Origin of the sequence: Allobosea sp. BH3, from assembly GCF_025499465.1 — a bacterium.
Taxonomy (GTDB): Bacteria; Pseudomonadota; Alphaproteobacteria; order Rhizobiales; family Beijerinckiaceae; genus Allobosea.
In genome coordinates, this window is sequence record NZ_JAIMCA010000006.1 from 284368 (window position 1) to 508659 (window position 224292).

Annotated in this window: 210 protein-coding genes, 3 tRNA genes, 3 pseudogenes and 1 riboswitch (2 of these 217 cut by a window edge); of the genes and pseudogenes, 92 read left to right on the forward strand and 124 right to left on the reverse strand. The window is 67.1% G+C overall.

Features of this window, described 5'->3' with window-relative positions:
* The 13 genes from BoBH3_RS21005 to BoBH3_RS21065 all read right to left on the reverse strand — a co-directional run.
* On the reverse strand, positions 1-256 hold the start of the coding sequence (locus tag BoBH3_RS21005) for a xanthine dehydrogenase family protein molybdopterin-binding subunit (RefSeq protein ID WP_262332810.1). 1481 nt of this gene lie to the left of the window's left edge; only the first 256 of its 1737 coding nucleotides appear in the window; the start codon lies at positions 254-256; the stop codon falls past the left edge of the window.
* A gap of 17 nt (positions 257-273) precedes the next feature.
* Entirely contained in the window at positions 274-759 is a 486-nt protein-coding gene (locus BoBH3_RS21010) for a (2Fe-2S)-binding protein (protein ID WP_262332811.1), read from the reverse strand.
* Between the two features lie 11 nt (positions 760-770).
* The gene (locus BoBH3_RS21015; RefSeq protein ID WP_262332812.1) at positions 771-1604 is read right to left on the reverse strand and encodes an FAD binding domain-containing protein; all 834 of its coding nucleotides are present in this window, start codon (positions 1602-1604) and stop codon (positions 771-773) included.
* A gap of 1 nt (position 1605) precedes the next feature.
* Positions 1606-2058, reverse strand: a complete 453-nt coding sequence (locus tag BoBH3_RS21020) for an SRPBCC family protein (protein ID WP_262332813.1) — start codon at positions 2056-2058, stop codon at positions 1606-1608.
* Positions 2059-2060: 2 nt separating this feature from the next.
* Complete coding sequence (locus BoBH3_RS21025) at positions 2061-2498, reverse strand: SRPBCC family protein (RefSeq protein WP_262332814.1); 438 nt, start codon at positions 2496-2498, stop codon at positions 2061-2063.
* A gap of 10 nt (positions 2499-2508) precedes the next feature.
* Positions 2509-5409 carry a flotillin family protein gene (locus tag BoBH3_RS21030; protein ID WP_262332815.1) on the reverse strand — a complete coding sequence of 967 codons (2901 nt, stop codon included), beginning with the start codon at positions 5407-5409 and terminating at the stop codon, positions 2509-2511.
* 28 nt (positions 5410-5437) lie between these two features.
* The gene (locus BoBH3_RS21035) at positions 5438-6313 is read right to left on the reverse strand and encodes a phosphoenolpyruvate hydrolase family protein (RefSeq protein WP_262332816.1); all 876 of its coding nucleotides are present in this window, start codon (positions 6311-6313) and stop codon (positions 5438-5440) included.
* Positions 6310-8559 (reverse strand): ABC transporter permease, encoded by a 2250-nt coding sequence (locus BoBH3_RS21040; protein ID WP_262332817.1) that lies wholly within the window; start codon positions 8557-8559, stop codon positions 6310-6312. The genes BoBH3_RS21035 and BoBH3_RS21040 overlap by 4 nt, the downstream gene beginning before the upstream one ends.
* Entirely contained in the window at positions 8552-9340 is a 789-nt protein-coding gene (locus tag BoBH3_RS21045) for an ABC transporter ATP-binding protein (RefSeq protein ID WP_262332818.1), read from the reverse strand. The genes BoBH3_RS21040 and BoBH3_RS21045 overlap by 8 nt, the downstream gene beginning before the upstream one ends.
* Complete coding sequence (locus tag BoBH3_RS21050) at positions 9337-10425, reverse strand: branched-chain amino acid ABC transporter permease (RefSeq protein WP_262332819.1); 1089 nt, start codon at positions 10423-10425, stop codon at positions 9337-9339. The genes BoBH3_RS21045 and BoBH3_RS21050 overlap by 4 nt, the downstream gene beginning before the upstream one ends.
* 1 nt (position 10426) lies before the next feature.
* Entirely contained in the window at positions 10427-11440 is a 1014-nt protein-coding gene (locus BoBH3_RS21055) for a branched-chain amino acid ABC transporter permease (protein ID WP_262332820.1), read from the reverse strand.
* Complete coding sequence (locus BoBH3_RS21060; protein WP_262332821.1) at positions 11433-12317, reverse strand: helix-turn-helix transcriptional regulator; 885 nt, start codon at positions 12315-12317, stop codon at positions 11433-11435. The genes BoBH3_RS21055 and BoBH3_RS21060 overlap by 8 nt, the downstream gene beginning before the upstream one ends.
* Before the next feature lie 186 nt (positions 12318-12503).
* The gene (locus tag BoBH3_RS21065; RefSeq protein ID WP_410050632.1) at positions 12504-13754 is read right to left on the reverse strand and encodes an ABC transporter substrate-binding protein; all 1251 of its coding nucleotides are present in this window, start codon (positions 13752-13754) and stop codon (positions 12504-12506) included.
* Between the two features lie 600 nt (positions 13755-14354).
* On the opposite strand from BoBH3_RS21065, the gene BoBH3_RS21070 reads away from it, so the two are divergent.
* The 12 genes from BoBH3_RS21070 (at position 14355) to BoBH3_RS21125 (ending at position 25633) form a co-directional block, all read left to right on the forward strand.
* Positions 14355-15530, forward strand: coding sequence for an ABC transporter substrate-binding protein (locus tag BoBH3_RS21070; RefSeq protein WP_262332822.1), 1176 nt, complete (start codon positions 14355-14357; stop codon positions 15528-15530).
* A gap of 150 nt (positions 15531-15680) precedes the next feature.
* Positions 15681-17504 (forward strand): ABC transporter permease, encoded by a 1824-nt coding sequence (locus BoBH3_RS21075; protein ID WP_262332823.1) that lies wholly within the window; start codon positions 15681-15683, stop codon positions 17502-17504.
* A gap of 10 nt (positions 17505-17514) precedes the next feature.
* Entirely contained in the window at positions 17515-18414 is a 900-nt protein-coding gene (locus BoBH3_RS21080; protein WP_262332824.1) for an ABC transporter ATP-binding protein, read from the forward strand.
* 11 nt (positions 18415-18425) lie between these two features.
* Positions 18426-19166, forward strand: coding sequence for an ABC transporter ATP-binding protein (locus BoBH3_RS21085; RefSeq protein ID WP_262332825.1), 741 nt, complete (start codon positions 18426-18428; stop codon positions 19164-19166).
* A complete protein-coding gene (locus BoBH3_RS21090; RefSeq protein ID WP_262332826.1) occupies positions 19163-19888 on the forward strand; it encodes a VOC family protein in 726 nt (241 codons plus the stop codon). Before BoBH3_RS21085 ends, BoBH3_RS21090 begins: the two co-directional genes overlap by 4 nt.
* Positions 19885-20934 carry a putative FMN-dependent luciferase-like monooxygenase gene (locus BoBH3_RS21095; protein WP_262332827.1) on the forward strand — a complete coding sequence of 350 codons (1050 nt, stop codon included), beginning with the start codon at positions 19885-19887 and terminating at the stop codon, positions 20932-20934. Before BoBH3_RS21090 ends, BoBH3_RS21095 begins: the two co-directional genes overlap by 4 nt.
* A 10-nt stretch (positions 20935-20944) precedes the next feature.
* Positions 20945-21541 (forward strand): CMD domain protein, encoded by a 597-nt coding sequence (locus tag BoBH3_RS21100; protein ID WP_262332828.1) that lies wholly within the window; start codon positions 20945-20947, stop codon positions 21539-21541.
* Positions 21542-21561: 20 nt separating this feature from the next.
* Entirely contained in the window at positions 21562-22161 is a 600-nt protein-coding gene (locus tag BoBH3_RS21105) for an alkylhydroperoxidase domain protein (RefSeq protein WP_262332829.1), read from the forward strand.
* Positions 22162-22317: 156 nt separating this feature from the next.
* Positions 22318-24096 (forward strand): ABC transporter ATP-binding protein/permease, encoded by a 1779-nt coding sequence (locus BoBH3_RS21110; RefSeq protein ID WP_262332830.1) that lies wholly within the window; start codon positions 22318-22320, stop codon positions 24094-24096.
* A gap of 216 nt (positions 24097-24312) precedes the next feature.
* Positions 24313-24645: a hypothetical protein gene (locus tag BoBH3_RS21115; protein WP_262332831.1), complete on the forward strand. Its 333-nt coding sequence runs from the start codon at positions 24313-24315 to the stop codon at positions 24643-24645.
* A gap of 191 nt (positions 24646-24836) precedes the next feature.
* Positions 24837-24912: transfer RNA gene (locus BoBH3_RS21120), tRNA-Phe, on the forward strand.
* Positions 24913-25375: 463 nt separating this feature from the next.
* Positions 25376-25633 (forward strand): hypothetical protein, encoded by a 258-nt coding sequence (locus BoBH3_RS21125; protein ID WP_262332832.1) that lies wholly within the window; start codon positions 25376-25378, stop codon positions 25631-25633.
* Positions 25634-25780: 147 nt separating this feature from the next.
* Here BoBH3_RS21125 and BoBH3_RS21130 read toward each other — a convergent pair whose 3' ends face one another.
* On the reverse strand, positions 25781-26761 hold the full coding sequence (locus BoBH3_RS21130; protein WP_262332833.1) for a MurR/RpiR family transcriptional regulator: 981 nt from the start codon (positions 26759-26761) through the stop codon (positions 25781-25783).
* Here BoBH3_RS21130 and BoBH3_RS21135 point away from each other — a divergent pair.
* The 6 genes from BoBH3_RS21135 (at position 26754) to BoBH3_RS21160 (ending at position 33250) form a co-directional block, all read left to right on the forward strand.
* Positions 26754-28364, forward strand: coding sequence for an ABC transporter substrate-binding protein (locus tag BoBH3_RS21135; protein WP_262332834.1), 1611 nt, complete (start codon positions 26754-26756; stop codon positions 28362-28364). The genes BoBH3_RS21130 and BoBH3_RS21135 overlap by 8 nt on opposite strands.
* Positions 28365-28526: 162 nt before the next feature.
* Positions 28527-29504 (forward strand): ABC transporter permease, encoded by a 978-nt coding sequence (locus BoBH3_RS21140; protein WP_262332835.1) that lies wholly within the window; start codon positions 28527-28529, stop codon positions 29502-29504.
* Positions 29501-30388, forward strand: coding sequence for an ABC transporter permease (locus BoBH3_RS21145; RefSeq protein ID WP_262332836.1), 888 nt, complete (start codon positions 29501-29503; stop codon positions 30386-30388). Before BoBH3_RS21140 ends, BoBH3_RS21145 begins: the two co-directional genes overlap by 4 nt.
* Positions 30385-31371, forward strand: a complete 987-nt coding sequence (locus tag BoBH3_RS21150) for an ABC transporter ATP-binding protein (protein ID WP_262332837.1) — start codon at positions 30385-30387, stop codon at positions 31369-31371. The genes BoBH3_RS21145 and BoBH3_RS21150 overlap by 4 nt, the downstream gene beginning before the upstream one ends.
* Positions 31368-32375, forward strand: a complete 1008-nt coding sequence (locus BoBH3_RS21155; RefSeq protein WP_262332838.1) for an ABC transporter ATP-binding protein — start codon at positions 31368-31370, stop codon at positions 32373-32375. The genes BoBH3_RS21150 and BoBH3_RS21155 overlap by 4 nt, the downstream gene beginning before the upstream one ends.
* On the forward strand, positions 32372-33250 hold the full coding sequence (locus BoBH3_RS21160) for an alpha/beta hydrolase (protein ID WP_262332839.1): 879 nt from the start codon (positions 32372-32374) through the stop codon (positions 33248-33250). The genes BoBH3_RS21155 and BoBH3_RS21160 overlap by 4 nt, the downstream gene beginning before the upstream one ends.
* A 48-nt stretch (positions 33251-33298) precedes the next feature.
* Here BoBH3_RS21160 and BoBH3_RS21165 read toward each other — a convergent pair whose 3' ends face one another.
* Complete coding sequence (locus BoBH3_RS21165) at positions 33299-34186, reverse strand: LysR substrate-binding domain-containing protein (protein ID WP_262332840.1); 888 nt, start codon at positions 34184-34186, stop codon at positions 33299-33301.
* A gap of 180 nt (positions 34187-34366) precedes the next feature.
* Here BoBH3_RS21165 and BoBH3_RS21170 point away from each other — a divergent pair, with 180 nt between their 5' ends.
* The 6 genes from BoBH3_RS21170 to BoBH3_RS21195 all read left to right on the forward strand — a co-directional run bounded on the left by BoBH3_RS21170 (position 34367) and on the right by BoBH3_RS21195 (position 40010).
* Entirely contained in the window at positions 34367-35116 is a 750-nt protein-coding gene (locus tag BoBH3_RS21170) for an SDR family NAD(P)-dependent oxidoreductase (RefSeq protein WP_262332841.1), read from the forward strand.
* A gap of 49 nt (positions 35117-35165) precedes the next feature.
* The gene (locus BoBH3_RS21175) at positions 35166-36014 is read left to right on the forward strand and encodes a transketolase (protein ID WP_262332842.1); all 849 of its coding nucleotides are present in this window, start codon (positions 35166-35168) and stop codon (positions 36012-36014) included.
* On the forward strand, positions 36011-37039 hold the full coding sequence (locus tag BoBH3_RS21180) for a transketolase family protein (RefSeq protein ID WP_262332843.1): 1029 nt from the start codon (positions 36011-36013) through the stop codon (positions 37037-37039). Before BoBH3_RS21175 ends, BoBH3_RS21180 begins: the two co-directional genes overlap by 4 nt.
* A gap of 139 nt (positions 37040-37178) precedes the next feature.
* Entirely contained in the window at positions 37179-38192 is a 1014-nt protein-coding gene (locus tag BoBH3_RS21185) for a TRAP transporter substrate-binding protein (RefSeq protein WP_262332844.1), read from the forward strand.
* Position 38193: 1 nt separating this feature from the next.
* The gene (locus tag BoBH3_RS21190) at positions 38194-38754 is read left to right on the forward strand and encodes a TRAP transporter small permease (protein ID WP_262332845.1); all 561 of its coding nucleotides are present in this window, start codon (positions 38194-38196) and stop codon (positions 38752-38754) included.
* The gene (locus BoBH3_RS21195; RefSeq protein ID WP_262332846.1) at positions 38751-40010 is read left to right on the forward strand and encodes a TRAP transporter large permease; all 1260 of its coding nucleotides are present in this window, start codon (positions 38751-38753) and stop codon (positions 40008-40010) included. The genes BoBH3_RS21190 and BoBH3_RS21195 overlap by 4 nt, the downstream gene beginning before the upstream one ends.
* A gap of 113 nt (positions 40011-40123) precedes the next feature.
* Here BoBH3_RS21195 and tkt read toward each other — a convergent pair whose 3' ends face one another.
* Complete coding sequence (gene tkt, locus BoBH3_RS21200) at positions 40124-42118, reverse strand: transketolase (protein ID WP_262333068.1); 1995 nt, start codon at positions 42116-42118, stop codon at positions 40124-40126.
* Between the two features lie 160 nt (positions 42119-42278).
* Between tkt and BoBH3_RS21205 the strand changes: the two genes are divergently transcribed.
* Positions 42279-42641, forward strand: a complete 363-nt coding sequence (locus tag BoBH3_RS21205) for a hypothetical protein (protein ID WP_262332847.1) — start codon at positions 42279-42281, stop codon at positions 42639-42641.
* A 79-nt stretch (positions 42642-42720) separates the two neighbouring features.
* On the opposite strand, the gene yacG is transcribed toward BoBH3_RS21205, so the two are convergent.
* Entirely contained in the window at positions 42721-42924 is a 204-nt protein-coding gene (gene yacG, locus BoBH3_RS21210; RefSeq protein ID WP_262332848.1) for a DNA gyrase inhibitor YacG, read from the reverse strand.
* Between the two features lie 77 nt (positions 42925-43001).
* Complete coding sequence (locus tag BoBH3_RS21215) at positions 43002-43610, reverse strand: Maf-like protein (protein WP_262332849.1); 609 nt, start codon at positions 43608-43610, stop codon at positions 43002-43004.
* Positions 43611-43996: 386 nt separating this feature from the next.
* Here BoBH3_RS21215 and BoBH3_RS21220 point away from each other — a divergent pair, with 386 nt between their 5' ends.
* Positions 43997-44299 carry a hypothetical protein gene (locus BoBH3_RS21220; RefSeq protein WP_262332850.1) on the forward strand — a complete coding sequence of 101 codons (303 nt, stop codon included), beginning with the start codon at positions 43997-43999 and terminating at the stop codon, positions 44297-44299.
* 12 nt (positions 44300-44311) lie between these two features.
* On the opposite strand, the gene BoBH3_RS21225 is transcribed toward BoBH3_RS21220, so the two are convergent.
* The 4 genes and pseudogenes from BoBH3_RS21225 to BoBH3_RS21240 form a co-directional block, all read right to left on the reverse strand.
* Positions 44312-45154 carry a CDP-alcohol phosphatidyltransferase family protein gene (locus tag BoBH3_RS21225; RefSeq protein WP_262332851.1) on the reverse strand — a complete coding sequence of 281 codons (843 nt, stop codon included), beginning with the start codon at positions 45152-45154 and terminating at the stop codon, positions 44312-44314.
* Positions 45155-45386: 232 nt separating this feature from the next.
* A pseudogene (locus BoBH3_RS21230) lies at positions 45387-46091 on the reverse strand (phosphatidylserine decarboxylase); the annotation flags it as partial.
* Between the two features lie 228 nt (positions 46092-46319).
* Positions 46320-46811 (reverse strand): hypothetical protein, encoded by a 492-nt coding sequence (locus BoBH3_RS21235; RefSeq protein ID WP_262332852.1) that lies wholly within the window; start codon positions 46809-46811, stop codon positions 46320-46322.
* 215 nt (positions 46812-47026) lie between these two features.
* Complete coding sequence (locus BoBH3_RS21240; protein ID WP_262332853.1) at positions 47027-48940, reverse strand: ABCB family ABC transporter ATP-binding protein/permease; 1914 nt, start codon at positions 48938-48940, stop codon at positions 47027-47029.
* A gap of 194 nt (positions 48941-49134) precedes the next feature.
* Between BoBH3_RS21240 and BoBH3_RS21245 the strand changes: the two genes are divergently transcribed.
* Positions 49135-49479, forward strand: a complete 345-nt coding sequence (locus BoBH3_RS21245; RefSeq protein ID WP_262332854.1) for a hypothetical protein — start codon at positions 49135-49137, stop codon at positions 49477-49479.
* A 131-nt stretch (positions 49480-49610) separates the two neighbouring features.
* Here BoBH3_RS21245 and cimA read toward each other — a convergent pair whose 3' ends face one another.
* Entirely contained in the window at positions 49611-51209 is a 1599-nt protein-coding gene (gene cimA, locus BoBH3_RS21250) for a citramalate synthase (RefSeq protein WP_262332855.1), read from the reverse strand.
* A 103-nt stretch (positions 51210-51312) separates the two neighbouring features.
* Entirely contained in the window at positions 51313-52773 is a 1461-nt protein-coding gene (gene cysS, locus BoBH3_RS21255; protein ID WP_262332856.1) for a cysteine--tRNA ligase, read from the reverse strand.
* A gap of 325 nt (positions 52774-53098) precedes the next feature.
* Here cysS and BoBH3_RS21260 point away from each other — a divergent pair, with 325 nt between their 5' ends.
* Complete coding sequence (locus BoBH3_RS21260) at positions 53099-53422, forward strand: hypothetical protein (RefSeq protein WP_262332857.1); 324 nt, start codon at positions 53099-53101, stop codon at positions 53420-53422.
* A 12-nt stretch (positions 53423-53434) separates the two neighbouring features.
* Here BoBH3_RS21260 and BoBH3_RS21265 read toward each other — a convergent pair whose 3' ends face one another.
* The 4 genes from BoBH3_RS21265 to BoBH3_RS21280 all read right to left on the reverse strand — a co-directional run bounded on the left by BoBH3_RS21265 (position 53435) and on the right by BoBH3_RS21280 (position 56179).
* Positions 53435-53950, reverse strand: coding sequence for a CreA family protein (locus BoBH3_RS21265; protein ID WP_262332858.1), 516 nt, complete (start codon positions 53948-53950; stop codon positions 53435-53437).
* 47 nt (positions 53951-53997) lie between these two features.
* On the reverse strand, positions 53998-54531 hold the full coding sequence (locus BoBH3_RS21270) for a hypothetical protein (RefSeq protein ID WP_262332859.1): 534 nt from the start codon (positions 54529-54531) through the stop codon (positions 53998-54000).
* An 81-nt stretch (positions 54532-54612) separates the two neighbouring features.
* A complete protein-coding gene (locus BoBH3_RS21275; protein ID WP_262332860.1) occupies positions 54613-55176 on the reverse strand; it encodes a DinB family protein in 564 nt (187 codons plus the stop codon).
* On the reverse strand, positions 55169-56179 hold the full coding sequence (locus BoBH3_RS21280) for a fumarylacetoacetate hydrolase family protein (RefSeq protein ID WP_262332861.1): 1011 nt from the start codon (positions 56177-56179) through the stop codon (positions 55169-55171). The genes BoBH3_RS21275 and BoBH3_RS21280 overlap by 8 nt, the downstream gene beginning before the upstream one ends.
* A gap of 61 nt (positions 56180-56240) precedes the next feature.
* On the opposite strand from BoBH3_RS21280, the gene BoBH3_RS21285 reads away from it, so the two are divergent.
* Together BoBH3_RS21285 and BoBH3_RS21290 are read left to right on the forward strand one after the other, a co-directional pair.
* Positions 56241-57326 (forward strand): TRAP transporter substrate-binding protein, encoded by a 1086-nt coding sequence (locus BoBH3_RS21285; protein ID WP_262332862.1) that lies wholly within the window; start codon positions 56241-56243, stop codon positions 57324-57326.
* A gap of 144 nt (positions 57327-57470) precedes the next feature.
* On the forward strand, positions 57471-57968 hold the full coding sequence (locus BoBH3_RS21290; protein WP_262332863.1) for a MarR family winged helix-turn-helix transcriptional regulator: 498 nt from the start codon (positions 57471-57473) through the stop codon (positions 57966-57968).
* A gap of 134 nt (positions 57969-58102) precedes the next feature.
* Here the strand turns inward: BoBH3_RS21290 and BoBH3_RS21295 are convergent, their stop codons facing one another.
* Positions 58103-59053: a phosphoribosylaminoimidazolesuccinocarboxamide synthase gene (locus BoBH3_RS21295; RefSeq protein WP_262332864.1), complete on the reverse strand. Its 951-nt coding sequence runs from the start codon at positions 59051-59053 to the stop codon at positions 58103-58105.
* A gap of 291 nt (positions 59054-59344) precedes the next feature.
* On the opposite strand from BoBH3_RS21295, the gene BoBH3_RS21300 reads away from it, so the two are divergent.
* Positions 59345-60535, forward strand: a complete 1191-nt coding sequence (locus tag BoBH3_RS21300; protein ID WP_262332865.1) for a DUF2865 domain-containing protein — start codon at positions 59345-59347, stop codon at positions 60533-60535.
* A 194-nt stretch (positions 60536-60729) separates the two neighbouring features.
* Entirely contained in the window at positions 60730-62067 is a 1338-nt protein-coding gene (locus BoBH3_RS21305) for an MFS transporter (RefSeq protein WP_262332866.1), read from the forward strand.
* A 117-nt stretch (positions 62068-62184) separates the two neighbouring features.
* Here BoBH3_RS21305 and gltX read toward each other — a convergent pair whose 3' ends face one another.
* Positions 62185-63537, reverse strand: coding sequence for a glutamate--tRNA ligase (gltX, locus tag BoBH3_RS21310; RefSeq protein ID WP_262332867.1), 1353 nt, complete (start codon positions 63535-63537; stop codon positions 62185-62187).
* Between the two features lie 152 nt (positions 63538-63689).
* On the opposite strand from gltX, the gene BoBH3_RS21315 reads away from it, so the two are divergent.
* Positions 63690-64478 carry an outer membrane protein gene (locus BoBH3_RS21315; protein WP_262332868.1) on the forward strand — a complete coding sequence of 263 codons (789 nt, stop codon included), beginning with the start codon at positions 63690-63692 and terminating at the stop codon, positions 64476-64478.
* A 75-nt stretch (positions 64479-64553) separates the two neighbouring features.
* Here BoBH3_RS21315 and BoBH3_RS21320 read toward each other — a convergent pair whose 3' ends face one another.
* Complete coding sequence (locus BoBH3_RS21320; protein WP_262332869.1) at positions 64554-65939, reverse strand: class II 3-deoxy-7-phosphoheptulonate synthase; 1386 nt, start codon at positions 65937-65939, stop codon at positions 64554-64556.
* A gap of 250 nt (positions 65940-66189) precedes the next feature.
* On the opposite strand from BoBH3_RS21320, the gene BoBH3_RS21325 reads away from it, so the two are divergent.
* A complete protein-coding gene (locus BoBH3_RS21325; protein ID WP_262332870.1) occupies positions 66190-66579 on the forward strand; it encodes a RidA family protein in 390 nt (129 codons plus the stop codon).
* A gap of 11 nt (positions 66580-66590) precedes the next feature.
* Here BoBH3_RS21325 and gor read toward each other — a convergent pair whose 3' ends face one another.
* Both gor and BoBH3_RS21335 read right to left on the reverse strand, forming a co-directional pair.
* On the reverse strand, positions 66591-67961 hold the full coding sequence (gene gor, locus BoBH3_RS21330; protein WP_262332871.1) for a glutathione-disulfide reductase: 1371 nt from the start codon (positions 67959-67961) through the stop codon (positions 66591-66593).
* Between the two features lie 9 nt (positions 67962-67970).
* Positions 67971-69230: an O-antigen ligase family protein gene (locus BoBH3_RS21335; RefSeq protein WP_262332872.1), complete on the reverse strand. Its 1260-nt coding sequence runs from the start codon at positions 69228-69230 to the stop codon at positions 67971-67973.
* Between the two features lie 236 nt (positions 69231-69466).
* On the opposite strand from BoBH3_RS21335, the gene BoBH3_RS21340 reads away from it, so the two are divergent.
* From BoBH3_RS21340 to BoBH3_RS21350, 3 genes are all read left to right on the forward strand, one after another.
* The gene (locus BoBH3_RS21340) at positions 69467-70432 is read left to right on the forward strand and encodes a Bug family tripartite tricarboxylate transporter substrate binding protein (RefSeq protein ID WP_262332873.1); all 966 of its coding nucleotides are present in this window, start codon (positions 69467-69469) and stop codon (positions 70430-70432) included.
* 78 nt (positions 70433-70510) lie between these two features.
* Positions 70511-70990 carry a tripartite tricarboxylate transporter TctB family protein gene (locus BoBH3_RS21345; protein WP_262332874.1) on the forward strand — a complete coding sequence of 160 codons (480 nt, stop codon included), beginning with the start codon at positions 70511-70513 and terminating at the stop codon, positions 70988-70990.
* A 16-nt stretch (positions 70991-71006) separates the two neighbouring features.
* Positions 71007-72506, forward strand: a complete 1500-nt coding sequence (locus tag BoBH3_RS21350; protein ID WP_262332875.1) for a tripartite tricarboxylate transporter permease — start codon at positions 71007-71009, stop codon at positions 72504-72506.
* Between the two features lie 96 nt (positions 72507-72602).
* Here BoBH3_RS21350 and BoBH3_RS21355 read toward each other — a convergent pair whose 3' ends face one another.
* A complete protein-coding gene (locus BoBH3_RS21355; RefSeq protein ID WP_262332876.1) occupies positions 72603-73637 on the reverse strand; it encodes an SDR family oxidoreductase in 1035 nt (344 codons plus the stop codon).
* A gap of 171 nt (positions 73638-73808) precedes the next feature.
* Here BoBH3_RS21355 and BoBH3_RS21360 point away from each other — a divergent pair, with 171 nt between their 5' ends.
* A complete protein-coding gene (locus BoBH3_RS21360) occupies positions 73809-75236 on the forward strand; it encodes an APC family permease (protein WP_262332877.1) in 1428 nt (475 codons plus the stop codon).
* A gap of 150 nt (positions 75237-75386) precedes the next feature.
* On the opposite strand, the gene BoBH3_RS21365 is transcribed toward BoBH3_RS21360, so the two are convergent.
* The 3 genes from BoBH3_RS21365 to BoBH3_RS21375 form a co-directional block, all read right to left on the reverse strand.
* On the reverse strand, positions 75387-75887 hold the full coding sequence (locus BoBH3_RS21365; protein ID WP_262332878.1) for a DUF2059 domain-containing protein: 501 nt from the start codon (positions 75885-75887) through the stop codon (positions 75387-75389).
* Positions 75888-75999: 112 nt separating this feature from the next.
* A complete protein-coding gene (rpiA, locus tag BoBH3_RS21370; RefSeq protein WP_262333069.1) occupies positions 76000-76701 on the reverse strand; it encodes a ribose-5-phosphate isomerase RpiA in 702 nt (233 codons plus the stop codon).
* A gap of 108 nt (positions 76702-76809) precedes the next feature.
* Entirely contained in the window at positions 76810-77193 is a 384-nt protein-coding gene (locus tag BoBH3_RS21375; protein WP_262332879.1) for a hypothetical protein, read from the reverse strand.
* A 141-nt stretch (positions 77194-77334) separates the two neighbouring features.
* Between BoBH3_RS21375 and BoBH3_RS21380 the strand changes: the two genes are divergently transcribed.
* Together BoBH3_RS21380 and BoBH3_RS21385 are read left to right on the forward strand one after the other, a co-directional pair.
* Positions 77335-78027: an HAD family hydrolase gene (locus tag BoBH3_RS21380; RefSeq protein ID WP_262332880.1), complete on the forward strand. Its 693-nt coding sequence runs from the start codon at positions 77335-77337 to the stop codon at positions 78025-78027.
* Positions 78028-78055: 28 nt separating this feature from the next.
* Positions 78056-78130, forward strand: a tRNA-Val gene (locus BoBH3_RS21385).
* A 175-nt stretch (positions 78131-78305) separates the two neighbouring features.
* Here the strand turns inward: BoBH3_RS21385 and BoBH3_RS21390 are convergent.
* From BoBH3_RS21390 to BoBH3_RS21415, 6 genes are all read right to left on the reverse strand, one after another.
* On the reverse strand, positions 78306-79364 hold the full coding sequence (locus BoBH3_RS21390; protein WP_262332881.1) for a DUF2218 domain-containing protein: 1059 nt from the start codon (positions 79362-79364) through the stop codon (positions 78306-78308).
* Positions 79361-80203 carry an ABC transporter ATP-binding protein gene (locus BoBH3_RS21395; protein WP_262332882.1) on the reverse strand — a complete coding sequence of 281 codons (843 nt, stop codon included), beginning with the start codon at positions 80201-80203 and terminating at the stop codon, positions 79361-79363. Before BoBH3_RS21395 ends, BoBH3_RS21390 begins: the two co-directional genes overlap by 4 nt.
* Entirely contained in the window at positions 80200-81219 is a 1020-nt protein-coding gene (locus tag BoBH3_RS21400) for a FecCD family ABC transporter permease (RefSeq protein ID WP_262332883.1), read from the reverse strand. The genes BoBH3_RS21395 and BoBH3_RS21400 overlap by 4 nt, the downstream gene beginning before the upstream one ends.
* A 17-nt stretch (positions 81220-81236) precedes the next feature.
* Positions 81237-82280, reverse strand: coding sequence for a FecCD family ABC transporter permease (locus tag BoBH3_RS21405; protein WP_262332884.1), 1044 nt, complete (start codon positions 82278-82280; stop codon positions 81237-81239).
* Positions 82277-83245 carry an iron-siderophore ABC transporter substrate-binding protein gene (locus BoBH3_RS21410; RefSeq protein ID WP_410050637.1) on the reverse strand — a complete coding sequence of 323 codons (969 nt, stop codon included), beginning with the start codon at positions 83243-83245 and terminating at the stop codon, positions 82277-82279. The genes BoBH3_RS21405 and BoBH3_RS21410 overlap by 4 nt, the downstream gene beginning before the upstream one ends.
* 202 nt (positions 83246-83447) lie before the next feature.
* Positions 83448-85592 carry a TonB-dependent receptor gene (locus BoBH3_RS21415; protein WP_262332886.1) on the reverse strand — a complete coding sequence of 715 codons (2145 nt, stop codon included), beginning with the start codon at positions 85590-85592 and terminating at the stop codon, positions 83448-83450.
* A 478-nt stretch (positions 85593-86070) separates the two neighbouring features.
* Between BoBH3_RS21415 and BoBH3_RS21420 the strand changes: the two genes are divergently transcribed.
* On the forward strand, positions 86071-86796 hold the full coding sequence (locus BoBH3_RS21420) for an invasion associated locus B family protein (RefSeq protein WP_262332887.1): 726 nt from the start codon (positions 86071-86073) through the stop codon (positions 86794-86796).
* A gap of 57 nt (positions 86797-86853) precedes the next feature.
* Here the strand turns inward: BoBH3_RS21420 and BoBH3_RS21425 are convergent, their stop codons facing one another.
* The 6 genes from BoBH3_RS21425 to BoBH3_RS21450 all read right to left on the reverse strand — a co-directional run bounded on the left by BoBH3_RS21425 (position 86854) and on the right by BoBH3_RS21450 (position 93965).
* Positions 86854-87597: an ABC transporter ATP-binding protein gene (locus tag BoBH3_RS21425; protein WP_262332888.1), complete on the reverse strand. Its 744-nt coding sequence runs from the start codon at positions 87595-87597 to the stop codon at positions 86854-86856.
* Positions 87594-88577 carry a FecCD family ABC transporter permease gene (locus BoBH3_RS21430; RefSeq protein ID WP_262332889.1) on the reverse strand — a complete coding sequence of 328 codons (984 nt, stop codon included), beginning with the start codon at positions 88575-88577 and terminating at the stop codon, positions 87594-87596. Before BoBH3_RS21430 ends, BoBH3_RS21425 begins: the two co-directional genes overlap by 4 nt.
* The gene (locus BoBH3_RS21435; RefSeq protein WP_262332890.1) at positions 88574-89449 is read right to left on the reverse strand and encodes an ABC transporter substrate-binding protein; all 876 of its coding nucleotides are present in this window, start codon (positions 89447-89449) and stop codon (positions 88574-88576) included. Before BoBH3_RS21435 ends, BoBH3_RS21430 begins: the two co-directional genes overlap by 4 nt.
* On the reverse strand, positions 89450-91621 hold the full coding sequence (locus BoBH3_RS21440) for a TonB-dependent receptor (RefSeq protein ID WP_262332891.1): 2172 nt from the start codon (positions 91619-91621) through the stop codon (positions 89450-89452). It lies immediately after the preceding gene.
* The gene (locus BoBH3_RS21445) at positions 91618-92376 is read right to left on the reverse strand and encodes a hypothetical protein (RefSeq protein ID WP_262332892.1); all 759 of its coding nucleotides are present in this window, start codon (positions 92374-92376) and stop codon (positions 91618-91620) included. Before BoBH3_RS21445 ends, BoBH3_RS21440 begins: the two co-directional genes overlap by 4 nt.
* Positions 92377-92610: 234 nt before the next feature.
* Positions 92611-92817: riboswitch (cobalamin riboswitch) on the reverse strand.
* Positions 92818-92906: 89 nt separating this feature from the next.
* Positions 92907-93965 (reverse strand): hypothetical protein, encoded by a 1059-nt coding sequence (locus BoBH3_RS21450; protein WP_262332893.1) that lies wholly within the window; start codon positions 93963-93965, stop codon positions 92907-92909.
* 221 nt (positions 93966-94186) lie between these two features.
* On the opposite strand from BoBH3_RS21450, the gene BoBH3_RS21455 reads away from it, so the two are divergent.
* The 3 genes from BoBH3_RS21455 to nhaA all read left to right on the forward strand — a co-directional run bounded on the left by BoBH3_RS21455 (position 94187) and on the right by nhaA (position 97366).
* Positions 94187-95116, forward strand: a complete 930-nt coding sequence (locus BoBH3_RS21455) for a lytic transglycosylase domain-containing protein (protein ID WP_262332894.1) — start codon at positions 94187-94189, stop codon at positions 95114-95116.
* A gap of 179 nt (positions 95117-95295) precedes the next feature.
* Entirely contained in the window at positions 95296-95874 is a 579-nt protein-coding gene (locus BoBH3_RS21460; RefSeq protein WP_262332895.1) for a L,D-transpeptidase, read from the forward strand.
* 307 nt (positions 95875-96181) lie between these two features.
* Positions 96182-97366 (forward strand): Na+/H+ antiporter NhaA, encoded by a 1185-nt coding sequence (gene nhaA, locus BoBH3_RS21465; protein ID WP_262332896.1) that lies wholly within the window; start codon positions 96182-96184, stop codon positions 97364-97366.
* A gap of 25 nt (positions 97367-97391) precedes the next feature.
* On the opposite strand, the gene BoBH3_RS21470 is transcribed toward nhaA, so the two are convergent.
* A complete protein-coding gene (locus tag BoBH3_RS21470; protein ID WP_410050633.1) occupies positions 97392-97751 on the reverse strand; it encodes a gamma-butyrobetaine hydroxylase family protein in 360 nt (119 codons plus the stop codon).
* A 156-nt stretch (positions 97752-97907) separates the two neighbouring features.
* Between BoBH3_RS21470 and moaA the strand changes: the two genes are divergently transcribed.
* From moaA to BoBH3_RS21505, 7 genes are all read left to right on the forward strand, one after another.
* Positions 97908-98921, forward strand: a complete 1014-nt coding sequence (gene moaA, locus BoBH3_RS21475) for a GTP 3',8-cyclase MoaA (RefSeq protein ID WP_262333071.1) — start codon at positions 97908-97910, stop codon at positions 98919-98921.
* Between the two features lie 239 nt (positions 98922-99160).
* Entirely contained in the window at positions 99161-99745 is a 585-nt protein-coding gene (locus BoBH3_RS21480; RefSeq protein ID WP_262332897.1) for a hypothetical protein, read from the forward strand.
* A gap of 5 nt (positions 99746-99750) precedes the next feature.
* Entirely contained in the window at positions 99751-101220 is a 1470-nt protein-coding gene (locus BoBH3_RS21485; protein ID WP_262332898.1) for a hypothetical protein, read from the forward strand.
* A 9-nt stretch (positions 101221-101229) separates the two neighbouring features.
* Complete coding sequence (locus BoBH3_RS21490) at positions 101230-101994, forward strand: hypothetical protein (protein WP_262332899.1); 765 nt, start codon at positions 101230-101232, stop codon at positions 101992-101994.
* A gap of 115 nt (positions 101995-102109) precedes the next feature.
* Positions 102110-103249, forward strand: a complete 1140-nt coding sequence (gene solA, locus BoBH3_RS21495; RefSeq protein ID WP_262332900.1) for an N-methyl-L-tryptophan oxidase — start codon at positions 102110-102112, stop codon at positions 103247-103249.
* Positions 103250-103270: 21 nt separating this feature from the next.
* Positions 103271-104173, forward strand: a complete 903-nt coding sequence (locus tag BoBH3_RS21500; protein ID WP_262332901.1) for a DMT family transporter — start codon at positions 103271-103273, stop codon at positions 104171-104173.
* A complete protein-coding gene (locus BoBH3_RS21505; protein WP_262332902.1) occupies positions 104170-105360 on the forward strand; it encodes a multidrug effflux MFS transporter in 1191 nt (396 codons plus the stop codon). Before BoBH3_RS21500 ends, BoBH3_RS21505 begins: the two co-directional genes overlap by 4 nt.
* A gap of 68 nt (positions 105361-105428) precedes the next feature.
* Here BoBH3_RS21505 and BoBH3_RS21510 read toward each other — a convergent pair whose 3' ends face one another.
* A complete protein-coding gene (locus tag BoBH3_RS21510; RefSeq protein WP_262332903.1) occupies positions 105429-106295 on the reverse strand; it encodes an NAD(P)-dependent oxidoreductase in 867 nt (288 codons plus the stop codon).
* A 133-nt stretch (positions 106296-106428) separates the two neighbouring features.
* Here BoBH3_RS21510 and map point away from each other — a divergent pair, with 133 nt between their 5' ends.
* The gene (gene map / locus BoBH3_RS21515) at positions 106429-107181 is read left to right on the forward strand and encodes a type I methionyl aminopeptidase (RefSeq protein ID WP_262332904.1); all 753 of its coding nucleotides are present in this window, start codon (positions 106429-106431) and stop codon (positions 107179-107181) included.
* Positions 107182-107188: 7 nt separating this feature from the next.
* On the opposite strand, the gene BoBH3_RS21520 is transcribed toward map, so the two are convergent.
* The 4 genes from BoBH3_RS21520 to BoBH3_RS21535 form a co-directional block, all read right to left on the reverse strand.
* Positions 107189-107905: an ABC transporter permease gene (locus BoBH3_RS21520; RefSeq protein ID WP_262332905.1), complete on the reverse strand. Its 717-nt coding sequence runs from the start codon at positions 107903-107905 to the stop codon at positions 107189-107191.
* Complete coding sequence (locus tag BoBH3_RS21525; protein ID WP_262332906.1) at positions 107902-108612, reverse strand: ABC transporter permease; 711 nt, start codon at positions 108610-108612, stop codon at positions 107902-107904. The genes BoBH3_RS21520 and BoBH3_RS21525 overlap by 4 nt, the downstream gene beginning before the upstream one ends.
* A 65-nt stretch (positions 108613-108677) precedes the next feature.
* Positions 108678-109451 carry a transporter substrate-binding domain-containing protein gene (locus BoBH3_RS21530; RefSeq protein ID WP_262332907.1) on the reverse strand — a complete coding sequence of 258 codons (774 nt, stop codon included), beginning with the start codon at positions 109449-109451 and terminating at the stop codon, positions 108678-108680.
* Positions 109452-109647: 196 nt separating this feature from the next.
* The gene (locus BoBH3_RS21535) at positions 109648-110850 is read right to left on the reverse strand and encodes an MFS transporter (protein WP_262332908.1); all 1203 of its coding nucleotides are present in this window, start codon (positions 110848-110850) and stop codon (positions 109648-109650) included.
* Positions 110851-111035: 185 nt separating this feature from the next.
* Here BoBH3_RS21535 and BoBH3_RS21540 point away from each other — a divergent pair, with 185 nt between their 5' ends.
* Positions 111036-111704, forward strand: coding sequence for a spermidine synthase (locus tag BoBH3_RS21540; protein WP_262332909.1), 669 nt, complete (start codon positions 111036-111038; stop codon positions 111702-111704).
* Positions 111705-111801: 97 nt separating this feature from the next.
* Here the strand turns inward: BoBH3_RS21540 and BoBH3_RS21545 are convergent, their stop codons facing one another.
* Both BoBH3_RS21545 and speB read right to left on the reverse strand, forming a co-directional pair.
* On the reverse strand, positions 111802-112473 hold the full coding sequence (locus BoBH3_RS21545; RefSeq protein WP_262332910.1) for a hypothetical protein: 672 nt from the start codon (positions 112471-112473) through the stop codon (positions 111802-111804).
* 98 nt (positions 112474-112571) lie between these two features.
* Complete coding sequence (speB, locus tag BoBH3_RS21550) at positions 112572-113624, reverse strand: agmatinase (protein ID WP_262332911.1); 1053 nt, start codon at positions 113622-113624, stop codon at positions 112572-112574.
* Between the two features lie 285 nt (positions 113625-113909).
* On the opposite strand from speB, the gene BoBH3_RS21555 reads away from it, so the two are divergent.
* The 3 genes from BoBH3_RS21555 (at position 113910) to BoBH3_RS21565 (ending at position 116891) form a co-directional block, all read left to right on the forward strand.
* Positions 113910-114995 (forward strand): TRAP transporter substrate-binding protein, encoded by a 1086-nt coding sequence (locus BoBH3_RS21555; RefSeq protein WP_262332912.1) that lies wholly within the window; start codon positions 113910-113912, stop codon positions 114993-114995.
* A gap of 258 nt (positions 114996-115253) precedes the next feature.
* Complete coding sequence (locus BoBH3_RS21560) at positions 115254-116348, forward strand: TRAP transporter substrate-binding protein (protein ID WP_262332913.1); 1095 nt, start codon at positions 115254-115256, stop codon at positions 116346-116348.
* Between the two features lie 159 nt (positions 116349-116507).
* A complete protein-coding gene (locus BoBH3_RS21565) occupies positions 116508-116891 on the forward strand; it encodes a porin (RefSeq protein WP_262332914.1) in 384 nt (127 codons plus the stop codon).
* A gap of 2 nt (positions 116892-116893) precedes the next feature.
* On the opposite strand, the gene BoBH3_RS21570 is transcribed toward BoBH3_RS21565, so the two are convergent.
* From BoBH3_RS21570 to BoBH3_RS21585, 4 genes are all read right to left on the reverse strand, one after another.
* Complete coding sequence (locus BoBH3_RS21570; RefSeq protein ID WP_262332915.1) at positions 116894-117520, reverse strand: uracil-DNA glycosylase family protein; 627 nt, start codon at positions 117518-117520, stop codon at positions 116894-116896.
* Between the two features lie 19 nt (positions 117521-117539).
* Positions 117540-118001 carry a hypothetical protein gene (locus tag BoBH3_RS21575; RefSeq protein ID WP_262332916.1) on the reverse strand — a complete coding sequence of 154 codons (462 nt, stop codon included), beginning with the start codon at positions 117999-118001 and terminating at the stop codon, positions 117540-117542.
* The gene (locus BoBH3_RS21580) at positions 118001-118612 is read right to left on the reverse strand and encodes a glutathione S-transferase family protein (RefSeq protein WP_262332917.1); all 612 of its coding nucleotides are present in this window, start codon (positions 118610-118612) and stop codon (positions 118001-118003) included. The genes BoBH3_RS21575 and BoBH3_RS21580 overlap by 1 nt, the downstream gene beginning before the upstream one ends.
* Positions 118613-118725: 113 nt before the next feature.
* On the reverse strand, positions 118726-119277 hold the full coding sequence (locus tag BoBH3_RS21585; RefSeq protein WP_262332918.1) for a thermonuclease family protein: 552 nt from the start codon (positions 119275-119277) through the stop codon (positions 118726-118728).
* Positions 119278-119369: 92 nt separating this feature from the next.
* On the opposite strand from BoBH3_RS21585, the gene BoBH3_RS21590 reads away from it, so the two are divergent.
* Both BoBH3_RS21590 and BoBH3_RS21595 read left to right on the forward strand, forming a co-directional pair.
* The gene (locus BoBH3_RS21590; protein WP_262332919.1) at positions 119370-120887 is read left to right on the forward strand and encodes a sensor histidine kinase; all 1518 of its coding nucleotides are present in this window, start codon (positions 119370-119372) and stop codon (positions 120885-120887) included.
* 100 nt (positions 120888-120987) lie between these two features.
* Positions 120988-122109: a D-alanine--D-alanine ligase family protein gene (locus BoBH3_RS21595; protein ID WP_262332920.1), complete on the forward strand. Its 1122-nt coding sequence runs from the start codon at positions 120988-120990 to the stop codon at positions 122107-122109.
* 156 nt (positions 122110-122265) lie between these two features.
* On the opposite strand, the gene cobT is transcribed toward BoBH3_RS21595, so the two are convergent.
* Positions 122266-123285, reverse strand: a complete 1020-nt coding sequence (cobT, locus tag BoBH3_RS21600; protein WP_262332921.1) for a nicotinate-nucleotide--dimethylbenzimidazole phosphoribosyltransferase — start codon at positions 123283-123285, stop codon at positions 122266-122268.
* Between the two features lie 91 nt (positions 123286-123376).
* Here cobT and BoBH3_RS21605 point away from each other — a divergent pair, with 91 nt between their 5' ends.
* The gene (locus BoBH3_RS21605) at positions 123377-124231 is read left to right on the forward strand and encodes an adenosylcobinamide-GDP ribazoletransferase (RefSeq protein ID WP_262332922.1); all 855 of its coding nucleotides are present in this window, start codon (positions 123377-123379) and stop codon (positions 124229-124231) included.
* Positions 124228-124455 carry a DUF1289 domain-containing protein gene (locus BoBH3_RS21610; RefSeq protein ID WP_262332923.1) on the forward strand — a complete coding sequence of 76 codons (228 nt, stop codon included), beginning with the start codon at positions 124228-124230 and terminating at the stop codon, positions 124453-124455. Before BoBH3_RS21605 ends, BoBH3_RS21610 begins: the two co-directional genes overlap by 4 nt.
* On the opposite strand, the gene BoBH3_RS21615 is transcribed toward BoBH3_RS21610, so the two are convergent.
* Both BoBH3_RS21615 and BoBH3_RS21620 read right to left on the reverse strand, forming a co-directional pair.
* A complete protein-coding gene (locus tag BoBH3_RS21615) occupies positions 124404-124883 on the reverse strand; it encodes a GNAT family N-acetyltransferase (protein WP_262332924.1) in 480 nt (159 codons plus the stop codon). The genes BoBH3_RS21610 and BoBH3_RS21615 overlap by 52 nt on opposite strands.
* 19 nt (positions 124884-124902) lie before the next feature.
* On the reverse strand, positions 124903-125736 hold the full coding sequence (locus tag BoBH3_RS21620; RefSeq protein WP_262332925.1) for a sulfite exporter TauE/SafE family protein: 834 nt from the start codon (positions 125734-125736) through the stop codon (positions 124903-124905).
* Between the two features lie 274 nt (positions 125737-126010).
* On the opposite strand from BoBH3_RS21620, the gene BoBH3_RS21625 reads away from it, so the two are divergent.
* Complete coding sequence (locus tag BoBH3_RS21625) at positions 126011-127255, forward strand: SMP-30/gluconolactonase/LRE family protein (protein ID WP_262332926.1); 1245 nt, start codon at positions 126011-126013, stop codon at positions 127253-127255.
* 112 nt (positions 127256-127367) lie between these two features.
* Here the strand turns inward: BoBH3_RS21625 and BoBH3_RS21630 are convergent, their stop codons facing one another.
* The 4 genes from BoBH3_RS21630 to BoBH3_RS21645 all read right to left on the reverse strand — a co-directional run bounded on the left by BoBH3_RS21630 (position 127368) and on the right by BoBH3_RS21645 (position 129783).
* Positions 127368-128078 carry a DUF1428 domain-containing protein gene (locus BoBH3_RS21630; protein ID WP_262332927.1) on the reverse strand — a complete coding sequence of 237 codons (711 nt, stop codon included), beginning with the start codon at positions 128076-128078 and terminating at the stop codon, positions 127368-127370.
* Between the two features lie 101 nt (positions 128079-128179).
* Complete coding sequence (locus tag BoBH3_RS21635; RefSeq protein ID WP_262332928.1) at positions 128180-128926, reverse strand: DUF899 domain-containing protein; 747 nt, start codon at positions 128924-128926, stop codon at positions 128180-128182.
* Between the two features lie 69 nt (positions 128927-128995).
* A complete protein-coding gene (locus BoBH3_RS21640) occupies positions 128996-129439 on the reverse strand; it encodes an SRPBCC family protein (protein WP_262332929.1) in 444 nt (147 codons plus the stop codon).
* Positions 129439-129783: an ArsR/SmtB family transcription factor gene (locus BoBH3_RS21645; RefSeq protein WP_262332930.1), complete on the reverse strand. Its 345-nt coding sequence runs from the start codon at positions 129781-129783 to the stop codon at positions 129439-129441. Before BoBH3_RS21645 ends, BoBH3_RS21640 begins: the two co-directional genes overlap by 1 nt.
* A gap of 155 nt (positions 129784-129938) precedes the next feature.
* Between BoBH3_RS21645 and BoBH3_RS21650 the strand changes: the two genes are divergently transcribed.
* On the forward strand, positions 129939-130418 hold the full coding sequence (locus tag BoBH3_RS21650) for a VOC family protein (protein ID WP_262332931.1): 480 nt from the start codon (positions 129939-129941) through the stop codon (positions 130416-130418).
* 54 nt (positions 130419-130472) lie between these two features.
* Here BoBH3_RS21650 and BoBH3_RS21655 read toward each other — a convergent pair whose 3' ends face one another.
* From BoBH3_RS21655 to dusA, 3 genes are all read right to left on the reverse strand, one after another.
* The gene (locus BoBH3_RS21655) at positions 130473-131354 is read right to left on the reverse strand and encodes a PhzF family phenazine biosynthesis protein (RefSeq protein ID WP_262332932.1); all 882 of its coding nucleotides are present in this window, start codon (positions 131352-131354) and stop codon (positions 130473-130475) included.
* A 186-nt stretch (positions 131355-131540) separates the two neighbouring features.
* Positions 131541-131834: a GYD domain-containing protein gene (locus tag BoBH3_RS21660; protein ID WP_262332933.1), complete on the reverse strand. Its 294-nt coding sequence runs from the start codon at positions 131832-131834 to the stop codon at positions 131541-131543.
* Between the two features lie 168 nt (positions 131835-132002).
* Positions 132003-132992: a tRNA dihydrouridine(20/20a) synthase DusA gene (gene dusA, locus BoBH3_RS21665; RefSeq protein WP_262333072.1), complete on the reverse strand. Its 990-nt coding sequence runs from the start codon at positions 132990-132992 to the stop codon at positions 132003-132005.
* A gap of 438 nt (positions 132993-133430) precedes the next feature.
* Here dusA and mddA point away from each other — a divergent pair, with 438 nt between their 5' ends.
* The 4 genes from mddA (at position 133431) to BoBH3_RS21685 (ending at position 141862) form a co-directional block, all read left to right on the forward strand.
* Positions 133431-134216: a methanethiol S-methyltransferase gene (gene mddA / locus BoBH3_RS21670; RefSeq protein WP_262332934.1), complete on the forward strand. Its 786-nt coding sequence runs from the start codon at positions 133431-133433 to the stop codon at positions 134214-134216.
* Positions 134213-135445 carry an MFS transporter gene (locus BoBH3_RS21675; RefSeq protein ID WP_262332935.1) on the forward strand — a complete coding sequence of 411 codons (1233 nt, stop codon included), beginning with the start codon at positions 134213-134215 and terminating at the stop codon, positions 135443-135445. The genes mddA and BoBH3_RS21675 overlap by 4 nt, the downstream gene beginning before the upstream one ends.
* Complete coding sequence (locus tag BoBH3_RS21680; RefSeq protein ID WP_262332936.1) at positions 135442-137562, forward strand: adenylate/guanylate cyclase domain-containing protein; 2121 nt, start codon at positions 135442-135444, stop codon at positions 137560-137562. Before BoBH3_RS21675 ends, BoBH3_RS21680 begins: the two co-directional genes overlap by 4 nt.
* Positions 137563-137635: 73 nt before the next feature.
* Complete coding sequence (locus BoBH3_RS21685; protein WP_262332937.1) at positions 137636-141862, forward strand: cytochrome P450; 4227 nt, start codon at positions 137636-137638, stop codon at positions 141860-141862.
* Here the strand turns inward: BoBH3_RS21685 and BoBH3_RS21690 are convergent.
* Complete coding sequence (locus BoBH3_RS21690) at positions 141859-142881, reverse strand: sensor histidine kinase (protein ID WP_262332938.1); 1023 nt, start codon at positions 142879-142881, stop codon at positions 141859-141861. The two genes, BoBH3_RS21685 and BoBH3_RS21690, sit on opposite strands and share 4 nt — an antisense overlap.
* A gap of 348 nt (positions 142882-143229) precedes the next feature.
* Between BoBH3_RS21690 and fdnG the strand changes: the two genes are divergently transcribed.
* From fdnG to BoBH3_RS21740, 10 genes and pseudogenes are all read left to right on the forward strand, one after another.
* A complete protein-coding gene (gene fdnG / locus BoBH3_RS21695) occupies positions 143230-146313 on the forward strand; it encodes a formate dehydrogenase-N subunit alpha (RefSeq protein ID WP_262332939.1) in 3084 nt (1027 codons plus the stop codon).
* 10 nt (positions 146314-146323) lie between these two features.
* A complete protein-coding gene (gene fdxH, locus BoBH3_RS21700; protein WP_262332940.1) occupies positions 146324-147241 on the forward strand; it encodes a formate dehydrogenase subunit beta in 918 nt (305 codons plus the stop codon).
* A complete protein-coding gene (locus BoBH3_RS21705) occupies positions 147225-147923 on the forward strand; it encodes a formate dehydrogenase subunit gamma (protein WP_262332941.1) in 699 nt (232 codons plus the stop codon). Before fdxH ends, BoBH3_RS21705 begins: the two co-directional genes overlap by 17 nt.
* A gap of 68 nt (positions 147924-147991) precedes the next feature.
* Positions 147992-148912, forward strand: coding sequence for a formate dehydrogenase accessory protein FdhE (gene fdhE, locus BoBH3_RS21710; RefSeq protein WP_262332942.1), 921 nt, complete (start codon positions 147992-147994; stop codon positions 148910-148912).
* Positions 148913-148949: 37 nt separating this feature from the next.
* Positions 148950-150356, forward strand: a complete 1407-nt coding sequence (gene selA, locus BoBH3_RS21715; RefSeq protein ID WP_262332943.1) for an L-seryl-tRNA(Sec) selenium transferase — start codon at positions 148950-148952, stop codon at positions 150354-150356.
* Positions 150343-151077, forward strand: coding sequence for a tetratricopeptide repeat protein (locus tag BoBH3_RS21720; protein ID WP_262332944.1), 735 nt, complete (start codon positions 150343-150345; stop codon positions 151075-151077). Before selA ends, BoBH3_RS21720 begins: the two co-directional genes overlap by 14 nt.
* Positions 151074-152888: pseudogene (gene selB, locus BoBH3_RS21725) on the forward strand (selenocysteine-specific translation elongation factor); the annotation flags it as partial. The gene BoBH3_RS21720 and the pseudogene selB, both read left to right, overlap by 4 nt.
* Positions 152889-152996: 108 nt before the next feature.
* A tRNA-Sec gene (locus BoBH3_RS21730) sits at positions 152997-153092 on the forward strand.
* Positions 153093-153112: 20 nt separating this feature from the next.
* Positions 153113-153580: a hypothetical protein gene (locus BoBH3_RS21735; protein ID WP_262332945.1), complete on the forward strand. Its 468-nt coding sequence runs from the start codon at positions 153113-153115 to the stop codon at positions 153578-153580.
* A complete protein-coding gene (locus tag BoBH3_RS21740) occupies positions 153567-153944 on the forward strand; it encodes a hypothetical protein (RefSeq protein WP_262332946.1) in 378 nt (125 codons plus the stop codon). Before BoBH3_RS21735 ends, BoBH3_RS21740 begins: the two co-directional genes overlap by 14 nt.
* A 15-nt stretch (positions 153945-153959) precedes the next feature.
* Here BoBH3_RS21740 and selD read toward each other — a convergent pair whose 3' ends face one another.
* The 4 genes from selD to BoBH3_RS21760 form a co-directional block, all read right to left on the reverse strand.
* The gene (gene selD / locus BoBH3_RS21745) at positions 153960-155036 is read right to left on the reverse strand and encodes a selenide, water dikinase SelD (protein ID WP_262332947.1); all 1077 of its coding nucleotides are present in this window, start codon (positions 155034-155036) and stop codon (positions 153960-153962) included.
* Positions 155037-155077: 41 nt separating this feature from the next.
* Positions 155078-156175, reverse strand: coding sequence for a transglutaminase-like domain-containing protein (locus BoBH3_RS21750; protein WP_262332948.1), 1098 nt, complete (start codon positions 156173-156175; stop codon positions 155078-155080).
* On the reverse strand, positions 156172-156648 hold the full coding sequence (locus tag BoBH3_RS21755; protein WP_262332949.1) for a TlpA family protein disulfide reductase: 477 nt from the start codon (positions 156646-156648) through the stop codon (positions 156172-156174). Before BoBH3_RS21755 ends, BoBH3_RS21750 begins: the two co-directional genes overlap by 4 nt.
* Before the next feature lie 247 nt (positions 156649-156895).
* Entirely contained in the window at positions 156896-157795 is a 900-nt protein-coding gene (locus tag BoBH3_RS21760; RefSeq protein ID WP_262332950.1) for a LysR family transcriptional regulator, read from the reverse strand.
* 114 nt (positions 157796-157909) lie between these two features.
* Between BoBH3_RS21760 and BoBH3_RS21765 the strand changes: the two genes are divergently transcribed.
* On the forward strand, positions 157910-158752 hold the full coding sequence (locus tag BoBH3_RS21765; RefSeq protein WP_262332951.1) for an oxidoreductase: 843 nt from the start codon (positions 157910-157912) through the stop codon (positions 158750-158752).
* A 69-nt stretch (positions 158753-158821) separates the two neighbouring features.
* Positions 158822-159235 (forward strand): hypothetical protein, encoded by a 414-nt coding sequence (locus tag BoBH3_RS21770; protein ID WP_262332952.1) that lies wholly within the window; start codon positions 158822-158824, stop codon positions 159233-159235.
* A gap of 90 nt (positions 159236-159325) precedes the next feature.
* Here BoBH3_RS21770 and BoBH3_RS21775 read toward each other — a convergent pair whose 3' ends face one another.
* The 4 genes from BoBH3_RS21775 to BoBH3_RS21790 all read right to left on the reverse strand — a co-directional run bounded on the left by BoBH3_RS21775 (position 159326) and on the right by BoBH3_RS21790 (position 163402).
* Positions 159326-160156: an ABC transporter permease gene (locus BoBH3_RS21775; RefSeq protein WP_262332953.1), complete on the reverse strand. Its 831-nt coding sequence runs from the start codon at positions 160154-160156 to the stop codon at positions 159326-159328.
* Positions 160157-160160: 4 nt separating this feature from the next.
* Positions 160161-161054, reverse strand: coding sequence for an ABC transporter permease (locus BoBH3_RS21780; RefSeq protein WP_262332954.1), 894 nt, complete (start codon positions 161052-161054; stop codon positions 160161-160163).
* Positions 161051-162118 carry an ABC transporter ATP-binding protein gene (locus tag BoBH3_RS21785; RefSeq protein ID WP_262333073.1) on the reverse strand — a complete coding sequence of 356 codons (1068 nt, stop codon included), beginning with the start codon at positions 162116-162118 and terminating at the stop codon, positions 161051-161053. The genes BoBH3_RS21780 and BoBH3_RS21785 overlap by 4 nt, the downstream gene beginning before the upstream one ends.
* A 93-nt stretch (positions 162119-162211) precedes the next feature.
* Entirely contained in the window at positions 162212-163402 is a 1191-nt protein-coding gene (locus BoBH3_RS21790; protein ID WP_262332955.1) for an extracellular solute-binding protein, read from the reverse strand.
* A gap of 151 nt (positions 163403-163553) precedes the next feature.
* Between BoBH3_RS21790 and BoBH3_RS21795 the strand changes: the two genes are divergently transcribed.
* The gene (locus BoBH3_RS21795) at positions 163554-164249 is read left to right on the forward strand and encodes a GntR family transcriptional regulator (RefSeq protein WP_262332956.1); all 696 of its coding nucleotides are present in this window, start codon (positions 163554-163556) and stop codon (positions 164247-164249) included.
* 46 nt (positions 164250-164295) lie between these two features.
* Positions 164296-165495 (forward strand): mannonate dehydratase, encoded by a 1200-nt coding sequence (uxuA, locus tag BoBH3_RS21800; RefSeq protein ID WP_262332957.1) that lies wholly within the window; start codon positions 164296-164298, stop codon positions 165493-165495.
* Between the two features lie 120 nt (positions 165496-165615).
* Here the strand turns inward: uxuA and BoBH3_RS21805 are convergent, their stop codons facing one another.
* From BoBH3_RS21805 to BoBH3_RS21830, 6 genes are all read right to left on the reverse strand, one after another.
* The gene (locus BoBH3_RS21805) at positions 165616-166350 is read right to left on the reverse strand and encodes an urease accessory protein UreE (protein WP_316045123.1); all 735 of its coding nucleotides are present in this window, start codon (positions 166348-166350) and stop codon (positions 165616-165618) included.
* A 102-nt stretch (positions 166351-166452) separates the two neighbouring features.
* Positions 166453-167490, reverse strand: coding sequence for an ABC transporter substrate-binding protein (locus BoBH3_RS21810; RefSeq protein WP_262332959.1), 1038 nt, complete (start codon positions 167488-167490; stop codon positions 166453-166455).
* Positions 167491-167561: 71 nt separating this feature from the next.
* A complete protein-coding gene (locus tag BoBH3_RS21815; protein ID WP_262332960.1) occupies positions 167562-168443 on the reverse strand; it encodes a DUF1003 domain-containing protein in 882 nt (293 codons plus the stop codon).
* A gap of 163 nt (positions 168444-168606) precedes the next feature.
* Positions 168607-168915 (reverse strand): hypothetical protein, encoded by a 309-nt coding sequence (locus BoBH3_RS21820; RefSeq protein ID WP_262332961.1) that lies wholly within the window; start codon positions 168913-168915, stop codon positions 168607-168609.
* Between the two features lie 88 nt (positions 168916-169003).
* Positions 169004-169912 carry a PfkB family carbohydrate kinase gene (locus BoBH3_RS21825; RefSeq protein ID WP_262332962.1) on the reverse strand — a complete coding sequence of 303 codons (909 nt, stop codon included), beginning with the start codon at positions 169910-169912 and terminating at the stop codon, positions 169004-169006.
* Positions 169909-170358 (reverse strand): VOC family protein, encoded by a 450-nt coding sequence (locus tag BoBH3_RS21830; RefSeq protein ID WP_262332963.1) that lies wholly within the window; start codon positions 170356-170358, stop codon positions 169909-169911. The genes BoBH3_RS21825 and BoBH3_RS21830 overlap by 4 nt, the downstream gene beginning before the upstream one ends.
* 89 nt (positions 170359-170447) lie before the next feature.
* Here BoBH3_RS21830 and BoBH3_RS21835 point away from each other — a divergent pair, with 89 nt between their 5' ends.
* From BoBH3_RS21835 to BoBH3_RS21845, 3 genes are all read left to right on the forward strand, one after another.
* Positions 170448-171893: a cation diffusion facilitator family transporter gene (locus BoBH3_RS21835; protein ID WP_262332964.1), complete on the forward strand. Its 1446-nt coding sequence runs from the start codon at positions 170448-170450 to the stop codon at positions 171891-171893.
* Between the two features lie 183 nt (positions 171894-172076).
* Positions 172077-174722: an aminopeptidase N gene (gene pepN, locus BoBH3_RS21840; protein WP_262332965.1), complete on the forward strand. Its 2646-nt coding sequence runs from the start codon at positions 172077-172079 to the stop codon at positions 174720-174722.
* A gap of 396 nt (positions 174723-175118) precedes the next feature.
* Positions 175119-177338, forward strand: coding sequence for a PAS domain-containing sensor histidine kinase (locus tag BoBH3_RS21845; RefSeq protein ID WP_262332966.1), 2220 nt, complete (start codon positions 175119-175121; stop codon positions 177336-177338).
* Positions 177339-177455: 117 nt separating this feature from the next.
* On the opposite strand, the gene BoBH3_RS21850 is transcribed toward BoBH3_RS21845, so the two are convergent.
* From BoBH3_RS21850 to BoBH3_RS21955, 22 genes and pseudogenes are all read right to left on the reverse strand, one after another.
* Positions 177456-180413 (reverse strand): bifunctional [glutamine synthetase] adenylyltransferase/[glutamine synthetase]-adenylyl-L-tyrosine phosphorylase, encoded by a 2958-nt coding sequence (locus BoBH3_RS21850; RefSeq protein ID WP_262332967.1) that lies wholly within the window; start codon positions 180411-180413, stop codon positions 177456-177458.
* Positions 180414-180428: 15 nt separating this feature from the next.
* Positions 180429-181922 carry a sensor histidine kinase gene (locus BoBH3_RS21855; RefSeq protein ID WP_262332968.1) on the reverse strand — a complete coding sequence of 498 codons (1494 nt, stop codon included), beginning with the start codon at positions 181920-181922 and terminating at the stop codon, positions 180429-180431.
* Positions 181909-182592 (reverse strand): response regulator transcription factor, encoded by a 684-nt coding sequence (locus tag BoBH3_RS21860; protein WP_262332969.1) that lies wholly within the window; start codon positions 182590-182592, stop codon positions 181909-181911. Before BoBH3_RS21860 ends, BoBH3_RS21855 begins: the two co-directional genes overlap by 14 nt.
* A 134-nt stretch (positions 182593-182726) precedes the next feature.
* Positions 182727-183902 (reverse strand): annotated as a pseudogene (locus BoBH3_RS21865) (Do family serine endopeptidase); the annotation flags it as partial.
* Between the two features lie 125 nt (positions 183903-184027).
* Positions 184028-184498 (reverse strand): cytochrome c-type biogenesis protein, encoded by a 471-nt coding sequence (locus tag BoBH3_RS21870; protein WP_262332970.1) that lies wholly within the window; start codon positions 184496-184498, stop codon positions 184028-184030.
* 5 nt (positions 184499-184503) lie between these two features.
* Positions 184504-186483: a heme lyase CcmF/NrfE family subunit gene (locus BoBH3_RS21875; RefSeq protein ID WP_262332971.1), complete on the reverse strand. Its 1980-nt coding sequence runs from the start codon at positions 186481-186483 to the stop codon at positions 184504-184506.
* A gap of 7 nt (positions 186484-186490) precedes the next feature.
* Complete coding sequence (ccmE, locus tag BoBH3_RS21880; RefSeq protein WP_262333074.1) at positions 186491-186955, reverse strand: cytochrome c maturation protein CcmE; 465 nt, start codon at positions 186953-186955, stop codon at positions 186491-186493.
* Positions 186956-187011: 56 nt separating this feature from the next.
* Positions 187012-188112, reverse strand: a complete 1101-nt coding sequence (gene ccmI, locus BoBH3_RS21885) for a c-type cytochrome biogenesis protein CcmI (protein ID WP_262332972.1) — start codon at positions 188110-188112, stop codon at positions 187012-187014.
* 88 nt (positions 188113-188200) lie between these two features.
* Entirely contained in the window at positions 188201-189574 is a 1374-nt protein-coding gene (locus BoBH3_RS21890) for a sensor histidine kinase (RefSeq protein ID WP_262332973.1), read from the reverse strand.
* Positions 189575-189583: 9 nt separating this feature from the next.
* Positions 189584-190252 carry a response regulator transcription factor gene (locus tag BoBH3_RS21895; RefSeq protein ID WP_262332974.1) on the reverse strand — a complete coding sequence of 223 codons (669 nt, stop codon included), beginning with the start codon at positions 190250-190252 and terminating at the stop codon, positions 189584-189586.
* 104 nt (positions 190253-190356) lie between these two features.
* The gene (locus BoBH3_RS21900; protein WP_262332975.1) at positions 190357-190665 is read right to left on the reverse strand and encodes a PepSY domain-containing protein; all 309 of its coding nucleotides are present in this window, start codon (positions 190663-190665) and stop codon (positions 190357-190359) included.
* A 77-nt stretch (positions 190666-190742) separates the two neighbouring features.
* On the reverse strand, positions 190743-194660 hold the full coding sequence (locus tag BoBH3_RS21905; protein ID WP_262332976.1) for a baseplate multidomain protein megatron: 3918 nt from the start codon (positions 194658-194660) through the stop codon (positions 190743-190745).
* Positions 194660-195091 carry a C40 family peptidase gene (locus BoBH3_RS21910; protein ID WP_262332977.1) on the reverse strand — a complete coding sequence of 144 codons (432 nt, stop codon included), beginning with the start codon at positions 195089-195091 and terminating at the stop codon, positions 194660-194662. Before BoBH3_RS21910 ends, BoBH3_RS21905 begins: the two co-directional genes overlap by 1 nt.
* The gene (locus BoBH3_RS21915; protein ID WP_262332978.1) at positions 195088-195969 is read right to left on the reverse strand and encodes a DUF2163 domain-containing protein; all 882 of its coding nucleotides are present in this window, start codon (positions 195967-195969) and stop codon (positions 195088-195090) included. Before BoBH3_RS21915 ends, BoBH3_RS21910 begins: the two co-directional genes overlap by 4 nt.
* Before the next feature lie 8 nt (positions 195970-195977).
* Positions 195978-196616, reverse strand: a complete 639-nt coding sequence (locus BoBH3_RS21920) for a DUF2460 domain-containing protein (RefSeq protein WP_262332979.1) — start codon at positions 196614-196616, stop codon at positions 195978-195980.
* Between the two features lie 13 nt (positions 196617-196629).
* Positions 196630-197229, reverse strand: a complete 600-nt coding sequence (locus BoBH3_RS21925) for a phage tail tape measure protein (protein ID WP_262332980.1) — start codon at positions 197227-197229, stop codon at positions 196630-196632.
* A gap of 35 nt (positions 197230-197264) precedes the next feature.
* Complete coding sequence (locus BoBH3_RS21930) at positions 197265-197462, reverse strand: rcc01693 family protein (RefSeq protein ID WP_262333075.1); 198 nt, start codon at positions 197460-197462, stop codon at positions 197265-197267.
* Positions 197459-197803 (reverse strand): gene transfer agent family protein, encoded by a 345-nt coding sequence (locus tag BoBH3_RS21935; RefSeq protein ID WP_262332981.1) that lies wholly within the window; start codon positions 197801-197803, stop codon positions 197459-197461. Before BoBH3_RS21935 ends, BoBH3_RS21930 begins: the two co-directional genes overlap by 4 nt.
* An 11-nt stretch (positions 197804-197814) precedes the next feature.
* On the reverse strand, positions 197815-198222 hold the full coding sequence (locus BoBH3_RS21940) for a phage major tail protein, TP901-1 family (protein ID WP_262332982.1): 408 nt from the start codon (positions 198220-198222) through the stop codon (positions 197815-197817).
* A gap of 20 nt (positions 198223-198242) precedes the next feature.
* Positions 198243-198653, reverse strand: a complete 411-nt coding sequence (locus BoBH3_RS21945) for a DUF3168 domain-containing protein (RefSeq protein ID WP_262332983.1) — start codon at positions 198651-198653, stop codon at positions 198243-198245.
* On the reverse strand, positions 198650-198988 hold the full coding sequence (locus BoBH3_RS21950) for a phage head closure protein (protein WP_262332984.1): 339 nt from the start codon (positions 198986-198988) through the stop codon (positions 198650-198652). Before BoBH3_RS21950 ends, BoBH3_RS21945 begins: the two co-directional genes overlap by 4 nt.
* Positions 198989-198991: 3 nt before the next feature.
* The gene (locus BoBH3_RS21955) at positions 198992-199561 is read right to left on the reverse strand and encodes a head-tail connector protein (RefSeq protein ID WP_262332985.1); all 570 of its coding nucleotides are present in this window, start codon (positions 199559-199561) and stop codon (positions 198992-198994) included.
* A 79-nt stretch (positions 199562-199640) separates the two neighbouring features.
* On the opposite strand from BoBH3_RS21955, the gene BoBH3_RS21960 reads away from it, so the two are divergent.
* Together BoBH3_RS21960 and BoBH3_RS21965 are read left to right on the forward strand one after the other, a co-directional pair.
* The gene (locus BoBH3_RS21960; protein WP_262332986.1) at positions 199641-200408 is read left to right on the forward strand and encodes a S1 family peptidase; all 768 of its coding nucleotides are present in this window, start codon (positions 199641-199643) and stop codon (positions 200406-200408) included.
* Positions 200409-200481: 73 nt separating this feature from the next.
* Positions 200482-201327: a S1 family peptidase gene (locus BoBH3_RS21965; RefSeq protein ID WP_262332987.1), complete on the forward strand. Its 846-nt coding sequence runs from the start codon at positions 200482-200484 to the stop codon at positions 201325-201327.
* 123 nt (positions 201328-201450) lie between these two features.
* On the opposite strand, the gene BoBH3_RS21970 is transcribed toward BoBH3_RS21965, so the two are convergent.
* The 9 genes from BoBH3_RS21970 to BoBH3_RS22010 all read right to left on the reverse strand — a co-directional run bounded on the left by BoBH3_RS21970 (position 201451) and on the right by BoBH3_RS22010 (position 208664).
* Positions 201451-202698, reverse strand: a complete 1248-nt coding sequence (locus tag BoBH3_RS21970) for a phage major capsid protein (RefSeq protein ID WP_262332988.1) — start codon at positions 202696-202698, stop codon at positions 201451-201453.
* Between the two features lie 21 nt (positions 202699-202719).
* The gene (locus BoBH3_RS21975) at positions 202720-203229 is read right to left on the reverse strand and encodes an HK97 family phage prohead protease (RefSeq protein WP_262332989.1); all 510 of its coding nucleotides are present in this window, start codon (positions 203227-203229) and stop codon (positions 202720-202722) included.
* Positions 203226-203414 carry a hypothetical protein gene (locus BoBH3_RS21980; protein ID WP_262332990.1) on the reverse strand — a complete coding sequence of 63 codons (189 nt, stop codon included), beginning with the start codon at positions 203412-203414 and terminating at the stop codon, positions 203226-203228. The genes BoBH3_RS21975 and BoBH3_RS21980 overlap by 4 nt, the downstream gene beginning before the upstream one ends.
* On the reverse strand, positions 203411-203608 hold the full coding sequence (locus tag BoBH3_RS21985) for a hypothetical protein (RefSeq protein WP_262332991.1): 198 nt from the start codon (positions 203606-203608) through the stop codon (positions 203411-203413). Before BoBH3_RS21985 ends, BoBH3_RS21980 begins: the two co-directional genes overlap by 4 nt.
* The gene (locus BoBH3_RS21990) at positions 203605-204786 is read right to left on the reverse strand and encodes a phage portal protein (protein WP_262332992.1); all 1182 of its coding nucleotides are present in this window, start codon (positions 204784-204786) and stop codon (positions 203605-203607) included. The genes BoBH3_RS21985 and BoBH3_RS21990 overlap by 4 nt, the downstream gene beginning before the upstream one ends.
* Positions 204787-204914: 128 nt before the next feature.
* Entirely contained in the window at positions 204915-206261 is a 1347-nt protein-coding gene (locus BoBH3_RS21995; RefSeq protein ID WP_262332993.1) for a DNA-packaging protein, read from the reverse strand.
* Entirely contained in the window at positions 206158-206544 is a 387-nt protein-coding gene (locus BoBH3_RS22000) for a hypothetical protein (RefSeq protein ID WP_262332994.1), read from the reverse strand. Before BoBH3_RS22000 ends, BoBH3_RS21995 begins: the two co-directional genes overlap by 104 nt.
* Positions 206545-206703: 159 nt before the next feature.
* Complete coding sequence (locus BoBH3_RS22005) at positions 206704-207285, reverse strand: LOG family protein (RefSeq protein ID WP_262332995.1); 582 nt, start codon at positions 207283-207285, stop codon at positions 206704-206706.
* Positions 207282-208664: a M20/M25/M40 family metallo-hydrolase gene (locus tag BoBH3_RS22010; RefSeq protein ID WP_262332996.1), complete on the reverse strand. Its 1383-nt coding sequence runs from the start codon at positions 208662-208664 to the stop codon at positions 207282-207284. Before BoBH3_RS22010 ends, BoBH3_RS22005 begins: the two co-directional genes overlap by 4 nt.
* Positions 208665-208976: 312 nt before the next feature.
* Between BoBH3_RS22010 and BoBH3_RS22015 the strand changes: the two genes are divergently transcribed.
* Complete coding sequence (locus BoBH3_RS22015) at positions 208977-210320, forward strand: Nramp family divalent metal transporter (protein ID WP_262332997.1); 1344 nt, start codon at positions 208977-208979, stop codon at positions 210318-210320.
* 219 nt (positions 210321-210539) lie between these two features.
* Here the strand turns inward: BoBH3_RS22015 and BoBH3_RS22020 are convergent, their stop codons facing one another.
* Positions 210540-212072, reverse strand: a complete 1533-nt coding sequence (locus BoBH3_RS22020; protein ID WP_262332998.1) for a helicase HerA-like domain-containing protein — start codon at positions 212070-212072, stop codon at positions 210540-210542.
* Between the two features lie 155 nt (positions 212073-212227).
* On the opposite strand from BoBH3_RS22020, the gene BoBH3_RS22025 reads away from it, so the two are divergent.
* From BoBH3_RS22025 to scpA, 5 genes are all read left to right on the forward strand, one after another.
* A complete protein-coding gene (locus tag BoBH3_RS22025) occupies positions 212228-212614 on the forward strand; it encodes a DUF2267 domain-containing protein (RefSeq protein WP_262332999.1) in 387 nt (128 codons plus the stop codon).
* 207 nt (positions 212615-212821) lie between these two features.
* A complete protein-coding gene (locus BoBH3_RS22030) occupies positions 212822-214699 on the forward strand; it encodes a methylmalonyl-CoA mutase subunit beta (RefSeq protein WP_262333000.1) in 1878 nt (625 codons plus the stop codon).
* A 14-nt stretch (positions 214700-214713) separates the two neighbouring features.
* Positions 214714-215523, forward strand: a complete 810-nt coding sequence (thiD, locus tag BoBH3_RS22035) for a bifunctional hydroxymethylpyrimidine kinase/phosphomethylpyrimidine kinase (RefSeq protein ID WP_262333001.1) — start codon at positions 214714-214716, stop codon at positions 215521-215523.
* A gap of 5 nt (positions 215524-215528) precedes the next feature.
* Positions 215529-215972 carry a hypothetical protein gene (locus BoBH3_RS22040; protein ID WP_262333002.1) on the forward strand — a complete coding sequence of 148 codons (444 nt, stop codon included), beginning with the start codon at positions 215529-215531 and terminating at the stop codon, positions 215970-215972.
* The gene (scpA, locus tag BoBH3_RS22045) at positions 215969-218131 is read left to right on the forward strand and encodes a methylmalonyl-CoA mutase (protein ID WP_262333003.1); all 2163 of its coding nucleotides are present in this window, start codon (positions 215969-215971) and stop codon (positions 218129-218131) included. Before BoBH3_RS22040 ends, scpA begins: the two co-directional genes overlap by 4 nt.
* A gap of 66 nt (positions 218132-218197) precedes the next feature.
* Here the strand turns inward: scpA and BoBH3_RS22050 are convergent, their stop codons facing one another.
* The 5 genes from BoBH3_RS22050 to BoBH3_RS22070 all read right to left on the reverse strand — a co-directional run bounded on the left by BoBH3_RS22050 (position 218198) and on the right by BoBH3_RS22070 (position 222548).
* Positions 218198-218467: a hypothetical protein gene (locus tag BoBH3_RS22050; RefSeq protein ID WP_262333004.1), complete on the reverse strand. Its 270-nt coding sequence runs from the start codon at positions 218465-218467 to the stop codon at positions 218198-218200.
* Positions 218468-218552: 85 nt separating this feature from the next.
* Positions 218553-219341: an ABC transporter permease gene (locus BoBH3_RS22055; protein WP_262333005.1), complete on the reverse strand. Its 789-nt coding sequence runs from the start codon at positions 219339-219341 to the stop codon at positions 218553-218555.
* Positions 219338-220240, reverse strand: coding sequence for an ABC transporter permease (locus BoBH3_RS22060; protein ID WP_262333006.1), 903 nt, complete (start codon positions 220238-220240; stop codon positions 219338-219340). The genes BoBH3_RS22055 and BoBH3_RS22060 overlap by 4 nt, the downstream gene beginning before the upstream one ends.
* A complete protein-coding gene (locus BoBH3_RS22065; RefSeq protein ID WP_262333007.1) occupies positions 220237-221391 on the reverse strand; it encodes an ABC transporter ATP-binding protein in 1155 nt (384 codons plus the stop codon). The genes BoBH3_RS22060 and BoBH3_RS22065 overlap by 4 nt, the downstream gene beginning before the upstream one ends.
* A gap of 44 nt (positions 221392-221435) precedes the next feature.
* Positions 221436-222548, reverse strand: a complete 1113-nt coding sequence (locus BoBH3_RS22070; RefSeq protein WP_316045124.1) for a polyamine ABC transporter substrate-binding protein — start codon at positions 222546-222548, stop codon at positions 221436-221438.
* A gap of 202 nt (positions 222549-222750) precedes the next feature.
* Here BoBH3_RS22070 and BoBH3_RS22075 point away from each other — a divergent pair, with 202 nt between their 5' ends.
* A complete protein-coding gene (locus tag BoBH3_RS22075; RefSeq protein WP_262333008.1) occupies positions 222751-223488 on the forward strand; it encodes a DUF3750 domain-containing protein in 738 nt (245 codons plus the stop codon).
* Between the two features lie 10 nt (positions 223489-223498).
* On the opposite strand, the gene BoBH3_RS22080 is transcribed toward BoBH3_RS22075, so the two are convergent.
* On the reverse strand, positions 223499-224292 hold the 3' portion of the coding sequence (locus BoBH3_RS22080; protein WP_262333009.1) for a cystathionine gamma-synthase family protein. 490 nt of this gene lie beyond the right edge of the window; only the last 794 of its 1284 coding nucleotides appear in the window; its start codon lies off the right edge, out of view — the gene reads right to left on this strand; the stop codon is at positions 223499-223501.

The following is a 224292-nucleotide window of genomic DNA, read 5'->3' on the forward strand; positions in this document are numbered from 1 at the left end:
CATCGGCGCCGCGCAGCACGCGCTTCACCCCCGGCGCGCGCTCGGCGGCGGAGACGTCGATCGAGCGGATGCGGGCATGATGATGCGGGCTACGCACCAACTTGAGGTGCAGCAGCCCGTCGAAGGCGTGATCGTCGAAGAAGCGGGTGCGCGCCGTGACATGGCCCGGCATGTCCTGGCGCTGAACGCCCTTGCCGACGACGTTGAGGTTGTCGTCGCGCTCGTCGGCGAAGATCTCCTTGCGCATCTCAAGCATGGCAGCCTCCTCCGAGCTCAGGCGCGCCGCATGCCGGCACCGCCGGCTGCAGCTGCGAGGATCGCGGCGATGATCGGCTCGTAGCCGGTGCAGCGGCAGATATTGCCGCTGATCGCCTCGACGACCTCGTCGCGGGTTGGATTGGGATTCTTCGTCAGCAAGGCGCGGGCGGCGGTCAGCATACCCGGCGTGCAGAAGCCGCACTGCGCCGCGAAATTGTCCATGAAGGCCTGCTGCAGCGGGTGCAGGTTCGGCCCGTCGGCCATGCCTGAGGCCGTCTCGATCTGCTTGCCCTCGCAGGAGATCGCGAGCGTCAGGCAGGAGAGCTGCGGCTCGCTATCCACCAGCACCGTGCAGACGCCGCAGGTGCCCTGCCCGCAGCCATATTTGGGCCCGAAGTCGCCGAGGCCGCGGCGCAGCAGGTCTAGCAAGTTGCCCGCCGGATCGACGAAACCGGCGCGCTCGCTGCCGTTGAGGCGGAACTGGACGGGGAGCTTGGCCATGATCCCTCTCCTCAGCGCGGTTCGCCGGCGAGCAGCCGGCCGAGATGGACGGGCAGGATTTCGCGCCGATACCAGTCGCTGGCGATGGCGTCCGTCGCGGGCCGGGTGCCTTCCAGCGCAGCCTGCTTCGCCGCCTGGATCGCGGCCTGGTCGAGCGGCTTGCCGTCGAGCACGCGCTCGACGCCGCGGGCCCGCATCGGGACAGGTGCCATCGCGCCATAGGCGACGCGGGGCTGCACCAGCCGCCCGCCCGAAGCCGGAAGATGCGCAGCGATGGAGAGCACCGAGATGCCCTTTGGCTTCACGCGGCTGATCTTGCGGAAGAGGAAGTCGGAGGGGTTCTGCGGCCGTGTGAACTGCACGGCCGTGACCAGCCCCTGCGCCTGCCCCGCCCCGCCCCGCTCGCGCCCGGCTAGGAAATCCTCCAGCGGCACGGCCCGGCCGGAGCCGTAGCCCGCCTGCACCACGACCTCTGCGCCGAGCGCCAGCAACGCCACGGTGAAATCGCCATAGGGCGTCTCGGCGAAGAGATTGCCGCCGATCGTTGCCATGGTCCGGATCGCAGGCCCGCCGATGGCGCGCGCCGCAGCATGCAGATAGGCGAGGTCTCGGTTGGCGAGCACGGCCGCCATTGTCACGCCGGCGCCAATCTCGACACGCGCGCCACCGGCATTGACCTGCCGGAAGGCCGGATCGGTGACGCGCAGCAGCGTGCCCTCGGTCAACCTGCCCTCGTTGACATCCCGCATCACCAACGTGCCGCCGGCGATGAGCAGGGCCTGCCGGTCTCCGGAGAGGATGCCGGCGGCTTCGGACAGGGTGGCGCAGCTTCTCACATCGAGCATGTCAAACGCCCTCCCCCGCCATTTCCGGCAGGCGGCGCACTGCCTCGATGCCGTTGGTGTAGACCTCGTCGCCGACCAGCCGGGCGAGTTCCGCCTCGCGCCCCGGCGGCGTGGTGAAGCGGCTCTCCCAGTGCCAGAAGCTGCGGTTGCCATCGGTCACAGGCAGCAGCCGGACATGCGCCACGTAGTTGAAGAGCGGGATCGGCGTGTCGAGCAGGCAGTAGCTGAAGGTCATCTCGAGATCGGAGAGTGTGAGAAGCTGCTCCCGCAGCTCGCTGCCGTCGCGGAGCTGGAAGCGGCGCACGCAACCGACGCGGTCAGAAGGGTTGGCGCGCTCGATCTCGCTGCGGGCGACGATCGGGTGCCAGCGGTCATGGCCGTTGAAGTCACGCAGGATCGACCAGAGCCGGTCGACCGGCGCATCGATGATGGTGCTGCGGACGACATGGGGCATCGCTATCCCCCGAAAGCGCGCTTGAGGGCGTCGAAGCCACCCTGGAAGACATTGGTCCCGATGCCGGCGACCAGTTCGGCCTCCTGCTCGGGGGCGCAGTCGAAATCGGCCGACCACTCGATGAAGGTGCGTTCCTGGTCGGTGATCGGCGTCAGCCTCAGCGTCGCGACGTAGTTCGTCAGCGGCATCGGCGAGTCGAGGATCGCATAGGTGCAGAACATGTCGTAGTCCGACAGGCCGAGAAGCTGCTCGCGCAGCCGGTCGCCGCTGCGCAGCGAGAAGGCGCGGATGCAGCCGACCTTGTCGGCCGGGTCGCCGTTCTCGATGCGGCTCTCGGCGATGCGGGGGTGCCAGTTCGGCAGCCCGTTGAAATCGCGCACGCGGGCCCACACCTTGGCGGCGGGGGCTCCGATGACGCTGGAAACATAGACGCGGGCCATCTCTCTCCCCTCAAGCCTTCTCGGCCGGGCCGGACCCGCCACTCGAGCCCTCGCCACCGCTGCTGCCACCGCCCTTCGACTTGGCGGGCTGCGGCTGCGCCTCCTTGGCGACGCGCTGCATGTCGGAGGCCTCGCGCATCAGCCCACCCATCTTGGCGAGGTTACCGCCCTCGATGCCGATCTCCTTCAGCACCTGGTCGATCATCGGTGCCTGGACGCGGTAGCGCAGCGCAGATTCGATGACCTCGTCAGTGGGTGAGCGCGCCGCTCCGCCCGCCCCGCCTGCGCCTGAGCCCCCCGCCAGCCCGTCGACATGGAGGATGCGGATGCCCTCGATCTTCTCCATGGGCTTGACGCTCTCGCGCACGATGCCCTCGATCTTGTCGAGCAGGCGGCGGCGGAAGAGCCCGTAGCGAGCGCCGTCGCTGAGTACGTTCTCGGCCTCGTAGAGCAGCTTCTGAGCCTCGGCCTCTACAGTCCGGCGGACCTTGTCGGCCTCCGCCGCGATGCGGGATTCCTCGGCTGCCTTTTCTGCGAGCAGCACCTCGACGGTCTTTCGACGCTCGGCATTGGCGCTCTCGCGCACGGTCTTGACCCTCTCCTCGGCTTCGACCGCCTTCACGCGGGCAGCCTCGGCGTTGGCCTGCGCGGCGGATTCCTCCAGCGACTTGGCGTAAAGCGCGATCGCCTTGTCCATGGCGGCGGACTCGACCTCGCGTTCGCGCTCGATCTCCAGCTTGCGCAGCTCACGCTGGCGACCGACGCGCGCCTCGTCGAGCCCGCGATCGGAGGAGATGCGCGCCCGCTCGACCTCCTCGTGGGAGGCGATCTCGGCCTCCTGCAGGGATTGGGTGCGGGCGATCTCCAACTGCTCCAGCGCACGGCGGCGCTCGATGCGGGCCGCCTCCAGCGCCTGCTCGCGGGCAATGTCGACGGTCTCGACGAGCTGGCGCGCCGTAATCTCGGCCTGCCGCAGCGAACGGTCAGCGTCGGCGCGCTCGACCTTCTTGGCGGCGACCTCGATGGCGCGCTCCTCCTCCGCGACCTCGATCGCCTTCTTCTGGGCAATCTGGAGCATCTCACGGATCTTGCTCGCGTCGATCTTCTCCTGGTCGAGACCGAGTTCTGTCTCGATGCGCTGGCGCTCGACGGTGTCGCGGCGCCTGAGCTCAGCCGCATCGAGATCGGCATTGCGCTTGATCTCCAGCTCGCGGGTGGAGAGTTCGGCGGCGATGCGCTCGGCTGCAACCGCCTTCTCCTGCGCGATGCGGGCGGCCTCCACCGCCTCACGCGCGGAAATCTCGGCGGTGTCGATCGCCTTCGTCCGGGCGATCTCGAGATTACGGACTTCCTCGTCGCGGCGGATGCGCTCGCTGGAGATCGTCTTCTCCTGGCGGATGCGCGTCTTGTCGACGCTTTCGCGGGCGGAAATTTCGGCGGCCTCGACCGCTTCTGTGCGCTCGATTTCGCGCAGGCTCTTGCGCTGCTCCAGACCGATCCGCTCGGCGGTGATGACGTCCTCCTGCGCGATGCGGGCTTTCTCCACCGTTTCGCGTGCAGCGATCTCGGCCTCGTCGAGCGCCTGGTTGCGGGCGATCTGCAGGGCGCGCACGCGCTCCTCCTGGCCGATCCGCGCCGTCTCGACAGCCTCGCGGGCCGCGATGTCCTCCTGCTCCAGCGTGCGGGTGCGCTCGATCTCTCGATTGCGCACCTCCTGCTCGCGGGCGATGCGCTCGGCATTGACCGCGGCTTCCTGCAGGATGCGGGCCTTCTCGGTGGTTTCGCGCGCGGCAATCTCGGCGGCCTCGATCACCTGGGCGCGCTCGATTTCCTTCTGCCGGATCGCACGCTCGGAGGCGATGCGGGCGGCGTTGATCCCCTGCTCATTGGCGATGCGGGCCTTCTCGACCTGCTCGCGGGCGACGATCTCGGCCTCCTCGACGGCGCGCGTGCGGTCGATCTCCTGCTGGCGGATGTCCTTCTCCGAGGCGATGCGCGCCTCGCTGATCGCCCGCTCATTGGCGATGCGGGACTTCTCGATCTCCTCGCGCGAGGTGATCTGCGCCTGCTCGGCCTCGGTGTCACGCACGGCGCGCTCGCGGGCGACCTCGGCGCGCTGCACCGCGCGCTTGATCTCGATCTCGCGCTGCTGCTCCAGCCGCGCCGCTTCGCTCTCGCGCTCGATGTCGAGCGCCTGGCGCTCGGCCTCGAGGTTGCGGGTCCGGATACGGATCATCGAGTCCTGCTCGATGTCGTTGCGCAGCTTCCGCTTGTCCTCGATCTCCTCGATGATCCGCGTCAGACCTTCGGCGTCGAAGCGGTTGGACGGGTTGAAGAACTGCAGGTCGGTCTGGTCGAGGTCGGTCAGCGCGACCGATTCCAGCACGAGGCCGTTCTGGTCGAGCGCCTCGGCGGCGGCGTCCTTGACGCGCTGGACGTAAGAGCCGCGCTGCTCGTGCATCTCCTCCATCGTCATCTCGGAGGCCACTGTGCGCAGCGCCGAGATGAACTTGCCGGAGAGCAGCGCATTGAGCTGGTCGGGCTGAAGCGTGCGCCGGCCGAGGGTGGCGGCGGCGATGGAGACCGCTTCTCGCTCCGGCCTGACCCGGACATAAAACTCGGCATCGATGTCGACCCGCATGCGGTCGCGGGTGATGAGCGCGTCGTTGCTGGCGCGCGTCACCGCGAGCTGCAGCACGTTCATATTGACCGGCGTGACGTCGTGGATGATCGGCAGGACGAAGGCGCCGCCGTTGATGACCACCTTTTCGCCGAAGAGGCCGGTGCGGACGAAGGAGACCTCCTTCGAGGAGCGGCGATAAAGCCAGTTCACCAGATAGACGACGATGGCGATGACGATCACCGCCACGATCAGCCAGAGGATGAGCGATCCGATCAGCTGTCCCGTCATGTCCTCATCCTCCCGCCCCGAGCCCGGATCACTTCGTTTTGCCGACCTTGCGCGCCGGCTTTGTCGTCTGCGGCGTGGCGCCGATCGTCTTGAAGGCGCGCGTCTGGTCGCGGATCGCGACCTCGACCGGCAGGCGCTCCATCGAGGAGGCGCCGTAGAAGCCGTGGCAGTGCCTGGTGTTCTTCATGATGAAGTCGGCATCGGCCGGCTCGGCCACCGGCCCGCCATGGACCAGGATGATCGCGTCCTTCTTCACCTTGAGCGCCGCGGCGGCCCAGGCATCGACCAGCGCCGGGCAGTCTGCGAGCTTCAGCGCCGTCTCGGCGCCGATGCTCCCGCCCGTCGTCAGGCCGAGATGACAGACGATGATGTCGGCGCCGGCCGCGGCCATGGCGCGGGCGTCGTCCTCGCAGAAGACGTAAGGCGTCGTCAGCAGGCCCCTGGCGTTGGCGAGAGCGACCATCTCGACCTCGAGGCCGTATCCCATGCCGGTCTCTTCGAGATTCTTGCGGAAGACGCCGTCGATCAGCCCGACCGTCGGGAAATTCTGGATGCCGGCGAAGCCGACGCGCTGCACCTCGTCGAGGAAGACATCCATGCGGCGGAACGGATCGGTGCCGCAGACGCCCGCGATCACCGGAGTCTGCTTCACCACCGGCAGCACCTCGGCGGCCATCTCCATGACGATGGCGTTGGCGTCACCATAGGGCATCAGCCCGGAGAGAGAGCCACGCCCGGCCATGCGATAGCGGCCGGAATTGTAGATGACGATGAGGTCGATGCCGCCGGCCTCCTCGCATTTGGCCGAAAGCCCGGTGCCCGCGCCGCCGCCGATGATCGGCTCGCCTTTCGCGATCATCGCCCGGAAGCGCTTGAGCAGGGTCTTCTTGTCGAAAGCGGTCATCCCCGTCCTACCCCCGCCCGCTCGCGTCGGCGCCCGGCATGCAGCGCGCGGAAATGCTGCACGAGGGCGGCGGCAAAGGCCGGGTCATTGATGTGGAGCGGCATGCGGATGAGCTGCCGGTTGGTGGTGGTGCGGACGGTCTGTTCCAGTGCCAGGAAGAGCGCCGAGTCCGCAGCGGGATCGTGAAAGGGCTGGCCGGCGGCATCCAGAGCCGAGACGCCGAGCTCGGGGATGAGGAAGCGCACCGGCCCCTCCATCTCGTTCAGCCGCTCGCCGATCCAACGACCCATGCGGGCGTTCTCTTCCGGTGTCGTCCGCATCAGCGTGATCTGCGGGTTGTGCGGATAAGTTTTCCTGCCGCGATAGCGCTCCGGCATTGTCTCGGGCGCGGCGAAGTTCACCATGTCGAGCGCACCGACCGAGCCGACATAGGGGATGCGCGTGCGGATGATGGCGCCGAAGCGATCCTCGGTCGCGGGCAGGATGCCGCCCATCATCATGTCGCAGATCTCGGTGGTCGAGACGTCGATGACGGCGCCGACCAGCCCGGAATCGACGAGCTTTTCCATGGAGCGCCCGCCCGTGCCGGTGGCGTGGAAGACGAGCGGCTCCCACTCGGCCTCGACCAGCTTCGCGACCTGCTGCACGCATGGGGTGGTGACGCCGAACATGGTCAGGCCCACCAGCGGCTTCTCGGCCTGCTCCCGGCGGCGCGGGGTTTCGCGCCGGAGGTCGGCGAGGCGGGCCTTCGCCATCGCGGCCATGGCGCGCGCGCCATTGCCGAGCACCAGGCGCGAGACCTGGTTGATGCCCTGCACGTCGGTGACGGCGTTGAGCATCGCGATGTCGGCGGCGCCGACATAGGCGCGGACATCGCCCGAGGCCATGGTCGAGATCATCAGCTTGGGCAGGCCCACCAGCAGTTCCTGCATCGCCGGCGTCACCATCGCCGTCGCGCCCGAGCCGCCGGCCGAAATCACGCCGAGCACGCCCTGCTGGCGCGGCAGCCAAGCCTTGAACGCCTCCGTCATCGCCGCCACCGCCGTGCCGCGGTCGCCCGAGGAGATGCCGGCCGAGCCGCGGGGATGGGCGAGCGCGATCTCCTGCGGCGTCACGTCCCCGCCGGCGCTGCGGCCCGAGGTCGATATGTCAACCAGTCGCGTGCGCAGCCCCTCGGCGCGGATCAGGTCGCGGATGAAGCGCAGTTCCTCGCCCTTGGTGTCGAGCGTGCCGGCAACCACGACATAGGGCTCAGCCCCGGTGGTGGCGGCGAGCGGCCGGACATCGCCGACCGGACGGCCGTCCAGCGTCGCCAGCGTCGGGCGCGAGATGGTGCGGGCCTGCGCTTCGATACGGGCCGCCGGCACGGGCTGCGACCAGCGCGTCGGGATGGTGGGATTCGAGAGGTAGACGCGCATCGGCCCGGCCGCCTGCTGCGGAGCCGCCGTGGCTGATACGCCTGCGGGCGCGCCGCCGGCACCCGCAGCGTCGGTTTCGTCATGGCCGTGGCGGCCGACGCCGAGCAGGCGCTGCTGCAGGTCGCGATCCCCAGCCAGAGTGGCCGAGGCGATGACGCGGTTGATCCGGCCGTTGACCATGATGGCGACGGGGTCGGACATCTGGGTCGCGACGCCGATGTTCTGCTCGATGACGAGGATCGCGACATCGCCCTGCTCGGCGAGGCGCACCAACATTTCCTCGACATGGGCGACGATGACGGGGGCGAGCCCCTCGGTCGGTTCGTCCATGATGAGCAGGCGCGGATTGAGCAGCAGCGCGCGGCTGATCGCCAGCATCTGCTGCTCGCCGCCGGACAATTGCGCGCCGCCGTTGTTGCGCCGCTCGGCAAGACGCGGGAAGACCTCGTAGATGCGCTCGGGCGTCCAGGCACCGCGCTTGCCGCGCTGCATCAGCCGCAGATGCTCGTCGACGGTCAGCGAGCGCCAGAGCCTGCGGCCCTGCGGCACATAGCCGACGCCGAGGCGGGCAATCTCGGCGGGCGCGCGGCCGGCGATCTCCTCGCCGAACAGACGGATCGAGCCCGCGGCGATCGGCACGAGCCCCATGACCGCCTTGCACATGGTGGTCTTGCCCATGCCGTTGCGACCAACGACGGAGAGCACCCCACCCTGGAGCGTGAGATCGACGCCCTGCAGGGCGTGGGAACGGCCGTAGAAGACGTTGAGGCCCGCGATGTGCAGAGCTGGAATTCCAGCTGCAGGAGGGGCCATGAAGCGCTCAGCCATGGGCGCCTCCGAGGTAAAGCTCCTGCACCTCGGGATCGGACTCGATCTCGGCGGGCGGCCCTTCCTTGAAGATGCGGCCGTTGTGCATCATCGTGACGCTTTCGACCACGCGCAGCGCCACATCCATGTCGTGCTCGATGATGATGTAGCCGATATGGGCCGGCAGCGAGGTCAGGATGTGGACGAGGTCGCGCCGCTCGGTCGGCGAGAGGCCCGCCGCCGGCTCGTCGAAGAGGATGAAGCGCGGCGCGCCGGAAAGCGCGAGCGCGATCTCCAATTGGCGTTGCTGGCCATAGGCGAGCTCGCCGACCAGCCGGTCCTTCACCGGGGTCAGATGCACGGCCTCGACGAGGTTCTGCGCGGCTTGCACGAGCGTGTCGTCGCGGCGCGGGCGGCGCAGCGAGAAGCGGTTTCGCGAGACGCCCCGGCAGGCGAGGTAAACGTTGTCGATGACCGAGAGGCCGGCGAAGAGGGAGGAGATCTGGTAGGTGCGGCGCAGGCCGCGGCGGATGCGCTCCTGCGGCGGAAAGGCGGTGACGTCCTCGCCAAAGAAGCGGATCACCCCCGAGCTCGGCGCGAAATCGCCGGTGATGCAGTTGAACAGCGTGGTCTTGCCGGCGCCGTTCGAGCCGAGCACGGCGCGCCGCTCGCCCGGCCGCACCGAGACGGTGACGTCCGACAGAGCGGCCAGCGCTCCGAACAGCCGCGAGACGCCGCGCAGCTCGAGTGCATTTGCGGAGCCCGCCGCGGCGAGCCCATCGCGGGTCGGCAGCGCACTCATGGCCCGCCTCCACCGATGCGCATCTGCGCCGCCTTCGCCTCCCGGCTGCGCCGATGGCGCTCGCGCAGCCGCTGCCAGATTCCGACGAGTCCGTCAGGCGAGAACAGCACGATGGCGAGGAAGCCCGCTCCGACCACCAGCTGGTAGCGCTTGCCGTCGAGGCCAGCAGCGGTCAGCAGATCGAGCGAGAAGGTCCGCAGGATCACATAGACCAGAGCGCCGACGAAGGGGCCGATCGGCCGGCTCAAGCCCCCGACCACGGCGATGATGAGAATGTCGACCACCGGGCCGATGCCAGCCGTGCCGGGCGAGACCTGCCGCTGATACCAGACCAGCAGGACGCCGGCGAAGGCAGCGATGACCGAGGCAAAGGCATAGGCCGCGATGCGATGCGCCACGACGTCGAAGCCGAGCGCCGCCATGCGGCGCGGATTGTCGCGCGTGCCCTGGAGCGCCAGGCCAAAAGGCGCACGCGCGCAATAGATCACCGCCCAGTAGGCCAGCGCCGCGCAGGCCAGCACCAGATAATAGAAGGGTATGTTCTCGCCCCACGCGACTCCGAGGAAAACTGGCGGAATGACGCCGTTGAAGCCGCTGAACCCGTTGAAGATCGTGTAGTTCTGCAGGCAGAGGTAGTAGAAGGCCGAGGCGATCGCGAGCGTGATCATGATGGTGTAGATGCCCTCGGTGCGGACCGAGAGCGCCCCGCTCAGCGTGCCGAAGATCGTCGCGAGAAACACGGCCACCGGAACGGCCATCCACCATGGCCATTTCAGGCTGATCTGGGTGATGGCGCTGTCGCCGAGGATCGCGACGAGATAGGCCGCGAAGGCCGCGACCGTCATCTGCACCAGGCTGACGATGCCGCCATATCCGCCCAGGAACATCAGGCTGAGCGCGACCATCCCGAGGATCATCGCGTAGGCGACGATCTGTACGAGCCAGAAGGGGCTGGCGATGGCCGGCATCGCCAGGAGCAGCACGACAACGACCCAGAAGCCCGTGCCCTGCCTCGCCAGCAGTTCACCGAGGCCCTCTCGTGGGCGGGGGGCGTAGGTCGCGGGGCGTGGATCGGCGATCGCCATCTCAGCGCCTCACGGCCGCCAGGCCCTGCGGCCTGACCGCGAGCACCGCGACCATGATGATGAAGGTCAGCATCACGGCGTAGGTCGGCATGTAGACGGAGCCGAACTGCTCGGCGAGGCCGACGATCAGGGCCCCCATCGCCGCGCCGGGGATCGAGCCCATGCCGCCGACGATGACGACGACGAGCGAGGAGAGCAGGATCTTGGTGTCCTCGCCCGGCTGCAGCGACTGGAAGGTGCCGCCGACGACGCCGGCGAGCCCGGCGAGCCCTGCCCCGAAGGCGAAGACCATGACGAAGACGAGCTGCACCCGCACGCCCGTCGCCGAGAGCATGTCGCGGTCGTCGACGCCGGCGCGCACCAGCATGCCGACGCGCGTGCGGTTCAGCGCGAGCCACATGGCGATGCCGAGGATGATCGCGCCGACCAAAATGGCGATCCGCACCAGCGGATAGGTCATCATGATGGCATCGCCGTTGCTGCGCAGCCCGACGACGAAGGGCAGTTGCACGGGCCCCGAGAGCCAATCCGGCGTCGTGACCTGGAAGGTGTCGCCGCCATAGCCCCAGAGCAGCAGATCGGCGGCGATGATGGAGACGCCGATCGTGACCAGCGTCTGGCGGAGATCCTGCCCCTCCATCCAGCGGAAGAGCAGGACCTGCATCAGGACGCCCGCCAGCGCGACGATGATGAAGGCACCGATCAGCGCGAGCAGCCAGGAGCCGGTCAGGCTGCCGATGCTGTAGCCGACATAGCCGCCGAACAGATAGAGCGAGCCATGCGCGAGGTTGACGTTGCGCATCAGGCCGAAGATCAGCGTGAAGCCGCTGGCGACGAGGAAGTAGAGCGCCCCCAGCGTGATGCCGTTGAAAAGCGCGCTGAGGAACACGCGCTTGCGGCCGAGCATCGCCTCCATGCCCGGACTCCAGACGGTGAAGACAAGGAGCAGGAAGAAGCCGAGCGCGATCAGGATGATGAGCGACCAGACCGGGCGGCGGGCGATGAAATCAGACATGGGCAGCTTCCCGCGGACCCTGCCCGATCACGCCCCTCGCCGCCGCGCCGGAATCGACCAGGCGCAACGCGCGACGATAATCGCTCGGCGCCATGCCCATATGGGCGGTGAAGAAGCGGGTGAAGACGCTCTGGCAGGAGAAGCCGAGCCCGTCGCTGATCGAGGTGACCGGATCGCGCGACATCACGATGCGGTCGAGCGCCGCGTCGAGCCGGACGGTGTTGGAGAAGACCGTCGGAGTGACGCCGATCTGCTCTTTGAAGAGCTTGAAGAAATGGGCGCGCGAGAGGCCGGCCTCGCGGGCGACGCTCGCGAGCACGCCTTCATGCGATGGGTGCTCCTCAAGCAGTCGGCAGGCGCGCCGCACGCGCCGGTCGATGGCGTCCTCCTCCGCGAGATGGATCAGCGAGGAGGCGAGATCGCAGCCGATCGGCTCGCTGGAGGCCTGGGCCAGCGCCATCAGCACGGCGGAGAGGTTCAGCTCGCGGCGGGAACAGAGCAACATCTCGACGGCCTTGTCGCGCCAGGCGGCCAGCTCGCGGGTGACGACCAGTTCCGAGGACGGGAAAACGAGCCCGCCCGCGGGCGTCGTCGTCTGCGCCGCCAGCCAATCCGGCTTGAGGTAGACGACCAGGAACAGCCCGAATGAACCGTTGCGCTCGGGCTGGAAGTTGTGCGGTTCCCACGGATTGATCGCGACGCCCATGAAAGGATCGACACGGATCGACTGTCCGTTGACATCGACGCGCCCCATCCCGCCTTCCAGATAGAAGATCAGGTGCGCTTCCCGATGGGCATGCAGCACCAGCGGGCGATCGAGATCGTAGATCGATACCCGGCCGAAGGGACCGTGGCAGACCGCGACTGCGCGACTCATGGCTCCTCGCGTAGCAGTGCCCGGACGGCGAATGGCTGCCTCATCAGGTAGCCTCGCCCGATGCCTCCCGCGGGCGCGGGCGACGTCATCGATCCGGGACGGGACGGCGGTCGGAACGGGGGCGCCTATCGCAGGCGGCGCCCCCTCCGGAAATCGAGCGCTTGCTCAGCGCTTCATCGCTTCGCCTTACGGCTTGCAGTCAGGGTTCGTCCGCGAGGGCAGCCCCACGGCCTTGAACGCCTCCGCGGACAGGCCGAGCGTCTGCGGAACGTCGGGCACCGTCTTGACGAACTTGTTGGTCAGCTCGCCGTTCGGCAGTTCGGTGACCTCGGTGATGAAGGTCGTGGCGATGGCGTGCCGGTTGTCGTCGAGCTTGATCCTGCCGTTCGGAGCATCGAGCTCGGTCTTCGCGAGCTCGGCCCGGAGCTTGGCGCCACCGTCCGATATATCGCCGCCGATCTTGTCCATGGCCTTCGCCACCGCGTTGAACGCATTGTAGTAGTTCGCGGCGAAGAGCGAGGGGCTGGCGAAGCGCTTGTCGGCCGGGAAGGCATCCTGGTAGGCCTTCACGAAGGCCACCCATTTCGGATCGTCCCAGGCATCGGCGACACCGCTGGACGAGGGCGTGCCGACGAGCAGGCGCTTGGCCGCTCCCTTCGAGGAGAGCACGGTCTGGTCGACCATGATCGAGCCGCCGACGAACTTCGCCTTGCCGCCGGTCTGGCTGTACTGGTTCAGGAAGTTGACCGCATCGCCGCCGCCGAGGCCGAGGAAGACGGCATCGACATCGTCAGGGATATTGGCGATGACCGAGCCGAAATCCTTGGTGCCGAGCGGCACCCACTGGCGCTGCGCGATCTGTCCGCCCGCCTTGCAATAGCCCAGCGCGAAGCCGAAGACCTGCGTATAGGGGAACGAATAGTCCTCCGCGATCACCGCGAGCTTCTTGTAGCCCTTGTCCTTGAGGACATATTCGCCGAGGCCGGCCATCCACTGCGCGCCGTCGCTATTGAAGCGGAAGAAGTTCGGCGACGGATTGATGAAGGTTGTCTCGAGCGCGCCAGAGGAGCCGTTGACCATGACGAGGTTCGGCACCGTCTTGCTGTAATCACGCATCGCGATGCCTTCGGACCCCGACAGCGGCCCAATGACGATCTGGACCTTGTCCTGCTCGACGAGCTTGCGCGCCGCACGCAACGCCGAATCCGGGCTGGCGTCAGTCGCGGCGATGATGAACTCGATGTCCTTGCCGGCAATCTTGTTGTTGGCCTGCTTGGCCGCAAGCTGCAGGCCGCGGACGCCGTCCTCGCCGCCCGAAGTCAGCGCGCCCGAGAGCGTCGCCATCACACCGATCTTGAGTTTCTCCTGCGCCTGAACGGCGCTGGATGCTGCCAATAAACCGCAGGCCGCCACGGCGGCCATAAGCGCCTTGCGCATCGTCTCTTCCCTCCCTGCGTGTCCGGACGTGCCGAAGGGTTGAACGGCGACGCCGGTGGCGGTTTTTGTCCCGCTCTAAGGGACACGCTACCACAGGGCGTCGGACTGCCAAGGTCGGCGACATTGCCGAGGGTCTGCTTTTTCAAGCGATTGGTGCCGTTCACGCAGGATTCCGCTGCCGGAACCACCTCTGGAGCCCACGATTCCGCCAGCCGCACGGGATGAAGTCAGCCTGCGCGGAGCAGACAGCGCATCAGACGAAGGTTCTACGACCTATCCGCTCTGAAACCGGCCCGCTGCACGGCTCGAGATTCTGTTCTTTTTATAGAACTTTTTGGCACCCTGCTCGCGAGAACAACTTGCTATGAGATGCCCCTTATCCGCCTCTCAGCAGCACAATACTCTCGCACGAATACCGCATCAAACTCTCCCAGGAAAAAATCTCTCTCAGCAGGTCGTTCGGAAAAGCGTTTATTCCTTTCTTGTCGTTCTTTTGAAAGAACGTTTCATTGACGCGAGCGTGGTCAGGGGCACACTCTTTGCATCGTTCCGGAGGCACCGCCGAGAGGCGGCCCCGGAGGCCATTGCGGAGCAGTATCCATGATCACCCGTCGCACACTCTTGCAGTCCGGCACCGCGGCGCTCGCGCTGGCCTCGGCCGGCAGTGCCCTTGTTCAGGCCGGCGGCGCCCTGGCCCAGGAAGCCACGGGCGAGCCGATCTTCCTCGGCGTCAGCGGCCCGCTGACCGGCCCCAACGCCCAGTACGGCGCGCAGTGGAAGCAGGGTTTTGACCTCGCGCTCGACCAGATCAACAGCTCCGGCGGCATCAAGGGCCGGCCGCTGCGCTACATCTTCGAAGACACGCAGAGCGACCCGAAGCAGACGGTCGCGGTCGCGCAGAAATTCGTCGCCGACAAGCGCATCGTCGCCGAGCTCGGGGACTTCTCCAGCCCCGCCTCGATGGCCGCTTCGCCGATCTACCAGCGCGCCGGCCTGCTCCAGTTCGGACTGACCAACTCCCATCCGGACTTCACCAAGACGGGCGACTTCATCTGGAGCAATTCGGTCAGCCAGGCCGATGAGCAGCCGCTCAACGCCGCCTACGCCGTCAAGCGCATCGGCTTCAAGCGCATCGCCGTGCTGCACCTCAACACGGACTGGGGCCGGACCAGCAAGGACCATTTCGTCGCTGCCGCCAAGGCTCTGGGCGCAGAGATCGTGGCCACGGAAGGCTATCTTCCGGAGGAGAAGGATTTCCGCTCGACGCTGGTGCGCGTCCGCGATGCCAATCCCGACGGGCTCTTCCTCGTCTCCTACTACGCGGATGCAGCGCTGATCGCGCGGCAGACGCGCCAGACCGGCCTCACGGTGCCGATCGCGGCCACGAGCTCGATCTATTCGCCGAAGCTCATCGAGCTCGGCGGAGACGCGGCCGAAGGGATTTTCACCGCCTCGCGCTTCTTCCCCGAGGATCCGCGGCCGGAAGTCCAGAACTTCGTGACCTCCTTCAAGGCGAAGTACGGCAAGGAACCCGACGCGTTCAATTCCTATGCCTACGACACCGTGATCCTGTTCGGGCAGGTTCTGCGCGAAGCGCCGAACTACGAGCGCAAGACGATCCGCGACACGCTCGCCAGCATCAAGGACGTGCCGAGCGTCATCTACGGCAAGGCGTCCTTCGACACGCAGACGCGGCGCGTCTTGGGCGCGCGCAACGCCGAGCTCATCGTCAAGGGCGGCCGCTTCCAGCTCTGGGACGGCAAGGCGATCAACTGAGCGCCTGAAATCCTCCCGGCGAGCCGCAAGCCCGCCGGGACAACCGCCTTTCACGGGAACGCGGGTCATCCCGGACAAGTGGCCTCGGCCGCGTCGATCCGGGATGACGGCGCATTTTTTGCTCCGACGATCTGAAGAACCGACGCGCTCATGACTTCCTGGTTCGACCACACCATCAACGGCCTGATCATAGGCAATATCTACGCCTTGCTGGCCGTCGGCCTCGCGCTGATCTTCGGCGTCAGTCGCCTGATCAACTTCGCGCATGGCTCGGTCTATGTGGTCGGCGCCTATGTCGGCTGGGTCGCGGTCTCCGTGCTGGAGACCCCATTCCCCGTCACGCTCCTGATCGTCGTGGCCTTCACCGGATTGCTCGGCATCGTCATCGAGCGCTTCGGCATCCGCCCGCTCGCCGATGCTCCCCGCATCGCGCCGCTGCTCGCCACGATCGGCCTGAGCTTCGTACTCGACCAGACGGTGCAGATCCTGTTCAGCCCCGATCCTCGCGCGGTGCCGATGCAGGTGCCCAACTGGCGCATCAATATCGGCGGCGGCTCCATCGGGGTGCTCGACCTGCTGATCGGCGGCATCGGCATCACGGCCGCAACCGCACTGTTCGCCTTCCTCAAGCTGACGAAATGGGGCTGGGCGGTGCGTGCCACGGCGCTCGACCGCGACGCGGCCCGCGCCATGGGCGTCGATGTCGACCAGGTCAACCGCATCGTCTTCGCCATCGCCTCGGCACTGGGCGGCGTCGGCGGCGTCCTCGTCGGCATGTACTACAACGTCATCACGCCGACGATGGGCTTCGAAGCCACCCTGAAAGGCATCGTCTCGGAGGTCGTCGGCGGCGTCGGCAATGTGCCGGGCGCCATCGTCGGCTCGCTGCTGCTCGGCCTCGTCGAAAGCTACGGCGTCGCGCTGCTGGGCACGAGCTATCGCAACCTCTTCGCCTTCGTCCTGCTGATCGCGATCCTCGTGCTGCGGCCGAACGGCCTCTTCGCCAGCCGCCGGCAGCTGCCGCCGGAGCCGATGACCGGTACCTTCGTGGCGCCGAGCAAGCCGGTGAACCTGCCCGTGCCGCTGGTCGCGGCAGCGGCTGCAGTCGCCATCGCCCTGCCCTTGCTCATCGACAGCGGCTACCTGATCCAGACACTGACCAATGCCTGGCTCTACGCCCTGCTGGGCCTCAGCCTGACGCTCGTCGCCGGCACCAGCGGGCAGGTGTCGCTGGGCCATGCGGCGCTGCTCGCCATCGGCGGCTATACCTCGGCGCTGCTCGCCTCCAATCTCGGCTGGCCGGTGTGGCTGACGCTGCTGATCGGCGGCTTCGCGGCGGCGGGCATCGGCACGCTGCTGGTTTCGCCAGCCTTTCGGCTGCGCGGCCACTATGTCTCGATCGCCACGCTCGGCATTGGCGAGATCGTGGCGCTGGTCATCCTGAACTGGGAAAGCGTGACGCGCGGCCCCATCGGCGTCGCCGGCATCCCGCCGCTCTCGCTGTTTGGCTACGACCTCTACGACACCAATGCGATCTACTGGTTCGCCTTCGCGCTGATGGCGCTGCTGGCGCTGCTGCAACTCAGGCTACTCAGCTCCCATCTCGGCCGCACGCTGCGCGCCGTGCGTGACGACGACATCGCGGCGCGCTCCTTCGGCATCGGCCTCAACCGCTACAAGGGGCTGGCCTTCGCCTTCGGCGGCTTCTTCGCCGGGATCAGCGGGGCCTTCACCGCGCATATGTATTCCTTCATCAACCACGAGACCTTCAACACGCAGATCTCGGTGCTGGCGCTGACCATCGCCATCCTCGGCGGCATGGGCAATGTCGGGGGCGCGATCCTCGGTGCCGTGGCGCTGATCGGCCTCCCGGAGATCTTCCGCGTCGCGGCCGAGTACCGCATCCTGCTCTACGGCATCGCGCTTCTGCTGCTCGTCCGCTTCCGGCCGCAGGGCCTGCTCGGAACCGTCTGAGGAGGCACCTATGAACGCTCTCGTCCCCAACCCGGCCCTCGACGCTCCCCACCCGCTGCTCGAAGCGCGCGGCCTGGTGCGTCGCTTCGGCGGCCTCACAGCCGTCGGCGGCATCGACCTCTCCATCTCCGAGGGCGAGTTGCTCAGCGTCATCGGCCCCAACGGCGCCGGCAAGACGACCGCCTTCAACCTGATCAGCGGTCTCGACCGCCCCGATGAAGGCTCGATCCGCTTCAACGGCATCGACATCACCGGCAAGCCGCCGGAGGCCGTGCATGCCGCCGGCCTGTCCCGGACCTTCCAGCATGGCCGCGTCTTCGCCAATCTCAGCGTCGCGGACAATGTGCTGGTCGGCGCGCATCGCAGGCTCAGGGCCGTACGCCCCCCCTGGCCCGTCATAGGCCCGCTGGCGGAGCTGGCGCTGGCGCTGATCCGCCCGCCTTCGGTCAAGGCCGAGGAGGCGGCGCTGCGCGAGGAGGTCCGCGAGATCCTGTCGATCTTCGGCGAGCGCCTGCTGCCGCGCATCGACCAGCCGGCCTACAGCCTCTCCTATGCCAACCGTCGGCGCGTCGAGATCGCCCGCGCTCTGGCCTCGCGGCCGAAGCTCCTGCTGCTCGACGAGCCGACCGCCGGCATGAACCAGACCGAGACGGCCGAGATGCTCGAAATCATCGCGGACCTGAAGGCCCGCGGCCAGACGATCCTGCTGATCGAGCACAAGCTCGACATGGTGATGCGCCTGTCCGACCGCGTGATCGTGCTCGACGACGGCAAGAAGATCGCCGAAGGCGCGCCGCTGGCCGTGCGCAACGACCCGGCCGTGATCGAGGCCTATCTCGGCCATGGCGGCGTCGGCGCCGCCGCCGCGGCTGGTCCAGCCTCCGGCGATTCCGTCCGCCTCCTGGCCTGAAGCGCGAAGCGATGACAGACAAGACAGAGAACCCGATCCTCGAGCTCGAGGCGATCGATACCTTCTACGGCCCGGTGCAGGCCCATTTCGGGCTCTCGCTGCATGTCGGCAAAGGCGAGATCGTCTGCCTGCTCGGCGGCAATGCCAGCGGCAAGTCGACGACGATGAAGGTGATCCTCGGACTGGTGAAGCCCGCCGCCGGCGATGTCCGCATCGACGGCATCTCGACGCTGAAGCTCAAGACCCCGGAGATCGTGCGGCTCGGCGTCGGCACGGTGCCGGAGGCGCGCCGGCTCTTCGGCGCGATGAGCGTGCGCGAGAACCTGCTGATGGGCGCCTTCACCCGCAACGACAAGGACGGGATCGCCGCCGATCTCGAACGCGTCCTGACGCTCTTCCCGCGCGTGGGGCAGCGGCTCGGCCAACAGGCCGGCACGCTCTCGGGCGGCGAGCAGCAGATGGTGGCGATGGCGCGCGCCCTGATGGGCCGCCCGCGCATCGTCATCATGGACGAGCCGACCATGGGGCTGTCCCCGCTCTGGGTCGACCGCGTCCTCGAACTCATCCGCGACATCAACGGCCAGGGTGTCGCGGTCTTCATGGTTGAGCAGAATGCGAGCCTGGCGCTGCAGATCGCCCATAGGGGCTATGTGCTGCAGACCGGACGCATCGCTCTCGAAGGCAAGGCCGCCGATCTCCTGGTCGATACGAGGATCAGGGATGCTTATCTCGGCGGCGCGGAGGCAGCATGACCCAGCAGAAGCTACGTATCGACCACGCCGTCATCGTCACGGACGATCTCGACCGCACCATCGCCGAATGGCGCGCACGCGGCTTCACCGTCGAGCCCGGCGGCACCCATCCGCGCGGCAGCATCAACGCGCTCATCCTGTTCGTGGACGGGGCCTATATCGAGATCATCGCCTTTCCCGTGCCCCAGCCGGATTTCTTCTGGTGGCGGGTGCTGCAGAGCGACGGGCCAGGCCCGATCGACCTCGCGCTTTTGCCGGAGGACCTCGACAAGGTGCTGGTGCAGGCCAATGCGGCCGGGCTCGGCTACGAGCCGCCGCAGAATGGCGGCCGCAAGCGCCCCGACGGCGAGACGCTGATCTGGCGCACCGCCCGACCGGAACAGACAGACCTGCCCTTCTTCTGCTTCGACGAGACGAAGCGGGAGCTGCGCGTGCCGCGTGCGCCGCGCCACCCCAACGGCGCGACCGGCTTCTCCGGCATCAGCATCGCGGTCGACGACCTGGCGGCTTCCACGAAGCGCTGGGAAGCCCTGACCGGAAGCAAGGCGAGCGGGATCGGCACGTTGCCGGGGCTCGATGCCGTCGCGAGCCATCTCGATATTGGCCCGACGCGGCTGACCCTGCTGACGCCCGAACAGCCCGGCGTCGGAGCGGTTGCCGAGCGCCTGAAGCGCCGCGGCCAGGGGCTGTTCGGCCTGTCCTTCGCCGGAGTGACGCCATGACCGAAAAACGCCTCGGCTTCTTCACCCGCCTCCTCGACGACGCGTCGGCGGCCGACCGCTACCGCTTCGCCGCCGAGCAGATCGTCCATGCCGAACGGCACGGCTTCGACAGCGCCTGGATCGCCCAGCACCATTTCCACCGCGACGAGGGTGGCCTGCCCTCGCCCCTGCCCTTCCTGGCGTATGTGGCGGCGCGCACCAGCCGGATCCGGCTCGGCACCGGCATCATCATTCTGCCGATGGAGGACCCGGTGCGGGCCGCCGAGGACACCGTCGTCGTCGACCTGCTCTCGGGCGGGCGGCTGGAAGTCGGGCTCGGCACCGGCGCTACGCCCGAATCCTTCCTCGCCTTCGGTATCGAGAAGGAGCAGCGCACAGAGGTTTTCGCGCAGAAGCTCGCCAAGCTGCACGAGGCCTGGAGCGGCGCCGCGCTCGGCCATGACGAGAACCGGCTCTATCCGGAGGCCGGCACGCTGCCCAAGCGCACCTGGCACGCAACCTTTTCCGCAGCCGGCGCCGAACGCATCGGCAAGGCCGGCGCCGGGCTGATGCTCTCGCGGACCCAGCCGCGCAGCGCGGAAGCCCCGCAGGCGACGCTGAACGAGATCCAGCATCCCATCGTCGATGCCTATCTCGCCAACCTGCCAAAGGGCGTCGAGCCGCGCATCATGGCGTCGCGCTCGCTGTTCGTTGCCGATAGCCGCGAGGAGGCGCTGCGCTACGCCGAGACCGGCCTCAACCGCGTGCTCGAACGCTTCATCGCCAGCGGTCACCGGATCAGCGACCGCAGCCTCTCCGGCCTGATCCGCACGCTCGACACCCATGTCGGCGCGCCTGACGACGTGATCACGTCGCTGGCCGCCGACACCGTGATCCCGCGCGCCACCGACGTGGTCTTCCAGGTTCATTCGGTCGACCCGCCGCACCCACAGATCCTTCGCTCGATCGAGCTCACGGCCGAGAAGGTCGCGCCCGCGCTCGGCTGGAAGAGCGCCCCGCCTGCCGAACAGCATGCCCGGTCCCGGCCGGCCGCCGTCAACGCATGAGGCCCATCCCATGACCGTTCAAGACACCGATATCCTCGACCGGCTCTCCGGCATCGCCTCAGGCTCCGCACTCGATGCGCTGCGGCGCGAGCGCCCGCAGACGCGCGACAATGTTCAGGCTAGCTACGAGGCCCTGTTCACCGCCGCGGACGAAACCGGCATTTCGCAAAGCGAACGGCTGGTCGTGGCGAGCTTCGTCGGGCTCCTGCATGGCGGCGGGCCGGCGGCGGCGCACTACCTCGGCCTGCTCGAAGCGCAGCCGAACGGCGTCGCGCTCGCCGCTCTCGTGCGCGGCCTGGCCGAGCGCGCCACGACAAGCGGTCCTTATGGCGCCTACCCGGCCGGGCCGCTGTCGAGCGAAGACGTTGACGGCCTGACCTTCAAGCTCGAGGCTGACCGGCGCGCCGCGCTGGGTGAGCGCCTTGCCGTTGCACTGGAGCATGTTCACCAGCTCGTCTTCCATCCGCGCGACGCCAAGGCGTCCGACTTCGCGCCGCTCAAAAACGCCGGCTGGAGCACGCCTGCGATCGTGACGCTCTCTCAGATCGTCGCCTATCTCTCCTTCCAGATCCGCGCCGCGCATGGCCTGCGCGTGCTCGGCGCCTGAGCCATTCCAGGAGCAGCCCGATGAGCAACACCACGCTCGACCGCCCGGCGAAGGCCGCGCCGAACGTCTTCACCCAGGCCGAACTCGGCTGGAACGCCTGGCTCGACCCCGTGCCCGAGGGCGCCCTGACCGAGCGCCAGAAGCAGGGCCTCGTCGACATCGCGCGGGCAAAGAGCCCCTATTTCCGGCTGCTGGCGCATGACCCGGACATCCTCCGCACGCGGACACTTGCCGACAAGGACATCTTCTACAACACGAAGGCCGGGTTGCCGCGCGCGGAGCGGGAGCTGGCCGCCGCCGCGACATCGCGCAGCAATGGCTGCATCTACTGCGCCTCGGTCCATGCCCGCTTCGCCACCACTTTCTCGAAGCGGCGCGAGGACGTGCAGCGCCTGCTTGACGAGGGCGTCGGCGCCGACATCGACCCGCTCTGGAACGCGATCATCGAGGCCTCCGTCGCGCTGACCGCGACGCCGATCGCCTTCGGACCGGAGCATGTCCGCAAGCTGCGCGATCTCGGCCTCGACGACCTCGCGATCTCGGACCTGATCCACTCCGCTTCGTTCTTCAACTGGGCGAACAGGCTGATGCTCTCGCTCGGCGAGCCGGAGATCGGCTGACACTTTTCGAATGGCCGCGCGTCACGGAACCGCGGAGGCCGGTGCCACGTTCTGACGAGGAGACATCGCGCCCCGTCGGACATGAATCAGCCAGACCAAAAAAGTGCGGGGAGAAACGTCACAGGCGAGGCCCCGCCTCCGCCCAAACGCTCGCGCATGCGACAGTTCTTCCGCGTCGCCCTCCGCTACTGGCAGGGGGAGACCCGCTGGCGCGCCTGGGGCCTGACCGCAGCCGTCCTGCTTTTCGTCGCTGCCCAGACCGCGAGCGCAGTCGGCATCAACCGCTGGAACCGGGTGTTCTTCGATGCGCTCGAGAAGCGCGACGCCAGCGCCGTGTGGGCCGCTGCCAGCTGGCTGCCATTGCTGCTGGCCGCAGCGGCGCTCTCCATGTCCGCCCTCGTCATCAGCCGCATGCTGCTGCAGGTCCGCTGGCGCGAGAACCTGACCCGGCGCCTCGCTGGCTGGTGGATCGCCGATCAGCGCTATTACCGGCTGGGGTTCCTGACCAAGGAGCTGACCGCGCCGGAATATCGTATCGCGGAGGATGTGCGCCTGGCGATCGAGCCGCTGGTCGAGATGGCGATCGGCCTGATCACCGCCTTCGTTACGGCGGCGACCTTCGCAGCGATCCTCTGGCAGGTCGCCGGCTCCGCCGAGGTCACGCTCGGGGCGTCCACCATCGTCATCCCGAGCTACATGGCGCTGGCCGCGATCCTCTACGCCGCCATTGCCTCATTAGCCGCTTATGTCGCAGGGCGCCCGCTGGTCGCCAGGGTCGCCAAGAAGAACGAGACGGAAGCCCATTTCCGCGCCGAGATGACACGGCTGCGCGAGAATGCGGAAAGCGTCGCGCTGATCCGCGGCGATGCCGACGAGCGCCATACGGCAGCCGAGCATTATGGGCGGGTGGTCGCGGCCTGGCTGAACATCATCCGGCAGCAAGGCGTCATAGCGCTCGTCCTCAACACCAACAGCGCCCTCTTTCCGATCGTGCCGCTGCTGCTGATCGCGCCGAAATTCCTCGCCGGAGCCGTGACATTGGGCGCGGTGGTGCAGGTCGTCGCGGCCTTCAGCGCCGTCCAGGCGGCGCTGATCTGGTTCGTCGACAATGTGGTGCGGCTGGCCGAGTGGTTCGCCTCCGTCACCCGCGTCGACGAGCTGATGGAAGAGCTCGAAGCGCTCGATATCGGCACGATCATGGAGGGCGACACGCAGATCGAGCTGGGCGAGAGCGAGGATGGCGCGATCCATATCGAGAACCTGTCGCTGGCCCATAGTAACGGCCGCGTCGTCGTCGCCGACGCCACGGTCGCGATCCCCCAGGGCGCCAAGATACTCGTCGCCGGCGAAAGCGGCTCGGGCAAGAGCACGCTGATCCGCGCGCTCGCGGGGCTCTGGCCCTGGGGCTCGGGGCGCATCCTGCTGCCGCGCGGCCAGTCGGTCGCCTTCGTGCCGCAGAAACCCTATCTGCCGCGCGGGACGCTGCATGCGATCCTGCTCTACCCGGATTCCGGCCGTCAGACCGCGGAGACGACCATCACCGAGGCTCTGCAGCGCTGCGGCCTCGGCTATCTCGAACGGCGCCTCGACGAGGAGGAGGACTGGGACAAGATCCTGTCCGGCGGCGAGCGCCAGCGCGTCGCCTTCGCCAGGCTGCTGATCCAGAAGCCCGACATTGTCATCATGGACGAGGCGACCTCGGCTCTCGATGAAGGCAGCCAGGAATCGCTGCTCAGCCTCTTCGAGGACGAGCTCGCCGACGCCACCCTGATCAGCGTCGGCCACCGGCCGGGGCTGGAGGATTATCACGACCAGAAAATCACGCTCGAACGCCGCCCGGCCGGGGCGCAGATGACCTCGCGCCGGATCGGGAAATCGCTCTGGCGGCTGCTGCGGGGCCGCAAGGCCGCCAACCAGGACGAGGCGCCGTCCTAGGTCATCATTCTGGACCTCTCTCGGAAAACGCGTCCGCGGGAGAAGCCGCCCAAGCCGGTTCTCGCGTTGGCGGCCGCAGAGCCAAAGGCCGCCCAACCTCGCTGAACCGCGGACGTAAAGAACCGGTAACCAATCGTGAGGCTTCACGCTGCTCCACTTCCGCTTCGATGTTATTTTTGGCATTCCGACAATGTGCGTCTCCTTGGTGGAGGGACCATGCCTGAGATCATGAAGGACCGGCTGGCCGACGACATCGAGACCCTCCGCGCCGACGTGCTCAAGGCCGGCGTGCTCAACGCCAAGGCGTTGCAGGAGAGCGCGGAACTCCATGTCGCGCGGCTCCACGACACCGCCGAGGCCACCCCTGCCCTGCAGGACGCCTCATTCCAGGTGGTGACCAGCGTGATCGCCTTCGCGCGCCTGCTCTACGGCCAGGCAGCGATCGCCGAATCGGAGCGGGCGCGGCGCGAGGCACTTGCCGCGATCGATCGTCTCGCAGCCGTTCTCGGCCATGCGAGCTGCGACACGCGGAGCGCGCTGACGGCCTGAACGCGCGCCGCGTCTGAGCGGGCGCCCAACACGATATCGAGCCTGTCCGGAACGGCTTTCCGCACATCGGGCAGGTATCGGGAGCGGTTGTGCGCCCGGATGCAGAAAGCCGGCTGAAGTGACTGGACAGGCCAGACGGCAGCCTCTATATCGCCCCCACCAACACGGGCGGCGCCACGCGCCCCCGCGGCGCCCAGGTAGCTCAGTTGGTAGAGCATGCGACTGAAAATCGCAGTGTCGGCGGTTCGACTCCGTCCCTGGGCACCATTCTCCCGTCAAGCGGTTGAAAAACTAAAGAAATCGCCAAGTTCGCAACTTGAACGCGCCCGAATGAAGCGGGTGGCGGCTTCAGATGCTCGCGTCAGTGGCGCAACCGTTCACACTGACAGGCGTCCGTTTGTTCCGGAAGGCGGTCCCGGAGGAGCTTCAGGCCGCTGGGAGCCGGCGTGAATATCCCGCCGGCTCCGCATAATAAGCACTAGGGAGGCCCGGACGCTTCACGCGAATGTCGCGGGCTAGATCGCAACGTGAGGTCGCCAGGGCGTCGTCACGACTGCATTTCCAACAGTAGCAGCGCGTCGTCGCGCGACCGCCAGGAAGGGCTTAGCGGCAGCCGGCAATTTGGCGCACCTCGCTCGACGCCGGATCATTCTTCCGGATCACGCGTTCAACGACGCGGCGCTCGCTCGCCGCGTCAGTCTAACTGCAAGAGAATACCGCCGAAATTGCCATGACCATTCCTATGCCAACTCTCGACTTTCGCTTTCCGGGTGTTCTGAATTCAAAGGAGATGCTTGTTGCAGAAGCGATCCACGCCCGCGCCTGGCAAACCATAAGCGACGATCTGCGTATCTCCGGAGCTCCTCCCGAAGAAGCCAAGGCACGGCTCGGGCGCATCGTTACGCAGCTCGTCGGACATGGACCCAAAGCCGCGGACGATCTCGCTGCCGCGGCTGTCTGCGCCTTCAAGCAAGGAGCCCTCGCATAGCGAAGGCGCGTTTCCGCTTCCTTGCGTTGTCTGAATGCCTGCTTCGGGCGGCTCTTGGCCCATTTTGTTGCGGATCATGGTCGAGCCGGCCTCTCGCGCCAACCGGATAGCTGTGACCGTCTCGTGAGGGAGTCGCCGCCCGGCGGCTCAATGCTGGAACGTCCAAAGCAGGCTCTGGCTCAGCTTCTTGAGGGCATCGACGGCTTCGGGTCGCTCGCGCGCAACGGCTGTGATCAGCGCGTCGGCGAGCGCGAAGATCGCCGTGGGCGAGTTCGGCAGCAGCGGGTTGCGTGCCGGTCCGAACAGCGCGAGATCGCTGATGGGTGCGAGCGGGGATGTCGGGCCGTCCGTCAATGCGACGAGGGTCGCGCCCTTGGCACGACTGTGAGCCGCCAATTCCACGGTTGCACGCGAATAGCGCGGCACCGAGATTGCGATCGCGACATCGCCGGCGCCTGCCGCGTTGAGATGCCGAAAGGCCCGCTCAGGTCCGCCGCGCGCCGTGGCGAAGACCACCTCCGCCTCACAGTACAGAGCGAGTCCATCCTCGAGCATGCTGGCAACATGGTGGCTGGCGCCAGACGCGATGATGAAGATCCGCCGCGCCGCGAGCACGGCAGCGACGATGCGCGTCACCGTGTTTTCGTCCAGGCCGGATATGGCGTCTTCCAGATTCGTGCGCTGCGTCTTCATCGCGGCGAGAAACGTTCCGTAGGCGGATTGCGTCGAGGCCAGCGCCTCGGCGAATTCGTCAACGGGCTGCATCGCCAGGCGCAGCGCGGCTGACAGCGCGCCGCGGAACTCGGCATAGGACGCATAGCCCAACGCCCGGACGAAGCGCGTCACCGTGGCGTTGGAGGCGCCGCTGCGTTCCGCCAGCACTTCGATCGAGGCCGTCGCGCTTTCGAGCGGGCTGCCCATGACATGAGCGGCAATGCGGCGGTGGCCGTTGCTGAGAGTCGGGTAGATCCGGGCGATCCGGTTCGCCAGATCCGTGGTCGGCTTCAGGGCGTGAACCATCGCCGGGCCCTCGATTGACGAACGAAAATTTTCATGATGGATAAGGGATGAAAATAAACCTGTCAAAAATGCCGCCGCAGCGCGGGAATGGGGAATCGTGATGCGCACATCTCTTTCGGCCGCCCTGCTCGCGAGCGTCTGCCTCGTCTCGCTTCCCGCGAGCGCCCAATCGCTGCGCATCGCGCTCGGCTCGGAACCGACAGCGGTCGATCCCCACTACCATGACCTCACGCCCAACAATGCGCTCGCACAGCACATTTTCGACGGGCTCACCCGGCAGGACGAGCAGCAGAAGGTCCTCCCCGCTCTTGCGACCTCCTGGGAGAACGACGGCAAGAACAAGTGGACCTTCAAGCTCCGCGACGGCGTCACCTTCTCGAACGGCAAGCCGTTCACCGCCGACGACGTGATCTTCACCTTCTGCCGCACGCTGAAGAACGAGACCAAGATCACCGGCTCGTTCGCCGACGTCACCGGCAACTTCGCCTCGGTCACGGCGCCGGATGCCCGCACAATCGTCATCGAAACGAAGAACCCCGAGCCGCTGCTGCCGAACCTGGTCGGCACCGTCGCCATCATCAGCTCATCGCTCGCCAAGTTCGACAAGCTCTCCTTCGACGTCGCGAACAATTGCGGCGTCACCGGTGAGTGGCCGGCGCTGACCGCGTTCAATGACGGCAGCGCCGCGATCGGCACCGGCCCCTACAAGCTCAAGAGCTATGTCCGCGGCTCGGCGATCGAGCTCGAGCGCAACGACAGCCACTGGGGCGGCAAGGAGCCCTGGGCGAGCGTCCGCTTCGTGCCTGTGACCAATGCCGGCCCGCGGCTGGCCGGCCTGCTCGCGGGCGACTACGACATGATCGAGAACCCCGCCGCACGCGACCTTGGCCGCATCAGCAACGACAAGCGCTTCGCCACGGTGATCACGCCCTCGACGCGCGTCATCTACTTCCAGCTCGACGTCGCGCGCGAGCCGAGCCCCTTCGTCAAGGCCGAGGGCGACAAGAACCCGCTCAAGGACGTGCGCGTGCGCCGCGCCATGTCGATGGCCATCGACCGCGACGCCATCGTCAAGCGCCTGATGGACGGCGCTGCCCAGCCGGCCTACCAGTTCCTGCCGACGGGCATGTTCGGCACGCTGCCGAATCCGCCGGTGATCAAATACGACCCCGCTGGCGCCAAGAAGCTGCTCGCCGAGGCCGGCTACCCCAACGGCTTCCAGGTCACGCTGTCCTCCACCAATGACCGCTACATCAATGACGGCCAGATCACCCAGGCCGTCGCGCAGTACCTGACGCAGGTCGGCATCAAGACCGATGTCGATGCCATGACCCGCGCCATCTACTTCCCGCGCCGGGCCAAGAAGGAATTCTCGGTCGCTCTCGGCGGCTGGGGCTCCGCCACCGGCGAGGCGGCCTCCTTCCTGCGCCAGTGGCCCGCCACCCCCGACGACGCCAAGACCATCGGCGGCTCCAACTATGGCGGCTGGCAGGATGCCGAGTTCGACAAGCTGATCCGCGAGGCGATCCAGACGCTCGACGACAGCAAGCGCGCGGAGCTGCTGCAGAAGGCCGGCGCGCGTGCGCTGGAAGGCGCGGCGTTCATCCCGCTGCACTTCGAGAGCACGATCTGGGCGTCCAAGGCCGACCTCAAGGTCACCGGCCGCGCCGACCAGTTCACGCTGGCAATGTCGGTCAAGCCGGCGAAGTGATCGCGCCGACGCGCTGCCTCAGGCGTCGTGGTCGGGCTTGTCCCGACCATCCACGTCTTCGTCGACTCGGCGCGGTGTTGAAGACGTGGGTGCTCGCCACAGGGGCGAGCATGACGGCGGGACTTCCACCGCCTTTCCGAAGCAAAACAACGTAATCCTTCCATGACCACTTTCGTCCTGCAACGGCTGATCCAGAGCGCTTTCGTGCTGCTCGCGGTTTCGGTCGTGGTGTTCTTCGCCGTCTATGGCATCGGCGACCCGATCGAGCTGCTCGTGCCGCCGCAGGTGAGCGATGCCGAGCGGCAGGCGCTGATCCGCAGGCTCGGGCTCGATCTGCCGGTCTGGCAGCAATACCTGACCTTCATGGGCAATGCGCTGAAGGGCGATCTCGGCCGCTCCTTCGTCCATGGCGTGCCGGCGATCGAGCTGATCCTCGCGCGCCTGCCGGCGACCTTCGAGCTCGTGCTGCTGGCGATGGGGCTCGCCATCGTGGTGGGCGTGCCGCTCGGCCTCTATGCCGGGCTCGAGCCGGACAGCCGCCCCTCGCGCCTGATCATGGCCGGCACCGTGCTTGGCTTTTCGCTGCCGAATTTCTGGAAGGGCATGATGCTGATCCTGCTCTTCTCGGTCGTGCTCGGCCTGCTGCCGACTGCCGGCCGCGGTGAGACGGTCACGATCCTCGGTATCCAGACCAGCCTGTTCACGGCGAACGGGCTGAAGCACCTGATCCTGCCGGCGCTCAACCTCTCGATCCCCAACATGGCGCTGCTGACGCGGCTCGTCGCCGCCGGAACCAGCGAAGCGATGAGCCAGGACTATGTGAAATACGCGCGCGCCAAGGGCGTGCGCCCGCGCCGCATCGTCGGCCGCCACGTCCTGCGCAACATCCTGATCCCGGTCGTCACGGTCGTCGGCATCGAGTTCGGCAGCCTCGTCGCCTTCTCGACCATCACCGAGACCGTCTTCGCCTGGCCCGGCATGGGCAAGCTGCTGATCGATTCGATCTACCAGCTCGACCGGCCCGTGGTGGTCGCCTACGTGATGCTGGCGACGCTGCTCTTCGTCTCGGTCAACTTCCTGGTGGACGTGCTCTACGCCGCGCTCGACCCGCGTGTGAAACTCGCCGGAGAACGGGCATGAGCATCGCGCCCGAGGCCATGACCCCGCTGCGAGCGCGCGTGCTGCACCGCATCCGCTCGCGGCCGACCGTACGCGGGGCGGCGATCCTGCTCGGCATCCTCGTCGCGCTGGCGGTGCTCGCCCCCGTGATCGCCCCGCAGAACCCGCACGACCTCGCCTCGCTCAGCGTCATGGACAACCGCCTCGCTCCCGGTGCGCAGGGTATGAGCGGCACGACCTATTGGCTCGGCACCGATGCGCAGGGCCGCGACATGCTCTCGGCCATCTTCTACGGGCTGCGCACCAGCCTGATGGTGGGCCTCTCGGCAACGCTCGGAGCGCTGCTCGTCGGTGTCGCGGCAGGTCTCGTGGCGGCTCAGTTCGGCGGCGTGGTCGACACGGTGATCATGCGCTTCGTCGACTTCATGCTCGGCTTCCCGTCGATCCTGGTCGCGCTCGTGCTGCTGGCCTCGATCGGCCGCGGCGTCGACAAGGTCATCATCGCCATCGTGCTGGTGCAATGGGCACAGTACGCGCGCCTGATGCGGGCTTCCGCGCTGGTCGAGCGGCGCAAGGAGTACATCGAGGCAGCCGTGAACTTCGGCCTGCCGACCCTCTACATCATGCGCGCGCATCTCCTGCCGAACGCCATCGGCTCGGTGCTCGTCGTCGCCTCGATCAGCATTGCCGGCGCGATCACGCTGGAGGCGACGCTGTCCTTTCTCGGCGTCGGTGTCCCCGTGACACAGCCTTCCCTCGGCCTGCTGATCGCCAACGGCTTCGAGTTCCTGCTCTCGGGCGAATACTGGATCGCTGTCTTCCCCGGCATTGCGCTGGTGCTGCTGATCATGTCGCTCAATCTGGTCGGGGACAGGCTGCGCCGCAGCCTGAACGTCCGCTCATGACCGTTGAACCGCTGCTCTCCGTGCGCGGCCTGCGCACGGTCTTCCACGCGCTCGACGGCGCCTGGGCAGCCGTCGACGGCGTCGACCTGACCATTTCACGCGGCGAGGTGCTCGGGCTGGTCGGCGAATCCGGTTCCGGCAAATCCGTTACCGGCTTCTCGCTGGTTCAGTTGATCGATGCGCCCGGCGAGATCATCGCCGGTCAGGTCGAGTTCAAGGGCGAGGATCTGCGCGCGGCCTCACCAGAGCGCCTGCGGGCGCTGCGCGGTGACCGGATCGCGATGATCTTCCAGGACCCGCTGATGACGCTGAACCCGGTGCTCAGCATCGGCGAGCAGATGGCGGAAGCCGTGCTGGAACACCGCTCCATGCCCCGCCGCGAGGCTCTTCAGCTCGCCGCTGCGGCGCTGTCGCGCGTCGGCATCTCCTCGCCCGAGGCCCGACTCAAGCAGTATCCACACGAGTTCTCGGGCGGCATGCGCCAGCGCGTCGCGATCGCCATCGCGCTGCTCAACGAGCCCGACCTGATCATTGCCGACGAGCCGACGACCGCGCTCGACGTCACCATCCAGAGCCAGATCCTCTACGAGGTACAGAAGCTCGCACGCGAGACGGGCACGGCGGTGATCTGGATCACGCACGACCTGGCCGTCGTGGCCGAACTCGCCGATCGGATCGCCGTCATGTATGCCGGCCGCATCGTCGAGACCGGCCCGGTCGACGTTGTGCTCGATGCGCCGCGCCACCCCTATACCGAAGGGCTGCTCGGCTCCTCGGCCGCCCTGGTCGAGCCGGGCGGGCGCCTCCACCAGATCGACGGCATGGCGCCGCGCATCGACTCGCGCCCCAGCGGCTGTCCGTTCCGTCCGCGTTGCGGCAATGCCATCGAGCTCTGCGCCGAGATCGATCCGGCGCCGTCCGTCGACGGCGAGCGCCAGTTCCGCTGCCACAACCCCGTACCGCCCGCGGAGGCCCGTCCATGACCGCCCCGCTCTTCGAATTGCGCGGCGTGCGGAAGCATTTCCGGGGCAAGGCCAACATCGCGCAACGCTTGCTCGCTGCGATCGGCCAGGGCGAGCCGCCGCGCACGCTGAAAGCCGTCGATGGCGTCGATCTCGCCGTCATGAAGGGCGAGGTGCTCGGCCTCGTCGGCGAGTCGGGCTGCGGCAAGTCCACGCTGGCGCGTATCGCAACCGGCATCCTGCCGCCAAGCGAGGGCGAGGCGATCTATGCCGGGCGCTCGGTCTCGAGCCTGAAGGGGCGGGAAAAGCTCGATTTCCTGCTGAAGGTCCAGATGATCTTCCAGGACCCGCACGCCTCGCTCAACCCGCGCATGAAGGTCTCCCGCATCGTCGGCGAGGCGCTGGCGGTCCATGGGCTCGTGCCCAAGGGCGAACTCGATGCGTCCGTCGATCGTGCGTTGAGCGAGGTCGGGCTCGATCTCGCCTATCGCGACCGCTATCCGCATCAATTCTCCGGAGGGCAGCGCCAGCGCATCGGCATCGCGCGCGCCCTCGCGGTCAATCCGGACTTCCTCGTCTGCGACGAACCGGTCTCGGCCCTCGACGTCTCGATCCAGGCGCAGGTCATCAACCTGTTCATGGACATCCGCGAGCGCCGCGGGCTGACCTATCTCTTCGTCAGCCATGATCTCGGGCTGGTGCGCCACATCAGCGACCGTGTCGCGATCATGTACCTCGGCCGGATCGTGGAGATCGGCCCGGCGCAGGCGGTGTTCGCCGAGCCCGCGCACCCCTATAGCGCCGCCCTGATCAAGGCGATCCCTTCGGCCAAGGCCCGCAAGCGCGCTTTCGAGCCGGTCACCGGCGAGATGCCGTCGCCGCTCGCGCCGCCGCCCGGCTGCCCGTTCCATCCGCGCTGCCCGCAAGCCATGCCTGTCTGCCGCGAGGTCCGGCCCGTCCTTGCCGAGATCGCGCCCGGCCGCAGCGCCGCCTGCCACCTGCATACGTCTCCGGAGTTCGCATGATCACCAAAAGCCTCGACCTGCCGCGCGGCCGCGGCGTCGTGCCGTTCATTGACGTGGCCCAGCCCGACCGGCCCCTCGATATCAATTTCTATCGGCCCGAGCGCCACGGGCCGGAGGATGAGATCGTCGTCGTGCAGCACGGCATGATGCGCAACGGCGACGACTATCGCGACTTCTGGATCGATGCCGCCGAGAAGCACAACCTGCTGATCCTTGCGCCGACCTTCGGCAACGACGACTACCCCGGCGCGGAGTCCTACAACAACGGGCTGGTGCTCTCGGCGGAAGGCGCGGTCCTGGCGCGCGAAAGCTGGATCTACGGCGTCCCCGCCCGCGTGCTCGAAGCGCTGCGCACTGCCGGTGTAACCCGCCGGAAGACGGTCAAACTCTTCGGCCATTCGGCCGGCGGCCAGTTCGCCCACCGCATGCTGGCCACGCAGGACCACGCGCCGTTCGAGGTTTCGATGTGCGGCAACCCCGGCTGGTACACGCTGCCGACGCTGGACCGGGCATTCCCCGAGGGCGTCGGCGGGCTCGGCCTTGCTGAAGCCGATCTCGTGCGCTGGCTGGCCTATCCGATGACACTGCTCGCCGGCGACCGCGACATCGCGACGGACGATCCCAACCTGCCCGCCAATCCCGAGGCGCTGGCGCAGGGCCCCCATCGCTTCGCCCGCTCGCAGTTCATGCTGGACTTTGCGCAAAGCGAGGCCGCGAAGCTCGGCGTGCCGTGCAACTGGACGCGCATCGTGGTGCCCGGCATCGGGCATGACGGCGCCGCCATGTCGCGCGCGGCCGCCGCACTCTGGTTCGAGGGGCAACTGCCCGCGCCTGGCATTCTCGAAACCGCCGGAAGCAGCGCGCCTAACTGGTAATCCTCGGCGTCCATGCCCGCCCTGGGCGCCAGTTTGAGCCGAAATTGCTCAGAATTTCGGTGAAGGCAGGCTGAGTTCTGTCGTCAGCCATCTGGCGAACGTCTTCACCGAACGGCGGGCCTTCGCGATACGTGGGAACACGAGGTAGTGCCCGACATAGGTGACGTCATGCGCTCTGCCGGCGAGCGGCGCGACCAGGCGGCCATCGGCAATCTCACGCTCGGCGAGCCTGGTGGATTCCAGAGCGACTCCCAGCCCGTCGACAGCCGCGGCGATCGCCATGAAGGAGCGGTCGAAGCGTGAGCCCCGAGGGGCAGCCGGCGCGATGTCGTTGGCCTGGAACCAGCTGTTCCAGCGCACGCGCTTGTTATCGCTGTCGATGAGCTCGGCGCTCAGGAGATCTTTCGCGGAGCCGATGCGGGCGGCGAGGTCCGGCGCGCAGAGCGGCGTCACGGTCTCCTCCCCGAGGGGAATGACGATCAGCCCCTCCTGCCGTGGCGGCCCGTAGCAGATGTCGGCGTCGAACTCATCGTGCTCGAAGCGCGGATAGTCGACACCGGCGGACAGCCTCACCGCAAGGCCGGGCTGCTCGGACAGGAGGCCGCGCAGGCGCGGCAGCAGCCATTGCGCCGCCATCGATGGCGCACAATGAAGTCGCAGCAGATTGCCCGAGCGCGCGCCGACAGTTTCGATGCCCTGCCGCATTTCGTCGAAACCCGCCGCCACGTGGCGCATCAGCATCTCGCCCGCAGCGTTGAGATGGACCGAGCGGCCTTCACGATCGAAGAGCGCAGAACCCATCAGGGTTTCGAGCTTGCGAATGGAATGGCTGATTGCGCTCGACGAGATGCCGATCTCTTCGCCGGCGGCGCGGAAGGAGCCCGCCCGGGCTGCCGCTTCAAAGGCCTGGAGCGCAGAAAGAGGCAACCGTCTCATGAGGCATTCCTGCATTTGAGCCGCGGCTCGGCATGCCGAAGGACGCGCGGCTTGCCGAAGACGCGGCTACGAACCCATCGGTGAATAGGATTCATCCAATAGCGCATTCTTTGCGTTTTCATCACGCCAAAAGGCGAGTCAGTCTCAGGAAAGAAAAAGACTGACACGCCGAGGGATGGAATGTTGCTTCAGAACAGGACCGCCGCCATTTCCGGCGCGGCCAGCGCTCGCGGTATCGGCCTCGCCACCGCCAGGCTCTTTGCGGATCACGGCGCGCGCATCGCGATCCTCGACATCGACGAGGCCGCCGCGAGGGCCGCGGCCGCCGCGCTCGGCCCCCAGCATCTCGGCGTGGCATGCGACGTGGCGGACAAGGCCTCCTGCCAGGCGGCCGCGGATCAGGTGATCGCAAGCTTCGGCCATCTCGATATCCTGATCAACAACGCCGGCGTCACCCAGCCCGTGAAGACGCTGGAGATCGACGAGGCGAGCTGGGATCGCATCCAGGACATCAACTGCAAGGGCGTGCTGTTCCTCAGCCAGGTCTTCATCCCGCATATGCAGGCCCGCAAACGCGGCTCCATCGCCTGCATGTCCTCCGTCTCTGCGCAGCGTGGCGGCGGCATCTTCGGGGGCCCGCACTATTCCTCCGCCAAGGCTGGCGTTCTCGGCCTCGCCAAGGCCATGGCGCGGGAGTTCGGCCCCGACGGGATCCGCGTTAACTGCGTGACGCCCGGCCTGATCCAGACCGACATCACCGGCGGGAAGCTGACCGACGAGATGCGCCGGGACATCATCAAGGGCATTCCGCTGAACCGGCTCGGAGAGGCCAGCGACGTGGCGGGCATCTACCTGTTCCTCGCCTCCGATCTCTCGGCCTACGTCACGGGAGCGGTCATCGACGTCAATGGCGGCATGCTGATCCACTGAGCCCCTGCCCGCCTCCGCCAAGATCTGATCGTCAGAAGGCACAGTGCGTATGAGCAGCGTTTCAATCGGCCACAATGTCTCGCTCGAGCGCCGCGCCTGGAATATTCGCCGGCATGCGGTGCTCATGGGCGAGGTCCAGGGCCAGGGCTATATCGCCCAGGCCCTCGATATCGCGGACGTGCTGGCGACAGCCTATTTCCATGCGATGCGCTACAGGCCGGACGACCCCGAATGGGAGGGCCGCGACCGCTTCCTCCTGTCGAACGGCCACTACGCGATCGCCCTCTACGCGGCCTTGATCGAGGCCGGCATCGTCCCGGATGAAGAGCTGGAGAGCTATGGGTCGGACGAGAGCCGGCTGCCGATGTCCGGCATGGCGAGCTACACGCCAGGGATGGAGATGTCAGGCGGCTCGCTCGGGCTCGGCCTGTCGATCGCCGTCGGCCGATGCCTCGGCCTGAAGCGGAAGGGTTCCGACAGCCGCGTCTACACGCTGTTTTCGGATGGCGAGCTCGACGAGGGCTCAGTCTGGGAGGCGATCATGTCCGCCGCTCACCACAAGCTCGACAACCTCATCGCCATCGTCGACGTCAACAAACAGCAGGCCGACGGCCCATCGACCAGCGTGATGGCTTTCGAGCCGCTCATCGACAAGCTCGAGGCCTTCGGTTGGTTCGTGCAGCGCGTCGATGGCAACGACCTCGGCAAGGTGCAAGCCGCCTTCGATGCGGCCAAGGCTCAATATGGCCGGGGCAAGCCCAGCATGATCATCGCCGACACGCTGATGGGCAAGGGCGTGCCATTCCTCGAAGCGCGCGAGAAGAACCATTTCATCCGCGTCGAAGCCCATGAGTGGCAGCTCGCGCTGGCCGCGCTCGATGAAGGCAGGCCGTCATGAAGCCCGCAGCCGCCAACACCGCTTCGAGCAAGCTCGGCGCCGGCAAGCCACGGCTCACCACCTCGGCGATGATCGCATCCATCGCGAGCGAAGGGCAGCGGACGAAACCCGCGCCCTTCGGCCATGCGCTGGTGGAAATGGCTAAGGAAGACAGTTCGATCCTCGGCATGACCGCCGATCTCGGCAAGTACACGGACCTCCACATCTTCGGGCAGGCCTTTCCCGATCGCTACTACCAGATGGGGATGGCGGAGCAGCTGCTGTTCGGAGCGGCCTCGGGGCTGGCCGCGGAAGGCTTTACGCCCTTCGCGACCACCTATGCGGTGTTCGCCTCGCGCCGCGCCTACGACTTCATCCACCAGACGATCGCGGAGGAAGACCGCAATGTGAAGATCGTCTGCGCGCTGCCGGGGCTCACCTCCGGATATGGCCCTTCGCATCAGGCGACCGAGGATCTGGCGCTGTTCCGAGCCATGCCGAACATGGTCGTGATCGACCCCTGCGACGCGCTTGAAATCGAGCAGGCTGTGCCGGCGATCGCGCGCCACAAGGGACCGGTCTACATGCGGCTGCTTCGCGGCCAGGTTCCGCTCGTTCTCGACGAGTACGGCTACAGCTTCGAACTCGGCAAGGCGAAGATGCTGCGGGAGGGCTACGAGGTCCTCTTCATCTCCTCAGGCATCATGACGATGCGCGCGCTCGAAGCGGCGAAGGCGCTGGAAAAGGATCGCATCGACGCCGCCGTGCTGCATGTCCCGACGATCAAGCCGCTCGACACGGCGGCGATCCTCGAGGCCTGCGGCCGGCCCGGCCGCCTCGTCGTGGTGGCGGAGAACCACACCGTCAATGGCGGGCTCGGAGAAGCCGTCGCCGGGCTCCTGATGCGCCAGGGCGTGCATCCGGCGTTCCGCATGATCGGCCTGCCCGACGAATTCCTCGCGGCCGGGGCGCTGCCGACACTCCACGACCGCTACGGGATTTCGACGGGAGCAATCTGCAACCGGGTCAAGGGGTGGCTGGGCTAGCGGACAGGCTGAAAGCACCTGCAGAGGCGCGCGCAAATTGCACCTGCGGGCCGCAGCGCAGGGGTGCAGGCGCAAGCCGGGAATGGACGACCACAATCAGCAAAAGCCGCTCAAGCGGCGCGACATGGGAGGAACGAAGATGAAGGCCAATCTGCTGACCGGAAAACTCAATCGCCGCAGCCTGCTCGTCGCGGGGCTCGCGATGCCCGCCGTGCTCGCTCTGCCGCGAGGCGCCCAGGCGCAGGTCACGATGACGCTCGGCCACAACGCGGCGGCCGGGAACCCGCGCTGGATCGCGGCCGACAAGTTCGGCGAACTGATCAAGGAGCGCACCAATGGCCGCCTGGCCGTGCGCGTCGCCGGCGCCGAACAGCTCGGCAACGAACAGTCTCTCCTGACGAGCCTGCGCACCGGCGCAGTCGACATGACTGTCAACAGCCAGGGCTCGACTTCGGCACTGCTGCCGGAACTCGCGGCGCTTGGCCTGCCTTTCCTGTTCGCGACCTCAGCCGCCGCGTTCAAGGTTCTAGAGGGGCCGATCGGCACAGAACTCGACCAGCGCTTTGCCAAGATCGGCATGGTGCCGCTCGGCTGGTGGGACAACGGCATCCGCCACATCACCAACAGCAAGCGCCCGATCGTGAAGCCCGCCGACCTCAAGGGCCTCAAGATCCGGACCCCGCCCGACCCGATGACAATCGACATCTTCCAGGCGCTCGGCGCCGGCACGGAACAGATTTCGTTCGGCGAGCTTTATGTCGCGCTCCAGCAGGGCGTCGTCGACGGGCAAGAGAACCCGCTCGTCAACATCGCCTCCTCCAAGCTGTTCGAGGTGAACCGCTTCATCTCGCTCTCGGCCCATAAATGGGAGTGCTCGCCCTTCCTGATGTCACAGATTACCTGGGCGCGCCTTTCGCCGGCCGATCGCGAGATCATCAAGGCGACCGCCAAGGATGCGGGCGAGCTGCAGCGCAAGCTCTTCCTCGACGCGGAGACCAAGTTCGCCAACGAGTTCAAGGCGAACGCGAAGCTGCAGGTGAACGAGGCCGATCAGGCCGCATTCCGTGAGGCCTCGGCCAAGGTCTACGATACCTGGAAGGCGAAGCCCTTCGGCGACTTCGTCGATCGCCTCGCCAAAGCGGCGCAGGCCTGACGTGACGGCCCAGCGGCACGAAGCGGGATGGCGCGCAAGCGCCGTCGCCGCGGCGAACGGCATCGATCGCGCCGTCGCTCGGCTCTGCGAGACGATCGTCATCGCGGTCGGCGCGGCCTTGCTTGCCATGCTCGCCGCCAATGTCGGCGCCCGCTATGTGCTTGCCTCCGGCGGCTTTCGCTTCGCCCAGGAGGTGCCGGAGCGGCTCTTCCCGGTCTTCATCATGGCGGGCGTCGTGCTCGGCGTGCAGAAGGGCGGGCATATGGCCGTCGAGACGATCCTGCTGATGCTCGGCCGCGAGGGCGCCCGGACCATGCTGCTGGCGGGGCATGCCATCGTGATCGGCAGCTATTTGCTGCTCGGCCGGGACATTCTGCTGCTCGCGGACATGCTCTGGGTCGATCGCTCCCCGGTCATGGGGATCCCTGCCAGCTATGGCTACTACACGCTGGCCATCGGGCTTGGGCTCGTGATCGTCGTCACGGCGACGCAGGCGGCGCGGGTCGCCGCCATGGGTCCCGAAGCGATGCCGACACCGGGACCGGAGGAGTTGGTCTCGTGAGCCTCACCCTGATCCTGTCCTTCACATTCCTGATGCTGCTGGCGATCCCGGTCGGCCATGCCCTCATCGTCGCGGCCGGCGCGGCGCTGCTGGTGCAGGGCCAGATTCCGCTGACCATCATCGCGCAGCAGATGTACCAGCAGACCCAGTCCTTCCCGATGCTGGCACTGCCGTTCTTCATGCTGGCGGGTTCGCTCATGCTCGGCGGAAAGCTCGGCGGCGATCTCCTCGCCTTCGCGTCCAAGGCGATGCAGCGCTGGCGCGGCGGCCCGCTGTCGACGACAGTCGTCGCATCGGTGGTATTCGGCGGCGTCTCGGGCAGCGCCGTCGCCAATGCGAGCGCGCTCGGCTCCGTCTTGATCCCCTGGCAGAAGCGGCAGGGCTATCCCGCCCCGCTCTGTGCCGCGAACAATGCGACTTCGGCGATCATCGATATCCTTATCCCACCCTCGATTCCGCTGATCCTCTACTCGCTGGTCAGCAACGTCTCGATCGCCGATCTCTTCGTCGCCGGAATCCTGCCGGGCCTGCTGATGGCCGGCGGCTTCATCGTGTTGTGCAGCTGGATCGCCCGCCGGCGCGGCTATGTTTCGCCCGAACAGCCCGTCTCGAAGGCGGAGCTCGCCCGGTTGGCCTGGCGCAGCATGCCCGCCCTGCTCATGCCGGTGTTCATCCTGCTGGGCCTGCGCTTCGGAATCGCCACGCCGACCGAGATCGCCGTGCTCGCCGTGCTCTACGCGATGGTGCTCAGCGTCGTGCTCTATAGCGACATGAGCTGGTCGCGATTCCGCATCAGCATGGTCGAAGCGGGGGTGGCGACCGGCGTGGTCATGCTGGTCATCATGGGCTCGGCCATCGTCGGCTGGGTCCTGACCTTCGACCAGGTGCCGCAGCGCTTCGCCGAATGGACCTCGGCGACGATCTCCAATCCCTATCTGATCATCCTGGCGATGAACGTCCTGCTGCTGCTCGTCGGCATGCCGATCGACCTGCCGCCAGCCATCCTGCTGCTCGGCCCGATCTTCGTGCCGCTCGCCGCCTCGATCGGATTGGACCCGGTGCAGCTCGGCATCATCATGGTGCTGAACCTCGGCATCGGTTTGTATACGCCGCCGATCGGCACCACCCTGTTCATCTCCGCCTCGATCGCCCGAACATCGCTCGGCGATACGACACGAGAGCTCTGGCCGTTCTTCGGTGTGGCGATGCTTGTGCTGTTGCTGGTGAGCTACGTGCCGGCGCTCACGCTCTACTGAAGAGTCATTGCAAAGGGGCGCAGCCGACGAGGCAATCCAGGAGAGCGTAGAGTTCCGCGCCCCCTGGATTGCCTCGCTCCGCTGGCAATGACGTCAGGTTCTCCCGGGCGGCCTCAAAGCCGCGAACGCGCCTGTGCCGCCACCGCATCCGCCGTGATCCCGAAATGCCTGTAGAGTTCCTCGGCCGGGCCGGAGGCGCCGAAGCCGGTCATGCCGACGAAGCCGCCATCCTCGCCGATCCAGCGTTCCCAGCCGAATTTCACGGCCGCCTCGACGGCCACGCGCACGCAGCCTTCCCCAAGCACCTGCTTCCGATAGGCGCTGTCCTGTGCCTCGAACAGGCTCCAGCTCGGCATCGAGACGACCGTCGTGGGAATTCCCTCGCCCTGCAGGATGTCGCGAGCCGAAAGGGCGATCTGCACCTCCGAGCCGGTCGACAGCAAGGTGACGCGCCGTGCGCCGCCATCCGCCTCGGCCAGGACATAGGCTCCGCGCGCCGAACGGTTCACGCTGCCGGCGTCGCGCCGCAGTTGCGGCAAGCTCTGGCGGGCGAAGATCAGCGAGGTCGGACCCGTATCGCGCTCCAGCGCGATCTCCCAGGCCTCGGCCGCCTCCACCGCGTCGCAGGGACGCAGGACCAGCATGTTCGGCATGGCCCGGAGTGAAGCGATGATCTCGACTGGCTGATGCGTCGGCCCGTTCTTGCCGATGCCGATCGAGTCATGGCTGAAGACGAAGATCGAAGGCAGCCCCATCAAGGCCGCCATGCGCATCGCCGGCCGCTCATAGTCCGAGAAGGGCAGATATGTGACGGCGAGCGGGATAACCCCGCCATGTGCAGCCACGCCGTTGGCGAGCGCCCCCATCGCATGTTCGCGCACGCCGCAATGCAGGTAACGGCCAGCCCGATGATCGGCATCGAACGCGGTGAGCTGGCGTTTGTGGTTGGTCGGCGCTTCCAGATCGGCACAGGCGGTCACGATCTCGGGAAGGATATCGTAGAGCGCTGCTGCGATCTCCCCGGAGGACGCGATGGAGAATGCCGGGTGCCCCTCGCCGGCCGCGCGTTGCTTGAAGCTATGAATGGCTTCGCGCCAGCCGGGTTTGAGAGTTCGCGAATGGACCCGTTCGAATTCCTCGCGCACGGCATCGGCGGCGCCGGCCAGACCTGTTGCCCAGGCGGCGCGCGCCTCGGCTCCGCGAGCGGCGGTTCCGCGCCAGGCCCTCGCGATGTCGGAGGGCACCTCGAAGCTGCCGCTCGCCCAGCCGTAACGCTCAGCCATCTCCGCGCGATCCTGCGGGAAGAGCTTGCCGGAATGCCCGCCGCGCTGCCCCTCGAGGCGAGGAAGGCCCCGGGCAATCGTGGTCCGACAGGCGATGAGCGAGGGGCGCGGATCCAGCCGCACGGCGGACATCGCCGCATCGATCGCGGCAATGTCGTGTCCATCGATCTCCTGGACATGCCAATGGGCGACACGAAAGCGCTCGGCCACGTCCTCGGAAATCGAGAGCTTCGTGGCGCCGTCATCCGTGATGGCGTTGTCGTCCCAGAGGAAGGTGAGCTTGCCCAGCCGCAAGTGCCCGGCAAGCTGGATCACCTCCTGACCGACGCCCTCCTGAAGACAGCCATCGCCCACGAACGCCCAGGTCCTGTGATCGACGAGGGCGTCGCCGAACCGCGCATTCAGCGAGGCCTCCGCAATGGCCATGCCGAGCGCGTTCGCGATTCCCTGGCCCAGCGGACCTGTCGTGGTTTCTATGCCCGCCGCCGGATCCCGCTCGGGATGGCCCGCGCAAGGTGAGCCCAATTCACGGAATCTCCTCAACGCCTCGATCGAGATGTCGTGGTAGCCGGTCAGATGCAGCAGCGCGTAGAGCAGCATCGAGCCATGGCCATTGGAGAGCACGACACGATCCCGATCAGGCCAGGTCGGCGCCGCGGGATCGAACGTCAGATGGCGCGCATAGAGCGTCGTGGCGATCTCGGCCATGCCAAGCGGGACACCCTGGTGCCCTTCGCCGGCAGCGAGGATAGCGTCCACCGACAAGAACCGGATCGCATGCGCCATCTCAGCCAGACCGGCAGATCGCCGGCCCGAGCGCGCCATATCCGAAAACCCGTTCAAATCGGCCTCCCGCAACCCTGCCTAGGGATGCGGATAGTGGCGAGAATTCTTCAGCGCCTTAAGCGCAAATATCAGAGCAAACCATGATTCAAATTCACTGATCGCGATGCCCGCAACCGAAACGAGGCTTCCGTCGATAGGCATGAGCTCCGTGCAGATCGCACGCTGCAAGGAGTGTTTTTCGATTGCGCGCGCCCGCACCATCCTGCTCCCGCGGCCAAAACGCCGCATTGCGACGATTTGCACTCGCCTTCACGGCTTTGCCGTCCGAGAATGCTTTCGCCGAAGCTGGATGGAGGATGAGATGGCCGGCCACGCTACGCTGCAGGATCTCGACGACCGGATCGCCATTGCCCGTGCCAATATCTCCGAACTGATGGAACGGGCGACCGCCACCTCCGGCTCCGGCGCCGAGGAAGCGATCGCCAACCGGCTGAGCGAGCAGCAGGATGTTCTGAACGCCCTGCTGAAGCAGCGCGAGGACCTGGAGAAGGGCGCGTCCTGAAGCCCAGCCGCGGCCGGCGCCCTCCACGACAGCATGCGATGCGGATTCCGCGGGTGCGCCCCGATCGCTAGGGCTCAGGTCACTCGTCGCGCTCGCGCGGCTGCGGGGCTTCCTCGGCCTCTTCGACCGGTTCGCCAGGGATCACATAACCGCCCTTGAGCCAGCGGCCGAGATCGATGTCAGCGCAGCGCGGCGAGCAGAACGGCTTGTAGCGCGCCACGGCCGGCTTGCCGCAGATCGAACAGGGCCGCGCGGCCGGGGCCGCCTTGTCGGTATCGGTCATCTTCGCGATGCCCTCGCTTCACAGTTGAAGAGCGGATTCGTCGTCCGCCGGTTCATCGCATCGTCTTGCGGCGAGTCTCAGGCCGCGTTCATCCAGCCGAAGCGGATAGGGAAGCCTTCGCCGCCGAGCAGATTGACCGTCTCATAGAGCGGCAGGCCGACCACGCCGGTATAGGAGCCGACGAGCTTGACGACGAAGGAGCCGGCGATGCCCTGGATGGCGTAGCCGCCCGCCTTGCCGCGCCATTCGCCCGAAGCGAGATAGGCCTCGATGTCTTCGGTCGAAAGCCGCTTGAAGCGCAACCGAGTCTCGACGATGCGATCCCGAACCGCGCCGGAGGGCGTCACCACCGCGACGCCCGTATAGACACGATGCGCGCGGCCCGAGAGCAGGCGCAGGCAGGCGGCCGCCTCGTCGACGATCTCGGCCTTCGGCAGGACGCGCCGGCCCACCGCCACGACCGTGTCGGCCGCGACGATATAGCAGCCTTCAAGATCGGTGCGGGGCTTGGCGCCCTCACGGGCGGCCTCCGCCTTCTCGCGAGCGAGGCGCCGGGCGAGATCGCGCGGGCGCTCGCCCTTGCGGGGCGTCTCGTCGAGATCGGCCGGCAACAGCGCGTCCGGCTTCAACCCGGCCTGCTCCAGAAGAGCGAGCCGCCGCGGCGAGGCCGAGGCCAACACCAGCATGGGGCGCCAACCGGGGTGTTTCGGAGATGAAAAAAGGCTCAAGAGGCTGCCCGACGCTGATCCGGCGCCGGACAATCGGCGCGCGATCAGCCTTTAATGCATTTCTGCCGCTCGATAAATCGGCAAACGCCGCCGTGGTCAACGGGGCGCGGGAGAGTTCCCGTCCCGGGCTGCGCCCTGCGCCCGGTGCATAAAAGAAGCGCAGGAGACTGGTATACTACGCATTGCCAAGCTGGGTCGGGGGGAGCACAGTTCAGACTCTTTTGGCTCCCCGCCAATGCTGATCGACTATTCTGGAGTTTCCCATGGCGCGTCCGCGCAGATCGAAGCGCTCCGCCGTGGCGACTGGAGCTGATGCGCAGGATTTGGCGGCACGCGTGTTTTCCATGCATGCCGAGGCTAGCCTGACCATCGCGATGCGGATGCCGATCCTGCTCAAGGGCGCGCTCGGGGACAGCCACGGCCAGCGCGAGGCCGCCAAGGCCGTGATCGAGAAGGTTTCCGCCGTCGTGGAGAGCAGCTTCGCAGCGAGCCAGGCGGCGACCGCCTTCTGGTGGGAGCTTGCGCTCAACCCGCCCGGACAGTTCGACATGGCGGCGGCGGTCGTGCGCGTCGCCGACAGCACGCTCGAGCCCTTCGCCAAGCGCACCCGCGCCAATGCGGCGCGGCTCGGCGGATATCGGCGCTAGCTCCAGATCCAATCAGGCCGGATTTTCAGGCGCCCCACCCTCTACCGAAAGCGGCAGGGGCGCAGCGTATTCGCGTTCCAGCTTGCGATAGCGGGCCACGCTCACCGGGATCAGCGCCAGATAGGCGACGACCACGAAGGTCAGCACCTCGAAGGGATAGGCGAAGAGCAGCCCGGCCACGATCACCACGGCCACGAAGATCGGCAGCACCTTGTCGCGCGGGACGCGGGTGCCGAGCGTCTTGCCGGCGTAGCAGGGGATGCGCGAGATCGTCAGGAACGCGATGAACAGGATATAGACGCCGGCGAAAGGCGCCCCGTATTCCTGCACCGGCACGCCGATCATCTGCAGATAGACCGGAAGCATGGCGGTGATGGCGCCCGCCGGTGCCGGCATGCCGACGAAGAAATTCTTCTGCCAGTCGGGCCGGTCGGGATCGTCGATCATGACGTTGAAGCGCGCGAGCCTCAACGCCATGGCGCAGGCCAGCGTCAGCACGATGATCCAGCCGAACGATTTCAGGTCGTGCAGGACGAATATCCACAGCACATAGCCGGTGGCGACGCCGAAATTGACAAAGTCGGAGAGCGAATCGAGCTCCGCGCCGAAGCGCGAGGTGCCCTTGAGCATCCGCGCGAGGCGCCCGTCGACGCCGTCGAGCCCGGCCGCGATCAGGATGCAGATCGTCGCCGTCTCGAGCTTGCCCTCGACGATGAGCCGCATCGCCGTCAGGCCCAGGCAGAGCGCCAGCAGCGTGACGACGTTCGGCGCCAGCAGGCGAAACGGGATCGCCTTGAAGCGGGCACGCCTCGATTCGACGCGCTCGGGCTCGAAGGGGGGAAACAGGTCACTCATGGCAGTCGGAATACGCGGTTTCGGGGGCGCAGGCTAGGCTTAGGCGCGTGTCATCCCGCACGGGCTGCGGCGCGAAGTGCCGCTGCGCAGATGCGGGATCGTCATCAGGACAGGACGTTTTTCCGGCTGCGTTCAGTGCAGGCGACCGCTTCGGCACGCGGTCCCGTGTCTGCGCAGCGGCACTTCGCGCCGCAGCGCGCACGGGATGACCCTGCCCTCAAAACACCGCCGCTCAGATGTCGCGGAAGCTGCGCTTGATCAGTTCGTTGCCGGTCATGTCGGCCAGCACCGTCTCGCCGGCGATCGCCGTCTGGCCCTCGCCGACCAGCGGCACGACATGGGCCGGCAGGTAGACGTCGACGCGCGAGCCGAAGCGGATCAAGCCAAAGCGCTCGCCGGTGGCCAGAACGTCGCCCTCCTTGACGAAGGGCACGATGCGCCGCGCGATGAGGCCTGCGATCTGCACCACGCCGACGATGCCGGAGGCAGTCTCGATCGCAAGTGCGTTGCGCTCGTTGTCGTCGCTCGCCTTATCGAGCTCGGCATTGAGGAAGAGGCCCGGCGTATAGGCGATCTTGGCGATGCGGCCCGGCACGGGCGCACGGTTCACATGGCAATCGAAGACGTTCATGAAGATCGAGACGCGCGTCATCGGCTCGGCCGGCAGCTCGAGCTCCGGCGGCGGCAGGGCCGAAGCGATCTGGCTGATGCGGCCGTCGGCGGGCGAGATCACCAGCCCTTCCCGCTGCGGCGTGACGCGGACGGGATCGCGGAAGAAGTAGCAGATCCAGATCGTGATGATCGCGCCGATCCAGCCGAAGGGCGACCAGAGATTGGCGAGGATGATTGTCGCCACCAACCCGATGGCGATGAAGACATATCCCTCCTTGTGGATGGGAACGATCACCTTGCGGACGGAATCGACGAGCGACATGAGGCGGTTTCCGTTGGGCTCCCGGCGCCATGGGCGCCGATAAAAAGGGTGTCGCGGGCCCCCAGCGGCCGCGAGCGTCGCGCTGATTTAAGGGGTTCTGCCCTTCAGGGAAAGCCCACAAGCTGCGACATGGCCGCCGATGCACCGCTCAAACGCTCTGCCGCGCGCGCTGCCAAGCCGGCGACCGAGCACGACAGGACCGGTTCGAGCGCGCTGCGATGCAGACTGGTCTTAAGGCGTCAGGCGCGGCATCTGGACGAAGCGCACCGCCGCCTTCCAGGTCACGAAGCCGAAGACGAACAGCACGAAGGTCTCGGCAATGGCGAAGGGTGGCTCGGATTGCGTCGGCGCCAGGGCGCGCAGCGCCGGGACCTTGCCGAACAGCTGCGCGACCAGCACGAACATCAGCAGGTAGAACGACAACACTGCGGTGATCGCGTAAGTGCGGCGCCAACCGCCCTCCAGCCTGCGCCCGTACAGAGCATAGGCCGCGATCGCGACAAGCACGATGTGGATCGCTCCGATGATGTGCGACGGCAGGATTCCGTTGAAGGGAAAGCCGAAGCCGGTCGCGCTCGTCGCGAAGGATGTGGAGAGGAAGATACCGGTCCAACTCGGCCGCGTATGCCCATGCAGCAAGCCCGCAGTGACCGGAAATCCGGCCAGGATGGCGATCAGGCTCAGCCATGTGTGGAAACCCACGAACGTCGTCGGATCGAACATGGCAGCCTTATCCCCCGATAGCTTAACCCAGCGGCAGGAGCATGCAGGAACCGCGCCGAAGTTGCGAGCAGTTTTAAACTGGATGAAGACAAGGCGCGGCGGCTCTTCCGTCATGGTCGGGCTTGTCCCGACCATCCACGTCTTCTTCGTAACGCACCGTGTTCAAGACGCGGATGCTCCCCGCAGGGGCGAGCATGACCTGCGCGCCCTGCGCCCTACGACGTCAAATTCACCCTGACGCTCTCGCCCTCGGCCGCGGTGGCGCGCTGAAGGGTGGCCTTGGCCTCGTCGACCTCGCGCTGGCGGTTCCACATCGCGGCATAGACGCCGTCCGCGGCAAGCAGGTCGAGATGGTGGCCGCGCTCGACGATCACGCCCTTGTCGAGCACGATGATCTCGTCGGCATTGACCACCGTGGAGAGCCGGTGTGCGATGACCAGCGTGGTGCGGCCCTCGCTCACCCGGTCGAGCGCGTCCTGGATTTCCTTCTCGGTGAAGGAATCGAGCGCCGAGGTCGCCTCGTCGAGGACGAGGATGGGCGGACCCTTGAGGATGGTGCGCGCAATCGCGACGCGCTGCTTCTCGCCCCCCGAGAGCTTCAGGCCGCGCTCGCCGACGGAGGTGGCATAGCCCTCCGGCAGGGAGCGTATGAAGCGGTCGATCTGGGCGAGGCGCGCAGCCTCCGCGACCTCTTCGGTCGTGGCATCGGGGCGGCCATAGAGGATGTTGTACTCGATGGTGTCGTTGAACAGCACCGTATCCTGCGGGACCATGCCGATGGCGGCGCGCAAGCTGACCTGCTGGATGTCGGCGATGGGCTGGCCGTCGACCAGGATGCGCCCAGCCTGGGGTTCGTAGAAGCGGAAAAGCAGCCGCGAGATCGTCGATTTGCCGGCGCCCGAAGGCCCCACGATTGCGACAGTCCTGCCCGGCAGCACCTTGAAGGAGACGCCGCGAAGGATCGGCCGCTCCGGCACATAGGCGAAATGAACGTCGTCGAAGACGACCTCGCCGGCAGCGACGTCGAGCGGCAGGGCGCCGGGCTTGTCCTGGATCTCCGGATCGCGGCCGATCAGCGAGAACATCTGGGCGATGTCCAGCGTCGCCTGCTTGATCTCGCTATAGACGGTGCCCATGAAGTTCAGCGGGATGTAAAGCTGGATCAGCATTGAGTTGATCAGGATGAGGTCGCCGACCGTGTTGGTCCCGGCCTGGAAGCCGCGCACCGCCATCACCATCGAAAGCGTCAGGCCCGCCGCGAAGATCGCGGCCTGGCCGAAGTTCAGCCAGGCGAGCGAGGTGTAGGACTTGACCGAGTTGCGCTCGTAGAGCGCCATGGCCTGGTCGTAACGCGCCGTCTCGCGCGCCTCGGCCCCGAAGTACTTCACCGTCTCGTAGTTGAGCAGGGAGTCGATCGCCTTGGAGTTGGCGTCGGTATCGGACTCGTTCATCGCCGAACGGATGGCGATGCGCCACTCCGTCGCCTTGATGGTGTAGGTCATGTAGGCCGTGACCATCACCACCAGCACGACGACATAGCGCCAATCGAACAGCCAGAGCAGCACGGCGATAATGAGCGCGACCTCGATGATGACGGGCACGAGCTGGTTGAGGCCGAGGCGGACCATCTCCTCGATGCCGTTGCGGCCGCGCTCCAGCACGCGGGTCAGCCCCCCGGTCTTGCGCTCCAGATGGAAGCGCAGCGAGAGGTGGTGCAGGTGGCCGAAGGTCTGCAGCGCGAGCGTCCGGACCGCATGCATGAAGACCGGCGCGAAGATGGCATCGCGCATCTGCACGAATGCGGCCGAGCCGACGCGGGCGAGGCCGTACAGCACTGTCAGTGCGAGCGGGGCACCCAGCAGCCATGGCAGCCAGTCGGCCGGGCTGGAGGTGGTGCGGGCGAGCGCGTCGGTGACCCATTTGAAGGTGAACGGCACGCCCATCAGCATCAGCCGGCCCGCCACCATCAGGGCGAAGGCGGCGATGACGCGCCGGCGCAGATCGGCCCGCTCCGAAGGCCAGAGATAGGGCCAGAGCGCCTGGAAAGTGGCGAAAAAGCCGGAACCCGGCTGGATGATGGCGGAGCGGGCGAAACCCGGCGCCGGAAGCGGCGCTGACGGCGCAGGCATTTTCAAACGATTCCAGTTGGAACGCCCATATAGGCGCAATCGCGCGCCATTGCATGCGAGGAATCCGGCGCCGCCCTCTTCCTGCCATCGCCCTGCCCCGCCATTGGCCGGAAAGCTGCCTTGCTCTGGTCGAAAGCCGGGTATCTCATCCCATCCAGAGCGCAGGACGCTCAGGAACGGGGACAGAAACAACCATGAGAGATCAGCACCTTATCGCGACGGGGCTCGCTGCGGCCGCCTCGCTCATGCTCGCCGTCATCCCTGCCGCCGCGCAGGGGGCCAAGCCTCACTCGCAGATTACCATCACCAACCAGCGCGCCGCGCCGCTCAACAGCCTGGAGATCGCGACCGCAGGCGAGCAATCCCGGCTCGTCGCCAAGCTCGCCAAGCCGCTCGCCCCCGGCAAAAGCGTCGCGCTCAAGCTCAACAAGCCGCAAGGCTGCAGCTATTTCGTGCTGGCCAAGTTCGCCGACGAGGCCGAGAGCGATTCCGACGCCATGGATCTGTGCAAGGACAGGGTGATCCGGCTGACGGAGTGAGGGCGGGCCAAGACATCGCCACAGTGCGTCAGTCTCGGGCTTGACCCGAGAATCTCCAGACGAAAGGGCGCTGGAGCCTCATTCTGCCTGAGATGCCCGGGTCAAGCCCGGGCATGACGGCGGAAGGGTTTTCACGCCGTGGCGCCAGCCTTCACCAGCTTGTAGGTGATCGAGTCGACCAGCGCCTGGAAGGAGGCGTCGATGATGTTGGCGCTGACGCCCACCGTGGTCCAGCGCTCGCCCGTTTCGTCGCCGGACTCGATCAGCACGCGCGTCACCGCATCGGTTCCGCCCTGGAAGACGCGGACCTTGTAGTCGACCAGCTTGAGGCCACCAATCAACGACTGGTAGCGGCCGAGATCCTTGCGCAGCGCTAGATCGAGCGCATTGACCGGCCCAAGCACGCTTTCGGCGACCGAGATCAGCAGGTCGTCACCGACCTTCACCTTAACGATCGCTTCGGAGAAGGTGACGAGTTCGCCGAGCGCGTTGTAGCGACGCTCGACATTGGCGGTGAAACGTTCGATCTCGAAATAAGCCGGTAGTTCTCCCATAATGCGCTTGGCGAGCAGGAAGAAAGAGGCATCGGCGCCCTCGAAGGCATAGCCCTGCGCTTCCTTCTCCTTGACCTCTTGCAGCACGCGGTTGAGCCGCGGATCGTCGCGGCCGAGCGTGACGCCGATGCGTTCCAGCTCGGCGACGAGGTTCGACTTGCCGCCCTGGTCCGAAATCAGCACCTTGCGGGTGTTGCCCGTCGCCTCGGGCGGGACATGCTCGTAGGTGCGCGGGTCCTTCAGCACGGCAGAGGCATGGATGCCGGCCTTGGTGGCGAAGGCGGAGGCGCCGACGAAGGGCGCGTGCCGGTTCGGCGCGCGGTTCAGCATCTCGTCGAGCGCGCGCGAGACATGCGCAAGCTCCGAAAGCTGCCTCTCGTCGATGCCGAGCGCGAAGCGGTCGCGATAGCGCTCCTTGAGCTTCAGCGCGCCGATCAACGTCACCAAGTTGGCATTACCGCAGCGCTCGCCGAGGCCGTTCAGCGTGCCCTGGATCTGGCGCGCGCCGGCCTCGACCGCCGCCAGCGAATTGGCGACGGCGCAGCCGCAATCGTCATGGGCATGGATGCCGAGACGGTCGCCCGGCACCACCTTGGTGACTTCATGCACGATTGCGCCGATCTCGTCCGGCAGCGTGCCGCCATTGGTGTCGCAGAGCACGACCCAGCGGGCGCCGGCCTCATAGGCCGCCCGCGCGCAGGAAAGCGCATAGTCGGGATTGGCCTTGTAACCGTCGAAGAAGTGCTCGCAATCGAGCATCACCTCGCGGCCGGCCGCCTTCGCGGCCTCGACGCTTTCGCGAATGCCGGCGAGGTTCTCCTCCAGCGAGATCTCGAGCGCGACATGGACATGGTAGTCCCAGCTCTTGGCGACGAACACGATGGCATCGGCCTTCGCCTCGAGCAGCGCGGCGATGCCGGGGTCGTTGGCGGCCGAGCGCCCGGCCCTCTTCGTCATGCCGAAGGCGGCGAACTTGGCCTGCTTCGTCGGCTTCTGCTCAAAGAAGGCGGTGTCCAGCGGGTTCGCACCGGGATAGCCGCCCTCGACATAATCGACGCCGAGCCTGTCGAGCAGCGCCGCGACGGCGCGCTTGTCGTCGAGCGAGAAATCGACGCCGGTGGTCTGGGCGCCGTCGCGCAGCGTGGTGTCGAAGAGGTGGATGCGGGCGGCGCTCATTGTCTCCGCCTCAGGCGAAAGCGGACGACGCGCGGCATGACCATCGCGAACATGACAAGCTTGATGGCGAAGGAGAGCGAGCCGGCGGGGCGAATCTTGTTGTTCATCGTTTCACTTCCCACGTCGTCGTCGGCTCGCCCGTCGTCGGGTCCTTGCCGTCCTTCAGTGTGATGCCCATCGCGGCGAGTTCGTCGCGGATGCGGTCGGACTCGGCGAAATTCTTGGCGCGGCGCGCTTCGAGGCGGGCGGCGATCAGGTCTTCGACCTCTGGCGCAACGGCTGTCGGCGCAGCAACCTCGGGAAGGCCGATGCCGATGAGGTCGAGCCCTGCGCGAAGGGCTGCGCCGTCGCCAGCCTTGCGAAGGGCGTGCAGTTCGGCGAGCACGCGAGCCGTGTTGAGGTCGTCGGCCAACGCCTCGAGCAGTTCGCCCGACGGCCTGGATGCCTGAACTCCCTCTGCAGCCTCGGCCCAATCCTGCAGCGTCTTCTCCGCCTCTTCCAACGCCTTCACCGTCCAGTCGATCGGCTGCCGGTAATGCGTCTTCAGCATCGCCAGGCGCAGCACCTCGCCCGGCCATTTGCGGCCGCCAAAGGTCTCCGTCGCGAGCAACTCGTTGATCGTGACGAAGTTGCCCAGCGACTTCGACATCTTCTCGCCTTCGACCTGCAGGAAGCCGTTGTGCATCCAGATGTTGGCCATGCGCGGTGCCCCCTCCCCGCCGCCGAAGGCGCAGCAGGACTGGGCGATCTCGTTCTCGTGGTGCGGGAAGACGAGGTCGATGCCACCGCCATGGATGTCGAAGAGGTTCTTGTCCGGGTCGTCGCAGGAAAGCCCGCCGCCGAAAGGCGTCAGCAGCTTCGCCATCGACATGGCCGAGCATTCGATGTGCCAGCCGGGGCGGCCGGGCGTGGCGATGCCCGCCGGGGACGGCCAGCCGGGATCGATGCCCTCGCGGCTCGGCTTCCAGAGCACGAAATCCATCGAATCGCGCTTATACGGCGCAACGTCCACGCGTGCGCCGGCCAGCATCTCGTCGAGCGAGCGGCGGGCGAGCGTGCCGTATTGCGGCGCGTTCTTCAGATGCGCGACGGCCGGGACATGGAACAGCACATGCTCTTCGGCGACATAGGCGACGCCGCGGGCGATCAGCCGCTCGACGATCGCCTTCATCTCCTCGATATGCTCGGTCGCGCGCGGCTCGGCGGTCGGGCGCAGGCAGCCCAGCGCGTCGACATCGGCATGGAACTGCGCCGTCGTCGCCTCGGTGACCTTCGCGATGGCTTCGTTCAGCGGCAGGCCCGGAAAGTCCCGCGCCGCACGGGCGTTGATCTTGTCGTCGACGTCGGTGAGGTTACGGGCATAGGTGACGTGGTCAGCCCCGTAGACGTGCTGCAGCAGTCGGAACAGCACGTCGAAGACGATGACCGGCCGGGCATTGCCGATATGGGCATAGTCGTAGACCGTCGGCCCGCAGACATACATCCGCACGTTCAGCGGATCGATCGGCGCGAAGTCCTGCTTCGTCCGCGTCAGCGTGTTGTAGAGCCTCAGGGTGGGCGGCATCGGGCGAAATCCTGGAAACGGACGAAATGAAACAAGGCTAACCACCGGGCCGCTGGCCGGGGCGCTTTTGTCTGTTCGTTTTCAGGACGAGGACGTGAGCAGCCGGCCAGCAAAAGCTAGCGGCAAATAATGCAGATCCGGTTGATGGTCGCGGCTCGCGTCATGACCGAGATTGATGGCCTATCCACAGGCCCGGCGTCAAGAGGCAGCCTCGTTTGCTGCGCCGCAACATTTCCGCCGCAATTCACTCAAATTTAACCGACCCGAAACAAGCTTGCGACTCACGGGTTATTCGCCCGCCCTCGCCATCAGGAACATTCAGAACATGCGCCGCGCCGTGGCCTTCGTCGGACTGCTCGGCATCGTAGCCGCCGGCGTCTCGCTCTCGATCATGCCGACCACACGCTCTGCCGCCAGCGAGCAGCGCACCTTCCTGATCCCGGCCAGCGACGGCTACGGCGTAGCCGACTGCATCTCCTCGAAGGCGGAATGCGGCACGATCGTCGCCAATGCCTGGTGCGAGGCGCAGGGCTTCGGCAAGGCCGTGGCCTTCGGCGTCGCGGCGAACGAGGACTTCACGGGTTCGGTGGCGAAGCGCGTGTCGACCGAGAGCGCCCCGCAGCCGCTGAGCATTACCTGCGGCGAATAAGCCGGCCTCGGATCACCTGATCCATTCGGCGCATTTCGGCGTCTCGCCCGTCGCCCCCCAGGGCATGATCGGGACCGTAGATGTCGAGTTCTGCGGCGACCCGTCGATCAGCTTGTCGGTATAGACCAGATAGACCAGCACGTTGCGCTTGGCGTCGCAGCCGCGCACGATCTGCATCTTCTTCCAGATGAGCGAGCGGCGCTCGCGGAAGACGACATCGCCCTGCTCCGCCTTCTCCTTGAACTTGATCGGGCCGACCTGCCGGCAGGCGAGCGAAACCTCGGAGACCTCCTCAGCCACTCCGAACATGCCGGAAACGCCGCCCTTCTCAGGGACAGTGTAATGGCAGGCGACTCCCTCGACGATCGGATCGTCGACGCCGTAGACGGCGAGCTTGTCATTGGGCGTCAGCATCTTCCAGACGGTCGACTTGCGGAAGATCAGATCCTCCTGCGCCAACGCCGGCAGCGCTGACGCGAAAGACAGCGCTGCAGCGACAAGGGCGGAAGCGGCAAAGGGCAGACGCATGACGATCTCCGTGGCGGAATGGCCCGCCGGATATGGTTGCGCCCAGCTCAGACTGCCAGAGGCTTGAAGACCAGATAGGCGGCGGCGAGCGCGCCGACGATGCCGAGAATGAAGAGCACGAGCTTGAGTCGCGTCACGACGCTCGCGAAGGAGACATTGCCGGCATCGACCTGGGGATAACGGTCGAGCATCCGCGCCACGGCAAAGTTCTCGGCCACATCGCAGAGCCCGCCAAGAAGCCAGCCACCGCCGCAGAGCGCCGCCACCCACCAGGGATGGCCGCGCGTGACGAGCCCCGCGACCAGGATCGCTCCCACGATGGCATAGGTGAAGGCGAAGGCCACGTCCGCCGGCAGAACCCGGTTGCGATAGCGGGCGCGCCGCTCCTCGCCATAGAGCGAGAACAGCTTCTCGACGTCGGCGACGCTGTAGCCGTCCCAGTCGCTTTCCAGCATGCGGGGAATGCCCTGCCCGTTCGACCACAGGCCGACCGCCCAGAACAACACCACCACCACGACCGGCCCCCAGACGAAGAAGGCGAGCGGGATGGCGGAGGAATAGAACGGCGCGGTCTCGATCATGGCGTCTCGGCTTTCGCGGCAGGCGTCGCTGTCAGGTTACCCGGCGGCCTGCCCGCCGCCAAGCGCAGCGCTCGGCTGCTGTCACAAAAGCTCTTCGGGCGGCAAAAGATCCAGGCGACGCAGTTCCACGCGCGTCTGCTGCGAATCGTAGAGCAGGAAATACTCGTCGAGTTGTGGAGGCCGGATTTCCGTGCCGGCTAGCATCGCATGGGCCTGTCCGCGATGGTGGACCTGATGCTGGAAGAGATGCGCCAGCAGATCGTCGATCCGCTCCTCGATCGCTCCCGCAGCGCCGCGATCGGTGGGAACGGTCGCACTCAGGCTTGTATCGGCCAGCCCATCGCAAAAGGCGATGAGGCGGCGGTCTGCGACGGCCTGCGCCTCCACCAAAGCGTCGGCGGCCAGGGGCACGAAGCGCGTCCCGACTTGCCGGCCGAGCCCGCCTCGCTCCAGAGCGTCGATATAGTAGAGATCGACCAGGAGGTTGTGGTTCAGCGTCTCATGCAGCGAAGGAAAGAAGCTGGTCCGGGAGGCCCGGAATTCCTCGTCGCTCAGCCGGGCGCAGGCCGAAAGCAGCCGCCAGTTCGCCCATGCGTTGTTGTGCGCCATCTTGCGGAAATGGGCGGTCAGCGGGCCTCTAGACATGCGGCAGGACCTCCTGCTCGATGGCGCCGAAAATCGAATGCCCATGCGGGTCCTTCATCTCGATGCGGACCCGGTCGCCGAAGCGCAGATACGGCGTCTTGGGCTCGCCATGGCGGATCGTCTCGACCGCGCGCAACTCCGCAATGCAGCCATAGCCGATGCCTCCCTCTCCCATCGGCCGGGCCGGGCCGCCACCCGCCTCGCGATTGGAGACTGTGCCGGAGCCGATGATCGTGCCGGCACCAAGGGGCCGGGTAGCGGCGGCATGGGCGATGAGCGTGCCGAAATCGAAGGTCATGTCGGCGCCGGCATCGGGCCGCCCGAAGGGATTGTCGTTGACCTGCGCCAGCAGTGGCCGATGGAGCCTGCCCTCGCGCCAGGCGCTATCCAGTTCGTCAGGCGTCACGGCAACAGGGGAGAATGCCGATGGCGGCTTGGACTGGAGGAAGCCGAAGCCCTTGGCCAGTTCGTCGCCGACCCGGTTGCGCAGGGTCACGTCGTTGGCGAGCATGACGAGGCGGACGAGCCCGAGCGCCTCCGCCGGTGTCGCGCCCATCGGGACATCGCCGGTCACGACCGCGATTTCGGCTTCGAAATCGATTCCTTCCTCCTCGCTGCGCGCCTCGATGGCCTGGCGCGGGCCTAGGAAGGCATCGCTGCCGCCCTGATACATGAGCGGATCGGTTCGATAGCGCTCCGGCATGGCCGCTCCCCGCGCCTTCCGGACAAGCTCAACATGGTTGAGATAGGCCGAACCATCGAGCCATTGGCAGGCGCGCGGCAAGGGCGCGGCACAATCATGCTCGTGAAAGCGGAATGAGGGGACCGAGCCGTGCTCCAGCCCTTCCGCCAGATCGGCGAGGCGAGGCGCCATCCGCTCCCAGTCGTCCAGCGCCGCCTGCAGCGTCGCAACCACCGGAAAAGCATCTGTCGCGCGGGTCAGATCGCGCGAGACGACGACGAGGCGGCCATCCCGGCCGTGCATGAGGGACGCGAGTTTCATCTCTTTTCATTCCTCCCGGGACACGCCAATAAGGATGCAACAATGCCTGGGAGGAAACCATATGGAACGCCGCAGCTTTTTGAAGACCGGGGCGCTCGCCGCCGCCGCGACCACGATCGCCATGCCGGCGGTCGCGCAGTCGCAGCCGGAGGTGAAGTGGCGCCTGACGTCGAGCTTCCCGAAGTCGCTCGACACGATCTTCGGCACGGCCCAGCAATTCTCCAAGCTCGTCTCGGAAGCGACGGACGGCAAGTTCGACATCCAGGTCTTCGCGCCGGGCGAGATCGTTCCCGGCCTGCAGGCGCTCGACGCAGTATCCTCCGGCACGGTCGAATGCGCGCATTCGCCGACCTATTTCTACATCGGCAAGGACCCGACGCTGGGGCTCGGCACCGGCATCCCCTTCGGCCTCAACGCCCGCCAGCAGCACAGCTGGTGGTATTTCGGCGGCGGCGAGCAGGTGGTGAACGGCGTGCTCGACCGCTTCAACGCCTATTCGATCCCCTGCGGCAACTCCGGCTGCCAGATGGGCGGTTTCTTCCGCAATGAGCTGAAGGGGGTCGAGGACCTCAAGGGCCTCAAGTTCCGCATCGGCGGCATGGGCGGGGCGGTGCTCGCCAAGCTCGGCGTGGTGCCGACGCAGATCGCGCCCGGCGACGTCTATCCGGCGCTGGAGCGCGGCACGATCGACGCCGCCGAGTTCGTCGGCCCCTATGACGACGAGAAGCTCGGCTTCATCCGCGTTGCGAAATACTACTACTATCCCGGCTGGTGGGAGGGCGGCGCGATGCTGCACCTGATCATCGGCAAGGACGCCTGGAACAAGCTTCCGAAGCACTATCAGGCGATCGTCCAGAACGCCTGCGAGGCGGCCAACAACTGGATGCTGGCGAAATACGACTTCGTGAACCCCGGCGGCCTGCGCCGGCTGGTGGCACAGGGCGCGCAGCTGCGCGGCTTCCCGCTGCCGGTGATGGAGGCGGCGCTCAAGGCGGCGGAGGAATACTACGCCGAGACCAGCGCCAAGAGCCCCGACTTCAAGAAGGGCTACGACTCCATGGTCGCCTTCCGCGGCGAGAACCTGCTCTGGTGGCAGGTCGCGGAGCTTTCGTACGACTCGTTCATGAACCGTCTGAAGGCGCGCTAGAGCCGGATTCGATCAGGTTGAAACAACCTGATCGGTGAATCCGTCTCTTGATTATTGATAGAGAACGCGTGATCCGATCGGATTGCGACACAATCTGATCGGCGCGTGCTCAAGGCGCGGCCTACGATCAAACCAGGCCGCGGCATGTCGAACGGAACCGAGACTGACAACGATAAGCAGGCGCTCCATCTGGAGCGCTTCCTGCCTTACCGCCTCAATGTCGTCGGCACGCTCGGTGGCCGGGCGCTGGGGCGCATCTACGGCGAGCATTTCGGCATCGGCATCCCGGAATGGCGGGTGGTGGCGCAGCTCGGCGAGTTCGGCAAGCTAACCTCGCGCGACATCGGCGAGCTCGCCCAGATGCACAAGACCAAGGTCTCGCGCGCCGTGACCGAGCTGGAGAAGCGCGGCCTCGTCTCGCGAGCCGAGAACCGGCAGGACCGACGCGAATCCTTCGTGACGCTGACACCGGCCGGCCGGCGGATCTACGAGCAGATCGTGCCGCTGGCGCTGGGCTTCGAGGCACGCTGGATCGAGGGCATCGCGCCCGAGGAACTCAAGGTGTTCGAGCGAGTGCTCTCGATACTGACCGAACGCGGCCGCCACCTCGCGGGAACATTCCGCGAGGAGGATGGGGCTTAAGCGATCTGCCATCCCGACGGAGCCACGCCGTCATGCTCGGGCTTGACCCGAGCATCTCATGACGAGGGAGGCTCGGGGCCCCTTCCTGCCGGAGATTCTCGGGTCAAGCCCGAGAATGACGCCTTCCGGTACTCTCAGAAGTACTTCGCCAGATTGCGCCTGATCCGCGCCAGCGGGTCCTCGCCCACCGGCGGATAGGCGAAGGGCTGCCCGGTGATCGTCTCGAAGGCGCGGACATAGACGGCGGAGGTCTCGTCGATCAGCTCCTGCGGGATCGGCGGCAGCTCCTCCTTGTAGGGATCACAGCGCGCCACCACCCAGTTGCGGACGAAATCCTTGTCGAAGGATTCCGGCTTGCCCCCAGCGGCAAAGCGCTCGGCATAGTTGCCGGCGAACCAGTAGCGGCTGGAATCCGGGGTGTGGATCTCGTCGGCCAGGTAGATGCGGCCCTCGGCGTCGGTGCCGAACTCGTATTTGGTGTCGGCGAGGATCAAGCCGCGCTCGCGAGCGAGCTTCTGGCCGCGCGCGAAGAGCGCGAGCGTATAGCCCGCCATCGTGTCCCATTGCGCCTGAGTCACCAGCCCGCTCTCGACGATCTGACGCTCCGAGAGCGGCTCGTCATGGCCGCCGTCGAAGGCCTTGCTGGTCGGGGTGATGATCGCCTCGGGCAGCTCCTCGTTGTCGCGCAATCCGTCCGGCAGGCCGATACCGTACATCTCGCGCTTGCCCTGCTTGTACAAGGTCAGGATCGAGGTGCCAGTCGTGCCGGCGAGATAGCCGCGCACCACCATCTCGACCGGCAGGATTTCCAGGCGCTTGCCGACCACGACGTTCGGATCTGGATATTCCATGACGTGGTTGGGGCAGATGTCGGCCGTGTGCTCGAACCAGTAGCGCGCCGTCTGGGTCAGCACCTGCCCTTTCAGCGGAATCGAGGCGATGGCGCGGTCGAAGGCCGAGAGACGGTCCGTCGAGATCAGGATGCGGCGCCCGTCGGGAAGGTCGTAGTTCTCGCGTACCTTGCCGCGATAATAGTTCGGCAGCTCCGGGATGACGGCTTCGTGAAGAGGCAGGTAATCGGACATGGGGCTCGCTTGCCTCTCTGGCGGAATGCAAAGACCGGCGGGAAGCGCCCCGCACGGGCAAAGCTTCCGGAAAAAGAGCCTTCTAGCGAAAGAGCCGGTTTTCCACCACTGCCCGCCAACCAGCTTCCCCGGATTGCTGCGGCAGCGCGAATATGGCATGCGGAGCCTCGGCTTGGAGCGAGTCCGCGCCCTGTGACGCAGGCGCGCTCCATAGTTCCGTCGCGTTTGGCGGGTGTGCTTGGCGTTCCCGGACAATGCCGGCGAACGAACCCGGCTTCGATAATGGATGACGTGACCCGACCCGCGATGATGCTGCGACTTTCCAGACGCTTCGGCATGACCCTGCTGGCGCTGGCGACCCTGAGCGGAGCAGCCTTCGCGCAGTCGCCGGCCTGCAATGCCTGGCGCGCCGAGCTCTCCAGCCTGCAGGGCCGCAGCAGCGGCGGCGACCCGAACGCCGCACAGATGGCGCAGCGCATCGGCGGGCAGGTCGCCCAGCTTTCCGGCCAGTATCGCGCCATGGGCTGCGAACGGGGTTTCAGCCTGTTCGATTCGCCGCCGCCGCAATGCGGCGGGTTGCGCTCGCAGCTCGGCCAGTTGCAGGCACAATACAACGCGCTACAGCGGCAGGCGCAGGGCGGCGGCGTGGAGCAGCGCCGCGCCCAGCTCGCCGCAGCGATCAACAGCAATTGCCGGGCACAGCCGCAGCAGCGCGGCTTCTTCGAGACGATCTTCGGAATCGACCCTCGCCGCAACGCTCCCCAGGTTGAGGTCGATTCCGGCATGCCGGAGCTCGACGGGGATCCGCTGTTCGAGCCGGAGAAGCCGCGCCTCGGCGGGCCGCAGACCGTCTGCGTCCGCAGTTGCGACGGCTATTTCTTCCCGCTCGCGAACAACAGTGGCAACGCCGACGAGATGTGCCAGGCACTCTGCCCCGGTGCCGAGACCACCGCCTTCGGCATGGCCGCAGGCGGCGACATCCAGAATGCAGCCTCGCGTTCCAGCGGCCAGCCCTACTCCTCGCTGCCCAATGCCGGGAGGTATACCCGCAGCTTCGACGCCGCCTGCACCTGCCGCGGCCAAGGGCAGAGCTGGTCGGCCGCGCTTAAGAACGCCGAGTACCTGCTCGACAAGCGCAAGGGCGACGTCATCGTGACCGAGCAGCGCGCCGCCGAGCTTTCGCGCCCCAAGACGCTCGACCCCAAGGCCGACCCGAAGCGGCGCGGCGCCGCAGCTCAACCGGCGCCTGCTCCGGCCCCCGCTGCGACTGCCACCGACGAGAAGCCGATGCCCTCCGAGGATTCTCCGACCTCCGGCACCGAATCCGCGGGCGTCGGCCCCGACATCGTCGGCGAGAAGGTGCTCGACAAGAAGGATGGGCTCAAGAGCGAGTCGCGCAGCGTCACCGGCGAACGCCGGGCCGTCCGGATCGTCGCGCCGAACCTGGCGCCCAATCTCAGCCCGCAGCTCGCCCGCCCGTAGGCCTTGTCCTGGCCGCAAAGTCCCATGCATTTCATGCATGAACAGGATAAAGCGAACGTAGTAGCCGCCGGTAGACGCATGGCCAAAAGGGGCGCATAAGCAGCTCTTCACGCCGCCCATGGGGGCCCGCCAGACCTTGCCCGCGGCGATGCCGCGCGTTCGCCTCTGGCGCTCCCAAGCATCAGCAGGCCGCCATGACAGATTCGACTTCCGGCACCGCCGCCACGCCCCACCCCCATCCGATCGAGCTGGCGGACGCCAGGCGCCGTCTCAAAGCGATCTTCATGGGCTCGGTCGGCAATCTGGTCGAGTGGTACGACTTCTACGCCTATACAGCCTTCGCACTCTATTTCGCGCCGCACTTCTTCCCGTCCAACGATCCGGTGGTGCAGCAGCTCAACGCCGCGACGCTGTTCGCGGCTGGCTTCATCGTTCGACCTGTCGGCGGCTGGCTCTTCGGCCATCTGGCGGACCGTTACGGGCGGCGGCTTTCGCTGACGATCTCGGTGCTGATGATGTGCTTCGGGTCGCTGATCATCGCGCTGACGCCGACCTACGCCACCATCGGCTTCGCTGCACCGGTGCTGCTGGCCGTCGCGCGCATCATCGAGGGGCTGAGCCTCGGCGGCGAGTACGGCGCGAGCGCGACCTATCTCACCGAAATCGCCGATCCGGAACATCGCGGCTTCTATTCGAGCTTCCAGTACGTGACGCTGATCGGCGGGCAGCTCACCGCGATCCTCGTCCTGCTGCTGCTGCAGAATGTCTTCCTGACGCATGAGCAGCTCGTCGACTGGGGCTGGCGCATTCCCTTCGTGATCGGCGCGTGCCTCGCGGTCACTGCCATGATCATGCGCCGGCACATGCACGAGACGGAATCCTTCGAGGCCGCCAAGAAGGCGGGCATCAAGCGCGAAAGCTCGCTGCGCGGCCTGATGAAGTACCCGCGCGAGGTCGCGATCGTGGTCGGCCTGACCGCCGGCGGCACGGCCGCCTTCTACACCTTCACGACCTATATGCAGACCTTCGTGAAACAGACGGTGGGGCTGTCGGACATCACCACCACCTATGTCATCGCCGGCTCGCTGATCTTCGCCTCGATCCTGCAGCCGATCTACGGCCTGATCTCCGACAGGATCGGCCGCAAGCCGATGCTGGTCTTCTTCGGCATCTGCGGCACGCTGTTCACGGTGCCGATCCTGTCGACCCTCGCCGGCACGAAGTCGCCCTGGGTCGCCTTCCTGCTGATCTCCGCCGCCTGGATCTTCGTCGCGGGCTATACCTCGATCAACGCGGTCGTGAAGGCGGAGCTGTTCCCGACCTCGATCCGCGCCACCGGCGTCGCAGTGCCGTACGCGCTGACGGTCTCGATCTTCGGCGGCACGGCGCCGGCCATCGCCCTGTTCTTCAAGCAGCAGGGCCACGAGCAGTGGTTCTACTACTATCTCTCGGCGGTGATCTTCATCTCGCTGCTGGTCTACACGACCATGCGCGACACCAAGCACGCCTCGGCGATGAACCGTCACGATTGATCGGTCGCTCTCTCCCCGTCATGGTCGGGCTTGACCCGACCATCTCGGAAACCAGCTGATCTGCTCAAAGAGATTCTCGGGTCCGCTGACGCGGCCCGAGAATGACGACCTAGCGGCTCAGGCGCTCTCGCCGGCCAGCCGCTTCTGCGCCTTGTCCCTGCCGATCAACGGCAGCAGCGCCGCAAGCTCAGGGCCGTGGTCGAGCCCGGTCAGCGCCTGACGCAGGGGCATGAAAAGCGCCTTGCCCTTCGCACCGGTCGCCGCAGCGACGGCCTGCGTCCAGCTCTTCCAGCTCGTCCCGTCGAAGGGCTCCGGCGGCAGGAGGGTGGCCGCCTGCGCAATGAAGGCCGCATCGGCGATGACCGGCTCGAGCGGCCCCTCGACGACACGCCACCAATCCTTCGCCTCGCCGAGCGTGGCGAGATTGCCCCGCACCGCCAGCCAGAAGGGTTCGCCGCCAGCGATGCCGAGAGCAGACAGCCGCTCGGCGACGGAGGCGTAGGGAAGCTGGTGGAGCGTGCGGGCGCTCAGCGTCTCGAGCTCATGCTCGTCGAACTTGGCCGGGGCGCGCGAGACATGGGAAAGCTCGACCAGGCCGGCGAGTTCATCGAGGCTCACGACCGGGCGCACGGCATCGGACGTGCCGACCATGGTGGCCAGTGCCGCGACCGCCAGTGCTTCGACGCCGCTCTCGCGCAGACCGCGCAGCGAGAGATGGCCGGCGCGCTTGGAGAGCCCCTCCCCGCTCGCCGTGGTCAGTAGGTTGTGATGGCCGAAGACCGGCAGCGCAGCGTCCAGCGCCGCGAAAATCTGCGCCTGGACCGCGGTGTTGGTGACATGGTCCTCGCCGCGGACCACATGAGTCACGCCGGTCTCGATGTCGTCGACGACGGAGGGCAGCGTATAGAGATAGCTGCCGTCCTCGCGGACCAGCACCGGGTCCGACAGCGAGGCGCAGTCGACATGGGAGGCACCGCGGACGAGGTCGTCCCAGGCGATCTCGCGCGGTTCCAGCAGGAAGCGCCAATGCGGCTTGCGGCCCTCCGCCTCCAAGGCCGCCTTCTGATCAGAGGTGAGCTTCAGCGCGGCGCGGTCATAGATCGGCGGCAGCCCGCGGGCGAGCTGGCGCTTGCGGCGGCGATCGAGCTCATCGGCCGTCTCGTAGCAAGCGTAGAGCCGCCCGGCAGAGCGCAGGCGATCGGCTGCGGCATCGTAGACCGGCAGGCGCTCCGACTGCCGTATGACGAGATCAGGCACGATGCCGAGCCAACCGAGATCCTCGGCGATGGCATCGGCATATTCCGGCTTCGACCGAGCGAGATCGGTGTCGTCATAACGCAGCAGGAAGCGGCCGCCATGGCGGCGGGCAAAGAGCCAGTTGAACAGGGCCGGCCGCGCATTGCCGATATGGAGATAGCCGGTGGGCGAAGGCGCGAAGCGGACGAGCGGCGATGTGACGGAAGCAGCCATGGCGCGGCTTATGCCGCGTTTGCCGGCTGCCGACAATCGGGACCACACCCTCGCCTTCCCCCGTTAACCGTGAATTAGGGTTACCCGCGCATGAATTAGGCGTGGGCAGGGCAGACCGGCTGGGACCGGAACCGCTGCCAGGGGAAATCAGGATGCGGATCCTTTCCATCGCGCCGGCTCTCGCAGCTTCGGCCATCACGACAAGCCTTATCGCGGTTCCCGTGCTCGCGGCGGACTATCCGGTCCTGCGCGGCTCGCAGATCGAGGAAACGCCGGTGCTGATGGATCGCTTCAGCTGGACCGGCTTCTATTTCGGCGGACTGGCCGGAACCTCGCGCACGGAGTTCCAGACGGGCGAGAATGGCCTCCAGCCTCAGTTCCAGGCTCTCCGGCGCGGCCTCCAGATCAGCCAGGGGGTCGATATCCTCGGCACGGTGCGCTTCAACAACCGCAGCGACAGCGGCATGAGCTATGGCGGCTTCGCCGGCTACAACGTGGCCTTCGGCGATGCCATCATCGGCCTGGAAGCCGACTACAACCGGCATGATCATCAATACGCCTCGGCGCCGATCAACCTGGCGGCTGGTGCGGGAACGGTCTCGTTGCTCGGCACCCAGACCCTCGAGGATTACGGCTCGCTGCGCGTGCGCTTCGGCTATGCCATCGGGCGCCTGATGCCCTACGCCTCGCTCGGCTTCGCCGTGGGGCGCGGCACTTCGACCGTGTCCTTCCTGCCGGATGCGGCGACAGGGCTCTCTCCGGCCTTCGCGCGCTCCAAGAACACCTATACCTCCGGCTTCACGGGCGGCCTTGGCGTCGACGCCGCCGTCACCGACAACCTGATCCTGCGTGCCGAATACGTCTATACGCGCTTCGCGGACCTGGAAGGCACGGTGGTCGACATCAACAATGTCCGTGTCGGCGCCGGCGTGAAATTCTGATCCTTCACCGATCCAATAGCAAAAGGCCGGGGGCAACCCCGGCCTTTTTCAGTTTCATCGCAATGCGATAGCGCCTTACTCGGCTGCCTCGACCTGCGGCCTCGTCTGGCCGGCGCGCTGGCGCTTGACCAGCTCAGCGACGAGGAAGGCGAGCTCCAGCGCCTGCTCGGCATTAAGGCGCGGATCGCAGACCGTGTGGTAGCGGTCGTTGAGATCGGCGTCGGTCATGCCGCGCGCACCGCCGGTGCACTCCGTGACGTTCTTGCCCGTCATCTCCAGATGCAAGCCACCGGCATGGGTGCCTTCCGCCTGATGGACGGCGAAGAAGTTCTTCACCTCGCCGAGGATCAGGTCGAAGGGCCGGGTCTTGTAGCCGCTGGCGGCCTTGACCGTGTTGCCGTGCATCGGATCGCAGGACCAGACGACGTTGCGGCCTTCCCGCTTCGTCGCACGGACCAGGGCCGGCAGGTTGTCGAAGACCTTGTCAGCGCCGAAGCGGCCGATCAGCGTCAGCCGGCCGGCCTGGTTCTGCGGGTCGAGCACGTCGATCAGCTTGAGCAGGCCGTCGACCGTGGTCGAGGGGCCGCATTTCAGGCCGATCGGGTTCCTGATACCGCGGAAGAACTCGACATGGGCATGATCGAGCTGGCGCGTGCGGTCACCGATCCAGACCATGTGGCCGGAGGTGTCGTACCACTCCCCGGTGGTCGAATCCGTGCGCGTCATCGCCTGCTCATAGCCGAGCAGCAGCGCCTCGTGACTGGTGTAGAAGTCGGTCGTGCGCATCTCCGGATGGGTCTCCGGATCGATGCCGATGGCGCGCATGAAGTCGAGCGCCTCGGTGATGCGCTCGGCCACCTCCTGGTAGCGATGCGACTGCGGGCTGTCCTTGACGAAGCCGAGCATCCAGCGATGCGCGTTGTCGAGGTTGGCGTAGCCGCCGGTCGCAAAGGCACGGATCAGGTTCAGCGTGGCGGCCGACTGGCGATAAGCCTCGAGCTGGCGGCGCGGATCCGGCGTGCGAGCCTCGGGCGTGGCGTCGATGTCGTTGACGATGTCGCCCTTGTAGCTCGGCAGCTCGAGGTCGCCGATCTTCTCGGTCGGCGCCGAACGCGGCTTGGCGAACTGCCCGGCGACGCGCCCAACCTTCACCACCGGCGAGCCACCGGCGAACGTCAGCACCACCGCCATCTGCAGGAAAAGACGGAAGAAGTCCCGGATGTTGTCGGCCGAATGCTCGGCGAAGCTCTCGGCGCAATCGCCGCCCTGCAGAAGGAAGGCCTCACCGGCCGCGACCTTGCCCAACGCCCGTTTGAGCTTGCGCGCCTCGCCCGCAAAAACGAGCGGCGGAAAGCCGGCGAGCTGCTGCTCTACCGCCTTCAAGGCTGCCTGGTCCGGATAATCCGGGATCTGCTGGACGGGCTTTGCCCTCCAGCTATCGGGCGTCCACCGCTCGGACATTGTCACTCAAGCTCCTGATGAGAAAAACGCGCTTCTCAGAACTCCTTCTCGGCGCGAACGCGGGGCTATACACCCATGGCGGCCGGAAGGCCACCTTTACGAAAGTTCGCGATATGTGCCGGCTATGCCGCAGCGCGATTAGCTGAATCGCAGCAGGCTCTTGGCGTTCATCTCTGCGAAACTGATTCATCTCGCTCAGAGATTGATTCAAACGGTCCGGGAATTCCGGCACTTCCGCAAAGGAGCGATCATGCCCAAACGCAGCGTCTCGTCGGGCCGCGTCTACAAGAGCCGCCTCCCCTTCGCTCAGGCGACCATCGCCGGCGACTTCATGTTCGTCTGCTGCGTCGGCGCCGATCTGCAGGGGCAATATGCACTGGGCGATCCGCGGCGACAGACGCAGCAATGCATCGACAACATCAAGGCCCTGCTGGACGAGGTCGGCGCCAGCCTGGCCGATGTCGTGAAGTGCACCGTCTACGTCACCGACCGGGCCTATTGGGAGCCGATGAACGAGGTGTTCTTCGCGAATTTCGGGGAGGCCGCGCCCCACCGTGTCTCCTGCATCGTCAACGGGCTCGGCTCGCCGAACTGCCTCGTAGAGATCGATGCGACAGCGTATCTCGGCGAGATCGGCTGATCCGTGCCGGCTCAGGAGTTGCGCGGTGTCCTCATCGTCACGAGCTCCTCGGCCGCGCTCGGATGCAGGGCGACGGTACGGTCGAAATCGGCCTTGGTCGCGCCCATCGTCACGGCGATCGCGACCGACTGGACGATCTCGCCAGCATCGTGGCCAAGGATGTGGACGCCGATTACCTTGTCCGTCTTCGCGTCGACGACAAGCTTCATATAGGTCCGCTCGTGGCGGCCGGAGATCGTGGCCTTCATCGGGCGGAAGCCCGACTCGAAGACCCGGACCTCATGGCCCGCGGCGACGGCCTGCGTCTCCGAGAGGCCGACGGTGCCGACTTCCGGCGTGGTGAAGACCGCGGAAGCGATCATGCCGTGGTCGACCGTCCAGTTCCGACCGCCAAAGGTCGAGTCCGCGAAGGCATGGCCTTCGCGGATGGCAACCGGCGTCAGGTTCACGCGATTGGTCACGTCGCCGACCGCGTGGATCGAGGGCACGTTGCTCGCGGAAGCCGCATCGACCAGGATTTCGCCCAGCGGCCCCAGCTCGACGCCAGCCTTCGCCAGCCCGAGCCCCTTCGTGTTCGGACGGCGGCCGGTCGCCACCAGCACGACATCGGCATCGATCGGTGCGCCGGTGGCGCAATGGGCGCGGCGGGCACCGTCCGGCAACTGCTCGATGCGATCGATGGTGCAGCCGAGGCGGAAGGCGATGCCGGCTTCCTTCAGCGCATCGCGCAGACGCGTGCGGACGTCCTCGTCGAAGCCGCGCAGGATGTTGTCGCCGCGATGGAGCACGGTCACGGCGACACCGAGCCGGGCGAAGAGGCTCGCGAACTCCAGCGCGATATAACCACCGCCGACCACCAGCATGCGCTTCGGCAGGGCCGGCAGGTGGAAGACTTCGTTGGAGGAGATGCCGAGCTCGCCGCCGGGGATCGGCGGGTCGAAGGACGGCCATCCCCCTGTCGCTACGAGGATATGGCGGGCTGTGACCTTCTGCCCGCTCGTCTCCAGCCGGATCGTATGCGCGTCCTCGATGACGGCGCGTTCCTCACGGACCTCGACCTTCGCGCCGTCGAGCCCCTTGCGATAGAGGCCGGAGAGACGCGTGACCTCGTTGGCAACCGCATCGCGCAGGGTCGGCCAATCGAAGACCGGCTTTTCGGGCAGCGTCCAGCCGAAGCCGGCGGCATCCTCGAAATCATCCATGAAGCGGCTGGCATAGACGAAGAGCTTCTTCGGCACGCAGCCGCGGATGACGCAGGTGCCGCCGATGCGGTCCGCCTCGGCGATCATCACGCGGGCGCCGTGGCCGGATGCGATGCGCGCGGCGCGCGTGCCGCCGGAGCCTGCCCCGATGACGAAGAGATCGACGTCGTATTCAGCCATGATGACCTCTCAAGACCTTTCGTCTTCCGACGGCAGGCTGCGAAACAACCAGGCCGCGGCCAGCGCCAGCGCAGCGATCCACCAGCCCTGCCAGGCGCCGTGCGCCACTGTCGCTATCGCGAAGGCGGCAGCGGCCAGCGCCAGACGCGGAGCAAGCGCCGGCGCCGGAAGCCGCCGGAGCCGCCAGAGGAAGGCGAGACCCGCCAAACCGATGAGCATCGCTCCGACCGCGCCGGTCTCGACCCAGGCCTGGACCGGCGCGCTGTGCGGATGCCCGACCGCGAGCAATTGGCGCCGCGGCGGCGAAACTTCAAGCGCAACGGGGTGGCGGTCCAGCGTCGGCGAGGTGCCGAAGCCGGAGCCCAGCAGCGGGCGCGCCATGATCGCCTCGCCGAAACTCAGCCAGATATCGACGCGATCGCGCGAATGCGAGGCTGCGAGCCGCTCATGCAGTGACGGCGGCAGGCCCTCGTCGCCGAGCCGGCCCATGACCGGCGCCAGCGCCATTGTCGCGACGAAGCTGATCGTGACAAGCAGGAGCGTCAGGCGCGGCAGCAGCCGCGCACCGAGCCAGGTCACCAGCAGGATCAGCAATCCGAGGCCGGCCGCGCCGCTGTCGGAGTCGAGCGATAATGCTCCGCCGGCGAAGACCAGCGCCACGATAAGCAGCCAGTCCAGGGTAGAGCGCCCGCGTATAGCGAGCAGGCCGGCTGCGGCCACCGGCAGCAGCATCAGGCAGGTCAGTGCAGGACGGTTGAAGATGAAGGCCATCTGCTTGCCGATGCCGAGCGCGATCCGCACGGAGAGATCGCTCGCCAGCTCCGCCAGCATGAGGATCGCGGCCGCGACGATGGCGATGGCGAGTGCGCGGCTCTCGACGCGGCCGGGACGGAAGCGCCCGCTCGCGGCGATAGCGAGGCCGCTCGCCATCGGCAGGGCCATCTCCCCCCAAGCCGCCAGGCTCTGGGCCGGCCGGTGGCTCCAGGCGATCGTCACCAGCGCCCAAAGCACGAAGGTGCAGAGCGCCATGCCAACTGCGCCACGCTGAAGATCAACGATGCGCGACAGGAAGGCGGCCGCCCCCTCCTCCGCCACGGCGGAGGCGATGAAGCAAAGGGCTGCCAATGCGAGGACCAGCGGCGCCGAGCGATTGGCGAGCCACATCGCCAAGGGCAGCGCGATCAGCAGGGCATGGCCAGCACATGCGAGGCGCGGCGCGAGGGCGGAGCAGGCCGACGCAGCAGCGCCGGGGACAACCGGATGGCTCATGGCCTCGCGCTTACGCGATCACGAGCCGGCCTGCCAGTGGCTTGTCGCGCCCCGCGGCCTCAGTCGTAGAACGTAAGACGGGGGAGCGGGCTCGAAGACGCCTCAACGCGGAAAAACCTTGACTCGGGAATGTCCGATCGAAGGAATTGACGAACGGCGCGGCAAGGTGCCACAGGCGCAGTCACCGAAACCCGCGCCCCAAGAAACCCGCGGGAAGCCCACTAGCGGAGGAACTCATGCTGACATCCATCCTGAAGCGCACGGCCCTGACGGCCGTGGCGCTCGCTGCCCTCTCCACGGCGGCCTTTGCCCAGCTGAACGAGCTGAAGATCATGGCCCCCGCGGCGCCCGGCGGCGGCTGGGACGGCACGGCGCGCTCGATGCAGCAGGCGCTGACGGCGGCCGGCATCGTCAAGAGCGTGCAGGTCACCAACGTCACGGGCGCGGGCGGCACGATCGGCCTGGCGCAGCTCATCGGCGCCAAGGGCGCCGGCGACCAGCTCATGGTCAACGGCTTCGTCATGGTCGGCGCCATCCTGCTCAACAAATCGCCGGTGAACCTGACACAGGTGACACCGATCGCCCGCCTCACGGCCGAGGCCGAGGTCATCGTCGTTCCGGCGGACTCGCCGCTGAAGACCGCCAAGGACCTGGCCGAACGCCTGAAGGCCGATCCGGCGAAGGTGACCTGGGCCGGCGGCTCGGCCGGCGGCACCGATCACATCCTCGCTGCGCTCTTCGCCCAGGCCGTCGGCGCCGACGCCAAGAAGATCAACTATATCCCGTTCTCGGGTGGCGGCGAGGCTCTCGCGGCCATGCTCGGCGGGCGCGTCACCGCGGGCGTGTCCGGCTATGGCGAGTTCGAAGGCCAGATCAAGGCCGGCAAGCTGCGCGTGCTGGCGGTCTCCTCGGGCAAACGCCTCGAGAACGCGCCGGACGCGCCGACGCTGAAGGAGCAGGGCATCGACCTCGAGCTCCTGAACTGGCGCTCGGTCGTCGCCCCTCCCGGCCTTACGGCCGACCAGACCAAGGCCTTGACGGACACCGTCGAGAAAATGGTCAAGTCGAAGGAGTGGCAGGAGATCCTCAAGGCTCGCGGCTGGGACGATTCCTTCCTTGCCGGCGCCGCCTTCGACGCTTTCCTGAAGGCCGAGATCGAGCGCGTCTCCAAGGTGATGACGGAAGTCGGGCTGGTGAAGTAAACCACCCGGCACGCAAAGCCAGTCAGGGGCCGGGAAACCGGCCCCTTTTCTCTCCGCAGATTCCAGAGCGGGAACGACATGACGAACGAGACAGGCAGACAGGGAGCCAACAGGCCGGCCCTGATCGTAGGCGTATTGCTGCTGATCGCCGCCGCGCTGGTCGGCTACGATGCCTCACAGCAGACGATCACGTCGAACTACGGCGTCGGCCCGACGGCCGTGCCCTATGTGGTGACCGCCGGGCTCGTCATCCTCGGCCTCGCGCATTTCGTCGTCGCCTTCCGCGAAGGGCTTCCCGAACCGGAGGAGGCCGACAACAAGGCGCTGCTCTGGATCGCTGGCGGCCTCGCCTTCCTGATCGCCTGCATCGCACTCGGCGGCGGCTTCACCATCGCCATTGCGGCGGTCTTCGCCTGCACGGCACGGGGGATGGGCCGGCAGGCCTTTCTCGTCGACGCCATCATCGGCTTCGTGCTCGGGCTCTTCATCTATCTCGTCTTCGCCAAGGTCCTGACGCTGATCCTGCCGTCGGGACCGCTCGAACGCCTGTTCCTCTGAGAAGGAGAGCCCCATCATGGATACCCTGCTCTCCCTGCTCAACGGGTTCGGCGTCGCCCTCGAGCCCTCCAAGCTGGTGTTCTGCCTGATCGGCGTCTTCCTCGGCACTGCCGTCGGCGTGCTGCCGGGCATCGGCCCGGCGCTGACGGTCGCGCTGCTGCTGCCGATCACCTTCAAGCTCGATCCGGCCGGCTCGCTGATCATGTTCGCCGGCATCTACTATGGCGGCATGTATGGCGGCTCGACCACCGCCATCCTGCTCAATGCACCAGGCGAAAGCGCATCGCTCGCCACGGCACTCGAAGGCTCGAAGATGGCCAAGGCCGGCCGCGGCGGCCCTGCGCTTGCGACCTCCGCCATCGGCTCCTTCGTCGCCGGCCTGATCGCGACCATCGGCCTCGCCTTCCTGGCGCCCTGGCTCGTCGAGGTGGCGGTGAAGTTCGGGCCGTGGGACTATTTCGCCCTGATGATCGTCGCCTTCGTCACTGTTTCGGCGACCTTCGGCGACTCGCCGCTGCGCGGTCTCACCAGCCTCTTCATCGGCATCACGCTCGGCCTCGTCGGCATCGACAAGCTGACCGGGCAGGCACGCCTGACCTTCGGCGTGCCGGAGCTGCTCAACGGCGTCGAGGTGACCACGCTGGCTGTCGGCCTCTTTGCCGTGGGCGAGGCCTTCTACGTCGCCTCCAAGCGCTTCCGAGACCCCGAGGAGATCATCCCGATCAAGGGCTCGCTGTGGATGACCAAGCAGGACTGGAAGCGCTCCTGGGCGCCCTGGCTGCGCGGCACCGCCTTCGGCTTCCCGATCGGCGCGCTGCCGGCGGGCGGCGCCGAGGTGCCGACCTTCCTGAGCTATTCAACCGAGAAGAAACTCTGCAAATATCCGGATGAGTTCGGCAAGGGCGCCATCGAGGGCGTAGCGGGGCCGGAGGCCGCCAACAACGCCTCGGCGGCCGGCACGCTGGTGCCGCTGCTGACGCTCGGCCTACCGACCTCGGCGACGGCGGCGATCATGCTCGCCGGCTTCCAGCAATACGGGCTCAACCCCGGCCCGCTGCTCTTCGCCGAGAAGCCTGATCTGGTCTGGGGCCTGATTGCCTCGCTGTTCATCGCCAACGTCATGCTGGTGATCCTGAACCTGCCGCTGATCGGGCTCTGGGTCCGGCTGCTCGCCGTGCCGCAGCCCTGGCTCTACGCCGGCATCCTCGTCTTCTCGACGATGGGCACGCTGGCGGTCAACGGCTCCCCTGTCGAGCTCGCGCAGCTCTTCCTGTTCGGCTTCGTCGGCTACCTGATGCGCCGCTACGACTATCCGGTGGCGCCGATGGTGGTCGGCCTGATCCTCGGGCCGATGGCAGAGCAGCAATTGCGCCGCGCATTGCAGATCAGCCTCGGCGACCCGATGATCCTGCTGGAGAATCCGGGCTCCGCGACCCTGCTCGGTATCGCCTTCATCGCACTGGTCGCGCCCTTCGCGATGAAGGGGCTGAACAAGTTCAAGGCAAGCGAGGACTGAACCTCTTAGTCATTGCGAGGAGCGCAAGCTCCGAAGCAATCCAGGGGCGGCCGCGCTCTACGCCCCCTGGATTGCTTCGCTATGCTCGCAATGACGTCATCGTCCTATTAGCCCGAACTTCAGGAGGCTCTCGCCCGTCGCGACGAGGGCCTCCGCGGCCGGGCGCGGCTGCCAGCCCAGCATGGCCTGAGCCTTGGCGCTCGTCGCATTCTTGACGCGGCCGAGCTCCGGCGTGGCCGCCTGCCGTGCAGCAGCGCTGAAGCGCGCGACGAGGCGCACGAGCCAGTCCGGCAGCAGACGGGTCGAGACCTTGCCGGCCCCACCTCCTAACCCGTCCTTCAGTGCCTGGGCGATGGCTTGCATCGTCATGAAGTCTCCGGCGACGGCGAGGAAGCGCTCGCCGGCCGCCGCCGGATCGACCATCGCACGCAGATGCAGATCGGCGACATCGCGCACGTCGACGATGCCGAACATCAACCTTGGCAAGGCCCAGAGCCGCCCTTCGAGCATCGTCTTCACCAACAGGATGGAGGCCGAGAGATCCGGCCCCAGCAGCGGTCCGAAAATTCCGACCGGGTTGACGACGGAAAGCTCCAGCCCCTGCCCTTCCCCATCCACGAAATCCCAGGCCGCACGCTCGGCAAGCGTCTTCGACTTCGGATAGGCCGCAAGCCCGGGCGCGGCGAGGTCGGTCCAGTCCCGCTCGTCATAGGGGCGCTTCCGGGTGCTTCCGTAACCGATCGCGGCGAAGGAGGAGGTCAGCACCACGCGCTTCACCCCTGCCCTGTGCGCGGCGCGCAGCACGCGCAACGTTCCCTCGCGGGCGGGGCGGATCAGGTCGTCCTCGTCCTTGGGCGCGACGGCGAGAAGCGGTGAGGCCAGATGCAGCACATAGGCACAGCCGGAAGCGGCCTCCTCCCAGCCTTCATCGCGCTCGAGATCGGCGACGACGACCCGCAGCCGCTCGCCGGCCTCGATACCGGCCCAGCGAAGCGCCTCCCGCAGGCCGGCCTCCCGGGCCGAGGACCGCATGGTCGTCCGCACGTCATAGCCGGCGTCCAGAAGGGCGCGGATGCAATGTCCGGCCAGGAAGCCGGAGCCTCCCGTCACGAGGACAAGATCACGGGTCATGGTCCGGGCTCCAAGGCTCATTCGTCGACGTCACGCAGATAGGGCGAGGCCTGATCCCGCGCCAGCCGGGCGCGCGACCCGCACAACCTGTTTGCACATGAACCAATATGGCCGGACTGTGTTGTTCGGAAGCCGGTGCCCGCTCGGCGCCGCGGCAGAGGGAGAGATGCGATGACCGACATCCCGCTCGGCGCAGCCGCCGACAAGACCGCACAAGCTGCCGAACCCAGCCTGCACCGCGTCATGGGGCCGTGGCTGCTCCTGCTCTTCATCGTCGGCGACATTCTCGGAACGGGCATCTACGCTCTGACCGGGCAGGTGGCAAACCAGGTCGGCGGTGTGGTCTGGCTGCCGTTCCTCGTCGCCTTCGCGGTCGCGATGGTGACGGCCTTCAGCTATCTGGAGCTCGTCACCAAATACCCGAAGGCGGCCGGCGCGGCGCTTTATACGCACAAGGCGTTCGGCATCCATTTCGTCACCTTCATCGTGGCCTTCGCGGTGATGTGCTCCGGCATCACCTCGGCCTCGACCGCGTCGCGGGCCTTCGCGGCCAACATGTCCAACGCCTTCGGGCTCGGCCTGTCGGGCGGCATCGGCATCACGTTGATCGGGCTCGCCTTCATGGCGCTCGTCGCAGCCGTGAACCTGCGCGGCGTCGGCGAGAGCGTGAAGGCGAATGTCGTGCTGACCTGCGTCGAGCTTACCGGCCTGCTGATCATCATCGTGATCGGGTTCATGGCGATCTCCGCGGGCCAGGGGGACGTCTCGCGCGTGATGCAGTTCAAGGCCACGCCCGATGGCGGCATGGTCTGGCCGGTCATCGCCGCGACGACGCTCGCCTTCTTCGCCATGGTCGGTTTCGAGGACTCTGTGAACATGGCCGAGGAGTGCAAGGATCCAACCCGGCACTTCCCGAAGGTCTTGCTCGCCGGCCTCGTCATCACCGGCGTCATCTATGTGCTGGTCTCGATCTCGGCGATCACGCTCGTGCCGCCGGAGCAACTCGGCGAGGGCGAGACGCCGCTGCTCAAGGTGGTGCAGGCCGGCGCGCCGAACTTCCCGATCTGGATCTTCGGCTTCATCACCATGTTTGCCGTCGCCAACAGCGCGTTGATCAACATGCTGATGGCGAGCCGGCTGGTCTATGGCATGAGCCGGGAGCATGTGCTGCCGCCGGTGCTGGGCAAGGTCCATGCGACGCGGCGCACGCCCTATGTCGCGATCGGCTTCACCAGCCTGCTCGCCTTCGCACTCATCACCTTCGTCGGCGAGGTGCCGGCGCTCGGTGGGACGACGGCGCTGCTGCTGCTCTGCGTCTTCACGGTGGTGAACGTCGCGGTGTTGGTCCTGCGCAAGGACGAGGTCGGGCACGAGCATTTCCGCACGCCGACCTTCCTGCCTATCGTCGGAGCGCTGTCCTGCGCTTTCCTCGCAGGGCCATGGACCGGCCGCGCTTCGGTGCAATACACGATCGCCGGCGTGCTGCTCGGGATCGGCGTCCTGCTCTGGGTCGTGACGGTCCTGCTCAACCGCGGGACCGGGGCGCAGATCGCGGCGCCGTCCATAACGGACATCGGCCGGAGCGGCCCGGTCAACTAGATCGCCGAACTTTCCGGCATGGAACCCGCTCAGGCCGGGGTGACGGCAGTGCTCCCGCCGAAAATCAGGACGTTCTAAAGAAAACGCCTCCCCTTCCGGCTGGAAGAGGGAGGCGTCGACCGATCAGGCGCCGCCGCGCGCGGCGCGCCTTCAGAGTGTGTGGCCGCGCTTGCGCATCTCCTGGGAGAAGCGGTCGAAGAGGTAGTTGCTGGTCTGCACTGCCCAGGGCTGCATCACCTGGTAGATTTCTTCCATCGCCTGTGAGCGCAGACTGTTGTAGCGCTGTCCGACCGGCGACTTGAAGAAGGCGGCGATCTCCTTGAGATCGGCCTCCGTCATCTTCGCCGCGAAGACGGCGACCGCAGAGCCGATCATCTCGTCGGTACGCTTCTGGGCCTCGGGCTTCAGCACCGCGACGACCTCGTTCATATCCTTGACCATCTCCGGCCGGGTCGCGCCGACCATCTGCCGGGTGTTCTCCTCGAACTCCCTGAAGATGTTGTCGATGTTCTGCGAAACGCCCGTCAGATCGACGACCTCGCGGGCCGCCTGAAGGTGGGCCGGCGTCGGTGCCGTGCCCTGGGCGAAGGTCGGAGCGGCGCAGAGAAGCGCCAGGCCGAGGACTGCGCTGGCGAGCGAAAGACGGATCATGCGTTGAGAACCCCTTGGATCGTGAAGCGAGACGGCCTTGCCGAGCGGGCCTGCCGAACAGCCTTACTAGCGCGCTCCATAGCGCGGATTGCCGCCGAATGGAATCATTCGATCATTCGACCCGACCGAGGATGGTGAGTCCATCGGCGCCGGCCAGGATAGCGCCCGAGGCCAGGCCGATGAACAGCCCGTGCTCGACGACGCCGGGCACCATGTTGAGCGCTTGCGCCAGCCGCTCCGGCTCCGCGATCGCGCCGAGATGGGCATCGAGGATGTAATGGCCGCCATCGGTGAGCAGCACCTCGCCATCCGGCCGCCGGCGCAGGACGAGATCGCCGGCCGCGCCCGAAGCTGCAATGGCGGCGACGACGGCGCGGCGCGTGGCCTCGAGGCCGAACGGCACGACTTCGATCGGCAGCGGGAAGCGGCCGAGCCGCTGCACCAGCTTGCCGTCATCGGCGATCACGATCATGCGCGCGGAGGCTGCCGCAACGATCTTCTCGCGCAGCAGCGCCGCGCCGCCGCCCTTGATCAGGCGCAGCTGCGGGTCGAGCTCGTCGGCGCCATCGACCGTCAGGTCGAGTTCCGGCGTCTCGTCCAGGGTGGACATCGGAATGCCGAGGGAGAGAGCCTGCGCCTGCGTCACTTCGGAGGTCGCCACGCAAAGCACATCGAAGCCGCTCGCGACCTTGACGCCCAGCAGGTCGACGAAGTGCTTCGCCGTGGAGCCCGTGCCGAGGCCCAGACGCATGCCCGGGCGCACCAGGTCAATGGCTCGGGCGGCAGCCTGCTTCTTCAGCTCGTCGGCGTTCATGATCATGCCTGGGTCGGGGTGAGACGGTCGATCGCGCCCGGATCGGGGCAGCGGGGCTCTCCTGACGCGATCAGGCGCCCAAGTCCAGCGCGAGACAGCCCGGAAACGTCACTTCGCCTGCGGCGTGCACACCGTCTTGTCCTCATAGACGTAGCAGATGCTCATCTCGCCGGTGCGGAGGTTGACCCGGTAGATCCCGCCCTCGCGCTCATGCCGCGAGGGCATCAGCGAATAGTCGCTGGCCGGCTGCGGCCCTGCGCCCTCCCCGGCAGGAAAGCAGACGGTGAGACCGATGCCGCCTTCCTTGAGCTGGAACTGGCAGGCGCCGACCTCTCCCGTCGCCCGGTCGACCTTGTAGACGCGGTTGAGGTCGGTCTGTGGCGCCGGCGCGAACTCGAAGGGGCCCGCCAGCGCAGGCAGGCCCGTCACCGAGCAACCCAGCAGAAGCCCGATACGCGCCGCGAAGGCCCATCCTGAAACGATCTTCGACATGCCCATCTTCCCTGCCGCAGGAAGCGCGGCGAATCGTCTCGAGACGATACCACCTGCAGGGCGAATGTAAGGAATGAGGCTTGTCAGCACCTCCGGGAATGCCTTTAAGCGAAGCTCCCGAACCTGCCGGAAGCCTTTGCCATGAGCCTGCCCCCCATCGCCGTCTTCGATCTCGACGGAACGCTGGCCGAGACGGCGCCGGACATCATGCGGGTTCTGAACGTCATCCTGGTGCGGGAAGGACTGCCGGCCCTGCCGCTGGACCGGGCACGCGAGCTGGTAGGCGCCGGGGCACGCGCGCTGATCGAGCGCGGCTTCAAGGTGTCGGGCCGTCCGCTCGACGCCGAGACCCTGGAACGGCTCTTCCAGGATTTCCTCGTGATCTATGCCGAGGACGCAACCTCGCACAGCTATCTCTTCGACGGCGTGCTTGGCGCGCTCGACGCGCTGGCCGGGGACGGCTATGCGCTCGCGGTCTGCACCAACAAGCCGATCCTGCACACGCGGCTGATCCTCGCCCATTTCGGCATCGACGGCCGCTTCGCCGCAGTGGCGGGGCGCGACAGCTTTCCCTTCTTCAAGCCTGACCCGCGCCACCTCACCCTGACGATCGAGGCCGCAAAGGCCGATCCGAAGCGGGCGGTGATGATCGGCGACTCGCGCACCGACATTGTGACGGCGCGTTCCGCCGGCATCCCCTCGATCTGCGTGCCCTTCGGCTATACCGACGCGCCTATCGAGACGCTGGAGCCGGATTTCATCATCCAGCACTTCGACGAATTGCCGGCAGCGGTCGAGCGCGCACTGGCGCATCACACGTCCTTGACGGCATGAAGCGCGCCGACTAGGAGAGGGCCGGTCCGGGCGATTAGCTCAGTGGTAGAGCACTCCCTTCACACGGGAGGGGTCGCAGGTTCGAACCCTGCATCGCCCACCATATCTTTCCCCCATCGTCGGTGAGTACACCCGGCCAGCAGGCTGGACGACGGCGCTTGCGCCCTGCAGCCGCGCCGAGCCGCTGCGAGATTTTCCAGGAAACCTACGGCTCCGCCCGTCGACGCGGTCACATCACCACGTCGATGAAACCGAACAAGACCGACCGGAAAACGGGATCACTTCTTTTCCCAGTACCATGCCGCATAGATGCGGCTCTTGTCGTGACGGCGTTCCTTCAGGAACGCACGGACAGCGCGCACATCCTCCTTTTCGCAGGCGACCCAGACGAAGGTCTCGGCGCTGCTGGAGGAGATTGCTTCGATGGCCTGAGCCGACAGCGTGCCGGTCGTTCCCACCGGATATCGGCTGCGGTGCAGCCAGCGGACATCGAGCTGGCCCGCCGATCGCAGCGGCTGCTCCTCGTCGGCATCCGACACTTCGATGATCGCCCGGATCGCGGTGGCTGCCGGCGCCTCGGCGGCGATGCGCGCGATCGCGGGCAGAGCGCTTTCATCGCCGATCATCAGGATCGATTCCGCCTCAGGCAGCCTACCCGCGCCCGGACCGAGCAGCCCCACGACATCCCCGGCCTGCGCATCGCGTGCGAAGTCGGCGCCCGGCGTGGCAACGCCTGGCGTCGGGTGCTGCAGGAAGTCGATCCACAATTCACCGCGCCCGGCATCGACGGCGCGGATGGTATAGGCGCGCACGACGAGTTCATCCTCGCCGGTGGGCCAGGCAACCCGGCCGTCATCGCGATATCCCGGCCATACCGGCGGCCGGCCTCTCGGCGGAATGAGCAGGCGGACATGCATGTCGCCGCCGATGAAGGCGGTGGCGTCCGCGCATGAGAACCGGACGCGCCTCATATGCGGCGTTACGTTCTCAGCCGCGACCACCGTCACCTCATGGAGATTCGGCAGCACGGAACGCCCGACGGGCTCCGACCATGTGAGCTCTAGTGGATCGGTGCCCGCGAAATAGAACATGTGCTCAGCGATACTGGTGCGCGTCAGCTGCAGAGCCCTCTCCGACGGGCAATCCAGCTCGATCAGCAGCTTCGGCTCCTGAAGCCGGATATTGGCGCTGCCGAAGCTGCTGGTCAGCACGGCGGCGTTTCCCGTCCGCTTCACATCGGCGTGCTCGATGAAATGCTCGCAGATCTGGTCGAGCATCTGCGCGCCGTCCAATGCGAGCGCTACGCCGTTGAGCTTGAACGTCTGAGCCTCTGTCATGGCCGGTTCCCCTGTTCGAGGCTGGGTTCGTCGAGCATCCGGTGCCGGCCCATCGGCAGCATCATCGGGCGGCCCGAGGTGGGGTCGGTCAGGATGCGGCTGCGTAGCCCGAAGACGACGTCCACCGTCTCCTCGGTCAAAACCTGCTCCGGCGTTCCGGCGACGTGGACGCGCCCTTCCGCCAGGGCGACGAGATAGTCCGCATAGCGCGCGCCCAGGTTGAGGTCGTGCAGCACCATGACGACCGTCGTTCCCCGCACGCGGTTCAGATCGACCAGCAGATCGAGGATCTCGACCTGATGGTTGATGTCCAGGAAGGTGGTGGGCTCATCCAGCAGCAGGACGTCCGTCTGCTGTGCGAGGGCCATGGCGATCCAGACGCGCTGGCGTTGCCCGCCCGAAAGCTCGTCCACCGCCCGCTCGGCGAGATCCGTGATCCTGGTTGCGGCCAGCGCGTTCGCCACCGCCTCCTCGTCCTTGCGGGTCCATCGGGAAAAGAGGTTGCGGTGCGGATGCCGCCCCCGCCGGACGAGGTCGTCGACGAGGATGCCTTCCGGTGCGATGGGCGACTGTGGCAGCAAGCCCAGCTTGCGCGCGAGCTCGCGGGTGGGCGCCTGATGGATCGACCTGCCATCGAGCAGCACATGTCCGTGGCTCGGGGTGATGAGACGCGACATGGTGCGCAGAAGCGTGGACTTGCCGGAGGCGTTCGCACCGACGATCACGGTGATCCTGCCCGGCGGCACCTCGAGATCGAGCGAATGCAGGATCTCGGTCTCGCCATAGCCGGCGGAAAGCTGGCCGACGCTGAGGCCGTGGCCGGTTCGAGCCGTCGTCATAGCGACCTTCCACTCCGGTTGATGCGCACGATCAGGTAGAGCAGATAAGGCGCGCCGAGCGCCCCGGTGACGACGCCCACGGGGTAGCGGCTGAGCAGCAGGAACTGCCCCGTATAGTCGCCGGCCAGCGTCAGCACGGCGCCGATCAGTGCGGAAGGGATCAACAGGGAGCCGCCGCTGCCGATCAAGCGCGAGGCGATCGGACCCGACAGGAAGGATATGAAGGCGATCGGGCCGGTCACGGCCGTCGCGACCGCGATCATCCCGACGGCGGCGAAGATGACGATGATCCGTGTCCTGCCGAGCCGCACACCGAGCGCCGCCGCCGTATCCTCGCCGAGCCGCAGCGCGTCGAGCTCACGGCGCTGGCCAAGCAGAAGCCCGCCGAACACGACGACCGCCAGCAGGAGCGGAGGTGTGTCGCCGAGCTGGGCGCCGTTGACGCTGCCGGTCAGCCAGCGCAGCGCCTCCTGCAGGTTCCAGGCGGGAGCACTGGAGAGAATATAGGCGGTGACGCTGTGGAGCATGGCCGAGACGCCGATGCCGACGAGGATGAGGCGCGTTCCCGCGGCTCCGTTGCGAACCGCGAGGCCATAGACCAGCAGCGCGACCGCGAGCCCGGCCACGACCGCGACGATCGAGACCGCAGGGCCGCTCAGCGAGAGAACAATGATGGCGAACACGGCAGCGGCGCTGGCACCCGAGGTGATGCCGATGATGTCGGGGCTGGCGAGCGGATTGCGCAGCATGATCTGGAAGACGACCCCGCCCAGACCGAAGCTCAGCCCGGCGAGCAGCAGAAGCAGCGCGCGCGGCAGGCGCAGCGTTCCGACAAGGAAGCTCGCGCCCTCCACCGTCTCCCCGAGGATGACACGAACCACGTCGGCAGGCGGCGTGAAGGATTGGCCCAGCACCAGCGTCAGCACGACGAGGAAGCAGACCAGCAGCGCGAGGACGGCGACCGTCACGCGCTGCCGGACGATGCGCCGGTGCCGATGGGCGGCTCTGGAATCCATGGGCAGCGTGTCCACCGTCATAGCTCGCGAACCCGTTGGCGCCTGACGATCCAGATGAAGAACGGAGCGCCGATCAGGGCGGTGATGATGGAGACCTCGATCTCGCCCGGTCTCGCTACGACGCGGCCGACGACATCCGCCCCCAGCAGGAGGCAAGCGCCGGCAAGGCTCGAAAACGGCAGCAGCCAGCGATAATCGACGCCGACGAGAAGCCGGCACAGATGGGGCACGACCAGCCCGACGAAGCCGATGGGCCCGCACAGGGCCGTCGTCGCGCCGCAGAGCAGGACCCCGCCAAGGGAGGCGAGGAAGCGCGCCACGGCCACGTTCTCCCCGAGGCCGGCCGCCAGATCGTCACCGAGCGCGAGCGAATTCAGCTTGCGCGCGCAAACCAGCCCGATCACGAAACCCGCCACGAGGCACGGCAGCATCGGCATGATGCGATCGAAGGTCGCGCCAGCCACGCCGCCGATCTGCCAGGACTGAATGCCCCCGGCGATGTCGTTTCGGGGCAGCACGACCGCAATCACCAGGGATGCGCAGGCGATCGAGGTCGCAGCGCCGGCCAGGGTCAGCTTCAGCGGCGTCGCACCGCCGGCGCCGAGCGAACCGATCCTGTAGACAAACAGCGTCGCGAAGGCCGCGCCGAACAGGGCGCTCCAGAGATAGGCCTCTGCCGACGAGATATCGAACCAGGCCACAGCCACCACGACGGCGAGCGAAGCACCCGCATTGACGCCGAGGATGCCGGGATCGGCGAGCGGGTTGCGCGTGACGCCTTGCATGAGCCCCCCTGCCATGGCGAGCGCGCTCCCCGCCAGAACGGCCAGCGCCGTGCGCGGGATGCGGACGGCAACGGCCGCCTGCCCGATCGTCTCGGTCTCTCCGGAGAGGGCTGCGACAATGTCCGCCCACGCGACGTCGCGCGCGCCGACCGTGACCGAGAGCGCGACGAGCACCAGGAAGGCGAGCAGCAGCCCTACCAGCCAGATGCCGCGGAGCGCCTTGCCTTGGCCGGGGCCGGTTGCTCCACGCAGAGCGGGCGCGTCCTGTCCGATCATCGGGCCTTGCGTGCCGCCTCGGACAGCAGGGCGACATAGTCCTTCAGGACCCAAGAGATCGAAAGCGGAGTCGGATTGGCGGCGGTCCCGACGCTGTTGCGGCCAAGCAGGACCAGCGCTCGCCGGGCCACGGCCGGCATCTTGGCGGCCAGCGGATTTCCGGCCAACGCGTCGAGCAGCTTCGCATCGCCATATGTCACGACGATATCGACGTCGTTGAAGAGGTCGATCTTCTCCGCGCTGACCGACCCGGAATACTTGCCCGGCAGGGATGCTTCGAGGACGCTCTTGGGCGATTTGAGGCCGAGATCGGCGAAGAATTTCACGCGGGTATCGTTGGTCGTGTAGAAATTGACCGTGCTGAGATCCCGCGCATTGAGGTGGGTGACGAACATCGCCGATTTACCGGCGAGTTCCGGATATCCGGCAACGGTCTTGGCAATCTCTGCCTCGATCCTGGCGATCAGGGCCTTGCCTTCCGCGGCCATGCCCATCGCGGTGCTGTTCAGCTCGATCATCTCGCGCCACGCGGTCGACCACGGCGCATCCGGATAGGCGACGACGGGTGCGATCTGGCTGAGGGTCGCGTAGTCCTTCTGGGTCAGGCCGGAATAGGACGCCAGGATCACGTCAGGCCTCGTCGCAGCCACGGCCTCGAAATCGATGCCGTCGCCCTCGTTGAACAGCACCGGCTTGCCCGCGCCCAGCTCCTTCAATCGTGCGGCCACCCAGGCCAGCAGCCCGTCGCCGTCGTCATCGCCGAAATTCGCCCTGGCGAAGCCCACCGGAGCGACGCCGAGCGCCAGCGGAACCTCGTGGTTCGCCCAGGCGACGGTGGCGACACGCTGCGGCTTCTTCTTGATGACGGTCGTGCCGAGGGCGTGCTTGATCGTGATGGGGTATGAGGTCGCGTCGTCAGCCTTGGCGCCTGCGGCCGCGACGAAGGCCAGGCCCAGCATCGCCATGCGAATGGCAGCCATGAATCGCGACATCGCGGAAACTCCCGTCAAATCGAGCAAACTTCAGTACGGCGCTCGCCGCCCCATCGGGCGGCAGGCAGGCCGGGATCGCGCTCCCGGCCGCCGATGTCGGGCCCCGAGAGGAATGCAGGCTTCCAAACGAACGGGCCTCGTGAAGCGCGAAGCCCGTCGATTCTTGTCGCACCGGTCAGAACTGGACGGTGGCCGAGCCGACGAAGGTCCGTGGCGACGCGACCGTCACGAAATTGCCAGTGGTGAGCCAGTAACGCCTGTCGAAGACGTTTTCGACGTTGAACCGGAACGTCACGGGCTTGTCATAGATCGCCGTCTCGTAGCGGAGGCCGAGGTCGACGCGCGTCCAGTCGGGGAACTCCACCGTGTTGGCCGTGGTGAGGTAGGAACTGGACGTGTAGATGACGCGCCCGTTCACGCTCAGGCCTTTCACCCAGGGGGTGTCCCACTCCAGCGCGGCCGAGGCCGTCAGGTCCGGCACGCCGGCGGCATCGTTGCCGCGCTCCAGCGGATTGGTAGGCTTGGTCAACTCGGGACGCAGGAAGGTCACGCTGCCCAGCGCACGCAGGCCGGGGACGATCTCGCCATAGGCCGAGAGCTCCAGGCCGCGGTTGCGCTGCTCGCCATCGTAGGCGAGTGCGTTGGCAGCGTTGCGGATCTGGCTGGGGCGGGAGATCTGGAAGAGGGCGGCGGTCGTCGTGATGCGGCCCCAGTCGATCTTGATACCGACTTCCTGCTGGTCCGACTTGTAGGGAGCAAGCACCTCGCCGGTGTTGCTGTAGCCGGCGCCGACGATCGTGCCGGCGGTCAGGCCCTCGGCATAGTTCGCGTAGACCGAGACGTTCTGCCAGGGCTTGACCACGATGCCGGCGAGCGGCGTCGTGGCGCTGGCGTCGTACTTCGTCGTCCGCGCACCGGTTGCGGTGCTGTAGCCCTGCGTCGTCACGTTCTGGTGTCGAACACCGCCGGTGATCAGCACGGTGTCATTGAAGAGCGACATGGTGTCGGCAGCAGCGAAGCTGGTGAGCGTCGTCAGCGAAGCCTTCCGCGGATCGGCACGCAGGCCGATCACGACCGGCAGGCGCGCGGGATTGTAGATGTTGGAGGCCACCGACTGCGCCGGCGTATTCGCCACGTAGGCGTTGCCGGCCTCCTGCTGGTAGCCGGTGAAGACGACGTTCAGCGAGTGCTTGATGGGCCCGGTGTCGAAACGCGCCTTCAGGCCGACATTGCCGCTGACCGTCTCGGTATAGGAGTCGTAATAGGCGTTGATCAGCCGGAAATTACCGAACTGGTCGGCGCCGCTGGTGAAGCCCGTCACGCGGGAATCGGGGAACGTCTGATCGTTCGTGCCCTTGCGGTAGCCGATGCCGCCATAGGCCGTCAGCCAGTCGGTCACGTCGTATTCGAGGAACGACGCGATCGTATTGTCCTGCTGCTTGAGCTTCGTTCCCGGATACCAGTTGCCGCGCGCATCCGGCACGCGGGGAACGAAGGGAATGGTCGACTGCAGCGTCATCTGCGGGCGGAAGTTCTTGGTGTCGTCGTTCTGCGTGATCGCATCGAGCGACCACCTCAGGCGCTCTCCGCGATAGTCGAGCGCGACGGAGCCGAGCGTGGACTCCCAGTTGCCGTCCTTGACCGAGGCCTCGCCGTTACGCAGGACGCCGTTGACCCGAACGCCCCATTCCTTGTTGTTGCCGAAGCGGCGGTTGGCGTCGACGAGGACACCGTAGTTGCCGGAGCTCAGGAAGGTCGGCGTGACGCGGACGAAAGGATCGTCCGTCGCGCGCTTGGTGACGATGTTGATGCTGCCGCCAACGCTGCCGCCCGGCGGGATGCCGTTGATGAAGGCCGCCGGCCCCTTCAGCAGCTGGATCCGCTCGATATATTGGGCATTGGCGCGGTTCGATGAGATCAGGCCGTAGAGGCCGTTGAAGCCGGTGTCCTGCGAGTTAACCTGGAAGCCGCGGACCTGGAACGTATCGTCGAAGCCGTTGCTTCCTGTCGTCATGCGTACCGACGAATCGTTGATCAGCGTGTCGGCTGCCGTGCGCGCCTGCTGATCCTGGATCAGCTTCTCGGTGAAATTCACGGTGCTGAACGGCGTATTCATCACGCTCGTGGTGCCGAGAATGCCAAGCGAACCGCCCTGGGCGACCTGCCCCCCGGCATAAGGCTGCGGCAGGTCGCCGGGACGCTCCCCGGAAACCTCGATGGTCGGCAGCACGACCGGATTCGCAGCGGAGGCATCCTGAGCCATTGCGGGGGACACATGCAGCGATGCCAGGAAGGCGCCGCTCGCTAGCAGCGCAACCATCGCCGCATGGCTCGATGTGGAACCAAACGCCGTCCGGAGCCCGACCCGTTGACAACGTCCATCGCTCAGGCCGCCATGAGCGATTTCACGCTGAAAGCAATACATTCCCCGGATCCCCAACACCATTCCATCCAAAATCAAATCACAACGACGCCGCGAGCAATGTCGCAATGCAACTTATAGAAGATCAGGTAGCACTCGGACCGGCAGAGTCGCAACCCGATGACTTCATTACTAAATTAGAATAATTCAAATATAGATTTTTTGCCTCCAGACACTGTGTTTCACTGGATTTTGCCATCGATTTAGCGCCAATAGATTTCGGCGGATTCTCGCTGTCGATGACAAGCCGGCGCCCGACGGCACCTGGCCCATCGGGTGCCGGAACGGGATCGTCCGACACCGTCACCGCACGCGGCGAGGCTCGCTTCGCCCATCGAGATTCACGTTGCTACGCATCGCTTGCGAGATTCGGACAATGCCCAAGGACTTCCGCCTTCCGCTCTTTCTGGCCGCCGGGCTCCTGGCAGTCGCCGGCACCACGACATGGCCCCGCCCGGCACTGGCGCAGGACGCTTCCGCCACGGAGCAGGAGGATGCGCCGGCAACCAGCGCCGAGCCGGCGCGACGGGCGCCCGCGAAGCCTGCGCCAAAGCCTGCTGCCGTAGCCAAGCCGCCGGCCCGCCCCGGCCAGCCGATCGCACAGGCCCCGGCACAGCCGGCCGTGAGCCAGCCGGCAGCTGCTGCCGCCAGCCTGCCGAACGGCGCCGCCGCCATCAACGAGGTCTATGGCGACTGGACCGTCGACTGCCGGATCACGGACGGACGCAAAGCGTGCGCGCTAAGCCAGCAGCAGGGCAACAGCCAGACCAATCAGCGCGTCTTCGCCATCGAGCTGCGCGCGCCGAAGGGCGGCAAGGCCGAGGGCACCATCCTGATGCCCTTCGGGCTGCGGCTCGAGAACGGCGCGGTCCTGCGGCTCGACGACAAGGACCTCGGCCAGGGCCTGCGCTTCTCGACCTGTGTGCCCGCAGGCTGCCTGCTGCCGATATCCTTCCCGACGGTCGCGACCGATGCGCTTCAGAAGGGCAAGACGCTGACGGCAGCCGCGCTCAACCTCTCGACCGGCGAGGCCGTCACCTTCAACGTCTCGCTCAACGGGTTCGCCGCCGCCCTAACCCGCATCGCAAAGCTCGACGACTAGCGGCGGTTGCATGGCGGCGGGCCGCGACGGGGCGGTCCTGCCCTGGATCTCGGCTCCTCAGCCAAGGCCGATGACCCAGTCGCGATCCACGCGGCGCTGCTCGGCTTGGAGGCGCAGCCCGAACGCCGCCTCGAAGGCAGGCGCATGGAGCAGGCCCGAAGCAGGCTCATCGGCGACGACGCGCCCTCCATCCAGCAGGACGAGCCGGTCGCAGAACCGCAGGGCGAGGTCGATGTCGTGCATGACGACGACGGCCAGCGCCGAAGCCGCATAGCGCTTCAGCCGCTCCAGCAAGGCGAGCCGGTGGCGCATGTCGAGGGCGGCGCCCGGTTCGTCGGCGAGCACCAGAGATGGCCTCGTCACCAGAGTGGCGGCCAGCATCGTCCGGGCGCGTTCTCCGCCGGAGAGTTGGCTCCAGCGCCGATCCGAAAGCTCCTCGACCCCATGCTCCCGGAGAGTTTCGTCGACCGCGCGCGCTCCGACCGAGTTGCGGTCACGGCCGAGCGCGACGATCTCCGCTACGGAATAGTCCCAGGCGGGTGCGAATTGCTGCGGGCAGTATCCGCAGACCGAGCCGCGTTCGGCCGCTGTCCATGACGAGAGCGGGCGACCGCCCCACAGCAGCTCGCCGCGATCCGGGCGGCGATAACCGGCAAGACAGCGCAGCAGCGTCGACTTCCCCGCGCCGTTGGGGCCGAGGATGCCGACCAGTGCCGGCGCCTCGAAAGTGAGGTTCACACCATCGAGAAGCACAGTTCCGCCGGCCCGTGCGCCGAGTTCACGACATTCGAGCCGCATCATGACTTCAGCCTCCGCGCCAGAAGCAGAAGAAAGAAGGGTCCGCCGATCAGCGCTGTGACCAGCCCGAGCGGGATTTCCGCGGGCGGCAAGATGGCGCGCGCGATGCCGTCGCAGATGGCGACGAGCGCAGCGCCGATGAGCGCGCTCGCCGGCATCAGCGCGCGATGCCGCGGCCCGATCCACCAGCGCGCGATGTGAGGCGCGATCAGGCCGACGAAGGCGACGAGCCCGCCAAAGGCCACCGCCGCCGCAACGATGGCCGCGCCGATCAGGACAGCGCGCCGCGCGAAACGGGCTGGATCGAGCCCGAAGGCGAAGGCCTGCTCGTCGCCGAGGCCGAGCAGATCGAGCCCATGCGCGAGCCAGAGCGCCAGTGCCAGCCCGGCTGCCACGAGGGCCGTCAGCAGGAGCAGGCCGGTCAGATCGGGCGTCTGGATGCCGCCGAGCGTCCAGCTGAGCACGACCTGGAGATTCACCGTATCGTCGGACAGCGCCAGCATCAGGAAGGAGCGCAACGCACCGAGCATGGCCGCGACGGCGACACCTGCGAGCAAAAGCCCTGCCGTGTCCGGGCGGCCATGAAGCCCGGATACCGCCAGCACCAGCCAGGTAGCCCCCCATGCGCCGGCGAAGGAGAGAGCCGCGAGCGACGGGCCGCCGGGAAGGCCGAGCGGCACGAGCAGCGCAATTGTCGCACCGATGGCGGCGCCGCCCGAGGCGCCGAGCAGGTAAGGCTCCGCGAGAGGGTTGCGGAAGACACCCTGGAAGATCGCACCGCCGAGCCCAAGCAGCGCACCGACCAATGCCGCAGCCGCGACGCGCGGCAGGCGCCAAAGCAGAAGCAGGCGACTTTCCATATCGGTTGCGCCCGACATGGCGCGCAGAAGCCGCTGTGGCGAAGCCCAGTCCTGGCCCGCCATCGCGGCGAAGACGACAGCCGCGACGAGGATTGCTGCCATGGCGGCGAAGCGGGCCTTCATGGCGAGCCCCTGCGCAGCCGGGCTGCGAGCTTCTCGATGCCGTCGACGGTCCTCGGCCCGGGGATGAGGAATTCGGCGCGGGCGACCGTGTAGGCGCGCCCTTCCCTCACCGCGCGCGACAGGCGCCAGCCGGGCTGCGCCGCGAGCGCGTCGAGATCGGCCTGCGTGCCGGCGAAGAGCAGCACATCGGGATCGGCGGCCACAATCGCCTCCGGTGAGACGTGGGAGACGATGCTGCGTTCGAGAGCATGGCGGCCGCCGGCCCTGACGATCGCATCCCCTGTATAGGTGTCGGCGCGGGCGATCAGCACGAGGCCATTGCCGAGCCGACCCGTGATCATCACCACGCGAGGCGCCGCGGCCGCCAAGCCGCTCTCGACTGCGACCAGCCGCATTTCGAGCCCCCGCGCGACGGCTTCACCGCGTTCGGGCACGCCGGCCGCCCGGCCGACGAGGCGCAGATTGTCCATCACCTCCGCGACGCTGCGGGCCAGCAGGACAACGACCGGCACGCCGAGCCGCGTCATCGGATCGATCAGCTGGTGCATCGCCTGGCGTGCGGGGGTGACGATCAGCAGGTCCGGCCGCTGTGCGACGATGGCATCGACGGAGAAGCCGAGCCGGCCGCCGACCTGCGGCTTCTGCGTCATCTCCGGCGGAAAACGGGTATAGGCTTCCACACCCACGACACGGTCGGACAGGCCGAGTGCCGCCACCAGCTCGGCGTTCGAGGCGAAGATCGGCACGATCCGCAGCGGCGGTCGCGCGACCTCCACCTGCCGGCCAACCGCATCGGTCAACCGCACCGGCTCGGCGGCGGCCGGAGCCGCGACGCCGATGAGGCTCGCGAGGACGAGAGCGACGTGCAGCATTCAGAACCGCGCCTGCAAACCGGCCTGCAGCTCCAGCCCTGGCATGGAAGTGCCGTAGCCGCCGTTCGCGAAGCGGGAATCGAGCTTGTACGGCTTCTTGTCGATGCCGATGAAGATCGGGTGCTCGTTCTTGTCGAACAGGTTATTGACCAGCGCGAAGAGCTTGACGCCCTTGGCGACCTCGACTTCGCCGCGCAGGTTCACCACCCAGAACGGGCTCTTGCGGTGGATCCAGTCGCGGTTGGGCTCGGCGAAGGTGATCAACAGGTTTTCTTCTGTATTGTACCACATCGGCCCGTACAGCACGCCCGAGACCTGCACCGACCAGGGGAAGCGCACGCCGCTCTGCCCGAAACGCGTGCCGATCGCCGCCTGGTATTCATACATGCGTTCGGGCTTGCGGCTGTTGGCCGTCGCCGCGACGCCCTTGTCCTCCATGTCGAAGTTCCAGGAGCCGTTGCCGAACACCGACCAGCGCCATGCGGCGTCGGCGTACCCGGCGAGCTTCAGGATGTCGGCGTCGAGCTGCAATTCGACACCGCGCACGACGACGTCGGCAGAATTGTTGGCGTAGTCGGAGGTGTTGGCCACGTCCGTGCGGGCGCGGGTGTTGATGCGATCGGAGATCACGTTCTGGAAGATCGCGAAATCCGCGCGCCAGCCCTCGCCGGCATAGGCGGCACCGGCCTCGACCTGCTCGCTGGTCTCCGGCTTCAGCGCGGGATTGCCGAAGATGCGGCCGCCGCCCAGCGTGTTGAAGTCGGCAGCGAGTTCGGTTGCCGTGGGCGCGCGGAAGCCGGTCGCATAGCCGACGCGGAAGGTCAGCTTGTCGGTGGCCTTGAAGGTCGCGCCGGTCGAGTACGTCGTCGCCTGGTAGTCGACCTCGCGCGGACGCTGGCCGGCCAGATTCGGCGTGTATTCGAAGCTCGTCGTGCCGAAGGTGCGGCGCACGCCGGCGCGCAGCGTGACGCGATCGTCGAGGAGCTTCTGCGAGTCCTCGATGTAGAGCGCGTTGACCGTCTCGGACTGGTTGTTGTCCTGCGGCGAGACCGGCGCGAGCGGATTGCCGGGAACTCCGATGCGGTCCCGGATCGAGCGCAGCGTGCTGCGCTCCCAATCCCAGCCGGCGAGGAGGTCGTTACCGGCCCAGAGCGTCATACTCGGCTGGAAGCGCGTGCCGATGACGTCGAGTTCGCGGCGATTATAGTCGGCGGCAGTGCCGAGTGCCGGCAGTCCCGTGCCACCGCGAATGACCGGCGAGGCCCAGCGGAAATTGTCCACGTCCTGCACGGCATAGCCCTGCAGCATCCAGCGATACTGACCGCCGGGAAGCTGTCCCCGATAGGTCATGTCGAAGGAGCTGTTGTAGCGGTCCTCCTGGCTGATCGTGTTGGCGCCGGAACCGCGGAAGCCGACATCGTAGATGCCGTCGGTGCGCAAAGTCGTCTCGATGCGATGGTCCGGGTTGATCTGGAGGCCGAGCGCGCCGGCGAGGCCCATCCGCTTCCAGCCGGTGTTCGCCATCGTCGTGCCACCGCGCCCCGAATGGTAGTCGTCGCGCTGCCCGCCCGTAATTCCGGCATAGTAGTCGATGCTGTCATAGAGGCCGCCGGTCTGGGCCTTGCCTTGCAGGAGCCCCCAGGAGCCGCCGGCCCCCTCGATCATCGTGCCCGGCGCCGTGCGGCCGGTCTTCAGGATGATGTTGATGACGCCGCCGATGTTCTGGCTGCCATAGACGACCGAGGACGGGCCACGAATGATTTCGATGCGCTCGACATCGGCCGTCGAGAGCTTGGAGAGGTTGGCCGTGCCGGCGCGCCGCCCGTTCATCAGCACCAGCACCTGGCTGCGGAAATCCTTGCCCTGCCCGTCGCTGGCGCCGCCGCGAATGTTCATCGAGGTCTGGCCGGGGGTCCATTGGCTGAAGAAGCCGACGGCGTTCTCGGCGAGCAGGTCGGTGACCGACTGCGCATGGGTCCGCTCGATCTGCTCGGAATCGATTACCTGGACGGTGCCGGGGATGCTGCTGCGCGGCTCAGGCCGGCCCGTCGCCGTGACGACGAGCTCATCGAGGTTGATCTCGGTCTGGGCGGAGGCAGGCAGCGCCGAGGCGACAGCCGACAGGCACGTCGCGGCGAGCAGGGAGGCTTTGCGGGCGTTCAGGCGGATCATGGCAGGTTCCAGACGAGGATGGCCGAGCGGCGATGGCAGGACAGGCGCATTCCGGCCGAGGTCGGCTCGGCCTGTGCACGAAGATGGGAGAACAGCTGCGGGCGCCGCGGATCGTCGGGCGGCCAGCCGAGCCGATCCGCCTGAAATGCGGCGAAGGCCGGCAGGTCCGGCAGCACGAGGGAAAAGGTCCAGTCGACGGCGTCCGAACGGTCGGGCTGATGGCTGCCGAGCTGAGGCAGGACGAGATCGATTCCGGGCGTCTCGTCTTCCCCATGCCATTCGCGTGGCAGGCAGGCGGAGAGGATCAAACCCTTGGGCGCGGCCTGAGCGGCCACGATCCAGATGATCCGGCGTCGGGCCCAGCGCCGGCAGCGCTCCAGGAAGCCGACGGCATCCGTGAAGTAGCCCGGCATGGTCGCGGCGAGCACCGTATCGGCCGGGTCGCAATCGACATCCTCGTCGCTCCAGCCGCGCGGGATGATCACCGGCGGCGGCGAGAAGGCGGCGAGCCGCTGCTGCATCGTCGGGGACGGCTCGATCGCGGTCCACCGCGCTCCGGGCGCGCGCAGGGCCGCGCCGAGCTGCCCTCCCCCGGCGCCGACATCGATCAGATCGCCGATCCCGCAAGCGAGCCGGCGGATCGGCGGTGCAACGCGCGCGACGTAGTCGGATGTGTCGATGGCGCTGGCGTACAGCGCGAGCGGGTCCAGCGGCGCCGATTGGGGCGCATGGCGGTAGGCAGAGGCGTGTCTCATGCTCGCCTCTTTAATGCAATGTTATAACATTGCAACTTCCAATCCCAAGCCTTGAAGCTCCGGATGCAATTCGAGCGGCATCGCTCGCGCGGCCGTATCTCGGCCGCCTCGAAAATCTCAACATGGTCGTCCAGCCCCTCGCTGACGCGGCTCGGGGCAAAGGGAGGAAGCGCGGCAGATGGACGGCAGGCGCCCAGTGCACAGCGATTCCGCCGGACACCCCGCCCGCGCGACATCATCAACTGCGTCGGGGCAGGTCTCCTGGCTCGCGGGTCGCTGCTTTCGGGCCGTCTTCCCGGCGCAAGCGCCAGTGACTTCAAATGGCCGAAAGCTCTCCGCTCACAGTTGCGGGGGCAGCTCCGGATTTTGCGCTTCAGCGCGCATCACCGGATTCCCTCTTAGCTTCGGATCGCTCCGAAGACCTCGACACCTTCAATCTAGATGGCAGAAATGTGGCGTCAAGCGACCTTAGGGAAAGCGCGTCGAAGGTTGTGGATCGCGGCTGGCTTCTGCGAGGGATGGGAGCGAAATCAGCGCGTCACGCGCGCCGCGCCATCCGCGAGAGGCTCGCCGCCCTTCATGATCGCGACCAGTTCCTCGCCGAAGCGGCCCGCCACAGGCAGGCGGAAATGCAGAGGGTCCCAGTAATTTGTGTCCTGAGCCGTGATCGGCGAGGCATGGGCGTAGTCCGCGACCGTCGCGCCATGGCGGCGGGCGAGCGCCCGAATCTCGGCCTTGCAGGCGGCGTAACGCTGCCAGGCGACCGAGCCTTGGCGCGGATAATTGGCCAGATGCGCGGGCGGCAGGACGAGCAGCACCTGCGTCTGCTTCGGGAAGGCCGAGACCTCTTCCTCCAGCCAGACCAGGGCCGGGAAGCGCCAGCCGGCGCGCTCCGCCTCCGGCACAATCTCCGGCGTCGTCAGAGGCGAGGTGTCGATCGGCCTGCCGCCGCTGCCGGCATAGATGTGCCAGCGCGCCCGGCCGAGGTCATAGCTCGCCTCGGGCGGGGTGAAGACCTCGTAGCCATCGCCGCGAATGCGCTCGCGCGACCAACCGAGGCGATAGGCCATGAGCCGCCCGGCGATCTCCAGATTGGTCAGGTTGAGCAGCCTCGGCCAGTCGAGGGGGCTCACCTCGCGCCAGAACCAGTCCGGCACAGGCCGCGGCGTCAGGCGCTTGGCGGGATCCGTCGCGTCCGCCTCGCACCAGGTCGTATCGAGACCCCAGACCACCCGCTTTGGGGCGCTGACATGCTCGCGGAAGAGCCGCGCCATGCCGCTCTGCTCCCAGGGCGTGGCGGCGTTCATCGCAAGATTGGCGAAGCGGGCGTCGAGGCCGCTCGACAGCAGCTGCGGATCGACGAGCCGCATGGTCGAGGTGCCGAGCACCGCCGCATCGAAACGGCCGGAGCGCACGAGCTGCGGATACATGAAGCGCTGGTTGATATCCATGATCGGCCGCGCCACCTGCCCGGCTCCGACGCGCAAGCCGAAGGGATCGAGCCCCGCCACGAAGGCGAAGAGCAGGCAGGCCGTGCCGACCGCCGCCAGCAGGAACCATCGCGACCATGTCACCCAGGCCTTCGCCATTCCGGCCTTCCACCTCCAGAACCAAATGCGGCGCCCTCTTCGCACAGGCTGCGGCCACGCGACAACGCGAAAGCGCACTCTGATCATCGCGCGTCCTATCGGACACAGTCACGACGATCGACCGCTTTGTTATCGCATCGAATTGTTCCGAAAAGTGGATTCCACTTTTCGGTCCGATGCTGTGGCTGGCGACCTTTGCGCGCTCATGCCAGAAATGCCGGATGATCCGGCGCCGCCCCAGCCGTCCCGCCCGCCTTGCGCAGCGGCTCGCCACGATGCTGATCGCCTGCGGGCTCATGTCCGGCCCGCTGCCGGCCGCCGAGGAGCCGCTGCCGCCCTCCTCCGGCATCCAGGATGCGCTCTGCCGGCTGATCGACGATGCGGCACGGGACCATTCCGTGCCGGCCGCCTTCCTGACCCGGCTGATCTTCCAGGAATCGAGCTTTCGCCCGCATGTCACCAGCCCGGCGGGCGCACAGGGCGTGGCGCAGTTCATGCCGGGCACAGCGCGCGAGCGCGGCCTCGCCGACCCGTTCGACCCGGAGCAGGCCGTGCCGAAGGCGGCGCATTTCCTGGCTGAGCTGCGCGACCGTTTCGGCAATTGGGGGCTCGCCGCCGCGGCCTATAATGGCGGGCCGAACCGCCTCGCCGGCTGGCTCGCGGCGCGCGCGGCCGGGCAGCCTCGCTTCCTGCCGATGGAGACGGAGAATTACGTTCTGCTCATCACCGGCGTGCCGGTGGATGACTGGGCGCGGGAGGCCGCCGACCTCTCCAATGGCGACGCCCGCTCGCCGCCGCCACGCGCCGCGACCCGGGACCCGCAAGGCGGCTGCCAGCCTACCCTGGTCGCGATCCGGCAGTCGCGCCCTACCCTGCCCGACATCGCAGAGGCACCCTTCGCGCCCTGGGGCGTGCAGCTCGCCGGGAATTTCTCGAAAGCCCGGGCGCTCGCGGCCTTCCAGCGGGCCGGAGCCCGCCACCGCACCGTGATCGGCGAGCTGCAGCCGATGGTGATCGGCACAAGGCTGCGCAGCCGCGGTACGCGCCCGTTCTACCGGGTGCGCCTGCCGGCAGCGACCCGTGCCGAGGCAACCTTGCTCTGCCGGCGCATCCAGGTGGATCGCGGCGCTTGCGTGGTGCTCAGAAGCTAGAAGGCTCCTGTCGAATGTTGCATGCAGGCAACGGGAAACGGCAAAGCTCAGGCGCTCTCATCGATGTGATGGAAGCGCGATTGCAGGGAACCATTGAAGCTGACAGGACATTGTGGAGACGTTGACTTTTTCGCGTCAACTTCGTGTTCCGTGCCGTCCCGACCGCCCGAGGTTCCTCTATGATCCGCTCCGCTCGCCTGGCATTGCTCGCCGGCCTTGGTTTGCTCGCGCTCGGCTCCGCCGCCCGGGCCGAAATCGACCCCCTGACCCGCCAGCCGCTCGTCGTCTATGCCGATCCGGCCAAGGCGCAGGCCACCGCCATCCCGCGCGAGGTCGTCGACTATCCGACGAAGCATCGGCCGGGCACGATCGTGATCGACAGCGCTGAGCGCCGACTCTACTACGTGATGTCGGATGGCAAGGCGATGCGCTACGGCGTCGGCGTCGGTCGCCCGGGCTTCGACTGGGCCGGCAGCCAGACCATCACCCGCAAGGCCGAGTGGCCGACCTGGACCCCGCCCGCACAGATGCTGAAGCGCCGCCCCGACCTGCCGCGTTTCATGCCCGGCGGCCCCGAGAACCCGATGGGCGCGCGCGCCATGTATCTCGGCTCGACGCTCTACCGCATCCACGGCTCCAACGAGCCGGAGACGATCGGCCAGGCCGTCTCGTCGGGCTGCATCCGCATGCTCAACGAGGACGTGATCGACCTCTACGAGCGTGCCAAGGTCGGCACCCGCGTCGTCGTCGCCCGCTGATCGCGGCCGATATTCCAGATCGGAAGAGGCCGGCGGCGACGCCGGCCTTTTTCATTTTCCGCGGCGGCCTTTCAGCAGGCCGAAGCCGCTCGAAAGTTGCGGAGGCTCTTCGTTGATGCGATAGAGGATTCGGGTGCTCCGTCCGAGGGATGGACGGGCAGGGTCATCGCTGGTCGGGCCGCCAGCGATGGAGGCTTGTACCTGTGTCTCTGCTCACCTTCGCACATCCTCTCGCTGTGCATTCCGCCCCGGACCAACCGATTATCCAGAAGCAGATTGCCGTCGCTTTCGGCCGGGATATGCGCCGATGAGCGGACCTTCCGAGTCGCGCCGGGCCTATCAGACGCTTCGCGCTTTCCTTCATAACGAGGCATCCGGCGGGCTCATCCTGATGGCGGTGGCGTTCCTCGCCATCGTGATCGCGAACTCGCCGCTGGCCCCGGCCTATTTCCAGGCCCTGCGCAGCTATGTCGGCCCGCTCAACCTGCTGCACTGGATCAACGACGCCCTGATGGCGGTGTTCTTCCTGCTCGTCGGGCTCGAGATCAAGCGCGAGATGCTGGACGGGCAGCTCTCCAGCTGGACGCGCCGCCTGCTGCCCGGCATCGCCGCGGCAGGCGGGATGGTGGTGCCCGCGCTCATCTACCTCGCCTTCAACGGCGGCGACCCGCAGACGGCGCGCGGCTGGGCGATCCCCACCGCCACGGATATCGCATTCGCGCTCGGCGTCCTCTCCCTACTCGGCCCACGGGTGCCGAGCTCGCTCAAGGTCTTCCTGGCGGCCCTCGCCATCATCGACGACCTCGGCGCCGTCATCATCATCGCGCTGTTCTATTCGTCGGGCGTCTCGATCGGCGACCTAGCGGGAGCGGCATTCATCTTCGCCGCGCTGGCTCTGATGAATCGGGAGGGCGTCAAGCATCTCTCCGCCTATCTGCTGCTCGGCCTCATCCTCTGGGTCTTCGTCTATCGCTCCGGCGTGCACGCGACGGTTGCGGGCGTCCTTCTTGCCTTGACGATCCCACTGCAGCGGACGCCGGGGACACCCGAGGCCTCGCCCGAAGCTTCGCCGCTGCATCGGCTCGAGCGCGCCCTCCACGTCCCGGTCGCCTTCGTCATCGTGCCGATCTTCGGCTTCGCCAATGCCGGCGTGTCCTTCGCCGGGGTTTCGGCAGCAGTGCTGCTGGAACCGCTCTCGCTCGGGGTCGCGGGCGGCCTCGTCATCGGCAAGCTCGTCGGGGTGTTCGGAGCGGTCTTCCTGATGGTGCGCCTCGGCCTGGCGGACCTGCCGGCGGCGGCAAGCTGGATGCAGGTCTTCGGCGTCGCTCTGCTTTGCGGCATCGGATTCACGATGAGCCTTTTCATCGGCCTGCTCGCCTTCGACGACCCCGACCTGCAAAGCCGCATGAAGTTCGGGATCCTAGCCGGCTCCCTGATCGCGGGCATTGGCGGCTACACCGTCCTGCGCTTCGCCAAGCGGGAACAGCGCTGAACCGAACGCTGGCGCGCGTGCCGCTCTAGCGGCGCTCGCGGGAGAGCCCCTTCTCCGCCAGCGCCGCCTCATAGGCCTGCATCTTGGCGTCCAGTTGCTCGCCGAGTTCGCGCAGGTAGTCCCAGGCGTAGAGGCCGGTGTCGTGCATGTCGTCGAAGCCGAGCCGCACGGCATAATTGCCGACCGGCTCGACTCGCAGGATCTCCACGGCCGCCTTCCCGGCGACCAGCGTCTTCTGGCTCGGATGATGGCCCTGCACCTCGGCAGAGGGGCTTTCGACGCGCAGAAGTTCGGCCGGCAGGGCGAAGCTCGCCCCATCGTCGAAGGTGACGTGGAGGGTGCGGCGGTCCTTCGAGAGGCGGATCTCGGTAGGCCAGGATGACATGATCGTGCTCACCTCTCGGGACGGTGCGACCGCGCTACGCTTGACGCAGGCCGCATCGATGCCAATGTCTCGCTATAGCAATGTAAGACGGTGTCCGCATCCGGGGTGGAAGCGGGCCCGAGGTTCGGAGTTGAGGCAGACGTGCTGCTCGACGACATGAAGCCGCTGACGCGGCCAGCGCTGGTCGATCCGTTCGGCCGCCAGATTTCCTATCTGCGCATCTCGGTGACGGATCGCTGCGATTTCCGCTGCGTCTACTGCATGGCCGAGAACATGGAGTTCCTGCCCAAGCGCGAGTTGCTGACGCTGGAGGAACTCGACCGCATCGCAACCGCTTTCGTCGCACGCGGCACGAAGAAGCTCCGGCTCACCGGCGGCGAGCCGCTGGTGCGCCGCGACATCATGAGCCTGTTCCGCTCACTCTCTCGCCACCTGACCTCTGGCGCGCTGGAGGAGCTGACGCTGACGACGAACGGCTCGCTGCTGCACCGCTATGCCGACGAGCTGGCGGGCTATGGCGTCCGCCGCATCAATGTCTCGATCGACACGCTCGATCCTGACAAGTTCCGCGAAATCACCCGCCGGGGCGACCTGAAGGTGGTGCTTGCCGGCATCGAGGCCGCGCGGAAGGCCGGCATGAGGGTCAAGATCAATGCCGTCGCGCTGAAGGGCGTCAACGACGACGAGATCGAGCAGCTGATGCTGTGGTCGCACGGCCTCGGCATGGATCTGACCCTGATCGAGGTCATGCCGATGGGCGAGATCGAGGCGGGCCGGATCGACCAGTACCTGCCGCTCTCGGTGGTGCGCGGGCGGCTGATGGACAAGTACACGCTCGTCGACGATCCCTACCGCACCGGCGGGCCGGCGCGTTATGTCCGCGTCAAGGAGACCGGCGGGCTCGTCGGCTTCATCACGCCGCTGACGCATAATTTCTGCGAGAGCTGCAACCGCGTTCGCCTCACCTGCACCGGCACGCTCTATATGTGCCTGGGGCAGGAAGATGCTGCCGATCTGCGCGCCGCGGTGCGCTCCTCGCAGGACGACACGCTGCTCTTCAAGGCGATGGACGAGGCGATCGCCCGCAAGCCCAAGGGCCACGACTTCGTCATCGACCGCCGCCATTCCCGGCCTGCGGTAGGCCGCCACATGAGCGTCACGGGCGGCTGAGCAGGCCCCTCCGTCTCCATGAGCCCTCATCCTGAGGAGCCATTCCGTTGGGAATGGCGTCTCGAAGGATGCTCCCGGCGTTTCCGGAGATATCTGGAACATCCTTCGAGACGCAAGCTGCGCTTGCTCCTCGGGATGAGGGCTCACATTCCGCGGGCGGCACCGCCTCTATCCCGCCTTCCCTTGACCGGCCCGGCGAAAGCGGTAACCGTCATTTCATGGCGGCTCGGTTGCGTTCGATGGTTCAGATTGTTGCGGGCCGCATGCGCGGGGCCGCGAGCGCAATCCGTGAAGCCGTGCTCCAGGCCCATGCAGCGCGGCTCGCCATCATGGCGGCCCGGCTGCGCAAGGGACTGCCGCTTCCCGCCATCCTTCTCGCCGGCATCCTGATCTTCTGCGGCTGGCTGGCCTTGTCCTCGGGGCGCAGCGTCTTCGCGGTGCTTTCGCCCGCCTGGCCCATCGCTGCTGGAATCGTCGCGACCATCGCGGGGCTTGCCGTGCTGGAGCTTTGCGCCGCCTTCGCGATCACGCTGCTGACGGCAGCGCTGCAACTCGCCTACGACACAGGCCGGCATCGCGTGCGGGCACTGCTCGTCATCGCAAGCGGCCTCGCGCTGGCGGGCCTCGGCTGGCGTCTGGCGGAACTCGAGCCCGCAGCTCTGCACGCTGCTCTCCTGCCTATCGTCGGCAGCTTTGGGCTTCTCGCGCTGACGATCTGGTTCGAGCGCGCTTACTTACGCCCCGCTTATCCGGGTTTCCGCGATTTCTGGGTCGATGTCGTCGCGGCCCGGCACTTCCTGACGCGAGCCGCGCATGGTGAGTGAGAATCATGGCGAGTGAGAACGGCCATGCAGCCCCGGCCCGCGGCGGCCTTCCCCCGCTGACGGCGCATCATCTGGCGGAATCGGTCAAGGCCGGGCATTACGGCGCGAGCGACGCGGTCGAGAACCTGCCGCCTGCCGATTCCACCATGCTCTCCCAGACCGAGCAGACGCTGATCGCCCGCGCACGGGAGCATTTCACGGCGCTGCGGCAGGAGGCGGCCGCGAGCCTCAACGCCATCCAGGCGCAGGTGGCGAGCCGGCGCGACCTGTTCACGCAGCAGCGCTTCGAAGGCCGCGTTCGCGGCGTCGAGGCCACCATGCGCGCGATGCTCAACAAGCACGGCAGCGAGCTGGAGCAGCGCATCTACGACGCGCTCCGGGCCAAGCGCGAATACGCGTTCTTCAACTACGAGAACAAGCGCCGGGCCGATCCGAAGCTCGACAAGTGGCAGTTCATCCTGTTCTTCCTGGTCGTGCCGCTGGTCCTGGAAAGCCTGCTCAACGGCAATTTCTTCGCGGAGGCCAGCGATTTCGGCCTGATCGGCGGCGCGGCGACGGCCGTCATCATCTCGGCGCTCAACATCGCGCTCGGCTTCTTCATGGGGGTGGGGCCGGCGCGCTATTGCCAGCATGTGAAGAGCTCGCACCTGTTCTGGGCGCTGCCGGCCTATGCCGGGATGATCGCGCTGATCGTGCTGTTCAACCTCGCGGTCGGGCACTATCGCGAAATGCTGATCGCCAACCCGGATTCGCGCTCCTATCAAGTCATGCTGCGCGTGATGGAGAGCCCCTTCGCGATCTACGACATCAAATCGGTCGCGCTCGTCATCATCGGCTGCATCGTCGCCTTCGTCGCGGCTACCAAGGGCTATTCCGCCTTCGGCACCTACCCGGGCCATGCCGCCGCCTATAAGCGCTGGCGCCAGCGCTGGACCGCGGTGGAAGAGGAGCGGCGCCGGCTCGATGTCGGGCTGCTGCCGGAGCTGGAGGCGATCCGCACCCAGATCGACGGCTTCCGCGAGGATTGCCGCGAGGAACTCGGCAAGCTGCAGGGCGTGAAGACCGCGACCGAGAAGGCGCGCGACCTCTATGTCTCCCGCCTCGGCCAGCTTCGCGCGGCCAAGGACGCCGCGATGATGCAGTATCGCGAAGCGAATCTCAGGGTGCGCACCGACCTGCCGCCGGCTTATTTCGCGCAATCGCTCAACCTCGCGGAGATCGACCAGCCGGGGGAGCTGCCCGAGTATGTCGCCACGCGCCGGCAGATCGAGGATTTCGAGCAGCAGCTTGCCGGCATGCCGGCGCTGATCGAGACGAAGCTGCGCGACCGGCTGATGCTGCTGCGCGGCGTCGATCTCGCCAGCGAGATCGAGCAGGTGAAGCTGCGCGCCGCACAGGCTGGGCGCGAGGCCTTCGAGCAGGACGAGGCGGCCCAGAAGCAGGCGGCAGAGGAATTCGCCGCAATGCCGCGCTAGGATCACCGGATGAAGACCGAGAATCTGGCGATCGTCGCCTCCGTGCTTGCCGGCGTCGCCCTCATCGGCTTCTTCGCGGCCCCTTCCCTGTTGCGCGGCCCGCCGCGCGATCAGGAGACTCTCTGCCCGAAGACCGGCCCGGTCGGACACACCCTGATCCTCGTCGACAAGAGCGATCCGTGGAGCGAGGTGCAGGCGGGGCGCTTGAAGAAGCTGGTGAAGCAGGTCGGCGACGAGCTTCCCGCCGACCGCATGCTCTCGATCTATGTCTTCAACGACGTGTTCGAGCCGGGTTTCCCCTCGTTGGTCTCGCTCTGCAATCCGGGGAAGACGGCGAGCGAGCTGATCGGCAACCCGCGGCGTGAATACGTCAAATGGGTCGAGAAATTCGGCCGCCCGCTCGACGAGGCCATGACCGTTCTGACCCAGCCGGCGAAGGGCAACCAGTCCCCGATCGTCGAGGCCATCGGAGACGTCGTCTCGCGCCGCGAGAACCGCGTGCCGAACGGGGACCGCAAGATCCTGCTGGTCTCCGACATGCTGCAGAACTCCGGCCAGTTCACCGTTTTCGGCACTGCAGCCGGCGCGCGCGACCCCGAGCGGCTGCGCCGCCTGCTCGGCAAGGTCTGGCAGGATTCGGGCGCATCGAGCTGGGAGCTCAGCGTGCATCAGGTGCAGGGCGTCTACGACGCTGCCCGGCTGGAGCAGGCCGCGACGCTCTGGAAGCAGGCCTTCCAGAAGCTCAACGTCACGGTGAACTGGGACAGGCTCTGAGAGGCCCGGCGTCACAACCCGCACGCCTCCCCTGCCCGAGACGCATTGGACCGCGTAGCTTCCCGGCTGTATGCCAGTCTCCTAGTCAGCGGACGCCAGCAGAGAAGCCGTGACCATGAGCGAGCACAGCTATGATGTCATCGTTGCCGGCGTCGGCGCCATGGGGTCGGCGGCTTGCTGGCATCTCGCCCAACGCGGCCTGAAGGTGCTGGGGCTCGAGCGTTTCGACCTCGGCCACGCCATGGGCTCCTCGCACGGGCTGACGCGGATCATCCGGCTCGCCTATTTCGAGGGCTCGCACTACGTCCCGATCGTCAAGCGCGCGCATGAACTCTGGCGTGAGACGGGCGAGCAGGCAGGCCTTAAGCTGCTGCACGTCACCGGCTCGCTCGACCTTGCGCCGAAGGGTGGCGGTCCGGTCGAATCCTCGCTGCAATCCTGCCTCGACCATGGGCTGACCCATGAGGTGCTGGAGGGCAACGAGGTGACGCGCCGCTTCCCGGCCTTCCAGCTTCCGGCCGGGCACCATGCGCTGTGGCAGCCGGATGGCGGCTTCGTCGCCTCCGAGAAGGCGATCTATGCCCATGTCGGGCTGGCGCAGTCGCGTGGCGCCGAGATCCGCACCAACGAGGCCCTGCTTGACTGGACGCCGACTGCGCAGGGCGGCGTCGTGGTGCGCACCGAGCGCGGCACCTATTCGGCCGGGCGCCTCGTCATCACCTCCGGCGGCTGGATCGCCGACGCCGTGCCGGCACTGGCGCAGCGGGTCCGGACGGTCAAGCAGGCCATCGGTTGGTTCACCACGCGCCGGCCCGAGCTGTTCCGCGAAGGCGCCTTCCCCGTCTTCATCCTCAGCGTCGACGAAGGCAATTTCTACGGCTTCCCGCTCTACGAGCACCCCGGCTTCAAGCTCGGCGGGCCGCATTTCGGACGCGAGCCGATGGACCCGCGCGATCAGGACCGGACGCCGAGCGCCCACCAGGTCTCGCTCATCCGCGAATGCCTGGCTCGCTACATCCCCGACGCCGCCGGTGACCCGCTGACGATCAAGGGCTGCATCTACACCGTTTCGCCCGACGAGGACTTCATCATCGACACGGTGCCGGGCGTGCCGCAGGCGGTCTTCGCCTCATGTTGCTCGGGGCACGGCTTCAAATTCGCCAGCGCCATCGGCGAGATTCTCGCTGATCTCTCCACCAAGGGCCAATCGGCCTTCGACCTCCAGCCATTCTCGCTTTCGCGCTTCGACGCCTGAATCAAGCAGGATCGAGCCGAGGTGGCCAGCGCAGCCGAAAACCGCCGCGGCATCGTCTTCATGCTTGCGGCGATGTCACTTTTCGTCGTCAACGACGCGCTGATGAAGCTCGCGCGCGAGACCTATCCCGCCGGGCAGGCTCTCACGCTGCGCGCGACCTTCGCGATCGTCGTCGGCTTCGCGCTCGTCTTCGCCGCACGTGAGGGCGATCGCCTCGCCATGGCATTCCGGCCCCGAGTCCTGCTGCGCGGCATGCTCGAATCCATCGGCGCGCTGACCTTCAGCTGGTCACTCGGGCTGATGCCGCTCGCCAACATCACGGCGATCAACATGGCCTCGCCTCTCCTCATCGTGGCAATCGCGGTCCTGCTCGGCATGGAACGGGTCGGCTGGCGGCGGGCGCTGGCGTTGACCGTCGGCTTCATCGGCGTGCTGCTCGTGGTGCGCCCCGGCGCGGACTCCTTCAATGCCGCTGCCCTCGTCGCCGTGGTCAGCGTCTTCCTGACCTCCGGACGCGATCTCACGACCCGCAGCATCGGCGACGACGTGCCTTCCACCGTCGTCTCGCTGACCACCACGGTCCTCGTCGGCGTCGTGGCCCTCGGCTACGGCCTGACCGAGGAGTGGCAGCCGATCTGGCGGCTCGAAAGCATCTATGTCGCTTTGGCGGCCGTGCTCGTCACGATCGGCACCTTCTTCATCATCAGCGCCTTCCGCCGCACCGATGTCGGGGTGATCTCGCAATATCGCTACACCGTGATCATCTTCGCGACGCTGCTCGGCTATTTCGTCTGGGGCGACGTGCCCGATCTCCTGGCCTTCGCCGGCATTGGTCTGATCATCGGCAGCGGTCTCTACACCATGCACAGGCAGCGCGTGCGTCCCGACTCGAACCTCAAGCTCTCCGGAAAGACGGGCGCGTGACGACCGCAAAAATCAAACCGACGCTCGCGATCCTTGTCGCGATCTCCGCCCTTCAGCCGATCGCGCTCAACCTGCTGGCTCCGGCGACGCCGGCCCTCACCCGTCATTTCGCGTCGAACTACGCCACCATCCAGCTCACGCTGACTCTGTTCCTCGTCTCCGTGGCCCTGACGCAGCTCGTCGTCGGGCCGCTGTCGGACCGGTTCGGCCGGCGCCCCTGCGTCAATGCAGGCATCGCGCTGTTCGTCCTCGGCTCGGTGCTCGGGGCGCTCGCGCCATCGACCAGCGTGCTTCTCCTGGCGCGCGTGCTCGAAGGAGCGGGCTCCGGCGCCGTCTTCGCCCTGTCGCGAGCCATCATCCGCGACAGCGCCGACCGGGACGAGGCAGCGAGCCAGATCGCCAGCGTCACCATGGTCATGGTCGTCGCACCGATGCTTTCCCCCTGGCTCGGCGGCCAGATCGACACCGCGTTCGGATGGCGCGCGATCTTCCTCGTCATGGCCGTATTCGGCATCGCAGTCCTGATGCTGACCGTCACGCGGCTGCCCGAGACTGCGCCGCATGTCGGCATGCGCAGCTCGCTGCTCGGCGTCTTCCGCGCCTTTCCGACACTCGTGCGCAACCGCGAATTCGTCCTGAACGTCGCAGCGGGCTCCAGCGCGACCTCCGCCTTCTTCGTCTTCATCGCGGCGGCGCCTTACATCGTCGTCGAAACGATGGGGCGAGGTTCAGACACCTATGGCGCCTACTTCATGCTGAACGCGCTCGGTTACATGATCGGCAACTTCACGATGTCGCGGCTGGCGGTGCGGCTCGGGACGCCGCGCATGGTGCGGCTGGGGCTCGTCATCTCCTTCGTCGGAACCGCAATCAGCCTCGCACTGTCCCTGTCGCCCTGGTGGACGCCGCTGACGCTCTTCCTGCCCCTTGCGGTGAACGCCATCGGCAACGGCCTGACGATCCCCGGGGCGACCGCAGAGGCGCTTTCGGCACGCCCCGATCTGGCAGGCTCCGCCGCCGGGCTGCTGGGCGCGACCCAGCTCGGCATCAGCGCGGCGCTGACCGTCCTGATCAGTTGGCTCGTAACGATCTGGCCGCAGTCCATGACCGTGCTGATCTGGCTTCTGGTCGCAACCGGGCTGGTCGCCGCCAGCCTCCGGAAAGCAAAGCCCGGCCCGGCCGTGTGATCGCATCGGACCGAAAAGTGCATTCCACTTTTCGGTCCGATGCTATGCCGGGCCTTGACTGCTCCGCCTTACCCTTCGAGGCGCGCGATCAGGCTCGACGTGTCCCAGCGGCGGCCACCCATCTTCTGGACCTCCGCATAGAACTGGTCGACCAGCGCCGTGACGGGAAGCTGCGCGCCATTGCTGCGCGCCTCCTCCAGCACGATCCCGAGATCCTTGCGCATCCAGTCGACGGCGAAGCCGAAATCGAACTTGTTGGCGTTCATGGTCTTGCCGCGGTTCTCCATCTGCCAGGAGCCGGCGGCGCCCTTCGAGATCACCTCCAGCATGGCCTCGACATCGAGGCCCGCGCGCTTGGCGAAATGGACACCCTCGGACAGCGCCTGGACGAGGCCGGCGATGCAGATCTGGTTGACCATCTTGGTGAGCTGGCCGGAACCGGCCGGGCCCATCAGCTTGCACATGCGCGCGAAGCTCGCGATCACCGGCTCGGCGCGGGCATAATCCGCCGGATCGCCGCCGCACATCACGGTCAGCACGCCGTTCTCGGCGCCGGCCTGGCCGCCCGAGACAGGCGCATCGACGAAGCCGAAGCCGCCCTGCTTCGCGGCTTCGGCGAGCTCGCGCGCGACATTGGCGGAGGCGGTGGTGTTGTCGATGAAGACCGCGCCCTTCTCCATGCCCGCAAAGGCACCATTCTCAGCCGTCGTGACCGAGCGCAGATCGTCGTCGTTGCCGACACAACAGAAGACGAATTCCTGCCCCCTGGCCGCATCGGCGGGAGTTGCGGCCGAGACGCCGGCATGCTGCGCCACCCAGGCCTGCGCCTTCGTCGGGTTGCGGTTGTAGACGGTGACCTCATGGCCCTTCGCCTTGAGGTGTCCCGCCATGGGATATCCCATCACGCCGAGACCGATGAATGCGACTTTGGCCATGCCGAACTCCCGCTTTCTTTCGAAGATCGTCACGCTTTAGCGTGCGCCTGCCGGGCGGGAAAGGCGATTGCGCGCCATCCGCTCATGCGGCTTTTCCCTTGCGGTGCGAATGTCCGCGGCTTAGCTCCGCTCCATGACCATATCGAACGACGACGAATTGCTGGCGCTCAAGGAGATCGGCGGGATCGTGGCGCGCGCTCTCGCAGCCATGGGCAAGGCGCTCGAACCCGGCATGACGACGGCGGAGCTCGATCAGATCGGGCGCGATTTCCTCGAGCGGCACGGCGCGCGCTCAGCCCCCGGGACGCTCTATGATTTCCCGGGCGCGACCTGCATCAGCGTCAACGAGGAGGTTGCCCACGGCATTCCCGGCGAGCGGCGCATCCTCGCGGGCGACCTCGTCAATATCGACGTCTCCGCCGAGAAGAACGGCTTCTTCGGCGATACCGGTGCGTCCTTCGCCGTGCCGCCAGTCAAGCCGAGGCTGGAGCGGCTCTGCCGCGACGGCAAGCGCGCGCTCTGGGCCGGCATCGGGCAGGTCGGCGCAGGCAAGCCGCTGGCCGGGATCGGCCAGGCGGTGGGGCGCTTCGCCGAGAAGAACGGCTATACGCTGGTGCGCAATCTCGCGAGCCACGGCGTCGGCCGCTCGCTCCATGAGGAGCCGACGGAGATCGCGACCTGGCCTGACCGAAGCGAGCGCCGGACCATGACGAACGGCCTCGTCTTCACCGTCGAGCCGTTCCTGTCGCTCGGCGCGGACTGGTCCGACCATGCGGAGGGTGACCGCTGGACGCTCTACAGCGAACCACGGGCGCCGACCGTCCAGTACGAGCACACAGTCGTCGCAACGCCGCGTGGCGCGGTGGTGCTGACCCTGGCGGCCTGAGCCCACCTCAGCGCAAGGCCAGATGCCGGCTCAGCCTGATTTCGAGCCTGTCCCAAACGCGCCGGATGATCTCGACCAGCACCAGATAGATCAGTGCGGCGTAGAGATAGATCGAGAGATCGAAGGAACGGGCGAAGGCGAGCCGCGTCGCGCCCATCAGGTCGAACAGCGTCACCAGCGAAACGATCGCGCTGGACTTGATCATGACGATCAGTTCGTTGCCGAGCGGGCGCAGCGCCAGGATCATCGCCTGCGGCAGCACGACGAGGCGCAAGGTCGCCCAGCGATGCAGGCCGAGCGAGAGCGCGCCCTCGAACTGCCCGCGCGGGATCGACTGGATGGCGCCGCGCAGGATCTCGGCCTGATAGGCGGCCGTGTTGATGGTGAAGGTAAAGACCGCGCAGTAGAACGGCTCGCGGAAGAACCACCAGAGGCCGACCTCCTGCCAGAACTCGCGGAACTGGCCGAGCCCGTAATAGACGAGGAACAGTTGGCAGAGCAGCGGCGTGCCGCGCAGGAAGGTGGTGTAGCCGCTGACCGCCATCCGCGCCCAGCGCGGGCCGTAGAGCCGGGTGATGGCGAGTCCGAGCGCCAGCACGAAGCCGATGGCCACCGAGATCGCGACGAGCTCGAAGGTGACCCACAGGCCGCTCGCCATGCGACAGCCGTAGTTCTGCAGGACTTCGCTGCCGAGCCAGAAACCGGGATATTCGCACCAGTTCATCGCGTCGCTCCGCCGAAGGCGGCCTGGCCGCGATTGGTGCGTTGCTCCAGCTTCTCGATGCCCCAGGCAGAGACGAGCGAGAAGAAGAAGTAGAGCAGCATCGCCGCGCCGAAGAACAGGAACGGCTCCTTGGTCACGACATTGGCCCGCGTCGCGATGAACATGATGTCCTGCAGCGTGATCACGGAGATGAGCGAGGTTTCCTTCAGCAGCACCATCCAGTTGTTGCCGAGCCCAGGCAGCGCGACGCGGATCAGCTGCGGGAAGACGACGAGGCGGAAGGCCTGTCCCTTCGACAGGCCGAGCGCCGCAGCCGCCTCGCGCTGGCCCTTTTGGATCGAATTCAGCGCGCCGACCCAGACCTCGCTGGAGAAGGCCGCGAGGACGAGGCCGAGCGCCACCATTCCGGCGACGAAGGGCGGGATCGAAAAGCCGGTCCAGACCCGCTGCATCAGGACCTGAATGCCGAAATAGATGATGTAGAGGGTCAAAAGCTCCGGCACGCCGCGGAACACGGTGGTGTAGACCGTCGCCAGCGCCCGCAGGATCACATGGTCGGAGCGTTTGCACAGCGCGATGACGAGGCCGAGCGCGAGGCCGAACGGCAGGGTCGCGAGCGCAACCGAGATGGTGTTGGCCGCGCCTTGCAGCAGGGCCCAGCCCCAGCCGCCGGCGCCGAAGCCAAGCAGAGCGAATTTGTCCAACATGAAAGGGCCGGCGCGCGAGGATGTTGAGCCCGCCGAGCCAGGACGGCCGGCGGGCGGACTTCAGATCACTCGTACTTGAACCACTTGTCCTCGAGCTTCTTGTGCGAGCCGTCGGCCATGGTCTCGGCGATGGCCTTGCTGAACATGTCCTTCAGCGCGGTATCCGCCTTGCGGACCGCTCCGGCGACGCCGGCGCCGTGAATGGCGTCGTCGCGCTTCACCTCGGCGATCTTCCTGCAGCAATCCTTGCCCTTCCCCTTGAGGAAATCGGCGAGGGCCAGCGCGTCGGCGACGATATAGTCGAGACGGCCGTTGAGCAGGTCGAGATTGGCCTCTTCCTGGGTCGGGTAGAGGCGCGCGGTCGAGTCTTTGTAGAACTTCTCGACATAGTTCGCATGGATCGTCGAGCCCTGCGCGCCGATCGACTTGCCCTTGAGGGTGGCCGGGGAGATGTCGTCGGATTTCGTGGTCTTCGGGCCGATCATCCAGATCGGGGTCTTGCTGTAGACCGAGGTGAAATCGACCTGCTTCTTGCGCTCCTCGGTCGCGTTCATGCCGGCGAGGATGATGTCATATTTGTTGGCCTGAAGCGCGGGGATGATGCCGTCCCAGTCCTGCACCACCCAGGTGCATTTCACCTTCATCTTCTCGCAGAGCAGGTTGCCGTAATCGATCTCGAAGCCCTCGAGCTCCTTCTTGGCGTTCAGGTTGTTGTAAGGCGGATAGGCGCCTTCCGTGCCGATCCGGATCTCCTTCCACTCCTTGGCCTGAGCAAGCGCGCCGGTCGCGCCGACAACCGTCAACGCCGCCGCTGCGACGAAACGAACGAAACTCTTCATGGGACCTCCGCAGATTCAGCCCGGCCGGTCTTGCTGTTCTCCCGGTCCGGTTCTGTGGCGACAGATTGGGCGCAGTTTCGTCCCACTCGCAAGAGGGACCGGTGCAGCTTTTCGCAGCTGCACGCCCAAACCGACTGCGACCGTCGGCAGGCAACCACGGAAGCGGAGGCAATCCCGAGGCGGAGAGGCCCTCTGCTCAGCGGCGGGCGTCGAGCACGGCCACGATCCAGATCGCGAGCCCGCCGAGCGCGAGCGCAGCGCCGACCCAGCCGGTGGAGGTCCAACCATAGCCGGCGGCGATCGCCATGCCGCCGAGCCAGGGGCCGAGCGCGTTGGCCGTGTTGAAGGCGCTGTGATTGAGAGCGGCGGCGAGCGTCTGCGCATCCTCCGCGACGTCCATCAGCCGGGTCTGCAGCATGGCGCCGAGGCCGCCGCCGCTGCCGATCATGAACACGACCAGCGAAACCGCCCAGATATTGTCGGCAGCGAAGGGAAAGCAGGCGAGCCAGAACGCGCTCCAGAGCAGCATGCCGACAGTGGCGGGGACCAATGCCCTGTCGGCCGCCCAGCCGGCGAAGAGCGTGCCTGCCGTCAGCCCTGCACCGAAGACCGCGAGCACGACCGGGACCAAGGCCGGCGAGGAGCCGGTGACGGCCATCAGGGTCGAGGCAAGGTAAGTGTAGACCGCAAAAAGCCCGCCGAAGCCGATGGCGCCCGTGGCGAGCGTCAGCCAGACCTGCCGGCGCTTCAACGCGCCGAGCTCCCGCAGCGGGCTTGCGCCCGGCGCGACCGTGTCCCGCGGGGCGAAGAGCGCGAGCAGCAGCGCCGTCAGCAGGGCCAGCGCCGCGACGATGGCGAAGCCGGAGCGCCAACCGAGCACCTGCCCCATCCAGCTCGCGGCAGGGACACCGAAGATCGTCGCGACGGTCAGGCCCAGCATGACGCGCGCCACGGCCTGCGCCCGCCGGCCCGGGCCGGCGAGCGAGGCTGCGACCAGCGCCGCCACGCCGAAATAGGCGCCATGCGGCAACCCGCTCAGGAAGCGAAAAGCCAGCATCCACTCATAGGAAGGCGCCAGCGCGCTCAGCCCGTTGCCCAGCGCGAAGACCGCCATCAACCCGATCAGGAGCGTCCGGCGCGAAATCCGTGCGGCCAGCACGGCGATCAAGGGAGCGCCCACCACGACGCCCAGCGCGTAGATACTGATGACATGGCCAGCCGTCGGCTCGTCGATGCCAAGTCCTGCCGAGAAATAGGGCAGCAGGCTCATCGCCGCGAATTCGGTGGTTCCGATCGCAAAGCCGCCCATCGCGAGCGCAAGCACGACAAGACCGACAGGAACAGGGGCTCTACCCGATGCCTCTGCCTGGAGGCTGCGGTCGTTGGCGGCGAGGGTCATGACTGGCTTTCGTGGAAGGGGCGGACGCTATGCTGCACCGCAGCAAGAGATAGACATTCCACAGACGCGGATACACCCCCGAAGACAAGGGTCCGCATGCATCAACCGCATATCGCGCGCAGGTTGCAGGGGACAGCCGAAGTGATCTTTCCTAGAGAAGGCCCTCCAAACCTTGGCGAGGCGACGTGATTCCCTGGACCCTCCTCGACACTGCCGAGCTGCCTGACGGCAGCGGCACCCTGCGCCTGAAGCAGCGCGGCGGCGAATTCTCGATCATGCTCGGCGCGAACGAGCTGATGAACAGCCGCCTCAGCGGGTCCGAGGAGGCGCTGGCGACACTCGTCTGCGAAAGGCTGGGCGGAGCGCCTCGGATGCTGATCGGCGGCCTCGGCATGGGTTTCACGCTGCGGGCGGCGCTGGCGAAGCTGCCTGCCGAGGCGTCAGTCACGGTCTCCGAGCTGATCCCCGCCGTCGTCGCCTGGGCGCGCGGGCCAATGGCCGAGATCTTCGCGAGCTCCCTCGACGATCCGCGCGTGACGCTCCAAGTCGCCGATGTCGCCGCCGTCATCGCACAGGGAAAGGGGCGCTACGACGCCATCCTGCTCGACGTCGACAACGGGCCGGAAGGACTGACCGTCGCGGGCAACGACCGGCTCTACGCCGCTGGTGGGCTGCAGGTTGCGAAGGCGGCATTGCGGCCGGGCGGTATCCTGGCGGTCTGGTCCTCAGGACCGGACCACGGGTTCACAAGGCGATTAAGGAGCGCAGGCTTCGCGACAGAAGAGGTGACGGCCCGCGCGCGCCGCACCGGAGGCGGCGCGCGGCATGTGATCTGGCTGGCGAAGCGCAGCTAGATCATCGGACCGAGTATCGTATTCGGTCCGATGATCTAGCTTCTTGTTTTGGCATCGGCTTTTCCGAAAGCCGCATTCCACTTTTCGGGCCGATGCCCTAGTTCAGCCGGCAGAGCCCAATGCAGGGCGCGCTCGCCGCGGCCTTGACGAAATCGGAGACCGGCTTCTTGGCCTCGGTCTTCAAGACGGGCTCCGCCGCCTGCAGCCCGCGGGCAAGCATCTGCCGGTCCGCGGGCGCGAGGCCGGCGACAATGGCGGTGGCATTCTCTGCGAAGGCGCGCGCAAGCAGGAGCTGGTTCGGCTGCTTCAGTGACGGCTCGCGCAATGCCACCACAGCCCCGCTGAGGATCTCCACGAGGCCGAGACGCATCTGCCGCAGACCCTGCAGACGGGCCTCCGTCTTGTCTTCGGCTGTCAGATTGGCGTCGAAATCGGCGATCGCCTCCAGTGCCGCGGCAGCAGCCTTCAACTTGAAGACGTGCGAGCGCGTCAGCTCGTCCTGAAACTCGACCATGTTGCGCGCCGTGTCGGGCGGCTTCCGGTCGGGGGAGAACTGCGTGTAGATCTGCAGAAGGCGCGCCTGCTTCTGGATGATGTCCAGCAGCGCCGGAATGTCGGCAGCCACATACGGGCGCTTCCCGAGGATGGCCGGCTCGTTCCAGACGTCGTCCAGGACCTTGCCCTCGACCGGGTCGGCGATGCGCGGCAACCTCGGCTTGCCCCCCGAGCCCTGGCTCATGGTTTCGACCGCCGCAAGGGACGCGTCCATATAAGCGGTCCCGTTGGCCGGAACTCCGGCCCGTGCAGCGAAGCCGAGCAGGCAAAGCCCGCCCGCCGCAGCGAGCCACGCGATCGATCGCATTCTCATCATGGTCTTCCTTTTCCCGCGGCGCGCGCTTCCGCCAGCAGGCAGAGTTCGGTGAAGAGCACCTGAGCCGCACAGTGCGCGGTGTTGCTCGTGGCATCGTATTGGGGCGCGACCTCGACGACGTCGGCGGCGACGATGTCGCGCCCCTTGAGCGCGCGCAGGATCGTCAACGCCTCGCGCGGCGTCAGGCCGCCGACCTCCGGCGTGCCGGTGCCGGGCGCAAAGCCGGGGTCGAGAGAATCGACATCGAAGGAGACATAGGTCGGGCCGTCGCCGATCACGGCCAGGGCCTTGGCGATCACGGCATCGAGGCCGAGATCGTCGACCTCATTGGCATGGATCACGGTCATGCCGCTCTCGTAGGAGAACTCCCAGAGATATTCGGCGCCGCCGCGGATGCCGATCTGGATGACACGCTCCGGATCGAGCACGCCATCGAGGACCGCCTGACGGAACGGCCCGCCATGGTGGAACTTCGAGCCCTCATAGGGGCCGGAGGTGTCGCAATGGGCGTCGATATGAACCATGCCGACCGGCCGCTTCGCGCCGACAGCCTTCAGGATCGAATAGGTCATGGAATGGTCGCCGCCGACCGCAAGCGGCGACACCCCGGCCTCGACGATGGTGCGGAAGGCCGCCTCGATGTCCTCGTGGCAGCTCTCGAGCGAATAGCGCGAGCGGAACGGCACATCGCCGATATCGGCCGCCTTGACCATGCCGAAGGGCGCGGTGCCCAGCACATGGTCCATCGGGCCCATCCGCTCGATCGCGCGTACGGCACGCGGGCCGAGCCGGGCGCCGGCGCGGTTGGTGACGCCGAGGTCCATCGGCACGCCGATGATCGCGACATCGAGCCCGCCGAGATCGGGGCTCGTCAGGGCATCGGGCCGGTAGGGGGCATTGATGAAGGTTGCGACGTCGGCGAACGGCCATTTGCGCTTGTCGCCGCTGAACTGCCCGGCCGCCACCCTGGCGAAATTCGGATCATGGATGTCGCCGCCGCTCGCGCCGGCATAGCGCGCCCGCAGCTTGTCCAGCTTGCCCTGATCCATCCGATCTCTCCTGCCCGTCTACAGCCTGAATCGCGGTGAGGCCGTCTGCGACCGCCGGGACAGGCGGACATGCGATGCGAATTCCGTATCCCGATCAAGACCGCTTTAAACATCCGGACCGGAGCCCGCCAACCCACCTGAGAAAACTAGCCGAAAGTCGCAAGAATCAACGATGAAATCGCTCGCGCTTCGAAAATCCATTCGCTACAACGCGACATCGAATGCCGGGCGACAGGACAAGTTTCGCAACGCCCGCACCCCGCAATATCCGAGGAGAGGCCTTCAATGAAGCGTCGTCAGTTTATCCAGACCGCCGCAGCCGGCGCAGCCGCCAGTGCTGTCGCCATGCCGGCGGTCGCGCAGTCGAATCCCGAGGTGAAGTGGCGCCTGGCCTCGAGCTTCCCGAAGTCGCTCGACACGATCTATGGCGGCGCGGAAGTCATGGCCAAGATGGTCTCCGAACTGACCGACGGCAAGTTCCAGATCCAGGTCTTCGCCGCCGGCGAAATCGTACCCGCTCTGCAGGCCGCCGACGCCGTGACGAATGGCACCGTCGAGATGTGCCACACCGTCTCTTATTACTATGTCGGCAAGGACCCGACCTTCGCGGTCGCGGCTTCGGTGCCTTTCGGCCTCAACGCCCGCGCCCAGAACGCCTGGCTGTTCCAGGGCGGCGGCAACGAGCTGTTCAACGAATTTTACAAGAAGTTCAACATCCACGGCCTGCCCTGCGGCAACACCGGCGCGCAGATGGGCGGCTGGTTCCGCAAGGAGATCAAGACCCCGGCCGACCTGCAAGGTCTCAAGATGCGCATCGGCGGCATCGCCGGCTCCGTCCTGCAGAAGCTCGGCGTCGTGCCGCAGCAGATCGGCGGCGGCGACATCTACCCGGCGCTCGAAAAGGGCACCATCGACGGCGCCGAATGGGTCGGCCCCTATGACGACGAGAAGCTCGGCTTCTCCAAGGTCGCGCCTTACTACTACTATCCGGGCTTCTGGGAGGGCGGCCCCTGCGTGCACGCCTTCGTCAACCTGGACAAGTGGAACGCCCTGCCGAAGGCCTATCAGGCTGCGCTGACCGCCGCCTGCACCTATGCCAACACCATGATGGCGGCGAAGTACGACGTGCAGAACCCGCAGGCGCTGAAGCGCCTCGTCGCGGCCGGCACGCAGCTGCGCCCCTTCTCGCAGGAGATCCTGGAGGCCTGCCTCAAGGCCTCGAACGAGCTCTACTCCGAGATCTCCGCCAAGAACCCGGACTTCAAGAAGGCGATCGAGGCCATGGCCGCCTTCCGCTCCGAGGCTTATCTCTGGTGGCAGGTGGCGGAGCTGAGCTTCGACGTCTTCCAGGTGCGCACCCGCGCCCGCTGAGTCGACTTCAGCCAAAGCACGCGACTGTCACAAGGCCCGGCGCAAGCCGGGCCTTTTTGTTGTTTCGACGTCGACCCAAGCTCAAACAGATGCATCTAATGCATTGGAGATCATGACAATTTGCATACCCATACCCAAATCACATGATAGCCATGCAAATTCCTCTTGCGTCCGGCAACAAACCTGCTTTGCTGTCGAAGTCAGCGATGACCGGGAAAAACCGGCACGCGAAATGCCTTTGAGGGAGGGCACACCGAGATGGAGCGTCGTCGTTTTCTGAAGGTAGCGGGGGCCGGTGCAGCGGCGGGGGCGATCGCAAGCCCCGCGATCGCGCAGTCGATGCCTGAGGTGAAGTGGCGCGTCACATCGTCCTTCCCGAAGTCGCTGGACACGATCTACGGCGCCTCCGAGGTGCTGGCCAAGGCCGTCTCCGAAGCGACTGACGGCAAGTTCCAGATTCAGGTCTTCGCCGCGGGTGAGATCGTGCCGGCCCTGCAGGCCGCAGACGCGGTGACCAACGGCACCGTCGAGATGTGCCACACCGCATCCTACTACTATGTCGGCAAGGACCCGACCTTCGCCTTCGGGACCGCAGTGCCGTTCGGCCTGAATTCGCGCCAGCAGAACGCCTGGTTCTACCATGGCGGCGGCAACGAGCTGCTGAACGAATTCTACAAGAAGTCGAACATCTACTCCCTGCCGGGCGGCAACACCGGCTGCCAGATGGGCGGCTGGTTCCGCAAGGAGATCAAGACCGTCGACGACCTTAAAGGCATCAAGATGCGCATCGGCGGCTTCGCCGGGCAGGTCATGAGCAAGCTCGGCGTGGTGCCGCAGCAGATCGGCGGCGGCGACATCTATCCGGCGCTCGAGAAGGGCACCATCGACGCGGCGGAATGGGTCGGCCCGGCGGATGACGAAAAGCTCGGCTTCAACAAGGTCGCGCCGTTCTACTACTATCCGGGCTGGTGGGAAGGCGGCGCCGCGCTGCACTTCTTCATCAACACGGCCAAGTGGGAAGAGCTGCCGAAGGTCTACAAGTCGCTGCTGACCACGGCGGCGGCACAGGCGAATATCGACATGCAGGCGAAGTACGACGCCCGCAATCCGGGTGCGCTGAAGCGGCTTGTCGGCGCCGGCGCGCAGCTTCGGCCCTTCTCCCCTGAAATCCTCGATGCCTGCCTGAAGGCCTCGAAGGAGGTCTATGCCGAGACCTGCGCCAAGAATCCTGATTTCAAGAAGATCTACGATTCGATGGCGGCCTTCCGCGGCGACGAATACCTCTGGTTCCAGATCGCCGAATACACCTTCGACAACTTCCTGATCCGCTCGCGCGTTTCGAATACGCTCTGAACCAACGGAGCCTGAGCGCGAGGGAATACTGACCCCGGCGAAAGCCGGGGTTTTTCATGCGCCGGGCGGCCATGATGAACCGGCGGCAGTTGCCATATCGCCGCCTTGCTGCATGACTATCCGGTATTGCTCAAGGCCAAGCCCACGAGGCAACGCAGCATGCGCCACATCGCCCTCGCCTTCCTCCTGACCGGACTCGCCACCGCGGCCGACGCGCAGTCGATCGGCGAGGCCCTCCCCGGCCGCGCCGCGCCGCGCGAGGCCTACAGCAAGCCCAACCCCGCGACGGTGAAGGGCACCCGCCCCTGCCCCGAATACGGCGCCGGTTTCGTCAAGATGGAAGGCTCGTCCTTCTGCGTGCGCATGGGTGGGGCGGTCCGGGCCGAGTTCGGAAAGAGCTCCCGCAACGGCTATGGCAGCCGCGCCGACGGAATGGTCTACATGGAAAGCCGGGGGCAGACGGCGCTCGGCCCCGTCCGCTCGGTGCTGAGCGTGCAAGGTACAATGGATCGCGGGCTGGATTCGCGTCCGTTCCGCTACTGAGCTCAAGCCAGCAGCCGGGCGACCTCGGCCCGCAGCACCGGCACCAGCTCCGCCTCGAACCACGGATTGCGCCTGAGCCAGGCATTGTTGCGCCAGGAGGGGTGCGGCATCGGCAGGACGCGCGGGCGCACCGGCCGGGCCAGGATTTCGCGCCAGTTCGCCATCGTACCGGAGAGGCTCGCCGCATTCTCGGCGCCAAGATGCCAGCTCTGGGCGTAGCGCCCAATCGCAAGCACAAGCTCGATCCGCGGCAGCGCTTCAAAGACGCGCGCGCGCCAGGTCGGCGCGCATTCCCGGCGCGGCGGCTTGTCGCCGCCTTTGGCGTCGAGCCCCGGAAAGCAATGGCCCATCGGCACGATGGCGACCTTGCTCTCGTCATAGAAGATGGTCTCGTCGATGCCGAGCCAGCCGCGCAGGCGCACGCCGGAGGGATCGGTGAAAGGCCGTCCGCTGGCATGGACGCGCGTGCCCGGCGCCTGACCTGCGATGCACAGCCGCGCCGTCGCCGCCGCCTGGATCACGGGGCGCGGCTGATGCGGCAGCGGCGGCAAATAGAGCGGCGCATCGCGGCAAATCCGGCAGGCGCGAAGCTCCGCCAGCACCGTTTCGAGCGGCTCTCCGCCTGTCATGAGGGCTGCGCCGGCCGCATCAGCGCTGTGCGAACCGGCGGCTCATCGGCGGCGTGGGCGCGCGCGAGATCAGCCCGTCGCAATACCAGGGCGTGCCGTTATCGGTATGGTTGCGCCCGTTGCCGGGCTCGACCTTGGCCAGCGCGTTGACGAGCCCGCTGCCGAGATTGCGCAGCACATAGAGCTCGCCGCTCGTCTCGACGCTGAAGCAGTGCACCGTGCGGTCGGTCTGAGGGCCATAGTAGTAGCAGATGCTGTCCGGCTTGGTGATCCAGCACGCGTCGGTGTTGGGCTGCCAGCCATTATGGCCGAGCGCCCGCCCGTCGGGATCGTGATACTCGGTGAAGAAGCCGCCATTGGTGTAGCGGCCCGAGACGGTATTGCCCCTGAAGGCGCGCTCGATCGCCTCGCCGCTCAAGCGCTCGACGGCGAGCACGGGCTGGCTCAGCAGGACCAGCAGACAAAGAAAGGCGGCGCGCATCAGGCCTTCCAGCTCGGCCGGGCCGAAAGCGCGGCGTGCCAGCGGCGAATCTGTACGAAATCCTCAGGCAGCGGCAGCTTGGCCGGCTTCATGAAATCGATGGCGATGCCGGCGGTGATATCGGCCACCGTCAGCGCCGGGCCGCAGACAAACTCGTTGCCGGCGAGTTGCAGCTCCAGCAGCCAGAGATGGTCGTCGAGCTGCTCGCGATTGGCCTCCGCCCATTCGGGAACCTGGTCCTCCAACTCCGCCATCGCGGGGTGGCTGTGGCGGAACACGGCCGAGACGCTCGAAAAGAGGCCAAGCTCGATGCGGCGGTTCCACATCTCGATCATGGCGCCCTGCTTCGCATCGCTGCCGAACAGCGAAGGTTGCGGATGCAGCGCCTCCACGTAACGGCAGATCGCGATGGTCTCGGCCAGCGCCGTGCCGTCGTCGAGTTCGAGCACGGGCAGGCGCTGCGCAGGGTTGAGCTTCGTGAAGTCTGCCGTCTTGTGCTCCTTGCTGGCCATGTCGACCGGCACGAGCTCCGGCAGCGGCACCCCCTTCTCGGCGAAGAAGATGCGGACCCGCCGCGGATTGGGCGCGCGGCCGCCATCGTAGAGCTTCATCGGACCCCCTTGCTTATCCGGCCGCACCGGATCACGGCCCGAGCCGGCAGGTCAACCGCATCGCGACCGGATGCAGGCGTTTCTTGACGCGAAGATGGCAACAAGGCGCAACCTCAGCGCTGATGGGCGCGCCGCCACGCCTCCGGCCGCTGGAACTCCAGCGCCCAGAGGCCGCGCCCCGCCGCGCGCGCCGCGTCCTCCTGCGCCCGATAGGCGCCGTAGGAAACCGCATGCCCCTCGCTGACCAGCGTGGCGTTGATATCGGTTTCGCCCTGCCGGCAGCGTGCCAGACCCCGGCCATAACGGTCCGCCTTGCCGATTTCGCAAGTGGTCATGCCACGCGCCAGCATGGCCTGCAGCGCGCGGCGGGCGGACTGCCCGCAGGCGACGGGGCGTCCGCCGGCGGCCGTGCAGCTCTGGCGGTATTCCGGCGCGTCGATGCCTTCGAGCCGCAACTCCTCGCCGAGGAGCCGTAGCGAATCGCCGTCGATCGCCTGGGCCGCGCCGGTGAGTTCCCGGGCCGGGCCGAGGCGGTGCTGCAAGATGGCCCCAGCCAGCGCGAGAAAGCCGAGAATCCCGAGGGCCACGACGAAGTCGACCGAGCGCCCGACGCGGCGCCAGCCGAAAGGTCCCGAACCGGACGAGCCGAATCCAAAGCGTGCCATCAGGAAGAGCTTAACGATTTGGTGTCCATGATGGCAGGCCGACCGCGCATGCGTGCGGCCGACCGAGACCTCTAGGATACACGCTCCCGACCATGCCGGATGTAACGGCCGAACAGGTGCAGCGCGGGCGCGGACCCGACCCGTCCTCGCTGGCGCGCCGCAAGCACGTCTCGCGGGAGGTGAAGTCCGTGCGCGAGCGGCTGACCTCCTCGACGGGGCTCGAACGGGCCTTCGACAACGAGCTGCTGCGCGTCTTCGCGCAATATCGCCTGTCGGGTGCGGTCGGCACGCTGGTGCTCGTCATCGGCATTGCCTCCGCCGCCTGCCTCTGGCTGCCGAGCGGGCGCGTCGCACTGTGGAGCGGCGCGGTGCTCGCCAGCACGCTGCTGATCGTCGCTCTGTCGCGCCGTTATCTTTCCAAAGCTCCGAACGAGGTCCGGCTGAAGCGCTGGCGCCGGCTCTTCGCCATCGGCGAGGGCCTTCACGGCCTGTCCTGGGCGCTGTTGCTGCTGCTCTTCGCCCCTGTCGACGCGCCGGGCGCCAAGGTCTTCGCGACCACGGCGCTCCTGATCGTCAGCGCGCTCACCGTCATGCTCTCGGCCACGATCCCGATCGCGGTCTACGCGGGGCTGACGCCGATCATCCTCGGCATCATGGCCTTCTTCTGGGACCGCCGCGACATGGACAGCGTCACCATGGCGCTGATGGCGGCTTCGGCCCAGCTCTTCTTCATCTTCCTGGCGAACCGGCTCTATGCCAGCTCCGTCGCCTCGATCGGCTTCCGGGCCGAGAAGGACGCGCTGATCGCCGAGCTGGAGACCGCCAACGCCAATTCGGACGAGGCACGGCGCAAGGCGGAGGAAGCCAACCTCGCCAAATCCCGCTTCCTCGCCACGATGAGCCATGAGCTGCGGACGCCGCTCAACGCCATCCTTGGCTTCTCCGAGGTGATGAAGAACGAGATCTTCGGCGCCCATGCCAATGCGGCGTACAAGGAATATTCGGGCGACATCCATGGCTCGGGCCAGCACCTGCTGAACCTCATCAACGAGATCCTCGACCTGTCGCGCATCGAGGCCGGCAAATACGAGCTGAACGAGGAGGCGCTGTCGCTCGCCGGCATCGTCGACGACTGCCAGCACATGCTGGCTCTTCGCGCCAAGGCCAAGGGGCAGAGCGTCAAGGCACTGGCCGAGCTCGACCTGCCGCGCGTCTGGGCCGATGAGCGTGCCATCCGGCAGGTGGTGCTCAACGTGCTCTCGAACGCGATCAAATTCACCCCGCAAGGCGGCGAGATCACCATCAAGGTGGGCTGGACGAAGGCCGGCGGCCAGTATGTCTCGATCACCGATACCGGCCCCGGCATCCCGGAAAACGAGATTCCGATCGTGATGCAGAGCTTCGGGCGCGGCTCGCTCGCCATCAAGACCGCCGAGCAGGGCTCGGGGCTGGGCCTGCCGATCGTCAAGGGCCTGATCGACCTGCATGGCGGCGGCTTCCAGCTGAAGTCCAGGCCGCGCGCGGGGACGGAGGTGACGATCACCCTGCCGGCCGAACGGGTCATGGATGCGCTGGCCGCCCTGCCCGAGCCGAAGACCCGCGCGGCATGATCGCGCGCCGCCGCCCGAATCCTGCCTCAACCATCCCTGACACCGGAGAGCGCCTTTTCTCGAAGGCGAGTCTGCCGCCCACCCATCGGACCATCGGATCATGAACCGGAAAACGCGCGTCGCCGTGCTCTATGGTGGAAAATCGGGCGAGCACGAGGTTTCGCTGAAATCGGCTGCCTCCGTGCTGCGCTATCTCGACCGCGAGCGCTTCGAGCCCGTGCCGGTCAGCATCGACAAGCAGGGCCGGTGGCAGTGCCATGACCTGCGGCGCATCGAGGGGGCGAACACCGAGAGCCTGCCGATCCCAGCCGACTCGCCGGCGATCCGGCTCGAGGCGCAGGGCGATGGCCTCACCGCGATCCTGCCTGCCGACAGCACCGGGCCGGCGATTGCGCCTGTGGACGTGGTCTTTCCGGTGATCCACGGCCCGCTCTGCGAAGACGGCGCGATGCAGGGGCTGCTGGAGCTCGCCGGAGCCGCCTATGTCGGTTCGGGCGTGCTGGCCTCGGCCGTCGGCATGCACAAGGACATCGCCAAGAAGCTCGCCGCTCTCGCCGGCCTGCCGGTCGCGCCCTATCTCGCGCTGTCGCGGCGCGACTGGCGCCGCGATCCGGAGGGCTGGGCGAAGACCACGCGTGAAAAACTCACGCTTCCGGTCTTCGTGAAGCCCTGCAACATGGGCTCCAGCGTCGGTGTCCATAAGGTCAAGAGCTGGGAGGCGCTGAATGAGGCGCTGACCGACGCCTTCCTCTACGACACCAAGGTGCTGATCGAGCAGGGCATCGACGCCCGCGAGATCGAGATTGCGGTGCTCGACGGCGATCCGCCGACGGCCAGCGTGGCGAGCGAACTCAATGCCGGCCCGCAGCATGAATTCTACTCCTACGAGGCGAAGTACATCGACCAGGACGGCGCGACGGTCGACCTGCCGGCGAAGCTCGACGCCGCGCAGATGGAGCGCGTGCGGCAGCTCGCCATCGACGCCTTCGTCGCGCTCGAATGCAGCGGGCTGGCGCGGGTCGACTTCTTCCTGGACCGCAAGAGCGGCGCGTTCTTCTTCAACGAGATCAACACGCTGCCGGGCTTCACCGCGATCAGCATGTATCCGAAGATGATGGAGGCCTCCGGCCTGCCCTATCCGGAGCTGCTGACCCGCCTGATCGGGCTGGCACAGGAGCGCCACGCCGAGCGGGCGGGGCTGAAGACGGATTACGCGGGATAGGTGCGCTCACCCACCTTCGACATTCCGGGGCGCGCCGCAGGCGCGAACCCGGAACCCACGACTGGGTTAGAGCTTGCGATCATGCGTCTTGAAGATCTCACCCGGTCGTGGGTTCCGGGTTCTTCGCTACGCGAAGCCCCGGAATGACAGAGGGCGTCAGCCCTTCCGCGCCACCTGCGCCTGCTCGAAGGTCGCCATGCCGGAGTGGACAGCGGCGGCAGCCTTGACGAGGCCGGCCGCGAGCGCAGCCCCCGTGCCTTCGCCCAACCTCATGTCGAGCGCCAGCAGCGGGATCTTGCCGAGCCGCGCCAGCACATCGGCATGGGCGCCCTCGACCGAGAGATGGCCGGCGAGGCAGTGGTCGATGGCCGAAGGCTCGATGGCGTGCAGGATCGCGGCGGCGGCGGTGACGACATAGCCGTCGAGGATCACCGGGATGCGCTGCGAGCGCGCGGCGATGATCGCGCCGCAGATCGCCGCGACCTCGCGACCGCCGAGGCGGCGCAGGACCTCCAGCGGGTCCTTGAGATGGGCGCGGTGCAGCGCGATGCCGGCTTCGACAGCCGCAACCTTGCGCTTCAGGCCCTCGTCGTCGACGCCGGTGCCGCGCCCGCACCAATGAGCCGCGTCCCCGCCATAGAGCGCGGCATAGATCGCCGCCGCCGAGGTGGTGTTGCCGATGCCCATCTCGCCAAGGCAGAGCAGGTCCGCGCCGCCGACCAGGGCCTCCATGCCGAAGGCCATGGTGGCGACGCAGGCGCGCTCGTCGAGCGCATCCTGTTGCGTGAAATCGCCAGTCGGAAGGTCGAGCGCGAGGTCGAAGACCTTGAAGCCGAGATCATAGGCCGCGCAGATCTGGTTGATCGCGGCGCCGCCGGCGGCGAAATTCTCCAGCATCTGGCGCGTCACCGCCTGCGGATAGGCCGAGACGCCCTGCGCCACGACCCCATGGTTGCCAGCGAAGACGCAGACGAGCGGCCGGTTCACCGCGGGCGGCGCCTTGCCCTGCCAGGCGGCGAGCCATTCGGCGATCTCCTCCATGCGACCGAGGCTGCCGGCAGGCTTGGTGAGGTTGGCTTCACGGGCGCGGACGGCGTTCGCCGCCGCCATGTCGGGGCCTGGCATCGCGGCGATGAGTTCGCGAATGTCGTCGAAGGGCAATCCGGAGGCGGCCATGGCTAATCCGTAAAGATGCGTGCCGGCGTGGCGGCGAGGTCTGCGGTGCTGCTATAGGCTTGGGCGCGCGAAGACAATCGAGCCGGGACGCATGGCCGACACCGAAACCAGCACGGAGACCCTGCCACCCGCCCAGCCGGACTGGCCGGGCTGGGCGATCGCAACCGCGATCTGCCTGCGCTTCTGGTCCCGCCTGCCGGTCCCAGCCCTGCCGGGCGAGACCGTGAGCCATGCCGCCCCCGATTTCAGGACCGTGCCGCGCGCCCTGCCCTTCTCGGCGCTGATCATCGCCCTGCCGGCCGCGTTGGTGACGCTGGGGGCGGGGCTCGCCGGCTTGAGCGGGCTCGTCGTCGCCGCGCTGGCGCTGACCGCGTTGGCCATGACCACCGGTGCATTCCACGAGGACGGGCTCGCCGACACGGCGGACGGGCTGTTCGGTGGGCATACGGTCGAGCGGCGGCTGGAGATCATGAAGGACAGTCGGATCGGCTCGTACGGCGCGCTGGCGCTCGGCCTGTCGCTGCTGTTGCGGGCGAGCCTGCTCGCCATGATCCTCGACCGTTCGGGCGCCTGGGCTGCTGCGGCTGCTGTGCTGGCGGTTGCGCCCTGGTCGCGCGCCGAGGCGCTCCACCTTCTCGCCACGCAGGCGCCGGCCCGCAGCAGCGGGGCTGCGGCCTCCGTCGGGCGGCCTACGGTGACGACGGCGCGGATCGCGTTGGGGCTGAGCCTCGTCCTGGCGCTGGCCTCGGCGCTGGCGGCGCAGCTGCCCGTCGTGGGGTTGCTGATCGGCCTCGCACTGGCTCATGGCGCGGCGCTCGGGCTCGCAAGGCTGGCGCGCCGGCTGATCGGCGGGCAGACCGGGGACATGTTGGGCGCGGCGCAGCAGCTCGCCGAGATCGCGATCTATCTCGGTATTGCACTGGCTCTGGGATGGGCAGGGCGATGACCGCTATCTCGACGCCCTGCATCAAGGTTTGCGTCATCGACCCAGCGAGCAAGCTCTGCGAGGGCTGCGGGCGGACGCTTGCTGAGATCGCGCAGTGGGGTCGGTTCACGGAGGTGGAACGGCTGGCGATCATCGCCGCGCTGCCGGATCGGCTACCGAAGCCGTCGAACGGCTACTCCCCCGGTCCTGCCAAGTCGAGCAAGGCTTGGCCAGTCAGCCGGTAGAACAGCTTCTTGGTTTGCGAAACCGCGCCGAGGCTCTCGTAGAACCGCAGTAGCGGGCCGTCATCGACATCGGCCGTCCAGTCGATGCGCCTGTGGCCGCGTTCGATCGCGAGCTCCGCCAGCGCCTGCATCAGCGCGCGGCCGAGGCCCGCACCGCGCGCCGTGTCGGCGACATAGAGCTCCTTGAGGAAGAAGCCCGACCGCAACCCCGGCCCGGGATAGAGATTGCAGGCCGAGGCGAAGCCGAGGATCGCGTCGCCCTTCGCTGCCACGAGAATGTCGATGCCGGCCGGCAGGGCCGCAAGCCCCGCCAGGATCTCGGCGGGCGGCGGGCACGGAACCTCGTAATGGCCCTGCATCTCGACCATCAGCGCCGCAAGCGCCGGATGGTCGGCGGGCTGAAGCAGACGGATCGCGGTTTCGTTCACGATTCCGGCCCCGCGATCTTCAGGAAATCAGCGACCAGATGAAGCGGCCGGCGACGAAGAGCAGGAAGATGCCGAAGGCGACCTCGAGGCGGCGCTTCGAGAGCTTGTGCGCGAGGCTCGCGCCGATCGGCGCCGTCCAGATCGAGGTCGGGATGAACAGGATCATGCCGATCAGCGAGACATAGCCGAGCGAGAGCGGCGGCAGGATGTCCATCTTCGGCCAGCCGGCATAGATGAAGCCGAGCGCGCCGGGGATCGAGATGATGACGCCGAGGCCCGAGGACGTCGCAACCGCCTGGTGGATCGGACGGCCGTAGAAGGTCATGAACAGGCTGGAGAGCTGGCCGCCGCCGATGCCCATCAGCGCCGAGAGCACGCCGATGACGCCGCCATAGGTGATCATCAGCGGCTTGCCCGGCATTTCCTCGCCGAACTTCCAGCGGTCGGCGGCGAAGAGCAGGCGGATCGCCGAAATCAGGGCGACGATGACGAAGATGATCTTGAACAGGTCGGCCGGGGCGTAGCGGGCGATATAGCTGCCGACGATGACGCCGAGCACGACCGGCACGGCCCATACCTTCAGGATCGAAAGATCGACGAGGCCCTTGGCGCGGTGCGCGTTGAAGGAGCGGATCGAGGTCGGGATAATGACCGCCAGCGAAGTGCCGACTGCGAGCGGCATCCTGACCTCATCCGGCACGCCGATGACCCGGAAGACCTCGTAGAGCACCGGCACCACCACCGCGCCGCCGCCGACGCCGAAGACGCCGGCGAGCAGGCCCGTGATCGCCCCCGCCAGCACGAGGGAAACCGCCAGGAAGGCGAGATCGCCGAGAGGAATGCCTGCAATCATGGGAAAAACAATCCTGGTAAGGTCAGCGCGTTCTGTCGGCCATTTGGGGGGCGCGGGCAAGATGCCCCGCCCGCATGACGGACTTGCGAGAAATCCCCGCATGCCCTCCGCCACCGCCACCTTTGCGCCTTGCGCATTGCGCAGGATCGCCACGGCTGCGGCCCCCTCGCCGCGCCGATGTCCCATCGCCTGAAAGGAGGATCGAGCCCAGGAACGCCCAGCTTTGTGCAAGTCCGTATCGTTTCAACCAGCAAAAAACGCCAAGGAGGACACGATGTCAGAGGGCAACCGTTCGACGCATGATGAAACCGTTCCACCCCCGCCGCTTCTCTCGCGCCGCCGTCTGATCCAGGCGGCAGGCGTCGGCGCCTTCGCTGCCGCTGCGGCCCCCGCTCTGGCGCAGACCCAGGCCAGCCGGGCGATGGCACCGCCCAGCACCATCACCACGCCTCCGCGCGATTTCAGCCGCGGCAGCGCGCCCACCACCTATTTCTGGGACCCGGACGTCATTGCCGTCGATCCCTCCTTCAACAATCTCGCTCAGCCCAATGCCGCGATCCAGCGGCTCTGGACCGGCGGGCTCTGGCTCGAAGGACCGGCCTGGAATGCGCAGGGGCGCTATCTCGTCTGGAGCGACATCCCGCGCAACCGGCAGATGCGCTGGATCGAGGATGACGGCCATGTCAGCGTGTTCCGCGCTCCGTCCGGCTACAGCAACGGCAACAGCTTCGACTTCCAGGGCCGGCAGCTCTCCTGCGAGCATCTCAACCGGCGCGTCGTGCGCTATGAGCTCGACGGCTCGGCGACGGTGCTGGCCGACAGCTTCGAGGGCAAGAAGCTCAACTCGCCGAACGACATCGTCGCGCACCAGGACGGCAGCTACTGGTTCACCGATCCGCCCTATGGCGGGCAGCTCTACGAGGGCGCGCCCGATGCGCCCGGCGGGCCGAGCAACGCCAATGGCAAGATCAATCCGCGCCTCGGCCAGCCGCCCGGCATCGGCCTCGCCAAGCGCGAGCTGCCGACCAATGTCTACCGGCTCGACCCGAGCGGGCGGCTTGACCTCGTGATCCGCGAGGAGCAGGTGCCCGATCCGAACGGGCTGTGTTTCTCGCCGGATTTCAAGAAGCTCTACGTCGCCTCGACCGGCAAGGGGCCGGGCGACACAGGCCCCGGCGGCAAGGGCGACATCCATGTCTTCGACGTCGGCGCCGACAACAAGCTCTCCAACGGCAAGGTGTTCTCGGACTGCATGATCGACGGCATCAATTGCGGACCGGACGGGCTTCGCTGCGATGTCGAGGGCAACCTCTGGGCGTCGAGCAATGCCGGCCGGAACGTCGGCTATAGCGGGGTCAACGTATTCAACCCCGCCGGCAAGGTGATCGGCCGGATCAGGCTTCCCGAGGTCTGCGGCAATATCTGCTTCGGCGGACCGAAGCGGAACCGGCTGTTCATGGCCGCGAGCCAGTCGATCTACGCGCTCTACCTTGCCACACAGGGCGCCGGGCCGGGCTGAGAAGCAACCGCACCGTCATTGCGAGGAGCGAAGCGACTAAGCAATCCAGGGGCGGCAGAACTCTAAGTCTCCCTGGATTGCTAGGCTTATGCTCGCAATGACGCCCGATGCCTCAGGCGTCGACGATCGGCGCGAAGCCGCCATAGATCATGCGCTTGCCGTCGAAAGGCATCGGCTTTCCGCTCATGCGCGGGTCCTGCATCAGCTTGCCCCAGCCCTCGTCGCGCGCGGTCTTCGAGGGCCATTCGACCCAGGAGAAGGCGACGGTCTCGCCGGCCTGCGCCTTCACCGCCCCCTTGAAGTCGGTCACCTTGCCGTCCGGCACATCGTCGCCCCAGGCATCGACGACACGCGTGGCGCCATGTTCCTTGAACAGCGCGGCGTGCTCGGCGGAAAAGGCCTGATACTCGGCCTTGCGGTCGTCGGGGACGGCCGCCAGCATGCCGTCGACATAACCCATGTCCCCGCCCCGGCCTTCGTCGACGATATTCGCGAAGCCGCCATAGATCATGCGCTTACCGTCGAAGGGCATCTCGCCCATCTCCTTCATGCGCGGATCGGACATCATCTTCTGGCCGACGCTGTCTCGGGTGGCTCGATCCGGATATTCGATCCAGGAGAAGACGACGACCTCGTGGGGCTGCGCCTTCACCGCTCCCTTGAAGTCGGTGACCTTTCCGTCCGGCACGTCGTCGCCCCAAGCCTCGACCATGCGGGTGGCGCCAAACTCCTTGAAGAGATCCCAGGCCTTCTCCGCCTGCTGGCGATAGGCATCCTTGTTCGCGGCCGGGACGGCCACGACGAAACCATCGACGTAGGACATTGCATCAATCTCCCTTGCTGGCGGAAGGCTCACGCCCGCCGCCGTTTTCGGTGGGTTAAAGGCATCTCGTCCGGACAACGCTCTGGGCCCGGACGGGTTCGTCAGCCGCAGCAGGAGGCGACCGCCGCCACCGGCATGGCGCCGGCCTGTGGCTTGTCCTCGTAACGGTCGTGATGGCGCATCCAGTCCATGATGCCGTCTTCGTTGCGGCCCTTCGGCATCATGTCGAGGAAGTTGTAGGCACCGATCAGCAGGTCGCCGCCGCGGCCATAGGTCGAGTAGGTGTGGAAGATTTCGCCCGCATCGTTGCGATAGAAGACGCTGAAGCCCGGCATCTCGCCGCCTTCCCCGTCATGCATCTCGTAATTGTACTCGTAGCGGCCGGCCTCCTTCTCGGCCGGGCTCGGCGAGACATGAAAATCGTGGTTGAAGTCGCTGCCAGCCGAAGAGACCCACGGAAAATCCCAACCCATGCGCCGCCGGAAGGCCTGGAACTCCGCATAGGGAGCCCGTGAGACCGCGACGAGGCTGACGTCATGGTGCTTCAGGTGCAGGTTCGCGCCATCGAAATGGTCGGCCAGGAACGAGCAGCCGGGGCAGCCTTCCTTCCAGTCCGGCCCGAACATGAAATGATAGACGACGAGCTGGCTGTTGCCGCCGAAGAGATCGGCGAGCGAGAGCCGCCCATCCGGCCCTTCGAAGGCATAGTCCTTCCCGACCCTGACCCAGGGCAGAGCGCGCCGCTCGGCCGAGAGCGCGTCGCGCCGGCGGGTGAACTCCTTCTCGTTGGCAAGATGGGCCTTTCGGGCCGCAAGCCATTCTTCACGGGATACGATCCTGTGTTCCATAGGCTCCTCTCCTGTGCTGCCGCCGGCGCCGTGCCGGCGGTCCTGCGATCGCGCGGGCTTTGCCGCGCTCTATCCGGCCCGGGCGAAATAGGCCTCGAGCTTGGCCATGGTGCCGGTCCAGCCATGCGTGTGGCCGCGCACCGCCTGATCATCGAACAGCTTCTCGTGCAGAAGCGTCAGGATTGTGCCGCCGCCATCCGGCTTGAAGGTGACCGTGACGCGCGAGACGCGCTCCGGCGTCGTGATCCATGACCAGCTGAAGACCAGCTTCTCGTTCTCGACCACCTCCAGATAGCGCCCCGAAACCTCGTGGCGCTCGCCATTGTCCTCCAGCATGACCACGCGATAGGCGCCGTCGACGCGCGGATCGACCTGCGCTTCCTGCGCCACGACATTCTCCGGGCCGAACCAGCGCAGCAGCAGCTCCGGGTCGGTCCAGGCTTCGTAGACCTCGGCGGGCGAGGCGTTCAGCCGGCGCTTGATGGTCAAGCTCGGCGTCACCGGCTGGTCCATCAGTCCTTCTCCCTGCGCCGCGCCTCCAGCAGCGCCTCCAGAGCGTCGAGCCGCGCCGTCCAGAACCGCTGATAGTGCTGCAGCCAACCCATCGCTGCCTCCATCGGCTCGGCGTTCAGCCGGCAGGACACGGTCCGCCCCTGTTTCGTCCGCGTCACCAGCCCGGCATCGGACAGCACGTCCAGATGCTTCATGATCGCCGGCAGCGAGACCGGGAACGGCTTCGCCAGCTCGCTGACGGAAAGCCCATCCTCCTGCTCCAGCCGCGCCAGCAACGCCCGGCGCGTAGGGTCGGCCAAGGCGGAGAAGGTGCGGTCGAGCTGAGCGTCTTGAAACTTAACCATTGAGTTAAGTGTAGGGGCAGGCTATGCAAGCCGTCAAGTCCTGTCGCGTGGAGGGACGCGACGCCCTGAAAGGCCGAGGCGGAACGCCGGGGCTGCCGGTGCATTTCGTGCCCGAGGGGCCGACAGATGACGTTTCAGAAAGGGAAGGAAACGCGATGGCTACGCCGAAGAACACGATCTGCCTCTGGTACGACACGGACGCAGAGGCTGCGGCGCGCTTCTACGCCGAGACTTTTCCGGACAGCACATTCGGCGAGGTCTTTCGCGCGCCGACCGACTTCCCCTCCGGCAAGGCCGGCAACGTGCTGACGGTCACCTTCACCGTCCTCGGCATCCCCTGCCTCGGGCTCAATGGCGGGCCGATGTTCAAGCACAGCGAGGCCTTCTCCTTCCAGATCGCCACAGACGACCAGGAGGAGACGGACCGCTACTGGAACGCCATCGTCGGTAATGGCGGGCAGGCGAGCGAGTGCGGCTGGTGCAAGGACAAGTGGGGCATCTCCTGGCAGATCACGCCGCGCGTGCTGACCGAGGCGCTTGCCGTCGGCGGCGAGGAAGCCAAGCGCGCCTTTGCCGCCATGATGACGATGTCGAAAATCGACGTCGCAGCCATCGAGGCGGCAAGGCGGGGCTGACGTCACAAAGGCGCCAGCGGCCCTGAGACCGCGGGATCAGCCCCGTAGAACGCTTCAGTGCGCCTCATCGGGCGACAGCATGACCTCTCCGCCCAGCAGGCAGCCGACGGGCCGCCCGTCGGCGAAGCCGACCCTGACCCGGATCTCGGACAGGGCGTTCATCGCCCTGCCCTGCAGCACGGTTATCCGGCCACTGTCGCGTGCGACGAGATCGTTCTCGAGCAACCCGAACGCGAGCGCCGCCGCGGCGATCCCCGTCGCAGCATCTTCCGGATAGCCGGAAGATTTCGGGAATTGCCGCGCTTCGAAGCGGCGCTCGGCCTGGCTCGCCACGGCATAGGGGTAAAGCCCCGTCGATGCGATGCGCTCGCAGCACTGCTCCGTGCGAACCATATCGGTCACGAGCGCCTGAAGGTTCTCCACGCTCTTCATCGGAATAAGCGTCTTGACGCGGGAGGTGACGGCATTCTGGATCGGCAGGTCGAGCAGGTCCTTGCGCGAGATCCGGAGCGTGTCGAGCACGTCTTCCTCCTGCGACCGGGTGAGGCTGACGACCTTTCCGACGGGTTGGCTGATCTCGACCGCCGGATTCGGCGAAGAGCGCCGATCGACATAGCCCGTCACCGGGCCGCTGCGTGTCTCGATGCGCATCTGCTCCGCATTGAGCCGACCGGCCGTCGCCAGGCACCACAGGGCGCCGATGGTGGCGTGGCCGCACATCTCCATCTCATGGCGCGGAACCCAGAAGCGGAAGGTGAAATCGGCATCGGGGCCGGAGGGCAGCCGCACGAAACCGGATTCATGCCCGTAGCGCGCGGCAATCTCCTGCATCTGGGAATCCTGCAGCCCCGCCGCATCGATGACGATCGGACAGGGATTGCCGCCTTGCCCCTGATGCGTGAACACATTCACCAGCTTGATCTCAGTCTTCGTCACGGCTCGGCTCGCTGCAGGGAAGGCGCTCGATTCTCGCCCTCGAAAAGAAGGACGATCACGAGTAGGCGACAGACGGAGCATGCCGCAAGCTGACATCCGCGCCATCAGGCCACCGCAGCGGCCCTATGGCGCGAGACGTGCTTGATCGTTGCGCACAGATTGTTGCGCGGATCGTAAGCCGAGACGTCAGCTCACAGAGCGGATCACCTCGCGGTACGCCGCCTCGGGGAAGGCCTTCAGGGTTTGCGTCCGGATATTGCCCTGCATGGCGAGCTGCAGGTTGAAGCGGGCGGCCACTGCATCATCTGGCGCCTCGCAGACGATGACCATGTCGTACTTGCCCATGGTCATGAAGAAGAGTTTGAAGTCGCCGCCCATGCTCTTGAGCAGGTCCCGAGCGGCATCGAGCCGTGTCGGCGACGCCGTGATGTTGCGGGCGCCCTGATCGGTCCAGTTGGCGAGAATGACGTAGGTCGACATCGCGTCCTCCCAAGGCCGCCCTGTTCTGATGGGAACGCTTTGGCAAAGGCTGGCCGGCCTGGACATGCGCTCCGGGCGGCTGGGAGGCCGTCCATTGGCCGGCTCCTTAATCTAGCACGCTCGGGGCCGCGGCTGTGGTTGAATCGCAAAGGCGCGGGCGCGCCGGCGTCAGGCCGCCGCGGCCGCAGCTTCGTGGCGCGAGAGATGCCCCGCCGCCGCGCGCAGATCGTCGAGCGTCGCCTCGGCGCCGACGCAACGCTCAGCGAGATGGCGGCGGAAGGGCCGCGCGCCCGGACGGCCGGGGAACAGCCCGACGAGATGGCGGGTGAAGGCATGCAGCCGCCCGCCCCGCTCCAGATGGGCGGCAATATGGGGCTCCAACGCCTCCAGCATGGCGAAAGCGTCCGGCACCGGCGCCTCGGATCCGAAGAGCAGCTGGTCGACCTGCAGCAGAATCTCCGGGTTCTGATAGGCCTCGCGGCCAAGCATGACGCCGTCGAGATTCTCCAGATGCGCCAGCCACTCGGCGGGAGCCTTGATGCCGCCGTTGATCGCCACCGGCAGGTCGGGGTTGACCGCCTTCAGGCGATAGGCGCGATCATAGTCGAGCGGCGGGATCTCGCGGTTTTCCTTCGGCGAAAGTCCCTGCAGCCAGGCCTTGCGGGCGTGGACGATCAGCGCATCAACGCCGGCAGCACGCACGGAAGCGGTCAACGCATCGAGCGCGGCTTCCGGGTCCTGATCGTCGACGCCGATGCGGCATTTCACCGTGACGGGAATGGAGACGGCCGCCTTCATCGCCGCGACGCAATCGCCAACGAGCGCCGGCTCGCGCATCAGGCAGGCGCCGAAGGCCCCGCCCTGCACGCGGTCCGAAGGGCAGCCGCAGTTCAGGTTGATCTCGTCATAGCCGAAATCGGCGCCGATCTTCGCGGCTTCCGTCAGCAGCTTCGGATCATTGCCGCCCAGCTGGAGCGCGACCGGATGCTCGATATCATCGAAGCCGATCAGCCGCTGCCGGTCGCCGCGGATCACGGCCTGCGCGGTCACCATCTCGGTGTAGAGCAGCGCATGGCGCGACATCAGGCGATGGATGACCCGGCAATGCCTGTCCGTCCAGTCCATCATCGGCGCCACGGAGAAGCGCCAGGGGCTCATACCCTTCTGAATGGCGGTGTTTTCGAGTTCCTCGGTCATCCAAGCTAGCTGTTCATGTCCGGTTGGCCGCCGCTCGGAGGCCATGCAAAGCATCGTCGAGAGGACGGGATAGCCGCCTATATGGCGCAAATCGCCCTCCTGCGCGAGGGCATCGCTTCCACAAGCTCGGCAGTGGCCGGTTTTCGCCGCTCCCGGGTTCAATCGCGACGGGGCCGCGAGGATCAAGGCCGGCCGCCAGCACTGGCAGCACCCTCGCACGATGACGCTACGTGATCCTCCTCATAGTTCGACGGCCTCGCCTCCGACCAGATGGCCGGCATGAGACCGCCTGCTCCTCATCAAGGCTCCCTCCGCAGCACCGGCAGCCGCGGCCGCGATCTGCACCGCGCAAGCGGCCCGGTGATCGGCAGCCATCGCTCGTCCAACAAGGTGTCAGCCATGCGCAAGACCATGATCCTCCTCTATGGCCTGCTGAGCTACGCGTTCTTCCTCGTCACATTCCTTTACGCCATCGGCTTCGTCGGCGGTCATCTCGTGCCCAAGGGCATCGATGACGGGCCGAGCACTCCGCTCGCGCACGCGATTCCGATCAATCTCGCGCTGCTGACGCTCTTTGCCGTCCAGCACAGCGTCATGGCCCGGCCGGGTTTCAAGCGCTGGTGGCTCCGCTTCATCTCGCCGGCGCTCGAGCGGCCGACCTATGTGCTGCTTGCGACGAGCGCGCTGGCGCTGCTGCTCTGGCAGTGGCGGCCCTTGCCGGAGACCGTCTGGAGCGTCACGAACCCGGCTGTGGCCGCCGCGCTGACCGTGCTGTCGCTCCTCGGCTGGCTCATCGTCCTGGCGTCCACTTTCCTGATCAGCCATTTCGAGCTGTTCGGGCTGAAGCAGGTCTTCTTCCGGTTCACCGGGAAGAGCCTGCCGGAGACGGGCTTCAAGACGCCGGGCCTGTACAAGCTCGTCCGGCATCCGCTCTATCTCGGCTTCATCATCGCCTTCTGGGCGACGCCCCAGATGAGCCAGGGCCATCTGCTGTTCGCAGTCGTGACGACGGCTTACATCATGGTCGGGATCGCTCTGGAGGAGCGGGACCTGATTGCGATGTTCGGCGACGACTACAGGCGCTATCGCGAACGCGTCGCGATGCTCCTGCCGCTCGGGCGCATGAACACGGCGCCGCGCCACGACCTCGCATCGAACCGCGTCGGCGACGCGAGGCAAGAATGACCACGGTGGCGGCAGAGAGCCCGAGCCGCTGGCTCGTAGTCGGCTCCGCCGCCCTCATGCTGGCGCTGGTAATGGGCACCCTCGTCAACGGCCTCACGGCATTCTTCATCCCGATGCAGACGGCGGAGGGGTGGGCCCGCTCGGACGTCGCGGCCATCAACAGCCTCGGGCTGCTCGGCCTCGCCGTCGGCAGCGTGGTGATGGGCTTTGCGTCGGATCGCATCGGCATCCGCGCCATTTGCCTGATCGCCGTCACGGCGGTCGGCACCTGCCTGCTTCTGACGGCGCAGGCGCAGACGCTCTGGCAAGTGTACCTCATCTTTTTCCTGGCCGGCGCCCTGGGCGGCGGCACGCTCTTCGCCCCTCTCTTTGCGACGGTCGGCAACTGGTTTCCCGGCATGGCAGGGCTGGCCATCGGCATTGCCGCGGCCGGCCAGGCCGTCGGGCAAGGCGGCGTGCCATTCCTCTCCGCGGTCCTGATCGAGCGCCTGGGCTGGCGTGGCGCGATGACGACGCTGGGCATCATCATCCTGGCGGTGCTGATCCCGCTGGCGGCATTCATGCGCGACGCGCCAGCGGCGGGCGTCGCGGGCAACGCGGCGCAGCCCCCGCCCATCACAGCGTCCGTCGCGGTGCCTCTGCTCAGCGCGGCGGTGTTCTTCTGCTGTGCGTGCATGGCCCTGCCGCTGATGCATCTGATGCCGCTGATACAGGGCTTCTGCATCGCGGCGACGGAGGCCGGCGGGGTGATGCTCGCCATGCTGCTCTCCGCCATTCTCGGCCGCATCGCTTACGGCAAGCTCTGCGACATGATCGGCCCGATCCGGTCCTGGGCCGTCGCCTCGTTCCTGCAGACGGCCGGCGTGGTGGCTTTCACACAGTTCACGTCACTGCGGGGGTTCCTGATCTTCGCCGTCCTATACGGCTTCGCCTATGCAGGCGTCATGACGAGCCTGCTCGTCTCTGCCCGGGCCCTGACGCCAGCCCAAAGCAGGGGCGGGTTCATGGGCATTATCCTGGCCTTCGCATGGCTGGGGCACGCTTTCGGCGGGTATCAGGGCGCCGCCGTCTTCGACCTCACGGGCAGCTACGCGAACGGCTTCCTGATCGGCGCCGCCGCCGGCGCGCTCAACCTCGCCCTTGTGGGACTGCTTCTGCTGCTCGCCCAAGGGCCCGACGGCACCTCCCCGCGCCTGGCAAAAGCCCGGCAGGGCCAGCCCGCCGAATGACCATCGACGCGCCCCTTTCGACGCCCTTGCCGAACGGCCTCTCCCGGGTCAGCAACCCGTCGCCTCGCCCGGCAGGAGGCGCAAGGCCCGTTCGCCGCGAGACCCATGGCGAGGCTGCGGATCCGCCCGGCAAGAGGCAGCCCCGCCCCCGTGAACCCGAATTCCCGCAGACGGTCTGCCTGCCGCTTCTAACCCGTCGAGGCGAGGCCGCGGACATGATCCATGGCCGGTTGGCGCAGCCTGCGCTGACCCTACGGCATAAGCCGGATCAACTGTGTCATTCTATTGATCCGGCAGTGATCTTGGGTCAATTTGCTGTCGTAGCTTCAGTGCGGACGAGACGTATGCTCGAGCAGCGACAGCCCCGCCAGATCGCTACCGTCGTCTCCGTGGATGCAGTGGGCTACTCCAAGCTCATGCACGCCGACGACGAACTTGCGCTCCGCCTGTTCGACGAGCGTCGTGACTTGATCAGAAGCGCGATCGAGAGCGCGGGCGGAAGTATATTCAGCGCCGTCGGCGACAGCCTCATGGCACTGTTCAGCAACCCCATCGTCGCCTTGAACGCGACGATGCAATTCCAGGAAGAAATCCGCAAAAGGAACGCAGCGGCACCGGCCGATCAGATCATGTCGTTTCGCGCCGGGATCAATGCAGGGCCTGTGGTCATCCGCCCGGACGGAATCTTCGGGGACGCCGTGAACATCGCCGCCCGCGTGCAGGAATTCTCGTCGCATGGCGGCGTCGCGCTGGCCGAAGCGGCCTTTCTACAAATCGATGAGCGGTTCGATCTTCCGTTTACCGATCTCGGCGCCTTTCACCTGAAGAATATTCCGATGCCGGTGCGCGTCTTCCTGATCGACAGATCTTACCGGGACAATTCTTTGTCTCCGCTATTGCGCAGCTGCGCGCCCCCGAAAATGACGGCCGGCGACTTCGAACAGCTTCCCGCCCTGGCGGTGCTGCCATTCCAGAACCGGACCGGCGATCCTGCTCTCTCGTTCCTTTGCGACGGCATTGCCGGCGACATCCTGCTCGGTCTCGCCAACACGCGCTCCATCCCCGTGATCGCACGGGATTCGAGCTTCCAGTTTCGAGAGCCCTCCTCCCTGCCGACCGCGGCCATCGGCAGCCTGCTGGGAGCACGCTATGTCGTTTCCGGCGCCGTTTCGGGCGATATCGAGCGCATCAAGGTGGAAGCGTCGCTCGCCGACAGCTCGAACTCGCGCGTGATCTGGGCCGGGCGGCTGGAGCGCCGTCTCGATGAGGTGCAGCGCCTGCAACGTGAGCTTGGGGGCGAAATCGTCTCGCGGCTGGAGAGCGAGGTGGACCGCGTCGAGCAGGTCAGGACCTTCCAGGTGCAACCGGAAGCGCTCTCGACCTGGCAATTGCTGAGGCGCGGCCGCTGGCACATGCAAAGACGCACCTCCGGCGACACCGCCCAGGCGCTCGCCTATTTCGCGCGGGCCCATGACGAGGATCCGAACTCCTGCGCAGTGCTCGCCGAGCTCGCCTGGTGGCACCTCTGGAAAGCCTGGCTCAATTTCGCGGATCGCGAAGAGCTGAAGATCGTCTTCGACTACGCCCGGCGCGCCTCGCGCCTGGACGGGCTCGACGCGCGGCCTCACTGCTATCTCGGCTTCGTCGACATCCTCGAAGGCCGGCCGGAGCAGGCTCTGGACCACTTCCATCGGGCCATCGACATCAATCCGAGCTTCTCATTGGCGAGGACAGGGCTGGGCAGCGCGAAGGGATTGCTGCTGGACACCGAGGAAGGCATTTTCCAGCTCCGGGAAGCCATCAGGCTGAGCCCCTTCGAGACCTATCTCTTCCATAACCTCGGAGAGCTGGCTGCCGCCCACACGATCGACGGCGACTGGGAGGCGGTCATCAAGGCGGCGAACCGCTCCCTGTCACTGGCGCCGAACTATTTCTATTCCAGCTACCTCAAGACAGGTGCGCTCGCGCGTAGCGATCGGTTCGACGAGGCGCGGCAGGAGGCGAGGCTGTTTCACACCCGCCATCCCGGCTTCGAGCCCAAATGGATCGAGTGGATTCCGTTTCGCGACCGCTCCGTAAACCAGCGCATGATCGCGAATTTTCAGCTCGCTGGATAACAAGCCCGGCGATCCGGGCGCATCACGCAGTTCGACGAGGAGTTCCGCGTTACGGCAATCCAGGGGGGCTTCCATGTTCAAATTCGACCCGAAGTACTTCGCAGGCGTGAAGAAGGCTCAAGCCGAGCTCCCACTGGATGGCCCTGTGCCTCCCTTCGATATCGAGAGGATGCGTTCGCGCGGCTTCCTCGCGCGTGCCTTCGGTTACCTCGTCGAGCACCCGGATTGGTGGCTGGGGTTCCTCCGACAGGTCTTTCCGCGCCTGCGGGCCGGACGATTCCTGCTGCTGACGCGCAACAGCGATGTCAGCGAGGTTCTGCGGCGCCAGGCCGATTTCGAGACCCCCTACGGCCCCGAGATGACCGAGTTTTCGCGGGGTACAAACTTCATCCTCGGGATGACCGACGGGGAGGACTACCAGCGCCTCAAATCGGTCATCCTGGCCGCATTCCCGCCCGGCGAAGTCGAGGATCGGGTTCGGCCCATCGCGGCTGCCGCGGCGAAGGAAATCGTCGATCAGGCGCCGCAGCGCATCAATACCAGAGATCTCTTCTGCGACGTCTCCTCCATCATCTGCAGGGACTATTTCGGCCTGACGTTCAACAGCGACCGCGAGTTTGCAGAATGGGGCATGGCGCTCAGCACGCTGTTCTTCGGTGACCCGACGGCAAGCCCGACCGTCAGGGAACTGGCGATCGCCGCTTCCCGCGAGATGCACGCGATCATCGATCTTTCGATCGATCGCGCCCTCGGAGGCGGCGGAGCGGACACGCCTGTCGGCCGCCTCGCCGACGCCATGAATCGTGGCCGCATCAGCCGGGCGGAGGTCCAGGCCTCGTTGCTCGGAATGATCACCGGCTTCGGCCCGACGACGCTTCTGGCGGGCTGCAACTGCCTCGACGTGGTGCTGTCCCGCGGGGAGATGCAGGCAGAGGTGAAGGCTGCGATCGACGACCGCGACGACCAGCGGCTCGACAAGGCCATTGTCGAAGCCATGCGTTTCAAGCCGATCTGGATCAGCCCCTGGCGCTATGCGCGGACCGATCAGACGATCGGCACAGCAAGCGGGCGGCCCTATACGATCAAGGGCGACACGGTCATATGGCCAGCGACGCGATCAGCCATGTTCGACGGCCGCGCCGTCTCCGACCCGTGGCAGTTCAAGCCAGGCCGGCCAAAACAAGATTCGATGATCTTCGGTCATGGGATCCACGAGTGCATCGGCGCCGTGCTGGCGCGTGTGCAGACCGCGGAGTGTTTCCGGGCCTTGTTTTCCCGCGCAGGTGCGCGTCGCGCCAAAGGTCGCACGGGCAGGCTCAAGCGGCTCGGGGCCTATCCTGGAGCGCTCTTCGTCGAGTTCGAGAATGTCGGCCTGCAGTCGATGGTGACGGTCATCGTTCCCGTCCGGGCAGGGGCCAAGAAGGAGCGCATCGAGGCGCAAATCGCGCAGTTTTCCGGCCCGATGAAACAGCAGATCCGGGCGCTGGGCACGATTCACTTTGCTTCGATGTCCGTCATCGAGGCGGCCCCGATGTCTGCGGACGTGCCGAACCTGCATCTGCTGCTGGAGCTCAGCGGCGATGGAAGCAATCAGGCTGTTCTCAGCGGCATCGCAAAAGCCCTTGGCGGCCCCTTGAGGCAAATCCTGGCGGATTCTGCGGTGGAGGTGATCGGTCCCGACCTATCGGCAGTCCTGACGAAATTCTCTCGCGATGTCTCGCCGGAACTCGGGAGCCGCAGCGGCCTCGTCTTCAACGGCACGCCCGGTCACAGCGTGAAGCGCATCCGGCGTGAGAGCGTGCTGGCGAAGAAGGCCCTTGCTATCGTCGAAAGACAATCCGGGCGCCCTGGCATGGACGCGGCAAGCATTCTCCAGGCCGTTCGAGACGAGCTGAGGCGCACGAAGAGGTTTTCCTGGGCATTCATTCCGGTCCCGAACGGGCTGGACGATGCCCCGAAAGGGAGCTGGAGCGCGCTCCTCCGCACGCTGGCCGCGAAGTCGTTCTCCCTGACCGGCGCGGGCGCCATCCTCGCCCTCTCGGTACTGATCTACTGGCTATGGTTCGGCTTCACGGCGCCCAGCCTGCTCCATCTCGCCGGGCGGGGCTTGATGGCGCTGATCCTGTCGATCCTCGGCATTGCCGTTCTGATCGCAGCCGCCGTCGGCGGCGTGATCTGGCGGCTGCGGAAGCTGGAGGACAGATCGGCGATGTCGGAAAGCGCCATTTCGCTGGGCGCTCTCGAAGAACTGCAACGGCGTGAGGACAAGGATCGGCAGAACCATATGACGGCCGTCTCCTCGATCAAGGCCGGCCCTCTGCGAGAGCTGCTTCTTCGCTTTGTCTTCTACGTCATATCGATCACAGCGACGCATATCTTCCGGCCGGGGTTTCTTTCCAGCATCGGCACGATCCATTTCGCGCGCTGGGTTCGTGTCCCGGGCACAAACAAGCTTGTCTTCCTGAGCAACTATGGAGGCAGCTGGGAGAGCTACCTCGAGGATTTCATCACCAAGGCCACGGCGGGCCTCACCGGAATCTGGAGCAATACGGAGGGGTTTCCGCCCACGCGCTTCCTGTTCCTGGACGGCGCACGCGACGGCGATCGCTTCAAGCGCTGGGCGAGAACGCAGCAGATCCCGACCCGCTTCTGGTACAGCGCATATCCCCGGCTTTCGACGACTCTCATCCGGAAGAACGCGCTGATCCGGCAGGGCATCTGTTCGGCGAGCCTGGCCGAAGCGCGCGACTGGATCAGCTTGTTCTCATCGACCGAACGAAAGCCGTTCACGAAACTGAACGCGGTCCAGCGCCTGCTGCTCCCCGCTCCTGCTCCCGAAGAAACACTCGAGCATGGCGAGATCCAGTCGATCGCATTCGGCCCGATGGGGCGCCTCTCCCGGAGCAGGATGCTCACTTTCAGCATCCCGGACGGCCTCAACCGGGCGAGCCGCGCGCTCTGGCTGAAGTATCTCTCCGAAAGCGTGTCATTCGGCGAAATGGGAGCGAGCGAGAGCGCCATGATCGCGATGTTCGGGCCCGGCGCGCTCGCCCGGCTCGGGCTCGATTTCGGACTCGCCAGCTTCCCACCCGCCTATCAGCAGGGCATGGGCCACTGGCATCGCAGCCGCATCCTCGACGATACGGGCGAGAGCTGCCCCAAGAAATGGATCTGGGGCTCAGAGAAAGATCCGGTCGACGTCGTCATCAATTGCTACGCGCGCAACAAGACCATCCTCAAGAAAATGATCGCGAAGTTGGTGGCCGATTCCAAGGCTGCGGGCATCGAACTCGTCCATGAAATCGAGCTTCATGTCGACCGTCCGCAACCCAGATCCGGCAAGGGCCAGAGGCCCCCCGGCAAGGAGCCGTTCGGCTTCGTCGACGGCGTTTCCCAGCCCGTCATCCGCGGGAGCGGGCGAGCGGGTGGGCGCCAGGTGCCCTCGATGCATGTGGTGAATGCCGGCGAGTTCCTGTTCGGCTATCGAGACGAGCATGGCTTCTATCCCCCCTCGCCCACGGTCCCCGGCGACTCCGATCCTCGGGGCATATTGAGAAAGATCAGCCCCGACGGCAGCATCACGAGCGGCCCGGCCGCGGTGCGCGATTTTGGGCGGAACGGCAGCTTCGTCGTCGTTCGCCAGATCCGGCAGCACGTCGACATCTTCGACGATTATTGCCGGAAGGCCGCAGGCCAGGTCTCGGCGCTGACGCAAAAGCCTGTGCCCGACGAATGGGTCGCCGCCCGCATCGTCGGCCGCTGGAAGGATGGATCGTCGCTGGTCAGAAGCCCCGGCAAGCCCACCGGAGACGCTCCCGACAACCATTTCACCTTTGGAAGCGAAGACCCGCAGGGCCTCCGATGCCCGCTCGGAGCCCATGTCCGGCGCTCCAATCCGCGCGATTCGCTGGACACCGATCTCGACACTCAAATCCGCATCACCAAGCGCCACCGCATTCTCCGCGTCGGCCGGAATTATATCGCAGCGGACGAGAAAGGAGCGACGGAGCGAGGCCTGCTGTTCATGTGCCTGAATGCCAGCATCGAGAGGCAGTACGAGTTCATCCAGCAAACCTGGATGGCCGCCGGCAATTTTCATGGATTGCGGGAGGAAAAGGACCCGCTGATCGGTAATCACGGGAACGGTTCTCCCGGCGGTCGCTTCGCGATTCCGACATGGGAGGGGGCGCTGGCCCTGACGGGGATGCCTTCCTTCGTCACGACCCGAGGCGGCGGCTACTACTTCCTGCCGAGCAAATCGGCACTGCGATACATGCAGTCCAGGCTCGGCGAAGTTTAGGCCGCCAGCCTCGCGGTCGGCATCTCCAGCAGAAAGCACAGGCCGGAGGACTCCCAGCTCGATGTCAGGGTGGCGCCAAGCTGGGCTCGGGCGGCCCGCTCGACCAGTACGCTGCCGAAGCCTTGCCGGGTCGGGGCCGATGCGACCGGAGGCCCGCCGCGTTCCGCCCATCGGAGGCTCGTCTGTTCCGGGGAGGAAACGACCTCGATGCGCACGCTCCCTTCCGACACCGAGAGGGCGCCGTATTTGACGGCGTTGGTCGCCAGTTCATGGACGACGAGCGCGATTGCCGTCGAAGCGGAGCGGCCGACGGCGGCATCGTCCCCTTCCACGACGATGCGCTCCGCCCGGTCTCCGACATAGGGCGAAACGAGCCGCGTCAGCAGACCCCGGAGGGTGTCGCTTCCGTCGGAGCCGACCTTGTCGAGCACCAGGCTGTGCGCCCGATGCAAGGCGCCAAGCCGCCCGACGACCTCGTCCGCGAAACGCGCCGCCCCCGGCTCCGACCGCGCCGACATCGTCACGAGGCTGCTGACGACCGTGAAGATGTTTGCGATCCGGTGCTGCAGTTCGCGGGCGATAAGTTCCCGCTGCTCGTCCGCCGATCGCCTGGCGGTGATGTCGATATGTGCTCCGACGAGCCTGAGCGCATTGCCCTCGCCGTCCCGCTCGATCTCGGCCTTGGCCAGGATCCAGCGCACGTCTCCGTCAGAGGGGCGTATGATGCGGTATTCCACCTCATAGTCCCGCTCCCGGCCGGAAACCGTGTTCTCAAAATGGCCGACGACCCGCTCCCGATCCAGCGGGTGGATGCGCGCGACCCAGTCCTCATGGCTTTCGGTGGCCGATTCCGGTGGCAGCCCATGCACGGCGAGATATTCAGGAGAGCGCCGGTTGCGGAATTCTCCGCCGCGAAGGTCGACCTCCAGCCCACCGATCTGGCCGATCCGCTGCACACGCGCCAGCTCCGCCTCGCGGGCGCGCAGCTGCCTTAAAGCCTCATCGAGCGGCACACACACCTCATATCAGGGCCGGAACAAGCATTCCATGCAGACCATGCTTCGCGTTGTTAGGCAATTCGCAATCGCAACCAGGCCGTGGAGCGCTCCAGATATTCTCGATCGACAACCACTCCTGCCAGCCTCCACACCAGAACCGCATCCATCAGAGCGGAGCCGGAATCGAATTCCGGCCTGCGGCCGAAGCCGCTACACAAGGCATGGTGCGACATTACTGCGGTCGCGGCGCCGTGATCGGCGGCATGCGCGAAACCACATGACGGGCTCCAAACGCGCCTTGACGCCTCTCCTGCAGAGTTTCACTATTCCAAGTTGAATGACGACGTGTCGTTCGCCTCGGAGGTTGAGATGCTACATGAGCTCTCGCGCCGCCAGTTCATGAAAGCCGCAGGAGCGGGGCTGGGCGGATCTGCCGTCGCCGCGCTCGGGTTTGGCGGTGCCGAAGAGGCACTCGCGCAGGCCGTGCGGCCCTTCAAGCTGGCTCGCACCACGGAAACGCGCAACACCTGTCCTTACTGCTCCGTCGCCTGCGGCGTGATCATGTATGGCCTGGGCGACAAGTCCAAGAACGCCCACCCGGCGATCATCCATATCGAGGGCGACCCGGACCACCCGACCAATCGCGGAACGCTGTGCCCGAAGGGCGCCGCCCTGCTCGACTTCGTCCACTCCGAGACGCGGACCAAGGTCCCGCAGTATCGTGGACCCGGCGAGAAGGCGTTTCGCCAGATCAGCTGGAACGACGCGCTCGACCGCATCGCGCGGCTGATGAAGGACGATCGCGACAAGAACTTCATCGCCAGGAACCAGGACGGCGTGACGGTCAACCGCTGGTTGACCACGGGCTTCCTGGCCGCTTCGGCCACCACCAACGAGACGGCCTTCCTGACCTACAAGGTCGTGCGAAGCACCGGGATATTGGCGTTCGACAACCAGGCGCGCGTTTGACACGGACCGACGGTGGCCAGTCTGGCCCCAACATTCGGTCGCGGTGCGATGACCAACTCCTGGACGGACATCAAGAACACCGACCTCGTCATCATCATGGGCGGCAACGCCGCCGAAGCGCACCCTTGTGGCTTCAAATGGGTCACTGAGGCGAAAGCCCAGCGTGGCGCCAAGCTGATCGTCGTCGATCCGCGCTTCACGCGCTCGGCCTCGGTCGCGGATTTCTACGCGCCGATCCGACAGGGCACCGACATCGCCTTCCTGCTCGGGGCGATGAAGTACTGCATCGACAACGACAAAATCCAGCACGACTATGTGCGTGCGTTCACCAACGCGCCCTACATCGTGAAGGAGGGCTTCGGCTACCAGGACGGCCTGTTCACCGGCTATGACGAGGCCAAGCGCGACTACGACCGCTCGAGCTGGGAATACGAACTCGGTCCGGACGGCTATGTCCAGGTCGACGAGACGCTGCAACATCCGCGCAGCGTCTACCAGCTCCTGAAGAAGCACATCGCGGCCTATACGCCTGAGATGGTGGAGCGCATCTGCGGCACGCCGAAGGACAAGTTCCTGGCGATCTGCAAGATGATCTCGGAGTGCTCCGCGCGCGACAAGACGATGACGTCGATGTACGCGCTCGGCTGGACGCAGCACTCCAAGGGCTCGCAGAACATCCGCTCGATGGCGATGCTGCAATTGCTGCTCGGCAATATCGGCGTGCGCGGCGGCGGCATGAACGCGCTGCGCGGGCACTCCAACATCCAGGGCCTGACCGACATCGGCCTGATGTCGAACCTGATCCCGGGCTACCTCACGCTGGGGACCGACAGGGAGGTCGATTTCCAGACCTACATGTCGACGCGCGGCTTCAAGCCGCTGCGTCCGAACCAGACGAGCTACTGGCAGAACTACAAGAAGTTCATGGTGAGCTTCCTGAAGTCGATGTGGGGGAAGGCCGCAACACCCGAGAACGACTTCGCCTATCAGTGGCTGCCCAAGCTCGATGTGCCCGGCTACGACATGCTCCGGTACTTCGACATGATGCATCAGGGCAAGGTCAACGGCTATTTCTGCCAGGGCTTCAACCCGCTGCTGTCCCTGTCCAATCGCGGCAAGGTCTCGGCATCGCTGTCGAAGCTGAAATTCCTGGTAGTGATGGACCCGCTGCAGACGGAGACGGCGCGATTCTGGAAGGACGAGGGCGTCCATAACGACGTGAAGCCCGAGGCGATCCAGACCGAGGTCTTCGAGCTGCCGACCACCTGCTTCGCCGAAGACGAGGGCTCGCTGGTCAATTCCGGCCGCTGGCTGCAATGGCACTGGCCGGGCCAGGAACCTCCGGGCGAGGCGAAGGCCGATACCTGGATCATGGCGCAGATCTTCCAGCGTATGCGCGCGCTCTACGAGAAGGAGGGAGGGGCCTTCCCGGACCCGATCCTCAATCTCCACTGGCCCTATCGCCTGCCGGACGATCCGCAGCCGGACGAAATGGCCAAGGAGATGAACGGCTATGTCGTCTCGACAGTGACCGACCCCGTCGACCCGACAAAGATCGTGCTGGAGAAGGGCAAGCAGATCGACACCTTCGGGCAGTTGCGCGACGACGGCTCGACGGCCTGCGGCTGCTGGATCTACTCCGGCTCCTGGACCGAGCGGGGCAACATGATGGCCCGTCGCGACACCAGCGACCCGGCCAATACCGGTGCCTACGCGAACTGGGCCTTCTCCTGGCCCGCGAACCGGCGCATCCTCTACAACCGCGCCTCGGCCGATATCGACGGCAAGCCCTGGGATCCCAAGCGCAAGCTGATCGAGTGGAACGGCACGGCCTGGACCGGCTACGACGTGCCGGACATCGCGCCGACCGCCAAGCCGCAGGATGTCGGCCCGTTCATCATGAACCCCGAGGGAACGGCGCGGCTGTTCTCGCGCGCCATGATGAAGGACGGCCCCTTCCCGGCCCATTACGAGCCGTTCGAGAGCCCGGTCGCCAATGTCCTGGCGCCCAAGATCCGCGGCAACCCCGCCGCGCGCATCTTCAAGGACGACCTCGCCGCGCTCGGGACTTCGGACAAGTTCCCCTATGCGGCGACCTCCTACCGCCTGACCGAGCATTTCCACTACTGGACCAAGCATGTCTGGGTGAATGCGGTGCTCCAACCTGAGTTCTTCGTCGAGATCAGCGAGCAGCTGGCCGCGGAGAAGAACATCCAGAAGGGCGGCTGGGTGAAGGTCTCCTCCGCCCGCGGCGCGGTGTATGCCAAGGCCGTGGTGACCAAGCGCATCAAGCCGATGATCTGCGACGGCAAGACCGTCCATGTCGTCGGCATCCCGCTCCACTGGGGCTTCACCGGTGCGGCCAGGAAGGGCTTCGGCCCCAACAGCCTCACCCCGTTCGTCGGCGACGCCAACATCGAGACGCCCGAGTTCAAGGCGTTCCTGGTGAATGTCGAGCCGTCCAACGGGCCGGCCACGAGCTAGGGGGGATCCGATGGGATTGCAGAGCCAGGACTTCGCCCGCATCTCGGCGACCAACTTCAGGCCGCCGGATGTCCGGCACGACTTCGAGGTGGCGAAGCTCATCGACGTCTCGAAATGCATCGGCTGCAAGGCCTGCCAGGCGGCCTGCCTCGAGTGGAACAATCTGCGCGAGGAGATCGGCATCAACCGGGGCGTCTACGACAACCCGCATGACCTGACGCCGAACACATGGACCCTGATGCGGTTCACCGAGTGGGAGAACCAGGAGAGCGGCAACCTCGAATGGCTGATCCGCAAGGACGGCTGCATGCATTGCGCCGATCCGGGCTGCCTCAAGGCCTGCCCCTCGCCCGGCGCGATCGTGCAGTACAACAACGGCATCGTCGACTTCGTCTCGGAGCACTGCATTGGCTGCGGCTATTGCGTGAAGGGCTGCCCCTTCAACATCCCGCGCATCAGCCAGGCCGACCACAAGGCCTATAAATGCACGCTCTGCTCGGACCGGGTTTCCGTCGGCCAGGCCCCCGCCTGCGCCAAGGCCTGCCCGACCGGAGCGATCGTGTTCGGCACCAAACAGGCGATGCTGGACCATGCGCAGGGCCGTATCACCGACCTGAAGTCCCGCGGCTTCAAGAATGCCGGCATCTACGATCCGCCCGGCGTCGGCGGCACGCATGTGATGTATGTGCTGCACCATGCCGACCGGCCGCAGCTCTATGCCAACCTGCCGGAGAACCCGCGCATCAGCCAGGTGGTGGAACTCTGGAAGGGCCTCACCAAATATGCCGGAATGGCGGCCGTGGGCTTCGCTGCCGCCTTCGCCTTCGTCCATGCGACAATCGCGCGGCGCAACGACGTCAGCCGGGCAGAGGATCGCGAAGCCGAGCATCTGATCGACGAGGAGGCCGAGCGTGGTCGTCAGGCGTGAGGAGGAGCGTACCACCGTCGACCGCTACAGCGGCCGCGTGCGCGTCAATCACTGGGTCACGGCGATCTCGCTGATCCTGCTCGCGATCAGCGGCGCCGCCCTGTTCCATCCCTCGTTGTTCTTCCTGTCGTCGCTGTTCGGCAGCGGCTCGAACACGCGGATGCTGCATCCCTGGATCGGCGTCGTGCTGCTCGCGAGCTTCGCGATCCTGTTCATCCAGATGGTGCGCCACAATTTCTGGACGAAGGCCGACACGCATTGGATGCGCCATATCGGCGATGTGATGTCGGGGCATGAGGAAAACCTCCCCGAGGTCGGCAAGTACAATGGCGGGCAGAAGATCATCTTCTGGCTGATGACGCTGCTGATCCTCGTCCTGTTCGCGACGGGCATCGTCATTTGGTACGAATATTTCGGTACGACCTTCACCATCGAGCAGCAGCGCTTCGGCCATATCCTGCATGCGCTGGCGGCGATCGCGATGCTGCTCGTCGTCATCGTCCATATCTATGCCGCGTTCTATGTGCGCGGCACGCTCAACGCGATGACAGAGGGCAAGGTGACCGGTGGCTGGGCCTTCCGCCATCATCGGCTCTGGCTGCGCCGGGAAGCCCGCAAGGGCGTGATCGACGAGCGGCAGGTGCCGCCACGTCGGCTCGGCCCCAACGCGCCGGCAGAATAGCTAGCAGACCGCGGAGCGGCTGAACCCGCTTCGCCTTCCCGTGACCCGTGCGGTTCGAGACGACGCTAATGAGTGACGATCCGGGTTTTGAGGCCCTCGAAGGTGTCGGCATCGCCGAGCGGGACAAGCCGCCTTTCGTCCGCCTGCCCGATCCGCAATCGCTCTTCGGCCTGCGCGCTATGCGCTTCGCCGCACTCGCGCCCGGCCACCAGCTCGAGCCCTACCTGCAGTTCCTTGGCGCCCTCTCGCAGGCGCAGGACAAGCTCGCCAAAGCGCTCGCCGAACCGGCCCTGCCCGCCCTCGCCGAGCAGCGCCGCCGGGCGGCCCATGCGATGCCGCCCGTCCCTCGAGAGGAGCTTGCGGAGGACGCGGCCACTGATGCAGCCTTGACGCAGCTCATCGCCCTGCTGGCGCCGGTCACGATGCCGGAGGCCGCGCGCGTGGCGCTCGCCCGCGTCGCGGCGGCAAACGGGGAAGACCGGCAGGCGATGTTCGCCGCCGTGCTCGGCGACGCGATGCCGGCCGAGTCCGTGGCCGAGCACATCTTCGCCGCCGCGGCACTGCAGGTCGTGGCGGCGCTGCGCACGGCGAGGCTCGACCCGCTGCTGCCGCAGCCCGTGGCCGACGGCGTCTGTCCCTGCTGCGGCGGCGCACCGGTGACGAGCGCGGTCGTCGGCACGGGCAATATCGACGGCGTGCGCTATGTCCAGTGTTCGCTCTGCGCGGCGCAATGGAACCATGTCCGCGTAAAATGCGTCTCCTGCGGCTCGACCAAGGGCATCGCCTATCAGGAGATCGAAGGCGTTGCCGACACGATCAAGGCCGAGACCTGCGACGAATGCCGGACCTATGTGAAGATCCTGAACCAGCGGAAGGACATGGAGCTGGAGCCGGTGGCCGACGACGTGGCGAGCCTCGGCCTCGACATCCTGGTTTCGGAGGCGGGTTGGCGGCGGGCCGGGGTGAACCCGTTCCTGCTCGGCTACTGACCGTCCGCAAGATCAAGCGTCTCCCGGAGGGAGCCTGATGAACAAGCCCGAACGCTTCCGCCCACCATCGGTTGATACCGTGCTCCGCAGCACCGATGGCACGCTCGCCATCACACGCCACGGCCGGGCGGCGGCGACCGAGGCCATACGGCAGGTGTTGGGCAGGCTGCGCGAGTCAGGCAGCCCTCCCGCCGCATCCGCGGAACACATCGCACGCATGGCGCTCGACCGGCTCGAAGCGCTAGAGCGCCCCTCGCAGCGCCCCGTCATCAACCTCACCGGCACGGTGCTGCATACCAATCTCGGCCGCGCCCTGCTGGCCGAGGAGGCGATCCAGGCGGTGGTCACCGCCATGCGCGCGCCGACCAATCTCGAATACGAGATCGAGGCGGGAAAACGCGGCGAGCGCGACGCGCATGTGCGCGAGCTGATCCGCGAGCTGACCGGGGCCGAGGATGCCGTTCTGGTCAACAACAACGCCTCGGCCGTGCTGCTCGTGCTGAACACCTTCGCCAAGGACCGCGAGGCCATCGTCTCGCGCGGCGAGTTGATCGAGATCGGCGGCGCCTTCCGCATGCCGGACATCATGACCCGCGCCGGCGCCATCCTGCGCGAGGTCGGCACCACCAACCGCACCCATCTCAAGGACTATGCCGAGGCCATCGGCCCGCAGACCGGGCTGCTGATGAAGGTGCACACCTCGAACTATGTCGTGCAGGGCTTCACCACCGAGGTCGAGCCCAGCGAGCTCTCAGTGCTGGCCCGCAAGCATGAGCTGCCCTTCGTCGACGATCTCGGCTCCGGCACGCTGATCGATCTCGCCCGCTGGGGGCTGCGGCACGAGAAGACCGTGCAGGACGCGTTGGAAGGTGGCGCCGACCTCGTCACCTTCTCCGGCGACAAGCTGCTCGGCGGCCCGCAGGCCGGCATCGTCGCAGGCCGCAAGGACCTCGTCGCCAAGCTCGCCAAGAATCCGCTGAAGCGGGCGCTCCGGCTGGACAAGCTGCGGCTCGCAGCGCTCGAAGCCACCTTGAGGCTCTACCGCAATCCAGACCGGCTGGCGGAGCGCCTGCCGACGCTGCGGCTGTTCACCCGCAAGCCGGCCGAGCTCAGCGCGCTGGCCGAGCGCCTGCTGCCGGCCGTCGCCGAGGCGCTCGGTTCCGGCTGGGTGGTGGAGATCGCGGAATGCTCCAGCCAGATCGGCTCGGGCGCGCTGCCGCTGGAAACGCTCCCGAGCGCAGCGCTCGCGCTGAAGCCGGCGGGGAAGGCATCCGGCGCGGCGGTCGAAAGCCTCGCGGCAGCCTTCCGCGCCCTGCCCCTGCCGGTGATCGGGCGGATCGCGCAGGGCGCGCTGGTCTTCGACCTGCGTTGCCTGGAGGACGAGGCGGCCTTCGCCGCGCAGCTCCCCCTGCTGAAGCCGGAGGCGGGCGATGGGCTGGCTTGACCGGCTGCGCGGCAAGGACAAGTCCATCGATGCGGCGATGGCCGAGGCCGCTGCGGCCGTCGAGCGCGGCGATCATCAGGCGGCGCTGGCGATCTGGGGGCCTCTGGCTCACGCAGGCGTTCCGCGTGCGCAGAACAATATCGGCGCCTGCTTCGCCGAAGGGCTCGGCGTCGAACGCGATGCCGCGCTGGCTCTGCGCTGGCTGACGCTCTCGGCCGAAGCGGGCGACCCTGTCGGGCAACGAAACCTGGCGGCGCTGCATTTCAAGGGCGAAGGCGTCGAACAGAGCGATGCCGAGGCGATGCGGCTCTATCGCCTCGCCGCCGAACAGGGCGACGCGCCGGCGCAGGACATGCTCTCCTGGATGCTGCTCGAAACGGGGCAGGACGCGGACCGACCGGAGGCCTTTCGCTGGGCGGGCGCGGCGGCGGAGGCCGGCATCGCGGCGAGCATGACCCGGCTCGGCATGATCCATCACGATGCGCTCGGCGTGGAGCGCGATCCGGCGCTGGCGGCGCAGTGGTGGCAGCGAGGCGCGGCGGCCGGCGATGCCGACGCCAAGGCAATGCTGGGCGCCGCGGTGTTGCTGGGACAGGGCATCGAGAAGGATGCAGGCCGGGCGCTCGTCCTCCTGACCGAAGCCGAGCGCGAGGGCAGCCTCCTTGCTGCACCCTTCCTCAAGGCCGCCAGCGCCGCAGCCTCGGAAGGGGTCGCGCCATGATCATAGGCACGGCCGGCCATATCGACCACGGCAAGACCTCGCTGGTGCGGCGGCTGACAGGCGTGGAGACCGACCGTCTCAAGGAGGAGAAGGAGCGCGGCATCACCATCGCGCTCGGCTTCGCTTATTGGCCGCAAGCCGACGGGCGGATCATCGGCTTCATCGACGTGCCGGGCCATGAAAAGCTCGTCCATACGATGCTGGCCGGCGCCTCCGGCATCGACCTCCTGCTGCTCGTCATCGCGGCCGATGACGGGGTGATGCCGCAGACGCGAGAGCATGTCGACATCGCCCGTCTGCTCGGCATTGGGCAGGCGGTGGTGGCCCTGACGAAGGCCGACCTCGTCGACGAAGCCCGCTTGGCCGAGGCCCACGGCGAGATCGAAGCGCTGCTGGCCGGGACGCCTTTTGCGGATGCGCCGATCCTGCCGGTTTCGACAGTGACCGGCGCCGGCATCGAGGCACTCGCCACGCTGCTGCGCGAGCGAACCGAGGCAGCCTCGGCGCGGCGGGACGATGGCGGTTTCCGCCTCGCCGTCGACCGCTGCTTCACGCTGCCCGGTGCCGGCACGGTGGTCACCGGCACGGTCCTGTCGGGCAGCCTCGCTGTCGGAGACCACGTCACCCTCTCGCCTTCGGGCCTCGCGGCGCGCGTGCGCTCGATCCATGCACAGAACCGCGCAGCCGAGCGCGGCCGGGCCGGCGACCGCTGCGCGCTCAACCTCGCCGGGCCGGACGTCTCGAAGGAGGCGATCCGGCATGGCGCCATGGTGGTCTCGCCCGCGCTCCATGCTCCCGCGACGCGGATCGATGCCGAGCTGACGCTGCTCGCCTCGGAGCGCAAGCCGCTTTCGATGTGGCAGCCGGTCCGGCTTCATCATGGCGCGGCTGAGGTCGGGGCGCGCATCGTCCTGCTCGGCGAGGAGATCGCACCCGGCGCGAGCGGCTTCGTCCAGCTCGTGCCGGAGGTGCCGGTCGCGACGGCGGCGCTCGACCGCTTCGTCCTGCGCGACGCCAGCGCCTCGCGCACCATCGGCGGCGGGCGCTTCATCGACCTGCGCGCACCCGAGCGCCGGCGCCGCAGCCCGGAGCGGCAGGCACAGCTCCTCGCTCTGGCGCACAGCGATCATGAAGCCGCACTAACCGCGCTCCTCGGCGCGCCGCCGTATCATGCCGAGATCGAGGCCTTCGCCCGCGATCGAGCGCTCGGCCCCGGCACAGCCGCGGCGATGACGGCGAAGCTCGGCCTTTCCCGCGTCGGCCCGGCCGTCATGCTGCCGGAGGTCTGGGAGCGTTTTTCGCAGGCGCTCGTCGAGACGCTGAAGGCCTATCACGCAGAGAACCCCGACCAGCAGGGCATGGGGCTGGAGCGGCTGCGCCTCGCGCTCGAGCCGCGGCTGCCGGCCGGGCTGTTCCGCACTGCGCTGGCTGTGCTCGCCAGTGCGGGCGAGCTCGTCGTGCTCGGCTCCTGGATCAGGCGGCCAGAGCATGAAATCAGGCTGACGCCGGAGGATGAGGCGCTGTGGGCGCGCGTCGCGCCGCTGATCAGCGCGTCGGAGCGCTTCCGGCCTCCGCGTGTGCGTGACATCGGCCAGCTTCTCGGCCGGCGGGAGGAGGATATCCGCCGGCTGTTCCGCCTCGTCGGCCGGCGCGGCGAGGTGCATGAGGTCGCACTTGACCACTTCTTCCTGCGCGATACGGTTTCCGAGATGGTCGGGATCGTGGCCGCGCTTGCAGCGGGAAACGCCGCCGGCTTCAACGCGGCGCAGTTCCGCGACAAGCTCGATAACGGCCGCAAGGTCGCTATCCAGATCCTCGAATTCTTCGACCGCCACGGCGTCACCATCCGCCGCGGCGATCTCAGGCGCATCAACCGGCAGCGGCTCGATCTCTTCGGGCCGCCGCCTGCGATGCCCGATGGAGGAGAAGCGTCCCCGGTGGGGCGTCCGGACTTCAAATCCGGGAGGGGCCGTCAGACGGTCTCTGGTGGGTTCGACTCCCATTCTCTTCCGCCAATTCCCGAGAGCGCCGAGTCATGACCGAAACCGAGGCCCCCGCCCTCGACCTGATCGCGCGCTTCGAGCAGGCGGCCGAGGAGGCGCACCGGGCTGAGGATGCCTATCGACGTTCGGCGGCCGAGCGGATCGAGGTATTGGCCCGCGAGCGCGCCAATGCCTTCCGCCGGCTCAACCTCGTGCGCTCGGTCACGACCGCGATCGCCGCGGCCGAAGCGCCGGAGCAGGCACCGCTGCGCGCACGCTCCACGGTCGCCGAGGCGCTGGTCTGGGAGGAGATCGGCCCGCGGCAGGCGCTGGTGCTCGATAAGCTGACGCCCGTGTTCGAGGCGATGCAGGCCGAGATGGAGGAGAGCGAGGGCTCGCCCGGCGCAGCCTCGCTTGAGGCCCTGCGCGCCTTCGAGGACTGGTATCGCGCCGAGACCGGCACCGAATTCTATGCGCTGTTCGAGCGCCACATTCCGGAAACGCCGCGTGTCGACTTCTAGGGGACTGGGAACCGATTTCGACCGCTGGCTCGGGAAGATGTTCCGCAAGGGACACTTCACCGCGCTGATCGTGCTGGTCAGGATCGCGGAGCCGAAGGTCGAGCCGCTTCGCTCTACATTCGTCCATGTCGTCGGCGACGAGATCGACTGGGGCGACATCGTGATGATGCTGCGCGGCGCCGGCGTGAACTGGGACGGCGCCGCCTTCTTCCCGACACGCGAAGCGGGCGGGCTGGTCCCGGACGAACTGGCCCGGACACGGTTGCGCGAGCTGGAAGGCGCGCTGCGCGAGGACCGGCTCACCCTGAACAAGGGCGCCTTCTTCGACGTCTGGGGTCGAAATTTGCAGGTTCAGGAGGCGTAAGGAGCCGCTGTCCCGTCAGGCCACGACCACCCTCCCCGGCCCCGCCTCGACAGCGCCGACGATGCGCGCCGACGGGTAACGCGCAGCCTTGATCTGCGCGAGCAGTTCGTCCGCCCTCGCCGCCCTGCAGGAAACCAAGAGCCCGCCCGACGTCTGCGGGTCGGTCAGGAGATGGCGCTGCCAGTCCGGCAGGTTGGCGGGCAGAGCAACGCCCTCGCCATAGCTCGCCCAGTTGCGATGCGAGGCGCCGGTCACGCGCCCTTCCTGCGCGAGCCGCTCGGCCTGCGAGAGGAAAGGCAACCTAGCCAGATCGAGCTTCACCGTCGCGCCCGAGCCGCGCGCCATCTCCAGCCCATGGCCGAGGATGCCGAAGCCGGTGACGTCCGTGATGGCATGGACATCGGCATCCTTGGCGAGGTCGGCGCCGACGCGGTTGAGCAGCGTCACGGAGGCGATCATCTCGTCATAGGCGTCGGCTGAGAGCTGCTCCTTCTTGAAGGCCGCCGAATAGATGCCGACGCCCAGCGCCTTGGTCAGGATCAGCGCGTCTCCGGGCTTGGCCCCGCTGTTGCGCCGGAGGTTCTGCGGCTTGAGCAGGCCGATCACGGCAAGCCCATAGATCGGCTCCGGCGCGTCGATCGAATGGCCGCCGGCGACGGGAATGCCGGCCTCGGCGCAGATCGAGGCGCCGCCCTTCAGGATCTCGCGCGTCACCTCGACCGGCAGCTTGTCGAGCGGCATGCCGAGGATGGCGAGCGCCATGATCGGCTTGCCGCCCATCGCATAGACGTCCGAGATCGCATTGGTCGCGGCGATGCGTCCGAAATCATGCGGATCGTCGACCATAGGCATGAAGAAGTCGGTGGTCGCGACGACGCAGGTCTCGTCGTCCACCTGCCAGACGGCAGCATCGTCACCCGTCTCGGTGCCGACGAGGAGCTGCTTGTAAGGGCCGGCCGCCGGGTGATCCGCCAGCAGCTGCTGCAGCACCGAGGGCGCGAGCTTGCAACCGCAACCACCGCCATGGGCGAGGCTAGTCAGGCGCGGGGCGGCGGCGCGCGGGGGCGCTTCGAGCTCGATGGTGTCGCTCATGGCAGTCGTCTCCTTCAGGCGCGTTTCCGGCCTGAGCCTCGTCAGGCCGTGATCTCGGCCGATTTGATGCTGTACTTGAAGGTGTCGGGGTCGAGGCAGTCCAGCAGCGCGCCGGCTACCTCCGCCTGCGGATACATCAGGAACCCGACCTTGTGCTTCGAGCCCGGCAGCACGACGTCATGCGCGACGTTGTATCCCAGCCAGTTTCCCTCCCAGGCGCCGAACAGCACCTGCCGGGCCGCCACGACCTTGGGATTGTCGACGGTGTTGTTGCCCGGCGGCTCCTCCAGCACGACCTTGCGGACGTCCGCCGGATCGGTCGCGACCCAGCCATAGCCGTCGAGCCAGACTTCGGCCCGGCAATGCTGGGCCTTGGTGACGACCTCGGAACCCGCGCCGAGGCTCTTGTAGCCGAACTTGGAGGGCGCGACGCGCAGGCCGTAGATGTCGCGCGCCGGGATGCCGGCGCTGCGCACGAGCGCGACATAGAGCGCGTTGAGATCGGCGCATTTGCCGCCGAGATTGCCGGTGCGCAGCATGGAGGCGACGTCGCCCGTGCCGCAGCCGCGGGTCTTGGCGTCGCGGAAGGTGTTGGCGACGACCCATTCATAGATCGCGCGGGCCTTGTCGATGTCGCTTGTCTTGCCGGCGGCGGCCTTCTCGGCGGTTTCCTTGACGATGCCGTCGGTCGGCATCAGCTCGGTCGCTTCCAGATAGAGCTTGCGGTCTGCGTCGCCGAGCGCGGGCACGATGCCCTTCGCCGCCAGATCCTCGGCCCGGTCGCGCAGGGCAAAGCTGCTCCGGACTTCGACATAGGGCGCGACTTCACCCTCCTTGAAGGCGACATGGAGCAGCTCGGCGCCGTATTTCGGATCGCGCACGACCTCCGCCAGTGTGGCGTTCGTCTTCCAGTCGTTCTTGCCGGTCTTGATCCACTCCTCCTCCCGCACCGACGGCAGCGGGATCCAGGCCTGGGCCTTGCCGGACGCGGTCAGATCAAGCCGGGTCGTCACCGCGAAATCGCGCCAGGGGCCGGGCTTCGGCGCGAAGGGAGCCTCCTGCGCAAAGGCGAGGCGCGGCGCGGACAGCGCGGCGGCAGCAGCGGCACCGGTCTTCAGCATGTCGCGACGGCTGATCATCTTGGCGTCTCCCCTTTGTCTCGCATTGGTTGAACGGGTGATGCGGCTTGCGGCGAGAGCGCAGCCAGCGCGTTGGTTACTGCCGGGCTTGTCCAGTCGAGCGGCTCCTCGGTCTTCAGGGCGGGCCTCAGCTCGCGATCGAGCACGAAACTCGCCGGCAGGCCCTCGACCTTCCAGGCCTTCATCGTGGCGCGGTCGCGGTCGAGCAGGATCGGAAAAGCCACCGGCCGCGTGCGGAAGAAGGTGCGCAGCCGCGCCTCCACCTCTCCCACATTGACGGCAAGGACCACCGGCGCACCGGCCGAGGCAGCGAATGCATCGAGAGAGGCCATCTCCTCGATGCAGGGCGCGCACCAGGTGGCGAAGAAATGGACGACCACCGGCTGGCCCCGCAATGTAGCGAGATCGACAGGCGGGCCGTCGAGCCTGTCGAGGGCAAGCGGAGGAATCTGGTCGGAAGTCCAAGGCTTCAATGAAACGGGCTTCAATGAATCGGGCTTCAGCGGATCGGCCGCGCCGGGAACGGCCGCGCACAACAGCGCGAGCGCCAGCAGAGGCGCCAGTCCCAACCCCTTCCGGCCGTGGCGGGCCGGGTATGCGCCCCGAAACTCGGGAGCCGTTCGGCTAAGCACGTCCCATCATTTCCACGGCCGCCGGGCACGTCAATATCGACCAAAGGCCGCTCTGCTGATCGTGATCGACCGACGCGCGAGAACAGGACTACGGCGCGACCGACCGCTCGCCGCGCACGAAGTCGACGAAGGCCCGCAGCGTCGAGGGCATCTGCCGCCGGCTCGGGTAGTAGAGGTGGAAACCGGGATAGTAGGGGCACCACTCTTCCAGCACACGGACGAGTCGGCCTTCGGAGACGAGCTCCTCGACCTGCGTCTCGAAGAGATAGGCGACCCCTGCCCCGGCCAGCGCCGCCTGCAGAATATGTCCCTGATCGCTGAGGGTCAGCGGCCCCTGCACCGCGACCTGGAACTCGACGCCGCCGCGCTCGAACTCCCAGTCGTAGAGACGGCCGCTGGCGAAGCGCAGGCGCAGGCAGGGCAATTCCCGCAGCTGCTCCGGCACTGACGGCGTGAAATGGCGGGCGAAGAATTCCGGCGCCGCGACCACCGCCGAGCGCTGGCGAGGGCCGATCGGTACCGCGATCATGTCCTGCGCCACGATCTCGCCGAAGCGCACGCCGGCATCGAAGCCCTCCGAGACCATGTCGACCAGCGCATTGTCGGAGACAATCTCGAGCGTGACCTGCGGATGCTGTTCCAGAAACCGCGTCGCCAGCGGCAGCACCACCATCTGCGTCGCGAGATGCGCCGCGTTCAGGCGCAGGTTTCCGACCGGCCGGTCGCGGTAGCTGTTGAGATCGTCGAGCGCATCCGCGATGTCGCGGAAGGCCGGCTCGATGCGGCCATAGAGCTGCTGGCCTGCCTCTGTCAGCGCGACGCTGCGCGTCGTGCGGTTGACCAGTCTGATTCCGAGCCGTTCCTCCAGCGCCCGCAGACCGTGGCTGACTGCCGAGGGCGTGCAGCCGATCTCGTCGGCCGCACGGCGGAAGCTGCGATGGCGCGCCACAGCCATGAACAGCGAGAGCGACGATTGGTCGATTTGCATTGCTGAACCACACTCATCAAGCTGATGATGATTGATTGGATACTCTCACCGATTGGCGCTGACTAGTCTCCCTTCATCGGCATCGAGGCCGGGACATTCCTGAAGGAGGACATCATGCAGACCTGGTTCATCACTGGCGCTTCCCGCGGTTTCGGCGCCCTCGTCGCCAAGCTCGCTCTCGACAAGGGCGACGCGGTCGTCGCCACCGCCCGCAATCCGCAGAGCGTGGTCGCCACGCTGGGCGAGCATCCGAACCTGCTGGCCGTCGGGCTCGACGTCACCGATGAGGGGCAGGCCCATGAAGCCGCCAAGGCCGCGATCCAGCGCTTCGGCAAGATCGACGTGCTGCTCAACAATGCCGGCTTCGGGCTGCTCGGCGCCGTCGAGGAGGCCACCGCGGCCGAGATCGAGGCGCTCTACCGGACCAACGTCTTCGGCGTGCTCAACGTCATTCGCGCCGTGCTGCCGCATATGCGCCGCGCCCGCAGCGGCCATATCCTGAACGTCTCCTCGATCGGCGGCTATCAGAGTGGCGCGGGCTTCGGCGTCTACTGCTCCACCAAGTTTGCGGTGGAAGGCCTGACCGAAGCGCTGGCCGCGGAACTCGCCCCACTTGGCATCAAGGCGACCGTCGTCGAACCCGGCTATTTCCGCACCGACTTCCTCGATGCCCGCTCGCTCAGCGTCAGCGACGCACGGATCGCCGACTATGCGGAGACTGCCGGGGCCGTCCGCGAGCATGCCGCCGGCCTCAGCCATCGCCAGCCGGGCGACCCGGCCAAGCTCGCCGCCGCGCTGGTCGAGCTGGGCGGTGCCCCGAACGCGCCGCTGCGCATGCCTTACGGCAGCGACACGGTCGCGGCGATCGAGGCCAAGAACGCCTTCGTCGCCAAGGAGCTAGATGCCTGGCGGCAGGTCGCTATCAGCACCGACTTCGACGACGCCCGCGCGGCGTGAAGCCGACCGATGCCGGCGGCGATCCAGCGGATTGCCGCCGCCTTCCCCTTCCGCCCGAGGATAGGGACCATGCTGAACGCCCTCGTCACGCTCCCCCGGAGCCCGGCCCTGCTGCAGATCCTGTCGCTTGGGAATCCCTTCGCGCGCTGCAGGTCTCAAACCCGCTATGCCATCGCGCCGAGCGCTTTCGGCCTCGTGCTTTTCGCCATCTCGCACGGCCGCATCGTCAGCATCGAGCTTGGCCGCGACGCGCAAGAGCTGATCGACGGCTTCAGGCGCAGCTTCCCTCATGCACGCGAGGCCAAAGGCGATGGAGCCTTCTGGGAATCCGGGATCGAGGTGCTGCGCGCGATCGAGACGGTCGAGCTGGGCGGAGGGCTCGACCCTGCCGACACCGGCAGCGGCTTCGCGATGGGGGTCCGCAGCCTGCTCCATGCCCGAGAGGGACAACCGCTGCGCTATGTCGGCGCAACCGTTCACTGACGAAGGCTTCCACATGAAAACACCCCGCCGTTCGCAGAACGGCGGGGTGTTTTGTCGATTGGAGCAGAGCCGAGAGGCTCCCGCTTTTTGCTACTTCTTCGCCCGCGCGACGATCTGCGTGGGGTTGACGAAGCGCAGCGCGATGACGAGCCAGATCAGCGTCGTGGCCATGTAGATCACCGCCATGGCGTCGATCGACTGCACGGCGCGCACGCCGGCGGCGAAGACCGCATAGTAGAGCGCGACTACGAGCGTCTGGCTGGTCGGGCCTGCCGTCAGGAAGGTCAGCTCGAACATGGCCAGCGTGCGCACCAGCACCAGCAGGAGTGCCGCCAGGATGCCCGGCGCCAGCAGCGGCAGCAGGACGTGGATGAACAGCTGGAAGGTGTTCGCCCCGAAGACCCGCGCCGCCGATTCGATCTTGGTGTCGATCTGCTCGATGAAGGGGATCATCACCAGGATGACGAAGGGCACGGTCGGCACCAGATTGGCGAGCACCACGCCCGACATCGAGCCGGCGAAGCCGGTCTGGTAGAGCACCGTCGCCAGCGGGATGCCGAAGGTGATCGGCGGCACCAGCAACGGCAGCAGGAAGAGCAGCATGATCAGCTTCTTGCCCGGGAAATCCCGCCGCGCCAGCGCATAGGCCGCAGGCACGCCGATCAGCCCCGACAGAAACACCACCAGGAACGCGATCTGGAAGGTGACGAACAGGACGTCGTAGAGCTGGAATTCCGCCCAGGCGGCCGAATACCAGCGCGTCGTCCAGCCGGCCGGCAGCCAGGTGCCAAGCCAGCGCGTCGAGAAGGAGGAGACCACCACCGTCGCGATCATCGCGAGGAGGTTGACGACGAAGAAGCCGATCAGCGCCCAGTTGGCGGCCGCCCAGAGCTTCGTCGAGAGACGAGTGTCCTTGACCATCGGATCAGCCCTTTCCGCCGCCGGCAGGGCCGCGATAAAACAGGCCGCGCACGCCCAGCACGAGGACGACGATCGTGAGCTGGACGACGCCCATGATCATCGCCACGGCCGAGGCCATGGAGTAGTCGTATTCCTCGAAGGCCGCCTGATAGGCCGCGATCGAGATGACGCGGGTCGGCCCCGAGGGCGCTCCGAGCAGCACCGCCGAGGGGAACACCGAGAAGGCCTGCACGAAGCTGAGGCAGAAGGTGATCGCGAGCCCCGGCAGCAGCAGCGGCAGCAAGATGTGCTTGAAGCGATCCCAAGGGCCCGCCCCCAGCGTCGCGCCCGCCTGCTCCAGCGCCGGATCGATGCCCGAGAGATAGGATAGCGTCAGCAGGAAGGTGAAGGGGAAGCCGGTGATGACCAGCGAGAGCATCACGCCCCAGTAATTGTGCAGCAGCTTCACCGGCGAGGAGATGATGCCGAAGGTCATCAGCGTCCGGTTGAACCAGCCCTGCGGGCCGAGATAGTTCAGCAGGCCTTCCGCCACGAGCACGGTCCCGAGCGTGATCGGAACGACCAGGATCGTGGTCAGCAGCCGCTGGTTCTTCATCAGCCGGACGCGGAAGGCGATCGGGATCGCCAGCACCAGCGTCGCGATCGTCACCGGCAGCGCGAGCCAGAGCGTCGTCCCGATCGTCCCGTAGAGGAAGGAATCGGAGAAGAAGCGCTGGTAGTTGGCGAAGATGCCGCCCTGCTTCGGCTCGAAGGAGAGCACGAGCCCATAGAGGAACGGGTAAATGAACAAGGCCAGCAGGAAGAGGATCGCCGGCAGGCACAGCAGCGTCAGGCCATCATAGCCGCGCGCCGCCAGCCGCTGCTTCAGCGGAATGGAGGACAGGTCCGCGCTGCTCATGCCACGGCCCCATAGACGAGGACGCGGTCGGCCTCGGCGGCGAGCGTGACCGCTTCGCCCGGCGACAGCTTGTCATGGGCGAGGAACGAGAGGTCCGTGCCGTCCGCCATGCGGGCGAAGCCGACGAACTCGCGGCCGCGGAACTCGGTCGAGACGACCTGGGCCTTGAGGCCGGGCTGGCTGCCCGCGACGGGGTGCAGATCCTCCGGGCGGATGGCGATGAAGCCCTCGGCGCCGGCCGAGAGAGCCTCGCGCGCCCGGCCGGATATCTCGGCATCGCCCACCGCGACGGACGCCTTGCCGTCGGCAACGGAAGCGACCTTGCCCTTGACCTTGTTGCGGAAGCCCATGAACTCGGCGACGTCGAGATGGTCCGGCCGCAGGAAGAGGTCCTCCGGCGAGCCGACCTGCCGGACCTGCCCGTCCCGCAGCACGACGATGCGGTCGGCGAGCGAGAGCGCCTCCTCCTGATCGTGGGTGACGTAGATGGTGGTGGCGCCGAGCGTGTTGTGGATGCGGCGGATTTCGGCGCGCATCTCGAGGCGCAGCTTGGCGTCGAGGTTCGAGAGCGGCTCGTCCATCAGCACCAGCGGCGGCTCGACCACGATGGCGCGCGCGATGGCGACACGCTGCTGCTGGCCGCCGGAGAGCTGGCCGGGCAGCTTCTCGGTCTGGCCCTGCAGGCGGACCAGCGCGGCGGCCTCGGCCACGCGCTTGTCGATCTCGGCCCTGGGCACGCCGCGCATCTTGAGGCCGAAGCCGATGTTCTTGTTCACCGACATGTGCGGGAACAGCGCATAGTTCTGGAAGACCATGCCGAAGCCGCGCTCTTCCGGCCGCAGCGGGTCGATGCGCTTGTCGTCGAGCCAGATGCCGCCGCCGGTCGCGGGCAGCAGGCCCGCGATCAGGTTCAGCGTCGTCGACTTGCCGCAGCCGGACGGGCCGAGCAGCGCGATGAACTCGCCCTGCTTGATCGTCAATGAGACGTCCTTGAGCGCATTGTGAGTGCCGAAGTCACGGCTCAGGCGATCGAGCCGAAGCTCGCTGAACGAAGCTGCGTTGATGGTCATGGCATCCGGTTCTGGGTCGTTGTCGAATAAGGGCGGCGGCGGGCCGGAGGGACATAGCCCAGGCCCGTCGCCGTCTCCAGCTTGCTGTTACTTTCTCTTGGCGCCGCCGACCGTCTCGTCCCAGATCCGGAAGGCGATGACCATCTTGTCCGGGGTGAGCGGCGTTTCCATCGGGTTCTCGGCGATGAGCTTGTCGTATTCCGGCCGGCCGTATTCTGCGATGGCCTTCTGGCTGGAGGCCGGCGCCATCGAGAGCGGAACGTCCTTCACGGCCGGACCCGGATAGAAGTAACCCTCATCATAGGTGTAGGCCTGCTGCTCGGGCGTCAGCATGTGGCGGATCAGATCGAGCAGCACGTTGAGCTTCTCGTCCGATACGCCCTTCGGGATCATCATGTACTGGGCATCGGTGACCCAGTGGAAGCCCTTCAGCGTCTGGATCTTGGCTTCCTTCGGGACGATGCCGAGCACGCGCGGATTGATGTCCCAGCCCGTGGTGCTGACGATGATGTCACGCGAGCCGTCGCCGAGCTCCTTCATCGTCTGGCCGGTGCCAGCGGGATAATACTCGACGTTCTCGCCGAGCTCCTTGAGATAGGCCCAGGTCTTGTCCCAGCCCTTCTCAGGGTCCTTCGGGTCCTTGTCGCCGAGGAGATAGGGCAGGCCCATGATCCAGGTGCGGCCGGGGCCGGAATTGGCCGGGCGCCCGTAGAAGAAGCGGTTCTTGTTCTGCTTGCTCCAGGCGAGGAGTTCCTCGGCCGTGGTCGGCACCTGCTTGACGCGGTCCGGCATGTATTCGAGCAGCGGACCGGAAGGATAGTAGACCATCGCCATGGCCTGCCCCTGCCCGAGATTGTGCATGGCGAGCGCGGGCTTGAGATAGATGTCCTCCGGCTTCGGCAGCTCGGCCTGCAGGCGCGGCAGCAGATCAACCCAGAGCTTCTGGTCGATGCCGGCCGAAAGGACGTCCAGGCCGCCGATGACGAGGTCGATATCGAGGCGCCCGGCGTTCTGCTGGGCCTTGATCTTCGAGGGCAGCTCGGGAGCCGGCGCCTTGGTGAAGACCATGCGCGAAGCGGCCTTGGGCTTCATCTTCGGGTAGTTTTCCAGCGGCGTCTGCACGAGGGCCAAAGCCCCGCCGACATCGATCACGCTGATCGTGAGCGGCGATGCCGGCAGCTTGAGCTGCTGCGCAAAGGCGCCGGGCGCATGCGCTGCAACGCCCAGGCCCGCGACGCCGCCGATGAAATGACGCCGGTTAATGCTGTCCTGACCCATGTTTGTCCCTCCAGAGACGCTTTTCGCGTTGTTTTGCTATTGTCCCGGGCCGCCGCCACCGGGACCGGCTTCTCAATCCGTCCGGCCTGTGACATTGACGTCGGACCGGATTAATCGGTATCCTAGTATACTAGTCGACCAGAGCTTGGCAATGGGCACCCCAGCAGCACGGCAGAGCACAGACCAGATCTACCGCGCGCTGCGTGCCGACATTCTAGGCGCGACGCTGCGTCCGGGCGAGGCCATGTCCGAGGCACGGATGGCGGTGCGCTTCGGCGTCAGCCGCACGCCGGTGCGCGAGGCCTTCAAGCGGCTGGTCGAGGACGGATTCCTGTCGGTGGTGCCGCAGGTCGGCACCTTCGTCGCGCCCATCGACATCGTCGCGGTCTATGACAGCCAGTTCGTGCGCGAGACGCTGGAATGCCGCACGGTCGTGCTCGCGGCCCGTCATATCGACAATGCCGGCAAGGCAACGCTGGAGCGGCATGTCCTCCAGCAGGAGAAGGCCCTTTCGACCGGCGACCAGGCGGCCTTCTTCCGGCATGACGACGCCTTCCATGCCGAAATCTCGCGGCTTGCGGGCCATCCCGCCGTCTGGAGCCTGATCGAGAGCGTCAAGGCGCAGCTCGACCGCGTGCGCTGCCTGTCGCTGGAGAGCGCGACATGGCCGGAGATGATCATGCGCGAACATCGCATCATCGCCGAATGCGTGACCAGCGGCAACGAAGCCGCCGCAGAAACGGCGATGCGCGCCCATCTGCGCACGGTCTTCGCCGCGATCGAGAACATCGCACGAAGCCATGTCGATGCCTTCGCCGGCTCGGCCCCACCCATCCGGCTCGACTGACGAACCGGCGATCACTCCAGAAGAAGAACACCAAGGAAACGCGACCATGGAACAATGCTGGCGCTGGTTCGGGCCGGACGATGTCGTGACTCTGGCGCAGGCCAGGCAGGCCGGGGCGACGGGTATCGTCAACGCGCTGCACCAGATTCCCTATGGCGTCGTCTGGAGCGTCGAGGAGATCGAGAAGCGCCAGGCCATCATCCGCTCCGACACGAGCCTCGGGCTGGAATGGCGGGTGGTCGAGAGCCTGCCCATCCATGAGAGTGTCAAGATCGGCGAAGGCGACCTCGAAACGATCTTCGCTAACTACCGGCAGTCGATGCGCAACCTCGCGGCCTGCGGCCTCAAGGTGATCTGCTACAATTTCATGCCGGTTCTGGACTGGACGCGCACACAGCTCGCCCACAGGCTGCCCGGCGGCGGCACGGCGCTGCGCTTCAACCTGCACGAATACGTCGCGCTCGACCATTTCATGCTGAAACGCAAGGGCGCCGACGAGGGGCACTCCGCAGAAGTGATGGACAAGGCCAAGGCCTGGTTCGACAATTCGACGCAGGCCGACCGCGACCGGCTGCTCGCCAATGTGATGGCGGGGCTGCCCGGCGCCTATGATCGCTACGACCTGCCCGGTCTTGCCCGGATGCTGGAGCGCTATCACGGCATGAGCCATGAGCGCTTGCGTGCCAACCTGAAGCGCTTCCTCGAGGCCGTGATCCCCACGGCCGAGGAGGTCGGCATCCGCATGTGCATCCATCCGGACGACCCGCCGCGCCCGCTCTTCGGACTGCCGCGCATCTGCTCGGACGAGGCGGACATCGCCTGGATCCTCAGTGCGGTAGATTCCCCGTCCAACGGGCTGACGCTGTGCTCGGGCTCGCTCGGCGCCAATCCGAAGAACGACGTGCCGGCGACCGCGCGCCGCTTCGCCGACAAGATCTGGTTCGGGCATCTGCGCAACGTCGCCAAGGACCCGGACGGCTCCTTCATGGAGGCCGAGCATCTCGGCGGCGACACCGACATGGTCGCGCTGGTCGACGCGCTGATGGCAGAGGAGCAGCGGCGCAAGGCCGCCGGCATCCCACATTGGCGCATCCCAATGCGGCCCGACCACGGCCATGAGCTGCTCGACGATGTCGGCAAGGGCAGCTTCCCGGGATACCCGGCCGTCGGGCGCCTGCGGGGACTGGCCGAGCTGCGCGGCGTGATGGCCGCGCTGGCGCAGGTCAAGGGGTATGCTGCGGTTTGACCGCCGACGCCGTCATGCCCGGGCTTGATCCGGGCATCTCGGAAACCAACGCCTTCTCGTCATGAGCTTCTCGGGCCGCCGCCAAGCGGCGCCCGAGAATGAGGGCGCGTCTTGCCCGCCTCAATGATCGTGCGAATGGCCCTTGTGGCCATGGGCTGCGCCGTGGCCGTGGGCATGGTCGTGATGGCCATGCGCGTGGTCGTCATGGGCGTGATCATGGCCGCATCCGCAACCTTCGCCATGGGCATGGGCGTGAGCATGAGCATGGGCGTGAGCATGCCCGTGACCATGGTCGTGATTGTGATGCTCATGGCCGTGATGCTCGTGGCCGTGGTGTTCATGGCCGTGAGCATGATCGTGGTGATGGTCATGGCCGTGATGATCGTGCCCGCAGCCGCAATCATCGCCATGATGATGCACCTCGGCCTCCGGTTGGAACGGGCGCTCGACGGGCGCCATGGCGCAGCCCTGCCCGCGCACCAGTTCCGCAACGGATGGGACGTTGACGACGTAGAGCGCGTCAGCAGTCATCTCGGCCGGGACGTGGTTGCCGCCGAGATGCCAGGCGAGGCGCACCAGCCGCAGCGGGTTCTCGGCTTTGACCTCCAGCAGGCTCTCGGCCGCAGCCTTGACCTGCACGAGCCGGCCATCCTCCAGCTTCAACGCATCGCCATCGTTCAGCACTGTGGGCTTGTCGAGGTCGATGGCGAACTCCAGGCCCCCCGCCGCCTTCACCGACAAGGCGCTGCGGCTGCGATCCTGATGCCCGAGGCCGAGCGTATCGACAACGCGCTCGGCACGGACGGCGGCCTTGCGAACGACGGAGGTGGCGCGAAGCATGTACGATGATCCCATGGCAGGGGCCGGAGCGCGAGGCTCCCGGCCCGATGGCAGCTTAGTAGCACAAAGCGGCGGCCGTGCTACCGGGGTCGCGCGATCGTGGACGCCTCCTCCCGTTCAGCGCGGCAGGGACTTGATCTCCGTGTCGAACTTCTTGAGCAGGCGCGAGCGCTCGGCAGGCGAGCCCCAGCGCGGCGTGTCGTAATCGATCAGCTTCATCTCAGCGAACTTGGGGGCGTCCGGTGACAGAAGAGAATTCTTGTTGGATGGGATCGAGTTGATCTTGAGCTTGGCGTTGATGTTCTGAGCATCGGGCGAGAGCGTGAAATCGACGAATTTCCGCGCGGCTTCCGGATTCTTGCCGCCCTTGATCACCGAGACCGATCCCGTCTCGTAGCCCGTGCCTTCACAAGGGGCGACTGTCTCGATCGGGGCGCCCTGCAGCTTCTGGGTCAGCATGTCGTGAATGAAGGCGATGCCGACGGCCGTCTCGCCCAGCGCGGTCGCCTTGACCGGCGCGATGCCGGATTTGGTGTACTGGCTGATGTTCTTGTGCAAGCCCTTGAGGAACTCGAAGCCCTTCTCCTCGCCGAGGCGCTGCACCGTCGTCGCCAAGAAAACATAAGCTGTGCCGGAGGAACTCGGATCGGCGATCTGGACCTCGTCACGGAACTTGGCATCGAGCAGATCGGCCCAGCACTTCGGCGCCGCCACGCCCTTCTTCTTCAAAACCTCGGTGTTGTATCCGATGCCGAGAGCGCCGAGATAAATGCCGTTGGTGCGGAACTTCGCCTGCTCGGCATGGCGCTGGGCCCAATCATGCAGCTCCGGCAACTTCGGCGACTTGTATTCGTCGAGCAGTCCCTCCTCGGCAGCCTGCAGATGCGGCTCGCCCGGCCCGCCCCACCAGACGTCGCCACGCGGATTGCTCGCCTCGGCCTTGACCTGAGCATAGACCTCGCCGGTGCTCTTGCGGACCATCGAGACCTTGACGCCGGTCGCCTTCTCGAACATGGCCGCGCCCTCGCGGCACTGTTCCTCTAGAATCGAGCAGTAGACGGTGACCTGCCCCTGAGCGAAGGCAGGCTGCACAGTACCGCCGAGCAGCAGACCCGCGCATAGGGCCCCTACAGGCACGAAGCGATTGATGAACATGTCTTCCTCCCGGCTATTTCGTTTGCCGACGAAATGACCGGGGCCCAATCGGAGTGTCAAGGGAGGCTGGGCTAAGCCGTCGTCTCCGGCTCGGTGCTCTGCGCGACGGCAACCTCCGCCGGCACCGTGCGCTTCTTCTTCGTCGCGGGCTTCTTGCGCCGCTTCGGCTTGGGCTTGGGCAGTTGCGCCTCCTGCAGCATCTCGAGCTGGACCTGCTGGATCTCGGCCAGGCGCTGCCATTGCCGCATGATCAGATGGTCCATCTTCTCGTGCAGATGGCGGATCTCGAGCTCGGCCTTGAGGTTGACCTGGTAGTCGTTGAGCGAGCGCAGCCGGTCCTTCGTTTCCTGCCGCTTCTGGCTCATCATGATGATCGGCGCCTGGATTGCCGCGAGGCAGGAGAGCACCAGGTTCAGCAGGATGAAAGGATAGGGATCGAAAGCCTTGGCCGCCATCGCGACGTTGAGAGCCATCCACCCCAGGAGCACGACGAAGAAGCTGATCAGGAAGGCCCAGGAGCCGCCGAAACTCGCCAGATGGTCGGATAGCTTTTCGCCGAGCGTCCGATGCTCCTCGAAATCGTCCTCGACGTTCTCGGCGATGGTCTCCTGCCGGGCGATGCTCTCGGCGACCTCGCGGTCGAGGTCGGAATATTCGCCATGTTCCTCGCGCAGGATCTCCTCGACATAGCGCGTGCGATACCGCGCCAGCTCTTTCACGCTGATCAGCGCATGGTCGGGCAGGTGCGGGAAGTCGGCGCGGATATGGTCGGCCAGCGCCGGCCGCAGCGTGCCGATCTCGATCAGGTTCTTGCGCGCCATCTCCTGGTTGCTGATAGCGCAGACGCCGCGCTTCTTGCTGCCGGAAGCCGAAAGGCCTGCCTCCTCGGCAGGCGGCGGCGAGGCCGCGGGAATCGGCTCGACCGTTGGTGGGGCCTCGTCATTCGTCGTCATGCTTGCCCGTCATCTCCTCGCGGACTCAAGCCCGCAGCAATGGCGATGCCAGCCGCAATGTCGCGGCGGACGGCACCAACGAAATCGCCCGGCGAAGCCTTCGCTTCACCGGGCACAGCTCCATCAATCAGGCGTGCGGCCATCGCCCGCCCGGCGACGCCCGTCAGGCATGCATCTTGTCGTCGGGATCGGAAGCTTCGGCATCGTCCTCGGCATCCTCCTCGTCCTCCTCATCCTCTTCTTCGGCGTCGAGGTCCAGATACTCATAACCGAAAATGATCTCGCCGGTTTCCGGGTCGAAGATGCTCGCCGAGGAATCCTCGAAGGCCTCGATCAGCATTTCCGCATCGTCGGGCCCGTCGACGTCGAAGCGGCGCACCGCGTCCTCGCCTTCGGCCTTGAGGACGAGTTCGATCGCCCAGCCACGCCCATTGGTATCGTAGATGCATTTCAGGCCCTGGATCGGCAGCATGACGCTCTCCTGAGATTGATCCGATGCGCTGTGCGCACCGGACCAGATGCCCGACGCGCGTGACGGGCACGCGACGCCGGCCAGGATCTCAGGAACCGGCCTGCGCGAGAAAGCGCACGACCTCGTCGCGGCCCGGCGCTCCGGCGCGGCCGCCGAAGCGGGTGCATTTGATCGCGGCGGCGGCCGAGGCGAAGCGGATGGCCGCGACCTCGCCCTGCCCTTCCGCCAGCGCCAGCGTGAAGGCACCGTGCCAGACATCGCCAGCGCCGAGCGTGTCCACCGACTCGACCGCAAAGGCGGGGATGTGCCGCACCTCGCCGGCCTCGACATAGAGCACGCCCTGCTTGCCCAGCGTCACCGCAAGCCAGGTCGGGACACCCGCCGCAACCTTGGCGAGGCCAGCGCTCGGGTCCTCCTCGCCGGAGATCTCACGCAAGGCCTGCTGGCTGAAGGCAACATGGCTCGCCGTCCCGACGAGATCGGGATGGGGCGGCCTGCGGTCTCCGTCGAGCACGCCGGGGACACCACCGGCGCGCGCGAGCTTCAGCGCCGCGAGAGCCCCCTCGCCCCAACGCGTGTCGGCCAGCACGGCGCCTGCCCCTTCCGGCAGCTCCCGCGGCAGCCAGCCCGTATCCTCCGGCATCTGCGGATCGGAATAGGAGATCACCATGCGCTCGCCCTGCGCATCGACAAGAATCGCCGAGACCGGCGAGCGCAGGCCTGCGACGCGCCGGGCAAAGCGCGTGTCGACGCCTTCGCCGTTCAACTCGGCGACGATGGCGTCGCCGGTCAGGTCATCGGCGAGCCGCGTCGCCAGCCAGCAGGCGCCGCCGAGGCGCGCGATGGCGACCGAGGCATTGCCGGCACAGCCGCCGCCGACCACGGCGAGATCGCGCGAGCGATATTTCTCGCCGCGGGTCGGCATGGTCTCGACGCTGTAGACGTAGTCGAGCGTCGCGATGCCGAGGCAGAAGACCCCGGGGCGGGCTTCGCTCACCAGACGCCCGTGTTCGGCATGCTCAGCCACGGCTCCGCCGGCGCCTTCGGCTCGCCCTTCTGGAGCAGCTCGATCGAGATGTTGTCGGGCGAGCGGATGAACGCCATGTTGCCGTCGCGCGGCGGGCGGTTGATGGTGATGCCGGCCTTCATCAGCTTGTCGCAGGTCGCGTAGATATCGTCGACCTCATAGGCGAGGTGGCCGAAATTGCGCCCGCCGGTGTAGGTTTCCGGGTCCCAGTTATAGGTCAGCTCAAGCGTCGGAGCGCCGCGCGAGCCGCCGGCACGGGCCGCGTCGAGATCGTCGGTCGACGCGAGGAAGACCAGGGTGAAGCGGCCCTTCTCGCTCTCGATGCGGCGGGTTTCGACCATCCCGAACTTGTTGACGTAGAAATCCAGCGCCTGATCCAGGTCGGTCACGCGCACCATGGTGTGGAGATAACGCATCGCAATTCCTCGTTGAGCGGGGACAGGGTTGATCCGCCACTTAAATCAGGCAAGAGCATCGCTCCAAGACAGCCTTATCAGGACGAGCCATGACCGCAACGCAAGACGGGCCCGTGACGGCACCGGCCGTGCGCGCCACGCCGGCCCAGATCGCACAGATCAAGCAGCGCGCCGCCATCCTCTCGGTGATGGCGACGATCCTGCTGACCGGGGCGAAGATCGTCGGCGCCATCGTGTCCGGCTCACTCGCCCTGCTGACCGACGCGCTGCAGGGGCTGGTCGATGTCGGCTCGACGCTGTTCACCTGGTTCGCGGTGCGCGCCTCCGACAAGCCGGCCGATGACGAGCACCATTACGGCCATGGCAAGGTCGAGGCGCTGGCGGCGCTGGTCGAGACCGCGATCCTGTTCACGCTCGCCGGCGCGATCCTCTGGGAAGCCGGCAATCGGCTCTGGAACAGCATCGTCGAGCATGTCTCGGTCACCCCGCTGGTCATCGGCGTCATGCTGCTCTCGATGATCGTGGACGCCATACGTTGGCGCTCCCTGACCAAGGTCGCGAAGGAGACCGGCAGCGAGGCGCTGGCCGGTGAGGCCACGCATTTCTCGGCGGATTTCGTCGGCTCGGCCCTGGTTCTGGTCGGGCTCATCGGCGTCTGGAAGGGCTTCGAGCGGGCTGACACGATCGCCGCCTTCGCCATCGCCGCCTATACGGCCTTCTCAGCCTACCGGCTGGCCCGGCGCGTGCTGGATACGCTGATGGACGCCGCGCCCATAGGGGTGAGCGAGAAGCTGCGCGAGGCTGCGGAGTCTGTCCCGGGCGTCGTCGGGATCAACTGGCTGCGCGTCCGACCGGCGGGCGGGCGCGTCCATGGCGAACTCGGCATTAGCGTCTCGCGGACACTGCCGCTCGAGCGCGTGACCGCGATCAAGGCCGAGTTGGCCGCCGCGCTGCTCAAGGCCGAGCCCGACGCCGACATCACCATCACGGCCGACCCGGTGGCGGTCAACGACGAGACGGCGCTGGAGCGGGTGCTGCTGATCGCGCTCAAGCTCAGGATCCCGGTGCATCACGTCACCGTCCACTCGATCGGCGACAAGCTCTCGGTCAGCCTCGACATGGAGGTCGATGCCGAGTTGCCTCTGGGCGAGGCGCACGAGATCGCGACGCGGCTCGAAAGCGCGATCCGCGCCGAGTTCGGCGGCGAAACCGAGGTCGAGACCCATATCGAGCCGATGGAGATCGGCCAGCCCCACGGCCACAACGCCGCCTGGGAGACGGTCGAGGACATCGGCAAGGCACTGGCCGGCGAAGCCGCCAAGCTGAACGGCCCGATCCACGACATCCACAGCGTGCGCGTGCGCCAGACAGCCAAGGGGCTGGTGGTGAACTACCATTGCCGGGTGGATCCTGCGCTCGACGTCGCGGCGGTGCATGCCGCCGTCGACGCGATCGAGCGGGCGGTCCGCATCGCCCGGCCGCAGGTCTGCCGGCTGGTCAGCCACGCCGAGCCGGCGGTTTCGTCGGTCGCGTGAAGCCGCCATGCGATCATTCTCGGGCGTAGCGAAGCGCAGACCCGTGAAACTCTGGCCGGATGGGGCGTGCGGAGCCTCTTCCGGCACGAGATGTTCGGGTCAGGCCCGAGCATGACGGCTGTGTTTCCATCCAATCCCGGCATGTTCTAGAGATGGGCCCTGACCTCCGTCATCAGGGTTTCCATGCGCAACGACGATGCTCCGCTGATCCGCCTCGAGGATTACCGCCCCTCCGACTGGCTTATCGACACGGTCGATCTCGACATCAGCCTGCATCCGCAGAAGACCCGCGTGCGCGCCCTCCTGGCCCTGCGGCCCAACCCGGCGGGGAAGTCCGGCGCGCCCCTCGTCCTCGACGGCGATGAGCTGGCGCTGAAGGCGCTGAGCATCGATGGCAAGCCGCTCGACGCCGCCGCCTACACGGCGACGCCGCAGGCCCTGACGATCCCGAGCCCGCCGCCGCACGACTTCACGCTGACCGTCGAGACGGAGATAGACCCCTCGGCCAACACCAAGCTGATGGGGCTCTATCGCTCCTCGCGGGTCTACTGCACGCAATGCGAGGCGGACGGCTTCCGCCGCATCACCTATTTCCTCGACCGGCCGGACGTCATGAGCGTCTATACGGTGAGGCTGGAGGCGGCGAAGGCCGAGGCGCCGGTGCTGCTCTCGAACGGCAACCTCGTCGCCACCGGCGAGGTGCCGGGCAGCGACCGGCATTTCGCCGTCTGGCACGATCCGCATCCCAAGCCCGCCTATCTCTTCGCCCTGGTGGGCGGCGCGCTCGACCATGTCCGGCAGCCTTACGTCACGGCGGACGGCCACAAGGTCGAGCTCGCCGTCTATGTCGAGCCGGGCAAGGCCGACCGCGCCGGCTGGGCGCTCGACTCGCTCGTGCGCTGCATGCGCTGGGACGAGCAGGTCTTCGGCCGCAACTACGATCTGGACGTGTTCAACGTCGTCGCCGTGTCCGATTTCAACATGGGCGCGATGGAGAACAAGGGCCTCAACATCTTCAACGACAAATACGTGCTGGCCGATCCGCAGACCGCGACGGACGGCGACTACGCCTCGATCGAGGCGATCATCGCGCATGAGTACTTCCACAACTGGACCGGCAACCGCATCACCTGCCGCGACTGGTTCCAGCTCTGCCTCAAGGAAGGGCTGACCGTCTTCCGCGACCAGGAGTTCTCGGCGGACGAGCGCTCGCGGCCGGTGAAGCGCATCGCCGATGTGCGCACGCTGCGCTCGACCCAGTTCTCCGAGGATGCAGGCCCCCTCGCCCATCCCGTGCGGCCGCGCGCCTACAAGGAAATCAACAACTTCTACACGCCGACGGTCTACGAGAAGGGCGCGGAGGTCATCCGCATGCTCAAGGTCCTGATCGGGGACGAGGCCTTCCGGCAGGGCATGGACCTCTATTTCGAGCGCTGCGACGGCACTGCCGCGACGATCGAGGAATTCCTCGCCTGCTTTGCCGAGGCCTCGGGCCAGGACCTCTCCCATTTCGCCCGCTGGTACGAGCAGTCCGGCACGCCGACCATCGTCGCATCCGGCCGCTACGACGCCAAAGCGAAGCGCTATACGCTCGACCTCGCACAGAGCACGCCGCCGACGCCGGGCCAGCCGGAGAAGGCGCCGGTCGTGCTGCCGATCAGCCTCGGCCTCGTCGGCACCAAGGGCGATCTTCCGCTGAAAACCTCCTCCAACGCCTATGCCGGTGATGGGCTCGTCGTGCTCGACGGCCCCTCGCTCTCGATCACCTTCGACGACGTGCCGGAGGCGCCGATCCCCTCGCTGCTGCGCGGCTTCTCGGCGCCGGCCCGGCTGGAGCTCGACCTGGCCGATGCCGACCTGCTGCGGCTGTTCTCCGCCGACAGCGATTCCTTCAACCGCTGGCAGGCGCTGCAGAGCATCGCGACGCGCGCCCTCGTCGCTGCCGGCAGGCCGGGCGCCGACAAGCAGCCGCTCGCCGCAACCGCCGCTGCGCTGGGGCAGGCGCTCGACGCCTTCCTGAGTGCCGAAGGCCTCGCCGATCCGGCCTTCGCCGCGCAGGTGCTGCGCCTCCCGGCGCCGGCCGACATCGCCCGCGAGATCGGCAGGGATGTCGACCCCGAGGCGATCTTCTCCGCCCATCGCAGCCTCTCGGGTGCGGTCGGCAAGGCGCTGATCGGCCATATGCCGGGTTTGAGCGCTGCGCTGGCGACAAGCGGCCCTTACCGCGCCGATGCGGCCTCGGCCGGACGCCGTGCGCTGCGCAACGAATTGCTAGGCCTCGCGGCGCTCGCTGCGCCGGCCAAGGGCGCCGATCTCTGCGAGGAGCAGTTCGCCACGGCCGACAACCTCACCGACCGGCTGGCGGCTCTGGCAGCGATGACGCTGATCCCCAGCGAGCGGCGCGAGAATCTGATCGCGCGCTTCGCTGAGGCCTATGCCGGCGAGCCGCTGGTGCTCGACAAGTGGCTGATGGCACAGGCGCTGATCGCCGAGCCCGGCACGCTCGACCGCGTCAAGAAGCTGATGCAGCACCCCGTCTTCTCGCTCGGCAACCCGAACCGCGTGCGCGCGCTGATCGGCGGCTTCGCGGCCAATCTCACCCAGTTCAACCGGCCAGACGGCGAGGGTTACGCCTTCGTTTCCGACATCGTCGTCGCGCTCGACCGGACGAACCCGCAGGTCGCCTCGCGCCTGCTCGGCTCGTTCAAGAGCTGGCGGATGCTGGAGCCGCGCCGCCAGCGCTTCGCGCGTGAGGCGCTGAGCACTGTCGCGCGTATGCCGAACCTGTCGCGGGACGTGGCGGATATCGCGGAGCGGGCACTGGCGTAGCCGTCATGCTCGGGCTCGACCCGAGCATCTCGGAAACCAGCGCCTTCTCGTCCTGAGATTCTCGGGTCGAAGCTTTGCTTCGCCCGAGAATGACGCGCGCCCGTCGAATCGTTAACGCCGACCTGTCCGAAACATTAACGTTTCATTACGCGCAAAGGATTCATTCTTCTGTTAATACAACCTATGGGAGAATTCTGCCCCCTTGACTCAACTCAGGGCTAGACAAAGCAGGCCGCCCGGATTCAATTACTGATGATTCGCGGGGATGCGGCACGTCTCCCGATCTTACTGACGGCGAACAGACCGAAGGGGACGGGCATGTCGCGTGCCGACGCAAGCAGCGCATCCGTGCGCGCTGATACGATTCTGGGTGTAGCACGATCGCTCACCCATCCATTGTATCAGCGTTTTCAGGGCCTTGAGCCCACCTTCCGCACCGCCATCCCCGCCCTCGTCGGCATCTTCCTCGTCATTCTCGGCGCCGGCGCGGTCGTCCAGACCTCCGCCATGCGGGACGACGCTCTCGTCGACGCCGCCGGCGACATGGACCTCGTCTCGGCGCTGGTCGCCCGCGAGCTCGACACTGCGGCGCTCGCCGGCAGGGGCCCGGCCGACGTGCTCGCCGCGCTGACCGCCCGCCACCTCGCCGCCCATGGCCGCATCGTGCATGTCAGCGGCGCCGATGGCCGCGTCGTCGCGAGCGAGCCGGCCATCGGCCGGACCGAACGCACCCTCGTCGACTTCCTCGGCCAGACGCAGCCGCTCACCGTCTTCGGCGATCGCGCCGGCGTTCTGCGGATCACGTTGCCCAACGGCGCCGACGTCCTCGCCAGCGTGCGCAACCTCGCCGCCCCGCTGGGTCAGGTCGCGGTGCTGCAGCCGGTCTCCCGCGCTCTCTCCACCTGGCAGATCCGCCGCGCCGGGCTCGCCATCCTGTTCAGCGCGGCGGGCTTCGTGCTGGCCCTGACGACATTCGCCTTCATGCTTCAGTCGAAGCGCGCCATTGCCGCGGACCAGGACTGCGATTGCGTCCGCGAGCGCATCGACACGGCGCTCAACCGCGGCCATTGCGGCCTCTGGGACTGGGACCTGGCGCGTGGCCGCATCTACTGGTCGGATTCGATGTATGCGCTGCTCGGCTATGATCGGCTCGGCGAATACATGTCCTTCGGCGAGGTGATGAGCTTCATCCACCGCGACGATGTCGACCTCTACGAACTGGCCGACGCGATCAGCCGCGGCGAGGCCAATCATCTCGACCAGGAATTCCGCGTCCGCGCCGCCTCCGGCGAATGGCTCTGGCTCAAGGCCCGCGCAGAGCTCGTGATCGACCGGCGGACCCGCTCGCGCCATCTCGTCGGCATCGTCGTCGACATCTCCGAGCAGCGCCGCATGGCCGAGCGCACCGCAACCGCCGATGCCCGCCTGCGCGATGCGGTCGAGGCGATCTCGGAGGCCTTCGTGCTCTGGGATGCCGACAACCGGCTCGTGCTCTGCAACGCCAAGTACCAGCAGTTGCACCAGCTCCCGGCCGAGGCGCTGCAGGCCGGCGTCACCTACGACCAGATCATGGAGTTCTCGGCCCAACCGCAGATCGACCGCGAGCCAACGCGTGTCCAGCGCGGAACGGGCGGCTGCTCGTCCTATGAGGCACGGCTCTCGGACGGGCGCTGGCTCCAGATCAACGGCCGCCGCACCAAGGACGGCGGCTCGGTCTCGGTCGGCACCGACATCACCGAGCTCAAGCAGCAGGAGGAGCGGCTGACGCAGTCCGAGCACCAGCTCCTCAAGCACGTCACCGACCTCAAGGCCTCGCGCCAGAAGCTCGAGACCCAGGCCCAGCAGCTCGCCGATCTCGCCGAGCGCTATCTGGAACAGAAGGCCTCGGCCGAGACCGCCAACCGCGCCAAGTCCGAGTTCCTCGCCAATATGAGCCACGAGCTGCGCACGCCGCTCAATGCGATCATCGGCTTCTCCGAGATCATGGAGAACGGGATGTTCGGGCCGCTCGGCGAAAAGTACACCGACTATGTCCGCGATATCCGCTCCAGCGGCGGCTACCTGCTCGGCATCATCGACGACATCCTCGACATGTCGCGCATCGAAGCCGGCAAGGTGCGGCTGGAGCGCAGCGAGATCGCGCTCAAGCCCGTGCTCGACGAGGCGTTGCGCCGGGTGCATCCCGAGATCGAGCGCAAGCAGCTCATGCTCACCGTCGAGGGCCCGCTCGACACCCATATGGAGGCCGATCCGCGGGCGCTCTACCAGATCCTCGGCAACCTGCTCGACAACGCCGCCAAGTTCACGCCGGAGGGCGGGCGCATCGCTGTGCGCACGCGCCATGTCCCGGGTGCGCTCAACATCTTCATCGAGGACACCGGCATCGGCATCCCGAAGGAGAAGCTGGAGCGGGTCGGGCGGCCCTTCGAGCAGGTCGAGGGCGATCTGGTGCGCAGCTACAAGGGTTCCGGTCTCGGCCTCGCCATCGCGCGCTCGCTCACCGAGCTACATGGCGGCTCGCTGAGGCTGCGCTCGGCCATGGGCGCCGGCACCATCGTCATGGTCCACCTGCCGCTCGACGGCGGCGCTGGGCGGGTGACGGCGCAGGCGGCGTGACAGGCTTGTAGCATCTTAGAGCCGGCATGCTCGTGCTTGTCCCGAGCATCTCTTCCCGAAAGAGGCTTCTGCGCCCTCGCCGACCCGAGATTCTCGGGTCAAGCCCGAAAATGACGCCTAATTGGACTTCCGGGCTTCGCCCAGCACGCGCGTAAAGATCGCCCTCACCCCGGCGCGGACCTCATCCAGCTCGGCCTTCAGCACCTTGGCGTCCGGCCGGCCGACTGCCGTCGCGATCCGGCGCAGCACGCGGGGCGGAACGGCCTTGGGGTCGAAAGCCTCCTCGACCGTGAAGCGCTGCCAGAGCTGGACATCGCCGATCAGCCGATGCGCCTCGCCCAGCGCCGAGGCGTCGCCGTCCGACAGAAGCCCCGCCGCCCGCGCCGCCGCGAAGACCGAGGCCGTATCGTTGACGATCAGGCTCGGGTGCCCGTTCGCATAGGCGAGCAGCAGGAACTGGGCGAGGAAATCGAGATCGGTGATGCCGCCGGCTGCAAGCTTCAGGTCCCACGGGTCCTTCTCGCCCTTCTCCTTCGCGATCAGTCCCCGCATCTCGGAGACCGCCGCCGCGACCCTGGCCGGGTCACGCTTGCGCGAAAGGATGCCGCGGATGGCGGCTTCGGCCCGTTTTGCCAGCCCGGCATCGCCGGCGACGACGCGGGCGCGGGTCAGCGCCATCTCCTCCCAGATCTCGGCCTCGCCGTCGTGATAGGCCTCGAAGCCGGCGAATTGCGTCGCCGCCGGGCTCTTGTTGCCGGTGGGGCGCAGCCGCATGTCGACCTGATAGAGCGTGCCGCGCCGCGTCGGCACCGTCAGCGCCGCGACGAGCCGCTGAGTGAAGCGGATATGCCAGGTAACGGGGTCGAGGCTCTTGGCGCCATCGCTCGGGCCGGCATCCTCCGGCCGGTCATAGAGCATGATAAGATCGAGATCGGACGAGGGCGTCAGCTCGCCCGCTCCGAGCCGGCCCAGCCCGAGGACAACCGTCTCGGCGCCGGCAATGACGCCGTGATCCTCGACGAAGGCCGCGCGGGTGTTGGCGAAGGCGACGCGCAGGCAGGCCTCGGCCACCGCGCAATAGGCCTGCCCTGCCCCCTGCGCCGGGTAGACGCCGGAGAGCAGCCGCGCGCCGACCAGGAAATTCTCCTGTCGGGCGGCATCGCGCAGCCGATCGAGCCCGTCCTCGACGCTGGGCGGTGGAGAACCGACGAAATTCCCGATGCGCCGCTCCAGCGCGTCGACATCGAGCGTCGCCTGGCCGAAGGCCGGATCGATGACGCCGTCGAGCACATGCGGATGCAGCGCCGCGACCTTGGCCAGGCGCGGGGCGCTGCCGAGAATATCGGCGAAGAGCGTCAGCAGGGAATCATGCGAGCGCAGCAGGGTCAGCAGCTCGACCGCCGCCGGCATCCTGACGAAGGCATTGTCGAGATGGGCAAGCGCGCCGTCGGGATCGGCCGTGCGGCCGAGCGCGACGAGCAGCGCCGGTGTCAGCTCCGTCAGCACCTCGCGGGCGCGGGCGCTGGTGACGGCGGCGCGGCGGCCGAAATGCCAGCCGCGCACTGTTTCTGCGGCGGTCGCCGCGTCACGGAAGCCGAGCTTGCCCAGCGTCTCCAGCGTCTCGGGGTCGGGCTCGGAACCGGTGAAGCTCAACGTGCCGGCTTCCGCGGCGAGGCTTGGCCCTTCCTCGAAGAGCAGGGCGTAATGGCCCTCGACGCGCTTGGCATGGGCCGTCAACGCCTTGCCGAAGGCCGCCGTGTTCGCATAGCCGCAGAAGCGGGAGAAGGCTTCGAGATCGCCCGCGGGCTTGGGCAGGGTCTGGGTTTGCTCGTCATCGCGCATCTGCAGACGATGCTCGATGGTGCGCAGCCAGCGATAGGACTCCGAAAGCTCGTCGCGCGCCTGCGGCGTGATCCAGCCCTCGTTCGTCAGCTCCTTCAGCATGTCGAGCGTGCGCGAGCCGCGCAAAGCAGGCCGCCTGCCGCCGAAGACGAGTTGCTGCGTCTGGACGAAGAACTCGATCTCGCGGATGCCGCCCCGGCCGAGCTTCACGTTGTGGCCGGCGACCGCGATGGTCTCGTGGCCCTTCACCGTCTGGATCTGGCGCTTCATCGCATGGATGTCGGCGATGGTGGCGAAGTCGAAATATTTGCGCCAGATGAAGGGCGAAAGGTCCTTGATGAAGCGCTGGCCGAGCGCGGTGTCGCCCGCGATGGGCCGCGCCTTGATCATGGCCGCGCGTTCCCAGTTCTGGCCGACCGTCTCGTAATAGGAATAGGCGCTCGGCAGGGAGACCGCGACATGGGTCGAGGCGGGGTCCGGCCGCAGGCGCAGGTCGACGCGGAAGACATAGCCGTCCGGCGTGCGCTCCTGGATGATGCGGGCGATCTGCTGGGTGATCCTGACGAAGAAGCTCGAAGGCTCGCCGACGCCGGCCGCCTCCGCGGCCTCGGGATCGAAGAAGACGACGATGTCGATGTCCGACGAGTAGTTCAGCTCGCCCGCGCCATGCTTGCCGAGCGCCAGCACGACGAGGCCGGAGCCCGGGCCGGGGTCGGCCGGGTCCTTCAGCTCGATCTTGCCGAGACCGGCGGCTTGCCGGAGCACATGGTCGGTTGCGAGACGAACGGCCATGTCGGCCGTGGCCGTCAGTGCCGCGGTGACCGTCTCGACATCCCAGACGCCGCCGATATCGGCGAGCGCGATGAGCAGCGCCATGGCCCGGCGGAAGCGGCGCAGCTCGCGCATCAGGTCTGAGGTCTCGCAGCCGGAGGCTCCGAAGGCCGCGATCCGTTCAAGCAGCGCGTCGCGGCGCGCCTCGGGCGGCTCTGTCAGGCAGGCGAGCAGCCCCTCCGGATCGAAGCGCATGATCTGGGTGAGGAAGGGCGAATGCGCCAGCACGCCGGCGACCAGCGCCGCACTCTGCAGATTCTCCGCGAAATGCTTCTTGAGCCGCCCGGCCTCGCCCTCGTCACGCAGCCGCTCGATCAGCTCCCGCGTCAGCAGCGCCTCGGCCTTGGCACGTGCGGGCAGAGCCGGCGCCGCATGCACCCTGTCGCAAAGCCGTTCCGCCATGACACGCCACTCCCCTCAGAGGGTGGGCAGGCCAGCAGGGTTTGATGTCTCTGTCGAGGCGGCAGGCTCGGAAGGCGCCTGCGTTTCCACAGGCTTGGGTTCGGCGGGGAGTGCGATGACGACGCGCAGGCCGGGCGCGTTGTCCTCAAGCCGCAGTTGGCCACCATGCAGGCGCACGACGCCGGCGGCGAGCGAGAGGCCGAGCCCGAAGCCCGGCTTGCTGCGGCTGGCGTCGAGCCGGACGAAGCGGTCGAGCACGCGGCCGCGATCGGCCTCGGGAATGCCGGGGCCATGATCGGCGATGGACAGCTCGACCTCGCCGCCGGCCTGCCGGGCCGCGACCGTCACGGTGCCGTCACCGCCCTGCTCCGGCGCTCCGTATTTCAGAGCGTTGTCGATCAGGTTGTTCAGCGCCTGCCCGATCAGCTCGCGATTGCCGCGGACCTGCAGGCCCGGCGCGACGTCCGAGGTGAGCGAGAGGCCCGCTTCCTCGGCCAGTGGCTCATAGAGCTCCGCGAGGCCGGAGACGATCTCGGAAAGGTCGAGCTCGGCCATGTTGTCGCTGACGCGGCCGGCCTCCAGCCGCGCGATCATCAAGAGCGCGTTGAAGACGCGGATCAGGTTGTCCGCCTCCTCGATGGACCCGTCGAGGGCGGCGCGCAGTTCGTCAGGCGTCCTGGCGCTGCGCAGAGCCTCCTCGGCCTTGTTGCGCAGGCGGGTCAGCGGCGTCTTGAGGTCGTGGGCGATGTTGTCCGTGACCTGCTGCATGCCGGCCATCAGCTCGCCGATACGATCGAGCATCGCATTGAGATTGAGCGCCAGCCGGTCGAGCTCATCGCCCGTGCCTGTCACGGCGAGGCGGCCCTTGAGATCGCCTTCCATGATGCCGGCAGCGGTCTCGCTCATGCCGTCGATTCGCTTGAGCACGCGCCGCGCCACGAACCAGCTGGCGAAGCAGCCGAGGATGAAGACCAGCGCCAGCGACCAACCCGCTGCACGACGGATGACGATGCGTAGCCGTTCGCGCTCCTCGAGATCGCGGCCGACGAGCAGGCGGAAGCCCGCCGGTAGTGCGAAGACGCGCACGATCGCCCGGCTCGGCGTATCCAGCGTCTCGCTGGAACGGGCATATTCGATTTCGCTCTCGCCGGTCCTGTCGAGCGTTCCGGGCGGCAACGCCTCGACATTGCCGGCAATGCGCTCGCCGACGGGTGTGGTCACGAGGTAGAGCGAGGCGCCCGGCGCCCGCGAGCGGCGCTCGATGATGCCGACCAGCCGCCGGATGCCGCCCAGCCGCTGCTGCTCGGCCAGCCCCTGGATCTCGGCATCGATGGTCGAGCGGATCTGGTCTGTCAGCAGGCGCTGGGCGTTCCAGGAGACATAGCCGAGCACGAGCGCGGCGAAGATCGCGAAGATGACGAGATAGGCCGCCGCCAGCTTGAAGGCCGTCGTCCGGAACAGCGTAGGCAGAAATCTCGGCCTCGCGCGCGGGGCGTCAGCGGGCGCCATCGCGCACCATGTACCCCGCGCCGCGGATGGTGTGGATCATCGCGTGCTCGAAGCCCTTGTCGACCTTGGAGCGCAGGCGGCTGACATGCACGTCGATGACGTTGGTCTGCGGATCGAAGTGATAATCCCAGACGTTCTCGAGCAGCATAGTACGGGTCACGACCTGGCCGGCGTGCTTCATGAGATATTCGAGCAGGCGGAATTCGCGCGGCTGCAGCGCGATCTCCTGCCCCTCGCGGGTGACGCGATGGGCCAGCCGATCCAGCACCAGCTCGCCGACGCGATACACCGTGGGCTCGGAGGCCGGGGCGGCACGGCGGCGCGACAACACCTCGACGCGGGCGAGCAGCTCGGAGAAGGCATAGGGCTTGGGGAGATAATCGTCGCCGCCGGCGCGCAGGCCCTTCACCCGGTCGTCGACCTGCGCCAGCGCCGAGAGGATCAGGGCCGGCGTGTCGTCCCTCTGCTCGCGCAGCGAGCGGATCAGGGAGAGGCCATCGAGCCGCGGCAGCATGCGGTCCACGACCAGCACGTCGTAGCCGCCGCCCTCGGCCATGGCATAGCCCTCGAGCCCGTCGGCGGCATGGTCGGCGACATGGCCGACCTCCCGGAAGGCCTTGGTCAGGTAGGCCGCAGCCTCGGCATCATCTTCAACGATCAGGAGTCGCATGGGCGGAAGCCTAGCTCATCAAAAAAGAAAACGGCAGGCCGGAGGATACGCATCCGGCCTGCCGCCGCGTCGGCAAGATCCTTTGGCTGGGGCGACGAAAACCTAAAGGACCCGCCCCTGCCTCATCAGGCCGCCGGCTGGCGGCCGACCTCGAAGGTCACCTCACGCGACTTGCCCTCGCGGAAGACGGTGATCGTGGTCTTGGCACCCGGCGCGAAGCTCGCGATCTTGCGCGAGAGCTCGCGGGCGTCCTTGATCGCGTCGCCGTTGACGGCGGTGATCGTGTCGCCGCGGCGGATGCCCGCCTTGGCGGCCGGACCGTCGCCCTGAGCCTCGGCGACGAGCGCACCCTTGGCTTCCTTCAGGCCGATGGCCTCTGCCATCTCGCCGGTGACCGGCTGGATCTGCACGCCGATGAAGCCGCGCGCCACCTTGCCGTCCTTCTTCAGCTGGTCGACGACCTGCTTGACGGTCGAGGCGGGAATCGCGAAGGCGATGCCGACATTGCCGCCGGACGGCGAGTAGATCGCGGTGTTGACGCCGACGACTTCGCCGCTCTGGTTGAAGGTCGGGCCGCCCGAGTTGCCGCGGTTGATCGGCGCGTCGATCTGGATGAAATCGTCATAGGGGCCGGAGCCGATGTCGCGACCCTGCGCCGAGACGATGCCCGCCGTGACCGTGCCGCCGAGGCCGAAGGGGTTGCCGATCGCCAGCACCCAGTCACCGATGCGAGCCTTGCCCTCGGCGAGCTTCACGAACGGGAAGTCGCCGGCATCCTTGACCTTCAGCAGGGCGAGATCGGTGCGCGGGTCGGTGCCGACCACCTTGGCCGCCAGCGTCTTGCCGGAGTCGGTGACGAGTTCGACCTCGACCGCGTTCTCGACCACGTGGTTGTTGGTCACCACATAGCCGTCCTGGCTGACGAAGAAGCCGGAACCCTGGGCCATGCCCTGGCGCGGCTGCTGCTTCGGCTGCGGACGCTCCGGGCGGGCGTTCTCACCGAACTCGCGGAAGAAGCGGCGCAGTTCGGGCGGCAGGTCGTCGAGGTTGCGCTCGTCGCTGGCGTTGGCGGCCTGGGTTTTGACCCGGACCGAGACGACGGCCGGCTTCGCCTTCTCGACGAGGTCGGCGAAGGAGGGCACCGCCGCCTGCGTTCCGGAAAGCTGGATCGGCTGGGCGAAGGCGTTGTGGTTCTGCATCAGCGCGCTGTCGGCGATGCCGGCGGCGAGACCGATGCCGAGAATGGCAGTGCCGGCGAGAAGGGCGCCGCGCTTCAGGATGGAGTGACGGGTGTCGTTCTGTGTCGTCATGATGGAACCTCGTGGAGAGACAGGGTCTCCCCCTGCTCGTGAGATGCACCATGAAGCCCGCCGCCTTACGCGGCTTTGGCCTGAACATGACGGTTTCGTAAGGTTGATACCGCCTGAGACGCGGCTCAGGCCTGCTCGTCCCGCATCAGCTTCTCGATGCGGCTGCGTTCCTCTTCCGTCAGAGGCGGTGCGGCTACGGGCTCCATCGCAGCCCCGCGCCTGCTCCGACGCCAGACAAAGCCCGCTGCGGCGACGAGCACGAGGAAGGGCGCCGCCCAGAGCAGCAGCGTCTGCGCATTGAAGGGCGGGCGCAGCAGGACGAAATCGCCATAGCGGGCGACGACGAAGTCGACCACCGCCTTGTCGTTGTCGCCCGCGACGATCCGCTCGCGCACGAGGATGCGCAGGTCCCGCGCCAGTGGCGCATCGGAATCGTCGATCGACTGGTTCTGGCAGACGAGGCAGCGCAGCTCGGCGGAAATCGCGCGCGCCCGCTGCTCGAGCGCCGTGTTCGGCAGCACCTCGTCAGGCTGGACGGCCCGCGCGCCAGTCAGCGCAAGCAGCAGGACACCGAATGCGAGGAAAAGCCGCCGCATCGCCCCTACTCCGCCGGCTGGGCGGCGGCCGTGGCCGGCGCGGCGCGCTTCGGCACCGCCAAGCGGAAGCGCCTGTCCGACAGCGAGAGCACCCCGCCGGCAGCCATGACGATCGAACCGATCCAGATCAACAGGATGAGCGGCTTGTCGTAGAGGCGAACCGCAACGCCGCCGTCCTGCGCCTCGCCGAGGCTGACATAGGCCTGGCTCAAGCCGTCCGTGCGGATGCCGGCCTCGGTCGTGGGCATGTTGCGAGCGGTGTAGATCCGCTTGGATCCCTCGAGCGGCGCCAGTTCGCGGCCTCCGGAGAAGAGCTGGAAGCGGGCGACCTCGGCCCGGAAATTCGGGCCGGTGCGCGGCGTCACGGATTCGAGCACGATGGTATAGCGCCCGCTGGCCAGGCGCTCGCCGGGCTTGAGGACCGCGATGGCCTCTGTGCTCCAGGCCTGGGCGGCGATGCCGATGATGCTGAGGCCGATGCCGGCATGGGCCAGCGCTGCGCCCCAGGCGGAGCGCGGCAGCCCCTTCGCCCGCGACAGCGCCGCGCGCCAGCCGCTTGCGCGCGGGACGATACGCTCGGCCAGATCGAAGCCCGCGGCCAGAACCAGGAAGAGGCCGAGCCCGATGCCCAGTGGGGCCAGGACCGGCCCTCCTTTCGTGAAGGCGATCAGGGCCAGCGCCGCCAGAACCGCGAGACCGAAGGCCATGGCATTGCGTTGGGCGGCGCCGAGCAGATCGCCACGCTTCCAGGCGAGCGACTGGCCGAGCGGCAGGATGAGCAGCAGCGGCACCATCACGGGTATGAAGGTGGCGTTGTAGAACGGCGCACCGACCGAAATCTTGGCGCCGGTCAGCATCTCCAGCACCAGCGGGTAGAGCGTGCCGATGAAGACGGTCGCGCAGGCCGTCGCCAGGAAGATGTTGTTGACGACGAGCGCGCTCTCCCGCGAGACCGGCGCGAAGAGCCCGCCCTGCCTGAGCAGCGGCGCCCGCCAGGCGAAGAGCGCGAGCGAGCCGCCGACGAAGAAGACCAGGATCAGCAGGATGAAGACGCCACGCGCGGGGTCGCTGGCGAAGGAATGCACCGAGGTCAGCACGCCGGAGCGGACGATGAAGGTGCCGAGCAGCGAGAGCGAGAAGGTCAGGATCGCAAGCAGGATCGTCCAGACCTTGAGCGCGTCGCGCTTCTCCATCACGACCGTGGAGTGGATCAGCGCGGTGCCGGCGATCCAGGGCATGAAGGAGGCGTTCTCGACCGGATCCCAGAACCACCAGCCGCCCCAGCCGAGCTCGTAATAGGCCCAGTAGGAGCCCATCGCGATGCCGAGCGTCAGGAAGGTCCAGGCCAGCAGGGTCCAGGGCCGGACGGCACGCGCCCACATCGCGTCGATGCGCCCGTCGATCAGCGCCGCGACGGCGAAGGCATAGGTGATCGAGAAGCCGACATAGCCGATATAAAGAAGCGGCGGATGGATCGCGAGGCCGAGGTCCTGCAGGATCGGGTTGAGGTCCTGCCCCTCGGCCGGCGCCGGGGAGAGACGCTCGAAAGGGTTCGAGGTGAACAGGGTGAAGGCGAGGAAAGCGACCGCCACCAGTCCCTGAGCGGCGAGCGCGCCAGCCCGCAGACGCGGCGGCAGCGAGTTGTGCGAGATTGCCACCAGCGCGCCGAAAAGCGTCAGGATCAGCACCCACAGCAGCATCGAGCCTTCGTGGTTGCCCCAGACCGAGGTGAGCTTGTAGATCAGCGGCTGCGCGGAATGGGAGTTGGCGACGACGTTGCCGACCGAGAAATCCGAGCGGACGTAAGCCGTCACCAGCGCCGCGAAGGAGAGCGCGACGAGCGCGAAGGCGATCAGCGCCGCGCTGCTGCCGACCGAGGCGAGCGCCCGGTCCTGCCGGACGAGGCCCCAGAACGGCACTAGCGCCTGGATGATCGAGACGCCGAACGCGAGCGCCAGCGCATAATGTCCAATCTCGACGATCATGCGTGGCTCATGGTTTTGCCGGGGCCGGCGCGTCGGCACCGCCGGGCTGCCAGTGCCCCTGCTTCTTCAGGGCATCGGCCACTTCGCGCGGCATATAGGTCTCGTCATGCTTCGCCAGCACTGAATCCGCCCGGAAGCTCCCAGCTCCCTCGAAGACACCCTCGGTGACGACGCCCTGCCCTTCCCGGAAGAGATCCGGCAGGAGCCCCTTGTAGCTGACCTTGATCGCGTTGTTGCCGTCGGTGACCGTGAAGCCGATGCGCTGGTCAGGGCCGCGTTGGACCGAGCCTGCCTCGACCAGCCCGCCGAGGCGCATGCGCGTACCGGGCGCTACGCCCTTCTCGGCGATCTCGGTGGGACCATAGAAGAACACGATCGAATCCCGCATGGCGAAGAGCACGAGGCCCGCCGCGAAGCACAGCACGGCGCCAGCGGCCGCAATCAGGCCGAGCCGGCGCTGCTTGCGCGTCATGCGGCGTTTGGTCGGCAAGGGGTTGGCGGGCACGGGCCGCACCGGCTGGGCGACGCTCATGGTGTCTCCTTCAACGCCAATTCATCGGCCAAGGCGTCGATGGCGGCAAGCGCCGCCGCATCCTGCGCCAGCCTTTCCCGCGCCGTCTTCACCGCCTGAAGCGCGGCGGCCTTCTCGCCGAGAACGGAGCGGGCGCGGATCAAGCGGCTCCATTCCATCACCGTGCCACCACCTTCGGCGAGACGCGCGGCCAGTCCATCCACCATGCCCTTGATCGCCTGCTGACGCTCGCCTTCGGGCAGCGCAGCGACGGCCCTGCGTCCGGCATCGCCCTGCATCTTCTCGATGCGTGCGCGCACGGCGCCTGCCCATTCGGCGTCAGGCGACGCATCGGCAAGGAGTTGCTGCAAGGCCGAGAGGGCTCCGTCGCCGTCACCGTCCTGCTCCTTCGCCATGGCAAGGTAGTATCGTGCCCGCGCATTCTTCGGATCGAGCTTCACGGCCTCCGCCAGCGCCTCGCGCGCATCAGCGGTCACGACGCCGCCCGCTTCGAGGATACGCGCCTCACCGAGCCCGGCGAGAAGATCGGTGTCCGGCTTGCTATGGCGCGCGGCCGCGGCAAAGGCCTTGGCGGCCTCATCAAAGCGACCCTGGCGCAGATAGATCGGCGCCAGCAACGACCAGCCCCTTGCATCGGCCGGGTTTGCGGCGAGATGGGCCTCCATGCGAGCGAGCACGACGGCAAAGTCCTGCTGCGGGCCCGCCTTCGCCAGACGCTCCGTCAGAGGCTGGTCCGGCAGATTGGGCGAGCCGTAGAGCCCATAGACCAGCAGGGCCAGCAGCGGCACGACCGAAAGCATGAGGGCGGAGCTGGCGCGGCGGCGGCGAAGCGAAGGTTCGGTCTCGCCGGCCGGGCTCGCCTCGTCGCTCGCGGCGCGCAGCAGGCGGCGGGCGGCCTCGGCACGGGCGGCTTCCGCCTCGCTCGCGCCGATCAGGTTGCGGGCGAGATCGCGGTCGATCTCCTTGAGCTGGGCGCGATAGAGGCTGCGGGCATCGGCCACATCGGCGAAGCCCTGCGTCCGGCCATGACTCAACGGCCAGAGCAAGGCGAAGATCGCCGCTCCCGTCATCGCTGCAAGGATCGCCCAGAGCATCATGCGGCCTACTTAACCAATCAGCCCGTCAGGTTCATGGTGACAAAGGGTCACGCGTTCTTCTTTGATCCAAGTCGAACCTGCGGCAGATCTAGATCGAGGGCAGGACGAGCCGTGCCCGCAGGCCGCCGAGCGGCGAGCGCTGCAGGCTCAGGCCACCGCCATAGAGCTTGGCGAGATCGACGACAATGGAGAGGCCGAGGCCGGAGCCCGGCGTCGCTTCGTCTAGTCGCCGTCCGCGCTTCACCACCTCCGCCATCGCCTCCTCGGGCAGGCCGGGGCCGTCATCGTCGATCAGCAGCTCCATCCGCTCGGAAGCGCCGCCCTCCTCGTCCAGCGTCACCCGAACACTGGAGGCCGCCCATTTGAAGGCGTTGTCCAGCAGATTGCCCAGCATCTCCTCGAGATCCTGCTTCTCGCCACGGAAGCGCAAATGCGCCGGGACGTCATGGGAGCCGGCAATGCCGCGGCCCTGCGATATCTTAGTGAAGGTTCGCAGCAGCGCATCGAGCGAGGGGTTGACCTCGGTGACGCCGCCAAGCGCGCCGGAAAGCGCCGCCGCCCGCGCCCGGTCGAGATAATACTGGACCTGATCGCGCATGATCGCCGTCTGGGTCCGCACGGTCTGCGGCAGTTGGCCCTTGCCCGTGCCGGTCTCGTTCATCATCACGCTGAGCGGCGTCTTCAGCGCATGGGCGAGGTTTCCGACCTGCGTGCGGGCGCGGTCGAGGATCTCGTGATTGGCGTCGATGAGCTGGTTGAGCTCGCTCGCCAGCGGCGCGAGGTCCGGCGGATATTGGCCGGCGATGCGCGGGCTCTCGCCGGTGCGCACAGCTCCGACCGCCCTGCGCAGCCTGACCAGCGGGCGCAGGCCGAAGCGCACCTGCACGAGCGTCGAGGCGACGAGCGCGAGCGCGAGCAGCAGAAAGGTCATCGCCAGCGCGAAGCGGAAATCCTGGATGTCGCCCTCGATCTCGTCAGCCGGCGCGGCGACCGCGACGGTGAAGCGTCCGTCCTCGCCGACATCGATTTCGCGCTCCAGGATGCGCAACAGGCGGTCATCCGGCCCCGAGACGTAGCTTTCGCGCAGGCCGCGGCTGTTCGGCGCGATGTCCTGGTCGACCAGTTTCGGAAGCTGGCCGCCCACCAGCGAGCGCGACGAGCGCACATTCGGCCGCTCACCGTCGAGGCGGATGATCTGCCAGTACCAGCCGGTCAGCGGCAGATCGAAGCGCGGCTCGCCGAGATCGCCCACCGTCTGACGCTCCGTCTCGGGCGGGGCGGCGAGGTCCGCGACGAGTTGCTTGATGTAGACGGACAACCGCTCGTCGAAGCCGCGCTCGGCCGAGCGGCGGTAGAAGGTGGTGAGACCGACACCGGCGAGCACCAGGATCAGCACGCAGCAGAAGGCGGCCGAGAGGAAAAGGCGCGCTCCCAGCGAATAACGGTGCGACTTGAAGGGCATGCCCCGAATTTAGACCTTTTCCGGCGCCGCGGCGATATAGCCGAGGCCCCGGACGGTCTCGATGATCTCGACGCCGAGCTTCTTGCGCAGGCGGCCTACGAAGACCTCGATCGTATTCGAATCGCGGTCGAAATCCTGATCGTAGAGATGCTCGACCAGCTCCGTGCGCGAGACGACCCTGCCCTGGTGATGCATCAGATAGGAGAGCAGACGGTATTCATGCGAGGTCAGCTTGACCGGATTGCCGTCGACCACGACGCGGCTGGCGCGGGTGTCGAGGCGAACGGGGCCGCAGACCAGTTCCGAGGTCGCATGGCCGGCGGCGCGGCGCAGCAGCGCGCGGACGCGGGCCAGCAGTTCCTCGATATGGAAAGGCTTCACGACATAGTCGTCGGCGCCGGCGTCGAAGCCGCCGACCTTGTCGCTCCAGCGGTCGCGCGCGGTCAGGATCAGCACCGGCATGACCTTGCCCGCGCGGCGCCAGCCCTGCAGCACCGCGACGCCATCGACCTTGGGCAGACCGAGATCGAGGATGACGGCGTCATAGGGCTCGGTCTCGCCGAGATAGAGCCCTTCCTCTCCGTCGAAAGCCTTGTCGACGGCGTAGCCGGCATTCTCCAGCGCGGTCACGATCTGGCGGTTGAGGTCCTTGTCGTCCTCGACGACGAGCAGTCTCACAGTTTGTTCGCTCCAGTTGGCAGCGGCAGCGCAGCTTGTTGGCTTATCGCATCTTCTTCAGGGGAAACGATACCCGCGTCGCTCGACAATGACCTGAATCGTGCTCAGCGAATGGTGGAAACCTTGCCGGATTGCCCTTCCAGCGTCACCCGGGCGACGCGGCCGTCGCGCTTCAGCGTGGTGACGACATAGACGAAATCCTCGCCCTGCCGACAGAGCCGGATGCGGACGACCTCGCCCGGCGCGGCATGCCGGGCATGGCGGGAGGCTTCCGCCGGGTTCATGACCCGCCCATCGGAGACGGCATCACGCATCTCGTCGGACGACAGACAAGAGATCGGCGTCGCATCGTCGACGAGCACGATCGGCATCGGCGGCGAGGCGAGAAGAGCAAAGGCGAGGATGGGTTCCACCGGCATCACCAAAAGGGCTAACCCCAACGGCCTGAATGCGCCATGAATACAACGCCGCTTCCACAAGGCAGAGTCGGTCAGATCACAGACAGCCGCCCACTCCATTCACGACCAGGCCCGACGGTAGCGCTGATCTGCACGATGGACAGCACAATCTCTGGCTGCATTACCCCAAAATGGGCAAGCTCCAGGGTTGCGGCATAGAGCCAGGCGGGTTCGTTCACGATTTCGGTATGGAGAATCGTGGTGCCATCGAGGATGCGAACCTCATAGCGCTCGATCTCCTCGCCGAGCGGCACCTCCATGAGATCCCACGAATCGCCGTCGATCCGCGTGCGCCGCAGCCAACTCAATGCGATGCCGCTTTCGCTTCGACGGGCCGCTGGCCGGACGGGCGACAGGGGAAGGAGCGCAGCCGCGGTCACCGCGGCCTCGGCTTCGACCATCGTCGCATCACCGACATCGTGGCGGGCCGGGCCGATGCGATAGCGCAGCGACCGACCGACATCGGACAATTCCCGCGTCAGCGTCACGGCCGCGCCGTCGAGGACGACGACGCGGCTGCCCGCCGGCAAGAGCCGGGACGCCGCGGCCTCGGAGCCGCCGAGGCCGCGGACGAAGCCGGACAGACGGAAGCGCTGCGGCCCGATCAGCTCAGCCTGCGACGCCGTCACGAGCTCGATCTCGCCGGCTTCGTCGATCAGAGCCAACGCATTCGCACCGGCCAGCGCGGCCTCCGGCGCAACCGAGGCGAGCACGCCGCCGCGCAACCGGACCTCGAGCACGGCGCGCCGGTCCGTGCGCCAGAGCGGGCCGGGCGGCAGGTCGGTCAGCGTTTCGCCGACGATGGAGGGCGCCTCCACGAAGCCTGTCGGCCTAAAGAAGCCGGCCTCATCGGCGCTCCAGATCGCCAACGCGCCCGGCCATGGCGCAGCGAAGGCTGCCAGCGACAGCAGCGCCGGCGGCTGCACGGTGACGATGGGCAGACTGAGCGGAATCGCGAGCGGCCGCCCGGGCAAGGCGGGCGGTGTGCGCGGCGGACGTGTTCCGCCCTTGGCGCCGGCACCGGAATAGATCGCCGGCTCGACGGCGCGCGCGCTGAGCTGCCGGGTCGGACCATCGGCGATGCGCGTGATGCGGAAGAGCCGTGCACTGCCGTCGACCGGCATGGAAACGACATCTCCGGGCTCTAGATCGAGGCAATGCGGGGAGAGCTCGCATTCCAGCGTCTCCCGCCCGGCCCAGGCCTCCTGCAGGCGCTGATCGGCCAGCCGTTGGCCTTCGGCCAAGCGGGTCACGATAGCCGTCTCGACAACGACCTCGCGCCGGGCCGCTCCGGCCAGCCGGCGCGAGCGCACGGCGGCGTTGCGGTAGTCGTTCTCGCTGTCGCTGAAGCCGAGGCGCAGTTCCAGCGGCAGCTCGGTCTCCTGATTGCGTCTCAGGGTGAAGGGCTCTCCATCACGATCCGGGACGAGATCGTCGGGGCCGAGCAGACGCGAAACCTTGCCGCCCCTGCCCTCGAAGCGCAGCCGGCCCGAGCTCATCATCGCATCGAAGCCGAAGGTCTGGGCCAGCGGCTCAAGCGCCTGACGTGCCGAGAACGGTCGGTCGAGCACGTAGCCGTCGAGGAAGCCATCCACCCTGATCCCGTCCGCCGGCGGCAGACCGAAATCGGCCAGCAGCTTTGCGACGAGGCGATCGGCCGGCGTGCCCTCGAGCCGCCCGTTCAGCCAGTGACCCGTCTCGAAATTGGCGCCGTCGGCCCAGATGCCGCCGAGATCCGGAAAGGCAGGGAAGGGCCGCGCATCCCAGTTCCAGACGGCGATACGGGCCGGATCGACCATGCGGATACCGCTGACGGGATGGACCGGGTTGCGCAGAGGATCGAAGCCGGCGCGGGCCGGGTCGAAGCCGGAGATGATCGTCTCCAGCCCGCGCGCCTGCACCAGATCGTCGCGCGCCCCGCTCGAAAACGGCGGAAAGCTGCCCTCCGCCGAACGAACATCGGGGAAGACGTTCGGCGCATTGGCGCCCTTGTCGACGGCCGGCACGCCGATCTCGGTCAACCAGATCGGTTTGGCGCCCGGCGCGAAAGCCGTCGCCGTCGTCTCGACACCGCCCGCGCGGCGGATATGCGGATGGCTCCACCAGCCCCACAGATCCTTCGGGCGGTAGAGCCAGGGCTTGCCATAGGCGCCGTCCTCGATGGGCAGCCGCTCCTGCACGGCGCGGCCCTCATCGTCGGCATAGAACCAGTCATAGGCCTCGCCGGAGGTCAGCCGGCCGCGCAGATAGGCGAGGTCGGCCGGGCCACGCGCCAGTTCCTCATCGGCATGGCCGCCGGAATCGCGCCAGTCCGACAGCGGCGGATAGAAATCGATGCCGATCGCGCCGATGGCGGGCGAGGCCCAGAGTGCGTCCAGCGGGAAGTCGATGTCCTGCCCGTCATCGCGAACATCGGCGCCATACTCGGTCCAGTCGGCGGCATAGGTCAGGATGGCCGAGGGCAGGATCGTCTTCACATCCGCGGCGATGCCCACGAGATGATCGGCCATCGGATAGCCCGCCGTGCCGCGCAGATGCGTCAGTCCCACCAGCTCCGAGCCGATCACGAAGCCCTCGACGCCACCGGCCGCCTGCGCCAGCATCGCGCCATGCATGACGAGGCGGCGATAGGACCATTCGTCGGGCTTGGCGCAACTTATGAGATCGCCGGCAGCCGACATGTCGGCCGGTGCGACCGTGCCGACGAAAGCGGCGATCTGGGATGCGGCGGTCGCCGTGCCTTCCGGGCTGCCGGACTGGCCCGGCGCAGGATCACAGGTGACGCGGCCGCGCCAGGGATAGCGCGGCTGGCCCGCGGCGCCCGACCATGGGTCCGGCAGGACGTTGTCCGCCGGGATGTCCATCATCAGGAACGGATAGAGCACCACCTCCAGCCCGAAATCGAAGCGCAAGCGCCGGATCAACGCGATGACGCTCTCGTCCGAGGGGGTGCCGCCGAAGGCCGGGCGGCCGTCGATCTGGCTGACGGGGCGAGCCGAGGCGCGCGCCACCCCCGCGACCGCCCATTCGGCACCGACAGTCGGCTTCCAGGGAAGCTCGACGCGCGGCGCGACTGTACAGAAGCCGGCGCGCAGATCGTCGCCGAACCATGAGACGACCAGCGAAACCGAGCGCAGATTGGGACAGAGCGAGAGAAGCTGGCTGACAGCGGTATCGACATCGCTGCCGCCATAGAGCTGATGGCGCGTCAGGCTCTCGCTCACGCCGGGCTCCGGCTCGTGGCTGACGGGCCGCCGATCATAGACGAACTCGCCGGCCCCCGGGATCAGGGAGACGGCGCGGATCATCTCGTTCAGGCCCTCGACGGCCCGCACCACCTCGAAATCGAACTGCGGCACCCGGTTACCGTAATCGGCCAGCGGAAAGCGCTCGAACACCACATAGGCGAGGCCGCGAAAGGCCGGCACCTCGCCCGCCTCCTTGGCGGCGATCAGCGGATCGGGAGCCTGCGCCTCATGGCCGTGATGCACGCGCATCCCGACGGTGGCGATATCGAGCTCGCGGCCATCGACCCATATGCGTCGGACGAAAGAAATCTCCCCCTCGCAGAGGCCGATGGCGAGGTTGGCATAGTAGCTGTAGGTCGTCTCGTAGCTCTTCTGAGAGCGGCCGCCCTTGCCGCCGCTCTTGGTGCGCGTGATCGAGACGGAAACCTCCTCCTCGAAGCGCGTCGCCCAGATGAGCTGGCCGCCCAGCCGGGCGCGGCCATAGACCCGCGGGATCGCAGCGCCCTCCGTGGCGGCAAGCCCGTTGACCTCCTTCAGCCGCGGCCCCTCGACGGTCTTGTTGCCGCCCGAGCCGCCGAGCCAGGCCTGATCGATGCTCGCGCCGGCCAGCCCGCCGAGCGCCTGCCCGATCGCGCCACCGATCGGCCCGCCAAGCGCCGAACCGAACGCCGAGCCTGCGACCTGGAGAAGAAGCGTCGCCATTAGTCGGTCACTCCCGGAAAGGAAAAGGCGTGGCTGAGATGGCGCCGCCACCAGGGCGTGAAGGCGACCTCGGCGACGGCCGCGCCGTCATGAGCGTGGGCGATCCGGTCTGGCGCGCTGAGGATGGCGCAATGCTTGGCCGGCAGATGCTCGCGCCAGCGGAAGAGCAGCACATCGCCCGGCCTCTCCTCGCCGCGGGGGACCGGGATGAGATGGCGCATCGCGGCCGCGGCGAGCGTCTCCTGCCGCAGGCTCTCCGCCCAATAGGGCGAGTAAGGCGGTGGCAGCTCGGGCTCGTCGCCGAGCAGGTCCCGCCAGACACCCCGCACGAAACCGAGACAATCGCAGCCGACGCCCCGCAGCGAGGCCTGATGATGATAGGGCGTGCCGAGCCAGGCGCGCGCCGCCTCGACGATCTCGTCGCGCCTCATCGGAACAGGCTCCCGCCATCGAGCGCGCCGTCGCCAGGGCGAACGCCGCCGATGATGAAATCCGTGGTCGGCATATGGGGGAAGCCGCGGAAGTTGACGCCATTGCCGAACTTGGCCCGGCAGGTCGCGAAGCTCTTGTCGCAGCCCGGCGTGACGCTGAAGGCATCTCCCGGCTCGATCGCCGCGGGGGGCGCCTGCCAGAGCTGGAACACGGCGGCACCGCCCTCGATACCGTGCCGCTTCACCTCGGTGGCGAAACCAGCATTGGCGCCGCCGGTGAAGACGAGCCGCCCGCCGGTGAAATGCCCGTCCGGATAGGAGGCGAGCCCAGTGGCCGACAGCCCGAGCCGTCCGTCGCTGGCATCGACGGTCGCGGCCGCCGCGGCCAGCGCGACGCCGCAGCGCGCATCACCGAGATCGGCCGAGCAGGAGCGCAGATAGAGCCGCCCCCTCTCCTCGTCGAAGGCCTTGGCGAAGCTGCGTACCTCGGCAGTGAAGCCGAGTTCGCCGCGCCTGACCTCACCGACGAAACCCTCTTCCAGCAGCAGCCGTTGCTCGACCTCAGCCCAGTTGACCAGCCAGATGCTAACACGGGCGTCGTCATAGAGGCCGCGCGCCAGATCGGCCTCGTTCAGCCCGGAGGCCGCAAAAGCACCGGCAACATCGCCGCCGCCGATGGCGAAGCCGAGTTCGGCCGTGGTTTCGGCCGCCTCCAGCCCGGCCACGGCCTGATAGGTCACGCTGTCGAAGGCGAGCGGCCGGTCGTGGTCGGTGAAACCAAGGATAAGCCCATCGCGCCGCGTCAGGCTCCAGCAGCGGCAGAGCGTGGTCGCGCCGCCTTCGAGATGGGCGGCGAGGCCGGCAGGGATGTCGCGCATAAGGCACCTCAGGGAATGATCTCGACGACGGGGATGCGCGGGATTTCGCCGGCCTCGAAGGCGGAGAGATCGACCTCGATCGCGTCCGTGTCGAAGCGGACGGGCACGTCGAAAGCGAAGCCGGCGCTGATGACCGCGGCCGGCGGAGGAATGGAACCCGGCCCGAAAGTGACCAGCCCGGTCGCCGGATCGCAGATGAAGCTCCCGGCCGGCTGCTCGACACCGTCGAGCGCGATCCGCACCGTGCCGTCGCAGGGCTTGGTGATGGTGCGGCTATAGGCGGATGTGCCTTCGCCATAGGCCTTGCAGAGCTGGAAGGCGGCAGTCGCCCCATCGCCGACTCCGATCACCTGGTCGGTCGCTGCCGGCTCCTGCGAGGGCGTGCCGCTCTTCCAGTCGAGCCGGTCGCGCCAGCGGAAGCCGTAGAGCCGGCCGCGGCGCTCCTCGAAGAAGCTCACCACCGCCGCCAACGCATCGAGGCCACGCACGCCGAGTCCGGCATCGTAGCGACGGCGCGAATGGGCCCAGCGGCTGTTGCGGACCTCGCGGCCCGAGGCGAGCGTGACGATCTGCGTCTGCCGCTCCGGCCCGCCGCGCGCGCCGCGGGCGACATCGAGCGGAAAGCGGGCCTCGTGGAAATCGGTCATGACGTGCTCCGCTTCAGAGCGCGCGGCTGCCGCGCGCGACGGCGCGGGCGATCGCGGCCGATACCTGCGCCTCGGATCGGCGAAAGCTTTCGGCATCAGGTGTCGAGACCTGGACCATCACGCTGAGCGGCCGAGCCGCTCCGCCCGCGGCGCGCACGCCGAGCCTCCCATCCAGCCCCCGTGAGAGCGGCATGATCGCCTCGGCGCCCTGCTCGCCCATCAGGCCGAGCCCGCGTCCGGTCGGGAAATAGGAGGGCGCGGCGACGATGCCGCCCTGGGCGAAGGGCATGACGGATGAGCCTGGAGCGCTGGCCCTGGCCAGACCGAGGCTTCCGGTGAAGAGACCCGTAAGGCTTTTCATGCCAGAACCGAGCAGGCTGGAGAGCGTGCCCTGCAGCGGCGTCAGCGCCATCTTGAGCAGGCTGTCGGTCATCGTCCGACCGACGCCGCGCAGGACATCCTCGAAGCGCTTGCCCTCGACGATGCCCTTCGAGAACGCATTTACGATCGATTTACCAAAGATTTCCGAGGAACGGTTCAGAGATTGAGTCAGCTTGTCCATCGTCCGGATGCCGGACAGGCGGGTGGAATCGACGAGATCTTCGTCGGCCATGGGAACCTCTTGAGACATTGGTTGAGGAGCCTGACTCAGGCATCGGGGAAGGCGGCCATCAGCGCGGCGAGGCCGGCCCGGTCAGCCACGCCGCTCTGCTCCGGGCGATGCGCGTGGAGCGCGGCGGCAATCTCACGCGGCGTCGCGGCCCAGAACTGCTCGGGCGGCCAGCGCAGCCGGCCGAGCCCGAAGGCCATGACATCCTCCCAGGGAAAATCCGCCGGGGCGCTCAGGCCGCCGGCGGCTGCGGAGGGCGGGCTTCGTCGCTCCCGCCGAAGGTTGCTTCGAGCAGGGTGATGGCGGCCGAGATCACACCGTTCAGCCCGCCGTCGAAGGAGAGCCCCGCGACATCCTCGTCGCGGATCGCCTGCCCCGCGCCACGCAGGCCGGCGGCGATGATGCGGATGATGTCGCGGGCGGAGAGCTGCCCGCCGATGAAGTGCTCGCCCAGCGCCGGCAGGCTGTCGACGGCGAAGGCTTCCTCGAGTTCGGCAAGTGCGCCGAGCGTGAGCCGCATCGGCAGGGATTGCCCAGCGACCATGAGCGCGGTCTCGCCGCGATGACGATTGACCATCTGCATTCTCCTCAGAGCGCCGTGAAGGCGAGTTGGCCGGCCGATTCCAGCGAGAGATCGAAGGTGACCTCGGCGGCATGGTCGCCGCGATATTCCAGGCTGGTGAGCTGGAACGGCCCCTCGACCGTGCCGAAATCCGGCACGACGACCTGCCAGCTGCGGATCGCGCCATCGAAGAAGGTCTGGCGCACCAGCGCGTCAGAGGCCTCGTCCTTGAAGATGCCCGAGCCCGAGATGCTGGCCCGGCGCACGCCGGCGCCGGCCAGCAGCTCGCGCCAGCGCCCGGCCGATTCCGCATGGGTTACGTCGACCGTCTCGGCGTTGAACGCGATCTGGCGCGCCCTCAGGCCCGCCACGGTGACGAAAGCCTCGCCATCCGCCGCCTTGAGCAGCAGATCCTTGCCCTTCTGTGCCGGCATGCGGCCTCTCCTTCCATCAATCAAAGTGTTTCGGTGACGGCGCGGAAGCGGATCATCACGAAGGGAACCCCTTTGCGGGCCTCCCGTGCGAGGCGGCTCGACAGCCAGCGCAGATTGACGAGGGCGTGGCCCGCCACAGTGAACTCCGCCTCATCGAGCGCGGCGACGATCAGGCCTGCCGCCTCGAGCGCCTGCCGGGAGGAAGCGCTCTCCGCTGCCCAGACGTAGAGGTTGAACTCCTGCTCGCAGCCGCGCTCCGTGCCCGTCGACCAGTCGCTGGCCTCGGCCTCGCCATGGGTCACGTAGAGGCCGCGCATGGCGCGCGGGGCCTCGTCGTGGATGCGTCCGGGGCCGATCAGCGTCGTCAGCGCCGCATCCGCCGCCAGCCGCGTCTGAATCGCAGCGCGCAGGGCGAGGATGGCGTCGCTCATGGCGTCTCCTCCTCGACGAGGCAGGTGAGGTGCCGGCGCGAGCCATCCGGATCGGCTACCGAGCGGACGTCGAAGATGCGGTCACCGTCGCGCAGGCGCTTGCCGGCATCGAGATCGCCGCGCCATCGCAGCGTGACGCGATACGTGCCGACCTGCTCTGGTCGCCCCCGCCGCCAGACCTCGGAGCCGGAGAGCCATTCCATCTGCGCCCAGAAGGCGCCGACAATCTCGAAGGCCCGAGTTGCGCCACCGAGGCCGTCCGGCGTCGCAACCGGCGCCTCCAGCACGAGCCTGCGCCGCAACCGGCCTATCGGGGTCTTGCCATGGCCCGGCATGGCTCAAAGCCTCCCCCGGCGGAAGGGCGCTATCAGCGCGGCAACCGCCCTCGGCAGCGACTGCGCATCGCGGCTCGCGACGTCGCCACGCTCCTCGAACCAGCGGGCCGCGAGACGCAGCACGGCCTGGCGCAGCGGGGCCGGAACGGCGGCGGCCGTAGCGCCATAACCTGCGGCGATGTCGATCTCGATGGCGCCGTGGGTCCGGCCGATCTCAGGCACTTCGCCCGTCACGCGGATCAGGGGAGGATCGGCCGTCTTGTCCAGCGTCAGCGCCGCGCCGGCAACCGGCTGTGCACTGCCCAGCACGTCGTAGACGCGCGCCGCCTGGATTCGCATCAAGGGGGAGAGCGGCAGCCGGATCTCGCCGCTCGCGGGCCAGCGATCGAGCACGATCCGCCAGGGCTGCTCGACCAGGCAGCGGCCTGCCGCCGCCTCGATCATCAGCCGCGCCGCGGTGATCAGCGTGGCGAGGAGATCGTCCTCTTCGGTCTGGTCGAGGCGCAGGAATTGCCGGGCCTCGGCCAGGGTCACGGGCTCCATCTCCGGCGGTGCGAGCGCGAGCGGCGTCATCTTCGCTTCCTTCAACAGTTCATCTGCAAGGGTTCATCTGGCGGCCGCGACGCGCTATCAGCCACCTCAGGAGGATCTGATGGGCATCGCAGAACGGATCGTCGCGCTCGGCTTCGCCTGCGCTCTTGGGGCCCTGCCCGCGCAGGCCGTGGTCGGCGGGCGCGAAGGCGGGCCGGCTGCCGGCTCGACATTGATGGTGCTCAACGCCCGCGGCGGGGTCTGCACCGGGATCGTGTTGTCCGCGCGCGCCATCTTGACGGCCGCGCATTGCGCTGCCGGCGGCGCTGAACTGCGCGTCCACTGGCGCGAGAGCGGTGAGCCGGTGCTCGTCGCGCCCGCTGCGGTCGCGCTGCATCCGGAATTCGACGCCGGGGCGATCCAAAGCCGCCGCCGCTCGATCGACCTGGCGCTCGTCAGGCTGACCGATCCCCTGCCCGGCCGGTTCGGCGCAGCGGAACTTGTGGATGGCCCGCTGCCGCGCGTCGGCAGCCCTGTCACGCTCGCCGGCTACGGTGTCGCCCGCGAGGGCGATGCCCGAAGCACCGGGACCTACCGCTCCGCGGCTCTTTCAGCCGTCGAGCCCTATGGTCCGGGCCGCATCCTGATCTGGGCGGCCGATCCGGCCGGGGCCGGCAAGCGGCCGGGCGCCAGCGCCTGCCAGGGCGATTCCGGCGGCCCCATGCTCTCTGGTGACGGTATCGTCGCCGTCACGAGCTGGTCGACGGGACCGAAGGGGAAGAATTGCGGGCTTCTGAGCCAGGGCGTTCTGGTCGCGCCGCAGCGGAGCTGGATCGACGCCACGCTCTCGCGATGGGGCGAAAGCGCGCGCTGGAATGGCATCCCCTGATGGAACGCAGGGCGATACTTGTCCTCGCTGCCCGACAGACCCTAGATTGATTCCACATCAACCGGTTCGCTTCATGATCTCCCGAACGTCATTCGCCTTCGCCCTGTCCTTTGCAGCGGCGCTGCTCGCAGAGCCGGCTGCCGCCGTCGTCGGCGGGGTCGATTCGCGCGATGCCCTCGGCCCGCGGGCGTGGACCGTGCGGGTCGAGACCAGCCGGGGCGAGCTCTGCTCCGGTGCCGTCATCGCGCCGGAGATCGTGCTGACGGCGGCGCATTGCCTCATGGGCGGCGGTTCGATCAGCGTGGTCAGCCTCGACCAGCGCTTCCGGGCACGGCGCCAGATGGTGGTCGCAGTGCTGCCGCATCCGAGCTTCGTACCCGGTACGACGCCCCGCACCCAGCCCGGCACTGACCTCGCGCTGTTGCGTTTGGCCGAGCCGCTGCCGCGCGACATCGAGCCGCTGACGCTGGGCGGCGGCCTCTGGCAGGGCGAAACCGTCGTGATGGCGGGCTACGGTCTTTCCTCCGAGAACAACAAGGCGACGGCCCGGCGCCTGCGCGAGACCCGGCTCGTCAACGCCGGCAACTACACGACGCAGAACACGGTCAAGGTCGCGGTCGACGTCGAAGCGCGGGGCGAGACGCCGGGCGCCGGCGCCTGCCGAGGCGATTCCGGTGGGCCGGTGCTGCGCGGTTCGGCCCGCTCGCGAGACCTCGTCGGCATCGTGAGCTGGTCGAGCGGACCGCTGAATACGCGGGCCCGGCGCATCTGTGGCGGCTTCACCGCGATCACCCCGATCAACGAGTATCGCAGCTGGATCTCGCAAGGCAGCGCGCGGCTCCTGAACGTCGGTGCCGAGGCGCGGTCGGAGGACGCCGTCCAACCGCGCGCCGCCTTCAGCTGGTGGTTCTCGCGCTGAGAGCTCTTTAGGCGTCATTCTCGGGCGGCGCAGAGCGCAGATCCGAGAATCTCTCGCCGGAAAGAACGTCTCCCCGTCCTGAGATGCTCGGGTCAAGCCCGAGCATGACGCGAGCAGGAGCGCTCACACCGCGAACTTCAGACCCTTGATCGCCGCGAAGTCCTGGACACCACCGCCGACGCGCTTGGTGGTGTAGAACAGCACATAGGGCTTGGCGGAATAGGGATCGCGCAGGATGCGCACGCCCGCCCGGTCGACCACGAGATAGCCGCGCCGGAAATCGCCAAAGGCGATGGAGACGGCGTTGTTAGCGATGTTCGGCATGTCCTCCGCCTCGACCAGCGGAAAGCCGAGCAGCGTCGCCGGGGCGCCGGCCGAGGCCGGGGGCTGCCAGAGATAGCTGCCGGTCGAGTCCTTGAACTTGCGGATCGCAGCTTGCGTCTTGCGGTTCATTACGAAGGCGGCGTTCTGGCGGTAACCGGCCTTCAGCGCATAGACGAGGTCGACCAGCGTGTCGGACGGATTGGAGGCCGGGAAGGCACCGGCGACGCCGGTGTTCAGCACGCCGATATTGCCCCAGCTCCAGCTCGCCTCGGCCACGGTCGGATAAGCCAGGAATCCCTTGGGCTTGTCGATGCCGTCGCCATTGACGAAGGCGGCGCCCTCCTGCTCGGCGAAGACGCTCTCCACTTCTTCGGCGATCCACTGGTCGATATTGACGATGGCGTCGTCGAGCAGCGTCTGCGTCGCGGCCGGCATGGCGTAGAGTTCCATGGCCGGGAAGGAGAGCTCGGCCAGCGTCGGCGAGCCGGTCTGCGGCCGGGCGGCGGCCTCGGCGACCCAGCCCGAGGCCGGGCCGGTGGTGGAGAAGGCCTTCTTGTAGGTGCCGGACGAGATGGTGCGGACCGTCGCCAGCGAACGGATCGGCGAGACGGCAGCCAGGCGGCGCAGGATCTCGCCCTCGACTGTCGAGGGCGCGAGATAGCCGCCGTCCGGGCCGGATCCGGCCGAAAGCGCCTTGGCTTCGAGCCGCTTCAGCCCGCCGGCCTCGCCGCTGCGGACATAGGCCGCGAAGGCCGCCTTGTGCTCGGCGACGAGCGGATCGCGGGCATGGCCTTCATGGCCAAGCGCCGGGCGGGCGCGCTCCAGCGTCAGCCGGTCGATGCGGCGCATCGTGTCGTCGAGCGCGGCGTCCATCCGCACCAGCTTCTCCTCGGTCAGCGGATCGGCGCCCTGGCGGGATTCGATCCCGGCGAGGCGTTCCTCATTGGCGGCGCGGTAGCTCTCCAGCGTGTAGCGCAGATCCTCATAGGCCAGCGTCAGATCGGCGCCGGCGGCCTTGGTCTCGGGCGCGTTGTCGAGATGGGTCATGGTTGCTCCTTGAGAGTGAGATCAGGCGAAGGCGTCCGGCTGCACGCGCTTTACGGCAGCGATCCGGGCCTGGGGCAGCATCGGGAAGGTGACGACCGACACCTCCCAGAGATCGACGCGCTCGAGACGGCGTAAGCCCGTGCGCGGTTCGGTACGGGCTTTCTCGGGCCGGAAGCCGATCGAGAGACCGTCGAGCGCGCCGTCCAGCATCAGCGCATGGATCTCGCGAGCCCGTGCCACGGCGAAAGAGAGCCGCCCGCGCACGAAGAGCCCGCGCGAATCCTCGGTCAGGCTCAGCCAGCGGCCAATCGGCTCGGCCGGGTCGTGCTGCCAGAGCAGCTTCACGCCGGAGGGGCCGCGCCGCGACAGGCTCTCGCGAAAGGCGCCGGGCTCGACCACATCCTTGCCGAGATCGGGGATGCGGAACAGGCTGGCATAGCCTTCGAAGACGCCGTCCCGGCCGATGCGGGAGGGCTGGATCGGCAACAGCTTGGATTCGAGCGGGCCGCAGGCGGCGAGGCAGCTTCTCATCGCCCGCCCTCCCGGCCGTCTCCGCCTTTGGAACCAACGGCGCGCTCGTTCTCGAGCCGGCCGAGGTTGCGGACGAAGCTGCTGAAGGTCTCTGTGGTGGCGACTTTCACCGGGCGGCCGGGCTTGACCTGGATCTTCGGCGCCGGCCGGGAAGCGCCCTTGCCCGCATTCTTGCCTGCTTTCATGAATCCCCCTCGTGGCGTGCGTTGAAGCGGTTGAGCTCGCGGACGAAATCGTCGAAGCGGCGGTTCGCAGCCGTGAGCTCCCGCAGGACGAGCCAGGCGAGGCCGGAAGCGCTCGCGGCCCAGAGCAGCAGGCCGAGATGGCCGACATCGGCGCGGCCGACGAAGGCGGTCACGACCTGTTCGAGCATGTTCATGCGGAGCCCTCCCTTGAGGTGCGGCGGCCGTATCCGACCGCTTCGCGTTTCTCGTCATCGGTGAGGAAGGCGGCCGCTCCGAGCCGCCGCCAAAGCGATTCCCGCTCGTCGGCCAGTGCCTCGACCGCATCGAGATCGGGATCGAGCGTGAGATCGTCCCCGAGGGCAGGCCCCAGCCATTGCGCCAGGGACTGCGCCGTGCGCCGGACCAGCGGGATCACCGTCTGGCGCCAGAGCGCCCGGTTCGCCTCGGCGAAATTGGCGTGGGTGTTATCACCCGGCAGGCCGAGCAGCAGCGGCGGCACGCCGAAGGCGAGCGCGATCTCACGTGCCGCCACGCCCTTGGCCGCGACGAAGTCCAGCTCCGCCGGCGTCAACGAGAGCGGCTTCCAGTCGAGCCCGCCTTCGAGCAGGAGCGGACGGCCGGCATTGCGCGCTCCCTGGAAGGAATCCTCCAGTTCCTGCTTCAGCCGCTCGAACTGCGCTTCCGTGAGTGTCGCGCCTTCCGGCCCGTCATAGACCAGCGCGCCGGAGGGCCTCGCGGCATTGTCGAGCAACGCCTTGTGCCAGTTGCTGGCGGCGTTGTGGATGTCCAGCGAGGCGGCCGCCGCCTCGATGGGCGACAGGCCGTAATGGTCGTCGACCGGGTGGAACAGCGTCAGGTGCAGGATCGGCGCGGGATCGGCCTCGTCCTGCCGGAAGCGCACCGTGTCGCCGCCGACCGTATAGTCGTAGGCCTCGGGCCAGCCGTTGCGGCCCGGCACGACGCGCATCCGGTCGGGCCTCAGCACATAGAGCTCGCGCGGCTCGCGGCCCGTGCTCACCGCCTCGACATAGGCGTTGCCGGCGACGAGCAGGTGGCCGAACAGCGTCTCCCGGAAAGCGATTCCGCCCTGGCGCGGATTGGGCTGCTCGATAAGTGCGAGCGCGGGGTGTTCCGGCATCTCGCGGCTGCCAACCTTGGCGACGAGCGGGGTCTGTGCCGCCGCCTCGGCGATCACTCGCACACAACGATGCACCACCGGATTGCGCTCGTAGCCCTCGCGCGAGAGCGCGACATAGTCCCGCGGCGTCCAGACCGCGCGCCCCGCCTCGTGCAGGGCGATCAGCGGCCCGACGCGCGAGCGCTTCTGGTCCGGCGCGGCCCAGCCGCGCAGGTTGCGAAGGAAATCGAACATGGATGTCTCGCTGTTTGAGCGTTAGCGAAGCCTTGGAACGAGGCCGACAGCCCCATCCACCAACGACATCGGCTCTGGATTGCGGGCTCAGACCTGCGGCCTGCCCCGGAATGACGGCGGAAAGTCTGCTAAATCCCCCTCACCCGCGGCCGGCCCCTCGGCGCCAGCATCAGATGGGTCAGCGCCCAGACCAGCGCGTCGAGCCGGTCCGGCGAGCGGCCGGATGCCAGCCCTCCGGGGCCAAAGGCGCACATCTCGTCCTCCAGCTCCGGGAACGTACCGGCATGGCGCACACGGCCTTGCGCATAGAGCGCCGCGACCGGCTCTGCCCTGAGATATTTGCCGCGCGTCGCCCGAACGGAGGTGACCGGCACGCCGGCATCGACCTCGCGGATGATGCTCCCGACCATCTCGCCGCCCTGGTTGACTTCGACGACGAGCGCATCCGCCTCGTGGCGGCGATAGAGCGCGACTGCCTTCTCGGCCCATTCCTGCGGCCGGGCGCCGGCCAGCGTGCCGTCCTCCAGCACATGGCCGAGGCCGTCGCGGTCGATGCCGGCCACGACGAGGCCGCAGCGATCCGCCCGCTGCGACGACGAAGCCGGCGGATCGACAGCGACGACCACGCGCGCCAGCGGCGGCGCTTGCCCCACGCGGGCGGCCTCCACCATCGCGCGGGTCCAGAGCGCGTCCGGGCTATCCTCGACGATCTCGCCGTCTAGCTCCTGCCGGCCGAGCCGCGTGCCGCCATAGGTCTCGGTGACGGTGCGGATGAACGCGGCGGCGAGGTTGAAGCGGTTGTCGCTCGTCTTCGCCCGGCTGACCGCGACGTCGGGTTCCGCCAGCAGCCGCTTGAGCAGCGGCAGCGGGCGCGGCGTCGTGGTGACGATCTGGCGCGGGCTGTCGCCCAGGCGCAGGCCGAATTGCAGCATATCCCAGCACTCCTGAAGGTTCGGCCATTTCGCCAGCTCGTCCGACCAGGCGGCGCCAAACTGCGGCCCGCGCAGGCTCTCCGGATCCTCGGCCGAGAAGACCTGAGCGATCGCGCCATTCGGCCACTGCAGGCGGCGCAGTGAGGGCTGCCATGTCGGCCGCTCCCCACGCACATGGATTGCGAGCAGCCCGGAGACGCCCTCGATCATCACGTCGCGAACCTGGCCTTGCGTCTCACCGACCAGCGCGATTCGCCCGGTCGGCGTCTCGGTGAAAGGCGGATGGCCCAGCGCCATGCCCTTGACCCATTCGGCGCCCGTGCGCGTCTTGCCGGCCCCGCGACCTCCGAGAACGAGCCAGATCGCCTTGAGCGGCTCTGGCGGCAACTGGTCGGGCCGCGCCCAGACCGCCCACTCCTTGCCGATGGCCTCGACGAGATCAGGCGACGCCGTCGGCAGGATGATCCGGAGAAATCTGACCCTCTTCTTCAGCGGCAAGTGCTTCAAGACGTCGAGCAAGATCCTGACGGAGCTGTGCGACATGGCGAAGTCCGTCGGCGGGAGAAAGCTCATCGGTCTGCCTTTCCCTCCTCCCACCTTGCGGTTCCTCGATCGCGACCAGTTCGCGCACGGTGCGGGCGAGCGTCGCCAGCGCCTTGGCGTCGGCCTCGCTCGCCGCCGCCCCCTTGGGCAGGTCGGCGAGATGCTCCTCATGCGTGTCGAGCTGGCGCTTGGCGGCGCGCCAGAGCTGGCTGACCACGCCCTTGCGGCTGGTCGGTTTCGCCTTCGGCTTCGGCGCGGGTGCTTCCAAATCTTCGTCGGCCATCTTCGCCTCCCGGATGGCAGGCACGAAAAAGCCGCCGGGCTGGGGAGCGCGGCGGCTTCGTTCGGGCACATTTCGTGAGCGTCCCTGATGTCTACAGGATCAGCGTCACGATGTCAAGATTAAATTCCTATATCCTGAAGATGCATCCAGCGAGATCGCTTAGGCCTGCTCCTTCTCGATCCATTTATAGGTCGCGGCCGGGACATAGGCCTGCATCCGGTCGAGCAAGGTCGCCGGTTCGGTGTCCGTCATCACCATGGCGCGGTGGTTGGGCTTCAGGAAGCCCTCCTCCGTCGTCCGGTCGAGGAAGACGGCGAGCGGATCGTAAAAGCCCGCGACGTTGAGCAAGGCGAGCGGCTTGGCGTGGATGCCGAGCTGGCCCCAGGTCCAGATCTCGAACAGCTCCTCGAAGGTGCCGATGCCACCCGGCATGGCGATGAAGCCGTCCGAGAGTTCAGCCATCCGCGCCTTGCGCGTGTGCATGGTGTCGACCACCTCGAGCCGGGTCAGGCCGATATGGCCGATCTCCTTCTCGCGCAGCGCCTTGGGAATGACGCCGTGGACCTCGCCACCGGCATCGAGCGCCGCATTGGCGACGATGCCCATCAGCCCGACCGCGCCGCCGCCATAGACGAGCGTCAGGCCGCGCTTGGCGATCTCCGCCCCCATGGCGCGGGCGCCCGCCGCGTAGACGGCATCGTTGCCCGGGTTCGAGCCGCAGAAGACACAGATCGATCTCATGATCCCAGTGCCTGCAAGATGCGGGCCCATGAACGCTGGCCCTTGTGGAAGGATGACAGGTCGTATTTTTCGTTCGGCGAGTGGACCCGGTCGTCATCGAGGCCGAAGCCGACGAACAGCGTGTCGATACCGAGCGTGCGCTTGAAATCGCCGCCGACAGGGATGGAGCCGCCGCTGCCGATCGAGACCACGCGTCCGCCCCATTCCTCGGCCAGCGCGACGCGCGCCTTGTGAAGCACTGGCGAATCCACCGGCACAGCGAGCGCCGGAGAGCCGGAATGGCTGATGAATTCCGCGGTCACATCCGCAGGCAGACGGTCGCGGACGAACTGCTGGAATGCGGCGGCGATCTTGGCCGGGTCCTGCTCGCCGACGAGGCGGAAGGAGACCTTGGCCGAGGCCTGGCCGGGAATGACCGTCTTGCTGCCCTCGCCCGTATAGCCGCCCCAGATGCCATTGACGTCGCAGGTCGGGCGGGACTGGATCTGCTCGATCAGCATGCGGCCGCGCTCGCCGATGGAATGCTTCAGGCCGACCTGGCCGAGGAAATCCTCCTCCGTCAGCCCGAGATCGGCCCATTCCGCCTTCTGCGCGTTGGTGGGCTCGTGCACGCCCTCATAGAAGCCCGGAACGGTGATGCGGCCGTTCTCGTCATGGAGTTCGCCCACAATCCTCGCGAGGATATGGATGGGGTTCGCGGCTGCGCCGCCGAAGAGGCCGGAATGCAGATCGCGGTTGGCCGCGGTCAGTACGACTTCCTGATAGACCATGCCGCGCAGGGTCGAGGTGATGAGCGGCGTCTCGCGATCCCACTGGCCGGTGTCGCAGACCAGCGCGTAATCCGCCTTCAGCTCGGTCGCATTGGCCTTGATGTAGCCCGGCAGGTTGACCGAGCCCGATTCCTCCTCGCCCTCGACGAGGATGGTCAGGCCGATGGGCAGGTCGCCGGTTTCGGCGAGCGTCGCGCGCACGGCCTCGATGAAGGTCATCACCTGGCCCTTGTCGTCGCAAGCGCCGCGGGCCGAGATGACCTTCCGGCCCGGCTCCAGCTCGCGGACCACAGGCTTGAACGGGTCCGTATCCCAGAGATTGAGCGGATCGACCGGCTGCACGTCGTAATGACCATAGAACAGCGCATGCGGCGCGCCGGGCTTCGGCCTATGCGCGAGGACGACGGGGTGGCCGCCGGTCTCCCTCAGTTCCGCCTTGAAGCCGAGCCCCTCGAGATCCGCACGGAGCCATTCCGCCGCCTGGCGCGTTTGCGCATTGAAGGCCGGGTCCGTGCCGACTGAGGGAATTTCCAGCCAGGAGGATAGGCGCGCAAGCGAGCCGTCGAGCCCGGCATCGAGGCGGGCGAGGATAGCGGGAAGCTTAGACATGACGATACAGAATCCGATTCAGGTGACGCCATCATGGCAAGCGCCCGCGCCAGCGTCAGCCCCTCATCGCGCATTGCCGCTGCGTCCGGGCACTCATCTTGCTTGGAAGCACGCCATTATTCTCGGGCGAGGCGAAACGCGGACCCGACAATCGCCGGCAGCATGAGACGCAGCAACCTTCTTCGGCACGAGATTCCTCGGGCCAGCCCGAACAAGACCGCCCTTTAATTGACAACGCTTCGCAACTGCATTGACACGCATCACGGCCACCCTATAGTGCTTATTGCAAACAAGTTGCAGCAAGGTCCAAACATGTCCAACGGCTCGCCCGAATCGTCCTCCATGTGGCTGCGTGCGCGCGGCGAGCCCTCGCTGGTGGAGGTTTTCCGCAGCGTTTCGATCGGGCCGAGCTCGTCGACATGGCGCAAGTTCCTCGCCTTCTTCGGGCCGGGCTATCTGGTTGCGGTCGGCTATATGGACCCCGGCAACTGGGCGACCTCGCTCGCGGGCGGCGCGCAGTTCGGCTACACGCTGCTCACGGTCGCGCTCGTCTCCAACATCATGGCGATCATCCTGCAGTCGCTCTGCGCGCGACTCGCGATCGCCACCGGCCGCGACCTCGCCCAGGCCTGCCGCGACGCCTATCCGCCCTATATGGCATGGCCTCTGTGGGTGCTCGCCGAGCTCGCCATCTGCGCAACCGACCTCGCCGAGGTGATCGGCACGGCGATTGGCCTCAACCTGCTCTTCGGCATCCCGCTCGAGATCGGCGTGATGATCACCGCACTCGACGTCTTCCTCATCCTCTGGCTGCAGACGCGCGGCTTCCGCTGGATCGAGGCCTTCATCATCACGCTGCTCGGCGTCATCGCGGTATGCTTCGGCATCCAGATCGCGCTGGCCGATCCTGACTGGGGCCAGGTCATCCGCGGCTTCGCGCCGACGACCGACATCGTGACCAATCCGGACATGCTCTACATCGCGCTCGGCATCATCGGCGCGACGGTGATGCCGCATAACCTGTACCTGCATTCCGGCATCGTGCAGACGCGAGCCTATGGTCATACGTTGCCGGAGAAGCGCGAGGCCCTGAAGTTCGCGACGATCGACTCCACCGTCGCTCTCTGCTTCGCGCTCCTCATCAACGCCTCGATCCTGATCCTCGCCGCCGCGACCTTCCACAAGGCCGGGCACCATGACGTCGCCGAGCTCGGCAAGGCGCAGGAGCTGCTGCAGCCCTTGCTGGGCGCCTCGATCGCGCCCTCGCTCTTCGCCATCGCGCTGCTCTGCTGCGGGTTGAACTCTACGGTGACGGCGACGATGGCCGGCCAGATCGTGATGGAGGGCTTCCTGCGCATCCGCCTGCCGGCCTGGATGCGCAGGCTGGTGACGCGCCTCGTGGCCATCGTTCCGGCGATCGTGGTGACGCTGATCTATGGCGAGGGGCAGACGGCCAAGCTGCTCATCCTCAGCCAGGTCGTGCTCAGCCTGCAACTGCCCTTCGCGGTGGTGCCGCTGGTGATGTTCACCGCCTCGAAGGCGAAGATGGGCGAGATGGTGGCGCCGCGCTGGCTCAGCCTGTTCGCAGCCGTCATCGCCGCGATCATCATCGTGCTGAACCTCAAGCTGCTCTACGACTTCGCGACGGGAGCTTGAGCCCCCCAAGCGCTGACCTATCCCGAAAAGGGCGTGGGCATCGCGGGAACCCCTCTCCTGTAAGGAGAGGGGTAGGGGTGAGGTGTAGGCCGATGGACCAGTGAGGCGCGGGCCTCACAGCGGCAGTGACCACGCCATAACAAGAACGGTTAGGGGCCGGCCCCTCACCCTGCCCTCTCCCTCTGAGAGAGGATTCCCCGCGCTAACGCCGTCTAGCCATTACCGCTTGCCGCTCATCGAGCCCAAAATGCCGCGCAGGATGGCGGTGCCGACCTGCCGGCCGATCGAGGTCGCGGCCGAGCGGGCCGCCGAGGTGATGATCTTCTCGGCCATGCTCTGCGGAAGCGGGCCGCCGCGGCTGCCGGGGCCGGTCTTGGGGCGCTCCTTCGGGCCGCCGAGCCAGCCGCCGATGGTATCGAGGATGCCGCCATCCCCACCGGTCGACGCCTCGACCGGCGAGCCGTCCGGGTTGAGGTTCTTGCGCTTCATCAGCTCTTCATAAGCCGACTCTCGGTCGACCATGGTCTCGTAGCGACCCTTCATGGCCGAGGCGTTGATCGCCTGCTGGCGCTCCTGCGGCGTGCAGGGGCCGACCTGCGCCATGGGCGGCGCGATCAGGGCGCGCTCGACCATCTCCGGCGAGCCCTTCCCCTCCAGCATCGAGACCAGCGCCTCGCCGACGGCGAGCTGGCTGATCGCCTCCTCGGTCTTGATCTTCGGGTTCTGGCGGAAGGTCTCGGCGGCGGCGCGCACGGCCTTCTGATCGCGCGGGGTGAAGGCGCGCAGCGCATGCTGGACGCGGTTGCCGAGCTGGGCCAGCACCGTATCGGGAATGTCGAGCGGGTTCTGCGTCACGAAATAGACCCCGACCCCCTTGGAGCGGATCAGGCGGACGACCTGCTCCACTGCCGTCAGCAGAGCCTTGGGCGCGTCGTTGAACAGCAGATGCGCCTCATCGAAGAAGAAGACGAGCTTGGGCTTCTCCAGATCGCCCACCTCCGGAAGCTGCTCGAACAGCTCCGAGAGCAGCCAGAGCAGGAAGGTGGCGTAGAGCCGCGGATTGTTCATCAGCTTGTCGGCAGCGAGGATGTTGACGATGCCGCGTCCGTCCCGGTCGGTCCGCATCAGATCGGCGATGTCGAGCGCCGGCTCGCCGAAGAACAGGTCGCCCTTCTGGTTCTCCAGCACCAGCAGTGCGCGCTGGATGGTGCCGACCGTCGTCGAGCTGACATTGCCGTATTTTGTCGTTAGCTCCTTCGCATTGTCCGCGATGAAGGCCAGGATCGCGCGCAGGTCCTTGAGATCGAGCAGCAGCAGCTTCTGCTCGTCGGCGATGCGGAAGGCGATGTTCAGCACGCCCTCCTGCACGTCGTTCAGATCGAGCAGGCGCGCCAGCAGCAGCGGGCCCATCTCCGAGATCGTGGCACGGACCGGGTGCCCCTGCTCGCCGAACACGTCCCAGAAGACGGTAGTGAACTGGTCGGGCTGGTATTCGACGCCGATTTCCTTGGCCCGGTTGACGAAGGCGGGCTTGGAGTTGCCCGGCGCGACGATGCCGGAGAGATCGCCCTTGATGTCGGCGGCGAAGACCGGCACGCCGTTGCGGGCGAAGCCCTCTGCCATCACCTGCAGGGTCACGGTCTTGCCGGTGCCGGTCGCGCCAGTGACCAGCCCATGGCGATTGGCCAGCTTGAGCAGAAGGTTCTCGGGCTTGCCGCTCTTGCCGATCAGAATCGCGCCGTCATTCGCCATCACATTCGCCCATCAGAATCCGGACATCCCGTTCCGTCAGGGTGTAACGAATGGACGCGGCAGGCGGAAGCCCGGCGCGATTGGAATCAGATCGTAGATATGTAAACTATTTTCAGAAGGCCTCGCGAGGAGGCTGTTTCGAGGGATTTGGGTCCATGGAAGAATTGATCACGCGGGTCGCGACGGCAGCCGGCCTCAATGAAGAGCTGGCCCGCAAGGCCGTCGGCATCATCCTCGCTTTCCTGCAGAAGGAAGGCCCCCCAGCCGAGATCGGCCAGCTGATGGCGGCGCTGCCGGGCGCGCAGGAACTCGCGGACGCCGAAGGCGGCTCGAAGGGCGGGATGCTCGGCGCGATCGGCGGGCTGATGGGCGGTGGCGGCGGCGTGATGGCGCTCGGCGGCCAGCTCATGGGCGCAGGCCTCTCGATGGGCCAGATCCAGACCGTCTCCAAGGAAATGTTCGCGGTCGGCCGCGAGAAGGCCGGCGAGGACGCGATGGGCGCCATCGTCGGCGCGATCCCGGGCCTCGGCCAGTTCGTCTGAAAGCTTGAACACCCGTCATTCCGGGGCTTCGCGGCAGCGAAGAGCCCGGGATGACGGCGCGGCTCTCCGCAAAGCCAGCAAGGCTGAGGCCCTAAACCCGCATTCGCGCACCCCGTCCTACGACGAAACGGGACTGGCGGTGCGTTCGCGCCCATGGCAATCAGCGCTCCACGGCTGCACATTGTGCAGAAAGGAGCATCGGCGCGCATGAACTCGGCTGCCCCATCCGACCTGCCCTATCTCGACGCCTTTCCCGCGCCGTCGCATGACGCATGGCGCGCGGCGGTCGACAAGGTCCTAAAGGGCGGTGATTTCGAGAAGCGGCTGACCGGCCGCACCGCCGACGGCATCCGCATCGCGCCGCTTTATCCCGCCGCCTCGCCGCCCTCGCGAGCCTTGCGCAGCGAGACCGGACGCTGGCATGTCGCCGCCCGGCTCGACCATCCTGACCCGGCCGAGGCCAGTGTCCTGGCTCTGGCCGATCTCGAAGGCGGCGCAGACACACTCACCGTCAGTTTTGCCGGCGCGCGGGCAGCGCGAGGCTATGGCCTCGTCGCGGAGGATGTCGCCACGCTCGATGCCGCGCTCGACGGCGTGATGCTCGATCTCATCCGGCTCAGGCTGGACCCCGCCCCCCAGGGCCGGGTGAACGCGCTGCTGCTGGCAGGGCTGGTGGAGCAGCGCGGCCATGCGCCCACCGATCTCGCGGTCGAGTTCGGGCTCGATCCCATCGGCGTCCTCGCCAGCCATGGCTCGCTTGCAGCTTCCTGGCCGGAGATCGGACTGCGTCTGGCCGAGACGATCGGCACCTTGAAGGAACGCGGTTACAAGGGTCCGTTCGTCGCCGCCGACACCCGCCCCTATCACGAGGCAGGCGCCAGTGAAGGCCAGGAACTCGGCGCTGCGCTTGCCACGGCGGTGGCTTATCTGCGCGCGCTCGAAGCGCAGGGCATGGCGCTCACCGAGGCGCGCGTCTCCCTCGCCTTCACCCTCGTCGCCGATACGGACGAGTTTGTGACGGTGGCGAAGTTCCGCGCCGCAAGGCTGCTGTGGAACCGTGTGCAGCAGGCCTGCGGGCTCGAACCGAAGCCGGCAGCGATCCATGCGGAGACGGCCTGGCGCGCGCTGACGAAGCGCGACCCTCATGTCAACCTGCTGCGCGGCACCATCGCCGCCTTCTCGGCCGGCGTCGGCGGCGCGGATTCGCTCACTGTTCAGCCCTTCACGGCGGCACGCGGGCTGCCGGACGGTTTCGCGCGCCGCGTCGCCCGCAACACCCAGCTCATCCTGCTCGAAGAGGCCAATCTCTGGCGCGTGGCCGATCCGGCCGCGGGGGCCGGCGGCTTCGAGGCGCTGACGCAGGCGCTGTGTGAGCAGGGCTGGCAGGCCTTCCAGCAGATCGAGCAGCAGGGCGGCATGCTCGCCGCGCTGACCGAGGGCTATCTGCAGAAGACGCTGACCGAGCAGCGTGCGGCCCGTACCAAGGCCGTCGCCACGCGCCGTGAGCCGATCACCGGCACGAGCGAGTTCCCGAATATCCGCGAGGTGGACGTCGCGGTGCTGGATGTGGCGCCGATGGCGCTTGCCAGTTCGCTCGCCACCGGCGCGGCGTTGCAGGCGGAGCCCTTGCCCTCCTTTAGAGTGGCCGAGCCCTTCGAAAACCTGCGCGACAAGGCCGATGCATTGCCGCAACGCCCCGTCGTCTTCCTGGCGACGCTCGGCTCCATCGCCGATTTCACAGCCCGCGCCGGCTTCGCGCGCAACCTGTTCGAGGCCGGCGGCTTCTCCGCGCCGAGCGGCGACGGCTTCGCCAAGGATGGCGCGACCGATCTCGACGCTCTGACCAACGCCTTCCGCTCCTCGGGCGCGAAGCTCGCCTGCCTTTGCGGCATGGACGACGCCTATGCCAGTGAAGGCGCGGCGGCAGCTGAGGCGTTGGCCGCAGCCGGCGCAACGATCTGGCTCGCAGGCCGGCCGGGCGAAAGCGAAGCGGCGCTGAACCAGGCGGGCGTCTCCTCGTTCATCTTCATGGGCTGCGACGTCGTCGAGACACTGGAACGCGCGCAGGCCCTCGCGACCGCCTGAACGGAGACGAAGCCTTGACCGCCATTGCGTTGACCATCGCCGGTTCGGATTCCAGCGGCGGCGCCGGCATCCAGGCCGATCTGAAGACCTTCGCCGCGCATCAGGTCTATGGCGCGAGTGTCATCGTCGCGCTGACCGCGCAGAACACGAAGGGCGTCAGCGGCATCCATGCCGTGCCGGCGGCTTTCGTGACGCAGCAGATGGACGCCGTCTTCGAGGATCTCGACATCGGCGCCGTCAAGATCGGCATGCTGGCGACGGCGGAGCTGATCGAGACGGTGGCGGCCGGCCTGGAGCGCCACCACGCGAAGAACATCGTGCTCGACCCCGTGATGATCGCTGCATCGGGCGCAAGGCTGCTGGAGTCTGAGGCCGTCGCAGCGATCCGCAAGCATCTCTTCCCGCTGGCGACGCTGATCACGCCGAACCTGCCAGAAGCCGCGGCGCTGCTCGATTCCGCCATCGCTGAGACCGATCAGTCCGTGGATGAGCAGGCCGACGAACTCGCGGCACTCGGCGCGGCCAATGTCCTGATCAAGGGCGGGCATGGCACCGGCGACATCAGCAGCGATCTGCTGCGGCTCAAGGGCGGCGCGCGCCAGCGCTTCAACGCGCTGCGCGTCGAGACCCGCAACACCCATGGCACGGGCTGCACCCTCTCCTCCGCCATCGCCGCCAACCTCGCGAAGGGGCTGGAGCTGGCGGAGGCCGTCGGGCATGCCAAAACCTACATCTCCGCGGCCATAGCCGCCGCCGATCAGGTTCCGGTTGGCCACGGGCACGGACCGGTACATCATTTCCACCACTGGTGGGACAAGACGTGAGCGCGATGGCGGCTTCATCCGGTTCTCCATCGCCGCTGCGCCAGCGCCGCGTCGAAAGACTACGGCGTGAGATTGCGCTGCTGGAGCATATGGATGGCGGGCTCTGGCGCCGGGCCGTCATCGACACGGTAGTCGCCGTGGGCCTCATCGCCCTCCTGCTGATCGCAGTCGCGGCCAAGCTGCACTATTTCATGTATCATCCGCTCGCCGTGACAGTGGCCTGCGTCGGCATCGCGGCGGTCGCCTGGTGGCTCGGCCGCTACACGCTCTGGATTCCGGTGATCCTGGTCGCGTTGCTGCTGGCGATCCTGTTCGAAGGCGAGGTCGGCGGGCTCGATTTCAGCGATAGCGACAGCCAGAGCCAGCGTCAGCCGGACGAGCGCCGCAAACTCGAAGCGACGCTGGCGAAGAGACGCCGGACGCTGGCGAAACTGGAGGGACGTTCATGACCGCGATCCCGGACTTCACGAGACTCCCCTTCGCGGCGGATGCGGCCAGCAGCGCAGCGCTGCCTTCGGGCGAGCCCTGGGCCACGCCGGAAGGCATCCCGGTCAAGCCGGTCTATACGGCTGTCGACCGCGAGGGCCTGCCCTTCGTCGATACCCTGCCCGGTATCGCGCCCTATCTGCGCGGCCCCTACCCGACCATGTACGTCAACCAGCCCTGGACGATCCGGCAATATGCCGGCTTCTCCACGGCGGAGGATTCCAACGCCTTCTATCGGCGCAATCTCGCCGCCGGGCAGAAAGGGCTTTCGGTCGCCTTCGATCTCGCCACCCATCGTGGCTACGACTCGGACCATCCGCGCGTCGGCGGCGATGTCGGCATGGCCGGCGTCGCGATCGACTCGATCTACGATATGCGCACGCTGTTCTCCGGCATCCCGCTCGACCAGATGAGCGTCTCGATGACGATGAACGGCGCCGTTCTGCCGGTTCTGGCGCTCTACATCGTCGCGGCGGAAGAACAGGGTGTGCCGCAGTCCAAGCTCTCGGGGACCATCCAGAACGACATCCTCAAGGAGTTCATGGTCCGGAACACCTATATCTATCCGCCCTCGCCCTCGATGCGGATCATCGGAGACATCTTCGCTTTCACATCGGCGAACATGCCGAAATTCAATTCGATCTCGATTTCCGGCTATCACATGCAGGAAGCTGGGGCGACGCAGGATCTCGAGCTCGGCTACACGCTGGCCGACGGCGTCGAGTATATCCGCGCCGGACAGCGCGCGGGCCTGGGCGTCGACATCTTCGCGCCGCGCCTCTCTTTCTTCTGGGCGATCGGCATGAACTTCTTCATGGAAGTCGCCAAGATGCGCGCGGCCCGGCTGATCTGGGCGAAGCTGGTCAAGGATTTCGGCGCGCAGAACGAGAAGTCCCTCCCCCTGCGCACGCACAGCCAGACCTCCGGCTGGTCGCTGACGGCGCAGGACGTGTTCAACAATGTGCCGCGCACCATGATCGAGGCGATGGCGGCGACGCAGGGGCACACGCAGTCGCTGCACACCAACGCGCTCGACGAGGCGCTGGCACTGCCGACCGACTTTTCAGCCCGCATCGCGCGCAACACCCAGATCCTGCTGCAGCAGGAGAGCGGCACCACCCGGATCATCGACCCCTGGGGCGGCTCCTATTATGTCGAGCGGCTCACCGCCGAGCTCGCCGCCAAGGCCTGGGAGCATATCCAGGAGGTCGAGAAGCTCGGCGGCATGGCCAAGGCGATCGAGGCCGGCATCCCGAAGCTCAGGATCGAGGAGGCCGCGGCGAAGACGCAGGCGCGCATCGACGCCGGGCAGCAGGCGATCATCGGCGTCAATCGCTACAAGCCCGACAACGAGGCGTTCATCGACGTCCTGAAGGTCGACAACGCCTCGGTGCGCGCACAGCAGCTCGACAAGTTGAGACGCCTCAAGGCCGAGCGCAACGAGGCCGAGGTCGAGAGCGCGCTGACGGCGCTCACCAACGGCGCCGCCGGCGACGGCAACCTGCTCGACCTCGCGGTGAAGGCCGCGCGGGCCAAGGCCACCGTCGGCGAGATCTCGATGGCGATGGAGCAGGTCTTCGGCCGCCACAGAGCCGAGATCAAGGCGATCTCTGGGGTCTACAAGCGGGAGGTCGGCGAGATGAACCCGGCGGTGACGCGCGTGCAGCTGATGTGCCAGGCCTTCGAGGAGGCGGATGGGCGCCGCCCGCGCATCCTCGTCGCCAAGATGGGGCAGGACGGGCACGACCGCGGCCAGAAGGTCATCGCCTCGGCCTTCGCCGATCTCGGCTTCGACGTCGATATCGGGCCGCTTTTCGCGACGCCGGACGAGGCGGCGCGGCAGGCGGTCGAGAACGACGTCCACATCGTCGGCGTCTCCTCGCTGGCGGCAGGCCACCTGACGCTGGTGCCGGAGCTCAAGGCCGCGCTCGCGAAGGCCGGCCGCCCCGACATCATGATCGTGGTCGGAGGCGTGATCCCGCCGCAGGATTTCGAGGCGCTGATCGAGGCCGGCGCCTCGGCGATCTTCCCGCCCGGCACCGTCATCGCCGACGCCGCCGAGAAGCTGCTCGAAGAGCTTAACCGCCGGCTGGGCTATGTTCAGCGGACGGCGGCTGAGTAGAAGGTCAAAAGCGGACGCGACATCACTGCCGCGCCCGCCTCCTGATCACAACCAACGTGGCGACAGTTAACGCCAGCCGTAACCATAGCCATAGCGCGGCGGGGGCGGCCGCATGCCGTAGCCATCGTGGTTGTAGCGGTGCCAACGGCGCTGGCCCCAGTAGCCATGGAAGGCCGGCGGCGGCGGGCGCCAGCCCTCAGACTGATAGCCTGTGTAGCGCTCATATCGATCGCCGAAGGCCTGGGCGTCGCCGGAGGCGATAAAGGTGGAAGCTGCGAGCGCCACGCCGCCGATGACAAAGGCGGCGAAGCCGGTGCGGGCGCGATGGACAGACATGGTCCGTATCCTTTTCCAGCAGGGTCATCCCCGCCATGGATCGGACATTCGCAGATCGTGGCTGAACGGCTTTTGAGGGCGCCGTTCAGCCGGCGTTTAGCTGCTCGCGCTTGAGCAGCAGCGAGGCTGCGATCACCACCCCGGCCACCACCGCGATCATGATTGTGCAGGCCGCGTTGATCTCGGGCGAGACGCCAAGCTTGACCGCCGAATAGAGGCGCATCGGCAAGGTGGTGGCGCCCGGCCCCGTCGTGAAGCTCGCGATGACCAGATCGTCGAGCGAGAGCGTGAAGGCGAGCATCCAGGCCGCCGCCACCGCCGGCCAGATCAGCGGCAGGGTCACGGTCCAGAAGGTGACGAAGGGCGTGGCGCCCAAATCCTGCGCCGCCTCCTCCAGCGAACGGTCGAAGCCCGCCAGACGCGACTGCACGACAATGCAGGAAAAGCCGAGGCTGAAGGTGGCGTGAGCGATGGTCACAGTCCAGAAGCCGCGCTCGATATCGCTCGCCACGAAGAGCAACAGCAGCGAAAGCCCCGTAACCACCTCCGGCATGACGAGCGGGGCCAGCACCATGCCGGAGAACAAGGTTCGGCCGAAGAACCGGCCATGCCGCGCCAAGGCCAGCGCGGCCAGCGTGCCGAGAATGGTCGCCAGCGTCGCCGAGACGAAGCCGAGGCGGATCGAGAGCCAGGCGGCATCAAGCAGCGGCTCATTCTTCAGCAGCGCCCCATACCAATGCGTCGAGAAGCCGCCCCAGACCGTGACCAGCCGGGAGGCGTTGAAGGAATAGGTGATCAGCGTGAGGATCGGCAGATAGAGGAAGGCGAAGCCGAGGATCAGCGCCAGGATCTGGCCGGGACCGAGGCGTCTCACGCCGCCATCTCCCGCCGCAGGCGCGCCCGCTGGAGCAGCACGAGCGGCAGCACCAGCACGACGAGAAGCACCACCGCCACTGCCGAGGCCAACGGCCAGTCGCGGTTGGAGAAGAACTCGTTCCAGAGCACCTTGCCGATCATCACCGTATCGGGGCCGCCGAGCAGGTCCGGGATGACGAACTCGCCGACGGCCGGGATGAAGACCAGCGCGGAGCCGGCGAGGATTCCGGGCAGCGAGAGCGGCAAGGTCACCGTCAGGAAGGCTTTGAGCGGCGTTGCGCCGAGATCGGCGGCGGCTTCGAGCAGGCCGCGATCGAGCTTCTCCAGCGTGGCGAAGAGCGGCAGCACCATGAAGGGTAGGTAGGAATAGACCATGCCGAGCAGCACGGCCGTCTCGGTGTTGAGCAGGCGAAGCGGCTCGCCCTCGAAGCCCAGCAGGCTCAAGCCCGCATCGAGCAATCCTTGCGGCCTGAGGATGCCGATCCAGGCATAGACGCGGATCAGGAAGGAGGTCCAGAACGGCAGGATCACGAAGACGAGCAGCAGGCCGCGCCAGCGCGGCGGAGCAGAGGCCATCGCATAGGCCAGCGGATAGCCGATCGCGAGGGCAAAGAGGGTCGTCAGCGCGGCGATGCGCAGCGAATAGAGATAGCTCTCCCAATAGAGCGCATCGTCCCCCAGCAGCCGGAAGTTCGCGGGATCAAGCTGCGAGAGGAAATCACCGAGTTGCGCGAGCCCCTCCCAATGTGGCGCATAGGGCGGCAGCGCCATCGCGGACTGCGAGAAGGCCATGCGCAGGACGATGGCGAATGGCACGAGAAAGAAGAGCCCGAGCCAGAGATAGGGCACGGCCACCACGAGCCGACCGAGCCGCTTTGCGGGGCTGGCCACGCTCATGGCGGCAGCACCAGCCCGGCCTCGACATCCCAGGAAAGCCAGACCCTATCGTCCCAGGCGAAGGGCCGTGCCAGCCGGCGGGTGCGGTTGGCGAGAGCGACCTTGACGAGCTTGCCGCCCTCCCCTCCGACCATGACCTGGATCATGGTGAAATCGCCGAGATAGCCGATGTCCCAGATCTCGCCGGCGACCTTGTTGACCGGTTGCGCCGGCTCGTCGTGGCTGATCTCGATCTTCTCGGGCCGGATGCCGATGAGCAGCGCCTCGCCCGGCTTCAGCGTCGGCGCCTCCTCGTCGAGCTCCACAGCGCCGACCAGCGGCACCTGTGCACGGACGAGTTCACCCTCGACCGCCTCCGCATGCCCCTCGAAGATGTTGATGTCGCCGACGAACTCGGCGACGTGGCGGCTCGCTGGCGCCTCGTAGATCACGTCCGGCGGGCCGATCTGCACGAGCTTGCCGTGATCCATCACCGCCATGCGGTCTGCCATCGTCATGGCCTCGTCCTGATCGTGCGTGACGACCATGAAGGTCAGGCCCAGCTCGCTCTGCAGGTCCATCAGTTCGAACTGGGTCTGCTCCCGCAGCTTCCTGTCGAGCGCCGCCATCGGCTCATCGAGCAGCAGGAGCTTGGGACGCTTGGCGAGCGAGCGGGCGAGCGCGACGCGCTGGCGCTGGCCGCCGGAGAGCTGGTGCGGCTTGCGCCCGCCGAGGCCGCCGAGCTTCACCAGTTCCAGCATCTCGGCGACGCGCCGGTCGATCTCGGCGCGCGGCAGCCCCTCGCGCTTCAGGCCATAGGCGATGTTGCCCGCGACGCTCAGATGCGGGAACAGCGCGTAGGACTGGAACATCATGTTGACCGGCCGCAGATGCGGCGGCACCGCCGTGATGTCCTGCCCGTCGAGCAGGATCGTGCCTTCATCCGGCGTCTCGAAGCCGGCGAGCATCCGCATCAGCGTGGTCTTGCCGCAGCCGGAGGGGCCGAGCAGCGCAAAGAACTCGCGCGGATAGAGCGCGAGCGAGAGGTCGCTAACGGCCGTCACCTCGCCGAAGCGCCGGGTCACGCCCCGAAACTCGACCAGCGGCTTCGCCGCCGGGTCGTTCCAGGGTTGGAAGGCCCGGCGCACGCTGCCGGGCGAACTCTTCCTCATGGCGGCTGCAACCTTATCGAAAGCACTCGCTTGGCCGGCCCCGCTCACTTGCCGGTCTTGACGCGCGTCCAGAGGCGGTTGACCACCCGCTGGGCCTTCTGGTCGTAGGGCGTGATCGTATAGAGCCGGCCCATCACCTCATCCGAAGGGTAGATTCCCGGATTGTCTCGCACCGCGGGCGAAAGCAGCGGCTTCGAGGCGAGATTGCCGTTGGCATACTGGATGAAGTCCGAGTTCTTCGCCGCCATGGCGGGACGATTGACGAAATCGATGAACTTCAGCGCCGCATCGACATTGCCGGCATCCTTCGGGATCACGAAGGAATCAAACCACATCAACGCGCCCTCCTTCGGGATGGAATAGGCGATCTGGACGTTGTTCTTCGCTTCCTCGGCGCGCTTCTTGGCCTGGAGGATATCGCCCGAATAGCCGACGGCGAGGCAGATATCGCCATTCGCCAGCGCGTTAATGTATTCGGACGAATGGAATTTCTGGATGTGCGGGCGGATCTTGCGCAGCAGCTCCCCGGCCTTGTTGAGATCGGCCTCGTTCTTGGAGTCCGGGTTCAGGCCGAGATAGCGCAGCGCGGCCGGGAACATCTCCTCGACCGCATCGAGGACGTGGACTCCGCAGTTTGAGAGCTTTTTGAGCTGATCGGGCTCGAAGACGATCTTCCACGAATCGATCACCGCATCGGGGCCGAGCCGTTCCTTGATCTTCGCGACGTTGTAGCCGATCCCCGTCGTGCCCCACATGTAGTTCACGGCGTATTTGTTGCCGGGATCGTATTTGTCGAGGCGCTTCTGGATCTCGGGCCAGAGGTTCTTGAGGTTCGGCGCCTTGGCCGTGTCGACCGGCTGGTAGAGACCGAGCGGGATGTGGCGTGGCAGGAAGGAAGCCGTGACGACGATGAGGTCATAGCCGGTCTTGCCGGCGAGCAGCTTGGTCTCGACCGTCTCCATCTGGTCGAAGGTGTCGTAGACGACCGTGATGCCGGTTTCCTTCTTGAAGGCGTCGAGCACCTCCGGGTCGACATAGTCCGACCAGTTGAAGATGCGCAGCTGCTTGTCCTGCGCGCTTGCCGGCGCCGCCAGCAGCCCAAGTCCGATCGCACAGGCCGCAAGGGCCCCGGCCAGTCGCGTCGTCGTCTTACCCAATCTGCCCCTCCATCACGCTCAGGCGCGCGCACGCTACCAGCTTTCCCCCCGGCATCAACCGGCCGCGGGCGCGACGGAACTTCGCGTGTGGGCAACGCTGCCGAAATATGCGCCAGCGCCGATCACCGCTGGCCCGCTTGCTGACAGGAGCGTGATCGCCGGGGTCCTTGTCGCCCCGAAAGGCCCGCCGATATCGTAACGCATGGGTTTCCTGCGTCGCTTCCTCGCGTTCTTCGCCCTCGCCTTCCTGCTGCCGGTCGCAAGCCATGCCGGCTGGTGGGTCTGGCAGACGCATGCGCCGGACTGGCGCGCCGCCGACTGGACGAGCGCGAAGCTGCTGCCCGCAGCGACTATCGAGCCCGAGGCGACGATTCATGTCTTCGCCGCGCGCGTCGGGCGCTGGCGCGGCATCTTCGCGCATCATTCCTGGGTGGTAGTGAAGGAGCGCGGCGCCAGCGCCTATACGCGCTTCGACGTCGTCGGCTGGGGCACGCCGGTGCGCGTCAACCACCGCGAGGCGGATGGCCGCTGGTATGGCAATATGCCGGAACCGGTCGCGGAGATTCGTGGCGAGGCGGCCGAACGGCTGATCCCGCAGATCCGCGCCGCAGTGGCGAGCTATGCCTATTCCAATCCCGGCAGCTATCTCGCCTGGCCGGGGCCGAACTCGAACAGCTTCGTCCAGCATGTACTGTCCGAGGTGCCGGAGCTTCGAGAGGCCCTGCCGCCCACAGCCATCGGCAAGGATTGGCGCGCGGACGGCGTCTTCGCGGGGCTGACCGCCAGCCGCACCGGCATCCAGGCCTCGCTCTTCGGGCTCGCCGGGGTGAGCGTCGGCTGGGTCGAGGGCATCGAGATCAACCTGCTCGGCCTCGTCGCGGGGCTGGACCTGCGCAGCCCGGCGCTAAAGCTGCCGGGCTGGGGAAGGGTCGGGGTTTAGGGGGCCGCGCTCACACAGCTTCGAAAGCTTGCGCCAGATCCGAGATCAGATCCTCGATGTTCTCGATGCCGACCGAAATGCGGATCAGCGCGTCGGTGAGGCCGATCTCCTCGCGCAGTTCCTTCGCGACGCCCGAATGCGTCATCGCGGCTGGGTGCGAGACCAGCGTCTCCGTTCCGCCGAGGCTGACCGCGAGCTTCATGATCTGCAGGTTATCGAGCAGGGCGAAGGCTTCCTTCTCGCCGCCCTTGACGTCGAAGGCGAAGGTCGAGCCGGGCTCGACGCATTGCCGGTCGAACACCGCCTTGCGCGGGTCGCCCGCCTTCAGGTTGCCGAGATAATGCACCTTGGCGACCTTCGGGTGCTTCTCCAGATATTCGGCCACGAGCCTTGCGTTCTCGTTGGCGCGGCTCATGCGAATGTCGAGCGTCTCCAGCGAGCGCATCAGCATCCAGCAGGAATTCGGGTCCGCTTGCGTGCCCAGCGAGCCGCGCCAGCTCTTCACCTGCCGCACCAGCGCCTCGGAGCCGCTGATCGAGCCACCGACGAGGTCGGAATGGCCGCCGACATATTTGGTCAGCGAGAGCAGGGTCAGGTCGGCGCCGAGGTTCAGCGGCTTCTGGTATTTCGGGCCGAGGAGCGTGTTGTCGACGACGACGGGCGGGCGATGGCCCTGCGACTTCTCCAGCTCGTCGGCGATCGCCTTGCAGGCGGCGAGGTCGACGAGGCCGTTCGTCGGATTGGCCGGCGTCTCGACCAGGATCATGCCGACGCGGCCCTTGGCGGCGGCTTCCTTGGCGACCT

Bases quoted from the DNA above. Each gene is read 5' to 3' on its own strand.
- BoBH3_RS21305 (WP_262332866.1), top strand. From the start codon at position 60,730: ATGACAGATTCGACTTCCGGCACCGCCGCCACGCCCCACCCCCATCCG.
- BoBH3_RS22015 (WP_262332997.1), top strand. From the start codon at position 208,977: ATGTCCAACGGCTCGCCCGAATCGTCCTCCATGTGGCTGCGTGCGCGC.
- BoBH3_RS21915 (WP_262332978.1), bottom strand. From the start codon at position 195,969: ATGCGCGACATCCCTGCCGGCCTCGCCGCCCATCTCGAAGGCGGCGCG.
- BoBH3_RS21065 (WP_410050632.1), bottom strand. From the start codon at position 13,754: ATGCGCAAGGCGCTTATGGCCGCCGTGGCGGCCTGCGGTTTATTGGCA.
- BoBH3_RS22050 (WP_262333004.1), bottom strand. From the start codon at position 218,467: ATGTCTGTCCATCGCGCCCGCACCGGCTTCGCCGCCTTTGTCATCGGC.
- BoBH3_RS21980 (WP_262332990.1), bottom strand. From the start codon at position 203,414: ATGAAAGCAGGCAAGAATGCGGGCAAGGGCGCTTCCCGGCCGGCGCCG.
- BoBH3_RS21435 (WP_262332890.1), bottom strand. From the start codon at position 89,449: ATGCTGCACGTCGCTCTCGTCCTCGCGAGCCTCATCGGCGTCGCGGCT.
- BoBH3_RS21835 (WP_262332964.1), top strand. From the start codon at position 170,448: ATGACCGCAACGCAAGACGGGCCCGTGACGGCACCGGCCGTGCGCGCC.
- BoBH3_RS21375 (WP_262332879.1), bottom strand. From the start codon at position 77,193: ATGTCGAAGATCGTTTCAGGATGGGCCTTCGCGGCGCGTATCGGGCTT.
- BoBH3_RS21905 (WP_262332976.1), bottom strand. From the start codon at position 194,660: ATGGCGACGCTTCTTCTCCAGGTCGCAGGCTCGGCGTTCGGTTCGGCG.
- BoBH3_RS21960 (WP_262332986.1), top strand. From the start codon at position 199,641: ATGGGCATCGCAGAACGGATCGTCGCGCTCGGCTTCGCCTGCGCTCTT.
- BoBH3_RS21750 (WP_262332948.1), bottom strand. From the start codon at position 156,175: ATGATCAGCCGTCGCGACATGCTGAAGACCGGTGCCGCTGCTGCCGCC.
- uxuA (WP_262332957.1), top strand. From the start codon at position 164,296: ATGGAACAATGCTGGCGCTGGTTCGGGCCGGACGATGTCGTGACTCTG.
- BoBH3_RS21275 (WP_262332860.1), bottom strand. From the start codon at position 55,176: ATGTCTAGAGGCCCGCTGACCGCCCATTTCCGCAAGATGGCGCACAAC.
- BoBH3_RS21395 (WP_262332882.1), bottom strand. From the start codon at position 80,203: ATGACGACGGCTCGAACCGGCCACGGCCTCAGCGTCGGCCAGCTTTCC.
- BoBH3_RS21630 (WP_262332927.1), bottom strand. From the start codon at position 128,078: ATGTCCTACGTCGATGGTTTCGTCGTGGCCGTCCCGGCCGCGAACAAG.
- dusA (WP_262333072.1), bottom strand. From the start codon at position 132,992: ATGAGCCCCTGGCGCTTCTCCGTGGCGCCGATGATGGACTGGACGGAC.
- BoBH3_RS21035 (WP_262332816.1), bottom strand. From the start codon at position 6,313: ATGACCGCTTTCGACAAGAAGACCCTGCTCAAGCGCTTCCGGGCGATG.
- solA (WP_262332900.1), top strand. From the start codon at position 102,110: ATGAGCGAGCACAGCTATGATGTCATCGTTGCCGGCGTCGGCGCCATG.
- BoBH3_RS21580 (WP_262332917.1), bottom strand. From the start codon at position 118,612: ATGAAGCTCTACGATGGCGGCCGCGCGCCCAATCCGCGGCGGGTCCGC.
- BoBH3_RS21610 (WP_262332923.1), top strand. From the start codon at position 124,228: ATGACCGCTATCTCGACGCCCTGCATCAAGGTTTGCGTCATCGACCCA.
- BoBH3_RS21810 (WP_262332959.1), bottom strand. From the start codon at position 167,490: ATGTTCATCAATCGCTTCGTGCCTGTAGGGGCCCTATGCGCGGGTCTG.
- BoBH3_RS21060 (WP_262332821.1), bottom strand. From the start codon at position 12,317: ATGAGTCGCGCAGTCGCGGTCTGCCACGGTCCCTTCGGCCGGGTATCG.
- BoBH3_RS21105 (WP_262332829.1), top strand. From the start codon at position 21,562: ATGAGCAACACCACGCTCGACCGCCCGGCGAAGGCCGCGCCGAACGTC.
- BoBH3_RS21760 (WP_262332950.1), bottom strand. From the start codon at position 157,795: ATGCAAATCGACCAATCGTCGCTCTCGCTGTTCATGGCTGTGGCGCGC.
- BoBH3_RS21345 (WP_262332874.1), top strand. From the start codon at position 70,511: ATGACGAACGAGACAGGCAGACAGGGAGCCAACAGGCCGGCCCTGATC.
- BoBH3_RS21295 (WP_262332864.1), bottom strand. From the start codon at position 59,053: ATGTCCGATTACCTGCCTCTTCACGAAGCCGTCATCCCGGAGCTGCCG.
- BoBH3_RS21155 (WP_262332838.1), top strand. From the start codon at position 31,368: ATGACCGCCCCGCTCTTCGAATTGCGCGGCGTGCGGAAGCATTTCCGG.
- BoBH3_RS21350 (WP_262332875.1), top strand. From the start codon at position 71,007: ATGGATACCCTGCTCTCCCTGCTCAACGGGTTCGGCGTCGCCCTCGAG.
- BoBH3_RS21085 (WP_262332825.1), top strand. From the start codon at position 18,426: ATGACAGACAAGACAGAGAACCCGATCCTCGAGCTCGAGGCGATCGAT.
- BoBH3_RS21985 (WP_262332991.1), bottom strand. From the start codon at position 203,608: ATGAACATGCTCGAACAGGTCGTGACCGCCTTCGTCGGCCGCGCCGAT.
- BoBH3_RS22030 (WP_262333000.1), top strand. From the start codon at position 212,822: ATGAACTCGGCTGCCCCATCCGACCTGCCCTATCTCGACGCCTTTCCC.
- BoBH3_RS21820 (WP_262332961.1), bottom strand. From the start codon at position 168,915: ATGCTGCCGATCCAGGGCCTGAAATGCATCTACGATACCAATGGGCGT.
- BoBH3_RS21335 (WP_262332872.1), bottom strand. From the start codon at position 69,230: ATGAGCCATCCGGTTGTCCCCGGCGCTGCTGCGTCGGCCTGCTCCGCC.
- BoBH3_RS21640 (WP_262332929.1), bottom strand. From the start codon at position 129,439: ATGGACCAGCCGGTGACGCCGAGCTTGACCATCAAGCGCCGGCTGAAC.
- BoBH3_RS21360 (WP_262332877.1), top strand. From the start codon at position 73,809: ATGACCGACATCCCGCTCGGCGCAGCCGCCGACAAGACCGCACAAGCT.
- BoBH3_RS21165 (WP_262332840.1), bottom strand. From the start codon at position 34,186: ATGAGACGGTTGCCTCTTTCTGCGCTCCAGGCCTTTGAAGCGGCAGCC.
- BoBH3_RS21855 (WP_262332968.1), bottom strand. From the start codon at position 181,922: ATGGCGCCCGCTGACGCCCCGCGCGCGAGGCCGAGATTTCTGCCTACG.
- rpiA (WP_262333069.1), bottom strand. From the start codon at position 76,701: ATGAACGCCGACGAGCTGAAGAAGCAGGCTGCCGCCCGAGCCATTGAC.
- BoBH3_RS22010 (WP_262332996.1), bottom strand. From the start codon at position 208,664: ATGTCTAAGCTTCCCGCTATCCTCGCCCGCCTCGATGCCGGGCTCGAC.
- BoBH3_RS21530 (WP_262332907.1), bottom strand. From the start codon at position 109,451: ATGAAGAGTTTCGTTCGTTTCGTCGCAGCGGCGGCGTTGACGGTTGTC.
- BoBH3_RS21555 (WP_262332912.1), top strand. From the start codon at position 113,910: ATGAAGCGTCGTCAGTTTATCCAGACCGCCGCAGCCGGCGCAGCCGCC.
- BoBH3_RS21520 (WP_262332905.1), bottom strand. From the start codon at position 107,905: ATGAACTGGTGCGAATATCCCGGTTTCTGGCTCGGCAGCGAAGTCCTG.
- BoBH3_RS21675 (WP_262332935.1), top strand. From the start codon at position 134,213: ATGACCACGGTGGCGGCAGAGAGCCCGAGCCGCTGGCTCGTAGTCGGC.
- BoBH3_RS21080 (WP_262332824.1), top strand. From the start codon at position 17,515: ATGAACGCTCTCGTCCCCAACCCGGCCCTCGACGCTCCCCACCCGCTG.
- BoBH3_RS22020 (WP_262332998.1), bottom strand. From the start codon at position 212,072: ATGGCGAATGACGGCGCGATTCTGATCGGCAAGAGCGGCAAGCCCGAG.
- BoBH3_RS21425 (WP_262332888.1), bottom strand. From the start codon at position 87,597: ATGATGCGGCTCGAATGTCGTGAACTCGGCGCACGGGCCGGCGGAACT.
- BoBH3_RS21240 (WP_262332853.1), bottom strand. From the start codon at position 48,940: ATGCCTGCGCCGTCAGCGCCGCTTCCGGCGCCGGGTTTCGCCCGCTCC.
- BoBH3_RS22075 (WP_262333008.1), top strand. From the start codon at position 222,751: ATGGGTTTCCTGCGTCGCTTCCTCGCGTTCTTCGCCCTCGCCTTCCTG.
- BoBH3_RS21055 (WP_262332820.1), bottom strand. From the start codon at position 11,440: ATGTCTGATTTCATCGCCCGCCGCCCGGTCTGGTCGCTCATCATCCTG.
- BoBH3_RS21415 (WP_262332886.1), bottom strand. From the start codon at position 85,592: ATGGTTGCGCTGCTAGCGAGCGGCGCCTTCCTGGCATCGCTGCATGTG.
- BoBH3_RS21315 (WP_262332868.1), top strand. From the start codon at position 63,690: ATGCGGATCCTTTCCATCGCGCCGGCTCTCGCAGCTTCGGCCATCACG.
- BoBH3_RS21010 (WP_262332811.1), bottom strand. From the start codon at position 759: ATGGCCAAGCTCCCCGTCCAGTTCCGCCTCAACGGCAGCGAGCGCGCC.
- speB (WP_262332911.1), bottom strand. From the start codon at position 113,624: ATGGATCAGGGCAAGCTGGACAAGCTGCGGGCGCGCTATGCCGGCGCG.
- BoBH3_RS21040 (WP_262332817.1), bottom strand. From the start codon at position 8,559: ATGGCTGAGCGCTTCATGGCCCCTCCTGCAGCTGGAATTCCAGCTCTG.
- BoBH3_RS21945 (WP_262332983.1), bottom strand. From the start codon at position 198,653: ATGAGCGACGCCATCCTCGCCCTGCGCGCTGCGATTCAGACGCGGCTG.
- BoBH3_RS22060 (WP_262333006.1), bottom strand. From the start codon at position 220,240: ATGAGCGTGGCCAGCCCCGCAAAGCGGCTCGGTCGGCTCGTGGTGGCC.
- BoBH3_RS21720 (WP_262332944.1), top strand. From the start codon at position 150,343: ATGGGCTGGCTTGACCGGCTGCGCGGCAAGGACAAGTCCATCGATGCG.
- BoBH3_RS21355 (WP_262332876.1), bottom strand. From the start codon at position 73,637: ATGACCCGTGATCTTGTCCTCGTGACGGGAGGCTCCGGCTTCCTGGCC.
- BoBH3_RS22065 (WP_262333007.1), bottom strand. From the start codon at position 221,391: ATGAGGAAGAGTTCGCCCGGCAGCGTGCGCCGGGCCTTCCAACCCTGG.
- mddA (WP_262332934.1), top strand. From the start codon at position 133,431: ATGCGCAAGACCATGATCCTCCTCTATGGCCTGCTGAGCTACGCGTTC.
- BoBH3_RS21620 (WP_262332925.1), bottom strand. From the start codon at position 125,736: ATGATTGCAGGCATTCCTCTCGGCGATCTCGCCTTCCTGGCGGTTTCC.
- BoBH3_RS21795 (WP_262332956.1), top strand. From the start codon at position 163,554: ATGGGCACCCCAGCAGCACGGCAGAGCACAGACCAGATCTACCGCGCG.
- BoBH3_RS21020 (WP_262332813.1), bottom strand. From the start codon at position 2,058: ATGCCCCATGTCGTCCGCAGCACCATCATCGATGCGCCGGTCGACCGG.
- BoBH3_RS21450 (WP_262332893.1), bottom strand. From the start codon at position 93,965: ATGGCGAAGGCCTGGGTGACATGGTCGCGATGGTTCCTGCTGGCGGCG.
- BoBH3_RS21595 (WP_262332920.1), top strand. From the start codon at position 120,988: ATGAACCGGAAAACGCGCGTCGCCGTGCTCTATGGTGGAAAATCGGGC.
- BoBH3_RS21225 (WP_262332851.1), bottom strand. From the start codon at position 45,154: ATGAGTGACCTGTTTCCCCCCTTCGAGCCCGAGCGCGTCGAATCGAGG.
- BoBH3_RS21575 (WP_262332916.1), bottom strand. From the start codon at position 118,001: ATGCGCGCCGCCTTTCTTTGTCTGCTGGTCCTGCTGAGCCAGCCCGTG.
- BoBH3_RS21890 (WP_262332973.1), bottom strand. From the start codon at position 189,574: ATGCCCTTCAAGTCGCACCGTTATTCGCTGGGAGCGCGCCTTTTCCTC.
- BoBH3_RS21990 (WP_262332992.1), bottom strand. From the start codon at position 204,786: ATGTTCGATTTCCTTCGCAACCTGCGCGGCTGGGCCGCGCCGGACCAG.
- BoBH3_RS21070 (WP_262332822.1), top strand. From the start codon at position 14,355: ATGATCACCCGTCGCACACTCTTGCAGTCCGGCACCGCGGCGCTCGCG.
- BoBH3_RS21280 (WP_262332861.1), bottom strand. From the start codon at position 56,179: ATGAAACTCGCGTCCCTCATGCACGGCCGGGATGGCCGCCTCGTCGTC.
- BoBH3_RS21860 (WP_262332969.1), bottom strand. From the start codon at position 182,592: ATGCGACTCCTGATCGTTGAAGATGATGCCGAGGCTGCGGCCTACCTG.
- BoBH3_RS21150 (WP_262332837.1), top strand. From the start codon at position 30,385: ATGACCGTTGAACCGCTGCTCTCCGTGCGCGGCCTGCGCACGGTCTTC.
- BoBH3_RS21365 (WP_262332878.1), bottom strand. From the start codon at position 75,887: ATGATCCGTCTTTCGCTCGCCAGCGCAGTCCTCGGCCTGGCGCTTCTC.
- BoBH3_RS21645 (WP_262332930.1), bottom strand. From the start codon at position 129,783: ATGGTTAAGTTTCAAGACGCTCAGCTCGACCGCACCTTCTCCGCCTTG.
- BoBH3_RS21815 (WP_262332960.1), bottom strand. From the start codon at position 168,443: ATGACGACGAATGACGAGGCCCCACCAACGGTCGAGCCGATTCCCGCG.
- BoBH3_RS21025 (WP_262332814.1), bottom strand. From the start codon at position 2,498: ATGGCCCGCGTCTATGTTTCCAGCGTCATCGGAGCCCCCGCCGCCAAG.
- BoBH3_RS21775 (WP_262332953.1), bottom strand. From the start codon at position 160,156: ATGGTCAAGGACACTCGTCTCTCGACGAAGCTCTGGGCGGCCGCCAAC.
- BoBH3_RS21030 (WP_262332815.1), bottom strand. From the start codon at position 5,409: ATGACGGGACAGCTGATCGGATCGCTCATCCTCTGGCTGATCGTGGCG.
- BoBH3_RS21680 (WP_262332936.1), top strand. From the start codon at position 135,442: ATGACCATCGACGCGCCCCTTTCGACGCCCTTGCCGAACGGCCTCTCC.
- BoBH3_RS21245 (WP_262332854.1), top strand. From the start codon at position 49,135: ATGAGAGATCAGCACCTTATCGCGACGGGGCTCGCTGCGGCCGCCTCG.
- BoBH3_RS21920 (WP_262332979.1), bottom strand. From the start codon at position 196,616: ATGACCGATTTCCACGAGGCCCGCTTTCCGCTCGATGTCGCCCGCGGC.
- BoBH3_RS21995 (WP_262332993.1), bottom strand. From the start codon at position 206,261: ATGTCGCACAGCTCCGTCAGGATCTTGCTCGACGTCTTGAAGCACTTG.
- ccmI (WP_262332972.1), bottom strand. From the start codon at position 188,112: ATGATGCTCTGGGCGATCCTTGCAGCGATGACGGGAGCGGCGATCTTC.
- BoBH3_RS21270 (WP_262332859.1), bottom strand. From the start codon at position 54,531: ATGATCGAGACCGCGCCGTTCTATTCCTCCGCCATCCCGCTCGCCTTC.
- BoBH3_RS21470 (WP_410050633.1), bottom strand. From the start codon at position 97,751: ATGTCATCCTGGCCTACCGAGATCCGCCTCTCGAAGGACCGCCGCACC.
- BoBH3_RS21050 (WP_262332819.1), bottom strand. From the start codon at position 10,425: ATGGCGATCGCCGATCCACGCCCCGCGACCTACGCCCCCCGCCCACGA.
- BoBH3_RS22025 (WP_262332999.1), top strand. From the start codon at position 212,228: ATGGAAGAATTGATCACGCGGGTCGCGACGGCAGCCGGCCTCAATGAA.
- BoBH3_RS21220 (WP_262332850.1), top strand. From the start codon at position 43,997: ATGCATGCCGAGGCTAGCCTGACCATCGCGATGCGGATGCCGATCCTG.
- BoBH3_RS21125 (WP_262332832.1), top strand. From the start codon at position 25,376: ATGACCATTCCTATGCCAACTCTCGACTTTCGCTTTCCGGGTGTTCTG.
- BoBH3_RS21090 (WP_262332826.1), top strand. From the start codon at position 19,163: ATGACCCAGCAGAAGCTACGTATCGACCACGCCGTCATCGTCACGGAC.
- BoBH3_RS21590 (WP_262332919.1), top strand. From the start codon at position 119,370: ATGCCGGATGTAACGGCCGAACAGGTGCAGCGCGGGCGCGGACCCGAC.
- BoBH3_RS21510 (WP_262332903.1), bottom strand. From the start codon at position 106,295: ATGGCCAAAGTCGCATTCATCGGTCTCGGCGTGATGGGATATCCCATG.
- BoBH3_RS21400 (WP_262332883.1), bottom strand. From the start codon at position 81,219: ATGGATTCCAGAGCCGCCCATCGGCACCGGCGCATCGTCCGGCAGCGC.
- gor (WP_262332871.1), bottom strand. From the start codon at position 67,961: ATGGCTGAATACGACGTCGATCTCTTCGTCATCGGGGCAGGCTCCGGC.
- gltX (WP_262332867.1), bottom strand. From the start codon at position 63,537: ATGGCTGCTTCCGTCACATCGCCGCTCGTCCGCTTCGCGCCTTCGCCC.
- BoBH3_RS21110 (WP_262332830.1), top strand. From the start codon at position 22,318: ATGCGACAGTTCTTCCGCGTCGCCCTCCGCTACTGGCAGGGGGAGACC.
- BoBH3_RS21205 (WP_262332847.1), top strand. From the start codon at position 42,279: ATGAGCTCCGTGCAGATCGCACGCTGCAAGGAGTGTTTTTCGATTGCG.
- BoBH3_RS21955 (WP_262332985.1), bottom strand. From the start codon at position 199,561: ATGACGCCGCTCGCGCTCGCACCGCCGGAGATGGAGCCCGTGACCCTG.
- fdhE (WP_262332942.1), top strand. From the start codon at position 147,992: ATGAGTGACGATCCGGGTTTTGAGGCCCTCGAAGGTGTCGGCATCGCC.
- BoBH3_RS21975 (WP_262332989.1), bottom strand. From the start codon at position 203,229: ATGAGAAGCTGCCTCGCCGCCTGCGGCCCGCTCGAATCCAAGCTGTTG.
- cobT (WP_262332921.1), bottom strand. From the start codon at position 123,285: ATGGCCGCCTCCGGATTGCCCTTCGACGACATTCGCGAACTCATCGCC.
- BoBH3_RS21525 (WP_262332906.1), bottom strand. From the start codon at position 108,612: ATGTTGGACAAATTCGCTCTGCTTGGCTTCGGCGCCGGCGGCTGGGGC.
- BoBH3_RS21115 (WP_262332831.1), top strand. From the start codon at position 24,313: ATGCCTGAGATCATGAAGGACCGGCTGGCCGACGACATCGAGACCCTC.
- BoBH3_RS21135 (WP_262332834.1), top strand. From the start codon at position 26,754: ATGCGCACATCTCTTTCGGCCGCCCTGCTCGCGAGCGTCTGCCTCGTC.
- BoBH3_RS21565 (WP_262332914.1), top strand. From the start codon at position 116,508: ATGCGCCACATCGCCCTCGCCTTCCTCCTGACCGGACTCGCCACCGCG.
- BoBH3_RS21320 (WP_262332869.1), bottom strand. From the start codon at position 65,939: ATGTCCGAGCGGTGGACGCCCGATAGCTGGAGGGCAAAGCCCGTCCAG.
- BoBH3_RS21145 (WP_262332836.1), top strand. From the start codon at position 29,501: ATGAGCATCGCGCCCGAGGCCATGACCCCGCTGCGAGCGCGCGTGCTG.
- BoBH3_RS22000 (WP_262332994.1), bottom strand. From the start codon at position 206,544: ATGGCCGACGAAGATTTGGAAGCACCCGCGCCGAAGCCGAAGGCGAAA.
- BoBH3_RS21910 (WP_262332977.1), bottom strand. From the start codon at position 195,091: ATGAGGCGCGACGAGATCGTCGAGGCGGCGCGCGCCTGGCTCGGCACG.
- nhaA (WP_262332896.1), top strand. From the start codon at position 96,182: ATGAGCGGACCTTCCGAGTCGCGCCGGGCCTATCAGACGCTTCGCGCT.
- BoBH3_RS21660 (WP_262332933.1), bottom strand. From the start codon at position 131,834: ATGTCGACCTACGTCATTCTCGCCAACTGGACCGATCAGGGCGCCCGC.
- BoBH3_RS21735 (WP_262332945.1), top strand. From the start codon at position 153,113: ATGACCGAAACCGAGGCCCCCGCCCTCGACCTGATCGCGCGCTTCGAG.
- BoBH3_RS21410 (WP_410050637.1), bottom strand. From the start codon at position 83,245: ATGGCGATGCTGGGCCTGGCCTTCGTCGCGGCCGCAGGCGCCAAGGCT.
- BoBH3_RS21445 (WP_262332892.1), bottom strand. From the start codon at position 92,376: ATGAGACACGCCTCTGCCTACCGCCATGCGCCCCAATCGGCGCCGCTG.
- cimA (WP_262332855.1), bottom strand. From the start codon at position 51,209: ATGAGCGCCGCCCGCATCCACCTCTTCGACACCACGCTGCGCGACGGC.
- BoBH3_RS21180 (WP_262332843.1), top strand. From the start codon at position 36,011: ATGAAGCCCGCAGCCGCCAACACCGCTTCGAGCAAGCTCGGCGCCGGC.
- BoBH3_RS21485 (WP_262332898.1), top strand. From the start codon at position 99,751: ATGGCGAGTGAGAACGGCCATGCAGCCCCGGCCCGCGGCGGCCTTCCC.
- BoBH3_RS22005 (WP_262332995.1), bottom strand. From the start codon at position 207,285: ATGAGATCGATCTGTGTCTTCTGCGGCTCGAACCCGGGCAACGATGCC.
- BoBH3_RS21440 (WP_262332891.1), bottom strand. From the start codon at position 91,621: ATGATCCGCCTGAACGCCCGCAAAGCCTCCCTGCTCGCCGCGACGTGC.
- BoBH3_RS21175 (WP_262332842.1), top strand. From the start codon at position 35,166: ATGAGCAGCGTTTCAATCGGCCACAATGTCTCGCTCGAGCGCCGCGCC.
- selA (WP_262332943.1), top strand. From the start codon at position 148,950: ATGAACAAGCCCGAACGCTTCCGCCCACCATCGGTTGATACCGTGCTC.
- BoBH3_RS21285 (WP_262332862.1), top strand. From the start codon at position 56,241: ATGGAACGCCGCAGCTTTTTGAAGACCGGGGCGCTCGCCGCCGCCGCG.
- BoBH3_RS21140 (WP_262332835.1), top strand. From the start codon at position 28,527: ATGACCACTTTCGTCCTGCAACGGCTGATCCAGAGCGCTTTCGTGCTG.
- BoBH3_RS21265 (WP_262332858.1), bottom strand. From the start codon at position 53,950: ATGCGTCTGCCCTTTGCCGCTTCCGCCCTTGTCGCTGCAGCGCTGTCT.
- scpA (WP_262333003.1), top strand. From the start codon at position 215,969: ATGACCGCGATCCCGGACTTCACGAGACTCCCCTTCGCGGCGGATGCG.
- BoBH3_RS21965 (WP_262332987.1), top strand. From the start codon at position 200,482: ATGATCTCCCGAACGTCATTCGCCTTCGCCCTGTCCTTTGCAGCGGCG.
- BoBH3_RS21830 (WP_262332963.1), bottom strand. From the start codon at position 170,358: ATGCGTTATCTCCACACCATGGTGCGCGTGACCGACCTGGATCAGGCG.
- BoBH3_RS21260 (WP_262332857.1), top strand. From the start codon at position 53,099: ATGCGCCGCGCCGTGGCCTTCGTCGGACTGCTCGGCATCGTAGCCGCC.
- pepN (WP_262332965.1), top strand. From the start codon at position 172,077: ATGCGCAACGACGATGCTCCGCTGATCCGCCTCGAGGATTACCGCCCC.
- BoBH3_RS21215 (WP_262332849.1), bottom strand. From the start codon at position 43,610: ATGCTGGTGTTGGCCTCGGCCTCGCCGCGGCGGCTCGCTCTTCTGGAG.
- BoBH3_RS21925 (WP_262332980.1), bottom strand. From the start codon at position 197,229: ATGGCCGACGAAGATCTCGTCGATTCCACCCGCCTGTCCGGCATCCGG.
- BoBH3_RS21650 (WP_262332931.1), top strand. From the start codon at position 129,939: ATGGCTACGCCGAAGAACACGATCTGCCTCTGGTACGACACGGACGCA.
- BoBH3_RS21460 (WP_262332895.1), top strand. From the start codon at position 95,296: ATGATCCGCTCCGCTCGCCTGGCATTGCTCGCCGGCCTTGGTTTGCTC.
- map (WP_262332904.1), top strand. From the start codon at position 106,429: ATGACCATATCGAACGACGACGAATTGCTGGCGCTCAAGGAGATCGGC.
- BoBH3_RS21480 (WP_262332897.1), top strand. From the start codon at position 99,161: ATGGTTCAGATTGTTGCGGGCCGCATGCGCGGGGCCGCGAGCGCAATC.
- BoBH3_RS21560 (WP_262332913.1), top strand. From the start codon at position 115,254: ATGGAGCGTCGTCGTTTTCTGAAGGTAGCGGGGGCCGGTGCAGCGGCG.
- BoBH3_RS21390 (WP_262332881.1), bottom strand. From the start codon at position 79,364: ATGACAGAGGCTCAGACGTTCAAGCTCAACGGCGTAGCGCTCGCATTG.
- BoBH3_RS21420 (WP_262332887.1), top strand. From the start codon at position 86,071: ATGCCCAAGGACTTCCGCCTTCCGCTCTTTCTGGCCGCCGGGCTCCTG.
- BoBH3_RS22040 (WP_262333002.1), top strand. From the start codon at position 215,529: ATGGCGGCTTCATCCGGTTCTCCATCGCCGCTGCGCCAGCGCCGCGTC.
- BoBH3_RS21405 (WP_262332884.1), bottom strand. From the start codon at position 82,280: ATGATCGGACAGGACGCGCCCGCTCTGCGTGGAGCAACCGGCCCCGGC.
- BoBH3_RS21290 (WP_262332863.1), top strand. From the start codon at position 57,471: ATGTCGAACGGAACCGAGACTGACAACGATAAGCAGGCGCTCCATCTG.
- BoBH3_RS21490 (WP_262332899.1), top strand. From the start codon at position 101,230: ATGAAGACCGAGAATCTGGCGATCGTCGCCTCCGTGCTTGCCGGCGTC.
- BoBH3_RS21535 (WP_262332908.1), bottom strand. From the start codon at position 110,850: ATGACCCTCGCCGCCAACGACCGCAGCCTCCAGGCAGAGGCATCGGGT.
- BoBH3_RS21430 (WP_262332889.1), bottom strand. From the start codon at position 88,577: ATGAAGGCCCGCTTCGCCGCCATGGCAGCAATCCTCGTCGCGGCTGTC.
- BoBH3_RS21095 (WP_262332827.1), top strand. From the start codon at position 19,885: ATGACCGAAAAACGCCTCGGCTTCTTCACCCGCCTCCTCGACGACGCG.
- BoBH3_RS21875 (WP_262332971.1), bottom strand. From the start codon at position 186,483: ATGATCGTCGAGATTGGACATTATGCGCTGGCGCTCGCGTTCGGCGTC.
- BoBH3_RS21015 (WP_262332812.1), bottom strand. From the start codon at position 1,604: ATGCTCGATGTGAGAAGCTGCGCCACCCTGTCCGAAGCCGCCGGCATC.
- BoBH3_RS21850 (WP_262332967.1), bottom strand. From the start codon at position 180,413: ATGGCGGAACGGCTTTGCGACAGGGTGCATGCGGCGCCGGCTCTGCCC.
- BoBH3_RS21625 (WP_262332926.1), top strand. From the start codon at position 126,011: ATGTCAGAGGGCAACCGTTCGACGCATGATGAAACCGTTCCACCCCCG.
- BoBH3_RS21455 (WP_262332894.1), top strand. From the start codon at position 94,187: ATGATCCGGCGCCGCCCCAGCCGTCCCGCCCGCCTTGCGCAGCGGCTC.
- BoBH3_RS21570 (WP_262332915.1), bottom strand. From the start codon at position 117,520: ATGACAGGCGGAGAGCCGCTCGAAACGGTGCTGGCGGAGCTTCGCGCC.
- tkt (WP_262333068.1), bottom strand. From the start codon at position 42,118: ATGGCGCGCTCGGGCCGGCGATCTGCCGGTCTGGCTGAGATGGCGCAT.
- BoBH3_RS21635 (WP_262332928.1), bottom strand. From the start codon at position 128,926: ATGGAACACAGGATCGTATCCCGTGAAGAATGGCTTGCGGCCCGAAAG.
- BoBH3_RS21765 (WP_262332951.1), top strand. From the start codon at position 157,910: ATGCAGACCTGGTTCATCACTGGCGCTTCCCGCGGTTTCGGCGCCCTC.
- moaA (WP_262333071.1), top strand. From the start codon at position 97,908: ATGAAGCCGCTGACGCGGCCAGCGCTGGTCGATCCGTTCGGCCGCCAG.
- BoBH3_RS21545 (WP_262332910.1), bottom strand. From the start codon at position 112,473: ATGGACGCGTCCCTTGCGGCGGTCGAAACCATGAGCCAGGGCTCGGGG.
- cysS (WP_262332856.1), bottom strand. From the start codon at position 52,773: ATGCCGCCCACCCTGAGGCTCTACAACACGCTGACGCGGACGAAGCAG.
- ccmE (WP_262333074.1), bottom strand. From the start codon at position 186,955: ATGACGCGCAAGCAGCGCCGGCTCGGCCTGATTGCGGCCGCTGGCGCC.
- BoBH3_RS21950 (WP_262332984.1), bottom strand. From the start codon at position 198,988: ATGCCGGGCCATGGCAAGACCCCGATAGGCCGGTTGCGGCGCAGGCTC.
- BoBH3_RS21235 (WP_262332852.1), bottom strand. From the start codon at position 46,811: ATGTTCGATCCGACGACGTTCGTGGGTTTCCACACATGGCTGAGCCTG.
- BoBH3_RS21185 (WP_262332844.1), top strand. From the start codon at position 37,179: ATGAAGGCCAATCTGCTGACCGGAAAACTCAATCGCCGCAGCCTGCTC.
- BoBH3_RS21770 (WP_262332952.1), top strand. From the start codon at position 158,822: ATGCTGAACGCCCTCGTCACGCTCCCCCGGAGCCCGGCCCTGCTGCAG.
- BoBH3_RS21685 (WP_262332937.1), top strand. From the start codon at position 137,636: ATGTTCAAATTCGACCCGAAGTACTTCGCAGGCGTGAAGAAGGCTCAA.
- BoBH3_RS21340 (WP_262332873.1), top strand. From the start codon at position 69,467: ATGCTGACATCCATCCTGAAGCGCACGGCCCTGACGGCCGTGGCGCTC.
- BoBH3_RS21325 (WP_262332870.1), top strand. From the start codon at position 66,190: ATGCCCAAACGCAGCGTCTCGTCGGGCCGCGTCTACAAGAGCCGCCTC.
- selD (WP_262332947.1), bottom strand. From the start codon at position 155,036: ATGAGCGACACCATCGAGCTCGAAGCGCCCCCGCGCGCCGCCGCCCCG.
- BoBH3_RS21805 (WP_316045123.1), bottom strand. From the start codon at position 166,350: ATGGGATCATCGTACATGCTTCGCGCCACCTCCGTCGTTCGCAAGGCC.
- BoBH3_RS21970 (WP_262332988.1), bottom strand. From the start codon at position 202,698: ATGACCCATCTCGACAACGCGCCCGAGACCAAGGCCGCCGGCGCCGAT.
- yacG (WP_262332848.1), bottom strand. From the start codon at position 42,924: ATGACCGATACCGACAAGGCGGCCCCGGCCGCGCGGCCCTGTTCGATC.
- BoBH3_RS21380 (WP_262332880.1), top strand. From the start codon at position 77,335: ATGAGCCTGCCCCCCATCGCCGTCTTCGATCTCGACGGAACGCTGGCC.
- BoBH3_RS21075 (WP_262332823.1), top strand. From the start codon at position 15,681: ATGACTTCCTGGTTCGACCACACCATCAACGGCCTGATCATAGGCAAT.
- BoBH3_RS21790 (WP_262332955.1), bottom strand. From the start codon at position 163,402: ATGGGTCAGGACAGCATTAACCGGCGTCATTTCATCGGCGGCGTCGCG.
- BoBH3_RS21605 (WP_262332922.1), top strand. From the start codon at position 123,377: ATGGCCGACACCGAAACCAGCACGGAGACCCTGCCACCCGCCCAGCCG.
- BoBH3_RS21045 (WP_262332818.1), bottom strand. From the start codon at position 9,340: ATGAGTGCGCTGCCGACCCGCGATGGGCTCGCCGCGGCGGGCTCCGCA.
- BoBH3_RS21935 (WP_262332981.1), bottom strand. From the start codon at position 197,803: ATGGTCAATCGTCATCGCGGCGAGACCGCGCTCATGGTCGCTGGGCAA.
- BoBH3_RS21870 (WP_262332970.1), bottom strand. From the start codon at position 184,498: ATGCGGCGGCTTTTCCTCGCATTCGGTGTCCTGCTGCTTGCGCTGACT.
- BoBH3_RS21585 (WP_262332918.1), bottom strand. From the start codon at position 119,277: ATGGCACGCTTTGGATTCGGCTCGTCCGGTTCGGGACCTTTCGGCTGG.
- BoBH3_RS21780 (WP_262332954.1), bottom strand. From the start codon at position 161,054: ATGAGCAGCGCGGACCTGTCCTCCATTCCGCTGAAGCAGCGGCTGGCG.
- BoBH3_RS21170 (WP_262332841.1), top strand. From the start codon at position 34,367: ATGTTGCTTCAGAACAGGACCGCCGCCATTTCCGGCGCGGCCAGCGCT.
- BoBH3_RS21940 (WP_262332982.1), bottom strand. From the start codon at position 198,222: ATGCCGGCACAGAAGGGCAAGGATCTGCTGCTCAAGGCGGCGGATGGC.
- BoBH3_RS21160 (WP_262332839.1), top strand. From the start codon at position 32,372: ATGATCACCAAAAGCCTCGACCTGCCGCGCGGCCGCGGCGTCGTGCCG.
- fdxH (WP_262332940.1), top strand. From the start codon at position 146,324: ATGGGATTGCAGAGCCAGGACTTCGCCCGCATCTCGGCGACCAACTTC.
- BoBH3_RS21100 (WP_262332828.1), top strand. From the start codon at position 20,945: ATGACCGTTCAAGACACCGATATCCTCGACCGGCTCTCCGGCATCGCC.